Source organism: Roseateles sp. P5_E1, assembly GCF_054049335.1.
The window spans coordinates 53,051-269,907 of the sequence record NZ_JBFUMN010000001.1 but is presented as its reverse complement, the minus strand read 5'-3'; the positions used below and the strand labels follow the sequence as shown (position 1 = coordinate 269,907).

General features: G+C 69.0%; 214 protein-coding genes (2 of these 214 running past the window's edge). 99 read left to right on the top strand and 115 right to left on the bottom strand.

The features are described 5' to 3' along the window. Positions 1-913: the 5' portion of an SPFH domain-containing protein gene (locus tag ACXJKJ_RS01360; protein ID WP_457388704.1), read on the bottom strand. Its footprint begins 344 nt before the window's first position; 913 of the gene's 1,257 nt are visible here — the first part of the coding sequence; it begins with the start codon at positions 911-913; its stop codon lies off the left edge, out of view. 254 nt (positions 914-1,167) lie between these two features. Here ACXJKJ_RS01360 and sodC point away from each other — a divergent pair, with 254 nt between their 5' ends. Then, positions 1,168-1,689: a superoxide dismutase [Cu-Zn] SodC gene (sodC, locus tag ACXJKJ_RS01355; protein WP_457388702.1), complete on the top strand. Its 522-nt coding sequence runs from the start codon at positions 1,168-1,170 to the stop codon at positions 1,687-1,689. Here the strand turns inward: sodC and ACXJKJ_RS01350 are convergent. Beyond that, positions 1,686-2,066, bottom strand: a complete 381-nt coding sequence (locus tag ACXJKJ_RS01350; protein ID WP_457388701.1) for a VOC family protein — start codon at positions 2,064-2,066, stop codon at positions 1,686-1,688. The two genes, sodC and ACXJKJ_RS01350, sit on opposite strands and share 4 nt — an antisense overlap. A gap of 105 nt (positions 2,067-2,171) precedes the next feature. Continuing rightward, positions 2,172-2,486, bottom strand: a complete 315-nt coding sequence (locus ACXJKJ_RS01345) for an NIPSNAP family protein (RefSeq protein WP_457388699.1) — start codon at positions 2,484-2,486, stop codon at positions 2,172-2,174. Positions 2,487-2,546: 60 nt separating this feature from the next. Here ACXJKJ_RS01345 and ACXJKJ_RS01340 point away from each other — a divergent pair, with 60 nt between their 5' ends. The 5 genes from ACXJKJ_RS01340 to ACXJKJ_RS01320 all read left to right on the top strand — a co-directional run bounded on the left by ACXJKJ_RS01340 (position 2,547) and on the right by ACXJKJ_RS01320 (position 8,311). After that, a complete protein-coding gene (locus ACXJKJ_RS01340) occupies positions 2,547-3,083 on the top strand; it encodes a hypothetical protein (RefSeq protein ID WP_457388697.1) in 537 nt (178 codons plus the stop codon). 41 nt (positions 3,084-3,124) lie between these two features. After that, positions 3,125-3,526, top strand: coding sequence for a DUF1801 domain-containing protein (locus ACXJKJ_RS01335; protein ID WP_457388695.1), 402 nt, complete (start codon positions 3,125-3,127; stop codon positions 3,524-3,526). Between the two features lie 65 nt (positions 3,527-3,591). Further along, positions 3,592-4,293 carry a response regulator transcription factor gene (locus tag ACXJKJ_RS01330; RefSeq protein ID WP_457388693.1) on the top strand — a complete coding sequence of 234 codons (702 nt, stop codon included), beginning with the start codon at positions 3,592-3,594 and terminating at the stop codon, positions 4,291-4,293. Next, a complete protein-coding gene (locus ACXJKJ_RS01325; protein ID WP_457388692.1) occupies positions 4,290-6,359 on the top strand; it encodes a sensor histidine kinase in 2,070 nt (689 codons plus the stop codon). The genes ACXJKJ_RS01330 and ACXJKJ_RS01325 overlap by 4 nt, the downstream gene beginning before the upstream one ends. An 89-nt stretch (positions 6,360-6,448) precedes the next feature. After that, on the top strand, positions 6,449-8,311 hold the full coding sequence (locus ACXJKJ_RS01320) for an AMP-binding protein (RefSeq protein ID WP_457388690.1): 1,863 nt from the start codon (positions 6,449-6,451) through the stop codon (positions 8,309-8,311). A gap of 13 nt (positions 8,312-8,324) precedes the next feature. Here the strand turns inward: ACXJKJ_RS01320 and ACXJKJ_RS01315 are convergent, their stop codons facing one another. Further along, positions 8,325-8,648, bottom strand: a complete 324-nt coding sequence (locus ACXJKJ_RS01315; RefSeq protein WP_457388688.1) for a hypothetical protein — start codon at positions 8,646-8,648, stop codon at positions 8,325-8,327. Between the two features lie 96 nt (positions 8,649-8,744). Here ACXJKJ_RS01315 and ACXJKJ_RS01310 point away from each other — a divergent pair, with 96 nt between their 5' ends. Genes ACXJKJ_RS01310 through ACXJKJ_RS01295 form a run of 4 tightly spaced genes read left to right on the top strand, consistent with a single transcriptional unit; the run spans position 8,745 to position 11,028 of the window. Next, positions 8,745-9,128, top strand: coding sequence for a cupin domain-containing protein (locus ACXJKJ_RS01310; protein WP_457388686.1), 384 nt, complete (start codon positions 8,745-8,747; stop codon positions 9,126-9,128). Between the two features lie 14 nt (positions 9,129-9,142). Continuing rightward, a complete protein-coding gene (locus ACXJKJ_RS01305) occupies positions 9,143-9,523 on the top strand; it encodes a RidA family protein (protein ID WP_457388684.1) in 381 nt (126 codons plus the stop codon). 9 nt (positions 9,524-9,532) lie between these two features. Continuing rightward, on the top strand, positions 9,533-9,892 hold the full coding sequence (locus ACXJKJ_RS01300) for a YkgJ family cysteine cluster protein (protein ID WP_457388682.1): 360 nt from the start codon (positions 9,533-9,535) through the stop codon (positions 9,890-9,892). Next, positions 9,889-11,028: an MBL fold metallo-hydrolase gene (locus ACXJKJ_RS01295; protein WP_457388680.1), complete on the top strand. Its 1,140-nt coding sequence runs from the start codon at positions 9,889-9,891 to the stop codon at positions 11,026-11,028. The genes ACXJKJ_RS01300 and ACXJKJ_RS01295 overlap by 4 nt, the downstream gene beginning before the upstream one ends. Here the strand turns inward: ACXJKJ_RS01295 and ACXJKJ_RS01290 are convergent. From ACXJKJ_RS01290 to ACXJKJ_RS01275, 4 genes are read right to left on the bottom strand one after another with little or no spacing between them, the layout of a single operon-like run. Further along, the gene (locus ACXJKJ_RS01290) at positions 11,025-11,393 is read right to left on the bottom strand and encodes a hypothetical protein (protein WP_457388679.1); all 369 of its coding nucleotides are present in this window, start codon (positions 11,391-11,393) and stop codon (positions 11,025-11,027) included. The genes ACXJKJ_RS01295 and ACXJKJ_RS01290 overlap by 4 nt on opposite strands. Continuing rightward, on the bottom strand, positions 11,390-11,839 hold the full coding sequence (locus ACXJKJ_RS01285) for a VOC family protein (RefSeq protein ID WP_457388677.1): 450 nt from the start codon (positions 11,837-11,839) through the stop codon (positions 11,390-11,392). Before ACXJKJ_RS01285 ends, ACXJKJ_RS01290 begins: the two co-directional genes overlap by 4 nt. A 32-nt stretch (positions 11,840-11,871) precedes the next feature. Beyond that, on the bottom strand, positions 11,872-13,821 hold the full coding sequence (locus ACXJKJ_RS01280) for an alkyl/aryl-sulfatase (protein WP_457388675.1): 1,950 nt from the start codon (positions 13,819-13,821) through the stop codon (positions 11,872-11,874). A 17-nt stretch (positions 13,822-13,838) separates the two neighbouring features. After that, a complete protein-coding gene (locus ACXJKJ_RS01275; RefSeq protein WP_457388673.1) occupies positions 13,839-15,446 on the bottom strand; it encodes a GMC family oxidoreductase in 1,608 nt (535 codons plus the stop codon). A 344-nt stretch (positions 15,447-15,790) separates the two neighbouring features. Here ACXJKJ_RS01275 and ACXJKJ_RS01270 point away from each other — a divergent pair, with 344 nt between their 5' ends. Then, positions 15,791-16,693: a LysR family transcriptional regulator gene (locus ACXJKJ_RS01270; RefSeq protein ID WP_457388671.1), complete on the top strand. Its 903-nt coding sequence runs from the start codon at positions 15,791-15,793 to the stop codon at positions 16,691-16,693. A gap of 84 nt (positions 16,694-16,777) precedes the next feature. Here the strand turns inward: ACXJKJ_RS01270 and ACXJKJ_RS01265 are convergent, their stop codons facing one another. Continuing rightward, a complete protein-coding gene (locus ACXJKJ_RS01265) occupies positions 16,778-17,182 on the bottom strand; it encodes a hypothetical protein (protein ID WP_457388669.1) in 405 nt (134 codons plus the stop codon). 45 nt (positions 17,183-17,227) lie between these two features. After that, entirely contained in the window at positions 17,228-18,121 is an 894-nt protein-coding gene (locus tag ACXJKJ_RS01260) for a LysR substrate-binding domain-containing protein (protein WP_457388667.1), read from the bottom strand. Positions 18,122-18,263: 142 nt separating this feature from the next. Here ACXJKJ_RS01260 and ACXJKJ_RS01255 point away from each other — a divergent pair, with 142 nt between their 5' ends. Together ACXJKJ_RS01255 and ACXJKJ_RS01250 are read left to right on the top strand one after the other, a co-directional pair. Beyond that, entirely contained in the window at positions 18,264-19,022 is a 759-nt protein-coding gene (locus ACXJKJ_RS01255) for an SDR family oxidoreductase (protein ID WP_457388665.1), read from the top strand. A 14-nt stretch (positions 19,023-19,036) separates the two neighbouring features. Next, positions 19,037-19,936: an SDR family NAD(P)-dependent oxidoreductase gene (locus tag ACXJKJ_RS01250; RefSeq protein ID WP_457388663.1), complete on the top strand. Its 900-nt coding sequence runs from the start codon at positions 19,037-19,039 to the stop codon at positions 19,934-19,936. Here the strand turns inward: ACXJKJ_RS01250 and ACXJKJ_RS01245 are convergent. Further along, on the bottom strand, positions 19,933-21,120 hold the full coding sequence (locus tag ACXJKJ_RS01245; RefSeq protein ID WP_457388661.1) for a DUF4382 domain-containing protein: 1,188 nt from the start codon (positions 21,118-21,120) through the stop codon (positions 19,933-19,935). The genes ACXJKJ_RS01250 and ACXJKJ_RS01245 overlap by 4 nt on opposite strands. 91 nt (positions 21,121-21,211) lie before the next feature. Then, a complete protein-coding gene (locus ACXJKJ_RS01240; protein ID WP_457388659.1) occupies positions 21,212-22,165 on the bottom strand; it encodes a LysR family transcriptional regulator in 954 nt (317 codons plus the stop codon). 115 nt (positions 22,166-22,280) lie between these two features. On the opposite strand from ACXJKJ_RS01240, the gene ACXJKJ_RS01235 reads away from it, so the two are divergent. After that, the gene (locus tag ACXJKJ_RS01235; protein ID WP_457353401.1) at positions 22,281-23,132 is read left to right on the top strand and encodes an oxidoreductase; all 852 of its coding nucleotides are present in this window, start codon (positions 22,281-22,283) and stop codon (positions 23,130-23,132) included. A 3-nt stretch (positions 23,133-23,135) separates the two neighbouring features. Here ACXJKJ_RS01235 and arsC read toward each other — a convergent pair whose 3' ends face one another. Both arsC and ACXJKJ_RS01225 read right to left on the bottom strand, forming a co-directional pair. Next, the gene (arsC, locus tag ACXJKJ_RS01230; protein ID WP_457319820.1) at positions 23,136-23,558 is read right to left on the bottom strand and encodes an arsenate reductase (glutaredoxin); all 423 of its coding nucleotides are present in this window, start codon (positions 23,556-23,558) and stop codon (positions 23,136-23,138) included. Next, positions 23,555-25,339 (bottom strand): DUF885 domain-containing protein, encoded by a 1,785-nt coding sequence (locus tag ACXJKJ_RS01225; RefSeq protein ID WP_457388657.1) that lies wholly within the window; start codon positions 25,337-25,339, stop codon positions 23,555-23,557. The genes arsC and ACXJKJ_RS01225 overlap by 4 nt, the downstream gene beginning before the upstream one ends. Before the next feature lie 107 nt (positions 25,340-25,446). Between ACXJKJ_RS01225 and ACXJKJ_RS01220 the strand changes: the two genes are divergently transcribed. Continuing rightward, the gene (locus tag ACXJKJ_RS01220; RefSeq protein ID WP_457388656.1) at positions 25,447-28,185 is read left to right on the top strand and encodes a polysaccharide deacetylase family protein; all 2,739 of its coding nucleotides are present in this window, start codon (positions 25,447-25,449) and stop codon (positions 28,183-28,185) included. A gap of 25 nt (positions 28,186-28,210) precedes the next feature. Next, the gene (locus ACXJKJ_RS01215; RefSeq protein ID WP_457319814.1) at positions 28,211-28,492 is read left to right on the top strand and encodes a hypothetical protein; all 282 of its coding nucleotides are present in this window, start codon (positions 28,211-28,213) and stop codon (positions 28,490-28,492) included. Between the two features lie 81 nt (positions 28,493-28,573). Here the strand turns inward: ACXJKJ_RS01215 and ACXJKJ_RS01210 are convergent, their stop codons facing one another. Continuing rightward, positions 28,574-28,978, bottom strand: coding sequence for an SRPBCC family protein (locus ACXJKJ_RS01210; RefSeq protein WP_457388654.1), 405 nt, complete (start codon positions 28,976-28,978; stop codon positions 28,574-28,576). Between the two features lie 116 nt (positions 28,979-29,094). Between ACXJKJ_RS01210 and ACXJKJ_RS01205 the strand changes: the two genes are divergently transcribed. Both ACXJKJ_RS01205 and ACXJKJ_RS01200 read left to right on the top strand, forming a co-directional pair. Next, the gene (locus tag ACXJKJ_RS01205; RefSeq protein ID WP_457388652.1) at positions 29,095-31,326 is read left to right on the top strand and encodes a helicase-related protein; all 2,232 of its coding nucleotides are present in this window, start codon (positions 29,095-29,097) and stop codon (positions 31,324-31,326) included. A 16-nt stretch (positions 31,327-31,342) separates the two neighbouring features. Then, on the top strand, positions 31,343-31,780 hold the full coding sequence (locus tag ACXJKJ_RS01200; RefSeq protein WP_457388651.1) for a hypothetical protein: 438 nt from the start codon (positions 31,343-31,345) through the stop codon (positions 31,778-31,780). Positions 31,781-31,818: 38 nt separating this feature from the next. On the opposite strand, the gene ACXJKJ_RS01195 is transcribed toward ACXJKJ_RS01200, so the two are convergent. Together ACXJKJ_RS01195 and ACXJKJ_RS01190 are read right to left on the bottom strand one after the other, a co-directional pair. Then, entirely contained in the window at positions 31,819-32,853 is a 1,035-nt protein-coding gene (locus tag ACXJKJ_RS01195) for an NAD-dependent epimerase/dehydratase family protein (protein WP_457388650.1), read from the bottom strand. Positions 32,854-32,858: 5 nt separating this feature from the next. Then, entirely contained in the window at positions 32,859-34,241 is a 1,383-nt protein-coding gene (locus ACXJKJ_RS01190) for a hypothetical protein (RefSeq protein WP_457388648.1), read from the bottom strand. 154 nt (positions 34,242-34,395) lie between these two features. Between ACXJKJ_RS01190 and ACXJKJ_RS01185 the strand changes: the two genes are divergently transcribed. Beyond that, complete coding sequence (locus ACXJKJ_RS01185; protein ID WP_457388646.1) at positions 34,396-35,811, top strand: peptide MFS transporter; 1,416 nt, start codon at positions 34,396-34,398, stop codon at positions 35,809-35,811. 6 nt (positions 35,812-35,817) lie between these two features. Here ACXJKJ_RS01185 and ACXJKJ_RS01180 read toward each other — a convergent pair whose 3' ends face one another. Further along, positions 35,818-36,396 carry a hypothetical protein gene (locus tag ACXJKJ_RS01180; protein WP_457388644.1) on the bottom strand — a complete coding sequence of 193 codons (579 nt, stop codon included), beginning with the start codon at positions 36,394-36,396 and terminating at the stop codon, positions 35,818-35,820. Between the two features lie 88 nt (positions 36,397-36,484). Here ACXJKJ_RS01180 and ACXJKJ_RS01175 point away from each other — a divergent pair, with 88 nt between their 5' ends. The 4 genes from ACXJKJ_RS01175 (at position 36,485) to ACXJKJ_RS01160 (ending at position 38,949) form a co-directional block, all read left to right on the top strand. Then, positions 36,485-36,943 (top strand): hypothetical protein, encoded by a 459-nt coding sequence (locus ACXJKJ_RS01175; protein WP_457388643.1) that lies wholly within the window; start codon positions 36,485-36,487, stop codon positions 36,941-36,943. 32 nt (positions 36,944-36,975) lie between these two features. Then, positions 36,976-37,641, top strand: coding sequence for a glutathione S-transferase family protein (locus ACXJKJ_RS01170; protein WP_457388641.1), 666 nt, complete (start codon positions 36,976-36,978; stop codon positions 37,639-37,641). A gap of 9 nt (positions 37,642-37,650) precedes the next feature. Beyond that, on the top strand, positions 37,651-38,103 hold the full coding sequence (locus tag ACXJKJ_RS01165) for a hypothetical protein (protein WP_457388640.1): 453 nt from the start codon (positions 37,651-37,653) through the stop codon (positions 38,101-38,103). Positions 38,104-38,268: 165 nt separating this feature from the next. Next, positions 38,269-38,949 carry a class I SAM-dependent methyltransferase gene (locus tag ACXJKJ_RS01160; protein ID WP_457388638.1) on the top strand — a complete coding sequence of 227 codons (681 nt, stop codon included), beginning with the start codon at positions 38,269-38,271 and terminating at the stop codon, positions 38,947-38,949. A 10-nt stretch (positions 38,950-38,959) separates the two neighbouring features. Here ACXJKJ_RS01160 and ACXJKJ_RS01155 read toward each other — a convergent pair whose 3' ends face one another. The 4 genes from ACXJKJ_RS01155 to ACXJKJ_RS01140 all read right to left on the bottom strand — a co-directional run bounded on the left by ACXJKJ_RS01155 (position 38,960) and on the right by ACXJKJ_RS01140 (position 45,260). After that, the gene (locus ACXJKJ_RS01155) at positions 38,960-39,937 is read right to left on the bottom strand and encodes a hypothetical protein (RefSeq protein ID WP_457388636.1); all 978 of its coding nucleotides are present in this window, start codon (positions 39,935-39,937) and stop codon (positions 38,960-38,962) included. Beyond that, positions 39,934-40,458: a (2Fe-2S)-binding protein gene (locus ACXJKJ_RS01150; RefSeq protein WP_056191077.1), complete on the bottom strand. Its 525-nt coding sequence runs from the start codon at positions 40,456-40,458 to the stop codon at positions 39,934-39,936. The genes ACXJKJ_RS01155 and ACXJKJ_RS01150 overlap by 4 nt, the downstream gene beginning before the upstream one ends. Before the next feature lie 595 nt (positions 40,459-41,053). Beyond that, positions 41,054-43,876 carry a xanthine dehydrogenase family protein molybdopterin-binding subunit gene (locus tag ACXJKJ_RS01145; protein ID WP_457388634.1) on the bottom strand — a complete coding sequence of 941 codons (2,823 nt, stop codon included), beginning with the start codon at positions 43,874-43,876 and terminating at the stop codon, positions 41,054-41,056. 82 nt (positions 43,877-43,958) lie between these two features. Then, positions 43,959-45,260 carry a M20/M25/M40 family metallo-hydrolase gene (locus ACXJKJ_RS01140; protein ID WP_457388632.1) on the bottom strand — a complete coding sequence of 434 codons (1,302 nt, stop codon included), beginning with the start codon at positions 45,258-45,260 and terminating at the stop codon, positions 43,959-43,961. 23 nt (positions 45,261-45,283) lie between these two features. On the opposite strand from ACXJKJ_RS01140, the gene ACXJKJ_RS01135 reads away from it, so the two are divergent. Continuing rightward, positions 45,284-46,108, top strand: a complete 825-nt coding sequence (locus ACXJKJ_RS01135) for an alpha/beta hydrolase (protein WP_457388630.1) — start codon at positions 45,284-45,286, stop codon at positions 46,106-46,108. On the opposite strand, the gene ACXJKJ_RS01130 is transcribed toward ACXJKJ_RS01135, so the two are convergent. The 7 genes from ACXJKJ_RS01130 to ACXJKJ_RS01100 form a co-directional block, all read right to left on the bottom strand. Further along, the gene (locus ACXJKJ_RS01130) at positions 46,095-49,187 is read right to left on the bottom strand and encodes a ligand-binding sensor domain-containing diguanylate cyclase (RefSeq protein ID WP_457388628.1); all 3,093 of its coding nucleotides are present in this window, start codon (positions 49,185-49,187) and stop codon (positions 46,095-46,097) included. The genes ACXJKJ_RS01135 and ACXJKJ_RS01130 overlap by 14 nt on opposite strands. A gap of 125 nt (positions 49,188-49,312) precedes the next feature. Further along, positions 49,313-50,146, bottom strand: a complete 834-nt coding sequence (locus ACXJKJ_RS01125) for a CPBP family intramembrane glutamic endopeptidase (protein ID WP_457319781.1) — start codon at positions 50,144-50,146, stop codon at positions 49,313-49,315. 128 nt (positions 50,147-50,274) lie between these two features. Further along, positions 50,275-51,021: an AAA family ATPase gene (locus tag ACXJKJ_RS01120; protein ID WP_457388626.1), complete on the bottom strand. Its 747-nt coding sequence runs from the start codon at positions 51,019-51,021 to the stop codon at positions 50,275-50,277. Positions 51,022-51,027: 6 nt separating this feature from the next. Further along, a complete protein-coding gene (locus tag ACXJKJ_RS01115; protein WP_457388624.1) occupies positions 51,028-51,324 on the bottom strand; it encodes a hypothetical protein in 297 nt (98 codons plus the stop codon). 34 nt (positions 51,325-51,358) lie between these two features. Further along, entirely contained in the window at positions 51,359-52,042 is a 684-nt protein-coding gene (locus ACXJKJ_RS01110) for an ABC transporter ATP-binding protein (RefSeq protein WP_457388622.1), read from the bottom strand. A gap of 3 nt (positions 52,043-52,045) precedes the next feature. Further along, positions 52,046-53,305, bottom strand: a complete 1,260-nt coding sequence (locus ACXJKJ_RS01105) for an efflux RND transporter periplasmic adaptor subunit (protein ID WP_457388621.1) — start codon at positions 53,303-53,305, stop codon at positions 52,046-52,048. A 7-nt stretch (positions 53,306-53,312) separates the two neighbouring features. Beyond that, positions 53,313-55,790: an FtsX-like permease family protein gene (locus ACXJKJ_RS01100; protein WP_457388619.1), complete on the bottom strand. Its 2,478-nt coding sequence runs from the start codon at positions 55,788-55,790 to the stop codon at positions 53,313-53,315. Positions 55,791-55,942: 152 nt separating this feature from the next. On the opposite strand from ACXJKJ_RS01100, the gene ACXJKJ_RS01095 reads away from it, so the two are divergent. The 4 genes from ACXJKJ_RS01095 (at position 55,943) to ACXJKJ_RS01080 (ending at position 60,662) form a co-directional block, all read left to right on the top strand. Then, positions 55,943-57,235: a sigma-54-dependent transcriptional regulator gene (locus tag ACXJKJ_RS01095; RefSeq protein ID WP_457388617.1), complete on the top strand. Its 1,293-nt coding sequence runs from the start codon at positions 55,943-55,945 to the stop codon at positions 57,233-57,235. After that, positions 57,225-58,385, top strand: coding sequence for a sensor histidine kinase (locus ACXJKJ_RS01090; RefSeq protein WP_457388615.1), 1,161 nt, complete (start codon positions 57,225-57,227; stop codon positions 58,383-58,385). Before ACXJKJ_RS01095 ends, ACXJKJ_RS01090 begins: the two co-directional genes overlap by 11 nt. A gap of 92 nt (positions 58,386-58,477) precedes the next feature. Further along, positions 58,478-59,716, top strand: a complete 1,239-nt coding sequence (locus tag ACXJKJ_RS01085; RefSeq protein WP_457388613.1) for a glycerophosphodiester phosphodiesterase — start codon at positions 58,478-58,480, stop codon at positions 59,714-59,716. 226 nt (positions 59,717-59,942) lie between these two features. Continuing rightward, positions 59,943-60,662 (top strand): response regulator, encoded by a 720-nt coding sequence (locus ACXJKJ_RS01080; protein WP_457388611.1) that lies wholly within the window; start codon positions 59,943-59,945, stop codon positions 60,660-60,662. Between the two features lie 162 nt (positions 60,663-60,824). Here ACXJKJ_RS01080 and ACXJKJ_RS01075 read toward each other — a convergent pair whose 3' ends face one another. Next, positions 60,825-61,838 (bottom strand): hypothetical protein, encoded by a 1,014-nt coding sequence (locus ACXJKJ_RS01075; protein ID WP_457388609.1) that lies wholly within the window; start codon positions 61,836-61,838, stop codon positions 60,825-60,827. Between the two features lie 185 nt (positions 61,839-62,023). Here ACXJKJ_RS01075 and ACXJKJ_RS01070 point away from each other — a divergent pair, with 185 nt between their 5' ends. Further along, the gene (locus ACXJKJ_RS01070) at positions 62,024-62,797 is read left to right on the top strand and encodes a PEP-CTERM sorting domain-containing protein (RefSeq protein WP_457388607.1); all 774 of its coding nucleotides are present in this window, start codon (positions 62,024-62,026) and stop codon (positions 62,795-62,797) included. A gap of 13 nt (positions 62,798-62,810) precedes the next feature. Here ACXJKJ_RS01070 and ACXJKJ_RS01065 read toward each other — a convergent pair whose 3' ends face one another. From ACXJKJ_RS01065 to ACXJKJ_RS01050, 4 genes are all read right to left on the bottom strand, one after another. Continuing rightward, positions 62,811-63,470, bottom strand: coding sequence for a 3-keto-disaccharide hydrolase (locus ACXJKJ_RS01065; protein ID WP_457319758.1), 660 nt, complete (start codon positions 63,468-63,470; stop codon positions 62,811-62,813). Between the two features lie 244 nt (positions 63,471-63,714). Further along, the gene (locus ACXJKJ_RS01060; RefSeq protein ID WP_457388605.1) at positions 63,715-64,329 is read right to left on the bottom strand and encodes a gluconate 2-dehydrogenase subunit 3 family protein; all 615 of its coding nucleotides are present in this window, start codon (positions 64,327-64,329) and stop codon (positions 63,715-63,717) included. Between the two features lie 2 nt (positions 64,330-64,331). Further along, a complete protein-coding gene (locus tag ACXJKJ_RS01055; protein ID WP_457388603.1) occupies positions 64,332-66,131 on the bottom strand; it encodes a GMC family oxidoreductase in 1,800 nt (599 codons plus the stop codon). 50 nt (positions 66,132-66,181) lie between these two features. Next, on the bottom strand, positions 66,182-67,540 hold the full coding sequence (locus tag ACXJKJ_RS01050) for an MFS transporter (protein WP_457388601.1): 1,359 nt from the start codon (positions 67,538-67,540) through the stop codon (positions 66,182-66,184). A gap of 73 nt (positions 67,541-67,613) precedes the next feature. On the opposite strand from ACXJKJ_RS01050, the gene ACXJKJ_RS01045 reads away from it, so the two are divergent. Together ACXJKJ_RS01045 and queE are read left to right on the top strand one after the other, a co-directional pair. Then, positions 67,614-68,711 carry a 6-carboxytetrahydropterin synthase gene (locus ACXJKJ_RS01045; protein WP_457388599.1) on the top strand — a complete coding sequence of 366 codons (1,098 nt, stop codon included), beginning with the start codon at positions 67,614-67,616 and terminating at the stop codon, positions 68,709-68,711. Then, a complete protein-coding gene (gene queE, locus ACXJKJ_RS01040; protein WP_457324095.1) occupies positions 68,708-69,337 on the top strand; it encodes a 7-carboxy-7-deazaguanine synthase in 630 nt (209 codons plus the stop codon). Before ACXJKJ_RS01045 ends, queE begins: the two co-directional genes overlap by 4 nt. Here the strand turns inward: queE and ACXJKJ_RS01035 are convergent, their stop codons facing one another. The 4 genes from ACXJKJ_RS01035 to ACXJKJ_RS01020 form a co-directional block, all read right to left on the bottom strand. Beyond that, positions 69,338-69,730, bottom strand: a complete 393-nt coding sequence (locus ACXJKJ_RS01035) for a hypothetical protein (protein ID WP_457388597.1) — start codon at positions 69,728-69,730, stop codon at positions 69,338-69,340. It abuts the gene before it with no gap. 76 nt (positions 69,731-69,806) lie between these two features. After that, a complete protein-coding gene (locus tag ACXJKJ_RS01030; RefSeq protein ID WP_457388595.1) occupies positions 69,807-70,523 on the bottom strand; it encodes a DUF1223 domain-containing protein in 717 nt (238 codons plus the stop codon). Positions 70,524-70,616: 93 nt separating this feature from the next. Next, positions 70,617-71,282: an OmpW/AlkL family protein gene (locus tag ACXJKJ_RS01025; protein WP_457388593.1), complete on the bottom strand. Its 666-nt coding sequence runs from the start codon at positions 71,280-71,282 to the stop codon at positions 70,617-70,619. Between the two features lie 27 nt (positions 71,283-71,309). After that, the gene (locus tag ACXJKJ_RS01020) at positions 71,310-72,401 is read right to left on the bottom strand and encodes an SGNH/GDSL hydrolase family protein (protein WP_457388592.1); all 1,092 of its coding nucleotides are present in this window, start codon (positions 72,399-72,401) and stop codon (positions 71,310-71,312) included. A 448-nt stretch (positions 72,402-72,849) separates the two neighbouring features. Here ACXJKJ_RS01020 and ACXJKJ_RS01015 point away from each other — a divergent pair, with 448 nt between their 5' ends. From ACXJKJ_RS01015 to ACXJKJ_RS01005, 3 genes are all read left to right on the top strand, one after another. After that, a complete protein-coding gene (locus tag ACXJKJ_RS01015) occupies positions 72,850-73,176 on the top strand; it encodes a nucleotide pyrophosphohydrolase (RefSeq protein WP_457388590.1) in 327 nt (108 codons plus the stop codon). Between the two features lie 5 nt (positions 73,177-73,181). Further along, on the top strand, positions 73,182-73,838 hold the full coding sequence (locus tag ACXJKJ_RS01010; RefSeq protein WP_457388588.1) for a 3'-5' exonuclease: 657 nt from the start codon (positions 73,182-73,184) through the stop codon (positions 73,836-73,838). Positions 73,839-73,927: 89 nt separating this feature from the next. Further along, positions 73,928-74,446, top strand: a complete 519-nt coding sequence (locus ACXJKJ_RS01005; RefSeq protein WP_056191021.1) for a GNAT family N-acetyltransferase — start codon at positions 73,928-73,930, stop codon at positions 74,444-74,446. Between the two features lie 223 nt (positions 74,447-74,669). Here ACXJKJ_RS01005 and ACXJKJ_RS01000 read toward each other — a convergent pair whose 3' ends face one another. After that, positions 74,670-75,722 (bottom strand): hypothetical protein, encoded by a 1,053-nt coding sequence (locus tag ACXJKJ_RS01000; RefSeq protein ID WP_457388586.1) that lies wholly within the window; start codon positions 75,720-75,722, stop codon positions 74,670-74,672. Positions 75,723-75,876: 154 nt separating this feature from the next. Then, positions 75,877-76,923 carry a PEP-CTERM sorting domain-containing protein gene (locus ACXJKJ_RS00995; protein ID WP_457353330.1) on the bottom strand — a complete coding sequence of 349 codons (1,047 nt, stop codon included), beginning with the start codon at positions 76,921-76,923 and terminating at the stop codon, positions 75,877-75,879. A gap of 194 nt (positions 76,924-77,117) precedes the next feature. Here ACXJKJ_RS00995 and ACXJKJ_RS00990 point away from each other — a divergent pair, with 194 nt between their 5' ends. The 4 genes from ACXJKJ_RS00990 (at position 77,118) to ACXJKJ_RS00975 (ending at position 79,182) form a co-directional block, all read left to right on the top strand. After that, positions 77,118-78,086, top strand: a complete 969-nt coding sequence (locus ACXJKJ_RS00990) for a helix-turn-helix transcriptional regulator (protein WP_457388584.1) — start codon at positions 77,118-77,120, stop codon at positions 78,084-78,086. Between the two features lie 94 nt (positions 78,087-78,180). Continuing rightward, complete coding sequence (locus ACXJKJ_RS00985; RefSeq protein ID WP_056191014.1) at positions 78,181-78,489, top strand: DUF883 family protein; 309 nt, start codon at positions 78,181-78,183, stop codon at positions 78,487-78,489. Positions 78,490-78,496: 7 nt separating this feature from the next. After that, positions 78,497-78,880: a phage holin family protein gene (locus ACXJKJ_RS00980; protein WP_457323798.1), complete on the top strand. Its 384-nt coding sequence runs from the start codon at positions 78,497-78,499 to the stop codon at positions 78,878-78,880. Beyond that, positions 78,877-79,182 carry a hypothetical protein gene (locus tag ACXJKJ_RS00975; RefSeq protein WP_056191011.1) on the top strand — a complete coding sequence of 102 codons (306 nt, stop codon included), beginning with the start codon at positions 78,877-78,879 and terminating at the stop codon, positions 79,180-79,182. The genes ACXJKJ_RS00980 and ACXJKJ_RS00975 overlap by 4 nt, the downstream gene beginning before the upstream one ends. On the opposite strand, the gene ACXJKJ_RS00970 is transcribed toward ACXJKJ_RS00975, so the two are convergent. The 4 genes from ACXJKJ_RS00970 to ACXJKJ_RS00955 all read right to left on the bottom strand — a co-directional run bounded on the left by ACXJKJ_RS00970 (position 79,179) and on the right by ACXJKJ_RS00955 (position 82,629). After that, a complete protein-coding gene (locus tag ACXJKJ_RS00970) occupies positions 79,179-79,595 on the bottom strand; it encodes a GFA family protein (protein ID WP_457388583.1) in 417 nt (138 codons plus the stop codon). The genes ACXJKJ_RS00975 and ACXJKJ_RS00970 overlap by 4 nt on opposite strands. Positions 79,596-79,609: 14 nt before the next feature. Further along, on the bottom strand, positions 79,610-80,194 hold the full coding sequence (locus ACXJKJ_RS00965; RefSeq protein WP_457388581.1) for a cob(I)yrinic acid a,c-diamide adenosyltransferase: 585 nt from the start codon (positions 80,192-80,194) through the stop codon (positions 79,610-79,612). Positions 80,195-80,240: 46 nt separating this feature from the next. After that, positions 80,241-81,302, bottom strand: coding sequence for a fatty acid desaturase family protein (locus tag ACXJKJ_RS00960; RefSeq protein WP_457388579.1), 1,062 nt, complete (start codon positions 81,300-81,302; stop codon positions 80,241-80,243). A gap of 241 nt (positions 81,303-81,543) precedes the next feature. Further along, positions 81,544-82,629: a ferredoxin reductase gene (locus ACXJKJ_RS00955; RefSeq protein ID WP_457388578.1), complete on the bottom strand. Its 1,086-nt coding sequence runs from the start codon at positions 82,627-82,629 to the stop codon at positions 81,544-81,546. Positions 82,630-82,755: 126 nt separating this feature from the next. Between ACXJKJ_RS00955 and ACXJKJ_RS00950 the strand changes: the two genes are divergently transcribed. Next, positions 82,756-83,403: a TetR family transcriptional regulator gene (locus tag ACXJKJ_RS00950; RefSeq protein WP_457388576.1), complete on the top strand. Its 648-nt coding sequence runs from the start codon at positions 82,756-82,758 to the stop codon at positions 83,401-83,403. A gap of 9 nt (positions 83,404-83,412) precedes the next feature. Here the strand turns inward: ACXJKJ_RS00950 and ACXJKJ_RS00945 are convergent, their stop codons facing one another. Together ACXJKJ_RS00945 and ACXJKJ_RS00940 are read right to left on the bottom strand one after the other, a co-directional pair. After that, entirely contained in the window at positions 83,413-85,350 is a 1,938-nt protein-coding gene (locus ACXJKJ_RS00945) for a methyl-accepting chemotaxis protein (RefSeq protein WP_457388574.1), read from the bottom strand. Between the two features lie 40 nt (positions 85,351-85,390). Further along, a complete protein-coding gene (locus ACXJKJ_RS00940) occupies positions 85,391-85,618 on the bottom strand; it encodes a hypothetical protein (protein WP_457323790.1) in 228 nt (75 codons plus the stop codon). A gap of 92 nt (positions 85,619-85,710) precedes the next feature. Here ACXJKJ_RS00940 and ACXJKJ_RS00935 point away from each other — a divergent pair, with 92 nt between their 5' ends. The 7 genes from ACXJKJ_RS00935 to ACXJKJ_RS00905 all read left to right on the top strand — a co-directional run bounded on the left by ACXJKJ_RS00935 (position 85,711) and on the right by ACXJKJ_RS00905 (position 93,749). Continuing rightward, complete coding sequence (locus ACXJKJ_RS00935; protein ID WP_457388572.1) at positions 85,711-87,114, top strand: FAD-binding oxidoreductase; 1,404 nt, start codon at positions 85,711-85,713, stop codon at positions 87,112-87,114. 77 nt (positions 87,115-87,191) lie between these two features. After that, positions 87,192-87,566 (top strand): hypothetical protein, encoded by a 375-nt coding sequence (locus ACXJKJ_RS00930; RefSeq protein WP_457325851.1) that lies wholly within the window; start codon positions 87,192-87,194, stop codon positions 87,564-87,566. 3 nt (positions 87,567-87,569) lie between these two features. After that, positions 87,570-89,012, top strand: a complete 1,443-nt coding sequence (locus tag ACXJKJ_RS00925) for a cytochrome P450 (RefSeq protein ID WP_457388570.1) — start codon at positions 87,570-87,572, stop codon at positions 89,010-89,012. A gap of 193 nt (positions 89,013-89,205) precedes the next feature. Then, positions 89,206-91,827: a glycoside hydrolase family 3 C-terminal domain-containing protein gene (locus tag ACXJKJ_RS00920; RefSeq protein WP_457388568.1), complete on the top strand. Its 2,622-nt coding sequence runs from the start codon at positions 89,206-89,208 to the stop codon at positions 91,825-91,827. A gap of 26 nt (positions 91,828-91,853) precedes the next feature. Continuing rightward, a complete protein-coding gene (locus ACXJKJ_RS00915; protein WP_457388566.1) occupies positions 91,854-92,774 on the top strand; it encodes an alpha/beta hydrolase in 921 nt (306 codons plus the stop codon). A 26-nt stretch (positions 92,775-92,800) separates the two neighbouring features. Further along, positions 92,801-93,247 (top strand): nuclear transport factor 2 family protein, encoded by a 447-nt coding sequence (locus ACXJKJ_RS00910; protein WP_457388564.1) that lies wholly within the window; start codon positions 92,801-92,803, stop codon positions 93,245-93,247. A 103-nt stretch (positions 93,248-93,350) separates the two neighbouring features. Next, positions 93,351-93,749, top strand: a complete 399-nt coding sequence (locus ACXJKJ_RS00905) for a VOC family protein (protein ID WP_457388562.1) — start codon at positions 93,351-93,353, stop codon at positions 93,747-93,749. A gap of 66 nt (positions 93,750-93,815) precedes the next feature. Here ACXJKJ_RS00905 and ACXJKJ_RS00900 read toward each other — a convergent pair whose 3' ends face one another. Beyond that, a complete protein-coding gene (locus ACXJKJ_RS00900) occupies positions 93,816-96,005 on the bottom strand; it encodes a TonB-dependent receptor (RefSeq protein ID WP_457388560.1) in 2,190 nt (729 codons plus the stop codon). 204 nt (positions 96,006-96,209) lie between these two features. Between ACXJKJ_RS00900 and bla the strand changes: the two genes are divergently transcribed. Both bla and ACXJKJ_RS00890 read left to right on the top strand, forming a co-directional pair. Next, positions 96,210-97,070, top strand: coding sequence for a class A beta-lactamase (bla, locus tag ACXJKJ_RS00895; RefSeq protein ID WP_457388558.1), 861 nt, complete (start codon positions 96,210-96,212; stop codon positions 97,068-97,070). Positions 97,071-97,072: 2 nt separating this feature from the next. Beyond that, positions 97,073-97,969, top strand: coding sequence for an AraC family transcriptional regulator (locus tag ACXJKJ_RS00890; protein WP_457388556.1), 897 nt, complete (start codon positions 97,073-97,075; stop codon positions 97,967-97,969). Positions 97,970-97,976: 7 nt separating this feature from the next. Here ACXJKJ_RS00890 and ACXJKJ_RS00885 read toward each other — a convergent pair whose 3' ends face one another. Then, positions 97,977-99,122 (bottom strand): GGDEF domain-containing protein, encoded by a 1,146-nt coding sequence (locus tag ACXJKJ_RS00885; RefSeq protein ID WP_457321563.1) that lies wholly within the window; start codon positions 99,120-99,122, stop codon positions 97,977-97,979. A 145-nt stretch (positions 99,123-99,267) separates the two neighbouring features. On the opposite strand from ACXJKJ_RS00885, the gene ACXJKJ_RS00880 reads away from it, so the two are divergent. The 8 genes from ACXJKJ_RS00880 to ACXJKJ_RS00845 all read left to right on the top strand — a co-directional run bounded on the left by ACXJKJ_RS00880 (position 99,268) and on the right by ACXJKJ_RS00845 (position 103,756). Then, complete coding sequence (locus ACXJKJ_RS00880) at positions 99,268-99,576, top strand: NIPSNAP family protein (protein ID WP_457321561.1); 309 nt, start codon at positions 99,268-99,270, stop codon at positions 99,574-99,576. Then, positions 99,573-99,896 (top strand): antibiotic biosynthesis monooxygenase family protein, encoded by a 324-nt coding sequence (locus tag ACXJKJ_RS00875; protein ID WP_056190972.1) that lies wholly within the window; start codon positions 99,573-99,575, stop codon positions 99,894-99,896. The genes ACXJKJ_RS00880 and ACXJKJ_RS00875 overlap by 4 nt, the downstream gene beginning before the upstream one ends. Then, on the top strand, positions 99,893-100,585 hold the full coding sequence (locus ACXJKJ_RS00870; protein WP_056190970.1) for an ArsR/SmtB family transcription factor: 693 nt from the start codon (positions 99,893-99,895) through the stop codon (positions 100,583-100,585). Before ACXJKJ_RS00875 ends, ACXJKJ_RS00870 begins: the two co-directional genes overlap by 4 nt. Before the next feature lie 156 nt (positions 100,586-100,741). Then, on the top strand, positions 100,742-102,004 hold the full coding sequence (locus tag ACXJKJ_RS00865; RefSeq protein ID WP_457388554.1) for an ammonium transporter: 1,263 nt from the start codon (positions 100,742-100,744) through the stop codon (positions 102,002-102,004). After that, entirely contained in the window at positions 102,004-102,282 is a 279-nt protein-coding gene (locus ACXJKJ_RS00860) for a hypothetical protein (protein ID WP_056190967.1), read from the top strand. The genes ACXJKJ_RS00865 and ACXJKJ_RS00860 overlap by 1 nt, the downstream gene beginning before the upstream one ends. Positions 102,283-102,328: 46 nt before the next feature. Beyond that, positions 102,329-102,736 carry a hypothetical protein gene (locus ACXJKJ_RS00855; RefSeq protein WP_457353292.1) on the top strand — a complete coding sequence of 136 codons (408 nt, stop codon included), beginning with the start codon at positions 102,329-102,331 and terminating at the stop codon, positions 102,734-102,736. 1 nt (position 102,737) lies between these two features. Next, entirely contained in the window at positions 102,738-103,361 is a 624-nt protein-coding gene (locus tag ACXJKJ_RS00850; protein WP_457353290.1) for a LysE family translocator, read from the top strand. Positions 103,362-103,375: 14 nt separating this feature from the next. Then, positions 103,376-103,756, top strand: a complete 381-nt coding sequence (locus tag ACXJKJ_RS00845) for a VOC family protein (RefSeq protein ID WP_056190962.1) — start codon at positions 103,376-103,378, stop codon at positions 103,754-103,756. Here ACXJKJ_RS00845 and ACXJKJ_RS00840 read toward each other — a convergent pair. From ACXJKJ_RS00840 to ACXJKJ_RS00815, 6 genes are all read right to left on the bottom strand, one after another. Next, positions 103,753-104,094, bottom strand: a complete 342-nt coding sequence (locus ACXJKJ_RS00840) for a hypothetical protein (protein WP_457353287.1) — start codon at positions 104,092-104,094, stop codon at positions 103,753-103,755. The two genes, ACXJKJ_RS00845 and ACXJKJ_RS00840, sit on opposite strands and share 4 nt — an antisense overlap. 25 nt (positions 104,095-104,119) lie before the next feature. After that, positions 104,120-105,664 (bottom strand): SpoVR family protein, encoded by a 1,545-nt coding sequence (locus ACXJKJ_RS00835; RefSeq protein ID WP_457389013.1) that lies wholly within the window; start codon positions 105,662-105,664, stop codon positions 104,120-104,122. Positions 105,665-105,803: 139 nt separating this feature from the next. Next, positions 105,804-107,084, bottom strand: a complete 1,281-nt coding sequence (locus ACXJKJ_RS00830) for a YeaH/YhbH family protein (protein WP_056190957.1) — start codon at positions 107,082-107,084, stop codon at positions 105,804-105,806. Between the two features lie 19 nt (positions 107,085-107,103). Next, on the bottom strand, positions 107,104-109,026 hold the full coding sequence (locus tag ACXJKJ_RS00825) for a PrkA family serine protein kinase (RefSeq protein WP_056192487.1): 1,923 nt from the start codon (positions 109,024-109,026) through the stop codon (positions 107,104-107,106). Between the two features lie 473 nt (positions 109,027-109,499). After that, complete coding sequence (locus tag ACXJKJ_RS00820; protein WP_457321550.1) at positions 109,500-110,393, bottom strand: ParB/RepB/Spo0J family partition protein; 894 nt, start codon at positions 110,391-110,393, stop codon at positions 109,500-109,502. A gap of 48 nt (positions 110,394-110,441) precedes the next feature. Then, positions 110,442-111,032, bottom strand: a complete 591-nt coding sequence (locus ACXJKJ_RS00815; RefSeq protein WP_457321548.1) for an RBBP9/YdeN family alpha/beta hydrolase — start codon at positions 111,030-111,032, stop codon at positions 110,442-110,444. Positions 111,033-111,083: 51 nt separating this feature from the next. Here ACXJKJ_RS00815 and argC point away from each other — a divergent pair, with 51 nt between their 5' ends. The 4 genes from argC to ACXJKJ_RS00795 all read left to right on the top strand — a co-directional run bounded on the left by argC (position 111,084) and on the right by ACXJKJ_RS00795 (position 115,966). Beyond that, positions 111,084-112,031, top strand: a complete 948-nt coding sequence (gene argC / locus ACXJKJ_RS00810) for an N-acetyl-gamma-glutamyl-phosphate reductase (RefSeq protein ID WP_457388552.1) — start codon at positions 111,084-111,086, stop codon at positions 112,029-112,031. A 148-nt stretch (positions 112,032-112,179) separates the two neighbouring features. Beyond that, complete coding sequence (locus ACXJKJ_RS00805) at positions 112,180-114,474, top strand: hypothetical protein (RefSeq protein ID WP_457388550.1); 2,295 nt, start codon at positions 112,180-112,182, stop codon at positions 114,472-114,474. Continuing rightward, entirely contained in the window at positions 114,471-115,763 is a 1,293-nt protein-coding gene (locus tag ACXJKJ_RS00800) for an esterase/lipase family protein (protein WP_457388548.1), read from the top strand. Before ACXJKJ_RS00805 ends, ACXJKJ_RS00800 begins: the two co-directional genes overlap by 4 nt. A 71-nt stretch (positions 115,764-115,834) precedes the next feature. Continuing rightward, positions 115,835-115,966 carry a hypothetical protein gene (locus ACXJKJ_RS00795; protein WP_457388547.1) on the top strand — a complete coding sequence of 44 codons (132 nt, stop codon included), beginning with the start codon at positions 115,835-115,837 and terminating at the stop codon, positions 115,964-115,966. A 21-nt stretch (positions 115,967-115,987) separates the two neighbouring features. Here ACXJKJ_RS00795 and ACXJKJ_RS00790 read toward each other — a convergent pair whose 3' ends face one another. The 3 genes from ACXJKJ_RS00790 to ACXJKJ_RS00780 all read right to left on the bottom strand — a co-directional run bounded on the left by ACXJKJ_RS00790 (position 115,988) and on the right by ACXJKJ_RS00780 (position 119,445). After that, a complete protein-coding gene (locus ACXJKJ_RS00790; protein ID WP_457388545.1) occupies positions 115,988-116,596 on the bottom strand; it encodes a PAS domain-containing protein in 609 nt (202 codons plus the stop codon). Between the two features lie 110 nt (positions 116,597-116,706). Continuing rightward, a complete protein-coding gene (locus ACXJKJ_RS00785) occupies positions 116,707-117,192 on the bottom strand; it encodes a heme-binding protein (protein ID WP_457388543.1) in 486 nt (161 codons plus the stop codon). 3 nt (positions 117,193-117,195) lie between these two features. After that, on the bottom strand, positions 117,196-119,445 hold the full coding sequence (locus ACXJKJ_RS00780; protein WP_457388542.1) for a beta-glucosidase: 2,250 nt from the start codon (positions 119,443-119,445) through the stop codon (positions 117,196-117,198). Positions 119,446-119,636: 191 nt separating this feature from the next. Between ACXJKJ_RS00780 and ACXJKJ_RS00775 the strand changes: the two genes are divergently transcribed. Beyond that, positions 119,637-125,330, top strand: a complete 5,694-nt coding sequence (locus ACXJKJ_RS00775) for an alpha-2-macroglobulin family protein (RefSeq protein WP_457388541.1) — start codon at positions 119,637-119,639, stop codon at positions 125,328-125,330. A gap of 22 nt (positions 125,331-125,352) precedes the next feature. Here ACXJKJ_RS00775 and ACXJKJ_RS00770 read toward each other — a convergent pair whose 3' ends face one another. The 8 genes from ACXJKJ_RS00770 to mnmG form a co-directional block, all read right to left on the bottom strand. After that, entirely contained in the window at positions 125,353-126,381 is a 1,029-nt protein-coding gene (locus ACXJKJ_RS00770; RefSeq protein ID WP_457388539.1) for an OmpA family protein, read from the bottom strand. A 19-nt stretch (positions 126,382-126,400) separates the two neighbouring features. Then, positions 126,401-127,432, bottom strand: a complete 1,032-nt coding sequence (locus tag ACXJKJ_RS00765) for a DUF4892 domain-containing protein (RefSeq protein ID WP_457388537.1) — start codon at positions 127,430-127,432, stop codon at positions 126,401-126,403. A gap of 100 nt (positions 127,433-127,532) precedes the next feature. Beyond that, positions 127,533-128,279 (bottom strand): GNAT family N-acetyltransferase, encoded by a 747-nt coding sequence (locus tag ACXJKJ_RS00760; protein WP_457388535.1) that lies wholly within the window; start codon positions 128,277-128,279, stop codon positions 127,533-127,535. Further along, positions 128,276-128,809, bottom strand: coding sequence for an N-acetyltransferase family protein (locus tag ACXJKJ_RS00755; protein ID WP_457388533.1), 534 nt, complete (start codon positions 128,807-128,809; stop codon positions 128,276-128,278). Before ACXJKJ_RS00755 ends, ACXJKJ_RS00760 begins: the two co-directional genes overlap by 4 nt. Then, positions 128,806-129,267 (bottom strand): hypothetical protein, encoded by a 462-nt coding sequence (locus tag ACXJKJ_RS00750; protein WP_457388531.1) that lies wholly within the window; start codon positions 129,265-129,267, stop codon positions 128,806-128,808. The genes ACXJKJ_RS00755 and ACXJKJ_RS00750 overlap by 4 nt, the downstream gene beginning before the upstream one ends. A gap of 10 nt (positions 129,268-129,277) precedes the next feature. Next, positions 129,278-130,051, bottom strand: a complete 774-nt coding sequence (locus ACXJKJ_RS00745; RefSeq protein ID WP_457388530.1) for a ParA family protein — start codon at positions 130,049-130,051, stop codon at positions 129,278-129,280. A gap of 123 nt (positions 130,052-130,174) precedes the next feature. Then, a complete protein-coding gene (gene rsmG, locus ACXJKJ_RS00740; protein ID WP_056190927.1) occupies positions 130,175-130,801 on the bottom strand; it encodes a 16S rRNA (guanine(527)-N(7))-methyltransferase RsmG in 627 nt (208 codons plus the stop codon). Next, positions 130,798-132,759 (bottom strand): tRNA uridine-5-carboxymethylaminomethyl(34) synthesis enzyme MnmG, encoded by a 1,962-nt coding sequence (gene mnmG / locus ACXJKJ_RS00735; protein ID WP_457388528.1) that lies wholly within the window; start codon positions 132,757-132,759, stop codon positions 130,798-130,800. The genes rsmG and mnmG overlap by 4 nt, the downstream gene beginning before the upstream one ends. A gap of 118 nt (positions 132,760-132,877) precedes the next feature. On the opposite strand from mnmG, the gene ACXJKJ_RS00730 reads away from it, so the two are divergent. The 4 genes from ACXJKJ_RS00730 to ACXJKJ_RS00715 all read left to right on the top strand — a co-directional run bounded on the left by ACXJKJ_RS00730 (position 132,878) and on the right by ACXJKJ_RS00715 (position 135,863). Further along, on the top strand, positions 132,878-133,135 hold the full coding sequence (locus ACXJKJ_RS00730; protein WP_457324040.1) for a YkgJ family cysteine cluster protein: 258 nt from the start codon (positions 132,878-132,880) through the stop codon (positions 133,133-133,135). A gap of 33 nt (positions 133,136-133,168) precedes the next feature. After that, complete coding sequence (locus ACXJKJ_RS00725; RefSeq protein WP_457388526.1) at positions 133,169-134,137, top strand: Bug family tripartite tricarboxylate transporter substrate binding protein; 969 nt, start codon at positions 133,169-133,171, stop codon at positions 134,135-134,137. 160 nt (positions 134,138-134,297) lie between these two features. Beyond that, complete coding sequence (locus tag ACXJKJ_RS00720; protein ID WP_457388525.1) at positions 134,298-135,347, top strand: TlpA family protein disulfide reductase; 1,050 nt, start codon at positions 134,298-134,300, stop codon at positions 135,345-135,347. Positions 135,348-135,368: 21 nt separating this feature from the next. Continuing rightward, positions 135,369-135,863, top strand: a complete 495-nt coding sequence (locus tag ACXJKJ_RS00715) for a hypothetical protein (RefSeq protein WP_457388523.1) — start codon at positions 135,369-135,371, stop codon at positions 135,861-135,863. Here the strand turns inward: ACXJKJ_RS00715 and ACXJKJ_RS00710 are convergent. From ACXJKJ_RS00710 to ACXJKJ_RS00685, 6 genes are all read right to left on the bottom strand, one after another. Then, positions 135,860-136,375: a hypothetical protein gene (locus tag ACXJKJ_RS00710; RefSeq protein WP_457388521.1), complete on the bottom strand. Its 516-nt coding sequence runs from the start codon at positions 136,373-136,375 to the stop codon at positions 135,860-135,862. The two genes, ACXJKJ_RS00715 and ACXJKJ_RS00710, sit on opposite strands and share 4 nt — an antisense overlap. Before the next feature lie 12 nt (positions 136,376-136,387). Next, a complete protein-coding gene (locus ACXJKJ_RS00705; protein ID WP_457388519.1) occupies positions 136,388-137,551 on the bottom strand; it encodes an ABC transporter permease in 1,164 nt (387 codons plus the stop codon). Next, on the bottom strand, positions 137,548-138,342 hold the full coding sequence (locus ACXJKJ_RS00700; protein ID WP_457388517.1) for an ABC transporter ATP-binding protein: 795 nt from the start codon (positions 138,340-138,342) through the stop codon (positions 137,548-137,550). The genes ACXJKJ_RS00705 and ACXJKJ_RS00700 overlap by 4 nt, the downstream gene beginning before the upstream one ends. Next, positions 138,339-139,817, bottom strand: coding sequence for an alpha/beta fold hydrolase (locus ACXJKJ_RS00695; protein ID WP_457388515.1), 1,479 nt, complete (start codon positions 139,815-139,817; stop codon positions 138,339-138,341). The genes ACXJKJ_RS00700 and ACXJKJ_RS00695 overlap by 4 nt, the downstream gene beginning before the upstream one ends. Positions 139,818-139,941: 124 nt before the next feature. After that, on the bottom strand, positions 139,942-140,640 hold the full coding sequence (gene cuyB, locus ACXJKJ_RS00690; protein WP_457321022.1) for a cysteate racemase: 699 nt from the start codon (positions 140,638-140,640) through the stop codon (positions 139,942-139,944). A gap of 197 nt (positions 140,641-140,837) precedes the next feature. Further along, positions 140,838-141,731, bottom strand: coding sequence for an amino acid ABC transporter substrate-binding protein (locus tag ACXJKJ_RS00685; RefSeq protein ID WP_457388513.1), 894 nt, complete (start codon positions 141,729-141,731; stop codon positions 140,838-140,840). Positions 141,732-141,842: 111 nt separating this feature from the next. Between ACXJKJ_RS00685 and ACXJKJ_RS00680 the strand changes: the two genes are divergently transcribed. The 3 genes from ACXJKJ_RS00680 (at position 141,843) to ACXJKJ_RS00670 (ending at position 143,188) form a co-directional block, all read left to right on the top strand. Beyond that, positions 141,843-142,724 carry a LysR family transcriptional regulator gene (locus ACXJKJ_RS00680; protein WP_457388511.1) on the top strand — a complete coding sequence of 294 codons (882 nt, stop codon included), beginning with the start codon at positions 141,843-141,845 and terminating at the stop codon, positions 142,722-142,724. 57 nt (positions 142,725-142,781) lie between these two features. Then, on the top strand, positions 142,782-142,913 hold the full coding sequence (locus tag ACXJKJ_RS00675; RefSeq protein WP_268795217.1) for a hypothetical protein: 132 nt from the start codon (positions 142,782-142,784) through the stop codon (positions 142,911-142,913). Between the two features lie 71 nt (positions 142,914-142,984). Continuing rightward, positions 142,985-143,188, top strand: coding sequence for a hypothetical protein (locus tag ACXJKJ_RS00670; protein WP_056190902.1), 204 nt, complete (start codon positions 142,985-142,987; stop codon positions 143,186-143,188). A gap of 3 nt (positions 143,189-143,191) precedes the next feature. On the opposite strand, the gene ACXJKJ_RS00665 is transcribed toward ACXJKJ_RS00670, so the two are convergent. From ACXJKJ_RS00665 to ACXJKJ_RS00655, 3 genes are all read right to left on the bottom strand, one after another. Further along, positions 143,192-144,757: a thioredoxin family protein gene (locus tag ACXJKJ_RS00665; RefSeq protein WP_457388509.1), complete on the bottom strand. Its 1,566-nt coding sequence runs from the start codon at positions 144,755-144,757 to the stop codon at positions 143,192-143,194. 108 nt (positions 144,758-144,865) lie between these two features. Then, positions 144,866-145,279, bottom strand: a complete 414-nt coding sequence (locus ACXJKJ_RS00660) for a nuclear transport factor 2 family protein (RefSeq protein WP_457351916.1) — start codon at positions 145,277-145,279, stop codon at positions 144,866-144,868. Beyond that, positions 145,276-145,713 (bottom strand): MerR family transcriptional regulator, encoded by a 438-nt coding sequence (locus ACXJKJ_RS00655; protein ID WP_457388507.1) that lies wholly within the window; start codon positions 145,711-145,713, stop codon positions 145,276-145,278. Before ACXJKJ_RS00655 ends, ACXJKJ_RS00660 begins: the two co-directional genes overlap by 4 nt. A gap of 316 nt (positions 145,714-146,029) precedes the next feature. On the opposite strand from ACXJKJ_RS00655, the gene ACXJKJ_RS00650 reads away from it, so the two are divergent. Continuing rightward, a complete protein-coding gene (locus ACXJKJ_RS00650; RefSeq protein ID WP_056192475.1) occupies positions 146,030-146,698 on the top strand; it encodes a DNA alkylation repair protein in 669 nt (222 codons plus the stop codon). Here ACXJKJ_RS00650 and ACXJKJ_RS00645 read toward each other — a convergent pair. Beyond that, the gene (locus ACXJKJ_RS00645) at positions 146,695-147,087 is read right to left on the bottom strand and encodes a cupin domain-containing protein (RefSeq protein WP_056190897.1); all 393 of its coding nucleotides are present in this window, start codon (positions 147,085-147,087) and stop codon (positions 146,695-146,697) included. The genes ACXJKJ_RS00650 and ACXJKJ_RS00645 overlap by 4 nt on opposite strands. Before the next feature lie 260 nt (positions 147,088-147,347). Here ACXJKJ_RS00645 and ACXJKJ_RS00640 point away from each other — a divergent pair, with 260 nt between their 5' ends. Next, positions 147,348-147,554 (top strand): hypothetical protein, encoded by a 207-nt coding sequence (locus tag ACXJKJ_RS00640; protein WP_056190895.1) that lies wholly within the window; start codon positions 147,348-147,350, stop codon positions 147,552-147,554. On the opposite strand, the gene ACXJKJ_RS00635 is transcribed toward ACXJKJ_RS00640, so the two are convergent. After that, positions 147,551-149,602, bottom strand: coding sequence for an oxidoreductase (locus ACXJKJ_RS00635; protein WP_457388505.1), 2,052 nt, complete (start codon positions 149,600-149,602; stop codon positions 147,551-147,553). The genes ACXJKJ_RS00640 and ACXJKJ_RS00635 overlap by 4 nt on opposite strands. Before the next feature lie 215 nt (positions 149,603-149,817). Here ACXJKJ_RS00635 and ACXJKJ_RS00630 point away from each other — a divergent pair, with 215 nt between their 5' ends. From ACXJKJ_RS00630 to ACXJKJ_RS00615, 4 genes are all read left to right on the top strand, one after another. Then, on the top strand, positions 149,818-151,143 hold the full coding sequence (locus ACXJKJ_RS00630) for a DUF4397 domain-containing protein (protein WP_056190891.1): 1,326 nt from the start codon (positions 149,818-149,820) through the stop codon (positions 151,141-151,143). Between the two features lie 88 nt (positions 151,144-151,231). After that, on the top strand, positions 151,232-151,921 hold the full coding sequence (locus ACXJKJ_RS00625; protein WP_056190889.1) for a hypothetical protein: 690 nt from the start codon (positions 151,232-151,234) through the stop codon (positions 151,919-151,921). Between the two features lie 167 nt (positions 151,922-152,088). After that, a complete protein-coding gene (locus ACXJKJ_RS00620) occupies positions 152,089-152,220 on the top strand; it encodes a hypothetical protein (protein WP_457351929.1) in 132 nt (43 codons plus the stop codon). Continuing rightward, the gene (locus ACXJKJ_RS00615; protein ID WP_457321048.1) at positions 152,217-152,453 is read left to right on the top strand and encodes a cysteine-rich CWC family protein; all 237 of its coding nucleotides are present in this window, start codon (positions 152,217-152,219) and stop codon (positions 152,451-152,453) included. Before ACXJKJ_RS00620 ends, ACXJKJ_RS00615 begins: the two co-directional genes overlap by 4 nt. Here the strand turns inward: ACXJKJ_RS00615 and ACXJKJ_RS00610 are convergent. After that, a complete protein-coding gene (locus ACXJKJ_RS00610) occupies positions 152,417-152,869 on the bottom strand; it encodes a nuclear transport factor 2 family protein (protein WP_457388503.1) in 453 nt (150 codons plus the stop codon). The genes ACXJKJ_RS00615 and ACXJKJ_RS00610 overlap by 37 nt on opposite strands. Before the next feature lie 99 nt (positions 152,870-152,968). Here ACXJKJ_RS00610 and ACXJKJ_RS00605 point away from each other — a divergent pair, with 99 nt between their 5' ends. The 6 genes from ACXJKJ_RS00605 to ACXJKJ_RS00580 all read left to right on the top strand — a co-directional run bounded on the left by ACXJKJ_RS00605 (position 152,969) and on the right by ACXJKJ_RS00580 (position 158,620). Beyond that, entirely contained in the window at positions 152,969-153,697 is a 729-nt protein-coding gene (locus ACXJKJ_RS00605; protein ID WP_457388501.1) for a TetR/AcrR family transcriptional regulator, read from the top strand. Positions 153,698-153,846: 149 nt separating this feature from the next. After that, the gene (locus ACXJKJ_RS00600) at positions 153,847-154,722 is read left to right on the top strand and encodes a DMT family transporter (protein ID WP_457388499.1); all 876 of its coding nucleotides are present in this window, start codon (positions 153,847-153,849) and stop codon (positions 154,720-154,722) included. After that, on the top strand, positions 154,719-156,389 hold the full coding sequence (locus ACXJKJ_RS00595) for a long-chain-fatty-acid--CoA ligase (protein ID WP_457388497.1): 1,671 nt from the start codon (positions 154,719-154,721) through the stop codon (positions 156,387-156,389). Before ACXJKJ_RS00600 ends, ACXJKJ_RS00595 begins: the two co-directional genes overlap by 4 nt. 133 nt (positions 156,390-156,522) lie before the next feature. After that, positions 156,523-157,134: a class I SAM-dependent DNA methyltransferase gene (locus ACXJKJ_RS00590; protein ID WP_457388495.1), complete on the top strand. Its 612-nt coding sequence runs from the start codon at positions 156,523-156,525 to the stop codon at positions 157,132-157,134. Then, positions 157,131-158,015, top strand: a complete 885-nt coding sequence (locus ACXJKJ_RS00585; RefSeq protein ID WP_457388493.1) for a DMT family transporter — start codon at positions 157,131-157,133, stop codon at positions 158,013-158,015. The genes ACXJKJ_RS00590 and ACXJKJ_RS00585 overlap by 4 nt, the downstream gene beginning before the upstream one ends. Positions 158,016-158,065: 50 nt before the next feature. After that, positions 158,066-158,620, top strand: coding sequence for an alpha/beta hydrolase (locus ACXJKJ_RS00580; RefSeq protein ID WP_457388491.1), 555 nt, complete (start codon positions 158,066-158,068; stop codon positions 158,618-158,620). 9 nt (positions 158,621-158,629) lie between these two features. Here ACXJKJ_RS00580 and ACXJKJ_RS00575 read toward each other — a convergent pair whose 3' ends face one another. Both ACXJKJ_RS00575 and ACXJKJ_RS00570 read right to left on the bottom strand, forming a co-directional pair. After that, positions 158,630-161,569, bottom strand: coding sequence for a helix-turn-helix transcriptional regulator (locus ACXJKJ_RS00575; RefSeq protein ID WP_457388489.1), 2,940 nt, complete (start codon positions 161,567-161,569; stop codon positions 158,630-158,632). A 48-nt stretch (positions 161,570-161,617) separates the two neighbouring features. Next, a complete protein-coding gene (locus tag ACXJKJ_RS00570; RefSeq protein WP_457388488.1) occupies positions 161,618-162,388 on the bottom strand; it encodes an SDR family NAD(P)-dependent oxidoreductase in 771 nt (256 codons plus the stop codon). A 235-nt stretch (positions 162,389-162,623) separates the two neighbouring features. Between ACXJKJ_RS00570 and ACXJKJ_RS00565 the strand changes: the two genes are divergently transcribed. Together ACXJKJ_RS00565 and ACXJKJ_RS00560 are read left to right on the top strand one after the other, a co-directional pair. After that, positions 162,624-163,529, top strand: a complete 906-nt coding sequence (locus ACXJKJ_RS00565; RefSeq protein WP_457388486.1) for an AraC family transcriptional regulator — start codon at positions 162,624-162,626, stop codon at positions 163,527-163,529. Between the two features lie 104 nt (positions 163,530-163,633). After that, on the top strand, positions 163,634-165,352 hold the full coding sequence (locus tag ACXJKJ_RS00560; RefSeq protein WP_457388484.1) for an ATP-binding protein: 1,719 nt from the start codon (positions 163,634-163,636) through the stop codon (positions 165,350-165,352). Here the strand turns inward: ACXJKJ_RS00560 and ACXJKJ_RS00555 are convergent. From ACXJKJ_RS00555 to ACXJKJ_RS00545, 3 genes are read right to left on the bottom strand one after another with little or no spacing between them, the layout of a single operon-like run. Then, positions 165,338-165,964, bottom strand: a complete 627-nt coding sequence (locus ACXJKJ_RS00555; RefSeq protein ID WP_457388482.1) for a response regulator — start codon at positions 165,962-165,964, stop codon at positions 165,338-165,340. The genes ACXJKJ_RS00560 and ACXJKJ_RS00555 overlap by 15 nt on opposite strands. 35 nt (positions 165,965-165,999) lie before the next feature. After that, positions 166,000-166,587: a cohesin domain-containing protein gene (locus tag ACXJKJ_RS00550; RefSeq protein ID WP_457388480.1), complete on the bottom strand. Its 588-nt coding sequence runs from the start codon at positions 166,585-166,587 to the stop codon at positions 166,000-166,002. Positions 166,588-166,627: 40 nt separating this feature from the next. Next, positions 166,628-168,733 carry a dockerin type I domain-containing protein gene (locus tag ACXJKJ_RS00545; RefSeq protein ID WP_056190862.1) on the bottom strand — a complete coding sequence of 702 codons (2,106 nt, stop codon included), beginning with the start codon at positions 168,731-168,733 and terminating at the stop codon, positions 166,628-166,630. 178 nt (positions 168,734-168,911) lie between these two features. Here ACXJKJ_RS00545 and ACXJKJ_RS00540 point away from each other — a divergent pair, with 178 nt between their 5' ends. Further along, positions 168,912-169,667, top strand: coding sequence for a tRNA-uridine aminocarboxypropyltransferase (locus ACXJKJ_RS00540; protein ID WP_457323842.1), 756 nt, complete (start codon positions 168,912-168,914; stop codon positions 169,665-169,667). Positions 169,668-169,733: 66 nt separating this feature from the next. On the opposite strand, the gene ACXJKJ_RS00535 is transcribed toward ACXJKJ_RS00540, so the two are convergent. The 3 genes from ACXJKJ_RS00535 to ACXJKJ_RS00525 are packed head-to-tail and all read right to left on the bottom strand — an operon-like array spanning position 169,734 to position 175,428. Beyond that, entirely contained in the window at positions 169,734-172,829 is a 3,096-nt protein-coding gene (locus ACXJKJ_RS00535) for an efflux RND transporter permease subunit (protein ID WP_457388477.1), read from the bottom strand. After that, on the bottom strand, positions 172,826-173,938 hold the full coding sequence (locus ACXJKJ_RS00530; protein ID WP_457388475.1) for an efflux RND transporter periplasmic adaptor subunit: 1,113 nt from the start codon (positions 173,936-173,938) through the stop codon (positions 172,826-172,828). Before ACXJKJ_RS00530 ends, ACXJKJ_RS00535 begins: the two co-directional genes overlap by 4 nt. After that, the gene (locus tag ACXJKJ_RS00525; RefSeq protein WP_457388473.1) at positions 173,935-175,428 is read right to left on the bottom strand and encodes an efflux transporter outer membrane subunit; all 1,494 of its coding nucleotides are present in this window, start codon (positions 175,426-175,428) and stop codon (positions 173,935-173,937) included. Before ACXJKJ_RS00525 ends, ACXJKJ_RS00530 begins: the two co-directional genes overlap by 4 nt. A 67-nt stretch (positions 175,429-175,495) precedes the next feature. Between ACXJKJ_RS00525 and ACXJKJ_RS00520 the strand changes: the two genes are divergently transcribed. After that, positions 175,496-176,146 carry a TetR/AcrR family transcriptional regulator gene (locus ACXJKJ_RS00520; protein WP_457388471.1) on the top strand — a complete coding sequence of 217 codons (651 nt, stop codon included), beginning with the start codon at positions 175,496-175,498 and terminating at the stop codon, positions 176,144-176,146. Between the two features lie 1,315 nt (positions 176,147-177,461). Then, a complete protein-coding gene (locus ACXJKJ_RS00515) occupies positions 177,462-178,073 on the top strand; it encodes an HD domain-containing protein (RefSeq protein WP_457388470.1) in 612 nt (203 codons plus the stop codon). Here the strand turns inward: ACXJKJ_RS00515 and ACXJKJ_RS00510 are convergent. Further along, complete coding sequence (locus ACXJKJ_RS00510; protein ID WP_457388469.1) at positions 178,042-178,359, bottom strand: DUF2834 domain-containing protein; 318 nt, start codon at positions 178,357-178,359, stop codon at positions 178,042-178,044. The genes ACXJKJ_RS00515 and ACXJKJ_RS00510 overlap by 32 nt on opposite strands. Positions 178,360-178,392: 33 nt before the next feature. Here ACXJKJ_RS00510 and ACXJKJ_RS00505 point away from each other — a divergent pair, with 33 nt between their 5' ends. The 3 genes from ACXJKJ_RS00505 (at position 178,393) to ACXJKJ_RS00495 (ending at position 180,591) form a co-directional block, all read left to right on the top strand. Continuing rightward, positions 178,393-178,854: a phosphopantetheine adenylyltransferase gene (locus ACXJKJ_RS00505; RefSeq protein ID WP_457388467.1), complete on the top strand. Its 462-nt coding sequence runs from the start codon at positions 178,393-178,395 to the stop codon at positions 178,852-178,854. Continuing rightward, the gene (locus ACXJKJ_RS00500) at positions 178,851-179,609 is read left to right on the top strand and encodes a helix-turn-helix domain-containing protein (RefSeq protein ID WP_457388466.1); all 759 of its coding nucleotides are present in this window, start codon (positions 178,851-178,853) and stop codon (positions 179,607-179,609) included. Before ACXJKJ_RS00505 ends, ACXJKJ_RS00500 begins: the two co-directional genes overlap by 4 nt. A gap of 304 nt (positions 179,610-179,913) precedes the next feature. After that, positions 179,914-180,591 carry a DUF3108 domain-containing protein gene (locus ACXJKJ_RS00495; RefSeq protein ID WP_457351977.1) on the top strand — a complete coding sequence of 226 codons (678 nt, stop codon included), beginning with the start codon at positions 179,914-179,916 and terminating at the stop codon, positions 180,589-180,591. A 1,100-nt stretch (positions 180,592-181,691) separates the two neighbouring features. Here the strand turns inward: ACXJKJ_RS00495 and lepB are convergent. Next, complete coding sequence (gene lepB / locus ACXJKJ_RS00490; RefSeq protein ID WP_457388464.1) at positions 181,692-182,603, bottom strand: signal peptidase I; 912 nt, start codon at positions 182,601-182,603, stop codon at positions 181,692-181,694. A gap of 272 nt (positions 182,604-182,875) precedes the next feature. On the opposite strand from lepB, the gene ACXJKJ_RS00485 reads away from it, so the two are divergent. Beyond that, a complete protein-coding gene (locus ACXJKJ_RS00485; RefSeq protein ID WP_056201214.1) occupies positions 182,876-183,094 on the top strand; it encodes a hypothetical protein in 219 nt (72 codons plus the stop codon). Here the strand turns inward: ACXJKJ_RS00485 and ACXJKJ_RS00480 are convergent. From ACXJKJ_RS00480 to ACXJKJ_RS00370, 23 genes are all read right to left on the bottom strand, one after another. Further along, positions 183,091-183,705, bottom strand: a complete 615-nt coding sequence (locus ACXJKJ_RS00480) for a hypothetical protein (RefSeq protein ID WP_457388462.1) — start codon at positions 183,703-183,705, stop codon at positions 183,091-183,093. The two genes, ACXJKJ_RS00485 and ACXJKJ_RS00480, sit on opposite strands and share 4 nt — an antisense overlap. Next, entirely contained in the window at positions 183,698-183,919 is a 222-nt protein-coding gene (locus ACXJKJ_RS00475; RefSeq protein ID WP_056201207.1) for a hypothetical protein, read from the bottom strand. Before ACXJKJ_RS00475 ends, ACXJKJ_RS00480 begins: the two co-directional genes overlap by 8 nt. A gap of 110 nt (positions 183,920-184,029) precedes the next feature. Further along, complete coding sequence (locus ACXJKJ_RS00470) at positions 184,030-184,821, bottom strand: hypothetical protein (RefSeq protein WP_457388460.1); 792 nt, start codon at positions 184,819-184,821, stop codon at positions 184,030-184,032. An 85-nt stretch (positions 184,822-184,906) separates the two neighbouring features. Beyond that, complete coding sequence (locus tag ACXJKJ_RS00465) at positions 184,907-186,646, bottom strand: TIGR02594 family protein (RefSeq protein WP_457388458.1); 1,740 nt, start codon at positions 186,644-186,646, stop codon at positions 184,907-184,909. 152 nt (positions 186,647-186,798) lie between these two features. Further along, positions 186,799-187,584, bottom strand: coding sequence for a type III secretion system export apparatus subunit SctT (sctT, locus tag ACXJKJ_RS00460; protein WP_457388456.1), 786 nt, complete (start codon positions 187,582-187,584; stop codon positions 186,799-186,801). Further along, positions 187,584-187,859, bottom strand: a complete 276-nt coding sequence (gene sctS, locus ACXJKJ_RS00455; protein ID WP_056201193.1) for a type III secretion system export apparatus subunit SctS — start codon at positions 187,857-187,859, stop codon at positions 187,584-187,586. The genes sctT and sctS overlap by 1 nt, the downstream gene beginning before the upstream one ends. Beyond that, positions 187,856-188,521 (bottom strand): type III secretion system export apparatus subunit SctR, encoded by a 666-nt coding sequence (gene sctR, locus ACXJKJ_RS00450; protein WP_457320418.1) that lies wholly within the window; start codon positions 188,519-188,521, stop codon positions 187,856-187,858. The genes sctS and sctR overlap by 4 nt, the downstream gene beginning before the upstream one ends. Before the next feature lie 3 nt (positions 188,522-188,524). Continuing rightward, positions 188,525-189,202 carry a hypothetical protein gene (locus ACXJKJ_RS00445; RefSeq protein ID WP_457388454.1) on the bottom strand — a complete coding sequence of 226 codons (678 nt, stop codon included), beginning with the start codon at positions 189,200-189,202 and terminating at the stop codon, positions 188,525-188,527. After that, complete coding sequence (locus tag ACXJKJ_RS00440; RefSeq protein WP_457388452.1) at positions 189,199-189,840, bottom strand: response regulator transcription factor; 642 nt, start codon at positions 189,838-189,840, stop codon at positions 189,199-189,201. The genes ACXJKJ_RS00445 and ACXJKJ_RS00440 overlap by 4 nt, the downstream gene beginning before the upstream one ends. Continuing rightward, on the bottom strand, positions 189,837-190,898 hold the full coding sequence (locus ACXJKJ_RS00435) for a sensor histidine kinase (RefSeq protein WP_457351995.1): 1,062 nt from the start codon (positions 190,896-190,898) through the stop codon (positions 189,837-189,839). Before ACXJKJ_RS00435 ends, ACXJKJ_RS00440 begins: the two co-directional genes overlap by 4 nt. 71 nt (positions 190,899-190,969) lie before the next feature. Further along, the gene (locus tag ACXJKJ_RS00430) at positions 190,970-192,076 is read right to left on the bottom strand and encodes a hypothetical protein (protein WP_457388451.1); all 1,107 of its coding nucleotides are present in this window, start codon (positions 192,074-192,076) and stop codon (positions 190,970-190,972) included. Positions 192,077-192,149: 73 nt separating this feature from the next. Beyond that, positions 192,150-192,731 (bottom strand): hypothetical protein, encoded by a 582-nt coding sequence (locus ACXJKJ_RS00425; protein ID WP_457388449.1) that lies wholly within the window; start codon positions 192,729-192,731, stop codon positions 192,150-192,152. Position 192,732: 1 nt separating this feature from the next. Further along, positions 192,733-193,206 (bottom strand): hypothetical protein, encoded by a 474-nt coding sequence (locus tag ACXJKJ_RS00420; protein ID WP_056201170.1) that lies wholly within the window; start codon positions 193,204-193,206, stop codon positions 192,733-192,735. Then, complete coding sequence (locus tag ACXJKJ_RS00415) at positions 193,203-194,537, bottom strand: FliI/YscN family ATPase (protein ID WP_457320406.1); 1,335 nt, start codon at positions 194,535-194,537, stop codon at positions 193,203-193,205. Before ACXJKJ_RS00415 ends, ACXJKJ_RS00420 begins: the two co-directional genes overlap by 4 nt. Next, positions 194,534-195,169 carry a FliH/SctL family protein gene (locus ACXJKJ_RS00410; protein WP_457352003.1) on the bottom strand — a complete coding sequence of 212 codons (636 nt, stop codon included), beginning with the start codon at positions 195,167-195,169 and terminating at the stop codon, positions 194,534-194,536. Before ACXJKJ_RS00410 ends, ACXJKJ_RS00415 begins: the two co-directional genes overlap by 4 nt. After that, positions 195,166-195,681, bottom strand: a complete 516-nt coding sequence (locus ACXJKJ_RS00405) for a hypothetical protein (protein ID WP_056201161.1) — start codon at positions 195,679-195,681, stop codon at positions 195,166-195,168. The genes ACXJKJ_RS00410 and ACXJKJ_RS00405 overlap by 4 nt, the downstream gene beginning before the upstream one ends. Beyond that, a complete protein-coding gene (gene sctJ / locus ACXJKJ_RS00400; protein WP_457388447.1) occupies positions 195,674-196,405 on the bottom strand; it encodes a type III secretion system inner membrane ring lipoprotein SctJ in 732 nt (243 codons plus the stop codon). The genes ACXJKJ_RS00405 and sctJ overlap by 8 nt, the downstream gene beginning before the upstream one ends. Further along, positions 196,405-196,797 (bottom strand): hypothetical protein, encoded by a 393-nt coding sequence (locus ACXJKJ_RS00395; protein WP_056201151.1) that lies wholly within the window; start codon positions 196,795-196,797, stop codon positions 196,405-196,407. Before ACXJKJ_RS00395 ends, sctJ begins: the two co-directional genes overlap by 1 nt. Next, a complete protein-coding gene (locus tag ACXJKJ_RS00390) occupies positions 196,794-197,093 on the bottom strand; it encodes a hypothetical protein (protein WP_056201148.1) in 300 nt (99 codons plus the stop codon). Before ACXJKJ_RS00390 ends, ACXJKJ_RS00395 begins: the two co-directional genes overlap by 4 nt. Before the next feature lie 46 nt (positions 197,094-197,139). Further along, entirely contained in the window at positions 197,140-198,141 is a 1,002-nt protein-coding gene (locus ACXJKJ_RS00385; RefSeq protein ID WP_457388445.1) for a SctD/MshK family protein, read from the bottom strand. 4 nt (positions 198,142-198,145) lie between these two features. Next, complete coding sequence (sctC, locus tag ACXJKJ_RS00380) at positions 198,146-199,975, bottom strand: type III secretion system outer membrane ring subunit SctC (RefSeq protein WP_457388443.1); 1,830 nt, start codon at positions 199,973-199,975, stop codon at positions 198,146-198,148. Beyond that, positions 199,972-201,975 carry an FHIPEP family type III secretion protein gene (locus ACXJKJ_RS00375; RefSeq protein WP_082532860.1) on the bottom strand — a complete coding sequence of 668 codons (2,004 nt, stop codon included), beginning with the start codon at positions 201,973-201,975 and terminating at the stop codon, positions 199,972-199,974. Before ACXJKJ_RS00375 ends, sctC begins: the two co-directional genes overlap by 4 nt. Beyond that, positions 201,972-202,736, bottom strand: coding sequence for a lytic transglycosylase domain-containing protein (locus ACXJKJ_RS00370; protein WP_457388441.1), 765 nt, complete (start codon positions 202,734-202,736; stop codon positions 201,972-201,974). Before ACXJKJ_RS00370 ends, ACXJKJ_RS00375 begins: the two co-directional genes overlap by 4 nt. A 315-nt stretch (positions 202,737-203,051) precedes the next feature. Here ACXJKJ_RS00370 and ACXJKJ_RS00365 point away from each other — a divergent pair, with 315 nt between their 5' ends. From ACXJKJ_RS00365 to ACXJKJ_RS00325, 9 genes are all read left to right on the top strand, one after another. Further along, positions 203,052-204,269, top strand: a complete 1,218-nt coding sequence (locus ACXJKJ_RS00365) for an EscU/YscU/HrcU family type III secretion system export apparatus switch protein (RefSeq protein ID WP_457388439.1) — start codon at positions 203,052-203,054, stop codon at positions 204,267-204,269. Positions 204,270-204,273: 4 nt separating this feature from the next. Then, positions 204,274-204,567, top strand: coding sequence for a flagellar biosynthetic protein FliO (locus ACXJKJ_RS00360; RefSeq protein ID WP_056201134.1), 294 nt, complete (start codon positions 204,274-204,276; stop codon positions 204,565-204,567). Next, a complete protein-coding gene (locus ACXJKJ_RS00355; protein WP_457352013.1) occupies positions 204,564-205,217 on the top strand; it encodes a GNAT family N-acetyltransferase in 654 nt (217 codons plus the stop codon). Before ACXJKJ_RS00360 ends, ACXJKJ_RS00355 begins: the two co-directional genes overlap by 4 nt. Beyond that, a complete protein-coding gene (locus tag ACXJKJ_RS00350) occupies positions 205,214-205,891 on the top strand; it encodes a DUF6683 family protein (RefSeq protein ID WP_457352015.1) in 678 nt (225 codons plus the stop codon). The genes ACXJKJ_RS00355 and ACXJKJ_RS00350 overlap by 4 nt, the downstream gene beginning before the upstream one ends. Before the next feature lie 224 nt (positions 205,892-206,115). Further along, positions 206,116-206,823 carry a hypothetical protein gene (locus ACXJKJ_RS00345; RefSeq protein WP_157281888.1) on the top strand — a complete coding sequence of 236 codons (708 nt, stop codon included), beginning with the start codon at positions 206,116-206,118 and terminating at the stop codon, positions 206,821-206,823. A 74-nt stretch (positions 206,824-206,897) separates the two neighbouring features. Continuing rightward, positions 206,898-207,932, top strand: coding sequence for a TolB family protein (locus ACXJKJ_RS00340; RefSeq protein WP_457388437.1), 1,035 nt, complete (start codon positions 206,898-206,900; stop codon positions 207,930-207,932). Positions 207,933-208,030: 98 nt separating this feature from the next. After that, on the top strand, positions 208,031-209,008 hold the full coding sequence (locus tag ACXJKJ_RS00335) for a TolB family protein (protein ID WP_457388436.1): 978 nt from the start codon (positions 208,031-208,033) through the stop codon (positions 209,006-209,008). Positions 209,009-209,012: 4 nt separating this feature from the next. Continuing rightward, positions 209,013-210,701, top strand: a complete 1,689-nt coding sequence (locus tag ACXJKJ_RS00330; protein WP_457388434.1) for a hypothetical protein — start codon at positions 209,013-209,015, stop codon at positions 210,699-210,701. A gap of 26 nt (positions 210,702-210,727) precedes the next feature. Continuing rightward, positions 210,728-211,450 (top strand): DUF6683 family protein, encoded by a 723-nt coding sequence (locus ACXJKJ_RS00325; protein WP_457388432.1) that lies wholly within the window; start codon positions 210,728-210,730, stop codon positions 211,448-211,450. A gap of 41 nt (positions 211,451-211,491) precedes the next feature. Here ACXJKJ_RS00325 and ACXJKJ_RS00320 read toward each other — a convergent pair whose 3' ends face one another. The 3 genes from ACXJKJ_RS00320 to ACXJKJ_RS00310 all read right to left on the bottom strand — a co-directional run bounded on the left by ACXJKJ_RS00320 (position 211,492) and on the right by ACXJKJ_RS00310 (position 214,090). Then, a complete protein-coding gene (locus tag ACXJKJ_RS00320; protein WP_457388430.1) occupies positions 211,492-212,145 on the bottom strand; it encodes a hypothetical protein in 654 nt (217 codons plus the stop codon). Between the two features lie 64 nt (positions 212,146-212,209). After that, on the bottom strand, positions 212,210-213,307 hold the full coding sequence (locus tag ACXJKJ_RS00315) for a hypothetical protein (RefSeq protein WP_056201100.1): 1,098 nt from the start codon (positions 213,305-213,307) through the stop codon (positions 212,210-212,212). A 12-nt stretch (positions 213,308-213,319) separates the two neighbouring features. Continuing rightward, the gene (locus ACXJKJ_RS00310) at positions 213,320-214,090 is read right to left on the bottom strand and encodes a DUF1521 domain-containing protein (protein ID WP_082532857.1); all 771 of its coding nucleotides are present in this window, start codon (positions 214,088-214,090) and stop codon (positions 213,320-213,322) included. A 140-nt stretch (positions 214,091-214,230) separates the two neighbouring features. Here ACXJKJ_RS00310 and ACXJKJ_RS00305 point away from each other — a divergent pair, with 140 nt between their 5' ends. Then, a complete protein-coding gene (locus ACXJKJ_RS00305; RefSeq protein ID WP_056201097.1) occupies positions 214,231-214,752 on the top strand; it encodes a DUF1697 domain-containing protein in 522 nt (173 codons plus the stop codon). Between the two features lies 1 nt (position 214,753). Here ACXJKJ_RS00305 and ACXJKJ_RS00300 read toward each other — a convergent pair whose 3' ends face one another. Both ACXJKJ_RS00300 and ACXJKJ_RS00295 read right to left on the bottom strand, forming a co-directional pair. Then, positions 214,754-216,052, bottom strand: a complete 1,299-nt coding sequence (locus ACXJKJ_RS00300; RefSeq protein ID WP_056201365.1) for an ABC transporter ATP-binding protein — start codon at positions 216,050-216,052, stop codon at positions 214,754-214,756. Next, positions 216,049-216,857: the 3' portion of an ABC transporter permease gene (locus ACXJKJ_RS00295; protein ID WP_457388428.1), read on the bottom strand. 919 nt of this gene lie beyond the right edge of the window; the window shows 809 of its 1,728 coding nt (coding positions 920-1,728); its start codon lies beyond the right edge, outside the window; the stop codon is at positions 216,049-216,051. The genes ACXJKJ_RS00300 and ACXJKJ_RS00295 overlap by 4 nt, the downstream gene beginning before the upstream one ends.

Here is a 216,857-nt window from a genome sequence, read left to right as displayed (position 1 = left end):
CGAGGGCGCGCTGCTCGATCTGCTTTTGCTTGAAGGGCAGCACGTGCTTCATGGCCTCTTCCTGGGCCTTGGCAGCAATGATCTGCTCGCGCCCAGCGGCCTCGGCGGCGGTCTCGCGGCGCACCTTGTCGGCGGCCGCGGTCAGCTCGGTCTCCTTGACCTTCTTGTCGGCGATCTCCAGCGTGTAGCGCATGCGTTCACTGGCCAAGCTGTCGGCCAGCAGGCTGTCCATGCCGCGGCGGTAGTCGGGCGGCAGGTCCACGGAGCCGATCTGCACGCCCTTGAGCACGATGCCGTCGCTCGCCAGCCTGGCGCGCAGTTCGGCTTCCAGCGCCGCGGCGATCTCGGCGCGCTGGCTGGAGAAGATCTCGCGCACGGTCCGCTTGGCGATCTGCTTGTAGACGACGGCCTGCACGGCCGGCGCGATGACGTCGGCTTCGATGTCGTCGGGCAGCTTGCGCGACAGCTCGGCCAGGCGGGTCGTGTCGACCGCCCAGCGCACATTCATGTCCAGGCCCAAGGACAGGCCTTCCACCGCCTGCAGCGGCGCCGGGCCGCCGGCCCGGGCGATGGCGGCGGGGTGGTAGCTCTGGTCGCGCAGCGGGAACAGACGCACCTCGTGCAGACCGGGGATGCGCACGTAGCTGCCGTCGCGGAACTCGCTGGTGCCGCCGCTGAACTGGTTGGTGCGCAGCGCCGCCTGGCCATGGGGCACGGCCTGCAAGGGCGGGTGGGTGATGACCGCATAGCCAACACCGGTCACGGCCGTCAGGATGAGCAGCGGCGGCAGGGCGCGGCGCAGTGAGCGCGCGACGGTGGGCGCGGCAGCGGATGTCGCCTCCAAGCCACGGCCGGCTCCGCGGCTGAAGGCATGGCGCAGGGAAGCAGTGAGGGTCTTGAGGCGTTGCAGCATGGTGAGGGTTCCTTGGGCGATGTGCATCGGTGTTCGATGCATGGCGGCCATGGTTCCCGGTCATGCGGGAAGGGACGAGAGCGTCGCGCGGTGGGTGTCTTCCGACGTCATGGAAGGAATCTTCCGGACATGTCAGCATCCACATTTGTGGGTCATCCCCTCAATGCAGACGACGTGTACCGCCAAGCGGGTACATGTCATATTCAAACGCCGTGAGCCAGTGCCTACGCTTGGCAACCTACCAAGGAGATCTCATGAGAAGCCTGTTCATCGCCGGTGCCTGCCTGCTTGCCAGCTCGCTGGCCGTGGCCGCCGAAACCACCGTGTCCCTCAGCCTGGCCGAAAAGCAGGGCGACGGCGCCGCCCTGGGCACCGTGCGTATTGTGGAGACGCCCTATGGCCTGGCCTTTTACCCGCAGCTGAAGGGCCTGCCGCCCGGCCTGCATGGCTTTCACGTCCATGAAAAGCCCTCGTGCGCGCCCGCCGAGAGCAATGGCGCCACGGTGCCGGCCGGCGCTGCCGGCGGCCACCTCGACCCGCAGGGCACGAAGAAGCATGGCGAGCCCTGGGGCGACGGCCACCTGGGCGACCTGCCGCCGCTGTATGTGGGCGCCGACGGCACCGCCGTCTCCCCGGTGCTCGGGCCGCGACTCAAGTTGGCCGACGTCAGGAACCACGCGCTGATGGTGCATGCCGGTGGTGACAACCATTCGGACCACCCCATGCCGCTGGGCGGCGGCGGTGCACGCATGGGCTGTGGCGTGATTGGCGGCTAAGCCAGATCCTCGTGGATGCAGAGGTAATTGCCCTCCGTGTCCTTGAACCACGCCGCCTTCTCGGAGCCGAGAACGCAGACGTGGTCGACGGTCTTGAAGTCCGGGTAGTCGTAGTCCTCGAACACGACACCGGCGCGCTGGAGCTCGGCGATGCTGGTGGCGATGTCGTCCACCTTGAAGCTGATGGCCGTGTGGTCGGCCTTGGTGCCGCCTGGCTTGGGGAAGAGCGCCAGCGTGCTGCCTGCCACGTTGTAGACGAATTTGCCGTCCGGCTTCAGGCCACCGGGCACCAGGCCCAGGCGACCCTCGTAGAAGGCCCGGGCCCGGGCCATGTCGGCCACAGGCAGCATGGTCGTGACGGGAGCGCTGTTCAGCATATGCAGTCCTTTCGCTCGTGCCGGTCACGCGGGAGGCTGGCCGGGCGTCGAGCATAGGACGGACGCCAGGCTAGCGCCACCTCCGGTCAGCCAATTCAGGGACGGTCAGGCATTGCCCGCAAAGACTGGCCTGAAGAAACTGCGCTCATAGCTCAGGAAGCACTGCGTCTCCTTCGCATACGCGAAAGCGGCCTGGCATTCCGGGTCTTGAAGCGAGCGGTTGCGGTAGTCCTCATAGGCCGCCAGAGACGGAAAAGAGAACAGAGCCAAGGCAATGTTGTTGGCCCCTTCGGACGGCAGGAAGTAGCCATGGTGCGTGCCGCCGAACTTCGCAACCAGGGGCAGCCAGAGCTTGCCGTAGTGCTCGAACTCTTGCAGCTTGTTGGGGTCGATGACGTAGCGCAGGTAGCAGGTGATCATGGGGCTGGATGGTGGTTCGATGAACCGCCGATTCTGCGGTGCGCTCAAAAGGGTCGACAAATGCTTCGCCAGTCCGAAACTTCTCTTTCCGCCGAGCAAGAGTCCCACCTGCGCCTGTATCGAAGGTTGTGGCTCACTCGAATCGATCTAGAGGAAACGCGGGAAACCGTCGACGAATTGATTCGCCAAAAAATCCCTTTGCCGCGCAGCAAGAAGCCGAGCCCGCTGCTGCAAGCACTGACAACTGCTCTCGTTGTCACCTATGCACGGCCCTTCATAACTTCACGAGGTCAATCAGTCGCTGAGAAGGCCGTCCCCGGATCCTGTCTTCGGGTTCTAACCGCGGTTGAAAGAAGGTCTCACGACGCACTCCTCAACATTCGCAACCATGAGGTTGCGCATTCAGATGCGGACGTCCTAGATATGTCGATCGAGGTTTTTCCCGACGGCGACGGAGGCATATGCCGCGCCACGCGAACCCCTTTTAGACAAGCTGAACTGCGTCACATGAGACGCATCGTCGAAAAGCTTGAAGCCGAAGTTGAAAAGCGTTGCGAAGAGCTGCGGCATTACCTTCCCCACAACGTCTGGATGTAATGCGATCCGGCAGCGGGGCTCGCTTTGCCGAGAATCCCGCCATGCCCAAGCTGACCGCCACCGACACCACCGCCGCCGTGGACCAGTTCATGGCGACCCTCGATCACCCCTTCAAGCCAGAGATCGAGGCACTGCGCCGGGCCATCCTCGCCGTGGACCCGTCCATCACCGAAGGCATCAAATGGAATGCGCCGAGTTGGCGCACGAGCGACTACTTCGCCACCACCCATTTGCGCAGCAAGACCGGCCTGGGCCTGATCCTGCACCTGGGCGCCAAGGCTCGCGAGTTGCCCGAAGGTGGCCTGCAGATCGCAGACCCCACCGGCCTGCTGAAATGGCTGGGCAAGGACCGCGCGCAGGTCGAGTTCGCGTCTGCCGCAGATTTCGCCGCCAGGCTGCCTGCGCTGCAGGCAGTGCTGAAGGCCTGGATCCGCCACGTCTAAGCCATGGCGGCCAAGCGGAAGAATCCTTCCGCGACCGGCTGTGCAGGCCTCCACATAATCACCGCATGCCCCGCATCGCCGTCATCGAAGACGATCCCACCACCAGCGAGCAGCTGGCCGGCTGGATTCGCGCCGCCCGCCCCGAGCTGACCGTCGACCAATGGTTGGACCGCGACTCGGCGGAAGCGGCCCTGCTGCGCGAGCGCTACGACCTCGTCGTGCTGGACATCGAACTGGGCCGCGAGCGCAACGCCGGCGTGGCGCTGATCAACGAGATCAACAAGCAGGGCCTGGGCACGCCGGTGCTGGTCGTGTCTGCCATGCCGGCGGCCATCTACCGCAGCATCATGAAGGCGCTGGACGCCTGGGACTACCTGCAGAAGACGACCTTCGACGAGGCCGAGTTCATCGAAACCTTCCTCGACATCCTGCGCACCGCGCGGCCGAAGGAACCCGCCAAGGCCGCTGCCAAGCCCGAGGACAGTAGCCTGCAGCTCGACCCACTCAAACAGCGCACGCCGATCTGGCGCGGCCAGCGCATCAACCTGCCGCTGACGGCCCAACGCATCCTCGCGACCCTGCACGCTCGCGCCGGCGAGGTGGTCAGCTACGAGGAGCTGTTCGACGTCGTCAAGAGCGGCCGCAATCGCGACAACGTGAGGAAGCACGTGGCGACCATTCGCGATGCGTTCAGGGACGTGGACCCGACGTTTGACGGCATCGAGAACATCCCCATGCGCGGCTTTCGCTGGACGCCCGGCGGATGAAACTCGGTCGGGTGGAGCTGCCCGACATGCCGCGCCTGGGCGTCGCGGCCTTTCGCAACCGCATCGTCTTTCACCTTGTTTTCATCGCGCTCGCCCTGGCCACGCTGGCGCTGGCGCTGGCCTTGCTCAACGAAGAGCGTCAGCGCAACGCCCAGCGCTATGAGCAGACCTTCGCCAAGTCGCTGGCCGAAATCGTCGCCCAGTTGCGCCACCCCTCCGGCCAGCTGGCGCTGATGAACCCCGAGCCGGCCCAGGTCGAGGCCGGCTGGGTCGCGCCGCTGCTGCTGCCTTTTGCGGCCATCGACTTTGACGACGCCACCAAGGCGCAGCGAGCCGTCGAGATGGCGGGCTGCGCGCTGCAATACCCGGGCGGCGCCAGCCTGTGCACGGCGGTGGGCAGCAATGCCTATGCGGGCGGCTTCGTCTACCTCGTGGCCGGGCTGGACGCACCGCCGCTGGTGTCGCGCGAGCGCGGCACGCTGGACCTGGTCGACGTGCACCGCGTGCGCATCAGCCTGAAGCGCGATGGCGCCGAGCAGCACTGGCTGGCTCCCGTCGAGATGCTGGACGCGCAGCGCGGCCAGCTGCCCGGCTTCACGGTCAACGAGGCCGGCAACACCGCGACGCTGCCGCACAAGGCCCGGCCGCAACGCGACTTCCGTGGCTGGGTCTGGCGCGAGGGTCCCTGCCTGAGCACGGCCGAGCCCTGCCCGCGCCGCACGACGGTCTCCATCCGCCTGCCGGTCGAGGCCTTTCGCGAGGCGCTGTTCCGCCCCGGCGGCCCGCAATGGCCGCCGGCGGACCTGTCCCGCACCGGCCTGCGCCTGGCCCTGCTCGGCCCCGGTGGCACCGTGCTGTTCGACAGCAGCAGTGCCGCAGCTCAAGCGCCGCTGTCGCTGGCGCGGCTGTCCGGCACGCTGGCGCCCGGCGAGACCCTGAAGATAACCCGCGGCAGCAACGTCATCGCCCTGCTGCAGGGCGCCGACGAGACCGGTACGCCGCCCTCGCCCTGGCTGACGACCCTGATCCAGCACCTGCCCGCGCCGGCCACGCCGCGAACGCTGCAGGCCCGGGACAGCGTGACGACACCGGCAGGCCGCTTCGACATCACGCTGAGCGGTGACCTGCAAGGATTGGACCGGTCTTTGAGCGCCAGCGCAGCCCGCCTGGCCTGGCCCGTCGGCGCGATGCTGGCGGCGATTGCGCTGGCCTGGCTCATCATCGAGATGGGCCTGATCCGCCGCGTCGCGATGCTGACGAAGCGCGCCGCGGCGCTGTCGCACCAGCTGCAGTCGCCCGAGCGCTTCGAGCTCGGCACGCTGGACGTGGCCGACCTGCGCGGGCGCGACGAGCTGGGCATCCTGGCCGGCAGCCTGTCAGACCTGCTGCAGCACGCCCGCGACAGCCTGCGCCGCGAGCAGCTGCGCGCCGAGCGCGAGCACGACCAGTGGCATGCGGTGGGCCACGAGATCATGTCGCCGCTGCAGTCGCTGATGCTGCTGCATGCGGGCGAGGCCGACCCGAGCCGGCGCTATGTGCAGCGCATGCAGCAGGCCGTCAAGGTGCTTTACGGCCAGGCCTCACCGAGCGAAGCCCTGGCCGCCGCGACACTGGCCGTGGGGCGCCTGGACCTGGACGCCTTCCTGCGCCAGGTGGCCGAGAACGCGGCCTACGCCGGCATTGCCGACGTGGCCTACGCGCCGGGCGAGCCGGCCTGGGTGCAGGCCTGGGTGCAGGCCGACGAATATCCGCTCGAAGACGCCATCACTCACGTGCTGACAAATGCCGACCGCTACCGCGTCGCCGGCACGCCCATCACGCTGACGCTGCGCACCGAAGGCGAGCTGGCGCTCGTGGACGTCCACAACCGGGGCGCGCAGATTGCGGCGGACCTGCTCGCGCGCATCTTCGACTACGGCGTCAGCGACGCGGAACCGGAAGACGGCGTCAGGCGCGGCCAGGGGCTGTTCGTCGCCAAGACCTATCTGGCCAAGATGGGCGGCAGCATCGCGGCGCGCAATGTGGGCGACGGCGTCGTGTTCGAGATCGGGTTGAGGCGCGGCTAGGGTTGATCAGGTCGCCGCGGGTGTTTGCCGTTCCCCGCCGCAGGCCGATCCGGTAGCGTCGGCCGGTCTCATTGCCTGGAGCAACGCGCATGGCCCAACTGCCGGTGACCCCGATCCGCACCCTCGACGACCTGCGCCGTTTCGAGGGCGAGATGCCGCTGGACGCGCGCCTGCCCGAGCGCAGCGTGCTGGACGTGCTCGCCAACGCCGCCGAATGCTGGCCCGAGCGCGCGGCGCTGACGCAGCTGATGACCGGCGCGCCCGACGAGACGCCGCGGCGCGTCAATTACCGCGAGCTGCTGGGACTGGTGCGGCGCGCCGCCAACCTCTTCCACACGCTGGCCGGCCCGCGCCCCGGCGTGGCCTACATGCTGCCCAGCCTGATCGAGACCCACGCCACGCTGTGGGGTGCCGAGACGGCCGGCTACGCGGTACCGATCAACTTCCTGTTGCAGCCCGAGCACATCGCCGCACTGCTCAAGGCCTCAGGCGCGCGGGTGCTCGTGGCGCTGGGGCCGCACCCGGTGCTGGACATCTGGCAGAAGGCGCTGGCCCTGCGCGAGCAGCTGCCCGGGCTGATCCTGGTGCGCGTCGCCCCGCCCGGTACGCCGGCCGAGGACGGCGTGATCGACCTGCCCGCGGCGCTGGCGGCGCAGCCGGCCGACCGCCTCGTCTTCGACAACCCGGGCCGCGACGCCGACGTGGCGGCCTACTTCCACACCGGCGGTACCACCGGCACGCCGCGCCTCGTGGCCCACACCCACCGCAGCCAGCTGGTGGCGGCGCTGGGCGGTGCGGTGCTGGCCGACCTGCGGCCCACCGACATCCTCACGGCGACGCTGCCGCTCTTTCACGTCGGCGGCACCATCTTCTGCGCGCTCAGCGCCTTCATGGCGGGCGTGAGCCTGATCATCATGTCGCCCTCGGGCCTGCGCAACCCGGCCATGGTGCAGGGCTTCTGGCGGCTGGTGGCACAGCACGGCGTGACGCTGGCGGGCGCGGTGCCAACCTCGGTGGGCGCCGTGCTCGAGTCGCCGCTGGACGGGGCCGACATCAGCGCCGTACGCGCGGGCTTCTGCGGCGCGGCCTCGCTGCCACTGGCGGTGGGCGAGCGCTTCCGCCAGGTCACCGGCCGCGGCCTGTACGAGGTCTACGGCATGACCGAGGCCTCGGGCCTGATCGCCATCGACGCGGTGGGCGGCCCGGGCGGCGTCGGCTCGGTGGGCTGGGCGCTGCCCTACACGCGCGTAGTGGTACGCCGGCTGCAGGCCGACGGCCGGCTCGGCGAGGCCTGCGATGACGGCGAGATCGGCGTCATCACCGTAGAAGGCCCGCACGTCTCGCCGGGCTACCGCAACCCCGAGCACAACGCCGGCATCTTCGAGGACGGGCTCCTCAACAGCGGCGACCTTGGCTACGTGGACGGCACCGGCCGCCTGCACATTGCCGGCCGCGCCAAGGACCTCATCATCCGCAGCGGCCACAACATCGACCCCTTGATGATTGAGAACGCGCTGGCCGAGCATCCCGCCGTCGCGCTGGCCGCAGCCGTCGGCATGCCCGACGGCTATGCCGGCGAGCTGCCGGTCTGCTATGTGGCGCTGCGCCCCGGTGCCCAGGTGAGCGAGGACGAACTTCACGCCCATGCCCAGGCGCTGATCGGCGAGCGGCCGGCCTGGCCCAAGCGCATCCACGTCATCGACGCCATCCCGCTGACCTCGGTGGGCAAGATTTACAAGCCGCAGCTGCGCTGCGACGCCGCGTCCCGGCTGGTGACGCAACTCGTGCGCGAACAGCTCGGCCATGCCGACGCGCAGGTGCAGGTGCGTGAGGGCGGGCGGCGCGGCATGCGAGTCGCGGTGACGCTGCCAGCCGCGAGCACGGACGCCGTCGCGGCCGTAGAGCGCGCGCTGGCCGGCTATCTGTTCGAGGCCGAGGTCAGCAGCAGCTGAAACAGCGCTGGCGTCAGCCGCCGCGGATGCGGTCCAGCAGGCTGCGCGTCGCCAGCTCCGAGCTGAGCGACATCTCCAGAGGCGCACGCACCAGGCCGGCGTGGCCGTATTGCAGGTTCTCGTAGACCTCGGCCGCCGCGGGGAAGTGGTCGAGCAGGCTAGCGAGCACCGGGTGGCCCTGGTGCTCGCGCAACTCGACGCCTAGCTTCTGCACGAGGAGCTGGTATTGGTGGGGGTCCGCCGCATGGCCCTGGCCTTCAAGCGCCTGCAGCAACTGGGCCAGGCGCACGAGGGACAGCAGTTCGGCGGGGACAGCGAGCTTGATGACGGAAGGCATGCGTCCCACATGCCGCCACCCCCACACTTTTCAAGCCACCCGGTTGCGGCATGTTGCACAGACGACCCGCACAATCAGCGCCAGGAGGTCGCCTTGATGAAGTTCTTGCCCGACGAAACCTATGCCCTGCTCGACGCTGCCGGCGGCATCCGCCAGGAAACCGGCGGCCGCGCGTTCTGGGCCCAGCCGCAGGAAGCCCTGGACGCGCTGGGTAAGGACTGGCTGGTGTCCGAATTCCTCTGCGACGCCGACTGGGGCAGCTGGGAGATGCACCCCCACGGCGAGGAATTCGTCTATCTGCTGGACGGCGACATCGAATTCCACATGGAGACGGCCGAGGGCGAGCTGACGTCGCAGCGCATCACCGACCGCGGCGCCGTCGTCGTGCCGCGCGGCGTGTGGCACACCGCCAAGGTGTTCCGGCCCAGCCGCATGTTTTTTATCACGATGGGTGCCGGCACCAAGCATCAGCCGGTCTGACACAAGGAGACTCCGTGCCTCGCAACATCGTCTACACGCCCAAGGCGGCCAAGCCGCCGCCGGTCTACAGCCAGGCCGTCAAGGCGGCAGGGCTGGTCTTTGTGTCCGGCACGGCCCCGACCGACCCCGAGACCGGCCAGTTCGTCGGCACCACGGTGCAGGAACAGACCCGCCAGTGCCTGACCAACATCGCCGCCATCCTCGACGCCGCGGGCAGCTCGATGGACAGGATCGTCAGCGTCACCATCGTGTTGGCCGACGAGGACGACTTCGCGGGCATGAACGAGGAATACCTGCGCTGGTTCCCGGTCGACCCGCCGGCCCGCCAGGGCGCCAAGCTGCCGGCTCGCGTGCCGGGACTGAAGGTGTCCATCGCTGCCATCGCCGAGACCTGACCCCAAGCGATGGACGAGGACTTCGACTGCCAGCGCTGCGGCGCCTGCTGCGCCGTTTTCCGCGTGTCCTTCTACTGGGCCGAGGCCGACGACGCGCCGGGCGGCACGGTGCCGGTGGCGCTGACGCGACCGGTCGGTTCGCTGCACCGCTGCATGGCCGGCACCGAGGCGCGGCCGGTGCGCTGCGTCGCGCTGCGCGGTGCGGTGGGCGGCGACGTGGCCTGCGCCATCTATGCCCAGCGCTCCAGCACCTGCCGCAGTGTGCAGCCCGGCGACAGCCAATGCCTTAAGGCCCGCGCCGCCCACGGCCTTGAAAGCCGGCGATGCGGCGCCACCTCGGCAGGTCTGCTCCAACACCCGCCGCTATGAAATCCCTCGGCAAACGCGCCACCGGCCCCCGTCTCGAACGAATGCGGGCCTCGCCGCGCTACCTGGCCACGGAGGCGGGCGAGGGCTTTCGCAACGTCCACCCCATCCAGCCGGGTTTGCGTGACCGGACCGAGCGGCCATCGCTGGGTGACTTCATCTGCGCCGACGGCCGCCGCACACCCGCCGGCACCCTGCCCTCGGTCAACCCGCTGGACGCCTGGCTCAAGCCCACCGACACCGGCCTGCGCGCCACCTGGCTGGGCCACTCGACGGTGATGATCGAGATCGACGGGCTGCGCGTGCTGACCGACCCCGTCTGGGGCAAGCGCGCCTCGCCTACGCAGCTGGCGGGACCAAAGCGTTTCCAGCCCGTGCCGCTGGCGTTGAAGGCGCTGCCCAAGCTCGACGCCGTCGTCATTTCCCATGACCACTACGACCACCTGGACATGGGCACCGTCAAAGAGCTGGTGAAGCTGCAGGAGGTGCCCTTCATCACCTCACTGGGTGTTGGCGCCCACCTGGAGGCCTGGGGCGTGCCGCCCGAGCGCATCGTCGAGCTGGACTGGTGGGAGCACTGGCAGGCGCCGGGCGCCGAGTTGCGCATCCACGCGGCGCCGTCGCAGCACTTCTCGGGCCGGTCGCTGACCGACCGGAATGCGACGCTGTGGTCGTCCATCGTCATCGAGACGCCGAAGCATCGCGTGTTCTTCAGCGGCGACACGGGGCTGACGACCGAGTACGCGGCCATCCGCGAGCGCTTCGGGCCGTTTGATCTGGTCATGCTGGAAGTCGGTGCCTTCCACCCGTCCTGGGGCGACATCCACCTGGGGCCGGAGAACGCGTTGAAGGCCTATCAGCTGCTCGGCGGCGGCGCCTTCCTGCCGGTGCACTGGGGCACCTTCTCGCTGGCCCTGCATGACTGGGACCAGCCGGCCGAGACGCTGCTGGAGCTGGGCCCCAAGCAGGACGCCCAGCTGCTGATGCCCCGTCTGGGTGAAGCCGTGGAGCCCGCGAAGGGCGAGCCAGTGACGCCGTGGTGGCGCGAAGCGGACGCGCCGGCGCGCAAGAACGCCAAGCCGGTGGCGCCCGAAGACCCCGCCAAGATGCCCAAGGCGATGCCCTGGCCGCAGGATTAGTTTGACGCGCTGGAGGCCGGCGCGGCGTCGCTGCCTTCGACCTTGTTCGCGGTCTTGCGCACGGCATTGCTGGTTGCGTCGGCACCGCGCTTGACACCACCGGCCGCGGCGTCCACGCCGCGCGAGACTCCACGGGCGGCCGCACTGGCACCCTTTTCCACGCCACGCACCGTCGCCTTGGCGCCGCGCTCAATGCCGCTGGCCGCCGCGTGCACGCCACGCGCAACCCCGCTGGCCGCAGCCTGGGCGCCACGCGCCACGGCGCCTTCGATCTTGTCGAGCGTGGAAGGGGCCTCATCGGCCGCCATCGCGGAGGTGACGCTCAACAGACCGGCAAGGATCAGGGCAGGGAAGGTGCGTTTCACGAGTCTTCCAATCCGTGGGGAGGAGTGGCCGATTCTGCATGCAGCCGGCCACCCCAGCTCGCCGGGTCGACATCGGCCACGCTCTGCGTGAACACCCAGTGGTGGCCGGCGAAGTCCCGCACGCCGTACTGGCGTTCGCCAAAAGGATAGGTCGTCGGCGTGCCCCCCGCATCGGCGCCGGCCGCCACCGCCCGGGCATGATGGGCGTCTACATCCTCCACACGCACCATGACCGAGTGCGAGGCACAGCCCGCTGCCGACACCTCGCCCTGAATGACGATGAGGGCGCCACCGCCCGGCACGCTCATCTGCACGCGGTGGTCGGCGATGCGCAGCCTCTCCGAAAACCCGAAGGCGCGGGCCAGCCAGTCGGCCGCGGCACTGACGTCGGGATAGGCCAGCTCGGGCAGGACGACGGCGGCTGGGATGGAGCGATTGGCTTGCATGTCCGGCGAGTCTGCCGCCGGCTCGCGAGATGTCAACGGCTGACGATGGGGAAGGTGCCCGTCGCCTTGTCCATCAAGCTCAGGAAGCGCCCGAGGTCGATCTTGCTGCCGGTCACCTTGACGTCGTCCGACATCAGCAGGTCCTTGGCGCCGGCCGTGCCGGCCATCATCCGAACGAAGAAGCCCTGGGTCAGCGCCAGCGTCGCGTTGGCATCCGCCGCCGGTTCGGCGCGGCGGTGGTGCAGCACGGCGTTCTCGATCCACAGCACGTAGCTCTCCTTGGTGTCGGTCAGCACGAGGTTGATCTTGAAGTCCTTGCCCTCGGCGGCCGGGCCGTTGAGGCCGGCGGCCATCGCTTCGAGGAAGCGCTCGATGGGCGTCTGGGCCAGCATGTCGACAAACGCCGCGCGGTTGACACCCTGCTTGGGCGCGCCACCGCGCAGCTCAGCGGCCGCGGTCAGGTAGCTGTTGCGCCAGGTGGAAGCCTCGGCCACGTAGCCGAGCTGGTCGTAGGCGCGCGCCAGCAGCTCGCGCGCCGCCTTGTTGCCGGCATCGGCAAACACGACATGGTTCAGCAGCTCGGCCGTCCAGCGGTAGTCGCCCTGGTCGAACGCCGTCTGCGCGGCGGCCACGGCCTTGTCGGCGCCGCCGGCCAGGGCCACATAGCGCCTGGCCACGTCCACCGGTGGCAGCGGGTCGAGGTGGGCCGGGTTGCCGTCGTAGGCGCCGAGGTAGAACTGGTAGACGGCCTTGACGTTGTGGCGCAGGTCGCCGTAGTAGCCGCGGGCGCCGAAGTGGCTCTGCAGGGACTTGGGCAGGCGGATCTGGTCGGCGATCTCGGCGGGCGTCAGGCCGGCGTTGATGAGTCGCACGGTCTGGTCGTGGGTGTATTTGTAGACATCGCGGTGCTTGGTGATGAAGTCGGCGATGCGCTCATGCCCCCAGATCGGCCAGTTGTGCTGGCCGACATAGACCTCGGCGTCGCCGAGCTGGTCCAGCGCACCCTGCATGTAGCCAGCCCAGCGCAGCGCGTCGCGCACCTTGGCGCCGCGCACCGGTAGCAGGTTGTGCATGGTCTGCGCCAGGTTCTCGGCGCCGCCGTAAAGCTTGAGCGACGGCACCGAGAAGGTCATCTCCGCCGGGGCTTCGGCGCCCGGCACGTTGTGGAAGACGATGCGCACGCCGTCCAGCACGCGCTCCTCGGTGGGCTGGGTGATGAGGTCGGTGGGCACCAGCACGCCGAAGGTGCCGTAGCCCACGGCCTTGCCCAGGCCGGTGTCGACCAGGCCCCTGGCCGAGCGCTCCAGGTTCTTGCCGAACTGGAAGGCCGAGCGGCGGCCCATCGCGGCGCCGACGAGGACGTTCTCGCTGGTCGCTTCTTCCATGAAGCCGGCGGAAGCGATGACGGGCACGCCGGCCTTCACCTGCTCGGGCGTCAGCACGCCCAGGGCGCCGCCGAAATGGTCGATGTGGCTGTGCGAGAACAGCAGCGCCGTGACGGGTTTGTTGCCGAGATGCTGGCGCGCGAAAGCCAGCGCCGCTGTGGCGGTCTCGCGGCAGGTCAGCGCGTCGATGACGATCCAGCCGGTCTTGCCCTCGATCAGCGTCATGTTGCCGATGTCGAAGCCGCGCAGCTGGTAGACGCCGTCAACCACCTTGAAGAGGCCCGCCTGCGCATTGAGCTTGGCGTGGCGCCACAGGCTGGGGTTGACGGTCGGGGGTGCTGCACCGTCGACGAACTTGAAGGCGTCGAAGTCGATCAGCACGCTGCCGTCGGCCGCGAGGATCTTGCCCTCGGGGCGGGCGATGAGGCCGCGCTTGGCGTCCTCGAAACCTTGGGGTTCGTCCAGCGGCAGAGTCTGTGCGAACTGCGCGTTCGCCTGCACCGTCGTCGCACTGGCATCGCCGGAGGGCGCTGCGGTCTCACGGCTGCAACCAGCCAGCATGAGAGCCGCCATCAGGACGGTCGTCGTTGTCTTCATTGTTTGTCTCCTCCGGTTCATTGCCGTGCGTCGTTGCGGATCATGTCGGCGGCCTTCTCGCCGATCATGATGGTGGGGGCGTTGGTGTTGCCGCCGACGATGGTGGGCATCACCGAGGCGTCGACGACGCGCAGGCCACCAATGCCGTGTACGCGCAGCCTGTCGTCCACAACGGCCATCGGGTCGCGGCCCACGGGACCCATCCGGCAGGTGCCCACCGGGTGGTATTGCGTGTCGGCACGGGCGCGGATGTCGGCGGCCAGCGCCTCGGTGTCGTCGGCGCGCACCGGGTAGAGCATGTCGCCGCGCAGGCCGTCGAAAGGCTTGGACTCGATGAGGCGCTGCTGCAACCGGGCGCCCCTCAGCAGCAGCCGCATGTCGCGCTCGTCGCTGAGGAAGCGTGGGTCGATGCGCGGTGCCAGCTGCGGGTCGGGCCCGGCCAGCTCCACCGTGCCGCGGCTGTGCGGCCGCAGCACGTCGACATGGCAGGAGATGCCATGGCCCCAGTGCAGCTTGCGGGCGTGGTCGTCGACGATGCCAAGCACGAAGACGAGTTGCAGGTCGGGCACGGTCACATCCGCCGAGGAGCGCAGGAAGGCGCCGGACTCGGCGATGCTGCTCGTCAGCAGGCCGGTGCGATGGCGCCGCCATTCGCCCACTGCCCGCGCCAGCCGCGCGCCGCCGCGCAGCGAGACGCCGAAGGTGGGCGTGTCCGAGCTGCAGCGCCAGGTCTGCACATAGTCGATGTGGTCCTGCAGGTTCTGGCCGACGCCGGGCAGGTCATGCAGCACCTCGACACCCGTCTGCCGCAGGTGTGCGCCAGGCCCGATGCCCGAGAGCATCAGCAGCTGCGGCGAACCGAAGGCGCCGGCGCTGAGCAGGACTTCGCGGCGCGCACGCACGAAGCGGGATTGGCCGTGGACGCGGTAGTCCACGCCCACCGCGCGGCCATTGGCCAGGCGCAGCTTCGTCGCCTGCGCGTGGGTGATGACCTTGAGGTTCGGGCGGCCCAAATTGGGCGTCAGATAGGCCTTGGCGGCGCTGCAGCGCTCGCCATTGACTTGCGTGACCTGGTAGACGAAAGAGCCGAACTGCTCGGCGCCGTTGTAGTCGCCGATATGGGGCACGCCTTGCAAGGCCGCAGCGGCCAGGAAGGTCTGGTTGATGGGGCTCGCGCTGCGCGGCAGCGTCACGTTCAACGGCCCGCCACGGCCGTGCAGCGGGCAGTCGCCGAACTGCTCGTTGTGCTCGGCGCGGCGGAAATAGGGAAGCACCTCGTCATACGACCAGCCGGCGTTGCCGAAGCTCGCCCATTGGTCGTAGTCGTGGCGGTGGCCGCGCACATAGAGCATGGCGTTGATGGAGCTGCTGCCGCCCAGGGTCTTGCCGCGCGGCTGGTAGCCGCGGCGGCCCATCAGGCCGGGCTGGGGCACGGTCTGGTAGGCGTAGTTGTTGATGCGCGTGGGCACCATGGCGACGACGCCGGCCGGCGCGTGGATGAGCACACTGCTGTCCGGCCCGCCGGTCTCCAGCAGGGCCACCGTCACGCCGGGGTCTTCGCTCAGGCGCGCGGCCAGCACGCAGCCCGCCGAACCGGCACCCACGATCACGTAATCGAACTCCACGGCGCTTGTCTCCTCCAACCTCTGAGCGGGCCGGGGAGCGAAGGATGAAAGCCGGCAGCCATTACGTCCAACGCATAATTAGTCGGCATTCATTGCGTTCACTGCATAGCAACCCAGATCCGGCAGTCGGCCGCTCCCCATGGCGCCATGCCTTCAACCTCGGCACGCTGGCCGATTTGCCACCCTCGCCGCTTCGATGAACAACGCTGCACGCCCGCTGGTCGGCCGCTGCAAACCGCAGGCGGCGTTGCTTCTCCTCGTGGGCATCAGCCCACTTCGTCGGCGCGCCTTGCCGGCGGCTCGCCTCGTCCGCCCCTCGGACGTGCCCAACTGCCGGATCTAGGTTGAACCTCCGCCAGCTCTCCCATCTGATCGCGCTGGCCGACGAGGGCCGCTTCGTCGCCGCGGCGGAGCGCGTGCACCTGAGCCAGGCCGCCTTCAGCCGCAGCATCCAGGCCCTCGAAGCCCATTGGGGGCTGCGCCTGTTCGAGCGCGGGCCGCTCGGCGCGGTGCTGACGCCGGCCGGCCGCACGCTGGTGGAGCGCGCCCGCCGCCTGGTCTTCGACGCCGACTGCCTGGAGCGCGACGCCGACCTGCTGCGCGGTGGCCTGCTGGGCGAACTGGCCTTTGGCGCGGGGCCCGTGCCGGCCGCCGTACTGGTGCCGCCGCTGCTGGCCGAACTGCGCCGCCAGGCGCCGGGCGTCGTCGCCCGCGTGCGCTACGGCAATGTCGACAGCCTGCTGACCTTGCTCACCGACGAGGCCATCGAGTTCTTCGTCGCCGACCGGCGCATGCTGGCCGACCCGAGCCGCTTGGACATGGCGCCCGTGGCCCAGATCCACGGCGGCGTGTACGTTCGGGAGGACCACCCGCTGCTGGGCGCAAAGGACGTGACGACGGCGGATTTGGTGCGCTTCGGGCTCGGTGTCGTGTCCACGTCGCCGCAGCTCTTCGTCTATATCGCGCAGGGGCTGGGCTTCGCCAGCCCGAGCGAGCTGCCGGTCGTCGTCGAATGCGATGACGTCACCACGCTGGCGCGGCTGGCGGCCGACGGCGACATGCTGGCGCTGCTGCCACGCGCCCTGCCCACGGCCATCGAACTGGGCCTGCAGCCCCTGCGCGGCGTGAAGACCTTCGGCGATCTCTACGTGGACGCCCACGCCGTCTGGCTGCGCGGCCGCACGCTGGCGCCGGCGGCGGAGATGGCGATCCGGCTGTTCAGGTCGGTGGCGGGTTCGGGTAGCTGACGATGAGCGCCAGCGGCGCTTCTCCTAGCTGGCGGATGCCGACGACAGCGACGTTATAGAGGTAGGCCGCGATGCTGGGCGCTTTCATGCCATGCCGGCAGCTCGCGCTCGCTTGAGCTTTGCAATGCCAAGCTCGCGTATCAGCTCGGTCAATCGGTCTGACTTCCGGGTGCAGTCAGCCTGAATCGCCACGTGACGTGCGAGGAGCGAGCGATGGGTCTCGCTCCCGTCACCTCCCCGTTGGACGATGGCGTCGTAAAGCGACACAGCCTCGTCTTGATCGCGAGCGACGTCGATCCTGCAGCGCGAAACCTGCCCCTCCGCGACTTGCAACTCGGATTCGAGCCGGTTGACTTCAGCGGAGTGATCTCCCGTCGCTAGTTCGACTTGTTTTCCAAAGAAAAACAAACCCAGGCTCACCGCAATGAGGAGGATCAACGCGCCGCCAATCCCAAAGATCCAACGCAATACCCGCATGCCCGTCATCATTTCAGAGTTGGCTGCATGACGGCAAGTTTGAGCGCACCCAACCCATCAGCTCGCCCCCGCCATCCTCTCCGCCAGCCAATCCACAAACACCCTCACCCGCGACGACAGCTGGCGGGCATGGGGATACAGCACATAGACCGGCATCGGCGCCGGCCGCCAGTCGGCAAACACCTCGACCAGTTCGCCGCTCGCCAGTTCTTTCTCAAAGTTGTAGCGCGGCGCCTGGATGAAGCCCAGGCCGGCCAGGCAGCAGGCGCCATAGGCCGTCGCGCTGCTGACGGTGACGGGGCCGGGCAGGGTCAGGCTGTGCGCTTCGCCATCGACGATGAAGTCGAAGGGCAGCACGCGGCCGCTGCTGCCGATGTAGTTGACGGCCTGGTGGGTGGCGAACTCCTCCAGCGTGCGCGGCAGGCCGCGGCGGGCGATGTAGTCGCGGCTGGCGCAGGTGACCTGGCGCAGCTGGGCCACGCGCCGGCCCACCATGGACGAGTCCCTGGGTTCGCCCGAGCGCAGCACGCAGTCCACGCCCTCGCGCACGAGGTCGACAAAGCGGTCGCCCAGGCCGATCTCCAGCTCGACGTCGGGGTAGCGGGCATGGAAGTCGCCGAGGTAGGGCAGCACGAAGCGCTGGGCCTGGTTGCCCTGCATGTCCACGCGCAGCTTGCCGCGCGGCTTGAGCTGGGCGGTGCGGAACAGGTCCTCGGCCTCGCCGACGTCCTGCAGGATCTGCTGGCAGCGCAAGTAGTAGGCCTGACCGTCCAGCGTCGGGCTCACATGCCGCGTCGTGCGGTTGAGCAGGCGCACACCCAGGCGCGCCTCCAGCTGCTGCAGCGCCAGGCTGACCGAGGCGCGCGGCAGCTGCAGCTCGTCGGCGGCCTTGCTGAAGCTGGCCAGGTCGACGATGCGCACGAAGAGGCGCATCGCATCGAGTCGGTCCATGGCCGTTTGGCTCCGATTGTTTAGTTGGGCTGGATTGTGATGTCTTGTTCGTCTTATTTATCCGAAAGCGATCGAACAATACATTGAACTCACAGGGCCGCTCCTCGGTCCTGCCTTCCAACCCAACGATCTGGAGCACCCCGTGAGCAACACCACTTCTTCTTCCTCTTCCCCCGTCGCCATCGTCACCGGCGCCTCGCGCGGCATCGGCGCGGCCATTGCGCAGCGACTGGCGGCCGATGGCCATGCCGTGGTCGTCAACTACGCCGGCAATGCCGTCGAAGCGCAAAAGGTTGTCGATGCGATCGTGGACCGTGGCGGCCGTGCCATCGCCGTGCAGGCCGACGTGGCCGACGCGGGCGCCGCCAGGCTGCTGTTCGACGCTGCCACCGAAGCCTTCGGCGGCGTGGACGTGCTCGTCAACAACGCCGGCGCCATGGCCAACGAGCTGCCCCACCTGGCCGACACCGACGACGAGACCTTCGACCGCCTCTTCGACATCAATGTGAAGGGCAGCTTCCTGGCCATGCGCGAGGCGGCCAAGCGCCTGCGCCAGGGCGGGCGCATCATCAATTTCTCGACCAGCGTCATCGGCCTGGGCCTGCCAGGCTATGCCGTCTACGCGGCCACCAAGAGCGCCATCGAGACCATGACCAACATCCTCGCCAAGGAGCTGCGCGGCAAGAACATCACCGTCAACGCCGTAGCACCCGGCCCGACGGCAACGAACTTGTTCCTGAACGGCAAGACGCCCGAGCAGGTCGAGCGTCTGGCCAAGATGGCGCCGCTGGAGCGCCTGGGCCAACCCGAGGACATCGCGGCGATGGTCGGCGTGCTGGCCGGGCCGCAGGGCGCTTGGGTCAATGGGCAGACCGTGCGTGTCAATGGCGGCATCGTCTGAAGGAGGACAGCTTCATGAACAACCAACAACAAGTCATCCTCGTCACCGGTGCCTCCAGCGGCATCGGCAAGCTGAGCGCTCTGGCCCTGGCCGCCGCCGGCCACACCGTCTACGCCAGCATGCGCGGCGTGACCGCCAAGAACGCGGCCAAGGCCCGCGAGCTGCGCGACTGGAGCTTTGCCCGCGGGCTGGACCTGCGCGTCGTCGAGCTGGACGTGCTGTCGCAGCGCAGTGCCGACGCGGCCGTCGCCACCATCGTGGCCGAGCAGGGCCGCCTGGACGTCGTCATGCACAACGCCGGCCATCTCGTCGTCGGGCCTACCGAGGCCTACACGCCGGAAGAGATCACCGCCGTCTTCAACACCAATGTGCTGGGCGCCCAGCGCGTCAACCGCGCGGCCCTGCCGGTGCTGCGGGAGCAGCAGCGCGGCCTGCTGCTGTGGATTGGCAGCACGACGACACGCGGCGGCTTCCCTCCCTTCCTGGGCCCCTATGCGGCGGCCAAGGCGGCCATGGACTCGCTGGCCGTGACCATGAGCTTCGAGCTGGCCCGCTTCGGCATCGAGACCAGCATCGTCGTGCCCGGCGCCTTCACCAGCGGCACCGACCATTTCGCCAACGCCGGCAAGCCGGCCGACGAGGCCAAGGCCGCGGCCTACGCCCGCTATGCCGGCCTGATGGACCAGATCGGCGCGCGTCTGACCGCGCTCATGCCGCCCGAAGCCGACCCGCAGGCCGTCGCCGACGAGGTCGTGCGCGTCGTGGGCCTGGCGCATGGCGAGCGGCCCTTCCGCTCGGTCGTCGACTTCATGGACGACGGCGCGGCAGCGGTGACCGAGGTGGCCGAGCGGGTGCGCGATGACTTTGCCGCGCGCATCGGCATCGCGGACCTGCTCAAGCCCGCCTTAGCCTAGAACCCGAAGTTGACCGTCAGCGTGCCACCGGCGGTGACGGCCAAGGGGCCGACGACCTTGACCGTGCCGTTGAGGCTGGCGTTGAAGGAGTAGGACAGGCCGGCCGTCACGTCCGCCGCAAAGACCAGGCTGGCCGGCGGCGCGGCATAGGGCGCCACCCAGGGCGGCGCGGCGGGCAGGGTCAGCTTGAAGGCGCCGGTCGTCGAGTCCGACATGGTCTCGGCGATGGTGATGATGCCGCCGCTGGCCAGCTTCTGCGTCGCCGCGACGGCCGCCGTGTTGACCACCCCATCCACCATCACCGTGCCCATGGCCTGGCCATCGATGGCCGGGGCGGGAGACAGCGGCGCGACGCTGGTGCTGACAGCCGTCACGGTATTCGCCGTCACCGGCACGCCGGTCACGACCATGGTGGCTCGGGCCGCGGACTTGATGACGAGGTCGTAGCTGCCCGGTGCCACCGGCGTGAGCACGAACTTGCCGCTGCTGTCCGGCGCGGTGGCCTTGAGCACGACGCCGCCCTGTTGCAGGCTGACCTGGGTGCCGCCATAGGCGACGCTCGCGTCCACATAGCCGCTGACGCCGGAGGTCAGGTTTGGCACGACGGCGACGACGGGCTTGAGCAGGTATTGGCCCGAGTTGCCAGCCGTGACGACGGACTTGCAGGCGTCGAAGTCGAGCACGAAGTCGGCCATCTGGTTGGCTGCGATGTCGATGCTGGCATTGAGCTTGAGGCCGCTCTGCTGGCCGCTGGGCGTCTTCAGCGCGACCTCGCTGCCGCCCGTGGGAACGACCGAGTTGGCCAGCGGTGTGGCGCCGCCGTTCTCGGCCAGCACCAGGCGCAGCTGCGCGTAATGGCCCACGGCGAGCGGCACCTGGCCCAGGCTGGCGAGCACGCCGTTTTGCAGCGCCAGCAGGTCAAAGCGCTGTGTCGGGCCCACCACCAGGTCCGTCCAGCCGGCGCCATCTTCGGCGGCGTCGGCGCTGGCGTTGACGCGGACCTTCTGCACCGTCACATAGACATGGTCGAAGCCGCAGGCCGGCGCATCGGTCAGGCTCAGAGCCAGCGTGCCCGAGGTGCTGTTCGAGGGCGTCGTGACAGGAGTGCCGGCATCGCCGCCACCACCGCCGCAAGCCGCCAGGGCGACGGCCGCCGCACATACGCCCAGAGTTCTGTAGCTCATGAGAGCCTCCAATTCAGATGCCCTCCCCGTCTGCAGTGTTGGCTTTCGCGATGTGCCCAGGCTTTACGAATCGCGTCGGGTTGTTACCCGCTCAGCGGCGCTTGCGGGCGGCCGCAGCCAGCTCCTGAGCGCTGACCACCCAGGCCGGGTTGCCCACCACGCGCTCAACGACGAGGTCGATGAAGGCCCGCACCCGCGCCGGCTGGGCCACGCGGCTGCCGTAGTACAGGTACAGGCCAAGGTGGGCGCAGACATGCTCGGTCAGCAGCGGCACGAGCTGGCCGCTGCGGATCAGCGGGGCGGCAGTGGCGCCGACGAGCTGGCCGATGCACTGGCCGGCCACGACGGCATTGKCCTCCAGCTCGACGTCGTTGGTCATGAAGACCGAGGCGACGTCGCGCCCGACGATCTCGTCGCCCACCAGGAACTCCCAGGGCATGGGCTTGCCCGTGCTCGGGTGGCGAAAGCCGCTGCAGCGGTGCCGGGCCAGCTCGTCGATGCTTTGCGGTGCGCCATGGCGGGCGATGTAGGCGGGCGCGGCGCAGACGATCAGCTGCAGTGGCAGCAGGTGGCGGGCAATCAGGCCTTCGCCCGGCGGCGTGCCGGCGCGAAAGCCCACGTCGACGCGGTCCGCCACCCAGTCGCCGATGCGGTCGTCCAACTGCACATCGGGCTCGACGTCGGGGTGGCGGGCGCAGAACTCCTCCAGCACCGGCCACAGCACCGGCAGCATCAGCGAGCGCGAGGCCGTGATGCGCAGCGGCCCGGCAATGACGTCACGACCCAGGCGCGCGCCATGCAATGCGCGCTGCAGTGCTTGCAGCCCGGGCGCTGCGGCGCCGAGGAAGCGCTCGCCCTCCTCGGTCAGGCTGAGTCGACGCGTCGTGCGGTGGAAGAGGCGCACGCCAAGGTGGGCCTCCAGCTGCGTCAGCGCCTGGCTCGCCGCCTGCGGCGTGATGCCCTGGGCCACGGCGGCCTGGCGCAGGCTGCCCAGTTCGGCGGCCTTGGTGAAAGTCGTGATGGCGCGCAGTTCGTTGAATGCCATTGTCAGGATTTACTTGCTAATCAATGAAGAGATTCTGGGCTAGTTGAAGATCAATCCCGATCCTAAATTTCGCTCCATCGGCCGATCCACCCTTCACCCCACACCGGAGCCCAACATGACCACCACCCCCACCTTCAAGCGCGTCTGGATGATCACCGGCGCCTCGCGCGGCATCGGCGCACGCATCACCGAAGCCGCCCTGGCCCATGGCGACGCCGTCGTCGCTACGGCCCGTGACGCCGCGAGCATCAAGAAGCGCTTGGGCACCCAGCCCGGCCTGTTGGCCGTGGCCCTGGACGTCACCGACGAAGCCCAGGCCGCCCAGGCCACGGCCGCCGCGCTGAGCCGCTTCGGCCGCATCGACATCCTCGTCAACAACGCTGGCTATGGCCTGCTCGGTGCCGTCGAGGAAGCCAGTGCCGATGAAGTGCGCCGGCTGTACGAGACCAATGTCTTCGGCCTGCTGAACGTGACCCGCGCCGTGCTGCCGCAGATGCGCGAGCGCCGCAGCGGCCATGTCATCAACATCTCGTCGCTCGGCGGCGTCCGTTCGGCCGCGGGCTTCGGCGTCTACTGCTCGACCAAGTTCGCCGTCGAGGGCATCACCGAGGCCCTGCATGCCGAGCTCGCGCCGCTGGGCATCCACGCCACCGTCGTCGAGCCCGGCTATTTCCGCACCGAGTTCCTGGAAGGCCAGTCCCTGGTCACCTCGCCGCGCGAGTTGGCCGACTACGCCGCCAGCGCCGGCCAGGTGCGCGAGGCCGCCAAGCGCATCAGCCTCAACCAGCCCGGTGACCCCGAGCGCCTGGCGCAAGCCATGCTGACGCTGGTCGATGCCAAGACCCCGCCACTGCGCCTGCCGCTGGGCACGGACACGCTGCAGGCCATTGCCGACAAGCACGCCTTTGTCGAGCGCGAGACGGCCGAATGGCGCGGTCTCGCGGCATCGACGGACTTTCCGGCCTGAACCTCAGCCGCGCCGACGGCCGTGGTCGTGCACGACTTCGCCGTCAGACTTGGTGAAGGGCGGCAACGGCCCGACGGGCAGCAGCTCCAGCACCGCCTCCGACGGACGGCACAGCGCCGTGCCCAGGGACGTCACGACGATGGGGCGGTTCAGCAGCACCGGATGCTGCTGAACCGCGTCCAGCAGGGCGTCATCGCTCAGAGCCGGATCGGCGAGGCCCAGCTCGGTGAAGACGGCCTCCTTCTCGCGCAGCAACGCGCGCAAGGGCTGGTCGGCGGCCGCCGCCAGCGCGCGGATTTCGTCGCGGCTCGGCGGCGTCTGCATGTACTCGACGACGCGCGGCTCCAGGCCGGCATGGCGGATCAGCGCAAGCACATTGCGCGAGGTGCCGCACTTCGCGTTGTGGAAGATCGTGATGTCGCTCATCGCGCCACCTTAGCCTGTGTGGCGATCCACGCATCGATGCGCTTCTCCAGCACCGACAGCGGCAGCGAGCCCTCGCCCAGCACCTGGTCGTGGAAGGCGGCGAGGCTGAACTTCGCGCCCAGTTTCTGCTCGGCGCGACGGCGCAGTTCCTGGATCTTCAGCGCGCCGATCTTGTAGCCCAGGGCCTGGCCCGGCCAGGCGAGGTAGCGGTCGATCTGGGCCACGGCCTGCTGTTCGCCAGCACCGGTCGTGTCCATCCAATACTTCAGCGCCTGCTCGCGGCTCCAGCCCTTGGCGTGCATGCCGGTGTCCACGACAAGGCGCGCCGCGCGGCTGATCTCCATGCGCAGCATGCCGGCGTAGGCCACGGGGTCGTTGGCATACAGGCCCAGTTCATGGCCCAGGGTCTCGGCATACAGCGCCCAGCCCTCGCCATAGGCATTGATCCACATGCGGCGGCGGAACTCGGGCATGGGCATCACCACCTGCTGGCCAAAGTGGAAATGGTGCCCGGGCTGGCCCTCATGCAGGAAGAGGGCGGTCATCGTCGCCACGGCGTAGTCCTTGGGGTCGTTGATGACGGCCCAGAACACGCCGGGCGCGCTGCCGTCGGCCTGGCCGGCGGTGTAGTGATCGGAAGCCGTCTCGCGCGTCAGCTCGGGCTCGGCGCGGATCTCCAGCGCCATGCGCGGTAGCTGGCCGAAGAGCCTGGGCAGCTGCGGCGCGACACGGGCGTTGATGGCGCGATAGGCATCCAGGATCTCGGCCTCGGTCTTGAAGGGCCGGAAGCGCTCATCGCTGCGCGCCCAGGCCAGCAGGCCGCCGTTCTTCAGCGGGTCGCCCGTGAAGCCGAGCTGCGGCGCGATGCGCGTGATCTCGCCCTGGATCCGCGCCACCTCCTTGAGCCCCAGCTCGTGGATCTGCTCGGGCGTCATGTCAGTCGTCGTCTGCTCGCGCACCCATTGGCGGTACCAGGCCTGGCCGTTGGGCAGGGACGTCCAACCAATGCTGCCGCGGCGCTTCGCGGCGGGCAGGTAGTCGGTCTCGACGAAGGCGAGCAGGCGGCGCAGCGCGGGCTGAGCGCGCTCGGTCAGCTCGCGGCGGTAGGCCTCGGTCAGGCGCGTGCGGTCCTCGGCGGTGAGGTCGGCGGGCAGGGCGCGCACCGGCGCCGTGTAGGGGCTGTGCTCGGCGTCGACCTCGGCCAGGTTCCGCAGCTGCGGCAGTGCCGCCTCGACGACGGGCCGTGACTGCACGACGTCGCGCTTGATGCCTTCGCGCATATTGGCGATGGCCTGGTCGCACCAGGCCGGCAGGCCGGCGACACGCTTCAGGTAGGCGTCGAGTTGAGCGGCCGTCTTCAGCGGTTGGCCGGCCTGGCCGCTGGAGAAGAAGGCCAGCTGGAAGGGCGTGGCGCCCATCTGGTGCAAGGGCAGCAGATGGTCGGGGTAGCGCTCGAAGGCCAGCTGGGCGCGCAGCTGCTGCTCCAGCAGCTCGCGGTTCAGGCGTTCGGCCTGCGGCAGGCTAGCGGCGGGCAGGGCGGCCAGCTCCTTCAGGAAGCCACGCCAGGCGGCGAACCGCTTGGCCCGCTCGGCCGGGGCGATGTCCAGGCCCAGCTGGTCGTCAAAGCGGTTGTCGCCGGCCTGGGTGGCGTTGAGCGGGTCGAAGCGGGCGCGGGTGTCGTAGTAGCGCGTCGCCACATCGGCCAGGCGCTCGGCGGGGGTGGCGGCCTGGCTGGGGGCGATGAAGCAGGCAAGAGCCAGGGTCAGGGCGAGCAGTCTCATCGTTATCGTCCTTGTTGGGAGGACGGCATTCTGTCGGCGTCCGCAGTCTCGCGCTGTCAGCAGCGCCAGCAGCCCCACAATCTCGCGGCTGACTTTTTCACCCCGCAATGCGCCTCATCTCACTCGCCCTGCTGCTGACCATCGCCTTCGCCCTGACCGGCTGCAACAAACGCCTCAGTGAAGTGCCCGCCGCGCTGCCAGCCGCCTCGGCCGCGCAGGACAGCAGTGCGACGGCCAAGCTGCGTGAGGAAGGCGACGGCCTGCTGGCCCTGCACCGCCAGATCGTCGTGCTGATGGACGGCGAGGCCACCCTGCCGGCCGCCCAGCGCCGCGAGGTCCAGGCCCTGGGCCAGCAGCTCTTCCACGAGCTGCTGCAGCGCCAGCAGCGCCTGGCCGATCTGGCGCTCAAGCCCGAATCGCTGGACGCCACCGCCGCGCTGCTGACGCGCATCGAGAGCGAGCCGAGCTGGTTCGACGCCGACCGCCTCGCCTTCAAGGAAGTGCTGAGCCAGCTCGCCACCGGACTGAAGAGCGCGCAGACGCTGGACGGCATCAAGCTTGCGCGCCGCGCCCAGGAGGACCTGGACACGCTGGCCGAAGTCGAGAAGGCTTATGAGCAGGAGCTGAAGGAAGTCTTCGGCGGCTTTGCCAAGCGCGGCATCGAGCTCAAGCGCGAGCGCTGGAGCGACTACGTCGCCAAGCTGAAGGCCCTGCACACGCGCGATGCCGTCATGAAGCAGCATGGCGCCCAGCTGCCGGCCGCAGCCGATCTTGCACCCGACCCCCCTGCGTCAGGTGCGATGCGCGGCGTCGCGACCAAGGACCGCGAGGTCTTTGGCGACAAGCTGCCGCCCAAGACCGTGCTGCTGACCTTCGACGACGGCCCGCATGCGCGGTACACGGACGAGATCCTGGAGATCCTGAAGCGCTACAACGCCCCGGCCGTGTTCTTCCAGCTCGGCCAGAACCTCGGCAAGGTGGGCGCCGACGGCAAGATCCAGCCGGGCAATGGCAGCGCCGTGGCCAAGCGGGTTCTCGCCGCTGGCCACCAGCTGGCCAACCACAGCTTCACGCATGGGCTGATGTCCAAGTTCGAGCTGGTCAAGGTCAAGGAAGAGGCTGCCAACACGGAGGCGCTGCTGGACGCGGCGGGTCGCAATGGCGACGCGTTGTTTCGATTCCCTTATGGCGCGCGCAACGACGGCGCGCTGACGACGATCGAGGCGCTGAAGCTGCGCTCGATGATGTGGAACGTCGACTCCCTGGACTGGAGCGACCCCATCCCCAAGAGCATCGCCGCGCGGGTGATGGCCGAGCTGGACAAGCAGCAGCGCGGCATCGTGCTCTTCCACGACATCCACGCCCGCACCGTGCAGGCCCTGCCCCTGGTGCTGGACCAGCTCGCCGCCGAAGGCTGGCGCTTTGCGAGCTGGAAGGATGGGCAGTTCGTCGTGTCCACCGACAAAACCGCCGCCGCACCGCCACCCGCCCCCGGCGAGCTGTATCGCGACAGCCATGCCTTGGTCATCGGCATCAACCAATACACGGCCTGGCCCAAGCTCTCGCACGCGGTGCGCGACGCGCAGGCCGTGCGCGAATCGCTGGTCACGCGCTTCGGCTTTCGAGCCGACAACGTGACGCTGCTGACCGATGGCGACGCCACGCGGGCCAACATCCTGAAGGCGCTCAACGAGCGCTTCGGCGACGCCAAGCGCGTGAAGCGCGACGACCGCGTCTTCGTCTTCTTCGCTGGCCACGGCAGCACGCGCAAATTGCCGAGCGGCCGCGAGGTCGGCTATATCGTGCCGGTGGACGCCGGCCTGAATGACCTGCAAGCCGACGCCATCGCTATGCCGCAGCTGCAGGAAGTGGCCGAGGCCATCACGGCCAAGCACGCGCTGTTCGTCATCGACGCCTGCTACTCCGGGCTGGGCCTGACACGTGGCGGCAGCGCCGCGGCCGACAGCAACTTTGCCCGCACCAACGCCCGTCGCTTCGGCCGCCAGATGATGACCGCCGGCGGCGCCGACCAGCAGGTGGCCGACGACGGCCCCGGCGGCCATTCGGTCTTCACGTGGACCTTGTTGCAGGCCCTCAACGGCAAGGCCGACCTGAACGGCGACGGCCTCATCACCGCCACCGAGCTGGCCGCCTACGTGGCGCCCGCCGTGTCGGCCATCGCCCATCAGACGCCGGCCTTCGGCAGCCTGCCGGGCAGCGAGGGCGGTGAGTTCATCTTCGAGCTGCCGACGGCGCAGGAGCCCGCGCTGAGTGGCGCCGTGGCCCAGCTCGATGACAAGGCCAGCCAGTTCGCCGCCAAGCTCGACGAGGCCAGCAGCGCCGGCCGCCAGGTCGCCACCGCCGCGAGTGGCGCGGCCAGTGGTGTTCAAGTGACCATCAAGGGCCTGGACGGCAAGGACCAGGCCCTGGCCGCCACGACCGCCCGCGTCGACCCCGGCGCCCGCGTCGCCGCCCAACGCGCCAACGACCGCGGCCTGCAGCTCTACCGCGAGCGCCGCTACGACGAGGCCGAGGCCGCCTTCAAGGAGGCCTTGCAGCTGCAGCCGAAGTTCGCGCTGGCGGCCAACAACCTGGGCTTCGTGTTGTACCGGCGCGGCAAGCCTGCCGATGCTGCAGTGTGGTTCGAGAAGGCCGTCGAGATGGACGCCAGCCGGGCGCTGGCCTGGCTCAACCTCGGCGATGCACGGCTGCAAGCCGGCGACGAGGGCAAGGCGATGGCGGCCTACAAGACTTTCCTGGAGCTGGCGCCCAAACATGCAAGGGCGGCGGAGCTGCAGGGGTGGATTGCGAATCCGTCTGAGGGGACGCGGCCGAAGCCGTTGTGATGCAAGTGGAACGACTCTGACCGTCATGGGTACTGAATATCGACTGACGTTCTCGCACCTCGACAAGGCGCGGATCGAGCACGCCCTATCCGAAGTGGCCACCGTGAAAATCGGCAGCGTGCCAACCCCCAGCTACGAATTCCGAGCCGACTCGACGAAGCCTGGAATGCCGGATGCGACGGCGATGATTGAACAGTACGGGCTGTACTTCTGTGACCACGGTGGATCGGGTCGAGACTATTTAGGACGACTCGTTGCTGTGCTGGTTGGCGAGTTCGGCAGCGTGCGCGTCGAAGCTCTCGAGTAGCTGGCGCTGAACGTCGCCCAAACCGCGTCGCTGGCAGCTTGGTGGGGTGCGAGCAGCCAACGCTGCCTTGCGGGAAGCAAGTCAGCCGTTCTCCATCAACGCCTTCAACGCCCTCAAATCCTTGAGCACATGCGCCGCATCCCGCTCAAAGTCCTCGTCGCTCGCCCCCGCCATCCTCAGCACCACGAACGTCAGCGCGCAGCCCTCATCCACCGGTGTGACCCGAAACGCGCTGTGCGTGGTCACACCATCGGGCGTCGTCACATCATGGTCCAGCACGCCGAAGTCATTGCGCGGCGCCATCTTGATCTGGATGCGGCCCATGGGTGAGTCGGTGACCACCCAGTGGTCGCCTTCCTGCTCGATGTCGGCCGACGCCAGGCCCGAAGCCCAGCGATGCAGGTTCTCGCGCCGGCTGGCGAACTCGTAGACCTGGTGCGCCGGCGCGGCGACGGTTTCGCTGACGACCTTGATTTCGCGTGGCATGCGGGCCTCCAAAGCAGTTGCAGAGCTTGTCACGAAGGAATGGGCACCGGCAAACCGCGCGCCCGTCGGCCCTCGTGGCGAGGACGCAGTCAGCTCGGCTGTGTTCCACTTCCGCCGTGAATTCCGAAGTCTCCTCGCCCAAGCCGGCCAAGCCGCCCGCACCCGCCTTTCCCCTCCCGCAACCCAGCCACGCCGCCCGCTTTCCCGCGGGCCTCGCGCCTGAAGACTGGGCCCGCATCCGCCAGGCGGCGCATGCGCTGCCTCAGGTGCTCGTGCCTGCCGATTTCGACAACGGCAGCGACGAGTCGCTGGATCGCCTGGGTTGCATCCAGATCTCCCGGGCCGCTGGCGGCGGCCGGCCGAGCCGCTGGATCCTGCCCGCGCACATTCCCGTCGCGCTGGCCCAGCTCGAGGCCACGCCGCAGACCAACGCGCTGCGCCCACAGCTGCAGCAGCGCCTGCACCAGCTCGAAAGCCTGGGGCTGCGCCGCGAAGGCCTGGTGTTCACGCGGCTGTGCGTGCACCCGATCACGCTCGCCCACGAGGGCTGGCGCATCGACCTGTCGCACCGCGTGCCGGTGCCCGAGGAGCCCGTCTGGGCCTTTTTCCGTGATGGCGACACGGCCGCGCTGCGCCACAACCTGGGCCAGGCGCCCGAGTACTCCTACACGGCCGAGCTGATCCTGCACCTGAACCACCTCATCGCCCGCAGCGAGGCCATGGGCCATGCCAGCCAGCTCGCGTCGCTGCTGCCGCGGCTGCAGGCCGAGTGCGGCGTGCCCATGCCCTACGAGGACCTGAAGGCGGCGCTGAACCGCGCCCAGGACCGCTGGGAGCAGACGGTCGAGGAGCAGGACACGCTGGCCAGCCTCGGCCGCGAACTGGCCTTCCAGGGCTACCCGGACAGCTTCGACGCGGCGCGCAAGCTGGGCCGCAAGGTCACGCTCTACCTGGGCCCGCCGAACAGCGGCAAGACCTATGCCGCCTTCGAGCGGCTGGCGCAGGCGCTGGACGGCGCCTACCTGGCACCGCTGCGCCTGCTGGCGCTGGAGGGCCGCGACCGCCTGGTGGGCCGCGGCGTGCCCTGCTCGCTGCTGACCGGCGAAGAGAACGTGCCGGCCAACGACGCGCGCGTGGTGAGCAGCACTATCGAGATGGTCAACACGCGCGACACCATCGACGTGGCCGTCATCGACGAAGCGCAGATGATCTTCGACGACTCGCGCGGCTGGGCCTGGACGCAGGCCATCGTCGGCGTGCCGGCGCGCGAGCTCATCATCATCGCGTCGGCCTATGCCGCGCCGGCCATCGAGCGGCTGCTGCAGCTGTGCGGCGAGAAGCCCGAGCGCCGCGTCTTCGAGCGCAAGCAGCATGTGCAGCTGATGCCCGCGCCCGTGCCGATGACGCATCTGCATGCGGGCGACGCGGTGGTGGCCTTCAGCCGCCGCGACGTGCTGATGCTGCGCGACCAGATCGCGCAGAACGGCCACGTTGTCAGCGTCATCTACGGTGCGCTGCCACCCGAGGTGCGCCGCCGCGAGGCCGAGCGCTTTGCCGTCGGCGCCAGTCAGGTGCTGGTCGCGACGGATGCCATCGGCATGGGCTTGAACCTGCCCATCCGCCGCGTGCTGTTCTCGACGCTGGAGAAGTACGACGGCGTCGGCGACCGCGCGCTGACCGTCGGCGAGGTGCACCAGATCGCCGGCCGCGCCGGCCGCTACGGCATGCACGACGAGGGCTTCGTCAGCGTGCTGAAGGAGGCCGAGGCCGACGCGATGAAGACGCTGCGCGAGCTGCTGCCCAAGGAGCCCCGCGCGCCGCGCGACTTCAAGTGCCCGGTGGCGCCCAACTGGCGCCATGTGCAGACGATCTCGGCGCGCCTGGGCGTGAACAGCCTGCACCAGGTGCTGACCGTCTTCATGCAGCAGCTGCGCCTGGACGACGCCCACTTCGAAGTGGCCGAGCTGGAGCAGATGCTGGGCCTGGCCGAGATGCTGGACCGCAACGCGGGCGCGTTGTCGCTGCAGGAGCGCTTCCGCTACGCGCAGGCACCGGTGGACGACCGCCTGCCCCAGGTCGTCGAGCAGTTCCAGGCCTGGGCCGCCAGCCACGCGCGCACCGGCAAGGCCGGCACGCCCTGGTTCCTGGACGACGTCGACGAGCACAGCCGCCTGGACCGCATGGAGCAGGCGCTGCGCCAGTGCACGCTGTGGCTGTGGCTGGACCTGCGCTTCCCCGAGGTGTTCGGGCATGTGGAGGCGGTCATCGACCTGCGTGGTCGGCTCAATGACGGCATCGAGCGGCACCTGAAGGGCAAGAAGCCGTTGTGGCAGCGAAGGGGGCGATAGCTCCGGCGAGGTTGAAATGATCGTGAAGTCGCTTCATCCAAAGCAGATGGACTTTCTGCCGGTACTTGCGGAAGTGATTCCCGAGTCGTTGGCGGCATTTTTGTTTGGCCTTGGCGCCGCGTCCTCATCCATTTGGGATCAAGGCGGTCTCATGGTCGAAGAAGCCGGGCCAGCAGAGGCGACAACCTGGCGCCCGACCAACGCATCAGCTCGAACCGAATTGCTTGAGTTTTTCGCTTGTGTGTGCGGCAACAGGAGCCTGGAGCGGTCCCATGAAGCTGAGCCCGCTTTGGCCGCTTTCGAACAGACAGTTCGGTATGCGTTTCCTAACGCCAGCGCCCACCTCGAGGTTGAGTGTTACGAACCGTCGTGGTGCTATCGGCTGCATGTGTGGGTAAGTCAAGAAGCCGGCCCAGCCCTTACCTACATATCGCTCTTCTGGAGCGTTGACTGATCTACCTGCCACGAGACCGCTTGGTCTGGAAGATGCCGCTACCGCTGCAAGATTCCGAGCGAAATTAGGTCCCTCGCAGTCGCCACGATTGCCTCCCGCGGCGCCCGCGGCACCCAGCCCAGCTTCTCACGCGCGTGGCTGGCATCCTGATGCCGCGCCGTACCCAGCTCGCTGGCCGCCGCCCGCACCGCCGGGCTGACCTTGGCCAGCAGGCGCACCGCCCAGTCCGGCATCTGCAGTGTCGGCACGCGCTGGGCCTGCTCGCCAAGCTCGGCCCTCAGGATGGCCGCGATCTCGCGCAGCCAGAGAAAACCGCCGCAGGCGATGAAGCGTTCATCCGCCATGCCCGGCGCGGTCAGCGCGCGCCAGTGCAACTCGGCCACATCACGCACGTCGACGATGCCGAAGCCGATGTTGGGCAGGGCCGGCACCTTGCCCTGCAGCAGGCTCTTGACGATGACGACGCTGGCCGAGTAGTCGGCACTCGCCACCGGGCCGAGCACGACTGACGGATTGACCGTGCAGAACTCGAGCCCGCCGCCCTCGCGCGCCACCCAGTCGCGCGCGGCGCGCTCGGCGATGGTCTTGGACTGGATGTAGGGCGGGATGCCGGGCGTCTCCAGCCGCGTCCAGTCGTCCTCGGTGAAATGGTGCTCGCCCGGGCCATGCCCATAGGAGATGGCCGCGACGGATGAGGTCATGACGACGCGCTGCACGCCGGCATCGCGCGCGGCCTTCAGCGCACGCAGGGCGCCGTCGCGGGCGGGCACGATCAGCTCGTTGGCGTCGCGCGGCACGCCCACCGGCAGCGGCGACGCGAGGTGGGCCATGTGGCTGCAACCAGCGGCCGCCTCGGCCCAACCGGCGTCGGCCATCAGGTCGGCGGCAAAGCAGCGCAGCTGTTCGCTCGCGTCTCCGTCATCTGCGCCCAGCAACTGGCGCAGCGCCGGCTCGCGCCTGAGGTCGCGCACGGTGGTGTGCACCTGCCAACCGTTGGCCAGCAGCTGGCGGATCAGCACGCCGGCGATGTAGCCGCTGCCGCCGGTGACGAGGACGCGAGGAGGGGTGCTCATACGCTTCACTCCACGAACACGCGCGCGTGCCCCTCGTGCGCCGCGGGCGAGCGCCAGTAGGGCGATTCAAAGGTGACGTGGATGGATGGGCACTCGTCCTTCGGCCGCAGGAACACGCTGCGAACCTGCCTGCCCTGGGCCTGCAGTGCGCGGCGCAGCTCATCCTCGCTGGGCAGCTGGAATCCTGGCTGGGTGTACAGCAGCAGCTCCGCTGCCGAAGGATGCCGGGCGAGCGATGCGAAGTCGACCTGGCCCATGTGCAGCAACACGCCGGCGTTCTGCAGCTCCGGCCAGTGACTCAAGGTCTCGTAGCTGGCCAGGGTCCCGCCGCGGCTGCAGACGAAGACCCAGCGCAGCCGGTTCACCCCCGCGATGGGCTCGAAGCTCTGCACCTTGGGGGTCTTGTAGATCTCCAGCATTTCGATGCCCGGGGTCTGAGCCAGCTCGCTGATGTCCGTGAGGCTCAGGCAATGCGCCAGGCGCAGTTCACGCAGCGCCGAGAACCGCGCCAGGCCTTCCAGCGAGGTCAGCGGCGCGCCGGCAAGGATGAGCGATTCCAGGCCGCTCCAGCCGTCGAGTGCATTCAAGGACTTGAGCTTGCGGGGCCGCCTCAGCTCCACGCGGCGCAGGCTGGGGTTGTTCAGCCATTGGGGGTTGAGCTTCTCGGCGTCCAGGCAGCGAAAGGCGCGCAACCGAGGGAGCTTGCGGTAGTCGCCATGGGCCTGCGGCGCCTTGTGCAGGTAGATCTGCTCCAGTGCCGGCAGCAGATCGATGTCCTCCAGGCTCAGCTCTTCAGACGGGCTCCTGAGGCCGCGGATCTTGTGGGCGTAGGGTTGCAGCGCCCCCAGCGAACCCACGCCGGCACCAGGGCTGACCCAGTAGACGTCGTTCTCCGCCAGTGCGGCCTCCGAGGCGGCGCTCCAGCGGTAGATGTCCAGATCCAGCGTGCCATCAGGGCGCCCTTGCAGCCAGTGGTCATCGCTCTTTTCGAGAAAGTCCGGCGTCTCGCCGAACCATCCCTCGAACTCGCAGTCATGCTGTGGGCCGAGCTGGCACATGTCCTTCGTCCATGCGAGCAGGGCGTCTTCCGTCATCAGCAGCGGCGGGGTGTGGCCGGTGACCACCCACGACGCCACCTCCAGCGAAGCGGCGGTCCAGTCCACGAAAGCGCCCGTCTTGCGCGCCTGCGGCTCATAGCCGCGCGCCTTCAGCACCGCCGCCAGCGAGTCGGCCTTGGTCTGCGTGTTGGTGTGGAAGAAGAACTTCAGCGGCTTCGCATCGGTCGGCCGGACCCGCCAGGCCCGCAGCGATGCCAGTTGCTGGGGCGTCTTCCAAGCCGCCCGAGCCACGCTGCGCTCGAAGCGCTCCTCGGTGACAAAGCTTTCCATGCCGACGCCTCTCCCTGGATGAATGCGCCCCATCGTAAGCAACGAAAACGACGGGCCGCCCCCATGACGCCCGTCATGCCCGGGCCATTCCCATTGCCAGACGGTCACCCGGCATGGACAGTCACGGCTTTCCGCAAGTTTCCGGGACACCCCCTTGACCTCCGCCACCCTGACCGCGGCCGCCGACGCCACAAGCGACGCACGCGCCCGCCATGACCGATCCTTCCTGGGACACCCTGCCGGCCTGGGCTGGCTGTCCTTCTGCGAGCTGTGGGAGCGTTTCAGCTACTACGGCATGCAGGCGCTGCTGGTGCTCTATCTGAGCAACTACCTCTTCCTGCCGGCCCAGATCGGCCATGTGGCCGGCATGGATGCGCTGCGCTCGGCAATAGAGAACGTCACCGGTCCGCGCTCGCCGCAGCAGCTGGCGTCTGCCGTGTTCGGCCTCTACGTGGGCCTGGTCTACCTGCTGCCCATCTTCGGCGGGCTGATCGCCGACCGGCTGCTGGGCCGCACCAAGACCGTCGTCATCGGCGCGCTGCTGATGGCCACCGGCCACTTCCTGATGGCCATCGAGGCCGCGCTGCTGCCGGCCCTGGGCTGCCTGCTGCTGGGCGTGGGCTGCTTCAAGGGCAATATCGCGGCCCAGGTGGGCGACCTCTATGCGCCGGGCGACAAGCGCCGCGCCAGCGCCTTCCAGATCTTCATGCTGGCGATTCAGATCGCCGTCATCGCCGCCCCCATCGTCTGTGGCACCCTCGGCGAGAAGGTGGGCTGGCACTGGGGGTTCGGCTCGGCCGGCGTGGGCATGTTGATCGGTCTGTTCGTCTATCTGGCGGGCCGCCGCTGGCTGCCGCCCGAACCGCAGCGCAGCGCAGCCAAGGCCGAGGTGCGTCCGCCGTTGGGCCGCCGTGGCGTCATGCAGGTCGCCCTGCTCGTCGGCATCCTGCCGCTGCTGATGCTGTCCATCGTCGGCAACCAGCAGTTCAACAACGCCTACCCGCTGTGGTCGCAGCAGCACATGGACATGATGGTCGGCAGTTTCCAGGTGCCGGTGACCTGGCTGCAGGCCGTGGACGCCACGGTGAGCTTCATCACGATGCTGGGTTCGATCGCCTTCTGGCGCTGGTGGGCCACGCGGCGACGCGAACCCGACGAGGTCACCAAGATGGCGCTGGGCTCCTTCGTCGCGGCTGGCGCGCCGCTGCTGCTGCTGATCCCGGCTTTCGCCATCGAAGCCGGCGGCGGCAAGATCAGCATCCTGTGGACCTTCGCCTACACCCTGGTCAACGACATCGGCTTCGCCAACATCATGCCAGTGGGCCTGGCCTTGTATTCACGCGCCGCGCCGCGCGGCCTGCAGGGGGTCATGATCGGCATCTACTACCTGCACCTGTTCTTCGGCAACACCTTCGTCGGCTGGCTGGCCGGGCTGCTTGAGACCATGCCGGGCTCACAGTTCTGGGGCCTGCATGCGGTACTGGTGGCCGCGGCCGGCGTGGGGCTGCTCATCGTCAAGCTGGTGTTTGGCCGCCTGCTGGCGCCGGACGAGGCGCCGGCCCAGGCCTGACCGGGCTCATGCCCGCGCGTGCTGGGCCGTGCCAACGCCCAGCGAGCGTGTCAGGGCCGCCATCAACGCCTTGTACTTGTCGCGCACCTCACGCTTGTCCACGGCGTTCTCGGGCTCCGAGAAGCAGGCATTCCAGGCCTCGCTCCAGGCATAGCCGCTGTCGGTGCGGCGGTCGCCATCGGGACTGCGCACCAGCGCGCGCAGCTTGGCATCGTGGCCCGCGCTCGTGTAGGTCTCGAACAGGACGTGGATGTAGTCCTGGTAGGCCTCGTAGACCTCGGCTTCGAACACATGGCGGTAGATGTTGAGCGTCCTGTCCAAGTCGCGCTTGGCATGGATGGCATCAGCCGGCGAGATGATCTTCCAGTAGCCCACCCAGGTGAAGAAGCACAGCAGCTGGTTCAGCTTGGGCGCGATGTCGTCGTAGATGGCCAGCCGCTTCTCGATGAGCTTCTGGTTGGTCCAGTTGCTGAGGTCCAGGCGCTTGAGCTGGCGGCTGAACAGCCAGCCCAGCAGGGCCACCGACAGCGGCGTCAACACGCCGACGATGAGCTTGGCGATCTCCAATGTCGGCCATTGAGCCATGCGACCCTCCTTCGGCACGGCGTGCCGCGCCGCAGAGTAGCCGGCCGCGGCCTTGCGGTGCAATCCCGTCTGCCTAAACTGGGTGGCCATGAACGACGCCCTTGACCGCCTGGCCCGCGAACTCGCCTTGGACGCCCCGGCGCAGGAGGGGCTGCGGCTTCGCTTCGGCCTCGCGTGCGTGCAGCGGGTGCGGCATCTGCTGGAAGACGCCGCCGTCGTCGACTGCCTCGACGTGCTGGCCCGCTTTGCGAGCAGGGGGGCTACACGGGCAGAGGTGGATGCGGCGGCTGCCGAAGCGGCGCGGCTGGCCAACCACCACCCGGGCTCGCGCTCGCTCGACGGCGTGGGCCATGCGGCCGTGTCGGCCTCCTATGCGGTCGCCAATGCCCTCGCGGGGCGGGCGCTGCGCGCAGCCGAATACGCGGCCTATGCCACGGTCTATGGCGAGGGCGGCTATGGCGCCGTGCAGCAGCGCGAGTCCTTCCAGCCCGAGTTCGACTGGCAGCTGGAGGAGCTGCGCCGCCTTGCCGCTGAAGTGCCGGTGTAGCGTCGGTTGGGTGCCTGCCTACACTGCGGCACATGATCACCGTCCACCACCTCAACAACTCCCGTTCGCAGCGCGTGCTGTGGCTGCTCGAAGAACTGGGCCTGCCCTACGAGATCAAGCACTACCAGCGCGATGCCAAGACCGGCCTGGCGCCGCCCGAGCTGCGCCAGGTGCACCCGCTGGGCAAGAGCCCCGTCATCACCGACGGCGGCCTGACGGTGGCGGAGAGCGGTGCCATCCTGGAGTACCTGGTGGACCGCTACGGCCAGGGCCGGCTCAAGCCCACCGGCGAGCAGGACCTGTTGCACTACCGCTACTTCATGCATTTCGCCGAGGGCTCGGCGATGCCGCCGCTGGTCATGAAGCTGGTCTTCAACAAGGTCAAGCGCGCGCCCATGCCCTTCTTCGTCAAGCCCATCGCCAAGGGCATTGCCGACAAGGTGCTGAACAGCTTTGTGCAGCCCAATATCGACGCGCAGCTGAAGTTCCTGGAGGGCGAGCTGAGCGCACGGCCTTGGTTTGCCGGCGCAGAGTTCAGCGCGGCCGACGTGCAGATGAGCTTCCCCGTCGAAGCCGCGGCAGCACGGGGCGCGATGGACAGCTATCCCAAGCTGAAGGACTTCCTGGCCCGCATCCACGCGCGGCCGGCCTACAAGAAGGCCCTGGAACGCGGCGGGCCTTACAGCCTGATGAGCTGAGCGGCCTCGGTGGACCGCTTCGTCTTCAAGTCTGCCTCCAAGGTCTTCGCGTTTCTGTCGCCACTGATCGTGCTGGCCGTCGCGCTGACGGTGCTTGTCAGCCAGAGCGCGGACTTCTTGCTCTTCGCGGTTTCGGTGGACGCATTGGCCCTGGCGGCCCTAGCGCGGCAGTTTCCGCTGAACAAGCCCATCCTTGAATTGACGACGACGGAGATCCGATACGGCCAAGGTTTGCGCGACGCAATCCTGCTTCGGGATGTCAAGTACGCATCCGCCCCTGGCGCCAGTTCTCATGACTGGCCAGGCGTCGTGAACATCAACCTGAACATGGAGGCCCGCAAGGCTGGCGGGCAGTTGCACTACGACATGAAGGTTATCAAGCTCTTCTGCCCCGACGTCGCGCCGAAAGAGCTTGAAGCGCGAATCAATCAACTTGTCGAAGCGGCCAAACGCAACCTCTGATCGGGCCCGCGACGCGCGCAGACCTACACTGCCGCAGGGCCGCGCCGACGTGCGGTCCATCCGTCTTGCCCCGCCGGCCTGTCGCCCGGCCGCTGTGAACGAACAGCGGCGCTGACCTCCCCGTGTCGCATTGCGCTCTGACACGCAGGTCACCTGGGGGCTCTCATGCCCGGCTATGAAATCAAAGTCCAGGCGCTCGCCATCGATGGCGCGGCGGATCTGCAGATCCGCTCGCTGCTGGACAACGACCAGTTCGCCGACCCGGCGGGTGCGGCCGAGGCCCTGGGCATCTCGCCCGCGCAATGGCCGTTGTTCGGCCAGGTCTGGCCCTCCGGGCTGCATCTGGCCGCCGCGATGGCGATCCGGCCCCTGACCGACGGCGAACGCATCCTGGAGATCGGCTGCGGTCTGGCCCTGGCCAGCCTGGTGTGCCACCGCCGCGGCGCCGAGGTCACGGCCAGCGACATCCACCCGCTGGCCGGCGCCTTCCTGCTCGAGAACCTGCRCCTGAACGAGCTCACGCCCATGCGCTACTGCCATGGCGACTGGAGCGAGGACGCGGTCGCCGCCGAGGGAGGCGCACCGCGTGTGCAAGGACGCTTCGATCTCATCATCGGCAGCGACGTGCTCTACGAACGCGACGACGGCGGCGCGCTGGCGGCCTTCATCGAGAAGCACGCGCTGCCGCAGTGCGAGCTGTTGATCGTGGACCCCAACCGCGGCAACCGCGCGGCGTTTGGTAAGCGGATGGCGGGCTTGGGGTTTGAGTTCAGTGAGGTGCTGTTAGGGGCGGAAGCGGGGAGGCCGGACTACCGCGGGCGGTTGATGCGGTTTGTGCGCGGCTGACGCGGCTGCCTCAACGCTTGGGCAGCGCTCCCTTCGGCCCGTACTCCACCACCCTACAGCCCGCCCCCTGCGGGTTGTCGCAGCAGGCCGCCAGCTTCTTCAGGCTCTCGCTGAACTGCTCGTTCCACTGCGCCTGGCTGTGCAGGTTGCCCGGGCTCATCCAGTGTGATTGCGGGAACTTCTTGGACCACTCGTCGCCACCCTCCTGAGGCGCATTGCCGGTGGACTGCTTCATCGCCACCTGGCAGGAGTTCATGTTGCCCATGCGGTGGCAGGCCGTGCAGGTGTTGCCGCGCGTGGTGATGCCGAAGGCGTTCAACTTCGCCCAGGCCCGCTTGAAGTCCTCGCCGATGGCCTTGGGCTGGTAATAGCCAAAGGGGTCGCCGGGGAGCATGGTCGTCTGAGCGATGTAGGGCGAATACATGAAGGGGCCGCTGTCGTGGCAGCCGATGCAGGCGGGCTGCTTGAAGGCCACCTCGTAGGGTGACAGCCAGACCTTGTCGGCCGGCACCGCAGGCCGCTTCAGGGTGCTGGGCGACGGCACGGCGCGGCCATCAATGCCCGCGCCCTCAGTCAGTGGCGCCTTGGCCTTGGCGGTGAACCAGCAGGTCTTGCCGTCCTTGAGGCTGTGCGAGATGACGTTGATCTCGTCGAACAGCGGGCTGCCGGCGGGCCGCGCGACTTGCTTGCGGCAGACGGCACTGATCTGCGCGGTCTTGTCGTCGCGCAGCACCAGGGCTCGGCTGCCGGGCACGCATTGGCCCTGGCTGCCGGCATCGTGCTGGGGCAGCAGCGAGGGCCGGTCGCAGCGCGGTGGCGCGGGTTGCGATGGCACGGGCTTGCCGTCGACGGTGATCGGGATCTCTTCGCCCGCCATGCAGTTGAAAGCAGGGATCTCGCTGATCTGTTCGGCGCACTGGCGGCCGTATTCGTACAAGGTCTCGGCCTGGGCGGCACCGGCCAGCAGCAGTAGCAACAGGGCTCTCATGCGACCACCAGCCCTTTCTCCGCCATCACGACGGTGCGTATGGCCTGGTGGTAGCGGGCGTAGCCGGTGCAGCGGCAAATGTGCTGGCCGACGGCGTCTTCAATCGCCGCGTCCAGTTGCTCGCGGCGGATGGGCTGCGCGCGCAGCCGCCCGAGCAGCATCTCGGTCGCCATGACAAAGCCCGGCGTGCAGTAGCCGCACTGGAAGGCGAAGTGGTCGAGGAAGGCTTGCTGCACAGCGCTGGGTTTTTCCATGCTGCCGGTGCCCTCCACCGTCGTGATGCTCTGGCCTTGCAGCAGGGCCACCGGCGTCGAGCAGGCCAGCATGGGCTGGGCCTGGCTCGATGGCGCACGCCGCGCGGCTACGGTGCAGGCCTTGCAGACGCCGATGCCACAGCACAGGCGCGTGCCGGACAAGCCGAGCTCTTCGCGCAGGAAGTCGACAAGGGGCAGGTCGGTGGGCACCTCGGTCTTGATGGGGCGGCCGTTGACGTGGAATTGGACGGGGACGAGGTCGGTCATTGGGAGGCCTCTCGTTGGTGTTGGTTGATGGCGAGGCCCAGCCGGGAGTTCGCCCCGGCGGGCGACCTACTTTCTTGTGTCGACAAGAAAGTAGGCAAAGAAACGACCCCCGATCCGCCCGCCCTTCGCTGCGCTTCGGGTCCCCTGCGGTACTCAGGCCTTGAGGCCCCGCGCAAAACTCCCTTCGCTACGCTGCGGTCAAACAGTTGCGCGGAGTCAGTTCTTGAAGCGTGCTGCGCACGCGGCCTCAAGGCCCTCCGTTCCTCGGCAGGCTCAGAGGGGGCAATAGAAATGCCTCGTTGCGAACGGCCTCCGGGTTTGGCTGTTGGCTGTTCAGGAGCCTCCCCTTCTAAACCGCCGAGAAGCACAGGAGCCCGGGGCGCGAGCGCAGCTCGCATCAACTTCTGACTTCGCGCCCCTTTGTTTGAACGGAGCGTAGCGAAGTGAGTTGGGCGCGGCCCCGGGCTTCGAGCATCGCAGGGGACCCCGACAGGGGCGGTTTCGCAGGGGAGAGCTTTTTGCCTACTTTTTGGCGGCGCAAAAAGTAGGTCGCCCGCGGGGGCGAAATCCCCGCTGGGCCTTGCCACAAAGCCGCTCATGACAAAGCCCTCTCAATGTCAGCGCCAGTAATCGGCAACGACCGAAACCGCTTCCCTGTCGCATGGGCGATCGCATTCCCGATCGCCGGCGCAATCGGACACAGCACCGCCTCCGCAATGCCCTTGGCCGTCGTCTCGGTGGTCGGCAGCGGCGTGATGCTCATGCGCGCCAAAGGCACGTCGGCGCTCAGGGCCACCTGATAACGGTCCAGGTTCCAGCGCCCGTCGCCCGCGCCGCCCGCCTCCAGCGGCAGGTCTTCCAGCAACGCATAGCCAATGCCCATCGCGATGCCGCCCTGGGCCTGGCCCAAGAGCAGGTCGGGTTGCAGCACCTTGCCGGCATCCACCAGCAACTGCACGTCGACGACACGCGGCGCAAAACTCTTGGGCCCGATCTCGACGGCGACCAGCACGCCCGACGGCGCATACAGGCTGCGACCGTAAAGCGCGGCCTCGGGCATGGGCGGGATGACGTTCTGGCGCAGCACCGGCGTCCAGCTCGCCTGGCCCGCGGCGCGCAGCGACAAGCCGTCGATGGGCAGCTGCAGCGGCGGCCCGGCCGGCACGGCGTAGGTGCCGACCACCCAGGACCCTTCGTAGAGCCCATGCACCATGGCAGCCGAGGTCAGGCCCATTTGGTGGACTTTGGTGGCCAGCGCACGCAGTGCCAAGGGCGCCAGGCCCGGCGCGGTGAGATGACTCTTCTCCCACTTCGTCTTGCCCTGGACCTGCACTAGCGGCACGCCCCAGAGCGCTGCCGCCGCCGGCAGCAGACCGGCCTGGAAGAGCACCTGGCTGGCCTGCTCCGTCACATGCACCTGGTGGAAGGCCGTCAGGCAGGCGCTGCTGGACATGGCAAAGCCGGCTGTCCAGTTCGGCTTGCTCCAGTCACCGCCGGCATAGGTGCTGACGTCCAGCGCATTGAAGCTGCCGACGTCGCCCATGACGATGTCATGCGCGTTGTGGCCCAGCCAGGCGGCCGTGCTGATCGCCAGCGTCGTCGCCGAGCCATTGCCCATGTCGACGCAGTTGGTGCGCACGGTCAGGCGCCCGATGCCGTCCATGGCCACCTCGGCCATGACGCCATCCTTGCCCGTGCCATAGGCCTGGTTGGCCAGCGCAAAGCCGACGCCGTAGCGGATGCCCTCGCGCGCCTTGCGGGCCTTCACCGCTTCGCGGTCGTGCCACAGCGCGTGCTCGCGCGAGCGGCGGCAGATCTCGCGCAGCGTCGTCGCCTGGGTCAACGGCGCGCCGGTGATGGTGCGGTCGCCTTCACGCAGCGCGTTGAGCTCGCGCAGCGCGATCGGGTCGCGCTTGAGCGCCACGGCCACCTCGTCCACCAGCGTCTCCACCGCGAAGCTGGCCTGCGGCCCGCCGAAGCCGCGCATGGAGCCGGCGACGACGCCCGTGCTGGGCTGGGCGATGGCATCGACATAGGCTTGGCGGATGTCGTAGCCGCTGAGGCCGCAATAAGCCGCCAGCATGGCGACGAACTGGCTGTAGTTGTTTTGCCCGCCCGACGGCAGCACCTGCTGGCTGCCGAAGGCGAGGAACTTGCCGGTCTTCGCGTCCACCGCGATGCGCTGGGTGATGTGGCTGGCCAGCTGCTTGAGGCCGCCCTGGAACTGCTCGTAGCGGTCCTGGGCGATGCGCACCGGCCCGTCGGCCAGGGCCGCGGTGACGGCCAGCAGCGGCGGGAAGGTGGACACGTCGCGACCACCAAAGCCGCCGCCGGGATAGCAGGAGTTCAGCACCACGGTCGCGACCTTGACGGGGCAGTCCTTGCTGAACAGCGCCAGGCTGTCGCCCGAGTCGCCGTTGGTGGCCTGGGTGCCGAGCACGAGGTTGAGCGTGCCGGTGCCGGAGCGGTCCAGCCAGGCCAGGCCCGCCTCGGGCTCCATGAACATCGGGTCCAGCACCTGGGTGCTGTAGCTGCCGCCGAGCTGCAGCACGGCGGAGCTGGGCGACTGCAGCGCGGCGTTGATGCGGCCGCGCAGCCGGCGGGCGGTGCTGTTGTAGGGCTGGGTCTTGGAGTCGGGCTGGTAGGGGTCGGACGCACAGCCCACCTGCACCTGCGAGAACGGCTCGATGCCCGCCGCCTCATAACGCGTCAGGTAGTTGACCGGGCTGTAGGCCATGACCCAGGGCTGGGCGGGAGGCGCGGCCAAGCCGCCGGTCTGCACGACGCCGGGCTGGAACTGCAATGCACGTTTGGCGCGGCGGTAGGTGTTGCCGTCGGCAAAGATCAGGATGGCCACGGGTTGGCCGTAGAACTGCGGCGCCGTACCCACCGGCACCAGCAGCTGGTAGACGCCATCGGCACCCGCGCTGGAGAAGGGCAGTTGAAGGTTCAGGGAGGCCAGGTCGCGCTGCGGCCCGGTGTAGCCGGGAAGAGGCGTCTGCGTGATGGTCAGGAGCGGCCGCGCATCGGCGGCGTCGAGGCGGGACAGGTCCAGGCCCGCGAAGGCGAGGCCGGGATCGGTCGCGCGCAGGATCATCGCCATGCGCTCGGTCTGCGGCCAGCCAGGCATGTCGACGGCGCGGAAGTCGCGGGCGTAGATCTTCTGACCCGTCACCTTGGCCAGGCCGTCGATGCGAAAACGCGCCTTGCCGGGGCCGCCGGACCAGTCGGGTGCGCCAGGCGGCGCGTGCGGTTGCACGGGTGTGCCTTCCGGCTGCGGCAGGGCGCCGGGGTTCTTCAGGGCTGGTGGCTTGAAGGCCAGGGCCAGCTCATGCACCAGCAGCGTCACTGCGGCTGCGCCGCTGCCAATGACGCGGCGCCGCGTCAGTTGGAATGGCCCGTTTGTGTTCTGCGACACGCTTGTCTCCCTTCCATGCGATGGGGGGAGTTTGGCGCCGCCAGCCGCCCTGTCTGGCGGGGGTTTTGCCTGAGTCGATGCCCTATCGAGTCAGTCGATAGATCAGCAAGGCCGCACGGATGGCACCACGCTCGATGGACGCGATCTCCAGCCACTCGTCCGGCGTGTGAGCGCCGCCACCCGCCGCACCGAGGCCGTCCAGGCTGTCGATCAGTGGCGCGACGAACTGCACATCGCCCGCGCCGCGCAGGCCGGGCGGGAAGGGCACGATGGCATTCAGGCCGGCGTCAGCGCTGGCTTGGGAATAGGCCTCCAGCACCTTCAGATTGCCCGGCGTGGGCGCCATCGGCGGGTAGCTCTCGTGGAAGCTGATCTTCGAGCGCGTGCCGGGCAGGGCCTGGTCGACGATGGCCTGCATGCGCTCGCGCGCCTTCGCACCCTGCTCGGCGGTCAGGTAGCGCAGGTCGCCGCGCACCTGGGCGTCGCGCGGGATGACATTGGTCTTGCCGAAGGCCTGGCCCTGGCTCTCGCCGTCATCCCATTTGGCGCTGGTGCCGGCCACGATCGTCGCGGCATTGAAGGTCAGGTCGGGCTCGATGAGCTGCTCGCGGAAGGCGTTCAGCACACGCGCCGCCTCGTAGACGGCGCCGTAGCCATCCTTGCCGAACACGCCTGCCGAATGGCCGGTGCGTGCCGTGACGTTGAGATGCCAGCCGCCCGAGGCACGCCGGCCGATGGTGGCGGCGTCGCGGCCCTGCTCGTCCTTGGTGGCGCCCTCGAAGGCCAGCGCAACGTCGCTCTGTTTGGCCGCATCGATCAAGGCGGCCCGCGCCACCTCGGCGGGGCTGCCGACGCGCTCCTCGTCGCCGGTGAAGACGGCCCGCACGGTGCGGCCATCCAGCGCGCCGGCGTCGTTCAGCGCCCGCAGCGCGAGCAGGATGATGACGTCGCCGCCCTTCATGTCGGACACGCCCTGGCCGCGCACCTTGCTGCCGTCGCTCTGCCAGGGCGGCACCGGGCTGTCCTTCTCGAAGACGGTGTCCAGGTGGCCGATCAGCAGCACGCGCTTGCCCTTGCCGCCACTGCGCTCGGCCACCAGATGGCCGGCGCGCTTCATCTCGGCTGGCATGTCGACCCAGTGCGCCTTGAAGCCGATGGCCTCGAAGGCCTTGGCGTAGACGGCGCCCACTTCGCGCACGCCGGTCGGGTTCAGCGTGCCGCTGTTGATGAGGCCGCTGCGCTCCAGCAGCTTCAGCGCGTCGGGTGTGTGGCGCTTCACGTTGGCGACGATCTGCTGCTCCTGGGCGTCGAGCCCGGCGGCCATCGCCGAGGACGTGACGAGCAGCAGGGCGAGGGCGGTTCGGATAGCGTGCGGGGTCTTCATGCCTTGAGTGTCCAACACCCACCATGCAACGCCGCCTGCTGCTGACCCTGCCCCTAATGAGCTGTCTGCCGGCATGGGCCGCCCCTTCGACGGCCTTGCCCAGCGTGCGGGTCCTGCCCGAGCCGCTGGCCATGCCGGGCCTCGCCCGCAGCCGCACCCTGCGGCTGTGCCTGCCGACCAGCTACGACAGCGAGCCCGAGCGTCGCTACCCGGTCATCTACATGCACGACGGCCAGAACCTGTTCGATGCGGCCACCGGCTTTGCCGGCGAATGGGGCGTGGACGAAACGATGGAGATCCTCGCCAAGGAGACCGGCTTCGAGGCCCTCGTCGTCGGTATCGACAACGGCGCCGAAAAGCGCAACAGCGAGATGGCGCCCTACGACCACAAGGAACTCGGCAAGGCCGAGGGCCCGGCCTATCTCGACTTCATCGTCAACACGGTCAAGCCCTTCATCGACAACGGCTGGCGCACGCTTCCCCGAAGCGAGCACACGGCGCTGATCGGCAGCTCGCTCGGCGGCCTCATCAGCCATGCGGCCCTGCTGAGCCATGGCGAGGTGTTCGGCCGCTATGGCCTGTTCAGCCCGTCCTACTGGGCGGCGCCCCAGCTCTTCGAAGCGACCGCTGCGGCCCGGCTGCCGGCCGACACGCGCATCCACCTCTACTGCGGCGGCCGGGAAGGCGGCAGCATGGCGGGGCAGACGCGCCAGATGCACAAGCGGCTGGCACGCCAGATGCCGTCCGAGCAGCTGAGCCTGCACATCGCCGCCGAGGCGGGCCACAACGAGGCGGCCTGGCGCGCCGAGCTGCCGGCGGCGCTGAAAACCCTGTTCAGGCTGGGCTGACGGCGTCGTCGACCGCGGCGCTGCGTGCGACCTGCAGCCGCTTCTCACCGCGCCAGGCGGCCAGGCCGTCGGGCGCCTCGCGCGGCGACAGGCCATTGGCGCGGATGGCGCCCATATAGCCGTCGCGACCCTGGGCCTTGGTGGCGTACAGCGCCGAATCGGCCAGGGCCAGGCAGGCGCGCCAGTCCCACAGCCGCGGGTGGCGCGGGTCGAGCGGGAAGGCGCAAAAGCCGACGGACACCGTCACGTGCACGGTCTCGCCGGGGCCGATCTCGAAGGGCTGGTCGCGCACCGCGGCGCAGACGCGCGCGGCCAGCTCGGCGGCATCGCGCCGCTCGGTCTCGCGGGCCAGCACCAGGATTTCCTCGCCGCCCCAGCGCACCAGGGAGTCGGTCTCGCGAAAAACCTGGCGCAGCCGCTCGGCCACCTGCACCAGCACCGCGTCGCCGGCCGCGTGGCCATGCACGTCGTTGACGCGCTTGAAATGATCCAGGTCCAGCAGCATCAGCAGCAGGTCGGCATCCGGGCCGGGACCTTCGCCCGCTCCTTCAATTCCGGGGGTCTCGAAGCGGCGCAGGCACAGGCGCAGGTCGTCGTCCAGGCGCAGCTCGAGGTAGCGGCGGTTGCGCAGGCCCGTCAGTGCATCGGTCAGGCTCAGCTCGCGCAGCTCGGCGGTGCGCTCGTCCACCAGGGCCTTGAGTTCGACCTCACGGCGGCGCAGCAGCCGCGTGCGCCAGCGCATCCAGGCCCAGATGGCGAGCAGGGCCAGCAGCCCGCCGCCGATGCGGGCCGACGTGGTCTCCCACCAGGCCGGCTCCAGCGTGATGGGCAGCTGCAGCTGCTCGGTGCCCCACAGGCTGTGGTGGGCCGTGGCACGCACCTGCAGCGTGTAGTGGCCTGGCCGCAGCGGCCCGAAGCTGGGGTTGCGGCCGCTGGCGTCGACCCGGGTCCAGTCGCTGTCCAGGCCCTCCAGGCGGTATTCGTAGCTCAGCCGTGACGGGTCGGCATAGTCCAGCGCCGCGAACTCGATGGACAGGCTGCGCTTGCCGGGCGGCAGTTTCAGCCCGTCCAGAGGATTGCGCGGCTGCTCCCAGGGCTGGCCGTTGACACGCAGGCCGCTGACCACCAGCGGCGGGCTGGTGCGCTGCGCCCGGTAGGCGTCAGGCAGCACGCGCAGCAGGCCTCGACTGCCGCCGAACAGCAGGCCGCCGCCGGGCAGCTCGGTGCTGGCAAAGAACCAGAAGCTGCCAAAGTTGGCGCCCTCGGCGCTGCCGAAGCTGTCCAGGCGGTCGGCCGCCGGGTCGTAGACATAGAGCTGGCTCCAGATACGGCCCTGCGCGTCCTCGTGCAGATTGCCGCCGAACACACCCTCCACGCCATGGCGCTCGCTGATGCGCTCGAAGCGCGCGCGGCCCTCGCCGTCCCAGCCCTTGAGGCGATGCAGGCCGCTGACCGGCGTGTCCACCCACAGCCGCCCGTCGCGCCCCCACAGCAGGCTCATGACGATGGGGCTGGCCRGGGACTCGGCGGGTGCCTGTGGCACCACCTCCAGGCCGCTCTGGCCAGCGGTTCTCTCGCGGAACAGGCCCTGCTGGCCGCCCACCCAGAGGCGCCCGTCCGGCGCGGCGCTCAGCACATAGACGCCACCGTGCAGCGGCCCGCTCAGCGGATGCACCCGCTCCAGCGCTGCGGCGCCATCGCCGGCGAGGCGGTACAGGCCCTCCTGCATGCCCAGCCAGATGCTGCCGTCGGCGCGCAGCAGCAGCTGTTGGGCACGGCCGCCGTCCAGCGCCCAGTCGCGCAACAGGCGGCCATCGGCGGCGCGGTGCTCCAGGCGGCCGGCCGCGGCCATCCACAGGCTGCCGTCGCCCGCCTCGGCCATGAGCTCGACGACGCTGCGCCGCTCGCGCGGCCATTCGCCCAGCGTCGCCAGGTCGCGGCCCGGGCGGCCGTCCAGGCGGGCGATGTGGCCGGTCTGCGTCGGTGCCAGCACCTCGCCGTTCTTCAGGGCCAGCACCGCGCGCACATCGGCCTCGGCCAGCGGGCTGTTCAGGTCGGCATCGGGGCCGCGCACGGCCAGGGCTGGGTGGGAGAGGTGGCGCTGCACACCCAGGCCATAGCCGCTGACCCACATCGCGCCGCTGCGGTCGCGCAGCAGGCCGCTGATGTCGTTGCCGGCCAGGCCCATCGCGCGGCGCGGGTCCTGGCGCAGCCTGGCCTCGACGGCGCCGCTGGCCGGGTTGACCCAGAACAGCCCGACCTTGCCGCCCACCCAGAGCCGCCCGTCCGGGCCTTCCGCCAGCGCATTGATGGGCATGTCCAGCGTCTGCACCCAGCGCACCTGGCCCTGCTCGACGACACCGAGGTGGCCGTCCTGCGTGCCCAGCCAGATGCGCCCGCCACGGTCCTCGGCCAGGGCCGGCACGGGCATGCCCTGTTCCAGGCCGGGCAGGGCCAGGTCCTCCCAGGCGCCGCGCGCGAAGCGGCTCAGGCCGCGCCAGTGGCCGGCCCAGACGACCCCGTCGGCGCCCACCTGCAGGGCCAGCACCCGCTTCTCGGCCTGGCCGTGCCAGTGCAGCTCGTGGGCCTCGAATCGCGTGGCCGCCGGGTCGTAACGGTACAGGCCCTGGCCCAGGGTGCCGACCCAGATGGCGCCGTCCGGCGCCGCCGCCAGCGCGCGGATGGGCGGCTGCGGGCCCGCGCCGCCCTGAGCACTGCCATGGCTTTCGACGCGGTCCTGTTCGGGGTCGTAGGCCACCAGGCCCTGGAACTCCGTGCCTATCCACATGCGCCCGTCGGCCGCTGGCGCCAGTGCCCGCACCCAGCCCAGGCTGCGCTTGGCCGTCGTGTCACCGGCCTGCTCGATGGGCCGCAGCCGGTAGCCGTCGTAGCGCGTCAGCCCCTTGCTCGTGGCGATCCACATGAACCCGGCCCGGTCCTGCGAGATCGCCGGCACCGAGTTCTGCGGCACTGTCACGCTGCGGAACTGCACCTCCAGCGGGCCCACGCCGGCGTCGGCGCGGGCCAGACCCGCCCCGAGCAGCATCAGGCCAAGCAGGCCTTGAATTAGGGGGTGCATGGGCCGGCATCCTAAAGGCGGCGATTGACGGCGCCGGCCTGCTGGGGTTACCGCGGACGGGGGAGATGTGCGGTGCTGTCGGCGATCGGCGACTTGACATGCCACAGTCGCGCGTAATGCCGCGGCTATGTCCACGCCAGCACGGCAGGCGGCCGGCGGTTCAGTGACCGCAGCAGCGCAACGCAGGCCAGCAGCGTGACGCCCACATAGACGGCCTGTGCCACCTCCCACTGGCCCAGGCTCCAGGCCTGCGGACCGCGCACGTCCAGTACTGCGGCGGCGCCGTCGGGCGACATCACCAGGTCGCGCGCCCAGTTCCAGCCTGCATGCACGCCGATGGCGGCCGGCACGCTGCGCCAGCGGATGAAGACCAGACCGAACAGCAAGGAACCGGCCGTCGTGCTGACCAGCGCAACCTGCCAGCTCCAGCCGGACAGCACATGAAAGACAGCCGCGACGAGCGCCACGATGATTTGCGCCGGCCAATGGCCGAGGCTGCGCAGCAGGCCGTCCAGGGCGTAGCCGCGCCAGGCCAGTTCCTCGCAGGCATTGGTCAGGAGGTGAAAGAGCAGGGCGCCACCGATAGAAGCCGGCAGCAGCGCCGCCTTCATCCGCCATTCAACGGGCAGCCACAGCGCCATGACAAGTGTCGCCGCGGCGAAAAGCAGCAGGCCCGCCACCAGTCCCAGGCCCAGGTGGCTGAAGGCACGGGCCGACACTGTGAGGCCAAGGTCGGCCAGCGACCGGCCCTCGCGGCGCATCAGGGCACGCGCAAGCGCGGCCAGCAACAGCGCGGTCGCCAGGCCGTACAACATCGGCCTGTGCGGACCGACCGGAAACGGCAGGCCCTGGTAGACGACGACCACGAGCGGGAAGGCGCACAGCAGAAAAGCCATGCTGCGCAGTGCCAGCCAACGGCGGGCTTGGGTTGTCAGCGCGGTGTCGGCAACGTGCGGCATCGGCCGCACTCTAATATCAACCCACCGCACTCACCGCATCCACCACCACCCTGCCATCCAGCAGCCGCAGCGTGCGCGAAGCCTGCGTTGGCGGGGCAGATGTGCAGTGCTGTCGACGATCGCCGGGCTTAACGCGCCAGCAGTTCGCCCAGCACGCGCTGCGGGTCGGCCATGAAGTCGCGCGTGACGCGGTAGTGCTCGGTGTCTTCGTAGGCCACGCGGCGCACGCCGTCCGGCGTGCACTGGTAGATCCAGGCGTCGGGATAGGCCATCAGCAGCGGCGAATGCGTGGCGATGATGAACTGGGAATTCGCCTTCACCAGTTCGTGAACGCGCGCCAGCGCGGCGAGCTGGCGTTGCGGCGACAGCGCCGCTTCGGGTTCGTCAAGCAGGTACAGGCCCCGGGCGCCAAAGCGCTCGTTGAGCAGCGCGAGAAAGGATTCGCCGTGTGACTGCTCGTGCAGCGACTTGCCGCCATAGCCGCTGATGATCGGTGAACCGCCCGGCCCCGCGTCCAGGTTCTCGATCTCGGTCGCGACGTTGAAGAAGCTCTCGGCGCGCAGGAAGAAGCCATCGCGCGGCGGCTTGTAGCCTTTGGCCACCCGCAAGTACTCATGCAGCTCGGAATGCGACACCCGCGTATCGAAGCGGAAGTTCTTGCTGCCGCCCTCGGCGTTGAAGCCCAACGATACGGCCAGCGCCTCCAGCAGCGTCGACTTGCCAGAGCCGTTCTCACCGACCAGGAAGGTGACCTTGGGATGCATCTCCAGGCGCTCCAGCGTGCGCACGGCGGGCAGGTTGAAGGGATAGCGGTCGAAGGAGTCCACCTTGTCGCGCTGCAGGGCGAGGTGGAAGACGAACTGGGTGGAGAGCATGGCCGTTCAGCCCTGGGCGCACAGCGTCTTGCGCCTGTAGGACAGGCAGCTCACTTCCGGGGCGTAGATGAGCAGCAGCAAGCCGATGGCCAGTGCCGGCAAGACAATGAAGAGCTTGGCCCAGCCGCGCAGGCGAAAGGCTTGCACGTCGCCGAGGAAGAAGGGGATCTCCTTCGCGAAGGCCAGCCACGCAGTTCCCGCCAGCCAGATGACGCTGAAAATGCGGATCTGCGCGATCGGGCCGCCGAAGATGCCGGCGGCCACCATGAGGGCAACGAGCAGGATGAGGCCAACGTACTTCATGGGGCTAGCCTAACCGCCCCGCCCAGGGGCGGGCTCAAGCCACGGCCGCTACCGCGTCCACCACCACCCGCCCATCCAGCAGCCTAAGCGTCCTCGACGCCTGCGCCGCATGCTCCAGCGAGTGGGTCACCATGACCAGCGTCGTGCCCTCGGCGTTGAGTTCGCGCAGCAGCCGCATGACCTCCGCGCCATGGGCGCTGTCGAGGTTGCCGGTGGGCTCGTCCGCCAGCAGCAACGCGGGCCTGGCGGCAATGGCACGGGCGATCGCCACACGCTGCTGCTGGCCGCCGCTCAATTGGCTGGGCCGGTGGCCGGCGCGATGGGCGATACCCAGGCGCTCCATAACCTCTGCGATGCGCTCGCGACGAGCGCGCGCGGGCAGTTCGCCGTATTCCAGCGCCAACGCGATGTTCTCGGCCACGCTCAGGTCGTCGATCAGGTTGAAGCTCTGGAACACGAAGCCGATGCGGCCGCGGCGCAGGGTGTTGAGCTGCTTCTCGCTCCAGCCTGCCACGTTGTGGCCGTCGAACCAGTACTCCCCGCCTGACGGCGCGTCGAGCAGGCCGAGGATGCCCAGCAGCGTGGACTTGCCGCAGCCCGACGGGCCGGTGATGGCGAGGTATTCACCGGCCTCGATGTCGAGATCGATGCGATCCAGCGCGGTGGTCTCGATGTCGCCGGTGTGGAAGGTCTTGGTGAGGTGGCGGAGTTTGAACATGGTTCAGTGAAGGTCCAGGGCGGAAGCACCGGTGAAGGCGCGGTAGGGGGAGACGACGACCTGCTCGCCGGGCCGCAGGCCGCCAAGCACTTCGACGACACCGTCGGCGCGCCGGCCCAGTTGCAGCGGGCGGCGCTGGGCATGACGGCCGTCCGAGTCGAGCACAAAGGCCCAGGCGCCGCCGGTGTCGGCATAGAAGCCGCCGTCGGGCAACAGCAGCGCGTCCTGCGCCTGGCCCAGCGTCAGGCGCACGTCCAGACCCTGGCCGACCTGCAGCGCGGGCGGCTCGGCGTCGAAGGCCAGCTCGACGGTGAAGCGGCCGTCCTTGACCTGCGGGTCGATGCGCGCGACGTGCAGCGCATGGCTGCGGCCTTCGTGGGCCAGCGCGCCGGCCAGGCCTTCGTGCACGCGGCCGAGGTGGAATTCGTCCAGCCGCAGGTCGAGCTTGAAGCGGCCCAGGCTGTCCAGTCGCGCGATGCGAGTGCCGGCGCGCACGCTTTCGCCCACCTGTAACGCCAGGCCCGTCACGCGGCCGGCCACCGGTGCGCGCACGGCCAGGCCCTCGCTGGCGGCGCGCATGGCGGTGAGGCGCTGGTCCAGGTCGGTGACGGCGCGCTGCATGGCCTGCACGGACTGCTCGCGGGTGCGCAGCTCCTCGCGGCCGTCGGCCTGCAGTTGCGTGAGCAGGCGCTGGGCCATGGCCAGTTTGTCGGCCGAGTCCTCGAGCGCCGACGGCGACAGGAAGCCCTGCGCGGCCAGGCCGACGTTGCGCTGGTGCAGGCGGCGCACGCGCTCCAGCTCGAACTCGCCTTGCGTCAGCTCGCGGCGCTGCGCGGCTTTCGCCTGGGCCAGCCCGGCGCGGAAGGTGGCAAGGTTGGCCAGCTGCTGCGCCGCCTCGCTGGAGCGCGCCATCAGCTCCTGGGCGCGCTGGGTGCTGCTCAGCACGACGAGCAGCTGTCCGGCCGCGACGCTGGCGCCATCCTTCACCAGCACCTGCTCGACGCGGCCATCCTCGGTGGCGTCCAGCAGCACCGACTGCAGCGGCTGCACGGCGGCGCGGCCGACGACGAGGTCGCGAAAGGGGCCGGTTTTCACGGCGGCAATTTCCACGTCGGCGCGCGCCACCGCCACACCGCGCGGCCAGTAGCGCACCAGCAGCAAGGCCGCGGCAAGCGCAGCCAGGACCGCCAGCACGATCAGGCCGTAGCGCCTGGGCACCGCGACGCGGCGGTCCATGGCGGCGCCGGAGAGCGCGGCACTCATTGGCGCGTCAGCCACGCAGCGCCTGGAGTGGCCGCAGCGCCAGCGCCGCATGCAGGTGCCGCGCCACGGCCAGCGTCGTCACCACGGTCAGCAGCGCGACGGCGGCCAGCAGCGCCCACAGCGAGAACGGTCCCACCGGCGCGCGCTCGACGAAGCCGCTCAGGTAGAGCTGCGACAGCCAGGCCGCCAGCGGCAGCGCCACGGCGCAGGCGGCGGCCAGCACGCCGACGAACTCGGCGGCCAGCAATCCCGCTACTGCACCGGGGCCGGCACCGTGCAGCTTGCGCAGCACGATCTCGCGCTCGCGGCGGCGCAGCGTGTAGGCGGCCAGGGCGTAGATGCCCACGGCGGCCAGCGCCAGGGCCAGCAAACCCGCGAAGCCGATGAGCCGGCCCAGGCGGGTGTCCTCTGCGACCTTCTGCAGCAGCATGTCGCGCATTGGCAGGGCCTCGATGAACGAGTCGGGAAAGCGTTCGTTGAGCAGTGCCGTGAGCTTGCGACGTGTGGCCTGCGGGTCACGGCTGTGCACGCCGATGGCGCCCGCGCCGCGCGTCGCTACGGCCGAGATGGCGTGCGGCTGCGGCGGGCTGCGCGGGCCTTCCAGGCGGATGTCTTCGATGACGGCGACGACGGTGGCGGGCTTGCCATCGTGGAAGTTGGGGGACACCCCCAACGTCTGTCCGATCGCCTCCTCGGGGCTGGCAAAACCGAGTGCGCGCACGGCGCTGCGGTCCAGCACGAGGCCGTTCTGCGCCACCTCCGCGACATGGTCGGCCGACAGCCGGCCGGCGATGACCCGCATGCCATAGACCTGCAGATAGCAAGGGGTGAAGCCGACGCCGGTGCGCAGGTTCATGGGCGGGGCGCCTGGGCGGTTGAACTCGGAGAACCAGCTCGAAAAATCCCGCCCCGGCACGTCGTCGGCGGCGGCCACGGTGACGACCTCGGGCCAGCGGCGGACTTCCTCGAGCACCGCCATCGTCTGCGCCGGCTGCGCTTCCCAGGGCAGGTCGACGGCGACGCGGTCCTGCAGCTCGAAACCACGCGGCATGCCGCCGGCATGCTCGGCCTGCCACAGCACGGTGAGCGCCAGCGACGCGAACAGCGCGGCGGCGCCGAACTGCAGCGCCGTCATGAGCCGGCGCAGCCAGCGGCTGGCCGCGCCCTCGCTGTGGCTGCGGCCGGCCAGCGACTCTGCCGGCCGCACACGCAGCGCGATGGCCGCCAGCGGCAGCGAGCTCAGCCCTGCAATGCCCAGGCACAGCAGGCCCGTCAACGCCGCCATGACGGGCGACAGCACCGGCGCGTCGAAGGGATGCTGCAGCAGCACCGACGCCGTGGGCGAAGCCCACCAGGCCAGCAGCACTCCGAGCGCGCCGGCCAGGCCCGCGACAACGGCCGCCTCGGCAAAGAACTGCACGGCCAGCTGGCCGGCGCCCGCGCCCAGGGACTTGCGCAGGCCGATCTCGCGCTGTCGCCTGAGCGTGCGCACGCTCCACAGGTTGACGAAGTTGATGACGGCCAGGCCCAGCACGCCGGCCGATGCAGCGGCCAGGCCGGCCAGCTGCTGGCGCCGCTGTGGGCTGCCGGCGCCGTGCAGGCCGATATCGGCCACGGGCAGGGCGCGCAGATAGGCCGGCTTGCCGCCCCCCTTGAGGAAGTCCATCGGAAAGCCCGGTGGCAGGGGTTGCCGGTCGACCAGGCGCTGCGCCAGGCCGGTGAGCTGCTCGGCCGTGGCGCCAGGTTGCAGGCGGGCGAACAGCCGGCCGGAGTTCTGGTACCAGTTGTCCGAGCGCGCCAGGTAGGCCTTGGCGGCCGGTGCCTGGAAGCCGGCGATGGCGTCGTAGATCAGCGGGCCGTTCATGTTGGGCGTGGGCAGCACCGCCTTGACGGTCAGCGCGAACTGCATGGCCGGCGTGTGCCCCTCGGGGTCGGGCGGCAAGGACAGGGTGAAGGTGCGGCCGAGGACCTGCGCGGTGCCGAAGAGCCGCTCCGCGGCGACTTCCGTCAGCGCAATGCCTTCGGGCGACGACATCGCGGCCTTCAGGTCGCCGGCGACCGGCTGCAAGCCCAGCAGCGTCTGCAGGTCGGGATCGGCCATGGCGATGACCAGCCGCACGCCACGGGGCTGGCCCTGCGCCTCGCTGGCGCGCGCGTGCAAAAAGGTGTAGAGCACGCGGCTCATCGGCCCCACCGGCGCGCCGGTGTCGCGCAAGGCGGCGTTCAGCGGCACGGCCGGCACGTCGCCGAACCAGTCGGTCGTGATGCCGCCGGGCCCGCGCACCCGCCACTCGAAGGTGATGAGCCGGTCGGGCTCGGGCATGCGGGCATCGGGCCACAGCGTGTCCTGCAGGAAGCTGGCGGTCAGCAGCGTCAGCGCCAGGCCCAGCGCGAGGCCGGCGATGACGAGGGCGGCCGGGCCGGGTTCGGCACGCAGTTGCCGCCAGGCGCCGCGCCAGGCGGTGGAGGTGGGGAGCTGGGTCATGGCCCGGTTTTGCAAGAGGCGGGCCAGGAGCGTTCTCCCAGGCCAACGTGGCCTGAAGGCATGGCGACCGTCCGCAAGCGGACACCTCGACTGTCCGCTTCCGAACACCACCTTCCCCGCAGCCCCGGCCCCGCTTAGAGTCGCGCCCTCTCATGCCCGGCATCCTCATCCTCGACGACGACCCCGACGTGGCCCTGGCCGCGCGGCTTGCGCTGCGCAGGCTGAGCGCGGTGGCCGTGCGCAACGACCCGCGCGAGCTGGCCGCCGCACTGGACGAGATGGCGCCCGACGTGCTGCTGCTGGACATGAACTTCACACCCGGCGCCAGCGATGGCGTGGCCGGCCTGGCGCTGCTGCGTGAGGTGGTGGCGCGCCGCAACGCGCCGGCGGTGGTCGTCATGACCGCCTATGCCGAGGTGGAACTGGCCGTGCAGGCGCTCAAGAGCGGCGCGGTGGACTTCATCACCAAGCCCTGGGCGAACGACAGGCTGGTGGCCTGCGTGCAGGCGGCGCTGGCCCGACGTGCTCCCGCGCCTGCCGCGGGCGAGCTGCTGGGTGAGTCGACGGCGATGCAATCCCTGCGCTCGCAGATCGCGCAAGTCGGCGCCAGCGAAGCCAGCGTGCTCATCCTGGGCGAGAACGGCGTCGGCAAGGAGCTGGTGGCGCGCGCACTGCATAGCGCCTCGCCGCGTGCGGCCGGGCCGCTACTGGCCGTGGACATGGGCTCGCTGCCCGAGGCGCTGGTGGAGAGTGAACTCTTCGGCCACCGCCGCGGCAGCTTCACGGACGCCCGCGAGTCACGGCCCGGGCGCTTCGTCGCAGCGGCCGGTGGCACGTTGTTTCTCGACGAGATCGGCAACCTGCCACTGGCCCAACAGGCCAAGCTGCTGGCCGCGCTGGAGCGCCGCGAGGTGACGCCACTGGGCAGCGACAAGCCGGTGCCGGTCGATGTGCGTGTGCTGGCCGCCACCAATGTGGCCGAGGCCGAGCTGTTCGACGCGCGGCGCTTCCGGCCCGACCTGCTGTACCGCCTCAACACCGTGGTGCTGCGCGTGCCGCCGCTGCGCGAGCGCGGTGCCGGCGACATCGCGCTGCTGCTGCGCCACTACCTCGCGCAGTTCGCCAAGGAGCGCACCGTCGAGGTGACACCGGACGCCCTGGCCAGGCTCTGTGCCTACCGCTGGCCTGGCAATGTGCGCGAGCTGCGCCAGGCCTGCGAGCGCGCGACGCTGCTGGCACGCGGGCAGGTGCTCGCGTGGGACGACTTCGGCCTCAACGCCGCGCCGCTTGCGCCTGCCGAGCAGGGGTTGGACCTGGCCCAGCGCGAGCGCGAGGCCGTGCAGGCGGCGCTGGCACAGGCCGACGGCAATATCAGCCAGGCGGCCAAGCTGTTGGGCGTCAGCCGCGCGGCCTTGTATCGACGGCTTGAGAAGCATGGGCTTTGAACGAACCCGTGTCGTGGTGGCTGCGATGGGGCTGGCAGCAAGCGCGGCGGGCGCCGCCGCTTCAATGGACGCCCCGCGCCTGCTCGTCGCCTGCGCGCTGACCGGCTGCCTCGCTGCTGCCATTGGGTGGACTGCACTGAGTCGCCTTGCCTACCGGCCGACGCCGCTCCCACCCGACCCACCGCCCGCACCGCGCCCGGACCTGGATGCCGCACTCGAACACGCCCCGCTCGCGCTGTGGCGCCTCATGGCCGGTACACCGCCTCTCGCGCTGAACGCCGCCGCGCGCCGGCTCATCGCCCCGGGCCGCGCCGCCGAACCTGCGGCGCTGCTTGCTCTGCTGGACACCGGCCCCGGCCGGCGCGTCGTCACCCTGCCCACCGAGCATGGCCAGGAGCGCGCCGTGCTGGCCGTGTCGGCGCTGACCGTGCAAGGCCAGGCCTGGCGGCTGGCGGCACTGGCACCCATCGAGTCCGAGCTGGAGACCGAGACGCTGGCCGCCTGGCGCCAGCTGGTGCAGGTGCTGACCCACGAGATCATGAATTCGCTGACGCCGATCGCGTCGCTCGCCACCAGCGCGCCGGCCCTGCTGGACGCCGGCGAGCACGACGAGCTGCAGGCGGCGCTGGCGACGCTGGCGCGGCGGGCGGCGCATCTGCAGGCCTTTGTCGAGCGCTACCGCAGCGTCAGCCAGCCGCCCGCGCCAACGCTGGCCGACACGCCGCTGCTGCCCTTGCTGCAGGCGGTGCAGCGGCTGTTGGCGCCGGCCTGGGAAGTGGCCGGCGGCGCGGTCAGGATCGTGGTCGAACCCGAAAGCCTGGCCCTGCGCACGGATGCGGCGCAGCTGGAACAGGTGCTGATCAACCTGGCGCAGAACGCGCTACAGGCGTGCGCCGGCCATTCCAAGCCGGAGCTGCTGATCGAAGCGCGCCTGAGCCGCGGCGCGCGCTTGCGCCTGACGGTGGCCGACAACGGCCCGGGTGTGGCACAGGGGCTGGAGAGCCGCATCTTCACGCCCTTCTTCACGACGCGCGAAGGCGGCAGCGGCGTGGGCCTGGCAGTCGTGCGCCAGCTGGTGCATGGCCTGGGCGGCTCGGTGCGCCACGCCAAACGGCCGGGTGGCGGCGCCTGCTTCGTCTTGACGTTTTGATGCAGTTGCAGCGGAGCTAGGGGGTTCCAGGTTCACGGCCTCGTCACCGCCGCCGCCTACCCTGCGGCGCTCGGTCACCCAGGAGCCATCCGATGTTCAAACCCCTTCGCTGGGCCGGCCTGTGCCTGCTCACCCTCGTCTCGCTGAGCTCGTCACTCAGCGCTACCGCCCATGACCGCGGCCGCGCCGAGAACGCACCCCTGGTCATCGGCCACCGCGGCGGCGCCACCGGCTATCTGCCCGACCACACGCTGGAGAACTACGCGTTGGGCATCGCCATGGGCGCCGACTATGTCGAGCCTGATCTTGTCGCGACCAAGGACGGCCATTTGATCGTCCGCCACGAGCCCAACCTGATCGCGACGACCAACGTCGCCTCGCTGCCGCAGTTCGCCTCGCGCAAGCGCACCGCCGTCATCGATGGCGCGACCGAGACGGGCTTCTTCGCCAGCGACTTCACGCTGGCCGAGATCAAGACGCTGCGCGCCATCCAGCCGCTGGCCGACCGCGACCCATCCTTCAACGGCCAGTTCGAGATCCCGACGCTGGAGGAGGTCATCGCCTTCGTGAAGCGCAAGTCGGCCGAGGAAGGGCGGCGCATCGGCATCTACCCGGAAACCAAGCACCCGACCTATCACCAGAGCCTCGGCCTGGCCCTGGAAGACCGCCTGCTGCGCGTGCTGACCAAAGCTGGCTGGAACCATCGCAGCGCGCCGGTCATCGTGCAGTCCTTCGAGACGGCCAACCTGAAATACCTGCGCAGCAAGTCCAGCCTGCGCCTGGTGCAGCTGGTGGATGCCGACGACGTCAATGCCGACGGCAGCCTGGCCTTCAACAAGCCCTATGACAAGCCTTACGACTGGGTCGTGTCCGGCCGCGCCGGCCTGTTCAAGGACCTGCTGACGCCAGCCGGCCTGGCCGAGGTGAAGACCTATGCCGATGGCATCGGCCCGTGGAAGGTCTATCTGCTGTCCAGCGCCTGCAAGACGGTGGCCGCGGGCGGTGGCTGTGCCGACAGCAACGGCGACGGCCTGGTCGACGAGCGCGACCGCAAGCTGCTGCCCGCCAGCGACATCGTCGCCAACGCGCACAAGCTCGGCCTGGTGGTGCACCCCTACACCTTCCGCAGCGAACAAAAGCGCCTGGCCAGCGACTACCAGGGCAGCCCGGTCAACGAATACCTGGCCTTCTACGAGCTGGGCGTGGACGGCGTGTTCGCCGACTTTGCCGACTCGGCCTTCGCGGCTCGGGCGATGTTCCTGCTGAAGAACGACGCCGGCTACGCCCGCTGCCTCGTGAACGGCCGGGGCTGCGTCTCCAGCCGGGATTGAGGTACGGAACGCGGACCGGCGCCGGGCCGCTCCCAAGCCGGCCCGCAGGCGATGTGCTTGCGGCTCAATGCCGCAAGCATCGCCGTCCCCTCGGGGGACCGACTGGGTTTGCCCGCGTTCAGCGCGCAAAACCGGGCGAGGGGTGCACTCTTACCGGCTTTCCTCGGTGGTGTGACCGTGTGGCGGGTGTTAGGCTGCCCGCTGTTACACCCCGGGGATGGAGTCGATGTTTCACGAGCTGCAGGAGTTGCTGGGCGCCTATCTGATGCCGGTATTGATCGCGATACCGCTGGCCATCATCGTGCTCATCGCCGCCTTCAAGCGTGACGACTACCGTCCGCCGCGCGAATACACGCCGCCGCCACGCCCGCCGCAAGGGGGCCAGCGCGCCAACGCGCCTGTGGTGTTGCCGCCGCTGCCTGGCTCAGCCACTGCTGGCCCGTCGATGGCCAGCGCCTTCGTCACGGCGCCTACGCCGATGCAGCCGCCGGCCGCCCCCGCGCCCGTGGTGCCGGAGGGGCCACCCACCGTGCTGATCGCTGATGACTCGGCCGTCGTGCGCACCAAGCTCAAGCGCCTGCTGGAAGGTGCGGGCTTCGTGGTCGTCCAGGTCAACGACGGCAACGAGGCCATGGCACAACTGGACGAGAAGCCCGAGATCGCCGTGTTGATCACCGACCTCGAGATGCCCAACAAGGACGGTTTCGAGCTGATCGCCGACGTGCATGGCAGCCTGATCACCGAAGACCTGCCCGTCATCGCCATCACCGGCCACGACGAGCTGCACGGCCGCGTCGGCCAGATCGAGGGCGTCTACGGCATCTTCAAGAAGCCCTGGAACGACCGCGAACTGCTCAAGCGCGTGGAGTCGCTGGTGCACCTGCGCAGCGCCGCCAGCAAGCGCGGCCGCCGCGTCAGCGACCTGCGCGCACCGCCGAACGCGTAAACGAAGCCCCTCGTCCAGTCGCGCCCTGCTGAACGCGGGCGCGCCTGACCGGTCCCCCGAGGGGACGGCGATGCTTGCGGCATGGAGCCGCAAGCACATCGCCATACGCGGGCCGGCTAGGGAGCGGCCCGGCGCTCGGCCCGCAAGAGAGGGGACCTCCGTTCAAGCCGGCCTGAAGCTCCACTTCATCTTGATCTCCGCCTGACCGGTGCCGGCCGGCAGGCGCGCCTGATCCTGGCCCTCTGAACTGAGCTGCACGAGACGCTGCTGCAGCCAGGGCTGGGCCTCGCGCCATTGCAGGCCGATGCGGCCCTCGTGGCGCTGCTTGCGGCGATTGGCCTCCTCGCGGGTCTGCACGCCCTGCACATCCTGCGGCACCAGGCCCAGCGCCGTCCAGACCCGGCCGTTGCGGGTGTCCAGCACGGCCTGCAGCGTCGGGCAGGGCGCATCGTCACGGCGAGTCTCGCTGCCCTGGGCCGTCTCGGTGAAGGGGACAACGCCCTGCACATCGTTGAAGCGCCCCTGCACGCGCTCGTCCAGCTTGGCGCTCAACTGCAGGTTGCAGGCCATCGGTCCGGTGAACAGCAAGTAAGGCGTGGCCGGGCCGCCGTCCTCGGGTGCATCGGCACCGCCACCGGCGGCGCGGCGTGCGTCGGCGCGGCAGGCGTCGCGGGCCTTGCCGGCGGGCTGGCGCTCGCAGGCGGCCACCGCCTGGCCATAGCCCTGCATGACGCCCTGGCTGCCGCGGTTGACGCCGGGCATCGCACCCGCGCTCAAGGCCGACGCCTCGCGCATCAGGCAGGCGCTGTCCTGCCCGCAGCGTGCCTGCAGCGCCTGCGCCTTGGCTTGCATGGCACGCCAGTCGGGCATAGGCGCGGCGGGGGCAGCCGCGGCCACGCGCTGGGCGGCCTCGGCCTGGCGGCGGTGATCTTCGGGGTCCAGCGGGTTGTAGGGGATGGGCGTGCCGTCGCTCTGCAACAGGGCGCTGAACTGCCAGCGCTGGCTCAGCGTCTGCTCGCCGCGGTCCGCGCCGGCCTGCACGGGGCCCTGGCGCAGCAGTTCGACGTCGAGCACGAGGCGGCGCTGCTGAGCGGTTTGCGCTTGCGTGGTGTCGGCCAGCAGGCTGAAGGCGGCGAGGGCGAGCAGCAGCCTCGGGGCGGTGGGATGTGAAGGCATGGGGAAGAACTCCGGCAGGGATGTGGTGGCCGGCATCGTCGGCCGCAGGCGCCAGCGGCGCATCACCCATGGGGAGCCATGGATTTATGACAGCGCCATGGCTCTCACGTGGCTCTTCGCGGGCGATGCGCCGGGAGGGCCTGAAAAACACACTTCGGGCCGTCAACAACCCTGCCATCACCGCCATGAAACTGCTCCTGACCCCCTTCTTGCTGGCTTCGGCCGTGCTGACCGCGAATGCGGCGGCCGGTCAGCCTTTCGCCACTTCCGGTGTTCACGCCAGCGCGGGCGGCCAGACCGCCGGCGGTGCCGGCCAGTCGCACGTCAGCAACAGCTTTGCCAACGTGAACGTGCAGGCTTCCGCCGAGGCGTCGCTGAACACGGGCAGCCTGCATGCCCTGGCCTGGTCCAGCAACAACCCGACGCTGCCCAAGGGCTGCCGGCCCGACATGCTGTCGTGCAACTGGGGCACCAGCGCCGACGCCTGGTTCTACGACAAGATCACGCTGCAGGCCGACGAGAGCCATGACCCGGGCGACCCGGTCAGCTGGAGCTGGTCGGTCGAGGGCGAGACCAAACGCGGCAAATGGTGGAGCGGCTCCTCGGCCACCAGTCGCTTCTATGTCGGTACCAACCCCGAGGGCTGGCGCAACGCCATCACGCTCGACGCCAAGAACAGTTCACGCGAGATCAGCAGCACCTTCCTGGTGCCGGCGCATGGCCAATCGCTGGTGGTCTACATCTATGGCTCGCTGTCCGTGTTCGCCGAAGGCGGCGCGGTGGCAGACTTCTCGCACACCGCCCGCTTCAACTGGGACCTGCCCATGGGCGTCACGGCCACGTCGGCCTCGGGCCATTTCATGACCGCGGCCGTGCCGGAGCCGTCCACCTACGGCCTGATGCTGGCCGGCCTGGCCGTGCTGCCCTGGGCCCGGCGGCGGCTGGCAAGGTGCGGCTGAAGGTCGCCGGTCTTCAGGGCAGCACCTTCACCTTGATATTTCTGAAGTGCACCGTGCTCTCGGGGTCGTGGCCCTGCAGCGCGAAGGTGCCGCTGGCGAGGTAGCGCTGCTCCAAGCCCTTCTTGCGCACGATGGGCGACTCTTCGGTGTAGTCGGCTGTCTTCTCGGCACCGACGAACGTGGTGACGTGCTTGCCCTCGACGCGGATGGTCAGCGTGAACCATTGGCCGTCGGGGGCGATGACCTTGGGGAAGTCCTGCACGCCCCACAGGCCGCCGGTTCGGCTGGGGTCGCTGTGGGAGTTGTTGACCTGCACCTCGTAGCCCAGGCTGGGCCAGCCGACGTCCTGCCACTTGGTGTGGAAATAGACGCCGGAGTTGGCCTTGGCAAAGGTCATCACGTCGGCCTTGAACTCGAAGTTCCTGAAGTCGTGCTGCTGCACGGGGCCGACGTAGAAGAGGTGGGAGCGCGGGCCCTGCACGATGAGGGCACCGTCCTTGACGCTGAAGCTCCCGGGCGCGTCGCTCGCACGCCAGTTCTCCAGCGTCTTGCCGTCGAACAGCAGCTTCCAGCCGGCGGCGGTTTCTTCGGCGCTCAGCGTGTTGATATTCATGTCGGCGGCGTGGGCAGCGGTGGCGACAGCGAGGCTGGCTGCGAGGAGGGTGGTCTTCATATCGGTGTCCTATGAATTGGTGTTCGGGCCGAGCGCTGGGCCGCTCCCGAGCCGGCCCGTTGGGCGATGTGCGGGCCGGTCGAACCGGCACGCATCGCCGTCCCCTCGGGGGCTGAGGCCGGACACATCCCGTCCAGTGGACGGAATGTGCCTGCCGAAGGGCTGCGGCACTGCCGCAGCGCGGTCTGCAAGACCGACTGGGCTTGCCGGCGTGCAGCGCGGCAAGACTGGGCGAGGGGCAGTTTCATCCCACTCCGACGATCTGAAGGACTTTGAGAGGGGGGCCGTCGAAGGTGACGGATGGGACATTGCCGACGAAGCCGAGGTCCTTCGAACCCTCGGGCGTCGTGTAGAAGCCCCCGGCCGTCAGGTCGCGGAAGCGCTTGAAGAAGCGTGCCGCGGCGGCGCGCTCGGGCTTGGCCTTCTGCACCCAGCAGATGTCGTCGGCGATCTGCGATTGCGCGGTGACATCGAGTTCGGCGAAGCGTTTGCCGAAGCGCAAGCGGCTCTCGGCGTCCAGCCAACCCAGGCCCGCGACGATGACGTCCTTGTCCTTGACCTGATCTGGGTAGGGCGCGCTGATCCACTCGTCGATGAAGAAGTGGACCTTGAGCTGCGCGGCGCTGGGTGAGTATTCGTCGGCCGGGATGATGAGGCCACACAGCGCCTGCGCGGCGCGCGCCTGATCAGCCGTGAAGGTCAGCGGCCACAGCTCGCCGCTGCGGTAGGTCCTGGTGAGCTGAGGATCCGTGCCATAGCCCCTGCCTTTGCGCGCAGCGGGCGTAGCGCCGGCCGACACCTCCACGCCCATGGCGGCGCTGGCGGCCAGCATCCATTGCAGGGTCTGTCTGCGGTCCATGCTCAGAGCTCCTTCTTGCGCATGCGTTCGACGATGTGGTCCGCCTGGCGCCAGGCCAGAGCCATGATGGTCAGCGTCGGGTTCTTGTCGGCGTTGGACGCGAAGGGCGCCCCGTCGGACAGAAAGAGGTTGGGCACGTCCCAGGTCTGACCCCAGCCATTCGTGACCGAGTTGCGCGCATCCGCGCCCATGATGGCGCCGCCGACCTCGTGGATGATGGAACCGCCCGGCGCGATGGCCTTGGCCCCGTCCAGTTCCGGCCCGCCGTCCTGCACGCGGCCGCCCATGGCGGTGATGATGTCGGCAAAGGTCTTTTGCATGTGCGCAGCCTGGCGGGTCTCGTGCTCGGCCCACTGCCAGTGAAAGCGCAGCACCGGGATGCCGAAACGGTCCTTCACCGCCGGGTCAATTTCGCACCAGGACTGCTCGTTGGGGATCATCTCGCCGCGGCCGGCGAAGTGGACGAAGGAGCCGTACAGCCGCCTCACGTCCTGCTTGAAGCGCGCGCCATAGCTGCCCTGGGTCAGCCACTCCAAGCCCGCGCCGGTGCCCGAGGTGGGCATGCGCCGGCCTGTACTGATCTCGATGTGATAGCCGCGCGGAAAGCCCAGCTTCTTGTGCCAGTCGCGGCCCTGCTGCTGGTAAAGCCACCAGGGCGAATAGGCGTGGCCGCCACCGGCGCCGTCCTCGTTGTGGGGCGGCAAGGCTTCCAGGCCCGGCACCTGGCCCGACAGGTCGCTGCCAACGGTATCCATGATGTAGCGGCCGAGCTTGCCGCTGGCGTTGGCGAGGCCCCCCGGCTTGCTGTTCAGCAGGATGCGCACCGATTCGCAGGCGCTGGCCGCCAGCACGACGGCGCGGGCCTTGGCCTTGATGTGCTTGCCGGTCTTGCGGTCGACAAAGCGCACGCCGCTGGCCTTGCCGCCGGCGGTCGTCACCTCGTAGACCATGGCGTCGCAGAGCACGTCCAGATTGCCGCTGGCCAACGCCGGCGGCAGGTGCACCGCCGGGCTCTGGTAGGTGGCGCCGATGCTGCAGCCGCGGCCGCAGGGCGTGGCCCAGAAGCAGGCGGCGCGGTCGCGCATGGCCTGGGCGACCAAACCGTGAGCGCGCGGGTTGCCGGGGTGAAGCAGGGCGGGGATGCGGGCGTCGTCGAGCTTTTTCGTCAGCACCGCGCGGTGGATGGGCACGACGGGCACGCCCAGCGTCGCCGCATGCTTCTTGATGAGGCGCTCGCCCACGCGCATCGCCGGCGCGGGCAGCAGGCAGCCCTCGGGCGAGTCGGGTGTGTTCTCCAGGCCCTCGTTGCTGCCGTAGATGCCGACCAGCATCTCGACCTTGTCGTAGTAGGGCGCCAGATCGTCGTATCCGATCGGCCAGTCAAATCCCAGGCCGTCGCGGCTGTAGGGCTTGAAGTCGTAGGGGCCGTTTCTCAGCGAGATGCGGCCCCAGTGGTTGGTGCGGCCGCCCAGCATGCGTGAGCGCCACCAGTCGAAGCGCTGCTGGGGGTCAGTGGAAGCTTGCGTGTAGGGCTCGCCGGGCACCTGCCAGCCGCCGTCCACCGTCGCGTCGTAGAAGCCGAAGGGCTTGTCCGGCGTGCCGGCACCGCGCAGCGGCGCGTCCGCGCTGGTCTGGAACATCGGCGTCTCGGTGCGGAAGTCGTAGTTGCGGCCTGCCTCCAGCATCAGCACCTTCACGCCCTCCAGCGCCAGCGTGTAGGCCGTCTGGCCACCACCGGCGCCCGAGCCGACGACGATGACGTCGTAGTCCCTGGCCAAGCTGCGCGTCGTCACGAAACCCATGCACCTCTCCCGCGGAAGACGGCGCAGTGTGCCACCAGCAGAAAGCGTTTTCAGTGGTTGTTGGGTTGGGCTCGGGGGCTGATCAAGGCAGCGACGGTGACCAGCCCCAGCGCCAGCAGCAGGACCGGCAAGACCTGGCGCGTGACGGGGTCGAACAGCAGGCCGGCCAGGGCCAGCGCGGCGCTGCTGGTCAGCGCATCACAGAGTTGCAGCGCCGAGGTATTGCTGCCCTGCTGCTCCGGCGGCGACAGCTTGAGCAGCAGCACCGACAGGATGGGGAAGGACAGGCCAATGCCCAGGCCGACCAGGGTCCAGCCCGCAAAGACCAGGGCGGAGGGCAGGGCGAACAGCAACGGCGCGATGACGAGGGTCAACGCCAGCGCCGTCAATGTGAAGCCGCCCGGCAGCAACAGCCGCCGCGATTCGGGCCGCTGCACGCGCGCCTGCAAGGCGCTGCCGATGCTCCAGGTCACGGCGCCGGCGCTCAACGCGATGCCGGCCTGGGTCAAGCTCCAGCCGAAGTGCTGGGTCAGCATCAACGGCAGGAAAGCCTCGGCGCTGGCAAAGGTCGCGGCGATGAGGCCGCGCAGCAGGATGACCGTCGGCAGGCCACGCGCCGCCCTCAGCGTGCCGGCGGGCAGCAGCAGCCGGGCGGCGATGCCGGCGGCCACCAGGCCGGCCGCGAACAGCAAGGCCGAGCTGGTGCCGCTCTGCTGGCTGGCGCTGTGCAGCGTCAGCGCGCCCGCGCTGGCCAGCAAGGCCCAGCGCATCGCACCCCAGCGCAGCTCGTCACCGGTGCCCGAGCCCACACGCTTGAGGGCCGGCAGGATCATCAACGCCGCCACGGGCACGGCCGCTGCGACGACCAGGAAGACGGAGCGCCAGCCGATGAACTGCACGAGGAAGGACGCCAGCGCCGGCCCGACCAGGCCGGGCACGACCCAGGCGCCCGCGAACATGGCGAACATCTTGGGGTGGAGTTGCTGCGGCACGACCTGGCCGACGCCGACATACAGCGTGACGCCCAGCACGCCGCTGCCCAGGCCCTGCAGCGCGCGGCCGAGCACCAGCACGGGCATGGATGGCGCAAAACCCGCCAGCAGCAGGCCGACCAGGAAGGCCGCGAGGCCTGCCAGCGCGGCGCGATAGGGGCCGCGCTTGTCGCAGAGCTGGCCGGCCGCCGTCATGCCCAGCACCGAGGTGGCCAGCGTCGCGCCGAAGGCCAGGGCGTAATAGGGCAGGCCCTGCAAGGCCTCAGCCACGGCCGGCATCGCGGTGGCGACGGCGATGGACTCGAAGGCCAGCATGGAAATCAGCGCGATGGCGCCGATGCAGGCGGCACTGCGGCCAGGGGCAAAGAGTTTTTCGGACGCGCCGGCCGGCGCGTCGATGGGGTCAGCAAGATTCATGGCGGGGAAGACTAAAAGCTCAAGCCCACTTCAAGTCAAGCAGGGTTTTGGGGGTGGGCGCGACAATCGGGGCATGTCCCTTGTCTCCGTGTTGCACTGTGCCTCGGCCGGCTTCGAGTCGGCCTGCCGCATTTCCGCCCTGCCCGCCTCGCACCGCAGCCACGGGCTGCATGGCCACAGCTATTTCGCCACCGTCCGCACGGCCCTGCCCGCCGGCTGGGCGGCTTTCCAGGGTGGCGAGGTCGAGGCGCTGCGTGCGCGCATGACTGAGACCGTGGCGCCGCTGGATCATGCCTTGCTGAACGACCACCTGGCCGAGCCGACCGACGAGAACCTGGCGCGCTGGGTACGCCAGCGGCTGGACGTGCCCGGCATCGTGCAGGTGGGCGTGCAAAGCACCCAACACAGCGGCGTGGACCTGGACGGCGCCGGCCATGCGCATGTCTGGCGGCGCTACCGCTTCCAGGCCGCTCACCAGCTGCCGAATGTACCGGCTGGCCACCAATGCGGCCGCATGCACGGCCATGGCTTCGAGGTCATCCTGCATGCGAATGCGGACCTCGGCGAGCGCGACCTGTCCATCGACTACGACCACCTCGACGAGGTCTGGGCGCCACTGCACTTCGCGCTGAACTACCGCTGCCTGAACGACATCGCGGGGCTGCAGAACCCGACCAGCGAGAACATCTCGGCCTGGCTGTGGGACAGGCTGAAGCCCGAACTGCCGGAGCTGAGCTGGGTGACTGTCTACGAGACCGGCTCCAGCGGCGCCAACTTCAATGGCAGCAGCTACCGCATCTGGAAGGAGATGACGCTGGACAGCGCCGTTCGCATGAAGCACGCGCCCGTTGGCCATCCGCTGGCCGGCATCCATGGCCACACCTTCACGCTGCGGCTGCACCTGGCTGCGCCGCTGGACCAGGTGATGGGCTGGACGGTGGACTTCGGTGACGTGAAGTCGCTGTTCAACCCCATCTTCAAACGGTTGGACCATCACCCGCTGTTTGAGATTGCCAATCTGCCCGACGGTGACGTGGCCTCGATTGCAGCCTGGGTGCTGCGCGAGGGCGGCGCGGTACTGCCGCAGATCGACCGCGTGGATCTGTACGAGACGCGCGGCTCGGGTGCCATCGTCAGCCGGGCTGACTCCGAAGAATTGATCCCCGTATGACGTATTCGGTCAAAGAGCTGTTCTTCACGCTGCAGGGCGAAGGCGCCCAGGCCGGTCGCGCGGCGGTCTTTTGCCGCTTTGCCGGCTGCAACCTCTGGACCGGCCGCGAGCAGGATCGCGCGACGGCGGTCTGCACTTTCTGCGACACCGATTTCGTGGGCACGGATGGCGAGGGCGGCGGCAAATTCGTGACTGCCGATGCGCTGGCCGATGCGATTGCCAAAGCATGGCCCGGCGGTGGTCGTCCCTACGTCGTCTGTACCGGCGGCGAGCCGCTGCTGCAGTTGGACACGCCGCTGATCGACGCCCTGCACGCCCGCGGCTTCGAGGTCGCTGTCGAGACCAATGGCACGCAACCCGCGCCGCCGGGGCTGGACTGGATCTGCGTCAGCCCCAAGGCCGATGCGCCGCTGGTGCTGACCTCGGGCCACGAGTTGAAGCTGGTCTACCCACAGCCGCTGGCGCAGCCGGAGCGGTTCGCCAACCTGGACTTCCAGAACTTCTTCCTGCAGCCGATGGACTCGGTGCTGCAGCGCGAGCACACCAAGGCGGCCGTAGCCTACTGCATGGCCCATCCGCAGTGGCGGCTGTCGGTGCAGATGCACAAGGTCGTCGGCATCGCCTGATCAGCCGCGGCAATAGCCTTCGCCGCTCTTCACGATCAGACAGTCGTGCTTGTCGGCCAGCCATTTCATGCCCGTCTCGGGGCCGCTGCCGGCGCGGATGGTTTCGAGCACGCCATCACGCGTGAATACGAGCGTGTCGGTGCCGGCCTTGGCGTCGAAGCTGCGTGGACCATCCAGGTTCTGCACCGTGACGCTGTAGGTTCCAGGCCCGCCGGTGATCTCCAGATAGGTGCCTTCGGGGCCGTGCCATCGGCCGACCCAGGGGCTGGACGCCTTGGATGCCGAAGCAGCCGATGCTGGCACCGGTGCTGCCGCGGGGCTATCGACCGACCTGCCGCAAGCGCTCAGCGCGGCAACGCCGGCAGCCAGCATGACAAGAGGGTGGATTCGCATGGCCTTGCGGGATTCAGCGGGGATGGCCAAGTCTGATCGCCTGCGGGGTTGCCCCGTGTCGGAGGACTTCCCGTTTTCAGCAACCTACCTCGACGGCCTGCAAGGTGTGGCCATCGCGCACATCCACGGCTACCGCGAGCCAGCGGCTGGCGTGGCCAGGTTCGGCGGCCTTCACCGGCACGGCCCACTGCGCCGGGCCCCGTCCCTCCCAGAGCGGCAGCTTCCCGTATTCCCGCACGACACTGTCGTGGTTGAGCGTCTCGCCACGGTTCTCGCCGGCGCGCACGCGGCTTTGGTGGCCGTCCTCGACGCGAGCCCACCAGAGCTGGACGTGCGCGGGCGCGCCAGGCAAGGCCTCCGCACTGAGCTTCAGTTCGCCGCTCGCGCTGCGGCTCCAGCCCAACCGTACACGAGCCGGCTCGGCACTCGCCGCGGGCAATGAAGCGCTGCGCCAATCCCGCCCATTGATGACGATTTGCGGTGTGTACGCATAGCGTGAGCCATTAACGCCCACGCCCTGCTTCTGCCGCTCGGTGAAGGCTGGACTGGAAAAGCGGTCCGGCCATCCGAGACCATTCCAATAGTCCACATGAAAGGCCGCCGTGATGACGCCGGGCTGGCCCTGGAGGCCGCTCAGCCAGCGGTCCGCCGGCGGGCAGGAGGAGCAGCCTTCCGACGTGTAGAGCTCGACGACGCGCGGCACCGTCGCGCCGCTTTGCACGGTTGTAGCAGGACAGCTTTGGGCGCCGGCGAGAGGCGTGGCCATGGCGAGGAGCAGGGCAGTCAGCTTCATGGGGCATGAGTCGACCATGATCGACAAACCTGACATGCCAGAACGACAAAGGGAGCCCGCAGGCTCCCTTCTGGGTGATCGACCGAAGCCGAATCAGAAGCGGTAACCGATACCGAACTTGACGGACACCGGGTCCAGCGTCGTCTCGATGGTCTGGCCAGTAGACAGGCTGCCGGTCGTCTTGATAAAGGTCTTGGTGACTGCCAGACTGGCGGACCAGTCCTTGGTGATGTTGAAGGCACCACCGAGTTCCATGGTCGTGCCGAAGCGGCTCTTCATGGACAGCGTCGTCGGGCTGGCGGGCGAGCCACCGGTGAGGCCGGACAGTGCGGCCGTGGCGCGTGGCTTGAAGAAGTAGCCATAGGTGACGCCCGCGCCGACAAAGGGACGGAAGCTGCTGTTGGCGTCGCCGAAGCGGTACTGGGCCAGCAGCGTCATCGGCAGGGACTTGACCGTGCCGAGCTTGCCCGAACCTTCGATGGCGCCAGCACCAACGACGTCGTGCTTGAACGGCAGCGCGATCGGCAGATCGATGCTGATGTTGTCGGTCMAGTAGTAAGTCACGCCGCCGACGAAGGAGCTGGCCTTCTTCACGTCGACCTTGGTGCCCGCCAGGCTGGGCGCGGTCAGATCACCGCTGTCGACATGCGGGTTGATCTGTGCGGCACCGCCATAGACGACGATGCTGCCGGCCGATTGCGCGTGAACGAGGCCGGTGGCGGAGAGCAGGGTGACTGCGAGCAGGGATTTGATGTTCATGAAGTTCTCCTGAAGGGTCACGCGGACTCAGAGCCAGCCTTTGCGAGCCAGTTCCAGGGACACCACCTGCGACAGCAATTGATTCCCGAACGGGGTGGGGTGGACGGAGTCGGCGAACAGGTAGTGACTGACATCGCCGCTGATGACGTTGTTGGCGCTGCAGACCAGCGACGAACCCAAGGGGTTCTTGGCCGCGCTCAGATCACAGGCCGGCGTGGTGACATTGCTCAGGCTGAACTTCGCAGGATCGGCAATCTGGTCACGCACCCCTTGAGCGGCATCAACCCAACCCACATCAGCGCCGGCCAGGCCGGTCTTGAGTTGGTCGTTGAAGGTATTGACCATCTGCAGGATCAGGCCCTGCGTGGCTGCGGGCAGGCTCTTGGCGAAAGGCGTCAGGCTCACGTCGGGCAGGTTGATGACCACGACGTTCTTGGCACCCTTGCCCACCACCAGGGCCTTGACGTAGCCGGCCAGTTCCGCACCGGCCTTGCCCATCTCGGCCACGCCCTTGGTGGCAGCGGCCGTCGGGTCACCGCCAGCGGCGATGGTGGCCTGCACGGTGGCCAGGTTGATGAACACGTCATTGCCACCGGCATAGACGAAGACGAGCTCGGTGCCCTTGAAGCTGCCACCGACTGCCGTCAGGTGGTTCTGCATCTGCGTGACGACGGGCACCGTGAGCTGGCCCAGCACGGCGTTGGAACCACCCAGCAGCTTGTTGCCCGGGCCGACCGGGTTGGTCACTCGCGCGCCACCCTGACCGTAGGCGAAACAACCCGCGTTGTTCTTGACGGGCACGCTGAACCCCTGGGAAGCCAGGCCGTCCAGGCCTTGCTGGGCCGGGCAGGGCTTGGGCAGGCCGTAAAGCGTGGCAATGCGTTCCACCCAATGCGGGCCAACGCCATTGACGGTGTACTGGCCACCGCCCAGGGCGGCAACCGTGCCCACCTTGTAGGTGCCCTGGTCGCTCAGGCTGTCACCGAAGGACACCACACTGGTGGGAGTGAACTTGGGCGTCGTATCCGCCGTCGCACCACCACCACCGCAGCCCGCCACCAGCAAGCTGCCCAACAGCGCCACCGATGCGGCGGCGATCCGGGTGAGGAAGGGTTTCATTGTTGTCTCCTAGGCGACACCGCAACATCGCAGTGCATTCAATTCGGGAGCGCAACTCTAGCCGCAGCTTTTTAGAACGGTCGTTCGTTTTTCCCCTCATTCCGCGTAAAGAAACAACGCCGACGGCTTGGGGAAGGCCTGCGCAAGCGCCGCGATCCACAGGGGCTGTACCGCCTTGGGCAAGTCTGTGGATGGTTCTGGCACAACTGGGCAGATATCCACAGGCCGACGACCTTTCGCGAAGTTGTTCCCAATCGAGGGTCAATCCATCAGGCTACGGCGCACAGGCTTGTGCGGCTGCCAAGCGCTTGTGCCCCAAGGACTTTTTGCCCTTGTCCACAGCGCAGGCGGTGCACTACTACGACCACTACCTTTGAAATCTTGAATACTGTTTAGGAATACACGGGACACTTTCGGCGATGCAACGACCCTCACACGCGCTCCCCTGATGGACATTCCGACCCTGCAGCAGCGTCTGCGCCAGTTCGCCAGCGACCGCGACTGGCAGCCCTACCAGACGCCAAAGAACCTCGCGATGGCCATGACGGTGGAGGCCGCCGAACTGCTGGAAATCTTCCAGTGGCTGACTCCCGAGCAATCCCAGAGCCTGAGCGACGACCAGCGCCGCCATCTCGGCGAAGAGCTGTCGGACGTGCTGCTGTACCTCGTGCAGATTGCCGACCATGGCGGCGTGGACCTGGATGCCGCCGTCGAGCGCAAGCTGGCAATGAATGCCCTGAAACACCCGCCCAGGCATCCACCGAAGAAGTCTTGACGAAGATGACGCAAACCATCGCCGTCGTCGACTTCGAAACGACCGGCCTCGGGCCCACCAGCGGCGGCCGTGCCACCGAGATTGCTGCCGTGCTCGTGCGTGGCGGCATGGTCGTCGACGCCTGGAGCAGCCTGATAAACAGCGGCGCCTGGGTGCCGCCCTTTATTCAGTCCCTGACCGGCATCAGCAACGAGATGCTGGCCAACGCACCGGACTCGGCCACGGTCATGCGCGAGCTGGCCCGTTTCACCCAGGGCTGCCCGCTCGTCGCGCATAACGCTTCTTTCGACCGTGGCTTCTGGCAGGCCGAGATGGAGCGTGCCGGTGTGGCGCGCGACCCGGCCCATGAGTTCGCCTGCACCGTGCTGTTGTCGCGCCGGCTCTGGCCCGAGGCCAAGAGCCACGGCCTGGGTGCGATCACGCAGTTCCATGACATCCGCTTCGACGGCCGTGCCCACCGGGCGATGGCCGATGCTCGCGTGACGGCGGAGTTGTTACTGAAGGTTCAGAACGAGGTCGCGCGACGCTTTGCGTTGGACCTGGGCGACGCCGCTGTGGATCACGCACTGATGCTGGAGTTGCAGCGCACGCCGTTGCGCTGGCTCAGGCGCGGCCTGGTCGACCATGTGAAGGCCTGTCGCGCCAATTCCTTGGCTGCTTGAGCGGATAAAAAATTCTGTCAAGACCCTGCAGCTCATCATCGGGCTAGGACAATCGCGCCCTTTCGTCCCGTGCTATTGCCAAGAGTTCCATGTCCGTGATCCAGGTTCGCCCCGCCACCCTGCGCGATGCCAAGGCCATCGCCGAGATCCATGTCGCTGCCAGCCAGGACGCCTACAAGGCCCTCCTGCCCGCCGCCGCGCTGGATGCGATGTCGGTGCAAAAGCGCCAAGCCTTCTGGCGTGAGGCCATCGACCTCTGCGAGCCGCAGGTCATCGTTGCCCATCTGGACAACAAGATCATGGGTTTCGCCGGCTTCGATCGCTCCCGCGACAAGGGCACGCCCGCCACGACCGGCGAGGTCTGGGCCATGTTTGCCGACCCGGTGCACTGGGACAAGGGCGTCGGCCTGGCGCTGTGGGATGCCACGCGCGACGGCCTGCAGGAAGAAGGCTGCACCAAGGCCACGCTGTGGTGCTATCTGCGCAACGAGCGCGCCCTGCGCTTCTTTGAGCTGGCCGGTTTCAAGCGTGAACTCGGCAGCGCCCGCACCTCCGAAGTCGGCGGTGCGCGTGTCGAAGAGATCCGACTGCATCGCTCCCTCGTCTGAGGCCATCGCACCGTGAGCAAAGCGCCCTGCGGGGCGCTTTGTCTTTTCCTTGGTGCTGTCGTCAAGGTATCTGGGTGTTCCGGGCCGAGCGCCGGGCCGCTCCCTAGCCGGCCCGCGCTGGCGAAGTGCTTGCGGCTCAACGCCGCAAGCGTCGCCGTCCCCTCGGGGGACCGGTCAGGCGCGCCCGCGTTCAGCAGGGCGAGACTGGACGAGGGGTCCTATTTCAAGCCGCGTAACCGCCAGTGGCCAGGGCCCAGCCGTCAGTGGCGTCGTCGTGGCGCTGGATGTGCACGGGGCTGAGCTTCTTGGCGGCCGCACGTTCGACGAGGTTTTCTGCCTGTTCGGCGGTCAGCTGCAGGGCGAAACGAGCCCAGCGCTTTTGCACCAGGGGCAGAGTCCAGGCATCTTCAAGTGCCCAGCGGATCTGGTGCGGTTCCTGCAGCTCGGCGGCGGCCAGCACGCGAGGGGCCAGGGCGAGCAGGAAGCGGTTGAAGTCGGTGCGCAGCGTGTCGGTCGGCAGCAGGGCCTCGAGGCGGCTCAGGCGGGCGCTCCAGCCGGGCGTGGCGAGCTGGCGCGTGACCAGGGCCTGCAGGGCCTGGATGGGGTTGAACAGCCGCAGCCGGTTGGGCGGCAGCACGTGCAGCGGGATCAGCGCCGCTTGCTCGTGGCTCAGCGGTGTGACAAAGCTGGCCAGCACGGCCAGGCGCTGCCACTCGGCCTCGGCCAGGCCGCCAATGCGCGTGATGGGCCCGGCGGCGCAGCTGGCGGCCATGTCGGCCAGCGCAGCGTAGCCACGGTGGCCCTTGGCCCGGTTGGCGCGGCGGCTCATGACGGTCAGGTTGCCGGCCGCGTAACCGGCATCGTCGCGGACGCGGTCGATGCTGGTGCTCTCGCCGTCCAGCAACTCCCGGCTGATGGGGCAGTGCTGGGTTTCCAGCTGGGCGAGATGGTGCGGCGTGAGCTGGATGTCCTCGAAGCTGCGGCCGCGTGCCCACGCGTGGGTGCGCAGGGCCAGCCAGCGCTCGACCTGCGGGCTGGCCGGCGTGCGCACCGGGCGGCCACGTGAGGCCAGCCAGCCGCGCTGCAGTGGCGACTGCGGGTAGAGATGGGCGATGGGCGGCGTGATGCCATGCAGGGCGTAGTCGCGGCCCAGGRCCAGGCCGGTGCGCTCGTGGGCGCTGACCAGAGCAGAGGTGTCGTCCATGTCCAGGTCGAACTGGACCAGCGGGCTGCTCTGGAGGCGGGGGGTGATCTGGGCGTTGATGACGGCTTGCATGACTGACTCCTGATTGAGAGGCACGCCTGAGAGTCGCGGGCCTTGGATATCAGTTTGTGAGCCAGGTAGCTCAATAGGTGATCTACCCTGTGAAAAAAATCAGATGCGCATAAAAAAGGCACCGTAAGGTGCCCTTCGGAAGGCCGACGGAAACTCAGCCGCGGCGCCGGCGCAGCCTGGCGCCCACCACGGCGACCCCCGCAAGGGTCAGGGCCATTGAGCCCGGTTCGGGCACGCTGGTCACGCTGAGGAGCACGGACATGCAGCCCTGCTGCTGATGGCAGCCGGACGCAAGAATGGTTCCGTTGTCGTTGATCCGCTGGGCCTCGCCGATCAGCCAGTCGGACGAGCCGACCAGGTTGTTCAGGTCGTACATGGTGCCGCCCGTGTAGAGGAAGCCATGACCGAAGCCGTCGATGCCGTTGTTGGAAATGCCAACGACGTCGCCCGCGGCGTTGATGTCTTTGCCCTGGCTGTAGGAGCCGCCCAGGGTGCCCAGATCGATCATCTGCCCGCCGCTGTACCGGAAGGCGCGAGTGAAGCTGTCCGCGGTGTAGGAATATCCGGTGGCCTGACCCCCATCGTTGATGGCCGCCGGAATACTGAGGGCCGACCCCAAGGTGCCGAGGTCCGTCATTGCGCCCTGGCTGAAGATGGCCGCATGGCCGCCGGCAGTGCCGAGGATCTGGCTGTGGTTGTTGATGGCCGTGACGTCGGTGAAGCTGGCGCCCAGGGTGGCCAGATTGATCATCTGCCCGCCGCTGTAGAGGAAGGTCGCGGAGTTCTTGTTGCCGGCGGTGACCGACATTCCTACGACCTCACCCGCGTTGTTGACGCCGTAGGCTTGGCTGAAGCTTCCGCCCAGCGTGCCCAGGTCGGTCATCTGCCCGTTGCTGTAGAGGAAGGCACGGATGTCGGGATAGCTGCTGGAATAGGACCCGCCCACCACCTGGCCGACGTCGTTGATGGCTTGGGCGTCGGTGGGGCTGTACCCGTTGCCCAGCGGATTGGTCCCGCCCAGGCCGCCGATGTTTACCGTGTTGCCGCTGCCGTACAGGAAGCTATACGTCGCGCCATTGGCATTGGGCAGATAGGCCAGCCCAGTCACCTGGCCGGCGTTGTTGAGGTCCTTGGCATAGCTGGTGGGATATAGCGATTGCACGGCCAGCGGTGTGACCGAATAGGTCGGCGCTGCAGCCATGCACTCGGCGCCAAGGGCTGCCCAGAAAAGTCCCGCGCAGATTTGACGCAAGAATGATGTCGACGGATTCATGTCACTCTCCCTGCCTGCTCCCGGATGTTTGGCATCCGTGAAGCAGGCTATTGATTTGTTGGCCGATTCAAGCCCGCCGAGTGTGCAGAGATGCCAGCGGTCGGGGCACTGAGAAAACCCGAATGGACCGCACCGAACGCTTTTACAAGATCGAGCAGCTGATCCGCTCCCGCGGCTGCGTGTCCTTTGCCGAGTTGATAGCGGCGCTGGAGGTGTCGCCAGCCACGCTCAAGCGCGACCTGGCCTACCTGCGGGAGCGGCTGGACGCGCCCATCGAGTACGACGCTGCCGAGAACGGCTACCGTTTCGGCCAGCAGTGGCGTGGCGGCAAGCATGAGCTGCCGGGGGTCTGGTTCAACGAGGCCGAACTGCACGCCCTCCTGACCATGCAGCAGATGCTGGCCGGCCTGGATGAGCAGGGTGTCGTGGGCCGCCACCTGCAGCCCATGTTCGACAAGATCACCGGCATGCTGGGCGTGGATGCGGCCGAGGCCGATGAGCTGCGGCGGCGCGTCAGGCTGATTGGCACGGCACGCCGGCGCATGGCCAGCGACAGCTTCGAGACCGTGGGCAGCGCCGTCGTCAAGCGCAAGCGCCTGGCCATCCGCTACCGCAAGAAACGCGATGGGGCGGGCAGCGAACGCGAGGTCTCGCCGCAGCGCCTCGTGCATCATCGCCACGCCTGGTATCTGGATGCCTGGTGCCATGCCAGCGACGCCTATCGCCGCTTTGCCCTGGACGGCATCGAGGCGGCGACGCTGCTGGACGCCGACGCCCGGCCTGTGCCACTGGCGGAACTGGAAGCGGAACTCGACCAGGGCTATGGCATCTTCGCCGGTGGCACGCCGCGCGAGGCCGAGCTGGTCTTCAGCGCCGGCACGGCGGCCTGGGTGTCGCGCGAGGAATGGCACCCGGCCCAGCAGAGCGAATTCCTGCCCGACGGCCGCTGGCGGCTGCGCCTGCCCTATGTCGATGACACCGAGTTGCTGATGGACCTGCTGCGCCATGCCGGCCAGGTGGAGGTGCTGGCGCCGGCCGCCTTGCGCGAGGCCTATGCGCAGCGCTTGCGGCAAGCGGCCGCGGCCTTGTAGGACAAGCCCGCTTCAATCGTGGTGGGGCATGTCAGGCCATGTCCAATCGCGTTAGGCTGCAAGCGTGTTTGATCCCCCGATCAAGGAGCCAGCGATGAGTGATACCAGCCAGGCGAAGGAAAAATTGGCCTCGGACTTCCGCGCGGTGATGGAAGACATCGACGCGCTGATGACGGCCACGACCAACAAGGCGGACGGCGAGGTGAAGGCCTTGCGCGCCCGCATCCAGGACCGGCTGTCCGGTGCCAAGGACAAGCTGCTGGACGCCCAGCACGAAGCCCTCCAGCGCGCCAAGGATGCCGCCGTCGCCACCGACGACTATGTGCATGCCAACCCCTGGCAGGCCATCGGTGCCGCGGCAGCCGTGGGCCTTGCGATTGGCGTGTTGATCGGCCGCCGCTGAGCCCCGCTTGAGCGACGCCAAGGAACCCGTCTCCGCGCCGCTGCGGCGGCTCGGGGTGTCGTTGCTGACGCTCAGCCGCATTCGGCTTGAGCTGTTTGCTATCGAGGCCCAGGAGGAGAAGGAGCGTATCGCCAGCCTGCTGCTTTGGGCGGTGCTGGCCGCGCTGCTGGCGGGCTTTGGCCTGCTGATGGGGCTGGTGCTGATCACGGTCGCCTTCTGGGACGATCACCGGCTGCTGGCTCTGGGCGGCGGCACGGTCGTTCTGATCGCTGCGGCCGTCGTCGCCGTGCTCAAGGTAAAGAAGCTGATCGATCAGCCGGCTAGCCTGTTCCAGTCCAGCATCGGTGAGTTGCGCGCTGACGCCGAAGCGCTGCGCCGGCCAGGGCCATGATCCCCAGGATCCCGGCCGACCCGGCTCTGCGCAGCGAGCGCAAGGCCAATCTGCTGCTGGCCTCCGAGTTGATGCGCGGCCAGGCTGCACTGTCGGTGGACGATATCGGCCAGCGCGCTGACGGCTGGGTGCTGCGCATCCTGGCCTGGCGCGATCTGCTGTCCAACCCCATCGTGCTCGCCGCGGCCGGCGGCGGAGCGGCCTTGTTTGCCGGCGCGGGGGCAGACCGACGCGGCAAGCTCTGGCGCGGGCTGCGCTGGGCCTGGCTGGCCTACAAGGTCTGGGGCCGGCGCAAGCGCTAGGCTAGCGGGCTGTCGCGGCCGCGCATGTGAGCCGGGGTGCTGTCCAGCTCAGGCAGCCAGGGCATGGCCGAGTCTTTCCAGACCTGCACCACGGGCTTGAGCTGGGCGCGCTCGTTCACGCAGCCCAGGCGGATGTTCAGCGTCTTGGGTACGTCGGCTTCCGTGGCGAAGAGCTGGGTGCCGCAATCCCCGCAGAAGGCCTGTGCACGGCGGTTGCCGCTGGCTGCGACCTTCACATACTGCTTGGGCGTGCCCTGCAGCTCGACCTGCTCGACCGGTATGGACACCACCGCCCGGAAGGGGCCGCCCGAGATGATCTGACAGTCGGCACAGTGACAGGCAAAGACCTTGGCAGGGTCTGCCGTTGCCGTGAAACGGATGCTGCCGCAATGGCATTGGCCGGTGATCTTCATGGAGCCTCCTCGGTTCAATTCTCGGCAGCATCGAGACGTTTCATGCGCTCGCTCTGCCAGTAGACGTCGTCGCCCCCCAGGCCGTCGAGGTTGGCGCGGTTGAGCACGCGGGACAGCACGAAGAGCAGGTCGGACAGGCGGTTCAGGTATTGCCTCGGTGCGGCGCGCACGGCCTCTGTGGCGGCCACCTGGATGACGGCGCGCTCGGAGCGGCGGGCAATCGTGCGGCAGACATGGGCAATCGCGGCGCTGCGCGTGCCGGCCGGCAGGATGAATTCCTTGAGCCGTGGCAGATGCTCGTTGTAGTGCTCCAGCGCCTCGTCCAGGCGCAGCACGGCGGCGTCCTTCAACAGCTCACCGCCCGGCCAGGACAGCTCGCCGCCGAGATTGAAAAGCTCGTGCTGGATGGTGACGATGAGGTCGCGGATGTCGTCGGGCAGGGGCTCGGCCAGCAGCAGGCCGAGGTTGGAGTTCAGCTCGTCGACGTCGCCCATGGCCTCGACGCGCAAATGGGTCTTGGGCACGCGGCTGCCGTCGGACAGGCCGGTGGTGCCGTCGTCGCCGGTGCGCGTGGCGATCTGTGAAAGTCGGTTGCCCATGATGGCGGTGCAGGTCGGTGATCGGACCTGCATCCTGCCTGAATCTTCAGGCCACGGCCGCTTTGGGTGGCAAGGTGTTGACCAGGATGCGCTTCATCACGGTGAGGTACTGCTTGAACAGGCTGCCGGTGTTGTAGCGCAGGCCGTAGCGGCGGCACAGCGCCTGCACCTGGGGCGCGATCTCGACGTAGCGGTGGGCGGGCATGTCGGGGAAGAGGTGGTGCTCGATCTGGTGGCTCAGGTGGCCGGTGAGGATGTGAAAAGCACGCCCGCCGGTCAGGTTGCTGGAGCCGGCCAGCTGGCGCAGATACCAGTCACCCCGGGTCTCGTTCAGGCAGTCCTCCTGCCGGTAGATGGCCACATGCTCGGTGAAGTGGCCGCAGAAGATCACCACATAGGTCCACAGGTTGCGGATCAGGTTGGCCGCGAAGTTGCCGGCCAGCACGCGCGGCGCGCTCCACAGGGCCAGCGCCGGGAACAGCAGATAGTCCTTGAACCACTGCTTGCCCACCTTGCCGAGGAAGCGGTTCAGGCGCTCCTTGAACACGGGCTTGGGGATGGCGCCGTGCTTGTAGCGGCCCAGCTCCAGGTCATGCGAGCCGACGCCGTACTGGAAGCCCAGGGCCAGCATCAGGTTGGCCAGCGGCTGCAGCCAGTGGCGCGGCTTCCACTTTTGCTCGGGCGTCATGCGCAGCAGCGAGTAGCCCAGGTCGCGGTCCTTGCCGAGGATGTTGGTGTAGGTGTGGTGGGTGACGTTGTGGGAGTGACGCCAGGCCTCGCCGTCACAGGCGATGTCCCACTCGAAGGTCTGGGAGTTCAGCGCCGGGTCGCCCGTCCAGTCGTACTGGCCGTGCATGACGTTGTGGCCGATCTCCATGTTGTCCAGGATCTTGGCGTGGGCCAGGGCCAGCACACCGGCGACCCAACTCAGCGGGCCGACGCCGAAGTGCAGCAGCGCGCGGCCGCCCACCTCGCTGACGCGGCAGAGGGCGATCATCTTGCGGATGTGGTCGACGTCGGCCTGGCCGAGCGAGTTCATGACGCCGGCGCGGATGGCGTCGAGCTCGGCCTGGAACTCATCGACTTGGGGGCGGGTCAGGGTGTGCATGGCGAGCCTAGAAACGGCAGTTGGACGCGCCCGAAGGAGACGCGGTGGGGTGCGCTGACAAGGCGCGACGATGAAGTGGGCTCATGCCCACGAAGAGGAGCAACGCCGGCAGCGTGCACCACCGCGTCTCAGGCGGGTGCGTAGCGTTCTTGCCTGTTGGATGAGCGCCGTCGTGGGTGCATACCGTTGATGAGGCGAGGACTGGCATGCGGTGGAAAGCGGTCAACTGCCGTTTCTAGGCTCATAGATCCAGTTCGAGGTCGGAGCGGGCGGCGCTGACGCACAGCCGAATGAGTTCGTTGGGCGCGCTGGACAGCTCGCCCGTGTGCAGGTGCTGCACCGTGCCGCTGCGCTTGACGCATTGGCAGGAGCGGCAGATGCCGATGCGGCAGCCATGCTTGGGCGCGAAGCCGGCGGCCTCGGCCTGGTTCAGCAGCGGCGCGGCGCCCAGCGACGCGAAGCCGGTGGCGCTGCGCAGCAGCTGCACGCGCACCGGGGCGCTGAGGGCCTCGGCCGCCAGCGGCGCGGCGGCAAAGCGTTCGCTGTGCAGCGGCGCGGTGGTGCCGTGCGCCTGCCAGTGCGCGTGTATCGCATCCATCAGCCCGGCGGGGCCGCACACCCAGGTGGCGCGCTCGGCCAGGTCGGGCACCTGCGCCTGCAAATCGGCTGGCGTGAGATGGCCGACGCTGGTGGTGAAGTGTTGAATCAGGCGCAGCCCCGGCATGGCTGCCAGCTCGGCGGCAAAGATCTGTTCGACCGGGCTGCGGCAGCTGTGCACAAAGACCACACGGTCGGCCGCGCCGCGCGCCTGCAGCTCGCGCAGCAGGGCCATCACCGGCGTGATGCCGCTGCCCGCGCTGAGCAGCAGGATCTTGTCCGGCAGCACGGCCGGCAGCACGAAATCGCCCATCGCGGGGCCGAGCGTGAGCACATCACCCACGCGCACCTGCTCATGCAGATGCGTGGACACGAGGCCCTGGCGCTTGACCGTGATCGCCAGCAGGCGTGAGCCGGGGCGTGAGGTCAGCGAGTACATGCGCTCGTGGCGGCGGCCGTTGATCTCCACGGTCAGCGACACGAACTGCCCGGCGCGGGCACCACGCCACATCGCGTTGGGGCGCAGCACCAGCGTGCGGGTGTCGGCCGTCTCGGCGATGCACTTCACCACCCGGGCCTTCACCTGATGCAGCGACAGCAGCGGGTGCAGGGCCTGCAGGCTGTCCTCGACCGCGCTCTCGCGCACGATGGCCGCCACCCAGGGGTGTTGCAGCGCGGCGCGCAGCGGGCGAGTCAGGGCTTCTAGGCGGGTGGGGAGGTGCGTTTGCATGGTTGCATTGTGTACGTTTGTACACAAACATACAAGCCACTCAACCAGGGCGGTGCGCCATGCTGTGTACAAATAGGCAGTCAAGCGGGTGAAGCTACGATACGAGTGTTCACAAAACGACCCGCCATGTCCGACACCGCCGCCGACAAACTCTCTCGCGCCGAGCGCAAGGACCTCACCCGTGCCAGCCTCACCCAGGCCGCGCTGGCGCTGATGGGCGAGGGGCGCAGCTTCACCAGCCTTGGCATCCGCGAGATCGCCCGCGAGGCGGGCATGGTGCCCAACGGCTTCTACCGGCACTTTCGCAATACCGACGAGCTGGGCCTGGCGTTGGTGGAGGAGGTGGGCATCAGCCTGCGCCGGCTGCTGCGCGAGGCGCGCCAGGGCGGCGCGGCACCGGCCGACCGCGTGCGGGTGTCGGTCGAGGTCTATTGCAGCTATGTGCAGCAGCACCGGCTGCTGTTCCTGTTCATCAGCAGCGAGCGCGGTGGCGGCAGCCGCATCCTGCGCCTGGCCATCCGCAACGAGGTGCGCCACTTCACCAACGAGATGGCCCAGGATTTCCGCGCCATCGGCGCGTATCCCGACATGCCCACGGCCGCGCTGCAGATGGTGTGCGGGCTGATCGTCAACACCATGCTGGCGGCCGCGCCCGAGATGCTCGACCTGCCGCCCCAGCAGCCGCTGCTGGAGGCCGAAATGATGGACAACTTCGTGCAGCAGCTGCAGGTGGTGCTGCTGGGCGCGGCGGCCTGGCGGGTCAACCCAGACTGAGCCCGCCCCTCAGCGCTGGGCGACCGGCATGCGGAAGGTGTTGACCAGGCCCGACAACTTCTCGGCCTGCTGCTGCAGGCTCATGCCGGCCGCGGCGGTTTCCTCCACGAGGGCGGCGTTCTGCTGCGTCAGCTGGTCCATGTGCGAGACGGCCTCGCTGATCTGGCCGATGCCGGTGCTCTGCTCGCTGGACGCGCGGCTGATGCTGGTGACGAGCTCGGCCAGAGAGCGGATGGCGTCGACGGTTTCGCGCATCGTTGCGCCGGCGCCCTTCACGAGGCGGGCGCCGTCCTCGACCTGGCCGACGCTGGTGGAGATGAGGACCTTGATCTGCTTGGCAGCCTCGGCCGAGCGGCCAGCCAGCGCGCGCACTTCCGACGCGACGACGGCAAAGCCGCGGCCCTGCTCGCCGGCCCGCGCGGCCTCCACGGCGGCGTTTAACGCGAGGATGTTGGTCTGGAAGGCRATGCCGTCGATGACGGCGATGATTTCCTCGATGCGCCGGCTGCTGGCCTCGATGGCGCCCATGGTGCTGACGACCTGGTCGACGGCCGCGCCACCCGAGATGGCGACCGTGCAGGCGCGCTGGGCCAGGCTGCTGGCGTCGCCGGCCTGATCGGCATTGCTGCGCACGGTGGCGGTCAGCTGCTCCATGGAGCTGGCGGTTTCCTCGAGCGCCGAAGCCTGCTGCTCGGTGCGCTGCGACAGGTCGCGGTTGCCCGAGGCCAGCTCCTGCGAGGCTTGCGCCACCTCGCCGGCATTGCTGCGCACCTCACCGATGACGCCACACAGGCTGTCGCGCATGGCCAGCAGCGCCATCGTCAGCTGGCCGATCTCGTCGCGCGCGCTGATGACGACGTCGCCGCTGAGGTCGCGTTCGGCGATCTGCTGGGCCAGGCCGGCGGCATGCTGCAGCGGCACGGTGATGCTGCGCGAGATGCCGCGCGCGAGCAGGAAGACGGCGCCCAGCATGAAGGCCAGCAGGCCGAAGACGACCCAACTGCTGGTGCGCAGGCTGGACACGCGCGCGCCAAGCATGCCGTCCAGCGCATCCATCGCCTCCTCGGCGACGACATACATCGCGTCGATGGTGCGGGTGTAGCTGGCGATGTAGTCAGGCGCCGCGTAGGCCAGCTCCTCCTTGGCGATCAGCTCGTCGCGGGTCAGCTTCAGCGAGCCGCGCACCTGTTCGTCCAGTGCGGCGATCTTGCTGCCCAGCCGGCTCTTGAGGTCGGCATTGACGGCGAAACTCTTGTCGAAGGCCGTGCCCATGCCGGCATGCTGGTCGGCGGCCTGCTGCACGAGGCCGGCCAGCAGGGTGCGGCCTTCCGGGCCGATCTTGCCTTCAGCCAGAAAGCCGGCGCCACGCGCTCGCGCCTGGCCCAGGGCCTCGGTGGCGATGGGCAGCCGCGTCAGCGTCGCGCTGATCAGGAAATAGGTGTCGGCCTCGGGGTCGAGGATGAGGCCGGACTGGTCGACGAGCTGGTCCAGCAGTTTGAAATAGACGGCGATGAGCTGGGCGTGCAGGGTGCTGCTCTCGGCCGCCTTCAGTCCCTTGGCGCCCACCTGGCTGGAGAGGCTGTCCCAGCGCGTGCGCGCGTCCTGCCAGGTCTGGCGCATTGCGTCGTTCGCGCCATCGCCCTTGAGCATGGTGTCGACGGCGGCGACCTGCTTGACCACCTCGGCGTTCTTGGCCGAACGTGCCGTTTGCACCGAGTCGTTGCCGCCCAGCAGGGCCGCGGACAGACCGCGGTGCTGCTGGGTCAGCTGGGCCAGCCGCACGAGCAGCCGGGCGGGCGCCAGGCCTTCGAGCTCGCCCTGCGCCGCCTGAGCCAATTGACGCGCCTGGCGCACCTGGAAGGCCGAAGGGATGCTGATGGCCACCAGCACCAGCAGGGTCAGCAGCATCAGCTTGCGGCTGATCGTCAGAGTGGTCGTCGGGCTCATGGCGTTCTCCTCGTTGGCAAGGCCCTGCTGCGGCGCCGATTCAGTGTCGGCGGCCGCTGCGGTGGAAGGCCGGTTTGTGCACCGGCGCGTCATGCGGCTTGAATCCCTGGGCCGACGTCCAGCGCGGCGCGGGCGGGGCGTCGTGGGGCGGTGGCGGGTGACCGAAGACCTCGCGCCAGCGCGCGGCCAGCAGATCGAAGCGCACCGCGCCGAAAGCGATGAGGGCAACGGCCGCGACGAGCAGCAGCCAGGTCAGGGTCGGGTCCATGCAGGTCTCCCGGGGGTTCGCTGTGTGCCCCATGCTGTCACCATGCGAGGGGCACTGCAACACAATCCTTGTCTGACCCCCTGGAGTTGGCCATGAACGCGCCCGAATCCTTCTCGCCCGCCCCACTCCCGGCCGCGCTGCTGGACAGCCTGCGTGCCGACTTCGCCGAGCGCTGCTCGATCGCCCTGGCCGTGCGTGAGCAGCATGGCCGCGACGAGTCGGTCTTCGACGTACCGCCGCCCCAGGCCGTCGTCTTTGCGGAAAGCGAAGTCGAAGTCGCGCGCGTGGTGGCGCTGTGTGCCGAGCATCGTGTGCCCGTCATCCCCTACGGTGCGGGCTCGTCGCTCGAAGGCCATCTGCTGGCCGTGCACGGCGGCATCAGCCTGGACGTGTCGCGCATGAACAAGATTCTGCGCGTGGATGCCGAGGACCTGACGGTCACCGTGCAGCCCGGCGTCACGCGCAAGGCACTCAACGAGGCGCTCAAGCATGAGGGCCTGTTCTTCCCCATTGACCCCGGCGCGGACGCCAGCCTGGGCGGCATGGCCGCGACGCGCGCCAGCGGCACGAACGCGGTGCGCTACGGCACGATGCGTGAGAACGTGCTGGCGCTGCGCTTCGTGTCGGCCAGTGGCGAGGTGGTGCGCAGCGGCTCGCGCGCCAGGAAGAGCAGCGCTGGCTATGACCTGACGCGGCTGGTCATCGGCAGCGAAGGGACGCTCGGCGTCATCACCGAGCTGACCGTCAAGGTCCACCCGCTGCCCGAGGCCGTGTCGGCGGCGGTCTGCTTCTTCCCCAGCATCGACGCGGCCGTGCGCACGGCCATGCAGATCATCCAGATCGGCGTGCCCATCGCCCGCTGCGAGCTGCTGGACGCCAACGCCATCAAGGCCGTCAACGCGCACGACAAGCTGGGGTTGAAGGAAGCGCCCATGTTGCTGATGGAATTCCATGGCAGCGAGGCCGGCGTGGCGGAGCAGGCGGCCGTGGTGCAGGACGTGGCGGCCGACCATGGCGGCGAAGCCTTCGAATGGGCCACGACGCCCGAGGCGCGCACCCGGCTGTGGACCGCTCGCCACCACGCCTATCTGTCAGGCCTGCAGATGCGCCCCGGCTGCCGCGCGGTGACGACCGACACCTGCGTGCCCATCTCGCGCCTGGCCGAGAACATCAACGCGAGCATTGCCGAGGTCGAGGCCGCCGGCCTGCCCTACTTCATCGTCGGCCATGTGGGCGATGGCAACTTCCACATGGCCTATCTGCTGGACCCGGTTGATCCCGAGGAGCTGGCAACGGCCGAGCGCCTGAGCGCGCAGATGGTGGCGCGGGCGATTGCGCTGGAAGGGACGTGCACGGGCGAGCATGGGATCGGGTTGCACAAGCAGGGGTTTTTGCTCGACGAGACCGGGGAGGAGGCGGTGGCGATGATGAGGGCGGTGAAGCAGGCGTTGGACCCGCTGGGTATCCTCAATCCGGGGAAGATCTTTGTGGGTTGAGCCGTTTCCTGTGTGTCGTGCCTTGAGCAAATCGGGCCACACTAGGTAGTCATTCGAACCCATGCTGAGGCCAGCAAATGACACCAACTGAGCTTCGCCAGTTGCTCCTCTATGGAGAGTCGACGGACGAGAATTTCAAGAGGTTGCCGCCTGAAGCCGGCGGCATCTGGTGCAGTCGCCCCACGCGAGAGCAGGTCGAGCGTGGCCGCTATTTCATGTATCTACGGGTGGCTCTCCTTGCCGCCGCAACGATCTACCTTTTTTACTTCCATAGAGGCATAGGTGAAGCGAGAGTGCTTCCATGGATCATTGCTTGCTACGAGTTCGCGTACTACACCCTACGAAAAGAGAAGGACGAACAGGATCACTTACTCGCACGAGAGCGTTATACGAGCCGTGTAGATGAGCTTATCCATGCCTTGCATCCACGCTGGAAGCCGGAGAAGGTTTAGCCGATGGACACCACCGCCGCCCCACCCGCCGGCGCGCTGCGCCAGTTCGACGACCTGCCCGGCCCGCGTGGCGTGCCGGTGTTTGGCAACCTGCTGCAGATCGACTCGACGCGGGTGCATCAGCAGGTGGAGGCCTGGTGCGAGGAGTTCGGGCCGATCTTCAAGCTCAAGCTGGGCAAGCGCCGCCTCGTCATCGTCGGCGACCACGAGCTGATCAGCACGGCGCTGCGTGACCGGCCGGACGGCTTCAGGCGCACGCAGCGGCTGGAGGACGTGGGCCGGGAGATGGGGCTGAACGCCGGGTTGTTCGGCTCCAACGGCGAGGCCTGGAAGCGCCAGCGGCGCATGGTCATGGCTGGGCTGGACCCGGTGCATGTGAAGCGCTACTACCCCTTCCTGTTGCGTGTGGCCGAGCGCCTCGTCGACCGCTGGCAGGTCGCCGCGCGCGAGGACAGGCGCATCGAGTTGCAGGCCGACCTGATGCGCTTCACGGTGGATGCGGTGGCAGGCCTGGCCTTTGGCGAGGACGTCAACACGCTGCAGTCCGACGAGGACGTCATCCAGCAGCACCTGAACCGCATCTTTCCGATGCTGTTCAAGCGCATCTTTGCGCCGCTGCCCCTGTGGCGCTGGTGGCCATCGGCCAAGGACCGCGCACTCACGCACAGCGTGGCTGAGGTGAACGTGGCGGTGCAGGGCTTCGTCGCCAAGGCGCGGGCACGGATGGCCGCCAATCCGGGGCTGCGCGAGGAGCCCGGCAACTTGCTCGAAGGCATGCTGGTGGCGGCCGACGAACCCGGCAGCGGCATCGACGACGAGCAGGTGGCTGGCAATGTGCTGACCATGCTGCTGGCCGGCGAGGACACGACGGCCAACACGCTGGCCTGGATGATCTGGCTGCTGTGGCAGCATCCCGACGCGCTGGCCCAGGCGCGGGCCGAGGTGGACCGCGTTTGTGGTGAGGCCGCGCTGCCGACCCTGGAGCAACTCGGCGCGCTGGACTTCGTCGAGGCCTGCGCGCACGAGACGATGCGGCTGCGGCCGGTGGCGCCCATCAACGTCATGCAGGCCATGCGCGACGCGCGTGTGGGCGATGTGCAGGTGCAGGCCGGCATGATCGTCATGGCCGTCATGCGGCGCGATGCCACGAGCGAGCGCCACCTGACCAACGCGGCCGCCTTCGACCCCGCGCGCTGGCTGGTGGATGCCAAGCAGGCCGGCGCAGCCAAGCGCCTGAGCATGCCCTTCGGCGCCGGGCCGCGCATCTGCCCGGGGCGCTACCTGGCGCTGATGGAGATCAAACTGGCTTGTGTCCTGCTGCTGCGGCACTTCAACATCACGGCGGTGGATACGCCCGACGGCCAGGCGCCGCGTGAGCTGCTGCAGCTGGCGATGGGCCCCGTGGGCTTGTCGATGCGGCTGGCTCGGCGCTTGGCCGCTGCCTGACGGCTGAGGCCTTCAGATATCGATTCTGGTATCGATCACACCGTCGAATTCATCGCTCCCGACTTGAGCGCGTTCTCATAGAGGACGCGAGTGGATTGCGCAGGGGTCGCCATGGCGTCAATCAGGGAAAAGCAGGTGTCCAAATGATTGCGCTACCACACAATCCAGCGCAACGACAAAAACGGAGACGCCGTTGAAGACCCTTTCCATCGCCTGCCTCGCCGGGGGCCTGGCCCTCAGCGGCCTGGGCGTCGCCAGCCCGCGGACGGACGCCGACGCCCAGGCCCGCCAGATCGTGGCCCAGCTGACGCTCGACGAGAAGACGGAGCAGCTGCTCAACGGCGCGCCGGCCATCCCGCGCTTGAACATCCCGGCCTACAACTGGTGGACGGAGTCGCTGCACGGCGCTTTTGGCCCCGGGGCGACGACAAACTTCCCGCAGCCCATCGGCCTGGCCGCCAGCTTCAACGACCGGCTGATGCAGGACGTGGCGGCCAGCATCAGCACCGAAGTGCGGGCCGTCTACGCGCTGGGGCGCGGCAAGCCCAACCCGCACAGGATCGGCGGCGCGCTGGACACCTGGTCGCCCAACATCAACATCTTTCGCGATCCGCGCTGGGGGCGGGGCCAGGAAACCTATGGCGAGGACCCCTTCCTCACCGCCACGCTCGGCAAGGCCTTCGTGCATGGCATGCAGGGGCCTGACCCGGCGCTGCCGCACGTCATTGCCAGCCCCAAGCATTTCGCCGTGCACAGCGGCCCCGAATCCACGCGGCATTCGGTGGACGTGTGGGTCTCGGCGCAGGACCTGGAGGACACCTACCTGCCCGCCTTCCGCGCGGCAATAGTCGACGCGCAGGCCGGCTCCATCATGTGCGCCTACAACCGCGTCAACGGTGAGCCGGCCTGCGCCAGCCACAGCCTGCTGGTGAAGACGCTGCGCCAGGACTGGAAGTTCAACGGCTACGTGGTGTCGGACTGCGATGCCGTCGTCGACATCCATGCCCACCACAAGTACGCGCCCGACGCCCCGGCCGGAGTCGCCGCTGCCCTCAAGGCTGGCGTGGACAACGAGTGCAATGGCGCCACGCTGTCGCACACGCCGGGCCTGGGCGAGCGCTACAAGCAGGCGCTGGCGCGCGGCTACATCCGCGCGGCCGACATCGACAACGCGCTGGTGCGCCTGTTTGCCGCGCGGCTGCGCAATGGCGATCTGCCGGGGCTGGGCGAGCGCAGCTTCCCGAAGGCCGAGGCGATCAACTCGCCCGATCAGCGCGCGCTGGCGCTGCGCGCCGCGCTAGAGAGCCTGGTGCTGCTGAAGAACGACGGCGTGCTGCCGCTGAAGGCGTCGGCGCGCATCGCCGTCGTCGGCCCGCTGGCAGATGCGCGGCGCGTGATGCGCGGCAACTATTCGTCAGGCCAGACTGGGCCGACGCAGACGGTCTTCGAAGGGCTGAGCCAGCAGTTCCCGGCGGCGCAGGTCAGCCTCGTGCCCTTCGGCCCCTCGATCACCGACGGCGACCCGGTGCCCGCCAGCGCCTTCGTCGCGCCCGACGGCAGCCCGGGCCTGCGTGCCAGCTATTTCAAGCTCCAGCCCGGCTCCCCAGTGGCGCCGGGCAAGCGCCGTTTTCAGGAGAAGGCCTTCGCCAGCCACGGCGTGGCGCAGCTCGACTCAAGGGTGCGCGACTTTCCCGAGTCCGGCGAAGTGACGCGGGTGGTCTTGACGGGGTTCTTCGTCGCCCCCGAGACGGGCAGCTACCGGCTCGGCGTTGCGGGTGTCAAAGGCCAGGTGCGTGTTGCTGGTCGTGACCTGACGCTGGCCAGGCGCCCGACGCAATGGGCCGAGCCGGTCGCCTTGACGCAGGTGGACCTCAAGCAGGGCGAGCGCTATGCGCTGCAGTTCGAGGCCGAGTCCGGCACCGGGGCGCCGCCCGGCATGGTCTGGAAGCGCGTGTCCCGCCAGCCGCTGGCCGACCTGCGCGCCGCCGTGCAGGGCGCTGACGTGGTGGTGGCCGTCGTCGGCCTGACGTCGGACCTGGAAGGCGAGGAGATGCCCGTCAAGATCGAAGGCTTCCAGGGCGGCGACCGCACGACACTGGACCTGCCGGCCGACCAGCGCGCCTATCTCCAGGCCGCGGCGCAGGGAGGCAAGCCGCTGGTGGTGCTGAACCTGAGCGGCAGCGCCATCGACCTGTCCTGGGCGCAGGCCAACGCGGCGGCGGTGCTGCAGGCCTGGTACCCGGGCGAGGGCGGCGGCCAGGCCATTGCGCAGGTGCTCAGCGGTGTGGCCAACCCGGCCGGGCGGCTGCCGGTGACCTTCTACCGCAGCGCGAGCGACCTCCCGCCGTTTGACGACTACCGCATGGCCGGGCGCACCTACCGCTTCTTTGACAAGCCGGTGGTCTACCCGTTCGGCCATGGCCTGAGCTATTCCAGCTTCCGCTACGAGGCGCCCAAGGTCGAGGTGCAGGACGACGGCAAGGACGTGGGCCTGGTGGTGCGCACGGCCGTCACCAACACCAGCACGCGCGATGGCGACGAGGTGGCCCAGCTCTACCTGGCGCCGCCGCGCTTCGAGGGCGGGCCGCGCCTGGCGCTGCGGGGCTTTCAGCGCCTGCATCTGAAGGCGGGCGAACGGCGCGAGCTGAGCTACCGGCTCGATGCCCGCGACCTGAGCTTCGTGGACCACGACGGCGTGCGCCAGGTCATGCCCGGCGCCTATCGGCTCAGCGTCGGCGGCGGCCAGCCCGACACCGGTGTGCCCGTGGAGAGCGCCAACTTCTCGCTGACGCGGCCGGTGCTGCTGCCGCGCTGACCCCATCAACTTGCTGGACGACGACCATGCCCTCACTTTTCTCCACCCTGCTGGCCCTGCTGCTGGCCTCCGCTGCCACTTGCGCCCTCGCGCAGGACGGCACCATCCACCCGCTGCAGGCGCCCGCCGAGCCACGCGCCATCCCGCTCGGCACCGGCGGCGTCGACAAGCAGCCGGCCGCCGAGAGCTGGTTCCGCCAGTGGGGCGAGCCGATGGTGCGCAACGTCACCACCGCCACGCTGACGCCCTTCCTGCCCGCGCCGGGCAAGGGCAATGGCGCGGCAGTGCTGGTGGCGCCGGGCGGGGGATTCCGCTGGCTGTCGATCAACAACGAGGGCTGGAAGGTGGCCCAGGCGCTGGCCGACCAGGGCATTGCGGCCTTCGTCCTCAAGTACCGCCTGCAGCCGACGCCGGACTCGCTCGACGGCTTCAAGGACTCGATGAACCGCATGTTCACCGCGGCCGGATCGAGCGACGGCAATCCGCGTTCGCTGGTGCCTGACCTCGCCAACCAGCTTGCCGACGCCGAAGCGGCGCATGCCCTCATCCTCTCGCGCGCCAAGGAATGGGGCGTCGACACCAGGCGGCTGGGCATGGTGGGCTTCTCGGCCGGCGCGGGCCTGACGATGCACAGCACGCTCAACTCCAAGACCATGAAGCTCGCCTTCATCGCGCCGATCTACGGCGGCATGGGGCCGGTCGACGTGCCCAAGGACGCGCCGCCGATGTTCAACGTCATCGCCAGCGACGACTTCCTGTTCCGCGGCCAGATGGGCGTCGTCAAGTCCTGGTTCGATGCCGGCCGGCCGGTCGAATTCCATCTCTACCAGAACGGCGGCCATGGTTTCGGGCTCGGCTACCCGGGCAAGACCGCCGAGGGCTGGTTCCCGGTCTTCGTCCGCTGGCTCGACGTCAATGGCTTTTTGAAAGCCGGCACGGCAAAGTAGAGGGCCGCCGCCGCCAGACCTTCGCCATGATCACCTTCCGCATCCCGTGCCTCGCCGCCGTGGCATTTGCCGCGCTGCTCATCAACCCCGCAGCAGGCGCCTCGGTCGCGGAGAAGGAAGCCATGGCAGTGACCCAGGCTGCGTGCGACGCCTTCCGCCTGCGCGATCTGGCGGCGCTTGAACGCCTGCTCGCACCTGAGTTCAACCTCGTCAGCACCAACGCCGAGGTTCAGAGCCGGGCGCAGGCGCTCCAGGAAGTGCGCGATGGCGACCCGCAATATGAGCGCTTCGAGAACCACAGCATGACGGCGCGCATGTATGGCGACGCGGCGGTGGTGCAGGGCATCACCTCACTGAAGGGCCGGTCCGGCGGCAAGCCCTTCGCGGTCGATGTGCGCTTCACCGACACGCTGATCCGGGTCAATGGCCGCTGGTCGATCGTGGTCAGCCATGTCACGCGCATGCCGTCCTAGCCCCGAGTGACGCCTCGCATCGGGCCTCAACAAGCATCCTCGGCGCGGCCAGGCGGGATTCACCACAATCCTGCGCTTTCGTCGTTTTCTTGAGGAGATACCCATGTTCAGCCACGTGATGGTCGGTACCAACGACATCGAGCGCAGCAAGCGCTTTTATGACGCGGTGCTCGGCACGCTCGGCGTGCCCGAGGGCTTTCGCAACCAGGGGCCCTCGGGCCACCAGCGGGTGTTCTACCGCCATGGGGGCGGCACGTTCTGCATGAGCCAGCCGATCAACGGTGAGCCGGCCTCGCATGCCAATGGCGGCACCATCGGCTTCGGGTGCGCGTCGCCCGAGCAGGTGCAGGCTTTCCACGACGTGGCGGTGGCCCACGGCGGAGAGTCCATCGAGCAGCCGCCGGGCCTGCGCGAGGGGGCGCTCGGCGCGATGCACCTGGCCTATGTGCGCGACCCGGACGGCAACAAGCTCTGCGCGCTCCACCGCATCAAGACGGCTTGAACTGACGACGGAGGCCCATGAAAAACGCCGCCCGAGGGCGGCGTTCCTGTCTTCGGCGAGCGCTCTTTAGAACATCGCCTTGAACTGCACGCCATACGTGCGCGGCTCGTTGATGAAGCCGGTCAGGTTGTTGAAGTCGATGGCACCCGTCACGCGGATCTGGTTGGTCACGTTGCGCACGAAGCCGGCGGCTTCGTACTTTCCGTTGCCCCACAGATAGCCCACGCGCACGCCGCCTTCGGTCAGGCTCTTGCCCGTGAACTCGGTGGCCTCGTACAGGAAGAAGTTGACCTYGSWGCGGTAGGCCCAGTCGGTGTAGACATAGACCTCGTCGCCGCTGGCCAGCGGGATGCTCCAGCGGGCGGTGAGGTTGTAGGTCCACTTGGGCGCGTTGGGCAGGGCGTTGCCGTCGACCATCGCGTTGTTACCGACGATGGGGTCCTGCACCGTCGGGAAGGCGCCATTGACCTTCAGCGAGCCGCCCGGAGGCACGCCCAGGCCGGCGTCCTTGAGCTTGGTGTTGTTCAGCGAGCCGCCGAAGGTGACCATCAGGTCGGGCGTGATCAKCGCTTCGAGGTTGATCTCGGCGCCGGTGCCGGTGGCCTTCTTGGCATTGAGCAGGCGGGTGGCGTTGACGCTGCCGCCCACGGCCGTCAGCTGCAGGTCCTTGACGGTGTAGCTGAACAGCGAGCCCGACAGGCGCAGCGTGCGCTTGAGCAGTTCGCTCTTGAAGCCGACTTCATAGGAGTTGACGGTTTCCGGGCTGGCCTGCGATTGGCCGGCGAAGGCCGATGCGTTCTGCATGGACGACGCGCGGAAGCCATTGGCGTAGCGGGCGTAGAGGTTGGTGTCGGCGTCGAGCTTGTAGGTGGCCGACAGGTCGCCGCTCCACTTGCCGTCGTCGGTGCTGGCGCTGGTGCCGGTGGAGGTGTTGAACAGGCCCGTGCCGGCGTGGGTGGTGGACAGGTCCTTCTTGTCCTTGGTGTAGCGCAGGCCGGCGCGCAGCTTGAGCTCATCGCTGACGGCGTAGTTGAGCGAGCCGAACACCGCGCCGGCCTTGTTGGTCTGGGCGCTGTAGATGTGGTCGACGTCGGCGTGGGTCGTCGTGTTGTAGGTGATGTTGTCGATCGTGTACTTCTCGTCGAAGAGATACACGCCCGCCTGCCAGCTCAAGGGACCGGCGGTGTTGGACTCGAGGCGCACTTCCTGCGTCAGCTGGCGGTGGCCGTTCATGCCGCTGCCGGTTTCGGACTGGAAGGGGATGCCGGGTGCGCCGGGCACGCCGCCGTCGATGTCGCCGCGGGACAGCGGCTTCACATGCTCATAGCCGCTGATGGCGTAGATGTTCAGCCCGGGCACGGACCACTTCAGGCGCAGGCTGCCACCGGTCTGCTTCAAGGTCTGGTCGTTGACGCCATTGAAGGCGGCCTTCTCGGCGTCGAAGCCGTCGGCCAGGTCGTTGGTGCCGCGCTTGATGGCGTTGGCACGGAACAGGCGCGGGCTGCCGTTGAGGTCTCGCACGTGCAGGTTGGCCAGGGCGCTGAACTGCTTGTGCGGCTCGTACAGCACCTGGGCGCGCACGGCGCTGTCGCGGTAGCCCTCGGTCTTGGGCGTGGCGGCGCCGGGGGCGGTGTTCTCGGCCCAGTCGCCGCGACGCTGGCTTTGTGCCGAGATGCGGGCAGCCCAGTCGCCGCTCAGGGGCAGGTTGGCCGCGCCTTCGAGGTTCAGCGTGCCGTAGTTGCCCACGGTGACGCTGGCGTAGCCGTCCTGCTTGTGGCTGGGCTTGACGGAGTCGAACTTGACGACGCCGGCCGGCGTGTTGCGGCCGAACAGCGTGCCCTGCGGGCCGGCGACGACTTCCACCGCGGCGGTGTCGAAGATGGGGAAGCCCTTCAGGATGGGGTTCTCCTGGATCACGTCGTCGACGATGACGCTGACGGGCTGCGAGGCGTTCAGGCGGAAGTCGGTGTTGCCGTAGCCGCGCAGGTAAAAGCGCGGGAAGGCGCGGCCGAAGCTGGACTCGATGTTCAGGCTGGGCACGCGGCCCGACAGGAAGCGCAGGTCCTGGCCGCCGGAGGCCAGCACGTCGAGCTTGTCGCCGCTGATCTTGGAGACGGCGTTGGGCACGTCCTTGATGTTTTCGGCACGCCGCTCGGCCGTGATGACGACGGTTTCGAGCTGGCTGCGGTCTTTGGCCGGGGCTTCTTGAGCCAGGGCGGGAATGGCGGTGCTCAAGGCGAGGGCCAGGAGGCTCATGCGCGGTGCGTTCATCAAACAACGACTCCAAAAAAGGAAGCGGCCCCAACTGCAGGGCCGGCGGCGATTGTGCGGACCGCCGCAGGGGCTGGCGGCCGTCATGACGGCGTTGTTGCGCAAGTCTGACGGAGTAGTCAGTTTTCGGACGGGCCGTGCTGGTGCCCCCGCACCGGGGCCGTGCGGGGGCGCACGAGAATGCGGCGCATGAAACGTCGTCCCCTCCTTGCTGGCCTGGCTCTGGCGCCTGTAGCCACCCGCAGCCTTGCCACCAATGCCGCTGACTTCGCCGCGCTGGAACGCCGCGTGCAGGGCCGAATCGGCTTCTTCGCCATCGACACCGGCAGCGGCCGCGTGATGGCCCACCGCGCTGACGAGCGATTCGCTACGGCGTCGACCTTCAAGATCCTGCTCGCCGCGCGCGTGGCCCAGGGCGTGGAGGCTGGACGCTGGGGCTGGAACGACGCCGTGCCGCTGCGTGAGAGCGAGCGGGTGCCGCATTCGCCGGCCTTCGACCGGCTGCTGCCGCGTGGCCAAGCGACGCTGGCCGAGCTGGTGCAGGGCATCGTCGTCGAGAGCGACAACCCCTGCGCCAATGTGCTGCTGCGCCATTGCTGTGATTCGCCAGCCGGCCTGACGGCCTGGCTGCGCCAGCAGGGCGACGCGGTCACGCGCCTGGACCGTTTCGAGACCGAACTCAACGAGAACGCGCCGGGCGATCCGCGCGACACCAGCACGCCGCGCGCCTTCGCGAAGACGCTGCAGCATCTGCTGCTCGGCCCGGGCCTGAAGCGGGCCAACCAGGCGCGCTTGTGGACCGACCTGCAAGCCTCGCGCACCGGCCTGAAGCGGTTGCGGGCCGGCGTGCCGGATGCGAGCTGGCGCGTCATCGACAAGACCGGCAGCGGCGGCCGTGGCGCGGTCAACGACGTGGCCCTGGTGTTTCCGCCGGGCAGCCGTTCGCCCTGGGTCATCGCCGCCTTCCAGTCCGACTCCAAGGCCGCGGCCGACGAACTCTCCACCGTGCATGCGGACGCGATGCGCGGGCTGGTGCGAGCCTGGGGCTGAGCTTGAGCAACGCCAGCCGCCGCCAGTACGAGGCCCGCATGCACCGCGTGCAGGCCCACATCGACCGACATCTGGACGCGCCGCTGGACCTGGAGGCGCTGGCCGCCGTCGCCCACTTCTCGCCCTACCACTTCCACCGCCTCTTCCTGGCCTGGACGGGCCAGACCCTGGGCGACTACCTGGCGCGCCGTCGCCTGGAGAAGGCCGCTCAGCGGCTGCGCGGCCAGCCGGATTCGACCGTGCTGAGCATCGCGCTCAGCGTGGGCTATGGCTCGGCCGAGGCCTTCTCGCGGGCCTTCAAGCAGCGCTTCGGCCTGCCACCGGCGCAATGGCGCAATCTCGATCAGGCCGATAGCAATCTGGATCAAGCCGGCGCCGGGCCGTACGACGAGCATGGCTTCTCCCGCAACCGCGACGAAGGAGATCCCGTGAACGTCCGCCTCATCGACCGCCCGCCTGTGCGCATGGGCTATCTGCGCTACCAGGGCGCCTATGGCCCTGCGCTTGGCCGCTTCTGGGCCGAGACCTTCAACCCGTGGCTGGCCACGCAGAACCTCGGCCCCGTGTCGCGCTTCGGCATCAGCCACGACGACCCCAGCCTCGTGCCGCCCGAGCAATGCCGCTACGACGCCGGCGTGGCCGTGCCGGATGACTGGGTACCCAACGGCGGCGCCCTCGTCACCGAACTGCCGGGCGGGCGCTATGCGGCGCTGGACTTCGAAGGCACGGCCGCCGAGATCGGCGCCGCCTGGGCGGCCATGATGGGCCGGTGGCTGCCGAGCAGCGGCCTGCAGCTGGATGCGCGGCCCTGCTTCGAGCACTACGGCCCGCAGTCGAAATTCGACTTCAAGACCGGTGTGTTCGACTGCGAGCTGTGCATCCCTGTCGCGCCGCTGTAGCCGGCGCTCACACCAGCGGTGCGAACTCGCTGACCGTGCGGGCGCGCCCGGTCTGCTTGGCCTGGTAGAGGGCGCGGTCGGCGCGGTCGATGGCCAGGTGCAGGTCCTCGCCGGGCGCGCATTCCGCCACGCCGGCGGAGAAGGTGACGTGCAGGCCCGGCACGATGCTGTCAAAGGAGGCCGCCTCCAGCGCGTCGCGCAGGCGCTCGACCAGGGCTGCGGCCGTGTCGGCGCTGGCCTGCGGCGTGACGACGAGGAACTCCTCGCCACCCCAGCGCCCGGCGAAATCGCTGGTGCGCAGCGTGGCGTGCAGGGTGGCCGCGAAGTGACGCAGCACCGCATCGCCCACGCCATGGCCGTGGCGGTCGTTGACGGCCTTGAAGTGGTCGATGTCGATCAGCACCAGGCTCATCACATGGCCATGCTGGCGCTGGTTCAGCTGCTCGGCGGCGAGGCGCTCGCTCAAATGGCGGCGGTTGCTGATCTGGGTCAGCTCGTCGTGGTGGGCCAGGTACTGGATGCGCCCCAGCGCAGCGCGCAGTTCGGCGGTGCGCGCGCTGAGCTTGGCGCGCAGCCGCGCCATGTTGACCGACAGCACCGACACCGCCGTCATCAGGATGGCCGCGAAGCTGAAGTGCAGGGACTCGACCGCCGCGGGAAAGTTGGCCGGGTCCGTCGTGGCGCCATAGCCCATCGCGACGGCCAGCGACGCCAGCCCGAACAGATAGAGCCCGAAGGCCTGGCGCTGCGACAGCACGAACATGCCCCAAACGAGGTTGAGCAGCATGATGGCGATGATGGCGCCGCGCAGCGGCGGGTCGATGGCATAGCCCCAGGCTGTGATCAGCGCGCCGAAGACCGATTGCGGCAGCGTCAGCGACCGGTCGCGTGCCAGATGACGGCTCAGGCCCGTGCGAACCAGCACGTAAAAGCCCGCGATGCCGGCGAGGCCGACGCCGCTGATCCAGGCTCCGGGGCCGGCCTCCATCAGACCGAGGTTGACCTGCACGGCCACGTTCAGCGCGAACAGGCCGTAGACCGTCAGCGCCAGCAGTGTCAGCTTCACCGCGCCGCGGCCCTGGCCTTTCGGGCCCAGCAGCCAATCCGCCCAGCTCGCGGGAGCAGGTGCAGGGCGGGGCGAGAGTTTGGGCACGGTGGATGGGGCTGGGATGCCGGGCGAGGATAGCGGCCGCCGCGCTGGCGCGGCGGCGGGACACAGTTCGTTGCACGGCGAAGCGTCGCGGGGGTGAAGCCGCCCACACTGCCTTCATCCCTTCAACTTTGTGTGAGCACACTCCATGCCCATCACCTGCTTCATCCGCTACGAGCTCGACCCCTTCCAGCGCGAGGCCTTCCGCGAGTACGCGCAGGCCTGGGGCCGCATCATTCCGCGCCTGGGCGGCCGGCTGCTGGGCTACTGGCTGCCGCACGAGGGCACGAACTACGAGGCCTGGGGCCTGGTCGGTTTCGACTCGCTGGCCGACTACGAGGCCTACCGCGTCCGCCTCAAGGCCGACCCCGAGGCGCGGGCCAATTTCGAGTTCGCGCAGAAGCAGCGCTTCATCCTGCGCGAGGAGCGCACTTTCTGTGAGGATGTGCAGCCATGATCGCCGTCATCTTTGAAGTCCAGCCCACCGACGAGGGCCGCCAAGCCTACCTCGACCATGCCGCCGCGCTGAAGCCACTGCTGGAGCGCATGGACGGCTTCATCTCGGTGGAGCGCTTCCAGAGCCTGACGCAACCGGACAAGCTCTTGTCTCTGTCCTTCTGGCGCGACGAGGAGGCGGTGCGCGGCTGGCGTGAGGTGGAGCGGCATCGCGAGGCCCAGGCGGCCGGGCGCGGCGGGCTGTTCAAGGACTACCGGCTGCGGGTGGCGCATGTGGTGCGCGATTACGGCCTGAACGAGCGCGAACAGGTCCCTCGATGAACGCCGAACCCCGCCTTGCGCGCATTGCCGCGGCCATCGCCGACCCGACGCGAGCACGGACGTTGGCCCGCCTGCTCGATGGCCGCCTGCACACGGCCGGCGAGCTGGCCACGCATGCCGGCGTGGGCGCGGCGACGATGTCGGCCCACCTGAAGCTGCTCGTCGACGAGGGCCTGGCCCGCGTGCGGCCGCAAGGGCGGCACCGCTATTTCGGCCTGGCTGACGGCGACGTGGCGCATGCACTGGAGGCGCTGCTGCGCGTGGCGGATGGGCGCGATGCTGAGCCTGCGGCCGACATACGGCGCTGGCAGCGGCCCGAGATGCGCGGCCTGCGGCACGCCCGCAGCTGCTACGGCCACCTGGCCGGCGAGCTGGGCGTGCGGCTGCATGACGTCCTTTGCTCGCGCGGCTGGGTGGAGCGGGCGGGCAGTGCAGAACGGTTGACGGACACGGCGCGCGCGGCGCTGCAGGCGCAAGGACTGGAATTGGCGACCGTGGCTGCGGGCCGGGCGCTCTATCCGTGCGTGGACTGGTCCGAGCGACGCGAGCATTTCGCGGGCGCCGAGGCCGTGGCTTTGCTGGAGGCGTTGCTGGCGCGCGGCTGGCTGCGCCGCCGCGACACGTCGCGCGAACTGGTCTTGACGCCCACCGGCCAACGCGAATTCGTCGACGGGCTGTTGGCCGGTTGAGCCACGTGGCCGGCGCCGCGGGCGCGTTGGCGTAGAGCTTGCTATTCATGCGGCGCTACCACCCGCCGCATCCCTATGCCCATTCATCCTTGCTTTCCCGCCGCGCGGTTCACCCCCTGGGGCCGATCGGCCGCGTCACTGACGGGCTTGCTTGCGATGCCCGCACTGGCCGCCGAGCAGGTGCCGGCCGCCCAGATCAACGCCGGCGACACCGCCTGGCTGCTCAGCGCCACCGCATTGGTCCTGCTGATGACGCTGCCCGGCCTGGCGCTGTTCTATGCCGGCATGGTGCGCAAGAAGAACATCCTGGCCGTCATGGCCCAGACGCTGGCCTGCGCCGCGCTGGTGACGCTGCTGTGGTTCGTCTGTGGCTACAGCCTGGCGTTCGAGCCGGGGCCGGCCGGGCTGGAGCGCTGGATCGGCGGCCTGGGTGGCGCCGGGCTGGGCAATGTGCTGCATGACAAGGCGACCGGCCTGGTCAGCGTGCATCCGCTGATGCCCAGCGTGCCGGCGGCGGTGTTCGCGCTGTTCCAGCTCAGCTTCGCCGTCATCACGCCCTGCCTGGTCATCGGCGCGGTAGCCGAGCGCATGCGCTTCGCCAGCCTGCTGGCCTTTCTCGGGTTGTGGTCGCTGTTCGTCTACGTGCCGGTGGCGCACTGGGTTTGGGCGCCGCAGGGTTGGCTGGCCCAGTTGGGTGCGCTGGACTTTGCCGGCGGCACGGTGGTGCACATCAACGCCGGGGTCGCGGGTCTGGTGGCCGCGTGGATGCTCGGCCCGCGCGTGGGCTTCGGCCGTGCTGCACTCACGCCGGCCAACCTGGCCTACACGATGACCGGCGCCGGCCTGCTGTGGGTGGGCTGGATGGGCTTCAACGGCGGCTCGGCCGGCGCGGCGGATGGACGGGCCGGCATCGCAATGCTCAACACGCAGCTCGGTGCCGCGGCGGCTGCGCTGTCGTGGATGGCGGCTGAATGGGTGACGCGGCGCACGCCGACGCTGCTGGGCCTGTGTAGCGGCGCCGTGGCGGGGCTGGTGGCCATCACGCCGGCCTGCGGCTTCGTGACGCCGGCTTCGGCCGTGCTCATCGGCCTGACGGCCGGCGCGGCCTGCTACTGGGGTGCCACCGGGCTCAAGCGCTGGCTGCGCGCCGACGACTCGCTGGACGTGTTCGGCGTGCACGGCGTGGGCGGCATCGTCGGCGCGCTGCTGACCGGTCTGTTGGCCGATCCGCGGGTGGGTGGCGTGACCGGGTCGCTGGGCACGCAGGCCGTGGCGGTCCTGGCCACGGTGGCTTTCAGCGCGGTCATGACGGCGGGCATCCTGCTGCTGGTCTATCTGCTGCTGGGCGGGCTGCGCGTGGATGCGGCGCGCGAGCAGCAGGGGCTGGATCTCAGCCAGCACGGCGAGCAGGTGGCGTGATGGCCAGCGACAGCGAGAAGCTGGCCGTGGCCGCCCACCTGCATGTGCTGATGCGCCGCAAGATGGGTCGCGTGACGGACGTCGAATGGCTGGTGCGCAACGCCGACTACGCGCGGGAGATCATCCGCCTGGCCTGCCAGCAGGCCGAGCATCCGGAGGTGGCGGATTGGGGCGCGCGGCTGCAAGCCATGCTCTTCCCGAAACCGCCGCCGGCGGCACCAACGCCCGTAAGTGCGCGTGCAGTGGCGGCGGCCCGCTACATCGGTGGCCTGCGCTGACGCGTCTTCTCCGCGTGGCCCGGCATGGCGTTGTACAACGCATGCCATGCACATCACTCGCATCGCGCCGCTCGTCGCGGCCTACTTCGCAGCCAGCCTCGCCCACTTCAGTCACAACGCTCAGTACATCGCCTTCTATCCTGGCATGCCGGCATGGCTGACCCCGGGGACGGTCTGGTTGTGCTGGTTTGCGGTTTGCGCCGTTGGCCTGTTGGCATGGGTGCTGACGCGCCTGGGTCTGCCCACGCTTGGCCTGCTGGCCCTTGGCGTTTATGGCGCCCTGGGCCTGGATGGCCTGCTGCACTATCGTCTGGGGCTGTGCTCGCAGCACACGCTGATGGCCAATCTGACGATCTGGGCCGAGGCGACGACGGGGCTGATGCTGTTGCTGGTGTCGGCCGTGCTGTTCGCGAGACGGCTGTCGTTGGTGAACATTCAAACACGTCAGGGCTGAAATGATCGAACTCCCTACCCTGCTGGCCTTCACGCTGCTCAACATGAGCTTTGCCCTCATTCCGGGGCCGGATGTCATCTGCATCCTCTCCAACTCGGTCTCGCGCGGCACGGCCGCAGGAGCCAAGGTGTGCCTGGGCATTGCCTGCGCTGCGCTGGTTCACGTCGCGGCCGCCACCCTGGGACTCACCGCCTTCCTGGCCGCCGTTCCCACGGCATTTCTGGTGGTCAAGGCGGTCGGTGCGGCCTACCTGGTGTGGCTGGGCTGGCAGATGCTGCGCCACCCCACCGAGGTGGCTGCCGGCCCCGTGAACAGCCGTTGGTCTTCGCCGTTTGCCCAGGGCGCTTTATCCAACCTGTTCAATCCCAAAGTTGCCATCTTCTTCCTGGCCATCCTGCCGCAGTTCATCGACCCCGCCCTGGGCCATCCCGGCTGGCAGGCGGCCCTGCTGGGCATGGTGTCCATCGTCTCGGGCACGGCAGTCAACTTGTGTACCGCTGCGCTGGGCGGCAGGGCCAGGCATTGGCTGCTGGCCAAGCCGCGCATCTTCCAGCGCTTCCAGCAGCTCGCGGGCGCTGCGCTGGTGGGGCTGGGCATCAAGGTCGCCCTGGAGCGCGCTCGCTGATACGGGGAGACCGCATGCCCACACTCGACCACCTGATCCTCAAAGTCAACGACCTGGACGCCAGCGTGCGCTTCTACGTCGACGTGATGGGCTTCACCGATGCCGGCCGCGACGGTCCCTTCACTGTCATCAAGGCTGGGCCGGACTGCCAGCTGCAGCTCGCCCCCTGGGGCACGCCGGGCTTCGAGCATTACGCCTTTGCAGTGACCCGCGCCGAGTTCGAGACCATCTTCGAGCGCATCAAGGCGGCGGGCCTGGGCTATGGGCCGACCTTTGATTCCGTGGGTACGAACACGGGGCCGGGCAGCGAGGTGGGTGCGCGTGGGCCGGGGCCGACGCTCTATTTCAACGACCCCAACAAGCACCTGATCGAGATCAGGACCTACGAAGGTTAGCGCTTGCTTTTCGGCGGCACGAGGGGCGCGCCGCGCTGGCCGGTGGTGAGATCCCACTGGTAGACCTCGCGCGTCGCCCTGTCGACGGCGTAATGGCCCAGCAGATGGCTGGCGTCCTTGGGCTCCTTGGGGCCGTCGAAGCGCAGCGTGAAGACGAAGTCGGCGTCGGTGGGGTGGCGCTTGCAGCGGTAGTCGCCGCGCTTGTTAGGGCCGGCCAGATGCAGGGCGCGGGCGGTGCCGATCAGCTTGAGGCAGGCCTGGCGCTCGCTCAGTCCAGCGGCATGGGCGGGCCAGGCCGCGGTGGCGACAAGGGCAGCAGACAGGAGCAGCCGGAACATGCCGGCGAGTATCAGCCCTCAGCCCTCAGCCCACCTGAGCCGGCACGCTCCAGCGCTTGGTCACGTCGCCGCGCGTGTTGACGCTTTCCAGCTGCACGCCAAAGCCCCAGAGGCGGCCGACATGCTTGAGCACCTCCTGGGCGCTGTCGTGCAGCGGGCGGTTCAGGTGCTGCACGTGGCGCAGAGTCAGTGAGCGGTCGCCGCGCAGGTTGACGTTCCAGACCTGGATGTTGGGCTCGCGGGTGGACAGGTCGTACTGGCGCGCCAGCGCCTGGCGCACATGGCGGTAGCCGCCTTCGTCGTGGATGGCGGAGATCTCGTACTCGCTCTTGGCCTCGTCGTCGATGATGGAGAAGAGGCGGAAGTCGCGCATGATCTTCGGGCTCAGGTACTGGCCGATGAAGCTCTCGTCCTTGAAGTTGCGCATCGCGTGGTCGAGCGTGGGCAGCCAGTCACTGCCGGCGATGTCGGGGAACCAGTCGCGGTCTTCATCCGTCGGGTTCTCGCAGATGCGCTTGATGTCGGTGTACATCGCGAAGCCCAACGCATACGGGTTGAGGTTGGCGTTGGGATGCTGGTAGACGACGTTGGTGTGGGACTTGAGCCACTCGATCATCATGCCGTCGCTCAAGTAGCCGTCGTCGTACATCTGGTTGAGCAGGCGGTGGTGCCAGAAGGTGGCCCAGCCTTCGTTCATCACTTGCGTCTGGCGCTGCGGGTAGAAGTACTGCGCGATCTTGCGCACGATGCGCACGACCTCGCGCTGCCAGGGGTCCAGCAGCGGCGCGTTCTTCTCGATGAAGTACAGCAGGTTCTCCTGCGGCTCGTCGGGGAAGCGGCGGCTCTCGGCGGCTTCGTCGGGGCGGTCGGCCTTCTTGGGCAGGGTGCGCCACAGGTCGTTGATCTGCGACTGCGCGTGCTGCTCGCGGTCCTTCAGCCGCGCGCGCTCTTCGGCGAGCGACAGCTTGGCCGGGCGGCGGTAGCGGTCCACGCCGTGGTTCATCAGCGCGTGGCAGGAGTCGAGCAGGGTCTCGACGGCATCGACGCCGTAGCGCTCCTCGCAGTCGGCGACGTAGTTCTTGGCGTAGACGAGGTAGTCGATGATGGACGAGGCGTCCGTCCACATGCGGAACAGGTAGTTCCCTTTGAAGAAGCTGTTGTGGCCGTAGCAGGCGTGGGCGATGACCAGGGCCTGCATGGCCAGCGTGTTCTCCTCCATCAGGTAGGCGATGCAGGGGTCGGAGTTGATGACGATCTCGTAGGCCAGGCCCATCTGGCCGCGCTTGTAGTTGCGCTCGGTGCTGATGAACTCCTTGCCGTAGCTCCAGTGCCGGTAGTTGACCGGCATGCCGACGGAGGCATAGGCGTCCATCATCTGCTCGGCGGTGATGACCTCGAGCTGGTTGGCATAGGTGTCCAGGCCGAAGCGCTCGGCGGTGTTCTTGATGACGGTGTGGTACTCGTCGATGAGATCGAAGCTCCAGTCATTGGGCGAGGGCAGGGGCTGGCTGGGGCGCTGGGCGACCGGCTTCATGCGCCGCAGCGGCAGGTGCTGGCGGCGGTCGGGCATGCCGGCCGGCGGGTTGGCCGGGCGCTCGTGGTGACGGCGGTCCTCTTTACTGCTCATGTCAGCCCCTCGTCCAACGAGTACGTCGGCCGATCCCCCGAGGGGATGTGGCCCGGCTTGGGAGCGGCCCGGCGCTCGGTCCTCATGTGGAGGCCCCTTCCTTCTTGAACAGCTCACGGAAGACGGGGTAGATCTGCGAGGCCTCGACGGCCTTGCGCATGGCGAAGTGGCGGGCGTCCTCGCTGAGCTTCTGGTATTCCTCCCAGAGGTTCTGTTCGGGTTCGGCCACCTGCACATAGGCGAAGTAGCGGCACAGCGGCAGGATCTTGTCGGCCAGCAGCTCGCGGCAGCGGCCGCTGTCGTGGTGCCAGTTGTCGCCGTCGCTGGCCTGGGCGCCGTAGATATTCCACTCGGTCGGCGAGTAGCGCTCCTTGATGATCTGCTCCATCAGCACCAGGGCGCTGGAGACCACGGTGCCGCCGGTCTCTGTCGCATGAAAGAAGTTCTGCTCGTCGACCTCCTGCGCCTGCGTGTGGTGGCGGATGAAGACGACGTCGATCTTCTCGTAGTGCCGCGTCAGAAAGAGATAGAGCAGGATGAAGAAGCGCTTGGCCAGGTCCTTGCGGCCTTCGTCCATGGAGCCGGACACGTCCATCAGGCAGAACATGACGGCGCGCGTCGTCGGCACCGGGATGCGCACGCGGGCACGGAAGCGCAGGTCGATGGGGTCGAGGAAGGGGATGGCCTTGAGGCGCTCGCGCAGATGCTGGATGCGCTCACGGGTTTCGAGCAGCAGTCGCGGCGTTTCGGGGCGGTCTTCCTTCAGCAGCTCCTGCTCGCGGGCCTCGAGTTCGTGCAGCTCGCGGCGCTTGTCCATGCCCAGCGCGATGCGCCGGCCCAGGGCGCCGCGCATCGAGCGTACGACGTGCAGATTGGTGGGCGTGCCGTCGGAGACGAAGCCGGCGCGCTGGCTGCGCCACTCGGGCGTGTCGGCCAGCGTCGTGCGGGCAAGATTGGGCAGGGCCAGGTCCTCGAAGAAGACCTGCATGAACTCTTCCTTGCTGAGGTGGAAGACGAAGTCGTCCTCACCCTCGCCAGTGTCGCTGGCCTCGCCGCCTCCGCCGCCACCGCCCTGCCCACCCTTGGGCTTGGCAATGCGGTCGCCCTTCACATACTCCTGGTTGCCTGGCCGCACAACCTCGCGCACGCCGCCGTCGCCATGGCCGAAGACGGGCTCGCTCAGGTCCTTCTTGGGGATGTGCACATCCTCGCCGCGCTCCATGTCGCGGATGCCACGGCCATCGACCGCGCGTTTCACCGCCTCGCGGATCTGCTCCTTATGGCGACGCAAGAAGCGCTCGCGGTTGCCGATCGACTTGTTCTTGCCGGAGAGGCGCCGGTCGATGATCTGTTGAAGCGACATCAGCAGTGGCCGGTTGCGTTCAGGAACTCTTGCGCACCCTCAAGTACCACTCGCACAACAGCCGCACCTGCTTGGCCGTGTAGCCCTTGTCCACCATGCGCTGCACGAAGTTCTCGTGCTTCTTGGCGTCCTCGGCGCTGGCCTTGGCGTTGAAGCTGATGACAGGCAGCAACTCCTCGGTGTTGGAGAACATCTTCTTCTCGATGACGGTGCGCAGCTTCTCGTAGCTCGTCCACAGCGGGTTCTTGCCCGCGTTGTTGGCGCGCGCACGCAGCACGAAGTTGACGATCTCGTTGCGGAAGTCCTTGGGGTTGGAGATGCCGGCCGGCTTCTCGATCTTCTCGAGCTCGGCGTTCAGCGACGCGCGGTCGAAGACCTCGCCGGTGTCGGTGTCGCGGTACTCCTGGTCCTGGATCCAGTAGTCGGCATAGGTCACGTAGCGGTCGAAGATGTTCTGGCCGTACTCGCTGTAGCTCTCCAGATAGGCGGTCTGGATTTCCTTGCCGATGAACTCGGCATAGCGCGGCGACAGCTGTTCCTTGATGTAGCTGACGTATTTCTCTTCCAGCTCCTTGGGGAACTGCTCGCGCTCGATCTGCTGCTCCAGCACATACATCAGGTGCACCGGGTTGGCCGCCACCTCGGCCGAGTCGAAGTTGAAGACCTTGGACAGGATCTTGTAGGCGAAGCGCGTGCTGATGCCGCTCATGCCTTCGTCAACGCCGGCGTAATCGCGGTACTCCTGGTAGCTCTTGGCGCGCGGGTCGGTGTCCTTGAGGTTCTCGCCGTCGTAGATCTGCATCTTGGAATACAGCGACGAGTTCTCCGGCTCCTTCAGGCGCGTGAGCACGGCGAACTGGCTCATCATCTTCAGCGTGCCCGGTGCGCACTTGGCCTCGGACAGCGACGAGCCGCGGATCAGCTTCTCGTAGATCTTGACCTCCTCGCTGACGCGCAGGCAGTAGGGCACCTTGACGATGTAGACGCGGTCGAGGAAGGCCTCGTTGTTCTTGTTGTTGCGGAAGGTCTTCCACTCGCTCTCGTTGCTGTGCGCCAGCACGATGCCGTCGAAGGGGATGGCGCCGAAGCCCTCGGTGCCCTTGTAGTTGCTTTCCTGCGTGGCGGTCAGCAGCGGGTGCAGCACCTTGATGGGCGCCTTGAACATTTCGACGAACTCCAGCAGGCCCTGGTTGGCCAGGCACAGGCCGCCGCTGTAGCTGTAGGCGTCGGGGTCATCCTGGGCATAGGTTTCGAGCTTGCGGATGTCGACCTTGCCGACCAGCGAGCTGATGTCCTGGTTGTTCTCGTCGCCCGGCTCTGTCTTGGCCACGCCGAGCTGCTTGAGCACGCTGGGGAAGCGCTTGACGACCTTGAACTTGCGGATGTCGCCGCCGAACTCGTCCAGGCGCTTGACGGCCCAGGGGCTGAGGACACGGTTCAGGTAGCGGCGCGGGATGCCGTAGTCGCGCTCCAGCAGCGGGCCGTCCTCGATGAGGTCGAAGAGGCCGAGGGGCGACTCATTCACCGGCGAGCCGGCCAGCGCGTAGAAGGGCACATGCTCCATCAACTGCTTGAGCCGCTCGGCGATGGAACTCTTGCCGCCGCCGACGGGCCCGAGCAGGTAGAGGATCTGCTTCTTCTCTTCCAGCCCTTGCGCGGCATGGCGGAAATAGGAGACGACCTGCTCGATGGCCTCTTCCAGGCCATAGAACTCGGCGAAGGCCGGGTAGATCTTGATGGTCTTGTTGGCGAACAGGCGCGACAGCCGCTGGTCGTTGCGCGTGTCGAGCATCTGCGGCTCGCCGATGGCCTGCAGCATGCGCTCGGCAGCCGTGGCGTAGGCCAGTGGGTTTTTCTTGCACTCTGCGAGGTAGTCCTCCAGCGAGAGCTCCTCGACCTTGCTGCGCTCGAAGCGCGCTGCGAAATGGCTGATGACGTCCATGCCGACCTCCTGCGGTTTGAACTCCACAGGGCCGCAGGCACGATCCGTGCCCGAGGGACTGGGGGGTTCTGATCGCGCCTCAACTGCAAGGCGTCATCAGAACTCTCCACTCGCTTGATCAGCAGCTTGGCGCCGCCGACCGCTCGTCAATCTCAAGAATAAGCCGCTATCTGCCCATCAACACGACCACCAACAAACCAACGCAGTTTTCCGTTGACAGGGTGCCGGGCCAGCATACGCCCGCAGTTTGGGCAAGACCTGGCACTTTTCGGGCAAACCACACGAACCCGGGGGGCTTGTGGCGGGCCGCAGACAAAGCTGTCGGTGAAGAACTGTAGCGAGAGTGGCGCGCGTCACGGATGCATCACCATCCTTGTTGGACCACGCGGGCATCGTTACTGCGCACCTAGTGTTGAGCGCCTGCCGGCAGCGTCTTGTCAGACGCCGCCGCATTGCATCGCAGCCTGCGTTGCTCAGGCGCCGCGCAGCTTGTCGAGGATGCCGGACAGGGCGTCGAGCGAGTCGAAATGGATGGCCAGTTCGCCGCTCTGAGCACCACGCTTCGTTGCCTTCTTCACGCGCACCTCGACGGTCGCGCCCAAAGCGTCGGCCAGCTCTTCTTCCAGCCGCAGCACGTCGCGGCTCTTGTCGCTCTTCACGCGCAGCAGCGGCGCCTGGCGGCCGGCGCCCTGGTGCCTGGCGACCAGCTTTTCGGCCTCACGCACACTGAGCTTCTTGGCCGCGATCTCGCTGGCCGTGGTGATCTGCGTGGCGCCATCCAGCGGCAGCAGCGCGCGGGCGTGGCCCATGTCGAGGTCGCCCGCCATCAGCATGTTCTGCACCGGCGCGCTAAGGTTCAACAGCCGCAGCAGATTGCTGGCCGCGCTCCGCGAACGACCGACCGCCTGGGCCGCCTGCTCATGTGTCAGGCCGAACTCGTCGGTGAGTCGTTTCAGGCCCTGCGCTTCCTCGAGCGGGTTGAGGTCTTCGCGCTGGATGTTCTCGATCAGCGCCATCGCGGCGGCCGATTCGTCGGGCACCGCCTTGACGAGCACCGGCACCTCGCGCAGGCCGGCAAGTTTTGCCGCACGGAAGCGCCGCTCGCCGGCAATGATCTCGTAGGTCGCGCTCCCGTTCGGTGAGATCGGGCGCACGAGGATCGGTTGCATGATCCCTTGCGCCTTGATCGATTCGGCCAGCTCGTACAGCGAGCCCTCGTCCATGCGCGTGCGCGGCTGGTATTTGCCGGCCTGCAGCTGTTCGAGCTTCAGCGTGGAGGGCAAGTCGGTGGCGGGCGCTTCGCTGACCTTGGGGCCGAGCAGGGCCTCCAGGCCGAGGCCGAGGCCTTTGGGTTTCTTCGTGACCATGGGGGCGGATTGTCGATGAATGGGCGCCCCCAAACCTGCCGCTTTGCGTCAGGCCCCCCGAGGGGGTGCGGAGCGGCTCGGGAGCGGCCCGTCGCCGCTCCAGCGCTTGCCGAGGCTTTCCAGCAGTTCCCGTCCCTCGGGCCAGTCGCCCAGGCCCGATTCGGCGTTCAGATGACCCCGCGGCCCGGCGATGACGACACTGCTGCCCCAGTCGGCCGCCATCTGCGTGCTGCGCTCGGCGGCGCCAAAGGGGTCGTCGCTGCTGATGACGGTGATGCTGGGGAAGGGCAGGCGCGGGCGGCGGATGGGTCGCCAGTTGTGCAGCTGGGGCGGCATGTCCGCGCGCTCGGTGTCCGGCGGGGCGACGAGCAGGGCGCCTTTCACGCGGCCGACGTGCTGGGAATGCTCGGCCCAGGCGGTGACGAGCTGGCAGCCCAGGGAATGGGCGACCAGCAGGGCCGGCGCGTCGTCCTGCAGCAGCACCTCGTCCAGCCGCGCCATCCAGTCGCCGCGGCGGGGCCAGTCCCAGTCGTGCTGCTCGACGCGCTCGTCGCCATGCAGCCGCTCCCAGCGGCTTTGCCAGTGGTCCGGGCCCGAGTTTTGCCAGCCCGGGAGAAGCAGTACACGCTCAGATTTCATGGTTTGCCCTTATCCTGCACAGTTCGATTTTCAGCGGTTGGAGCAGCGGCGATGACGTTCAAGGTGTTTGTGGATGGCCAGGAAGGCACCACGGGTTTGCGGATTCACGAGTACCTCGCGGCCCGCAGCGACATCGAGGTGCTGAAGATAGCCGCCGACAAGCGCAAGGACCCGGCCGAGCGTTCGCGTTTGCTGAACGCCGCCGATGTGGCCTTCCTGTGCCTGCCCGACGCAGCCTCGCGCGAGGCCGCCTTCATGGTCAACAACGACCGTACCTGCCTCATCGACGCCAGCACGGCCCACCGCACGGCGCCCGGCTGGGCCTTCGGCCTGCCGGAGCTGGCCAGGGGCCAGCGTGGCGCCATCCAGGCCAGCAAGCGCATCTCCAACCCGGGCTGCCATTCCAGCGCCTTCATCCTGTTGGTGCGCCCGCTGGTGGATGCCGGCCTGTTGTCCAAGGACGCCGCCATCAGCGCCACGTCCATCACCGGCTACTCGGGCGGCGGCAAGAGCATGATTGCCGAGTACGAGCAGCAGCCCTTGCCGGCCCACCTGCAGGCGCCGCGGCCCTATGGCCTGGGTCTCAAGCACAAGCATCTGCCGGAGATGGCTGCCCACACGGGGCTGGCGACGCCGCCGGTCTTCCAGCCCATCGTCAGCAGCTTCTACAAGGGCCTGGCCGTCAGTGTGCCGCTGCACCTGAGCCAGCTCAAGGCCGGCACGACGCCTGAGCAGGTCCATGCCGCGCTGGCCGCCCACTTCCAGGGCGAGCGTTTCATCAACGTGAAGCCGCTGCGCGACGCGGCCGCGCTGGATGCCGGCTTCTTCGACGTGCAGGCCTGCAACGACACCAATCGCGTCGACCTCTTCGTATTCGCCTCCGACACCCAGGTGCTGCTGATGAGCCGCCTGGACAACCTCGGCAAGGGCGCCAGCGGCGCGGCCGTGCAGAGCATGAACGTCCACCTGGGTCTGGAAGAGAGCCTCGGGCTGGTCTGAACCAGAAATCAGGGCGCTGAGGCGCAGCCCGGCGACATAGGATGACGCCTCTCTCAAGCAAACGACGGGCCGCTCCCGAGTTTGCTTGACCCCCTTGGGGGGCCTGTCGCGTAGTGACAGGTCTGGGGGCTCTATGTTGGGAGGCGTGATGTCGAAGACTGCAGGCACTGATCCTGTTCTGGCCCGGATCTCTTTGGTCATTCCGGGCCGCACGATCGCCTTGGGCGGCCAGCCCGAGGAGGGCGTGCCCGTGTGCCGGCTCGACACCGAAGCCATGCGCTGGACCTATGTGCTGCGGGCACGCGAACGCTGGCTCAGTTCGAGTGACGCCAGCAACAGCCGTGAGGAGCAGGCCAACCGCACGCTGAAGGGCTTTGGCCTGAAGGACGCCGACCTGGAGGCGCTTGCCCGCGCGCCGCGCGTCGTCGTGCGCATGCCTTACGCGTCGGAACGCGAGGGCTGGCAGGGCCGCATCTTTCCCTGGGAATATCTGCTGGCCAAGGCCACGCGGCGTTATCGCAATGTGGACAACCACCGCGTCACCGTGATGCGTGAAGTGGTGCCCAAGGCCCCGGCCCGGTGGAAAAAGCCCGGGCAGCGCAGCCTGCTCTATGTGCAGAGCGCACCTGGCGGCTTGCGGCAGACCTGGGATTTCAGCGCGGAAACCAAGCGGCTCAAACGCGCGCTGGGCGACATCCAGCTGATGGAGTTGAAAGACCCGAGCTGGCAACAACTGCACGACGTCGTGAAGGCGCACCAGCCCGACCTCATCCATCTGAGTGGCTTTGACAATCTGGCCGGCCTGAAGGCCTTGCGCGACCTGGTGCCGAACGGCGAAGTTGTGGAGGCCGAATTCGGCCCGATGCAGCTGGACGACGTGCTGGCCAAGGAGGCCAGCGTGCCCGACGGCATGCTGCTGGCCGGCGAGAGCGGCGGCGCGGCCGTCGTCGGTGCGCAGCGGCTGGCCGAGGCGCTGGGGGCGGGGGGCGAGCACTGCGCCTATTTCGTCTCCCTCAGCCTCGAAAACTCGGCCGCGCGCACGGCGGCCCTCATCGTGGCCGAGCGCGCGGCCCTGTCGGCCGTGGGCTTCCAGGACGCGGTCGAGGACCAGCTGGCGGACTTCTTCTTCGAGCTGGTCTACGGCCAGCTCGACCAGGCCGTGTGGAACCTGCCGCTGGCCTTCGAGAGCGCCTGGTTGCGCGCGCGCAAGGAGCCCAGAGCCACGCGCGCCACCGGCGTCACGCTGTGGATGGGCGCGCCGCTGAACGAGGCTGCATTCACGCTGGGCGAACCCGCCGCGGCTGAACTGCGCGATGCCGACACGCCGCCGCGCCTGCTGGCCAAGCCCGAGAAGGAGCTCAACTACGCGGTACTGCACAACAACGGGCGCCTGTTCAGCGAGATCGTCGTGGAGCGCGGCAACGCCAGTCCCGAGGATGGCTTGAGCGTCGACGTGGAGCTGCAGCTCGGGCCCGAACAGGCGCGCTGGCGCAAGCGCTTCGTGGCCGGCGAGACGCGCTTCGACCTGAGCAACGAGGTGCACGTGCCGCTGACGGCTGCGCTGATGCGTTCGCTGCAGGAAGCGGTCAACAGCACCTTGATGGTCCAGCTCAGCCACAACGACAAGGTGCTGACGCGCGACAGCCATCGCCTGCGCCTGCTGCCGGTGGACCAGTGGCGCGACAACGACAAGGACGGCCAGTGGCTGCCCTCCTTCGTGCTGCCGCGCGATCCGGCCGTCGTCAGCGCGGTGGAACTGGCACAGCGCTATGTGCGCATCCTGCGCGACAACCCCAGCGCCGGTTTCGAGGGCTATCAGGCCGCGCCGAGCACCGACGAAGAGCAGCTGCGCGAGGTCGATCTGCAGGTGCAGGCGATCTGGGCCGCCCTGCTGCATGAGTGGCGGCTCGGCTATATCAACCCGCCGCCGTCGTACAGCAGCAAACTCGATTCGCAGCGCCTGCGCACGCCCAGCACCATCCTCGGTGCGCGGGCCGGCACCTGCATCGACCTGGCCCTGCTGTTTGCCGCCTGCCTGGAGCTGATCGACGTCTACCCGGTCATCTTCCTGCTCAACGGCCATGCGCTGCCGGGCTATTGGCGGCACAACAGCTTCCAGGCCGACTATCTGGCGGTCAGCGGCGATGGCGCGCATGGCGCCATGGCCGGCGCCGCGGATCGCAACTCCTCCGCCAGCCTGCAGCGCTATGCCTGGCAGGCGATCGGCAATGCCCCCTACCGCGAGGTCAGGCAGCTGATCCGCGCGCGGCGCCTGGTGCCCATCGAGACGGTGCGGCTGACCGAGCACTGCGGTTTCGTGGAGGCGGTGGAGGCGGGCATCGATGCGCTGTCCGAAGCGGAGGACTTCCATTCGGTGCTGGACGTCGTGACGGCGCGCATGAGCGGCATCACGCCCCTGCCCATCGTGGAGGAGAGGCCATGAGCGGTAACCAACTTTGGGCCGACGTGAGCGCCCGTCTGGTGCTCGAAGAGGAGCCGACCGAGGTCAGCACCCTGCCCATCGGCCAGCGCCGCCGGCGCGCCGCGGCGCGCGACGCCGATGGCCGCGCCAAGGTCGAGCTGGTGCGCGACGAGGACGGCCTGCTGCGCTGGGTCTATTCGCCGCCGACCACGCCCGGCGGCACGGGGCGGCGCTCCTACCGGTCGATTCGCGTGGCGCCGGACGACGTCGTGCAAAGCTTTCGCTTCAACGACTTCGGTGCCAATGCGGTCACCGACAAGCTGATCGCGGCCGATGACTGGTTGACGCCCGACAAGGGCATGCAGCGCTGGCAGGACGGCCGCCTGGTGAACGACGCCCAGCCCAGGATAGACAAGGGCCGCGTGCTGCTGCTGGTGCATGGCACCTTCAGCAAGTCGCAGATGTGGTTCGACGAGCTGCAGGCCACCGACGCCGGCAAGAAGCTGCTCGCCGGCTGGCAGCAGAAGTACAGCGCCATCCTGGCGTTTGGCCACGCCACCCTGTCCGTGGCGGCCTGGTCCAACGCCCTCGATCTGCACAGCGCCCTGCAGGACGTCAGCGCGCCCATCGACGTGGTCTGCCACAGCCGGGGCGGCCTGGTCGTGGGCTGGCTGATGCGGCTGCGCGCCGTGCCGGTGGAGCGGGTGATCTTCGTGGCGTCGCCGCTGGTGGGCACCAGCCTGGCCGCGCCGGACAAGCTTCGTGCAGCCCTCGACATGATCGCCAGCTACGCCGATGCCGTGTCGACGCTCAGCAAGCATGCGACGGGCATCGTGCCCTTTGCCGAGGGCGTTTCGCTGCTGGCCAAGATCTTCGGCAAGGTGCTGCACCTGGGCAGCACCACGCCCATCGTCGACGCGGCGGTGGGCTTGGTGCCGGGCCTCGCGACGCAGCAGCTGGTCAAGAACAACAACGATGTGCGGCAATTGTTTGCCGCGCCTTGGCTCAGCAGCCCCCAGATGTCCGGCATCGGCGCGTCTTTCCAGCCCGACGAGAGCGCTCAGCCGATCTGGAAGTTCTGGCGGCGCTTCAGCCACATCGGCGACCAGGTCAAGTACGGTGCGGCCGACATGGTGTTCCCCGGCCCCAACGACCTGGTGGTGGACGTGGACTCGATGTTTCGCCTGGGCGAGGGCGGCAACATCACTTTCGAAGCCCTCGGCGTGGGCCCGACCACACATCACACCAACTACTTCCGCGATGAGCGAGTGATCGGTTATCTGGGCGATCAGTTGTCGATTCAGAACTGAGGGGTTTCGCGGTCCGCCTTCCAACGCGAGAGTGCGTTCGTCGTCGCGATGAGGGTGACCCACGGCGATGGGTGCCTGATTGCGGCGCCGAACTGATCTTCGACCAGCCCAACGATCTCGTCGTCGACAGCGCGACGACGCATCACTGCAGCTACTTCCAGGACTTGCGCGTGCTCAGCTGGCTGGATGCTCGCTTGCGCTGAGCGGCCTTGCCAGGCGCGTCTCTACACAGTGCGCAGGCTCTCAAGTTGCGCCATGGAGGCCTGCAGCAGGTCTTCAACCATGCCGAGCACCCGATCCCGCTCAAGCGCGAGCGCAGCGCGCTCTGCATCGGCGCTGTCGATACCTGACCGGTCGACGCTCAGCAGCAGGTGAAACGGCAGCACCAGCGGCAAACCCTCCATCAAGCCGCGGTGGCCGTCTGCCAACCCGCCCTGGGGCGTGAATGGGCGTTCGGTCAGGTCAATCATGGTCCCGACCATGCGCACCGCCCGGCCCTCGGCGTTGCGCTCGATGACCCGGCCGCGCGAATGGACGACGCGATACCCCGAGCCATTGCTGCGCAGGCGGAATCTGGCCTCGTAGCTGGGCTGGCTGCCCCGGGCGTGCGCGCTCATGGCTGCAAGCATGCCTTCAAGGTCGGCAGGATGGACCCTGCAGCGCCAGAAGTGGGTGCTGTCGGCGCTGTACGGTTCGGGATAACCGAGCTGCTGTTTCCACTGGGGTGAATGGTGAACGGTCTCAAGCTCAAGGCGGAGGTCCCACACGCCAAGCTCACCCGCCTCAATGGCCTGTCGCCACTGAATTTCAGCCGGTGGTCGCTGCATGTCCATGGACGGGGATTGTCATGTCCCGATTCGGCGCTATTCGGCTTTGAGCCCGTCGGAAAGGGCGAATGCAGTGAATCCCAACGCATACCCGCAACTTGCGAGGTCGTTACTACCTACTGGCTGCTCCAAAGCGCCAGTCCACCTGCCGCAAGCGCATGGTCTTCCCACCCGTCGAGGCCCGAAACGATCAAGGTCCCCACTCGGCCCTTGCCGTGCACCGCCAGGGGCAAGGCGCCGCCTTCGGCCTGGAAGAGGGTGGGGTCGAGGCCGGATTCCGCATGGAAATTGGCCTGGCGTTCGAGGAACTCCAGCCGAACCCGCCATGAACTGTGGCCGAACCGGCGAACGACGTTCTTCTTCTTGGTGATCCAGTCCGCGTTGCCTGCGCCCGTGCCATCCATGAAATAGACGAACAGAGGATGCTCGTCGGTCTCCAGGTGAATGGCCACGGGCCGGGCCGCAAACCACTGCTGCGCCAGCGCGAGGATGGATTGCCCGATTCCCATGGCGTCAGCCGCGGTCAGGCGCTCGAGCACGAGTGCTGCTTCCTGGGCCGCACACTGGGCAGCGGTCTCCGGAGCTTTCAAGCGGGAGTCCATGCGCTATCGCGCCTTGTGACGAAGCTGCGCCGACGTGAACCTGCGGCCCGCCAGCACCAGCTGGGCGGTGGCACGGATGTCGTCCGAGCCCGCGCCGAGCTGCACTTCGTAGGTTCCAGGCGCGATCACCCAGTTGCCGGTCGACTCGTCGAAGGTGGCCAGCAGCCGCGGGTCGACCGTGACCGCACCCGTGCCGGTCTGACCCGGCTTCAGCGCCAGCTTGTCGAAGCCGACGAGGCGGCGGGGCGCTTCCCATTGAGCGCTCTGCGGCGCACGGACGTAGACCTGGCCGACCGAGGCACCGTCGCGCTTGCCGGCGTTCTTGACGGTGAACTTGACGGTCACCTGCCCGCCGGCCTTCTGGGCTTGTTCTGCCTTGAGGCCGCCCAGCTCGAAGCTCGTGTAAGACAGGCCATGGCCGAAGGCGTACAGCGGCTTGTGGCCGTGCAGGTCAAACCACTTGTAGCCCACCGCGGCGCCCTCGGTGTAGCGGACCGTGAACAGCGGGCCGTCCGACTTGCCGCCGATCTGCCGGCGCACCAGCTGATCCGTGCTCGCAGGGAAGGTGATGGGCAGGTGGCCGGAGGGGTTCACCTCGCCGGTGAGGATGCGGGCGATGGCCTCGCCGCCGGCCGCGCCCGGGTAGAAGGCCGCGAGGATGCCCTTCACGTCCTTCTCCCAGGGCATCAGGATGGCGCCGCCGCTCTCGACGACGACTACGGTGTTCGGGTTCGCCTTGGCGACCGCGCTGACGATGGCGTCCTGGTTGCCTTCCAGCGTCAGCGACGCGTCCAGCGACTCGGCGGTCCATTGGTGGACGAAGACGATGGCCATGTCCGCCGCGGCTGCGGCCTTGCCGGCGGACTCGACGTTGGTGCCCGCGTCGAAGGTGAATGCCGTCTGCGGCCGCAGACGCTGCAGCGCCTTCATCGGCGATGAGGGCTGCCACACCTGGGTCAGCCAGCCGCCCGGGCCGAGGCCGGTGACGGCGGTGCCGCCGATGGGCGTGACGGACGCCGAGCCACCACCGGCGAGCACGGCCTTGTCGGCATATGACCCGATGAGGGCCACGCGCTTCGGCGCCCCCAGCGGCAGCAGGCCGGCCTCGTTCTTCAGCAGCACCAGCGACTGCTCCGCGGCGGCCTGCGAGACCTGCGCGTGGGCGGCAAAGTCGATGGGGCCTGGCTTGAGCGGGTGGTCCATCACGCCCTTGTCGAACATCGCCCAGAGGATGCGCCGGGCCATGTCGTCGATGCGCGACCGCGGCACCGAGCCGTCCTCGACCGCCTCCTTCAGCGGCTTGGCAAAGTAGGGCGCCTTGTCGAAGGGGAAGCCGGACTGCTGGTCAAGCCCGGCGGTCGCAGCGAGCACGGTCGAATGCACGGCACCCCAGTCGGACATCACGTAGCCCGGGTAGCCCCAGTCGCCCTTGAGCACCTTGTTCTGCCAGAAGGCGTTCTGGCAGGCGTAGACATCGTTGATGCGGTTGTAGGAGCACATCACGGAGCCGGGGCTGGACTTCTCGATGGCGAGCTCGAAGGCCAGCGCGTCGCTCATGCGCAGCGCGGACTCGCCAATCTGCGCGCTGACGATGTTGCGGCCGGTCTCCTGCGCGTTGATCAGGTAATGCTTGATCGTCGAAATAATGTGGTTGGCCTGCACGCCGCGGATCAGCCCGGCGGCCATGTCGGCGGCGAGCAGCGGGTCCTCGCCGGTGTATTCGAAGTTGCGGCCGTTCTGCGGTTCGCGCGCGAGGTTGACGCCGCCCGCCAGCATGACGTTGAAGCCCGACAGCCGGGCCTCCAGCCCGATCATCTTGCCGCCGGCCTCGGCCACACGCGGGTCCCAACTGGCAGCCGTGGCCAGCGACGAGGGCAGTGAGGTGCGCTCCAGGTTGGGGTTGCGCACGCCGATGGACGCGTCGGCCTGGTGCTGGGCCGGTAGCCCCAAGTGCTCGATGCCGGGGATGTAGCCGGCCGAACCCGGAATCACCGTGGCGATGACCTCCTTGGTGTTGACGCCGGGGATCACGGCGCTGTCCACCTGCGCCAGCTGGTCGCCCGAGGCGTAGCCGAACACCAGCAGCAGCTTCTCATCCAGCGTCATCGCCTTCAGCAGCAACTCGGTGCGCTGCGCGGCGCTCTTGGCCTTGTCCGTCCAGGGCTGGGCATCGGCGGCGAGCAGGGGCTGCGCGGCGGCGCAGAGGGCCAGCGCTACGGCCGTGGCCACCAGGGAGGCATGCATTGATTTCATGGCGAAAGGCGCATTGCGGCCGGGGTGGAATCGGTTCCAGCATCGCAGCGGTGGGGCGGACTCTACCTGGATAGCCCGGTAGGTTAATGGGGTGAACGCAGTGAACCCCCAACGCATGGCGGCAGCACGCCGTGGCGCATCGGTTCGGCCCCCACAATTGCCGCCAATAACTAACTAAAGGGAGACACGGCATGCCTCACGCCCCGGCAGCACTGGCTTTTTCCGCGCGGATGCTCGCGGCCTGCGCGCTGGCCATGGCCCCGCTGCTCGCCAGCGCGGCGGAGCCCGCCGCGCGGGTGCTCACCTTCAGCCCGCAGGGGCAGGTACCGGGTGCGGAGCAGGTCAGGGCCACCTTCAGCGAGCCCATGGTGCCTATGGGCAAGGTGGCCGCGCCGGGGCCGTTCGAGGTGGCCTGCGGGCTGGCCGGCGAGGCGCACTGGGTGGATGACCGCACCTGGGTAATGGATTTGAAAGACCAGGCGCGCGATGGCCGGGCCTGCGAGTTCCGCGTCAAGCCCGCGCTGAAGTCCCTGGCCGGGCATGCCGTGGTCGAGCCGCTGGCGTTTCACTTCCAGCTGCCGGCGTTGACCGATGAGATGAAGCGCTACGTCGCGAACGTTGTTCCCCACCACGGCGCGGCCTGGGTCGCGGAGGACCAGGTCTTTCTGCTGCGCTACACCCATCCCCTGGGCGGCACCCCGACCGACGTTCGCTGCGAGGCCCCCGGCCAGCCCGAGGCGCCGGCCATCCACCTGCCGACCGAGGTTCGCGACGGGCTGAAGAAGCAGGCTAGCTGGATGTGGGAGGCGCCCGACCGCCTGGAGGCGGTGCGCTGCCCCTTTGCGCTGGCGCCCGGGAGGCCCGTCACGCTGCGACTGGTGCGCCCGACCTTGAAGCCCCATGAGCTGACATTCACAGCTCGCGCGCTGCCGGCCGTGACCGTGGCGTGCAGCCGCCTGCAGCCCGACGGCGACTGTGCCGCCAACTTCCCCATCGCCCTGGAGTTCAACGCGGCGATGCCTGAAGCCCTGCTTCGCGAGATCAAGCTGGACGTGGGGCAGGGCTTGCGCCCCGGCACGGTGACCGTCCAGCCAGCCACGCTGACTTCCGGCGCCAGCAGCACGGTCACTTTCGAAGGCGGTTTCCAGCCCCGGGCCGAGTACCGGATCCGCTGGCCGGCGCAGGACTTCGTGGACGACGCGGGCCGCAAGCTGGCGCGTGACCGCCGGCCCGCCAGCATCAAGACGCTGCCCGCGCTGGGGCTGGCGTACCTTCCGGTGCCGACGGTGTCGATCCGGCCGCTTCAGGCCGACAACATGGTGCCGGTCTTCCTCCAGGGGGCGGCCACGCAGTCGGTCATCCGCGAAAAACTCATCGGGGCCGGCGACGGCGGCGAGGCGGCAGACCAGCTCATCCTGCGGTGGATGGGGCTGCTCGGCGCCGGTGAGAGCCCGCACCACTACTTCTCGATGCCCGACGCCTGGCGCCCGCGCGGGCAGGTCGCTCCGCCCCTGCTGGGCGACGCCGCCGCCATCCCGCTGCAGGGTGTTGAGGCTGCTGCCTCTCCCGAGGCCCGCCGTGGGCGGGTGGCGCTCAAGGGCGCGGGCCTGCATCTGCTTGAACTGCAGGCGTTCGCCGTCCAGGGCGATGCCGTCCCCGCGTACGACAGCGTGGCCGTGTTGCTGACGCGGTTGGCCGTGCACTTGAAGGTTGCCGAGACCAACAGCGCCGTGTGGGTGACGCAGCTGGACGGTGGCGCCCCGATCGCTGCGGTGGACCTCCGGGCCTATGACTGCCGCGGCACCCTCGTCTGGCAGGGCCGCAGCGATGCGGACGGCTTGGCGTCCATCGACCGCAGCGCGCTCGCCCGTTGCAACGACCTCCTCGGTGCCGGCGTGACGGTCATCGCCCGGCACACCTGGCCCGACGGCGAGCGGGATGTCTCGGTCGCCAGCAGCCGCTGGACGAGCCTGCTCGACGCCGCCAGCTACGGCGTCCACCGAACCTGGGACAGCTCGTTCATCCGGGCGCATACCGTGCTGGACCGCAGCCTGTTCTCGCCGGGCGAGACGGTGTCGATGCGGCATGTGGTCCGGCGGGAGAACACCGCCGGGCTGGCCGCAGGCGAGCTTCCCCGCAGCGCGACGATTGTTCATCACGGTTCGCGCAAGACATGGACCGTCCCGCTGCAGGAGAGCGCGCGCGGCGAAGGCCTCTCCCGCTTTGAGCTGCCCGGTGATGCGCCCTTGGGCAGCTACGAGGTGGTTCTGAAGCTCGGCGAGGGTTCGTCGTTGCACGTTACCGACCACGACACGGCCCAATTCGCCGTCGAAGCCTTTCGCCTGCCCGGTATGCTGGGCGCGATCCAAGCGCCACGGCTGACCTTCGGCGCGGCACCGACGCTGCAGCTAGACCTTCATCACGCCGATGGCGGCGCGGCGCAGCACTGGCCCGTCACGCTGAGGGTCTATGCCCAGGCGCAGGGATACCGCAGGCCCGATCTGCTCGATGGCTACACGGACATGCCGGCCTTCCTCGACGAACCGGCCGCAGCGGAGCCTGAGCCGGCTCAGCTGCTGCTGGACACGCAAGCGCTGCAGCTCGATGCCCAGGGCCATGCGCAGGCCACGCTGCCCGCGCTGCCCCGGCGCGCACGGCCCTATGTGCTGCGTGCCGAACTGAGCTACCAGGACCCCAACGGCGAGGCCCAGACCGTGTCGCAGGGCTTTGACGTGCTGCCCAGCCTGCTGACGGTCGGCGTCCGCACGAGAGGCTCGGTCGCGATCCTGCGGCCGCTGGAAGTGCAAAGCCTGGTGCTCGACGACAGCGGAGCGCGGCGCAGCCGGCAGCACGTCAGCGTGAGCGCCAAGCGCAAGGACGGCTACGGCTCCGGCCCCGTCGAGGAGCTGGGCGAGGTCTGCCAGGGCCTGACCGATGACAAGGGCGAGCTGGTGTGCGGCTTCGTGCCCCGCAAGGCCGGGCGGTACCAGTTCGAGGCGACCTCAGCAGACGTGGACGGCAAGGTGGCCGCCGCCCGTGGCGAGCCCGCCTTTGTGCAGCAGCAGCACCTGCTGGCTGGCCCGCTGTTCGTGGACACCGACAAGGCGCTGTATCGCGAGGGTGAGATGGCCAGCATCGCGGTCTCCAGCCCCTTCAAGCGGTCGCGCGTGTGGCTGACGATGGAGCGCCGGGGCGTCCTGGAGTCCCGCGTGCTCACGCTGGACGCGGCGCAGGCCCGCATCCCGCTGCGCATTCGCCGCGAGTGGGCGGGCAATGTGTCGGTCTCGCTGCTGGCGTTGGATGCCGAGGCGGGGGCGCTGCCGGCGGCCGTGGCCACGGGCATCGCCGAACTGATGGTGTCCACCGAGGCCCATGCGCTGCGGGTCAGCCTCATGCCCGACCGCGCGCGCTACCAGCCCGGCGATGCCGCCCGGGTCCGCATCCACGTTGCGACGGCAGACGGCAAGCGGCTGCCCGCAGCGCGCAAGCTCAGCTTCGTGGCGGTGGACGAGGCGCTGCTGAGCCTGAAGGACAACCCGAGCTGGCAACTACTGGCCCGGATGCAGGCCCCCCGCCTGCACAACGTCTATACGACCAGTGGCTTGGTCATGAACCCCGCGGTGGACGAGCGGGCCATGCTGCGCTCGGCGGAGGGCGTGCTCATGGACATCCTCAGGATCTCGGCTGACAAGGCCGCCGGGATTGTGACTGTCATTGGGGAGCGGAGTGCGTTGCAGAGTGCCCAGAAGATCAAGCAGAACGACGGCGTGTATCCCGAGGTATTGCAGCGTGTGGTCGGGGCAGCGGGGGGCACCGTCTCGCGCCGCGCCGGCAGTGACGCGGCGGCGCCGCCGGCCCGCACCCTGCTCGATTCCCTGCTGTACTGGCAGGCCGACGTGCCCGTCGACGACAACGGCGACGCCGTCGTGAGCTTTCCCATCAAGGACGGACTGAGTCGTTTCCGGCTGGTGGCAGTGGCCAGCGCCGGCAGCGACGACTTCGGCACCGGCGCGGCCCACCTGGACGTGATGAAGGACCTGCAGCTGACCGCCGGCCTGCCGCCGCGCGTCCGCGATGGCGACCGGTTTGCGGCGCTGGTGACCGTGCGCAACACGTCTGCCGGCCCCATCACGCTGGATGCCAGCGCCGGCCTCACCGGCCAGGCCGCGCTGCCGGCCCAGGCCCTTCGCCTGGCCGCGGGCGAGACGCGCCAGATCAGCTGGCAGGTACATGTCCCGCAGGGTGCGCAGGCCTTGAACTGGCGCTTCGCCGCGAAGGAACGCGGCCGTGCCGGCCGGCAGGACGTGCTGGAGACCACGCAGCAGGTCGAACCCGCCGTGCCCGTGACCGTGCAGGCGGCCACGCTAGCCCAGGTCAACGGCAGCTTTGACGTGCCGGCGTTCGGCTTCGACGGCGCCGGGGCCGTAGCCGGTACCGCCCGCGTGGCCGTGCAGTTGCTGCCCTCGCTGGCCGGCCAACTGGGCGGCGTGCAGGCTTGGCTCGCCAGCTACCCCTACCGCTGCCTGGAGCAGAGGGTGTCGCGCGCCGTCGGCATGCACGACCGCAAGGCCTGGGATGCGGCCATGGCGGAGCTGCCGCGCTACCTGGACGAAGACGGCCTGGCCAACTACTTCCCGCCCGGGTCCACCGCCGCGCGGCTGGGCAGCGACACGCTAACCAGCCATCTGCTGGACCTGGCCGACGCGTCGGGCTGGCCCATTCCCGAGGCCGAGCGCAAGCACATGCTGGCCGGGCTGGAAGGCTTCGCGGCGGGCCGCATCAAGCGCGCGTTCTGGGCGCCCGGCGAGGACGGCCTGGCGCGCAGGATCGGCGTGCTGGCGACGCTCGCCCGCCACCAACGGCTCGCGCCCGGGCAGCTCGACGCCATCCGCGTCGACCCCGACGAGTGGACCACCCGCATGCTGATCGACTGGCTGACGGTGCTGAGGAAAACCGATGCCCAGCCCGCCCTGCAGGCAGCGGCCGCGAACGCACTGCGCGCTCGGTTGACCTACCAGGGGCGCCGCATGGTCTTTTCCACCGAGGCCCGCGACTACTGGTGGTGGCTGATGAGCCACGGCGACGTGGACGCCGCGCGCCTGCTGCTTGCCGTGGCCGACCTGCCCGATTGGAAAGCCGACCTGCCACGCCTGCTGACGGGGCTGCTGAGCCGCCAGCAAACGAACGGCGCCTGGGCCACCACCAACGCCAACGCCTGGGGCACGCTGGCCGTCGATGCCTTCGCGCGCCTGCTGGAGCCGGTGCCCGTGGCCGGCGAAACCCGCGTCACGCTCGGCCAGCAACGCAAGACGCTGACCTGGAAAGAGCCGGGCAGCAAGTCCTTCGACGCTCCCCTGGGCAAGGCCACCGACGCGCTGCACATCCGGCACGACGGCGCCGGCGCGCCGTGGGCCTCGGTGGAGGTGCGCGCCGCCGTGCCGCTGACGGCGCCGCGCTCAGCCGGCTACGGCGTGAGCCGCAGCATCACCGCCGTGCAGCAGAAGGTGCCGGGGCAATGGCATGTGGGCGACATCGCGCGCGTGCGCCTGAGCATCCGTGCCCAGGCCGACATGAGCTGGGTCGTGGTGGATGACCCGGTGCCGGCCGGCGCCAGCATCCTGGGCAACGGCCTGGGCCGTGATTCCGCCGCCGCCCAGGCCGGCGAGCAACGCACGGGCAACGCCTGGCCGCTGTACCAGGCCCGCGACTTCACGTCGTTCAAGTCCTTCTATCGCCACGTGCCGCGCGGCGACTTCAGCCTCGAATACACGATCCGCCTCAACAACCCCGGCCAGTTCACTTTGTCTCCCACACGCGTGGAGGCGATGTACGCGCCGGAGGTGTTTGGCGAGGCGCCGAACGCGGTGTTCGGCATCGAGCCGTGAGGCAGGTCCTGGCGCCGCCGGGCTATTGCGCCACCAGCTCCACGCGCCGGTTGCGCGCCCGCCCTGCGTCGTCGCCATTGCCCGCCACCGGTGCCAGGCTGGCCAGGCCCTTGGCGCTGAGGCGCTTGGTGTCGACCTTGTAGGGCGCCGCGGTCAGGGCCAGTACGACGGCGCGGGCGCGCTCCATGCTCAGCGCCTGGTTGGCCTCGAAGGTGCCGACGTTGTCGGTGTGGCCGACGATGTACGCCTTCAGCGTGGGCTGGTTCTTCAGCAGCTCGGCCATCGCGTCGAGCTGGGCCTTGGACTCGGGCTTGAGCTCGGTCTTGCCGGTGTCGAAGAACAGGCCGGTCAGCGTCACGCGACCCTCGGCGGCGAGGCCGGCCTGCAGCGCGGCGGGGTCCACCGTGACCTGGCCCGTCTCCATGGCCTTGGGCTCGACGATCTGCAGATAGGTGGCCACCATGCCGGTGGTGGCGTTCGCGGCCAGCGAGTTGTAGAGCAGCACGGTGGCTTCCTGGCCGGGCTTGCCCAGGGTGCCGACGAGCATGCGGCCCTCGTCGCCGGACAGGGCCGAGGTCAGGCTGTAGCGGCCGCTGCTGGGGGTGTCGACCGTGCCCTTGGCCCAGTTGAAGCCCTTGGTCGGATCGCTCTGCTTGAGCCAGGCGAAGTAGAGGTCGAAGCAGTCGCGCTCGCACGAGAAGCGCTTCTTGAAGCCGGCGGCATTCAACGCCTGCTCGTAGTTGCGCCACACCTCCAGCGCCGACTTGCCGCGCGGCGCGATGTAGACCGTCTGCGTGACCTTGCCCTCGAGGTTGAGCATCGGGTCCTTGAACTGCCGCTTGTCGGCCTTGGACAGCTCGACGCTGGCGGGCAGCACGGCGGCGTCCCAGTTGGAGACATGCTGGCCGGCCAGCCATGAGCCGGCGAAGCGCCTGACGAGGGGGTGGTCGGCGGCGCCGGGCACGTCGGCGTAGGGTGCGTCGGCGGCTGGCGCGCTGAGATGGACGGCAGCGGCCAGCAGGGCGGCGGAGAAGCGGAGGGTGATGTTCATGGCGTCGTCTTTGCGGGCGTTATTGCAGGACCATCTCGACGCGGCGGTTCTTCGCGCGGCCGTCGTCGCTGGTGTTGGGCGCCACGGGCGCGAAATTGGCGATGCCGCGTGCCTGCAGCCGGTTGGCCGCAATGCCGCGCTGGGTCAGCGCAGCCACCACCGCCTTGGCCCGACCGTCGCTGAGCGCGAGATTGGCGTCGATGGCGCCGACGTTGTCGGTATGGCCGACGATGAGCACCTTCAGCGCCGGCTGGGCCTTGAGCACGGCGGCCATCTGGTCGAGCTGCGCGTTGCTCTCGGGCTTGATGTCGGTCTTGCCGGTGTCGAATACCAGGCCGTACAGCGCGATGCGCCCTTCAGCCTGCAGGCCCTGGCCGATGGCCTTGGCGTCGACCGTGACCTGGCCGGTGGGCATGGCCTTGGGCTCGACGATCTCGATGTAGGTGGCGGCGCGGTGGGTGTACTCGTTTTCGGCCATGGACGTGAACAGCAGCAGGTTCAGCGAGCGGCCGCCGCTGGCCAGCGTGCCCACCAGCATGCGGCCTTGGTCATGGGTGATGGCCGCGGCCAGGGGCCAGGCGGCGCCCCGGTGGTCGCCGTCCATGGCGGGCAGGTCGCCCTCAGCCCAGTGCATGCCCTTCATGCGCTCGTACTTGTCCAGTGCGAAGTGGGCCTTGGTGCAGCCCTGCGCCTCGCTCTCGCATTGCCAGGTGGTCTTGAAGCCTGCAGCGATCAGCGCCTGCTGGTAGTTGCGGTAGACCTCCAGCGGGCTCTTGCCCAGCGGAGCCAGGTAGAAGAGGCGGGTGACCTTGCCTTCGAGGCTGACCGGGTGATTGAACTTGTCGTTCTCGGTCTTGGACACGCCGCTGGCGTCGGGAAAGCTGCGCTGCTCCCAGTCCTGCTGGGCGTAGCCGACGAGCACGCTGCCGGCAAAGCGCTTGAGGACGGGGTGGTCGGCGCTCTTGGCGACGTCGGCCTTGGGGGCGTCGGCCTGCGCAGTGGCGAGGGTCAGGGCGGCAAGAAGGGCGAGGGCAGCGCGGAGGGGCGTCATGAGTGGCGGCGGGTTGGAGGCGCGATGTTGACGCAGCCAACGCGCGAGACCCTCGCCACAGCGACCTGCAAACGTGGGAGCCGAAAGAAGTGACTCGCCGTCAGACGAGTTGCTTCTCCGGGCTGCGGTAGTGATACCGGTAGGCGAACACGAAGCCCATGCGCGCATACAGGCGTTGGGCGGCGGCGTTGTCGCTGCCTACCTGCAGATAGGCCTGGCGAGCGCCCTGCGCGTGGGCGAGGGCCAGCAAGGCCTGGCACAGGCGCTCGCCATGACCCTGGCGCGGCACGGCGGAGAAGATGTCGTAGAGGCCGACGATGTCGCCATCGACGACCATTTGCCCGCAGGCCAGCAGCGCGCCGCCGGCGTCGTTCAGTGCGAAGCCCTGGTAGGTGACCGTTGCGTTAGCAATGCGCTCGGCGTGGGCGGCGATGGCCGTCACGGAAGAGCCGCGCAGCGTGCCGACGGCGGCGGCATAGGTGTTGGCATCGAGGGCCTGGAGGGCGGGTGGAGTCGGCTCGGGAGCGAGGTCGCCCAGCACCATCACGTCGGCCGCATCGAACACCCCCCAGCCCTTGGCAGCGAGCAAGGCATCGAGGTCCGCCGGCTGGCTCCAGGGCGTCACGCGCACCGCCAGCGGCAGGCCGGCGGCGTCATAGGCGCGTTGGCAACGGGCCAGCAGCTCATCCAGCGGCAGGGTGCCCTGGCGCAGCGCATTGATGCAGCGCGAGCGCTTGGCTTTGCCGGGCGACAGGCGGATCAGCCAGCCATCGATGTCGGCTTGCTGGGGCGGGGCGCTGGCATCGAGGCCAGCGTGTTCGGCGCGCAGGGCGAGGGCGTCAATCATGGAAGCAGCACGGCAGGGTCGCGCCAGATGCAGCGCCATTCGGGCAGGCAGGCGCCACCAAAGGGCGGCGTCATGCCGGGGTCGATGAACTCGGCGCCCATGCGGGCGTAGAAGCGCTTGGCGGGTTCGTTCTGGTCCAGCACCCACAGGTGCAGAGGCTGGTTGTGCGCCGGCCCCAGCTCGCGGACGATGGCTTGCAGCAGCAGGCGGCCGATGCCGCCGCCCTTCAGCTCGGGGTGGACATGCAGGTTGTCGACCAGCGTGCCGCAGACCGGGTCGTGGCCCGGCAGCACATAGGCAAAGCCGATCATCTGGCCGGCGGCGTCTTCCGCGACGATGCCGAAGGCGGACGCAGCCGGCGACGTCTGCAGGCGCTCACGCCAGACGGCCTGGCGCTCGGCGAACACGTCGTGGTCGAGAAAGCTGTCGGGCACGATGCCGCGGTAGGCGCTGCGCCAGCTGGTGGCGTGCAGGGCGGCGACGGCGTCCGCGTCGGCCGGCGTCATGGGGCGCAGGACAGCCAAGCTCATGGCTTTGCGCCATCGGGGGCGTTGAGATAGGTCCGGTAGGTCATGTCGACACCGTCGCTGCGGGCCGCGGATCGGATCGGGCGTGAGCCGGCAGGGTAAGCGATGTCCAGATGATCATCGGCCAACCAATGGAGATCGACGAGGCCGTCTCGCATGGCCAGATGGTCGTCGACGGCCGAGCCCAGCGAGATGGCAAAGAAGCCGCGAGGTAGGGCTTGGGGATCAATGCGCCGCTCCGTTGTGGGGACGATGACCACCTGGCGCGAGAAACCGGTGGTCGCGCCGCAGTCGATTTCATAGACGATGGCCGTGAGTTTGCCGCTGGGCGATCGCACCTTGGTGAAGACCTCGGTTGCGCACAGATCGGCGGGGAACAGCTGATTCAGCAGCACCGAGCAGCCGCCGATCAGTGCGGCGATGGCCAGCGCCACCCAGGACAGTGCGCGCCTCCAGCGCATCAGCGGGTTCTCACCGCATCGTTTCGATCCGCCTCACCATCTCCTTGGCGAACTCGACAAAGGCCTGGGCCCCCTTGGAGCTGGGGTCGAACACCACGCCCGGCAGGCCGTAGCTTGGCGCCTCGGCCAGCCGCACATTGCGCGGGATGACGGTGTCGAAGACCTTGTTGCCGAAGTGAGCCTTGAGCTGGTCGCTGACCTGCTGCTGCAGCGTGATGCGCGGGTCGAACATGACGCGCAGCAGGCCGATGATCTGCAGGTCGGGGTTCAGGTTGGCGTGGATCTGCTTGATGGTGTTGACCAGGTCGGTCAGGCCTTCGAGCGCAAAGTACTCGCACTGCATGGGCACGATGACGCCGTGGGCGCTGCACAGGCCGTTCAGCGTCAGCATGGACAGCGACGGCGGGCAGTCGATGAGGATGAAGTCGTAGTCCTTGCCGGCCTCGGCCAGCGCGGCCTTCATGCGGGCCTCACGGCGTTCCAGCGCCACCAGATCCACCTCGGCGCCGGCCAGTTCGCGATTGGCGCCGAGAACGTCGTAGCCGGCCTTCTCGGCACGAGTCTTGGCCTCGGCCAGGGAGGCGGACTCCAGCAGCACGTCATAGACCGTCAGCTCCAGCTTGCGCTTGTCGATGCCGGAACCCATGGTGGCGTTGCCCTGTGGGTCCAGGTCGACGACCAGCACACGCTGGCCGATCTGGGCCAGGCCGGCGGCGAGGTTGACGGTGGTGGTGGTCTTGCCGACGCCGCCCTTCTGGTTGGCGATGCAGAAAATCTTGGCCATTTTGAGTTGTGGTGGGCGGGCGGTTCGCGGGGCAGGATAAAGGAACACAGCCACAGAGACACAGAGACACAGAGGCAAGTCAGCTGAATTTCTCTGTGCCTCTGTGTCTCTGTGGCTTTGTTTCTACTTCGGCCGCATCCAGATGATGCAGCGCTGGGCGTCCAGGCCCGGAACGACCAGTTGTTCCACGTGAAACACATCCACGTCGGCGGGCAAGGCAGCGATCTCGTCGGCCGGGTGCTGGCCCTTCATGGCCATCCAGACCGCACCTTCGGCCAAGTGTTGGCGGGTCAAGCTGGTGAAATCGACCAGCGAGGCGAAGGCGCGGGACGTGATGACGCCGAAGGGTTCGGTGCTCAGCGCCTCGACGCGGCTGTGCACACCGCGCAGGTTGGGCAGCTTCAACTCGGCTGCGACCTGCTGGATGAAGGTGGTTTTCTTGGCGACGGCATCGACGCAGCTCACATCGGTGCCGGGGCAGCAGATCGCGATGACGACACCGGGCAGGCCGCCCCCGGCGCCCACATCCATCAGCCGGGCCGGCACGCCGTGGCGTTTCAGCGGCGCGATGACGGACAGGCTGTCCACCAGGTGGTGACTCAGCATCTGCGCCGGGTCACGCACCGCGGTCAGGTTGTAGACCTTGTTCCACTTCTGCAGCAGGGCCAGGTAGGCCAGCAACTGGTCGAGTTGGGTGTCGCTGAGTTCGAGGCCGAGTTCGCGTGCCGCCGCTTGGAGCGTGTCCCTCATGCAGTCACCGCAACATCGGCAGCTTCCGTGAAGCCCTTGAACTTGCCCTTCTTCAGGTGCACCAGCAGCAGCGAGATGGCGGCCGGGGTGATGCCGGAGATGCGCGAGGCCTGGCCCAGCGTCTCGGGCTTGTGCTTGTTGAGCTTCTGGCGCGCCTCGAAAGAGAGGGCGTGGACGAGGCCGTAGTCCAGCTCGTCGGGCAGCTTCAGATGCTCGAAATGGGCGGCGCGGGCGACGTCGTCGACCTGCTTGTTGATATAGCCGGCGTACTTGGTGCTGATCTCGATCTGTTCGGTGACGAGGTCGGCAAGCTCCTGGCCCAGCTCAGCGGTCAGTGTTTCACGTGAAACACCGGCTTCGGGCCGCGCAATGGCGGCCACCTCGGCGACTGTGTCAAAGCCGACGCCGGGCCGCCGCAGCAGTTCGACCAGTGTGTATTCACGCTCCAGTGCCTTGCCGACCAGGCGTTCCGCATCCGCCACCGGCAGGATGCCGGGATGCACCCAGGTGCTCTTCAGCTTCTCTGTTTCACGTGAAACAGCGTCTCGCTTGCGGTTGAAGGCGGCCCAGCGCTCGTCGTCCACGAGGCCGAGCTGGCGGCCGGTCTCGGTCAGGCGGGCATCGGCGTTGTCCTCGCGCAGTTGCAGCCGGAACTCGGCGCGGCTGGTGAACATGCGGTAGGGCTCGGTCACGCCCTTGGTGATGAGGTCGTCCACCAGCACGCCCAGGTAGGCCTGGTCGCGCGCGGGAGTCCATGCGGCGTCACCCCGAACCTGCAGTGCGGCGTTCAGGCCGGCGAACAAGCCTTGGGCCGCGGCCTCCTCGTAGCCGGTCGTGCCGTTGATCTGGCCGGCAAAGAACAGACCCTGGATGACTTTGGTCTCGAACGAGGCCTTCAGGCCGCGCGGGTCGAAGTAGTCGTACTCGATGGCGTAGCCGGGGCGCAGGATGTCGGCGTTCTCCAGGCCCGGGATGCTTCGCACGGCGGCGAGCTGGATGTCGAAGGGCAGGGAGGTGGAGATGCCGTTCGGGTAGAACTCATGCGTCGTCAGGCCCTCGGGCTCCAGGAAGATCTGGTGCGAGTCCTTGTCGGCGAAGCGATTCACCTTGTCYTCGATGCTCGGGCAGTAGCGCGGGCCCACSCCYTCGATGACGCCGGTGAACATGGGGCTGCGGTCGAAGCCGCTGCGGATGATCTCGTGCGTGCGCAGGTTGGTGTGGGTGATCCAGCAGGGCACCTGCTGCGGGTGCATGGCGGCCTTGCCCATGAAGCTGAACACCGGCACGGGATCGAGGTCACCCGGCTGTGCCTCGCACTTGCTGAAGTCGATGGTGCGGCCGTCGATGCGCGGCGGCGTGCCGGTCTTGAGCCGACCCTGCGGCAGCTTCAGCTCCTTCAGGCGCGCGGACAGCGACACGGCCGGCGGGTCGCCTGCGCGGCCGGCGGCGTAGTTCTCCAGGCCGACGTGGATGCGGCCGTCCAGGAAGGTGCCGGCCGTCAGCACGACGGCGCGGGCGCGAAAACGAATGCCGGCTTGGGTGACGGCGCCGACGACGCGGTCGCCTTCCACCATCAGGTCGTCCACCGCCTGCTGGAACAGCTGCAGATTGGGCTGGTTCTCCAGCATGCGGCGGATGGCGGCCTTGTAGAGGATGCGGTCCGCCTGGGCGCGGGTGGCGCGCACGGCCGGGCCCTTGGAGCCATTGAGGATGCGGAACTGGATGCCGCCTTCGTCGGTGGCCAGCGCCATCGCGCCGCCCAGCGCGTCGACCTCTTTCACCAGATGGCCCTTGCCGATGCCACCGATGCTGGGGTTGCAGCTCATCTGGCCCAGGGTCTCGATGTTGTGGGTCAGCAGCAGCGTCTGCGCGCCCATGCGGGCGGCGGCGAGCGCGGCCTCGGTGCCGGCATGGCCGCCGCCGACGACGATGACATCGAATTCCTTGGGGTAAAGCATCTGGATCCTGGAAAGAGCAATCGCCGGGCAAGGCGCCTAGGCGAACCGCGAATTTTACGAAGCGGCTGTGGATAAGTCACCCCGTTCAGGCTCATGCGGCAGGGACAATTCCGCCGTTATGGAATGCCGCCCGCATTGCGCCGCCTGCTGCATCGCCCCGTCGATCAGCTCGCCCATCCCCGGCCACCCGAATGGCAAGCCGGCGGGTGTGCGCTGCCTGCAGCTGGACGACGAACTCCGCTGCCGCATTTTTGGGCAGCCTGAGCGCCCCGCCGTCTGCGGCTCGCTGCCGCCGCATGAGGAGATGTGTGGCGAGAACCGCGAGCAGGCCATGCGCTGGCTGGGGTGGATGGAGAAGGAAACGGCGCCCGGCTAGAGTCGGGCCACGCCCGCTCTTTGTCACGCCGCCATGACCGATCTGCAACGCCGCCTGCTACTGTTGTCCTCCGCCGGTCTGGCCCTGCCGAGTTGGGCCGAGACCCCCTGGCCCAGCCGCACCATTCGCCTCGTCGTGCCCTTTGCGCCGGGCGGCAGCAGCGAGATCGTCGCGCGCACTGTCGCCGCCGAGCTGACCAAGTCGCTGGGCCAGACCATGTATGTCGAGAACAAGCCGGGCGGCGCCGGCAATGTCGCCATGGCCGAGGTCGCCCGCGCGGACGACCAGCACACKCTGRTSCTCGGCCACATCGGCACGCTGGCCGTGAACCCSTTCATKTWCGACAAGCTGCCCTAYGACCCGRTCAAGGACTTCCGSCCSRTCACSCTGCTGGCCAAGGTGCCCAGTCTCTACGTCGTCCATCCCGACGTGCCCGCCAAGACGCTGCAGGAGTTCGTCGCCTACGCGCGCAAGCGCCCGGGCCAGCTGAACTACGGCTCGGCGGGCAATGGCAGCGCCGGTCACCTGGCGATGGAATACCTGAAGATGGCCGCCAACCTCTTCATGCTGCACGTGCCCTACCGCGGCACCGGCCCGCAGTTGACCGATCTGCTGGGCGCGCGCCTGGAGGCCGCAGCCGTCGGCGCGCCGGCCGTGCTGCAGTTCATCAAGGCTGGCAAGCTGCGCTGCCTGGCCACCGGCTCGCGCGAGCGCCTGCCCCAGCTGCCCGACGTACCGACCGTGGCCGAGCAGGGCTTCCCCGGCTTCGAGATGACGCAGTGGTACGGGCTGCTGGCACCGTCCAGCATGGCGCCGGCCTCGGTCGACAAGCTGGCTGTCGAGGCGGCCAAGGCCATCCGCTCGGTGGGCTCCAAGGAGCGCCTGGGTGCCGACTCTGCTGAGGCTGTCGGCAACACGCCGGCCCAGTTCGCCGCCTTCATCGCCCAGGAGCAGCAGCGCTGGAAGCCCGTCATCCTGCGGGCCAAGGTCAGGCCGGATTGAATCCCGAATGACGACCGTCTCCGACACTCCCATGGAGCGGGAGATGGCACCGACAGCCCCCTAGCAAACAGGTCGTAACCAGTTCATCGGGCTGACCGTTCTCCGTCCCTCCTAGACTGCCGCCGCCGCGCCCGGCGTGGTTGGAAGTTCAGGGAGAAACATGAGATTCGAACGACATCACCGCGGCGCGGTGAAGGCTTGGCATCGTCAACTGCTGGGTGCCGCGGCCCTGCTGGCGTGCATCGCCAGTGCGCAGGCCGCCGTGGCCGAGCTACGGCCCTATCCGCGGGCCCAGCAGACGGGCCGCTACGACAACCCGCTGGAGGCCGGCGCGCTGCCGATCAGCCCGCCCGAGCGTGCCCAGGGCGGCAACCGCACGAGCCGCTGGCGCCTGCCTTACGAGGGCAGCGTGGCCATGACGCAGTACAAGCATGAGGCCGACGACAGCCCCCTGCTCGTGGCCCGCCACTACGCCGGCCAGCTGCGCGAGCAGGGTTTCGAGCTGATCACCGTCTGCGACTTCCCGTGCAAGGCGGCCGACGGTGCCGAGGATGCCGCGGTCTACTGGTTCCATGAACTCGACTTGGCCAAGAAGCTGACCTGGCAGGCCTTTGGCGACCGCGGCATGTACCTCATCGCCCATCGCGCCGACGCCGTCGTGGCCATTCGGGTGGGCACGGTGTACGGGGGCTATGCGTCCACCGTCAAGGCGATCAGCGCGCCCAATCTGGATCGCGGGCCGCTGCTCGCTTATGTCGAACGTCAGCGTGCCCCCGTGGCTGATGCACCGCTGCCGTCACCGCCGGGCCGCACGGCAACCAACCCGCCGGCGCCGGCATCAGCGGCCGCAGCCGCGACCAGCCCCTTCGTCAAGGAGGTCGCGCCCGCCGAGCTGAGCGCCTGGCTGCGCAAGACCAAGGGCTGGGTGGTGCTGCAGCTGAGCTCCTACGACCCTGGCTGCATCTACTGCATCCGCGCGAACCCCTCGTTCGATGCGCTGGCCCAGAACCAGCAGGCCAAGGGCATCAGCTTCGTGCGGGTGGCCTTCCAGCCCTGGACATCGGTGAGCCGCAATGACTTCGTCGCCCAGTACGCCGTGCCCGGTCTGCCGATCTACTTCACCTTCCAGGACGGGCAGCTCATGCGTCGCCATCAAGGCAATGCCGACGAGGCGACACTGCGCCAGGCCCTGTTGGACGGTTTGCATTGATCGGCGGTTAGGCTTGGCGGCATGACGCCCACAGAAACCGCGCTGCCACCCGCCAGCCTGCTCGCCCGCCTGGCCAAGGAGCACGGTGCCTTTGCCGATGCCTACACGCTGAAGGTCCCGCGCGCGGTGACTCTCGCCGAGTTTGTCGAGGCCTTCTACACGACGCGTCTCTTCAAGGTCGAGCGAGCGCTGATTGCGCTGTTCGGCCGCCCGTCCAGTGACGCGATGGCGCGCGCCGTCGCCCGCGGTGAGGGCGCGCGCCTGGCCGTCTGGACGGTCGAGGCCCGCGAGCGCGACGAGCTGCTGATGCACGAGGACAGCGGCGCCACGCGCTCCTGGTTCAAGGCCGAGGCGGGTGCGACGGGTACCACGCTGTGGTTCGGTTCGGCCGTCGTGCCGCGCCGCCGCGAGGCTGGCGGCGAGCCGCGCTTCGGCCGGGTCTTCCACGCGCTGCTGGGCTTTCACCGCTGGTATTCGCGGGCCCTGCTCAAGGCGGCCGCTCGACGGCTTGGTTAGCGTTCGGTGCCCGGGCCGGTGAGCTTCTCGGTGACGACCTGCCCGGTCGCCATCTCCTCGATCCAGACTTCGCAGCGGTCGGTGGCAATGCGGCCGGCAACGGTGTAGCGCTTGCCGTCCTGCGGCGTGAAGTTCACGTCACCCACGGTGCGGCAGCTCGGGTTCGACATCGCGACCAGCGGTGAGGCGTACTGGGTCGCAGCCTGCAGCCGCACGCGGGACGCTTGCAACGGCAACTCGTTGGTGAGTGACACGGGCGTGACGGTCATGCCGCTGCCCTGACCCGCTCGCGTGCTGGCCATGCTGCTGCTGGACAGACGCCGGTCGTCGACCTGCGTCATCTCGAAGACGTGCAACTGCTGGGGGCTGATGGCCACGACCTTGTCGGCGACATTGGCCGTGGCGCCGCTGTAGTCCGGCGGCGTGGCGGCTTCGAAGGCAGTGAAGCTCTTGAAGCTGGTGCAGCCGGACAGCAACAGCGCCGTGGCCGCCATGGAGACGATGCTTTTCATGCGGTGGGCAGCTTACCGTGCCACCGCCGCCCGCATCGAGCGGGCCACGTAAAGCAGGGCCGCCACCGTCAGCACGATGCCGACGAGCACGCCCGGCATCACCTGGCCCCAGCGCAGCGCCTCGCCCTTGAGCACGGCCATCATCAGCGTGTTCTGCGCAAGACCTGGCACCCAGTAGTACCAGGCCGCCTCGCCGCCCGGGTTGAGCAGGCTGACCATGGGCATCAGGGTGACGGCGGTGATGACCAGCGTGCTGCCCGCCTGGGCCTCCTTGAAGGTCTTGGAGCGGATGGCCAGCGCCATCAGCAGGGCGGACAGGCCCGCCGCAAGCGGGATCTGGATCAGCCAGAAGGCCAGCACCTCGGGCCCGCCAAAGCTGAACTGGGCCTGCAGCACGTCGCTCTTGAGCAGCCACTGCGCCGGCACGAAGCTCAAGGAGGACAGCAGCGCGACGGCCATGCCCAGCAGCGCGACGGCGCCCCACTTGCCGGCCACGATGGCGCCGTGCGGAGCCGGGTTCATCAGCAGCGGTTCCAGCGAGCCGCGCTCGCGCTCACCTGCCGTGCTGTCCAGTGCTGCGGTCAACGCGCCGTAGAGCACGGCCATCAGGATGAACATCGGGATGATGCCGGTCAGCCGCGCCGCGCGGGCCTGGGCGCTGGCGAGGTCACGCTCCTGCACGTCCGTGGCTTCGAGCAGTTCGGTGGACACGCCGCGCATCGCCAGGTTGAGCATGGCACGCTCGCGGTTGAAGCCCCAGAGCAGGCTTTTGATGGCGCCTACGCCCGCCTCGGCCCGCTGGTTGGCGCTGTCGCTGACGACCTCCACCGTCGGCGCCTCGCCGGCCAGCAGCTTGGCCTCGAAGTCCTTGGGCACGACGAGCACCGGCTCCAGCAGCGTCGTGGCGCGCAGCCGCGCCTCGTAGTCCTCGGGCGCGGCCTTGAGCGTGTAGGTCTGGCGCTCGATGAAGTTCTTCAGCGTCGGCGCGGTGTCGATGCCGACGGCCAGCACCTCGCGCTTCTCGGCACGCTCCTCCAGCGAGGCGATCAGGCCCGACAGCGCCATCAGCAGCAGCGGCCCCATCAGCACCGCGGGGACAGCCAGGCGCAGCAGCGTGCGTCGGTCGCGCAGCGCGTCGCTGAGCTCCTTGATGAAAACGATCAGGGCTTGTTTCACGCGGCCACCTCTTCAGGAAATGCGAGCTTGACGAAGGCGTCTTCGAAACGCGATTCGCCGGCCAGTTCCAGCAGCTCCGGCACGCTGCCACGGGCGACGCTGCGGCCCTTGGACACGACGACGACCTCGTCGCAGAGGTGTTCCACCTCCTGCATGATGTGGGTCGAGAAGACGATGCACTTGGCGCCGCCTTCGGGGCTGCGCAGCCAGCGCAGGGCCTCGCGCAGGGCACGCGTAGCCAGCACATCCAGGCCGTTGGTGGGCTCGTCGAGCACGATGTTGGCGGGGTCGTGCACCAGCGCGCGGGCCAGCGCTGTCTTCATGCGCTCGCCCTGGCTAAAAGCCTCGGCGCGGCGGTCCAGGATGTCGCCCATGTCGAGCAGCTTGGCGAGGTCCTCGGCACGCGCGTTCGCGGCATCGGGGCTCATGCCCTGCAGCCGGCCGAAATAGACGATGTTCTCGCGCGCCGACAGGCGGGGGTAGAGGCCGTGCGCATCGCCGAGGATGCCCATGCGCGACAACGCCTTCAGCGGCGCGTCCTTCACGGCGATGCCGTCGACGCTGATGGCGCCCGCATCTGGCGGGAACAAGCCGGCCAGCATGCGCAGCGTCGTTGTCTTGCCCGCGCCATTGGCGCCCAGCAGGCCGGTGATGCGGCCGTTGGCGGCCTTGACGCTGACGCCCTGCACCGCATGCACGACGCGTTTGCCGTCCTTGGAGTTTCGGCGCTTGAAGAGCCTGCCACCGCTCTGGGCGATGAACTGCTTGTGAACGTCCTGGATGTCGATCATTGGGCCGCCCCTCCGTGGACGGGCGGAGCGGGCTGAACGGGCTGGAAGGCGACAGGGCGTGGGATGCGGGTGGCGCAGGCGGCGTCCTGGGGCAGGGCGGCCGCGTCCTGCTTGGCGTCGATGAAGCGGAACATCAGGTCACGCATGCAGCCCACGGCCATGACGCCGTGGCCCGCCTCGGCGACCACAACGTGCTGCACGCGCTCCGGATGGCCAGCTCCCAGGGCCTTGGCGACATGCTCGCCGTGGCGTGGCGGCGTGGCCGGGTCGGCGCCGCCGCTCAGCACGAGGACCGGGCTCGGCGCCGGCGGCACCTTGTAGAAATCCGCCGCCACGTCGCCGCGCGGCCAGGTCCTGCAGATGCGGGCATACATCTCGGCGTCGACGGTGCGGAAGTCGGCGCCCGGCGCGTCCTTGGCCTCGGCGATGCGGGGCGCGTCCTCCGCACACATGACCGAGAAGTGCATGCCCATGGCCAGGCGCATCGAGGGGCTGGAGCCGAAGGCCGTCGTCAGGCCGAAGAGGGAGGCGAAGTTGCCGTCGCTGGCCGCTGTGTGGATGGCGGCGGGCAAGGCGGCCGCCAGGGCGGGCTGGTAGAGCGGCCCGCGCACGGAACGCATCACCAGGTCGCGGTCCACGGTGAAGCGCTCGGGCACGCCGGTCAGCGGTTGCTGCACATTGACCTGGCGCGGCAGCGAGGCCAGCAGCTTCTGCCAGTCGGCGCGCAGCTCGGGGTGGGTCTTGGCGTGGGCCTCGAAGAGCTTGTCCAGCGCCGCCTGGCCATCGGTCGAGAAACTGGCCGGCAGGATCATGTCCGGCGGCGCGACGCCGTCGATGACGGTGCGGCGGACCTTGGCGGGGAACAGGCGCAGGTACTCCACCGCGGCGCGCGTGCCGTAGCTGGCGCCGACGAGGTTCCACTGCGGCACCCCCAGCTGCTCGCGCACGGCGTCCATGTCCTGCATGGCGATGGTCGTCGTGAAGAAGCGCAGGCCGCCGTTTTGGCCATAGGGCAGCTTCTCCAGCCCGGCGCGGCATTCGTCGATGCGGCGCATCTGGGCGCTGGGCTCGAGCTGCTCGGCGACGGAGAGCTTGCTGTCGTCGGGGCAGTCCAGCGGCGCCGATTGGCCGGTGCCGCGCTGGTCGATGAAGACCAGGTCGCGGCGGTTGTTCAGCCTGGACAGGCGCGGCAGCACGCGCGCGGCCACCTTGATCGCGCTCTGGCCAGGCCCGCCGGCCAGCAGCAACACCGCGTCGGGCTGCTTGTTGCGCGCCAGCGCTGGAACCACGAGGTAGTGGATGTCCACCTTCACGCCGTCCGGCCGGGCTGGGTCCAGCGGGCGCTGCAGGCTGCCGCATTGGAGCTCGTTGGGGATGCCGTCGATGCGGCAGGGCTTGAGCGGCCCTGCGGCCGCCACCGTGCACAGGCCGGCCATCGTCAGCAGGGCCAGCAGGCGTCCTCGCCAATCACGCATGCCAATCTCTTCTTGTCGTTGCAGTGGCGAGCAGTATCCGGCCCGGGCGGCGGCGTGGGGCAATGGGCCGGGATGAGTGGCGGTAGCAGCCGCGCGAGCGGCGGGAAAGCGCGCGTGGGTGGCTTCAGCCCCGGCCCACGCTGGCGACAACAAGGCGCGCCAGGGCCGCCGTCGCATCGACGACCGGCAGGCCGCAGGCTGCGGCGCCCAGCACGATGGGGATCTCCGTGCAGGCCAGCACGAGGACGGCCGCGCCGCGCTGGCGCAATGCGCGAGCCGCGTCGGCCAGCAGGGCCTGGCCGTCCTGCAGCCGGCCGGCCTTGACGGCCTCGATGCCGGGCATGACGCGCTCCAGCATTTCGGCGGCGGTCGGCAGCAGCCACTGCACCGGTGGCGCGTCGGCCAGGCGGCGGTTGATATACAGGCCCGAGGCGGTGGTCGCGTCGGTGGCCAGCAGGCCGATGCGGGCCTCGGGTCCGGCCAGGTCCAGCGCCTCGCGCAGCGCCGCGTCGACGAGGTGGAGCATGGGCCGCTGCAGCTGGGCCTGGACCTCGTCGAACCACAGATGGGCGGTGTTGCAGGGCATGACGATGAGGTCGGCGCCGGCCGACGTCAGCCGCCGGCCGCTGGCGACGATGGCCTCCAGCGGCGAGTCGCCCGCGCCCCGGAAGGCGGCGGTGCGGTCCGGAATCTGCGGCAGGCAGCTGACGATCATCGGCACGTGGTCCTGATCGCGCGCGGCCGATGTGGCGTCAAGCACCTTGCGCATGAAGTCGACCGTGGCCAGCGGGCCCATGCCGCCCAGCACGCCGATGACGTTCATGTCAGTTGTCCATTCCGCGGTCGTGGCACCCGCGACGCATGAAGGATTCTTCGGGCCGAGCGCCGGGCCGCCCCAAGCCGGCCCGGTGGGCGATGTGCTTGCGGCTCGACGCCGCAAGCATCGCCGTCCCCCTGGGGGACCGACTGGGCTTGCCCGCGTTCAGCGCGGCAAGACTGGGCGAGGGGCGTACTTTCACTTCAGACGGCCGGCTTGTCGGACAGCTGCTTGAGGTTGTCGCGCAGCTCCGGGCTCATCGGCGCGTTCAGGTTGATGCCGCGCGGCGCGATGGGCGACTGGAACCACTTCTTGTACAGCGCCTCGAACTCGCCGCTCTTCATCAGCCCGGCCACGGTGTCGTCGACGAGCTTCTTGAAGGCCGGGTCGTCCTTGCGCAGCATGATGGCGTAGGGCTCGACCTGCAGCGCCTCGCCGACGATGGCCAGCGAGGCCGGGTCCTGGGCGCTGGCGCGCAGGCCGAACAGCAGGATGTCGTCCATGCCGAAGGCGTCCGCGCGGCCTTGCTGCACGAGCAGGGCCGATTCGGCATGGTCCTTGGCTCCCAGCAGCTCGAAGCCCAGGTCGCGCTCGACGTTGAACCTGCGCAGCACCTGGACGTTGGTGGTGCCCGAGGTCGAGACGACCTTGCGTCCCTTCAGGTCGGCGAACCCCTGCACCGGTGAGCCAGCCTTCACGAGCAGCCGCGTGCCGGTGTAGAAGTAGTTGATCGAGAACGCGACCTGCTTGTTGCGCGCGCTGTTGTTGGTCGTCGAGCCACACTCGATGTCGATGGTGCCGTTGGTCAGCAGCGGGATGCGGTTCTGCGAGGTCACGGCCTGCGCGGCCACCTTCAGGTCGGCGCGGCCGGTGGCTTTCTTCACCTGCTCGACGACCTTGGCGCAGATCTCCCAGCCAAAGCCCGTGGGCCTGGCGTCTTCGCCGAGGTAGGAGAAGGGAATGGACGACTCGCGGTAGGCGAGCGTGATCGTGCCCGAGGCCTTCACCTTGTCGAGTGTGCCGGGTTCGGCGTGGGCGCACAGGCCTGTCAGGCACGTCAGGCCGGCGAGGGTGGCGGCAGCGGCGGAATGCTTCATGAAGTCCTCCATGGCGGGGTGTTGATCGATGGGCTGGATGCTAGGAAAACCGGCCCCGGCCGTGCATCGCGTTTGACCGCCATCTCATCAGCTGACCTAATGAAGCCCGCCATGAGGATCAAGCACGTCGAAGTTTTCCACGCCGTCATGCTGACCGGCAGCGTCGGCGCCGCCGCCAAGCTGCTGCACGTGACCCAGCCCGCCGTCACGCAGACGCTGCAGCACGCAGAGCTGCAGCTTGGCTACGCGCTGTTCACGCGCCAGAAGCGCCGCCTGGTGCCCACGCGTGAAGCCCAGGCCCTCTACCCCGAGGTGCAGGCGCTGATGCTGCAGCTGGAGTCGCTGCGCCGCATGGCCTCGGCGCTGCGGCAGGGCCAGGACCACCCTTTGCGCATCCTCATCGTGCCGTCGCTCGCGGTGCGTGCGCTGCCGGACGCACTGCGCATCTTCCGCAAGGCGCATGCGGGCATGCCGGTGTCGGTGCGCACGCTGCACTCCAACGACATCGCCCGCGCGATGGCGCTGCAGGATGGCGATGTCGGCATCGTCTACGGCAAGCTGCCGCATCCGGCGTTGCAGGACGAATTCGTCGCGGCGGGGCGGTTGGTCTGCGTGTCCGCGCGCAAGACGCCGGCCGACAAGCGCACGACGGTGACGATGCAGGAGGTGCTGCGCGAGCCCTTCATCCGCATCGACGAGCGCGACCCGCTGGGCGCCGTGCTGGCCGATCACTGGTCACGCCTGGGCCTGGTCGCCAAGGCCGGCATGACGGTGCAGACGCACCATATCGCCATGGTCATGGCCGAGCAGGGCTTCGGCCCCGCCATCATCGACTCCTTCACTGCCCAGGCCGCCACGGGCGAGGGCCTGCACGTGCGCACCCTGCTGCCCGAAGTGCCGGTGGAGGTGCACGCCGTGCAGCCACAGGGCGTGCGCTCGCCGCGCGCCGTGGCGGACTTCATCGCCGCCTTTCGCACGGTCATCACGGCCTGACGCGGCCGTGGCGGCGTATGCTGGGCCGCAATCCCTCAGCCCACCGGAACGCCAGCCATGACCCTCTGCCCGATCGCTGCCGTAGTCGGCTGCGCCAAGTGCCCGGCCTTCCGGGTCTGCCCACTCAAGACGGTCATCGGCGATGTGGCCAAGACGCCGCCCCCGCCGGCCAAGGCGCGCAAAAAATGATGCCTGAAGTCGCGGGCATGGCTTAGATTCCCATCCCACGACGGCGACCGTGCCGCAACGAAAGGCTGAGCGTGCAGACACTCGACGAGATGCGTGACCGTTGCCTGCTGACTGCCGAGCAGCATGCGGAGATCGGTGCCTGGGTCAGCCAGGCGCGCACCCCCGAGGCCATCCTGGCCATGCCCGAAGGGCTGTGGCGCACGCTGGAACTGGCAAGCGTGCTGATGGACGTGGACGCCGACCTGCGGCGCGACCCGCTGCTGTCCGATTCCTAGCGGTCAGGCCTTGCTGGTTGGCTTCATCAGCCCCTGGCAGGCCGACCTGGCCTTGGCATCGGCGGCATCCAGCTTGCCGCAGACGCCGTCGAGCTGGGCCTTGAGCCGGCCCACGGCGGCGGCTTGCACCGGGCTCTGGTTCCACGCGCCCAGCAGGGTCGCCACCTTTTTCAATGAACGCTCGCTGCGTTCGTAGAAGGCGCCGGGGTCCTTGTCTGCCTCGGTAAAGAGCTGGGCCGCCGCCTTCTCGATGCGCGGCGTGTCCTCGGGCGACAGCTCGACCAGCGCGCCGAGGTAGGTCGTGCCCCATTGCAGGCGCGTGGCAGGCCCCTCGCTCTTGTTGAAGGCTTCCTCGTACCAGCGCAGCGCGTCGGCCTTGCGGCCCTGTTTCTTCGCGTTGCCGCCGAGCTGGCTCATCAGGTAGTAGGGCGAGTGGCTGCGCGCCAGGGCTGACTTCAGCAGCTCGTCACTCTCCTTCCACAGGCCGGCGCGGCCGAGCAGGTGGGCGGCCTCGGTGACGACGGCCTGGCGCTCGTAGCCGTCGGTGATCTCGCGATTGGCTCGGCTGGCCTGTTCGCGCGCCTCGGCCAGCAGCGCGGCGGGGATGTTCTTCGGGTTCGGGTCGTCCTTGGGCGAGTCCAGCCGAGCCAGATCGATGCGGCCCTGCAGCGCGTTCAGGCGGTCGGCGCGGGACAGCGTGGCGTCTTCGTTGAGGCGTTTCAACGCCGCATCGAACTCGGCGACCAGCGCATTGCGCGCCTCGCCCGGTTGCGGGGCGAGCGCCTTGACCAGGTCGGGCGCCTCGTTGGTCAGCACGTCCATGTGGGCACGGGATTGGGCTGCGTCCGCCAGCACGGCGCGCAGACGTGGCAGCTGTGTGGGATCGGCCGGCTTGCCCTCGGCCATCGCGCCGATGGACTTCAGCCACAGCCGCGTCGTCGTCTCGGCATCGGCGCCTTCGCTGGCCTTGGCCAATTGGGACAGCGTCGCCGGGCGCTGCGCCACCGGCAGCAGTTGTTGCTCGTCGGTCTCCCAGCCATAGAAGCCCAGCAGCCGCCATTCATTGGCCGACAGCTTCCTGCCCGTGGATTTTGAATTGAGGGCATCGGCCAGCACCGCCTTGACCGGGCGGCCGCTGGACAGGCCGAGCTGCAGCACCTTCATGACCTGGGCCGCGTCGGCCTCGCCCGGCAGGCGGGTGATCTCGCTGCCGGCCGGGTTGAACAGGATCAGCGTCGGGTAGCCGCGCACCTTGAAGCGCGTGCCGAGCTTTTGCGCACCGGGCGCATCGCCGTCGATGCCCACGGCCACGAAGGCCTTGCTCTGCTCGATGAAGTCGGCGCGGTTGAACAGCGTCGCCTTGAGCTGGTTGCACGGCGGGCACCACTTGGCGCCCCAGTACAGCAGCACCGGCTTCTTCTCGGCCTTGGCCTGGACGAAGTAGCGGTCGATGTCTGCATCGGCCGCGGCGGCCTGCCAGGAGACGCCGGGTGCGGTGGCGGCGTGGGCGGGAGCGCAGCTCAGGGTCAGGGCCAGCGCAAGCGTCGAGAAGAGGGGTAGCAGCTTCATGGCAGGCGACGAGAAGGGGTGGCGCAATTGTCCTAGGCTTTGCGACAGGCCATGCGCGTTCGCCGAATGAGCTTATGAGCTGGCCGCATCAGTCATGGCCAGCGCCGCTCAGGGCGACCCGAGCACGCGGCAGGCGAGGTCGGTGTCCATGTACTCGGTCACCTCCTTGAGCCGGCCGGCCTGCAGGCGGAACACCATGCAATAGTGGTTGTTGTAGGCCTCGCCCGCGTGGGTCTGCACCTCGCCCTGGCATTGCACGACGACATGGTCGCCCTCCGCGATGAAGCGCTGGGCGCGGCTGCGGTAGCGCGTCGCAAAGCGCTGGAACAGCGGCTGCAGCAACTGCCCGCGCACCACGTCGCGGCCGGCCCAGCGGCGCGACCAGGGAGAGACGCCGGCGATGGTCCAGCTGAAGTCCTCGTCCATGGCGGCAACGAAGGGGGCGCCGTCGCCATCGGCCAGGGCGGCGTAGATGGATTGCAGCAGGGCCTTGTTGGCGGTGGGCGTGTCGATATCGGTCATGGCTTGATTCCGGGGTTGAGGGGCTTGAGCGGATCACGCGCCGGGCGTTGGCCGGTGGCGATCCAGTCGTCGTAGAAATCCAGCTTCTGGTCCAGCGCGGTCAGGGCTTCCTGCCAGCGCGAGATCGTCGCCAGCACGTCGGCGCGGTGGGCGGCGAGCATGTCGCGGCGCGCCGCCAGGCTCTTGCGGCCCTGGGTGACCAACTCGGTGTAGCGGCGCATCTCGGCGATGGACATGCCGGTGGTGCGCAGCCTCTCCATCAATTCGAGCCAGGCGACGTGCTGCTCGCGGTAGCGCCGCCGGCCGCCGGCGTCTCGCGCCACGCCGGGCACCAGGCCCTGGGCCTCGTACCAGCGGATCGCGTGGACGGACTTGCCGCAGCGTGCGGCCAGGGCGCCAATCAGCAGCAGGGGCGGGTCGTCTCGGGCTGGCATTAGGGCCTGTTCACACTACGGCAATGGGTCGCGAAGGCCCGCCGCCAGGGGCCAATCAAGGCGCAGCGCGCCGCCCGCACTCGCGTGCGGGCCAGCGACGCAACGCCGAGTGGCCCCTGGCGACGGGCCTTCCCGAAGGGTTGTGACCAGAAAGCCCGCATGCTGTGTTGCAGATCCTCGCTGGGTATGAACCCAGCTTGCGGTCTGCTGTCGTGCCTGCGACCTTTCTGGTCACAACGCGGCCCGTTGCCGAAGTGTGAACAGGCCCAGTGCCATTGGACGACCTAGAGTGCACTCGAAGTCAAGGACTCGTTTGATGAGCAGCAGCGACCGATTTGATCTCGCCCTCCAACGTTTGCGCGCGGCGGCCCGGCCCGAAGCGCTCGAAGCCATGGCCGGCTTTGGCCTGACCGGCGAGGGCCGCCTGGGCCTGGCCGTGCCGACGCTGCGCGCGCTGGCCCGCGAGTTCAAGCGCGACCACGGGCTGGCCCTGGCGTTGTGGGACACCGGCATCCCCGATGCCCAGATCCTGGCCGGCATGGTGGCCGAGCCAGCGAAGTTCACTCTGAAGCAGATGGACCATTGGGTCGCCGACATGCGCGCCTGGGATGTCTGCGACCAAGCCTGCACCAATGCCTTCGTCAAGAGTCCGCTGGCCTGGGATGCGATCCCGCGCTGGGCGGCGCGCGAGCCCGAGTTCGAGAAACGCGCCGGCTTCACGCTGCTGGCGGTGGCCGCGGTGCATCAGAAGCAGCGGCCGGATGCCGACTTCATCGCCCGCCTGCCGCTCATCGAAGCCGCGGCTGATGACGAACGCAACTTCGTCAAGAAGGCCGTCAACTGGGCGCTGCGGCAGATCGGAAAACGCAGCAAGGCGCTACGTGAGCCTGCGCTCACTGTGGCGGAACGGCTGTGCCAGCGTGATGAGAAATCGGCGCGCTGGATCGGCACCGACGCGTGCCGCGAGTTGAGCCGCTCGGCCTAAGCCCGGCCCAGCTGCTCCTCGATGGAGCGCGTCTTCTCGTTTGGCGAGTCGCCGCTGTGCAGCGTCGTCTTGCGCTCCACCAGCATCAGCAAACACTCCTCCTCGGCGACCGGGCAGTGCTCCACGCCGCGCGGCACGACGAACATCTGCCCGGCTTCCAGCGTCACGGGGCCGTTGCGCAACTCGATCCGCAGCCGGCCGCGCAGGATGTGGAAGAGCTCGTCCTCGTCGGGGTGGCGGTGCCAGCCGAAAGTCCCCTGCACCTTGGCGACCTTGACGTAGTTGTCATCGAAGGCGCCGATGACGCGCGGCGACCAGAGTTCGGTCAGACCGGCGGCGACGTCGACCGGGCTGACGGCGACGTGAGCGGAGGCGGGGGCGTTGGACATGGCGCGGGCGTCGGCGAAGAGAAGGGGCGCCAGCGTAGCCCGACGGCGCTGGCCGTGACCGCGAGGGGACAAAGACTGGGTCATAAATCGACTCTGACCCCAGTTTTGCTCCCTCTTTGGTGGGAGAGCCGGGGGATGTGCCGGGGTGGTCTCCCCCCTCGCTCCACCCTCCGGGTGATGTCCCCAAAAGGGCTGGGCGCCGATGCTGACGGCATGGCGTTGAACACCACGCCGAGCCTTCAGATCACGGAGCCCTCACCATGCAATTCTTCAGCTCGTCGCAGTCGCCCTGGTCCAACTCCAAGCTGCCCCTGGCCATGCCCGCTCGGTCGCGCACCGGGGTGGCAGGCGGCAAGCCGGAAATCTGCGGCTGGTATGACTCCAGCTTCGACCTGGCCACCGGCCTGGAAGTCTGCGAGCAGGACAACGACACGCTGTACCAGCTCTGGCAACTCTCCCAGAACTAAAGCGTGCAGGCCAGCTTGGTGCCCTGCAGGATGGCCCGTTTGGCGTCCAGTTCGCCGGCCTCCAGCGCGCCGCCGATCAGGTGGACGTTGACGCCAGCGGCCTTCAAGGGCGCCTCGAGTTCGCGCAGCGGCTCCTGGCCGGCGCACAGCACGATGGTGTCGGCCTCGATCAATTGGTTGTCGGCCCGCTTCTCGCCATAGCTGACCCATAGGCCCTCGGGCGTGATCTGCTCGTAGTTGACGCTGGCCAGCATGTCGACGTTCTTCATCTTCAGCGCCGCGCGGTGGATCCAGCCGGTCGTCTTGCCCAGGCCCGCGCCGGGCTTGCCGGCCTTGCGCTGCAGCAGCGTGATCTGGCGGGTGGGCGCCTCGGGAGCCGGCCGCAGCAGACCGGCACGCACCTGTTCCGGGTCGCCCACGCCCCAGTGGCGGCGCCAGGCCGCCGGGTCCAGCGTCAGCGAATGGCCGGCTTCCAGCAGGTATTCGGCCACGTCGAAGCCGATGCCGCCCGCGCCGACGATGGCGACGCGCCCGCCCACCGGCTTGCCGTGCCTCAGCACATCGATATAGCTCAGCACCTGGCCGCGCGCCTGGCCTTCGTCCTGGCCCTTGATGCGCGGGTTGCGCGCGCTCACGCCGGTGGCCAGCAGCACCTCTTCAAAGCCCTTCAGGTCTTCGGCCGAGGCCCGACAGTTCAGCTTCAGTTCGACGCCGGTGACCTCGATGCGGCGGCGGAAATAGCGCAGCGTCTCGCTGAACTCCTCCTTGCCCGGAATGCGCTTGGCCATGTTGAACTGGCCACCGATCTCTGCCGCCGCGTCGAACAGCGTCACCGCATGGCCGCGCTCGGCCAACGTCGTCGCCGCGGCCAGGCCTGCGGGGCCGGCGCCGACGACAGCAATGCGCTTCTTCGTGCCCTGCACTGGCCGCAGAACGATCTCCTGCTCATAGGCTGCACGCGGGTTGACGAGGCAGGTCGAGATCTTCTGCGCGAAGGTGTGGTCCAGGCAGGCCTGGTTGCAGGCAATGCAGGTGTTGATCTCGTCCGCCCTGCCCTGGCGCGCCTTCTTGACGAACTCGGCATCGGCCAGGAAGGGCCGGGCCATCGACACCATGTCGGCGCTGCCGTCGGCCAGCACGCCTTCGGCCACCTCGGGCGTGTTGATGCGGTTGCTGGTGATCAGCGGCGTCGCGATGCCTTCCTCGCGCAGCTTGGCGCGAAGCTTTGCCGTCACCCACGCAAAGCCCGCGCGCGGCACGCTGGTGGCGATGGTCGGGATGCGCGCCTCGTGCCAGCCGATGCCGGTGTTGATGAGAGTGGCGCCGCCCTTGGCGACGCGCCGACCCAACTCCACCACCTCCTCCCAGCTGCTGCCGCCCGGCACCAGGTCCAGCATGGACAGGCGGTAGATGATGATGAAGTCCGGCCCGACGGCCTCGCGCATGCGCGCCAGGATCTCCAGCGGCAGGCGCATGCGGTTCTCGTAGCTGCCGCCCCAGTCGTCGGTGCGCTGGTTGGTGTGTTCCACCAGAAACTGGTTGATGAAGTAACCCTCTGAGCCCATCACCTCCACGCCGTCGTAGCCGGCCTCGCGGGCCAGCTTCGCGCAGCGGATGAAGGCGCGGATCTGGCGCTCGATGCCGCGCGCACTCAGCTCGCGGGGCGTGAACGGGCTGATCGGGCTCTGGATGCGCGACGGCGCCACGCACAGTGGCGAATAGCCATAGCGGCCGGTGTGCAGGATCTGCAGCGCGATCTTGCCGCCCTCGGCATGCACAGCGTCCGTGATGATCTTGTGGCGCCGCGCCGCGCCCGACGTGGCCAGCGTGCCTGCGAAAGGCTTGGCCCAGCCTTCGATATTGGGCGCGAAGCCGCCGGTGACGATCAGGCCCACCTCGCCACGGGCCCGTTCGGCGAAGAACACCGCCATGCGCTCGAAATGCTTGCGCCCATCCTCCAGCCCGGTGTGCATGCTGCCCATCAGCACGCGGTTCTTCAGCGTCGTGAAGCCGAGGTCCAGGGGCGCGAGGAGATGGGGATAGTTCATGGCGGCGGATGCTAACCAGCGACACCCCCCAAGAATTGGAGTGCTCTCCTCACCTCAGCACTGGGGCAGACCCTCCCCTCAGCAACAGTTCTTCACCCACCGCTAGATGGTGGAAATCGTGACATCCTCGGCTTGAGTTCTAATCGCGATCCGCGTTCTTGGCCGCACTCTTGTCGATGAGTGCCCGGCGGTTTGGTTTTTTCGGAGAGTTCTCGATGCGATTCACCCCCTGGGCCACCCGGCTGGTCCTGACGCTGAGCCTGTCGGCCACTGCTTTCCTGACCGCCTGCGGCGGCGGTGGCGGCGGCAGCAGCGATACGCAGGTCCGCCTGCTCAACGCCACGCGTTCCTACAGCGCACTGTCGTTGTCGGTCAACGATGTCAAGATCAATACCGGTGTGGCTTATGCGAGCGTGGGCGAGTACGCCAAGGTCGACACCGCCAACACCGCGACCAAGGTGCTGGCCGACCCCGTGGGTACCAGTGTGTCGGCCCTGACGCCCACGCTGACTTCGGGCACCAACTACACCTTCATCACCTACGGCTTCGCCGGCGCCATCCGCACGACGCTGCTGCAAGAGGCTGAGACGGCGCCCGCCGCCAGCAGCGCCAAGCTGCTGGTGCTGAACCTGGCCCCCGATGCCGGCGCGATGGACGTCTACGTGACGACTGCCACCGACGACATCAACTCCGCCACCGCGCTGACGACCAACCTGCAGGGCGGCGCCGGCAGCGGTTACATCACGCTCAACTCGGGCACCTTCCGCGTGCGCGTGACCGGCTACAACAAGCGCACCGACCTGCGCCTGGACATCCCGGCCGTCACGCTCGACTCGGCCAGCGTCAACACGCTGATCCTGACGGCCTCCGATGGCGGCGTGCTCGTCAATGGCATCACGGTGGTCCAGAAGGGCGCCGTCAAGAACTTCGCCAACACCCAGAGCCGCGTGCGCACTGTCGCCGCCCTCACCGCGGGCGGCACGGTGGGCTCGTCCCTCAACGGCCAGCAGATGTTCAGCAGCGCCATCAGCCCGCTGATCAGCGACTACGTGACGACCGCCTCGGGCGCCAGCACGCTGTCCACCCAGGTCAACGGCGCCCCGGTCAGCTTCACCGCCCCGACCCTGGCCGCCGGCAAGGACTACACCTTGCTGGTCTGGGGTGACGCCGCCGCGCCCAAGATGTCGGTGCTGGACGACGACAACCGCCTGCCCACCGTCAACGGCAACGTGAAGATCCGCCTGGTCAACGCCCTCGCCGCCCAGACCTCGGGCGTGTCTGTGAACGTCGACTTCAGCGCGATCGCGTCCAACGTGCTGCCCGGCACGGCCTCGGTGCCCAACAGCATCTCGTCGACGACGGCTTCGCAGGTGGATGTGACGGTGCCGACGACGTCCTCGTCGATCTACACCAACGCTGCGCTGGCCTTCCCCGCCAACAGCGTGTGGACCTTCTTCGCGGTGCCCACCACGACGACGCCCGGCACGGCGACCTCGCCGGTGCCCTTCATGAGCGCCCTGCCCAAGCGCGAGCGCCCGTAAGCTCTCCCCGTGCAGAAAGCCCCCGCGGCCACCGGCCCCGGGGGCTTTTTACTTTTCGGCGCTTTCCGGCCCGCGCGAAGATGGCGCCATGTCCGCGCCGACCCGCCTTCACCTGCAGCGCCTGCGCCTGCTCTGGCGCAGTGCCGGCTGGCCCAGCCAGGACCTCGTCGAAGTCGAGCTGCTGGCCGCGGGCTGGGTCGAGCGCCTGCAGGAGCCGGGCGGCCGCGAGCGCCTGCGTGTGACCGACGCAGGCGTCGCGCTGATCGCCGATTCACTGACCCGAAACCGCACCGCCCGCGACGCCCACGAGACCCTGGTCGAGCGCGTTGCCCTCGAGATGCAGCGTGCCGGCCGCATCGCTTGGCGCGGCCTCACGCTGCGCGCCGGGCTGCCCGGCGAAGAGGGCAAGACGCTCTGGGTCAACGCCATGCCCGACGTCTATTCCATCCGCCACAGTACGGTGGAGGACTACCTCGAACCCGCCATCCACGAGATCAAGGTCAGCCGCGCCGACCTGCTCGGCGAGCTGCGCCGCCCGGCCAAGTCCGCGGCCTACCAGGCCCTGTGCGGCCAGTGCTGGTTCGTCATCAAGGCGGGCATCGCGGTGCCCGAGGAGATCCCGCCCGACTACGGCGTGCTGATCGGCCATGGCAGCCACCTCGAGCTCGCGCGGCCGGCGCCCAAGCGCGCTTGCAAGCCCGACTTCGCGACCTGGATGGCGCTGGCGCGCGCGACGCCGCTGGCGCCACCGGAAGACCCCCAGTCCCACCTGGCTTGAGGCCTGCCCATCATCCCGCCAAGGGAGGGAGACGCCCATGATGCGCGGATTGACGGAGGGGCTGGCCGTCCTGCGGGATAGCCGGTTGGGCGCTCGCCAGGAAAGCCCGCCCGGCGCGGCCCTCTACGGCCCACAATCCGCTTCATCCCCAACGGCCAGATGACCCGATGGCGACTGCCAAGAACACCGTCCCGACCGACGACAGCAGCGAGGCCCGAGGTGCAGCGCGGCCCGAGGTGCACATGGCCGATTGCTGGGCGCTCGCCGCGCGGATAGCGCTCAAGGAATGGTGTTCATGAGCGGCACCCTGCTCGACACGAACTGCCCGCGCTGCGGCGGTGGCTTCGAGTGCGGCGCGGCATCGGGCCCAGCCGGACACTGCGCCTGCTTCGGCATCCGGCTGACCGAGAGATTGCGCACCCAGCTCATTGAGCAATACAGCGGCTGCCTGTGCCTGACCTGCCTGCGCGAGCTGATCGAGGCCGACGGGCGCCGTCACCCCGTGATCGGTTCGGCCAAGGCCTCGGGCTGACCGGCAGCGGCCACCTCGGCCAGATAGCCCGCCAGCCGGGCCGTGTCGCAATGCACCGTCAACGCGCTGACGCGCCCCCAGCGCAGCTCGAACTCATGCATGCCGCGGTTGCTGCCCTCGCGGCCGCCGGGCAGCTGGAAACGGTCGCGCCAGGCCACGACGGCCCGCGTGCGCCAGGGCCAGCCGCTGACCCAGACGCCGTCCACCTCGAAGCGCAGACCCGGTAGCAGGCGCTGCAGGCGTGAATACCAGCGCGTCGTCGCGGCCAGGTCACGGCGCTCGCCACCCAGCGCGTGGTTGCCGGCCATGCTGTGGCAATGCTGCGCCGCGAACTGGCCCGGAATGCCCTCATAGCGCCCCGCGTTCAGCGCCGCAAAGGCCGCCAGCAGCTTGCGTTTGACGATGGCGTGGTACATGGCCGCTCTCCTTGTCAATCTGTCAGACCTGCATGATCTTGACGATGTAAAGATGATGGCAGTATCCCCCTTGATCTTGCTGGTGGCAAGATGCGGTGCATGACCAAGGCTGCGCCGACCCGACCGCCCTCCGGCAAAGACGAAACCAAGCCAGTGCGTGCGCCGCGGGCCGGGAAGGTCGCGGGCCAGCTCGCCGCCGACCGCCCGCCGCGCCCGCGTGCGAAAGCGGCTGGTGCCTATCACCACGGTGAGCTGCGCGAGGCGCTGCTGGACGCGGCCGAGGCCCTGCTGGCCCAGCGCGGCGCAGCGGCGCTGAGCCTGCGCGACGTCGCCCGCAGCGCCGGCGTCTCGCATGCGGCGCCCTATCACCACTTCGCCGGCCTGCCGGAGCTGCTGGCCATGCTGGCGGCGCGCAGCTTCGAGCAGCTGGGTGCGGCCATGCAGGCGGGCGTCAACGCCCACCCGGCCGATGCGCGCGAGCAGCTTTTGGCCATCGCCACCGCCTATGTCGACTTCGCCCGGCGCCGGCCGGCGCGCTTTCGCCTCATGTTCGGCCCCGTGCTCGCGTCGCGCCAGCAGCACCCGGGTCTGGATCGCGCGGCGGAGGCGTCGTTCCGCGTGCTGCTGGACGCAGCCACCCGCTTCGACGCGTCGGCTGGCCCGCTGATCGCGCTGACGGGATGGAGCCTGGCCCATGGCCTGTCACATCTGAGCCTGGACGGGGCCTTCGCCGGCTTGCCTTTGCCCGGCCCGCTCCCGGAGCCGGTGGAACTGGTGAGACTGATGTGTGCAATGGTGTTAGCCCCTCGACCAGCCTCGCTGCGCTGAACGCGCGCGACCTGGTCGGTCCCCCGCGGGGACGGTGATGCTCGCGGCATTGAGCCGCGAGCACATCACCAAGCGGGCCGGCTCGGGAGCGGCCCAGCGCTCGGCCCGAACACGCCGTCGTTCGATGGGCGAGGCATGATCGGTCTCCCATGACCGCCCTCGACCGCCTCGCCCCACCCCTCTTCATCTTCATCTGGGCCACCGGCTACATCGTTGCCAAGCTGGCCGCGCCTTATGCCGACCCGCTGACCTTCCTGAGCTGGCGCTATGCCGGCGTGGTCGCGCTGATGCTGGGCCTGGCTTTTGCCGCGCGGGCGCCGTGGCCGTCGCGCCGCGACATGGCCCATCTGGCCATCGCCGGCCTGGGCATCCAGGCGCTTTACCTCGGCGGCGTCTGGGTCTCCATCCGCCAGGGCCTGCCGGCTGGCACGGCGGCGCTGATCGTCAACCTGCAGCCGGTGCTGGTGGCGGCGGCAGCGCCGCTGATCGGCGAGCGTGTGGCACCGCGGCAATGGGCGGGCGTGGCCCTGGGGCTGGCCGGCGTCGTCCTCGTCATCTGGCACAAGCTCAACCTGGGCACGAGCTACGGCCCGCCGCTGCTGCTGTGCCTGATGGCCCTGCTCGCCATCACAGGCGGCACGCTGTACCAGAAGCGCTTCGTGCCGCAGTTCGACCTGCGCACCGGCCAGGTCGTGCAGTTCGTGGCGGCCTTGGCCGTCACCTGGCCCCTGGCCTGGTGGCTGGAGCCGATGCGCATTGAATGGAACGCCCAGGTACTGGTCGCCATGGCCTGGAGCATCCTGGTGCTGACGGCCGGCGGCATCAGCCTGATGTTCTACATGCTGCGCCATGGCCGCGTGACGGCGGTGTCAAGCACCATGTATCTGGTGCCCTCTGTCACCTCGGTGATGGCGTGGTTGCTGTTCGGCGAGACACTCGGCGCACAAGCCATCGCCGGCATGGGTGTGACGCTGCTCGGCGTCTACCTCGTCGTCGCGCAGAGGAAAACGGAGACGCCCGCATGACCCCCCGAGCACATCACAAGTTCTGGCCCGTCCGCGTGGCGCATGCCATCGAGCCGCCGGCCACGGCCCTGCCCGACAACCTGGCGGTCAGTGCGCGCCGCTTCCCGCATCGGCCGGCGCTGGTCTTCCTGGGCCAGACGACCACCTACGCCGAACTGGCTGCCCAGGTGGCACACCTGGCGGCGTGGCTGGCCGAGCGGGGCATCAAGCGGGGTGACCGTGTGTTGGTGGGCCTGCAGAACTGCCCGCAGCTCGTCATCGCGCACTACGCCGTGCTGAGCGCAAACGCCGTCGTCGTGCCCGTCAACCCGATGAACAAGGCGGCGGAGATCAAGCATCTGATCGAGGACAGCGGCGCCGTGCTCGCCATCACCAGCGCCGACCTGAGCGCCGAGTGGCTGTCGGCCGGCATGCCGGCCCAGGATCTGCTCGTCACCCGACTGGCGGAGGTGCTGCCCGGCGGGCATTCCGATGGCGCTGGCCTGCCCACGGGTTGGGCCGACTGGCTCAACACCGACATCGCCCTGCCCGCCGGCACCACCGCTTGGGCCGACGCGCTCGCCTGCACGGCCGCGCCGCCGGCGCTGGAGGTGGGCGCCGACGACCTCGCGCTGCTGCCCTACACCAGTGGCACGACGGGCCATCCCAAGGGCTGCATGCACAAGCACCGCAGCCTGCAGCACAACATCTTTGCCGGCGGCCTGTGGGCCAATGTCAGCCACGAGGACGTGGTGCTCGGCGTCGTGCCGATGTTCCACATCACCGGCATGGTCGTCATCATGCACGGCACGCTGGCGGCCGGCGCCCGTCTGGTGCTGATGCCGCGCTGGCAGCGCGAGTACGCCGCCCGCCTCATCAAGGAGCACCACGTCACGCGCTGGACCAACATCCCCACCATGGTCATCGACCTGCTGGCCAGCCCGCAGGTGGACAGCTTCGACCTGAGCAGCATGGTCACCATCGGCGGCGGCGGCGCTTCCATGCCGCAGGCCATTGCCGAGCGGCTGTGGCAGCGCTGGGGCCTGCGCTACATGGAAGGCTATGGCCTGACCGAGACGGCCGCGCCCAGCCACACCAACCCCTACGACTCACCCAAGCAGCAATGCCTGGGCGTGCCCTACATCAGCTGCGACGCGCGCGTCGTCGACCCCGACACGCTCAAGGAGCTGCCGCCCGGTGAGGCCGGCGAAATCATCGTCCACGGCCCCATGGTCTTCGACGGCTACTGGCGCCGCCCCGACGCGACCGCGGCAGCGTTCATCGAGTTCGAGGGCAAGCGCTTCTTTCGCACCGGCGACATCGGCTATGCCGACGCCGATGGCTACTTCTTCATGACCGACCGGCTCAAGCGCATGATCAACGCGAGCGGCTTCAAGGTCTGGCCGAGCGAGGTCGAGAACCTGATGCATGCCCACCCCGACATCGCCGAGGCCTGCATCATCTCGGCGCCCGACGCCTACCGCGGCGAGACCGTCAAGGCGGTGGTCGTCAAGCGCGCCGGCCATGAGTCACTGACAGCCGACGAGTTGCGCGACTGGTGCCGCGCCAACATGGCCGCCTACAAGGTGCCGGCCCTGATCGAGTTCATGGACAGCCTGCCCAAGAGCGGCGCCGGCAAGGTCATGTGGCGGGCGTTGCAGGAGCGCGAGAAGACGCGTGGGGGCTGATCGGCTTGCGCGTCAGCCCTGTGCCGGGCTTTTACCTAGCCTGCGCGGCAGCGGCGCCTAGGCATTTCGCCCCATGAGCGTTGGCATGCCTTAGACCCAGACTGGAGGGCATCGATCACCGCAAGAGGAAGCGATGCCCAAGCCCACCGCCAACGCCCTGGCAAACACGCGGCGTACCGTGCAGTCCTACGAGGCGTATGCGCGCCAGTACGACACGCTCGTCGACGCCGAGCGCCCGCCGCACATCCAGGAGGCGCTGCAGCGCCTGGTGCACTGCCTGCCGCCCGGCGGGTCGGTGCTGGAGATCGGTTCCGGCCCGGGGCGCGACGCGGACTTCGTCGAGGCGCTCGGCGCAGTCGTCCGGCGCAGCGACGCTGCGCAAGCCTTCCTGGACTTGATGGCGGAGCGCGGCAAGGCGGCCGACCTGTTGAATGTCATCACCGACGAGCTCGGCGGGCCCTATGACGGCGTGCTCGCCATGGGGGTGCTGATCTACGTCGACCGCGAGCAGATCGATGCCGTGCTGCGCAAGATCCACGCGGCCCTGAAGCCCGGCGGGGCTTTCCTGGTCGCGATGCGCGAGGGCGAAGGCGAGACGGACGGCGATTGGCACACCGTGTGCTGGACCGGCGAGCGCTTCGCCGCGCGGCTCGCCGCGGCCGGTCTGTCGGTCGCGTGGCGGGTCCGGAGCGTCGGCGGCGACGGCAACGACTGGGTCACTTTCCTGGCCAGGAGGGCGCCATGAGCCGGCGCGGCCTCGCCCTGTTCATCATGCTCAGCGTGCTCTGGGGCATGCCCTATCTGCTGATCAAGGTGGCCGTCGCGGAGGTGCCGGTGCCCTTCATCGTCTTTGCCCGCACGGCGCTGGGAGCCGCGGTGCTGCTGCCGTTCGCGCTGCGTGGTGCCGGCTTCGCGGCGTTGCGAGCGCACTGGCGCCCCATCCTTGCCTTCGCGGTCGTCGAGATGATCGTTCCCCAGGGCTTGATCGTGCATGGCGAGCTGCACATCAGCAGTTCGATGGCCGGCTTGCTGGTGGCGGCCACGCCCATCATCACGGTGGCGCTGAATCGAATGCGCCGCGATCACGACCGCCTCGGTGCAGGCCGCCTCGCCGGCCTGCTGTGCGGGCTTGCGGGCGTTGCGGTGTTGGCGCTGCCGGCACTCGGCGGCGATCAGTTGTCCGTGCTCGAGGTGCTGCTCGCCGCCGCCTGCTATGCGGGCGGTTCGATGATCGCGGCGCGCTGGCTCGGCGAAGCGCCCGCGATCCCGATGACGACGGCATGCCTTGCCATCACGGCGCTGGCCTATCTGGCCCCGGCCCTGGGCAGCTGGCCCGCCGCCTGGCCCAGCACCCAGGCCACCATCGCGATCGTCGCGCTGGGCATCGCCTGCACGGCGGTCGCATTCGCGGCCTTCTTCCTGCTGATACGCGAGGTCGGCTCGGAGCGGGCTGTCGTGATCACCTACGCGTCGCCAGCCGTGGCTGTCGCCGCGGGCGTGGCACTGCTCGGCGAGCCGCTCGAGGGCCGCATCCTCATCGCCTTCGCCCTCATCCTCTGCGGCTCCTGGCTGGCCACCTCGCGCGGGCCGCGCAGCATGGCGACCGCGTCGCCTGCCAAGGGTTAGGCCGCCATGCCCAACCATCAATCAAGTCCACTCAACCCGGAGACAAGTGAATGCAGAACCACGACATCTTGTTTGTGCAAGGCGCGGGCGAAGGCGCGCACGCCGAAGACCAGGCCTTGGCGACTTATCTGAAGAACGCCATCGCGCCCGATCATGCAGTCCGCTATCCCAAGTTCTCCGGGCTGGAGAACGTGGTCTACAAGACATGGAAGGACGAGATGGCGGCCGAGCTGAAAAACTCCGGCGACCCGAGCATCGTGGTGGCGCATTCCCTGGGCGGTGCCGCGGTGCTGAAGTACCTGACGCAGGAGCGCCGGGACCTGTCGCTGGCCGGGCTGTTCCTCATCGCCACGCCCTACAAATGCGCCGATGGCGAATGGGGTGGCGACGACTTCGCGCTGCCCGTCGATTTCGCCGCGGCCCTGCCCAGCATGGGCGCGATCGTGCTGTATCACAGCGCGGACGACGAATGGGTTCCCTTCTCGCACCTGGCCCGGTGGGCCGAAAAACTCCCGGGCGCGACCTCACGGGCCTTCACCGATCGCGGCCATTCCTTCTCTGCGAAGGCATTCCCCGAACTGATCGCCGACATCAGGTCGCTGTAGCCGGCGGCCTCACACGGCGCTGACCAGGCCGAGCCGGTGCGCGGCCGCCGCAGCGGCGCCTCGCGACGGCACCTCGAGCTTGGCCAGGATGTTCGACACATGCACGCTCGCCGTCTTCACGCTGATGAACAGCGCCGCGGCGATCTCCCTGTTCGAGCGGCCCTCGACCAGCAGCGCCAACACCTCGACCTCGCGCGCCGTCAGGCCCTGGGGCGAGGCTGGGGGCGCACCGCCCTCGTCCGGCCAGAGCTCGACCCTGCCTCGGCCGGCCACGGTGGCGAGTTGCGCGCTCAAGGGCTCGGCGCCCAACTGCCGCGCGAACAGCGCCGCGCGCCGCAGCGCCGCTATGGCCGCGCCACGTTGGCCGGCGGCAAGCCACGCGGAACCCTGGCGCATCAGCGCATAGGCCAGCCATGGAAGGTTGCCGATCTCCTGCCAGGCCGCGACCGCGGCGCCCCAGGCGACGGCATCCGAACCGCCGTCGAGGCGGCCACGCTCGGCCAGCGATGTCAGGGCGCAGGCCCGCTCCACCGGGCCGGGCTGGGCCAGATGCTCGGACGAATCCACGAGCAGATCGCGCAGCGCGTCGGCCCGACCCGACCCGATGCAGGCGCGCCAGGCATGGGCGATCAACGGCCAGAGCAGCCGTGGCGGCAGCCAGCCCCTGAGCGCCCCGATGCCATGGCCGGCCTCGACGGCTGCGGCCGGGCCGCCTTGAAGCAGGGCGATCGCCATCGACAATTGGACTTGTGCGGCGGCGCGGCGGGGCGCGTCCTGCGGACTCTCTTCGGCGGCGGCCAGGGCTTTCAAGGCGCGCTCTGCCGCGGCCAGATTGCCTCTGCCGGCCGCAATCAGGCCACCCACCTGCGACAACTGCAGGCTGCCGAGAGGCGAGGGATCGAGTTCGCGAGCCTCGCCGATCAGGTCGAGCGCGTCGTCCCAGCGCCCGACGGCCATCAGCGCGCGCGCAAGAAGCTGGGCGACGGACGCGCCCATATAGCGGGCCTGGCCGAGCTGGCGTGCCCGCTGCCAGGCCATGCCTGCCGCGTCGACCGCCGCCGCGTGCTCGCCGCGCGCATCGAGCAGGTCGACCATCGCGACGCGGGCGATCATCTCCACACGCCCTGAAGCGCCGGCCTGCGCTTCGCTCAAGGCGCGTTCCAGCCGCTCCATCGCGGCCACGTCGCCGACAGGCCGGGCGAGGGCGCCGGACACCAGGGCCTCGACCGTCCACTCGGCCTCGCCGAGGCGCATCGCCAACGCGTCCAATTCGTCTGCCAGCGCCCGCATCTCATCGGCGCGACCGTGCAGGGCCAGCGCGCGGCAGATCTGGCCGAGCGCCGCCGCCCGTGTGCGTGTCGGCCCTGGGGCAAGACGCAGCGCCTCGCGAAGGTCGGCCAGCTCGCCCGCATGCAGGCTCTGCTGGCGCATCATGGCGCGCTCGAGCAGCAGCGCGGCGATGCGCTCACCATCGGTCGCCGGATCGAGTTCTGCGAGGCCCGCTTCGACGATGCGTTGCCCACGTTCGGTCTCGACGGCCCAGCAGGCGGCATCGGCTGCGGCCTCCAGCAGCTGCGCCCGATCGATGCCTTGCGGCCGCTGCGCCGGCTCGACGCGGGGCCACAGTTCGAGCGCATGTTCGAGCATCGTCAACTGCTCGGCATAGGCCAGGCGGGCGGTGGCTTCCCGCGCGGCCTGCCAGGCCGCGTTGAGGGCCCGGGCCGGGTCGTCCGCCGCGCGCCAATGCAGGGCGATGCTGGCCGCCACCCAGGCGTCTGCGCCCAGCGACGGGTCGGCCTCGAGGGCCTCGGCGTAGGCGCGATGCAGGCGCTGCCGTTCGCCGGGCAGCAGGTCGTCGCGGATCGCCTCCTGGATCAAGGCATGGCGGAAGGCGTAGCCCTCCGCGTCGGCTGCGATGACGACATGCGATGTGACTGCGGCGCGGAGCGCTGCATCCAGGCCATCGGCGCCGACGACGGCGGCCAGCAGCCGATGCCCGACGCGAAGGCCACCCACCGCCATCGCGTGCAGGACTTCGCGTGCCCGTTCCGGCAACTCGTTCACCGCGCCAAGCAGCAGATCGCGCAGCGAACCCTGCAGCTGGGTTCGCACGGCACCCTCCGGCGTGACCAGGGCTTCGGTGAACAGCGGCACGCCACCGCCGCGGGTGTGGACGGCGTTCACGACATCGGGTGCCGGCTCATGGCCCAGCATGGCGCTCAGGTGCAGCGCCACGTCGGTGCGCGACAGGCGTGGCAGGGCGAGCGGGGTCACCCCTTCAATCCGGGCCAGCTCCGCCAATCCGCCACGCAGCGGATGCGCTCCTGCCAGCGCCTCGGTCCGGTACGACGCGACCAGCAGCAGGCGGGTGCCCTGCAGGTTGCGAGCCAGATAGGCGAGGAGGTCGCGCGTCGCGCGATCGGCCCAATGCAGGTCTTCCAGCACCAGCACCACCGGGGCCTGGGCGGCCAGACTCTGGAGCAGCAGGCGCAATGACTCGAACAGCCGCGAGCGCGCCATGCCGGGGTCGCCTTCCGATGGTGCTGGCCCCAGCTCGGGCAGCAGCCGTGCCAGTTCGCGCGCGCCGGAATGCCCCACGAGAGTGACGATCTCGGCAACGCCGCGCAGCTGCACCAGGCGCCGCACGGCCGAGACGAAGGGCGCGAACGGCAGCCCCGGCTCGCTTTGCTCGACACACCAGCCGCTCAGGACCAGGGACTGGCGGCCGAGGCGCTCGGTTGCTTCCCGGATCAGCCGGCTCTTGCCGCCACCACCCTCTGCGCTGATCACGACGGTGCGCACCGTTCCCGCGCAGGCGTCGGCGAACGCGTCCGCGAGCACATCCAGCTCGCTGTCGCGACCGACCATCAGGGGACTCAAGAGACGCTTCACGCTTTGGGAGGGACGGCCTGCCCAGGTCTCGGTTGTCGCGGGCGGCGCCGCGGCCATTATCCCGATGGTGTGTCCGAATACGGCGTCGAATGGTGCCGTGCTGATTCAGTGGTATGCCGAGACCAGATCGTCGTCCCGGGACTTTTGCGTCGCAGGCTGGGCCGCCGGCCAGAGGGCTCGCAACCGTGACAGGGCAGCCGCTTCGTGCAGGCCTTCGGCGAGCAGGTGAGCCACGCTGGAGATGAACTCGGCCCGGGGCACGCCGTGGGGCCGGGAGGCATGCGCCGGGCTCATGCGCTCCGCGCGTGACGGAACGGCGACGTCGGTCACGTCGATGCAGGCGCTGGCCCAGCGCTTTCTGACCGACATGGCGCAGGCTGGCAGGCCGGTCTCGACGACCAGGCCGTCCACGCGCCTTCCTCGCCGTGCATTCGGCAGCGCCAGCATCGGTCCTGCGGCGACGTTCAAGACCGAGCTGCGCGCTCGCTTGCGAAAGTGAGGCAACAGCGCGCCGGTCAGCTGCTGGACGCCCAGCTGATGGGCTTCCAGCTTCTCGTCGCTGTCGTCAGCGTCGAGCAGCGCATGCAAGCCCGGCAGATCCCTCACCGGGAAGGCGATCGAGATGTTGACGAGCATGTTCAGGTGGGCCCAAGTCGCGGCGATCTGCTCGCAGAAGCCAGCGACGCTCCAGGGGTTGGTCAGATCCAGGTCGATGGCCCGCATGCGGGGGTTGGCGCGCGCGACGGCCTGGGCGGCGCCAGGCTCGCCGCCGAAGATGATGACCTCGTTGCCCAGCCGGCACAGCAGTTCGGCCAGGCCGCGGCCGATGCCGCGGGTGCCGCCGGCGACGAGAATGGTGTTGCCTTGCATCGTCATGTGGACCTCCTTGCGCGAAGGCCCGCATTGAATCGGCCGGCGCCCATTTCGAGCAGTCGATTCCGGTCATGTGATTGCACGATTCGCCCATCGTGCGGCCCGCTCGAACCGAGCCGGGCGGCCGCCCCAGGATCGATAGCCCAAAACCGCCAAGCTCTTGCACGATCCAGTCATTCCTGAGCGGTTCGTTCGCGCGCCTCTTGAGCCGCACGGGCGCAGCGGGTACGGTTGCGCCATGGGTTCACTCGAAGAATTGCAAAGGCTGATCAAGCGCCACGCCACCTCAAAGGGTGATCGCAATGCAGGCGACGTGTTCGCGGTGGCGGCCGAGGCGCCGACCGAGCTCCAGCACGTGGTGCTGGAGCCGACCTTCGTGGTCGTGGCGCAGGGCGCCAAGCGCGCCATGCTGGGCGACGAGATGTTCGAGTACCGCGAGGGCCAGTTCCTCGTGGTGAGCGTGGACCTGCCCATCGCCGGCTGCGTGATCCAAGCCAGCCCCGAACTTCCCTACCTGGCCGCGGGCTTGACGCTGCAGCTGGCAACCATCTCCTCCCTGCTGCTGGAGATGGACCCCGCGGAAGTGGCCGCGAGCGAACCCGCCGGCTTTGCGGTCAGCAACGCGCCCGAGGACCTGCTGGACACCGTGGTGCGCCTGCTGCGGCTGAAGGACTCGCCGCGCGACGCCGCCGTGCTGGGCCCGCTGGTGGAGCGCGAGCTGGTGTGGCGGCTGCTGCACGGCGCGCAGGGTGCCATGGTGCGGCAGATCGGCCTGGCCGACAGCCGGCTGTCGCAGATCGGGCGGGCCATCCGCTTCATTCGCAGCCATCACGCCGAAGCCATTTCCATCCCGATGCTGGCCGACATGGTGGCCATGAGCGAGTCGTCCTTTCACCGCCACTTCCGCGGCGCGACGACCATGAGCCCGTTGCAGTACCAGAAGCTGATCCGGCTGCAAGAGGCGCGGGCACGCATCCTGGCGGACGCCGGCGACGTCGCGGCCATCGGCTACAGCGTCGGCTACGACAGCCCCTCGCAGTTCAGCCGCGAGTACAGCCGCTTGTTCGGCGCGCCGCCCGGGCGGGACAAGCTGCGGCTGGGGCTGCGGGCGATGGGCGCGGGTGCGGGATCGTTGCCCGCCTGAAGCGGCCATCTTTCTCAACACACCCCCGGGGATTGCAGTCGTCACCCGGGGCCTATCCGTTCGGAGGGCTGGCAACGCGCGCGCCGCTGGGCATGATGCGGGGCATGCTGCCCCATCCCCTGGACGAACGTACGCGCCGCGCGATGCTGCTGTTGTTCTACGCCCAGAGCGGCGTGAGCCTGGTGGCGGCGGCGCTGCTGGTGCTGTTGCATGTGGGCACGCAGATCGACCGGGTGGCGCTGCTGGTGCTGCTGGCCTGGGGCGCGGCATTTGCAGCGCTGATCGTGTTGCGCGTGCTGTGGAAGCGCCAGGTGGCGCAGCTGCCGCAAGCCGCTGACCCCGCACCGTGGGAGCGCCGCGCCGAGCTGGGTGCGCTGCTCACCGGTGCACTCTGGGCGCTGGCGCTGGTGATGGCTTTCGACGGGCGGCAGCCTGCCACCCAGATGTACGCCGCCATGCTGGCCTGCATCACCTGCGTGGCCAGCATCAACGTGATGGCGCCGCAGCCGCGCGCCTTCGTGCTGCTGATCGCTCCCGTCGCCGTGGCACTGATTGCGCTCTTCCTGTCACTTGGCAGTTGGAGCGGCGCCTACAACGCCTTGCTGGTGCTGTCGGCCGTGGCCCTGGCGATGGCGCTGACTTTGCGCCACACCCGACTGCTGCGCGAGAGCCACGCGCTGCGCTTCGAGCGCGAGGCCTTGCTGGCCCAGGCCCAGGCTGCGCGCGAAGCGCAGACGCGCTTCCTGGCCGCCGCCAGCCATGACCTGCGTCAGCCCGTGCATGCGCTGGGCTTGCTGGCCGCGCAGGCCGCGCACGAGCTGCAGGGCCGGCGTGCGGCGCAGACGGCGGAGCAGTTGCAGGCCATGGCGCAGGCGCTGGRCGGGCTGGTGGACAACCTGCTCGACGTGTCGCGCCTGGACAGCGGCGCCTTGCAGCCGCAGTGCCGTTCGCTGCCGCTGCAGCCCTTGTTCGAGCGCCTCTCCACCGAATACGCGGTGCTGGCCGAAGCCAAGGGCTTGCAGTGGCGGCTGCGCCCGACGGCGCTGTGGGTGCGCAGCGACGCGCAGCAGCTCGAACGCCTGTTGCGCAACCTGCTGTCCAACGCGCTCACGCACACCGTGCACGGCGGCGTGCTGCTGGCGGCGCGGCAGCGTGCGGGCCGTGTGCAGGTCGCCGTCTGGGACACCGGCCCGGGCATCGCGCCCGAGCACCACGAGCGCATCTTCCAGGAGTTCGTGCAGCTCGCCAACCCGGGGCGCGACCGGCGCCGCGGCCACGGCCTGGGCCTGGCCATCGTCGCGCGGCTGGCCAGGCTGCTGGACCACCCGGTGGACCTGCGCAGCCGCCTGGGTCACGGCAGCTGCTTCGCCGTGAGCCTGCCCGAGGACGAGCCCCGCCTGCTGACCGAGCCTCGCACCGTGCCGCAGGGGCAGCCGCTGCAGGGCCGCTGTGTGGCGCTGGTGGAGGACGACGAAGCGGTGCGCGAAGCCACCGTGACCCTGCTGCGCACCTGGGGCTGCGAGGTCTGGGCCGAAGCCGCGGTGGCGCCGCTGCTGGCGCGCCTGCGCGCGGCCGGTGCGCGGCCGCAACGCCTCATCAGCGACTGGCGGCTGGCCGAAGGCGACGGGCTGAGCGCCATCGAGGCCTTGCGCGAGGCCTTCGGCGACAGGCTGCCGGCCCTGCTCATCAGCGGCGAGACCTTGCCGATGAGCGCCAAAGCCTTGCGGGCGCTGCGCGTGCAGCCGGCGCGCAAGCCGCTGCCGGCGGCGGCGCTGCGCGCCTGGTTGAGCGCGCCGTCAGAACCGCATTCAGAACCGCATTGAGGCCAGCCGCGCCTGGCCGGCCATCGCTGCCTCGGCGCGGTTGCGCACGCGCAGGATGCGAAAGATCGTCACCAGATGACCCTTGACCGTCGGCTCGCCCATGCCCAGCTCGCGCGCGATCTCCTTGTTGCTGCGGCCCTTCACCAACTCGGCCAGCACCTCGGCCTGGCGCTGCGTGAGCGCCTCGTCCGGCAGGTCGGTGCCGCGTTGCAGCAGGAAGGGTGGCAGGTAACAGCCGCCGGCCAGCACCAGCTCCAGTGCGCCGAAAAGCACACCCACGTCGGCGCTCTTGGGTAGCCAGCCGGCGGCGCCACCGTCGAGGGCGCGCATGGCCAGCAGCGGGTCGCTGTCGGCCGACATCAGCAGCACCGGCAGCAGCGGCCACTCGGCGCGCAGCTGCTGGAGGGCCTGCAACGGCGCGAGTCCAGGCAGGTGCACGTCGAGCACGACGAGGGCCACGTCGGGCCGGCGTGCCAGCAGTGCCTGCGCGGCGGGCAGGCTGTCGGCTTCGCTCACTTCGCAGCCCTCGCGCTGCGTGCGCAGCAGCTGCGCCATGCCGACTCGAACGACAGGGTGGTCGTCGACGATAAGGAGGTGCAATGGCGCGGTCATGCCGCGCCATCATGCCGTCAAACGTGGGGTCCGGGTCAGGTTCGGTCTGGATTCGGCAACGTGTGCCGCCCCCGCCGCCGAGCGCCCGCCGTGAGGGCGGCCAGCCCGATGCCGAACAGGGCGACGGACGCCGGCTCCGGCACGCTGGCAACGCTGATGGCGCCACCCATGTGCGTCGAGGCGAGCTCCATCAGCGCCGAATCGAGCAGCACGACGTTTCCGAACGACAAACTGCTTTGTCCCACGGCTAGCGCGTGGAACGACAGGTGCACGACGAGGCCGTCGCCACTGACGCCCGGCCCGGGCCCGGCCAGGGTGTTGGCCGTGAATGACACCGTGCCGGCGCTGTTGTCGATGGTGCCGGGCAGGAAGAACGTCGCCCGGCCGCCGGCGGACAGGAAGTCGCCTTCCAGCACCGTGGTGGCCTGCACGATCGCCGGGTCGAAGGCGATGTCGAACTGGAAGGCGTACAGGTCCGGTGCGTCCGCAACGAGCACGTCCAGCGTGAAGGTGTCGCCCACCTGCACGGCAGGCGCGGAGGCAGCGAAGGACAGGGTCGTCGCCGACGCGGGCGCAGCCAGCAGCGCCAGCACCATCCCCCACAGGCAAGTCAGTTTCGTCATCTCTCTCTCCTTGGATCGAATGCAGTTCGTTGACGGCCGCTCAGGGGCAGGTCGTGCCCGCGGCAAGCTTTTGCGCGATGAACGCCAGGTCCCGGATGTCGACCACGCCGTCGCCGTTCACGTCCGCTCTCGCGTCGAATCCGGGCATGCCGGCGCGCTTGCCGAACGCGGTCTTCACCACAGCCTGGTCGCGGCAGTCGATGGCGCCGTCGAAGTTCACATCGCCCGGCAACGCCACGACGGTGAAGGTGGCCGCACCCATGCCCGTGTTGCCGGCGACGTCGGCGGCGATGGCGCTGTAGCGGTGGCTGCCCGGGCCGAAAGAAGACGCCAGGCCGCGAATATCGGCACAGTTGGTCGACGCCACACCGGACTCCTTGTCCATGGCCTCGCACGTGATATCGACGCTCTGCCCCGGCGCGTACGAGCCCAGGTTGCCGCGGTAGACGACGGCGGGGGGTGTCTTGTCGATCTTGACCGTGACGATGTTGCTGCTGTCGCTCTTGTTGCCCGCGACATCGACGGCGTACTTCGAGCCGGAGGACACGGTGCCCTGCTTGCTCAGGACCAGGTCGTCGGGGCAGACCGCGACGCCCGAGCCGCCCGTGTCGGCGCAAGTGAAGCGCACGACCACGTCGCCGGTGTACCAGCCCGCTGCGCCGGGTTGCGTCGTCGCGGCTGCCTTGATGGTCGGCGGCTTCAGGTCGACCCTGACGGGGCTGGTCGTGAAGCTGACGCTGTAGCCACCGCCCGTCAGGGTGTAGCTGAAGCCGTTGGGCGTGTCCTCCGACACGACCGCTCGATTGCCGATGCAGACGACGTCGCACTGGGGCGTGATGACGACCTGCCGGTTGGTCCAGGTACCGGGGGTGTAGGGCCGGCTGTCCGAGGTCACCAGGGTGTAGCCGAAGGTCGGGCGGTTGAAGGTGACGCCTGCGTTCACGCTGGCTACCGCCGTGATGAAGCGCGACCCTGGGAAGTCCGCGCGGATGATGCCGATGCGGCTGCCGGGGAGGTGGAACTGCGGACGCATCACATAGTCCGCGATCAGCGTGTTCATGCCCTCGTAGGAGATGGTGCACAGGCCGAGGGCGCAGGCGGTGCGCGGGAAGTCGGGAAAGGTGAATGCGTCGGCGGTGGCGCCGTCCACCAGCCCGGTCGACAGGCGCGGGGCACCCGTCTCGGCGCTGGAATGGCCGCTGGCGAAGAAATAGGGAAACCCGCCGTCAGAGCCACCACTGCCAACGTAGTAGAGCTGGCTGGTGCCGGTGATATTGGCTGCGTCTGCAAGATGGCTTTTGACGGGCAGCCAGAGCCGGTGATAGAGGTCCAGATTGCTGCGGAGTTTGTCGAACAGCACGGCCGTGTATCCCATCGAAATGATGGGCCGGTAGTAGTGGCGGGTGGACAGCGGACCCATGTATTGGTGGGTCAGCAGGACCTTGCCGCGTGCGTCACACGAGTTCGGATCGGGTTTCGAATTGAGCGGGGGCACCGGGCCCAAGGTCAATGTGGCCGGACCCGGGCAAGTGGCGGGCAGCAGATAGTCCGCATACTTTTGACCTGTGGCCACGCCATCGATGACGGCGGGTTGGTCCAGCAATGCGTCGAGCGCAGGCGCTGGGTCGCATTTGCAGTCGGCCGTCTCCATGACGACGCTCATGATGACCAGTTCCGACGGGTTGCTTTTCAGGAAGGCGACGGTCGGCTGCAGTACGCCGCTCTCGAAAGGCAGGAACATGTCGACACCGCCGTGAAACACCAGCAGCGCGCAGTTCGACGATTGGTAGTACTGGTTGCAGTCTTGAAGCGCAAGGAGGTCGTAGTACTTGAGCCGGATGTCCAGATAACGGATGCCCGAATCCAGCTGCTCCCGGATGGTCATGGTCTGCGTCTGCGCGATGGGGCCGCCTACACCGTGGAAGGTTCCGCTGTCATGCGTACCCGGCAGGGACAGCTCGGTGAGCTTCTTCGTGGCGCCGAGGGTCAGCATCCACTGGGGGTTGTGCGCCGCGGGCCCGGAGTCGTGCCAGTAGGCGCCGTCGTTGTGGGCCAGCGCGGGGGCGGGGCAGCACAGTGCGGCCCCGGCCAGCGCCAGCAGCGCGGCAAGGCGTCGACCGCTACGCGCAATCGAGGAAGTCAGCATGGAAATCTCCCTGTCAACTGGATCGGGCTGGCCGCCCATCCGCCGCGTCACCGGCTTTGGCCCGCTCGCAATCCACTCGTTGCAGGGCAGTCTAGGAAGCGCCACCCGGGTTGCACAGCCGACAGACGGATGGGATGGGGGCATCCGTTTGGATGAGCAGTGCTCCGACAATCCGCGCATGTCTCATGCCGTATCCCTTCTGCGCGCCGCGCGCCTGGCGAGTGCCACCAAGCCGTTCTCGGCTCGCGGCGGCTTCAAGCGCGAGCGCTGCGAAGGCTGCCGGCTGGTCTCCACGCACTGCATGTGCGCCTTGCGCCCGTCGGTGAACACGCGCGCCGCGGTGTGCCTGCTGATGGCCGACATCGAGCCGCTGAAGCCCACCAACACCGGTTGGCTGATCGCGGATACCGTCGCAGACACCTTCGCCTTCGGCTGGTCGCGAACCGAGCCCGACCCCGCGCTCCTGGCCCTGTTGAGCGAGCCGGCCTGGGATCCCTACGTCGTCTTCCCGGGCCAGTACGCCGCGCCGGAGCGTGTGGTGCATACCGTTCGGCCGCACGTCGCGGGCCAGGACGGAGCAGCCAAGCGCCCGCTGTTCATCCTGCTGGACGGCACCTGGTCCGAGGCGCGCAAGATGTTCAGCCGAAGCCCCTACCTGAACTCCATGCCGGTGCTCAGCCTGACGCCCGCCGAGGCCTCGCAATACAGGCTGCGTCGGTCACGTTGCGGCGACCATTTCTGCACCAGCGAGGTGGCCGCGCAGTGCCTGAACCTGGCGGGTGACGAGGCCGCCGGCAAGACGCTTGACGCATACCTGGGCGTCTTCACGCATCACTACCTCCAGGCCAAGAACCAGCTGCCCGTCGTCTGGGAAGGCGCGGCGCATCAGCGTTTGGAAGAGGTGAGGGCTCAGCAGCCAGTGCGCGCCGCCTGACAGCATGTGCGCCATGGCGAAGTGGCGCTGGTGCCGCCATGGGTCCAGCGCCTGCGAGCAGCCCCGTCACGCGCTGGCCGCCATGGGTGCCGCGTCGGGCGCCTGCGCGGGGCTGTCGCGCCGGACGCGGAACCAGGCGGCGTACAGCGCCGGCACGAAGACGAGGGTCAGCGCCGTGGCCACGACAAGGCCGCCCATGATCGAGATGGCCATCGGCCCCCAGAACACGCTGTGGGTCAGCGGGATCATGGCCAGCACCGCGGCGGCGGCCGTCAGCACGACCGGGCGCGAGCGCCGCACCGTGGCGTCGACGATCGCGGCCCACGGCGCAACGCCGCGCGCGATGTCCTGGTCGATCTGGTCGACGAGGATGATGGAGTTGCGCATGATCATCCCGCCCAGCGCAATCACGCCCAGCAGCGCGACGAAGCCGAACGGCGCATTGAAGAGCAGCAGTGCCGGCACCACGCCGATCAGCGCCAGCGGTGCCGTCATGAACACCATGAACAGCCGCGAGAAGCTTTGCAGCTGGATCATCAGCAGCGTCAGCATCACCGCGAACATCGCCGGGAACACCGCGAACAGCGCCTTGTTGGCCTTGTCGCTCTCCTCGATGGCGCCGCCTTCCTCGATGCGGTAACCCGCGGGCAGGCTGTCGATGATGGGCTGCAGCGATGGCCGGATCTGCGCCGTGGCGTAGGGGCCCTGCACGCCGTCGACGACGTCGCTGCGCACGGTCAGCGCCATGTCGCGGTTGCGCCGCCACAGCACCGGCTCCTCGAAACCCGGCTCGACCCGCGCCACCTGGGACAGCGGCACGTTGACGCCGCTGCGCGTGAACAGTTGCAGGTCGCCGAGTTGGCCAATGTTCTTGCGCTCGTCGGGCGTCGCCCGCACGACCACGTCGACGAGTTCCTCGCCGCGGCGGATCTGCGTCACCGGCGCGCCGTCCAGCGTGGTCTGCACCAGGCCCTGGACGTCCGCGCTGGACAGGCCCAGCAGCCGCGCCTTGTCCTGATCGACGTGGACCTGCACCGAGCGGACCTGCTCGTTCCAGTCCAGTTGCGTGTCGCGCACCAGCGGGTTCTGGCGCACCGCGTCGCGCACCCGGTAGGCGATCTCGCGCACCTGCGCCTTGTCCGGGCCGATCACGCGGAACTGCACCGGAAAGCCCACCGGCGGTCCGAACTCCAGACGCGTCACGCGGGCGTTGACGTCGGGCAGGGCTTCATCCTTGGCGAACAGGTCCAGGAGACGGGCGCGCACCCGTTCGCGCTGTTCGGTACCCGCCGTCTTGACGACGATCTGCGCGAACCCCGGGTTCGGCAGCTCCGGCTGAATGGACAGATAGAAGCGCGGCGTGCCGGCGCCGGTGTAGGCGGTGAAGAACTCGATGTCCGGGTCCTTCGCCAGGCGCGCCTCAAGCAGCTTCACTTGGGCGGAGGTGGCGGTGAACGACGCGCCTTCGCGCAGCCGCAGTTCCACCAGCAGCTCGGGCCGCGACGCGGTCGGGAAGAACTGTTGCTGCACCATCAGCATGCCGGCGCCGGCGAGCGCAAAAACCAGCACCGTGATGCCCAGCACCCAGGCCCGGCGCCGCACGGCCCAATCGACGATGCCGCGCAGCCAGCGGTAGACGGGCCGGTCGTAGGGGTCGTGGTGTGTACCGGTCGCAAGGTTCTTCGGCAGCAGCAGCACGCCAAGGTAGGGCGTGAACACCACGGCGACCACCCACGACAGGATCAGCGCCGCCCCGACGACCCAGAAGATGCCGCCCGCATACTGGCCGGCGATCGACTTCGCGAAGCCCACGGGCATGAAGCCGGCGGCCGTGACCAGCGTGCCGGTCAGCATCGGAAACGCGGTGGACGTGTAGGCGTAGGTGGCAGCGCGCATGCGGTCCCAGCCTTCTTCCAGCTTCACCACCATCATTTCCACCGCGATGATGGCGTCGTCGACCAGCAGGCCCAGCGCGATGATCAGCGCGCCCAGCGAGATGCGGTCCAGCGCCCAGCCGGCGGCGTACATGACGGCCGCCACCAGCCCAAGCACCAGCGGCACCGACGCGGCCACCACGATGCCGGTGCGCCAGCCCAGGAACAGGAAGGACACGGCCAGCACGATGGCCAGCGCCTCCAGGAACGAGCGCTCGAACTCCCAGACGGACTCCGCCACCACCCGCGGCTGATCCGCGTACTGCTGGATCTGCACGCCCGCCGGCAGTTCCTGCCGCACCTGCGCCAGCCGCTCGTCGAGCGCGCGCCCGAAGTCCAGCACGTTGCCGTTGGCCTGCATGGTCACGCCGATGGCCAGCACCGGCACGCCGTTGTGGCGGATGGCCATGCTCGGCGGATCCTCAAAGCCGGTGCGCACGGTCGCGATGTCGGCCAGCCGCAGCAGTTGGCCGCCCACCTCCAGCGTCACGTTGGCCACGTCCGCCGCGCTGCGCAGGCCGCCGTCCACCCGCACCTGCACACGGTCGTGGGTGGTGTCGGCCGAGCCGGCCGGGGCCACCAGGTTCTGCCGCGCCAGCGCGTCGAACACGGCGGTCGGGGCGATGCCCATCGCCGCCAGCCGCCGCGTTGAGACTTCAACGAACACGCGCTCGGCCTGCTTGCCCAGCACGTCGATCTTGCCGGCGCCGGCCACACTCTGGATGCGCCGCTTCACGTCTTCGGTGACCGTCAGCAGCTCGGCCATCGACAGCTCGGGCGCACTCACCGCGTAGAGCACGCTGTAGCGGTCGTTGTACTCGTCGTTGAAGAACGGCCCGCGCACGCCTTCGGGGAACTCCTGGCGCACGTCGCCGATCTTCTTGCGCACCTGGTACCAGGCGTTCTCCAGCTCCGCCTTGCTGCTGCCGCCCTTCATCCACAGCGTGATGCCGCCATAGCCCTGGCGCGCGAAGCTGCGCACGTAGTCGAAATGGTCCAGCTCCTGCAGCCGACGCTCGATGCGGTTGAGCACCTCGTCCTGCACCTCCTGCGCGGTGGCGCCGGGCCATACGACGATGGCCGTCATCGTCGGCACGTCGAAGCTGGGGTCCTCCAGGCGGCCCAGGCGGCTGAAGGAGAAGCCGCCGATGATGAGCGTCGCGATGATCAGGAACAGCACCATCGCCCGGTGCGTGACGGCCCATTCGGACGGGTTGAAGCGCTTCACGAGCCGCTCCTGGCGACCGCAGCCGTGCCGGCTTCGGCTGTGCGCTCGACGGCGCGCACGGTGATGCCGGCATCGAGCTTCTGCGCGCCGACGCTGACCACCCGGTTGCCGGCGGCCAGGCCGGTGACGTGCACTCGGGCGTCGTCCATGGCCACCACCTGCACGGGTGTGAACACCAGGCCGGAGCCCTTGGCGTTGAGCACCCAGACCCCAGCGGACGCGCTGGCCTTCACCAGCGCGGTGACCGGCACGGCGGTGGTCGCCGGCCCGGTCGCTTGCCCGGACAGGTTCAGCTGCATGGTGCTGCCCAGTGGCAGCGCGCCGACCTGCGCGCGCGATTCCTGGGCGGCTGCGTAGCGCACGCGGAAGGTCCGGCCCTGCGCACTGGCCAGCGGCGAGAGCTCGCGCAGCACCAGCCTCAGGGGTGACTTGGCGTCCTGCCAGGGCGTGGCCGTGGCGGCGAGCGTGCGCACCCGGCCGACCCACTCCTCGGGCAATTCGGCAACGATCTCGCGTTCGCCTTCGCGGGCCAGCGACAGCACCGGCTGGCCCTCGGCCACCACCTGGCCGCGCTCGAAGCGCAGCGCGGTGACCACGCCGGCATAGGGCGCCACCAGCGTCGCGTAGCCCTCGCGATTGCGTGCCAGGTCGAGCTGGCGGCGCGCCTGCTCAAGCCGGGCGTCGGCTGCGTCGGCACGCGCCTTCTGGCGCTCGTGATCGGCAGCGCCCACCGAGCCGTCGGCCAGCAGGCGGCGCAGGCGCGCTTCGTCGGAGGCGGCCTGCTGCGCATCCACCGACGCGGCCTGGACCTGGTTGGCGGCGGCACTCACCGCCAGTTGGTAGTCGGCCGGGTCCAGCCGCGCCAGCGCCTGGCCGGCCTTCACGGTGTYGCCCACCTCGACGAGCCTGTCCACCACCTTGCCGCCGGTGCGAAAACCCAGCTCCGTCTCGACACGGGCGCGGACCACGGCGGTGAAGCTGCGCGTTTGCGCCGACGCGGCGGGGCTGACGGGGGTCACGAAGACCGGCTTGACGGCGGCGACCGGCGCGGGCGGGCCGCTGCAGGCGGCCAGGGCCAGGAGGGAGATGGCAAAGAAAATTCTGTTCACTGGAATGCCCTCTCGGCAAAGGAAGTCATGGCACTGCCGGCACGGGTCGGCTCGAGACCGCCACCCAGGGCCTTGTAGAGCTGCACGTCGGCCAGCACCTGCTGCAGGCGGCTGTCCGCCAGGGTGAGCTCGCTGGACAACACCGAGCGCTGCACGTCGAGCAGCACCAGCAGGTCGATCTGCCCTTCGCGCTGCAGCGATTGCGCGCGCTGCAGCGAGCGGCGGCGATGTTCGACCGTGCTGGCCAGCGCTGCGGCGCGCTCGGCCTCCTGGGTGCGCACGAGCAGGCTGTCCTCGACCTCCTGCACGGCGACCAGCACCGCCTTCTGCCACACCAGCAGCGCCTCGTCGGCCCGCGCCGACTGCGCGCGGATGCCCGCGTCGATGCGGCCGGCGTTGAAGACCGGCATGGCAAAGGCCAGCGCCACGTTCGAGAAATGCACCGGCGCGAGATCGAGTGCATTCAGCCGCAGGTCCTCGCGACCGAACAAGGCACTCAGAAAGAGCTTGGGCCAGTACTGGGCTCGCGCCTCGGCGCCGCGCAGCGTCTCGGCCGCGACGCGCGACTCGGCAGCGATCAGGTCGGGCCGGCGCCGCAGCAATTCGCTGGGCTGGCCGGTGCCGATCTCGCGCGCAGCAGGCCAGGCAAAGCCTGCGTTCTCGTCAACAACGCGTGCCGACGGGTTGCGACCCAGCAGCACGGCCAGCCGCGTCTGCGAGGTGCCCGCCAGCGTTCGCAACGGCGGCACTTGCGCGTCGAGCGCCCCGGCTTCGGCGCGCGCGCGATCCAGGTCGAAAGCACTGGCCTCGCCTTCGCGCAGGCGGCTGGCGACGCGGGTCGCCGTTTCGCGCTGGGCCGCCGCGAGAGCCTGCACGATGCGCAGACGCTCCTCGGCGCTGCGCAGCACGAAGTACTGCCGCGCCACTTCGCTGGCCACCAGCAGCCGTGCGCCTTGTACACCGGCCGCTGCTGCGGCTGCATCAGCCTGCGCAGCGTCGCGTGCCGCACGCACGCCGCCGGCGAGATCGATCTCCCAGGCCACGTCGACACCGGCGCGCAACGCACGCGTGTCGGGCATGCCTTGCTTGACGGGGTCGGGCAGCCCGCTGTCGCTGCGCGAGGCCGAGGCCTGTACGCCCACCGTGGGCCACAGGCGAGAGGCCGCGGCATCGCGGCCGGCGCGAGCCTGGCCAACGCGTTGCAGCGCGACCGCCACGTCCTGGTTGGCAGACAAGGACGCTTCGATCAGCGCCGTCAGCACCGGATCGCCGTAGCCGGCCCACCAGGCGCCATCGGAGACCTGGCCGGCCACAGCCGACCCGACCTGCGCGAATGCCGCGGACAGCGGCACTGAGGGCGCCGGCGGCTGCCTGGGCGGTGCCGAGCAGGCCGACAGGATCGTCAGCGCCGCGGCGGCCGAGATGAGGCGGGTCGGTCGGGCGCCGGGGTGGCGATTGCGATTCGGGGCGGGCTGTGTGAAAGGCTTCATATACTGGACTCTCTAGTCCAGTAAGTTTAATGGCATATATTGGACTGTCAAGTACAGAAAGCCGCGAATGCCCGAAAACGAGAAGCCAGTCGAGTCCCCACCGCGTCGCGGCCGGCCGCGCGACCCCGAGCGCTTGCGGCGCATCGTGGAAGCGGCGCACAGCCACTTCAATGCGCACGGTCTGGAGCGGGCCAGCGTCGATGCCATCGCCGCCGAAGCCGGCGTCTCGAAGATGACCATCTACAGCCACTTCGTTTCGAAGGAAGGCCTGTTCGAGGCAGTGATTCGCGATCGCACCGACCGCGTGATGGGGGGGGTCGCTGGCGTCGAAGCGCTGGACCCGACGCAGCCGCAGAAGGCGCTGCTGGCCGTCGGAGAGCAGTTCCTGGCGCTGGCGCGCGAGGAGGACGTGCTGGGCAAGTTCCGCTCGATCTATGGCGCCGCCGCGGTGCAGCGCGAGGCCTGCCTGGCCTTTTACAGGCAGGGGGCCGACCGGCTGATCGGCGACCTGGCGGCCTATCTGCGCCGCGCCGATGCGCAGGGCGCGCTGAACATCCGGCACCCGCGCCAGGCGGCGGACCTGTTCCTGTCCATGTTCCTTGGCGACGGCCACATCCGCGGSYTGYTGATGCTCGACATGCCCGACGCGCGCGAAGACAGGGCACTGCTGCGCGAGGCGGTGCGGGTGTTCATGGCGGCCTACGCGAAAGCGCCTTGACGCCACGGCCCGACCGCGGACTTCGCGACTGGTAGAGCCGGTTCACGGCACCCCCTCAAACCCGGGCGCGCTGCATCGCGAGAACCTGCCCAGCGGCTCTCTGGCGCTTTTCAAGGTGAGGCGGAGAGCGGCGTGGCAACGCCGCGTCCTCGCTACGGATAGATGATGTGAATCTGAGCCAGGGCCCTGTCAACACCTTCGCGCCTGACCTTGACGTTGTACTCGTACTTCTTCTTCGTCGTTCCACCCGCGCCGAGGTTAAGTAGCACCTGACCCCAGGTTCCCGGTGCCGGCGCATCAAAGAAGGGATGGTGCGATCGTCCATTTCCATGGCGGCCGGCGGGTGAAGTTCAACGGGCAAGCCAGATCGTCAGCTCGATGGAGTTCTGACGCGAAGGGCCCGCTTCCGGCGGGAGAAGCCGACCAACGAGGTCAGCTCACGGCCATCTGCTGACTTTCGCTGCCTTCGCGCGAGCACCCGCTTGAGGCTGGAAGCGGTCTTCCATCAAAGAAAACAGGAGCGATTGCCCAAATCGACGCCGTTATCTACGGTGAGGTGGATCTTTCGCTGGCGCGTGCGACTTGGCCTTTGCTTCAAGCATCCCCTTTTCGTTGGCTCTCGCCATAGCGCTGAACCCGAAAACCACTAGGCACAACAGCCCACAGATCGGCAAGGAAGCGACCACGAACCAAGGCGCAACGTTCCAGTAGTCTCTAGAGCCGTCCGAGTTCAAGACTACATAGCCCCAGGCCACGGCCTCTGGGGATAGCGCGAACAACGTCTTAACGGTCAGACTATCGTGCTGCCCTTCCGGCCGGGTGGGCTGCGATGCCAGGGCGAGCGCTATGACGGGAACTAACATTCCAATGCAGAACCACGCCAGCGGAGACCGCTGGCGGCGGAACGCAACAAGCCCTGTAACAAGCGCGAGGACTGTCCAAACTGACAGAAAGACGATGTCTGATAAGGCGGGGTTCATCTTTTCGAAGGCTCAAGCCTTTGGTAAGGCGTGATCGCCTGTTCAGGTTTAGCTGGTGCTCTTCCCGCCGAACATCGTAAGACCCATGTCCGCTCCCGCTGCACCACCGACCCTCCGATTGGCGCGGCGAAGGTCTGCAATGGGTCGAAAGCCGCTATTCAGCAGGCCTCGACGCGACGAGCCGCAATCAGCTCGAAACCGACAGTCACGCCCCTCGAGCGAGCGCCGCGTGACCGCCAACCGCATTGCCTCGCCAGGCCGACCTAACATGGCTACATGCTGACCCGACCCCGCTACGTTCTCGCCGTGCCAGATCGCGCGCGCTCGGCGGCGGTATGAAGCAGGCCTGGGCCGCGTTGGGGGCTCGCGGTGGCGAGGCTCTGCAGACCGAGCTGCTGGCCCGTTATGCGGAGCCGCATCGCGGCTATCACACGCAGCAGCATCTGGACGAGTGCCTGGCGCTGTTCGACGAGTTTGCGCATCTCGCCGAGCGGCCCGCCGAAATCGAGATCGCGCTGTGGTTCCACGACGCGATCTACGACGTGCATCGCCATGACAACGAGGCTCAGAGCGCCGACTGGGCACGGGCCGCGCTGCTTGACGCGGGCGCGGCGGCCGACGTGGCCGACAGCGTCGCGGCCCTGGTGCTGGCCACGCGCCACAGCGCTGCGCCGCAGACACCGGACGAGCAGCTGCTCGTCGACATCGATCTCGCCATCCTGGGCGCGGCGCCAGAGCGCTTTGCCGAGTACGAGGCGCAGATCCGCCGCGAATACGCCCATGTGCCGGCGGCCGTCTTCAATGAAAAGCGCGGTGCCATCCTGGCCGGCTTTCTGGCGCGGCCCGCGCTCTACGGCACGCCGGCCCTGCGCGAGCGTTTCGAGGTGCAGGCACGTGCCAATCTGCAAACCGCGCTCAGCGGCTTGGCACAGCCGACCCCGCCTTGAACTCGCTGCGGCCCGAAGGCTTTAGCAGCAGATAGAGCAGCGGCCCGAAGGACCCGGCCGCCAGCGTGATCAGCGCGAACGGCCAGACCGTGCGGCCGGTCTGCCGCGCGTCGCGCCAGATGAAGCCCAGCGCGATCCACGACATGATCACCAGGTCCGCCAGCACCTGCCAGGCACCGAGGCTGCTCATGCCGGCCTGCCAGATGCCGAGGTAGCCGACCTGCCACATCACATAGGTCGAGAAGGCACCGAAGGCGGCGAGGGCAAGGATCAGGACGGTTCTCATGACGATCTCCTTTGGGGGGTGGTTGATGGCCTCATGCTCGCCAGTCGCGTGCATCGCCGCAATGACCTGGGAGGTCATCGCGGCAGCGCGATGCATGGCCTATGGTCCGGCCTCATGAAGCTGTTCGTGCCCCTCGCGCTGGCCCTCGTCGCCCTGCTGCATGCGCTGCCGCTGGCCGGCGTGCTCGGCGCCACCAAGCTGTCAGCGCTCTACGGCGTCGATGCCCGCGACCCCGCGCTGGAGCTGCTGCTGCGCCACCGCGCCGTGCTCTTTGGCCTGCTCGCGGCCCTTCTCGCCTGGGCCGCCTGGCAGCCGGCGCTGCGCGGCCTCGGGCTCGTCGCGGGCCTCGTCAGCGTCGCGTCCTTCCTGCTGCTGGCCTTGCAGGCCGGTCCGCTATCGTCGGCCCTGGCCACCGTCTTCAAGCTGGACGTGCTTGCCTTGATCCTGCTGCTCGCCGCCGGCATCGTCCATTTGCTACCCACGCCATCGCCATGACCGCCACCCTCGCCACCCTGCGCAAGTCGCGCCGCGTCAGCCAGCTGGAGCTCTCGCTGCGCGCCGGCGTCTCGCAACGCCATCTCAGCTGCATCGAGACGGGCCGTGCGCGCGCCGGCCGCGAGACGCTGATCGCGCTGCTCGATTCCCTCGGCGCGACGCTTCAGGAGCGCAACCAGGCCCTGCTGGCCGCCGGCTACGCGCCCGCACACACGGAGCGCGCGCTGGACGCACCCGAGATGGCGCCGGTGCGCGCCGCGCTGGAGCAGCTGATCCACGCCAACGGCGCGGCGCCGGCCCTGGTGCTGGACGGCGAATACAACGTCGTCATGGCCAACGAGGGCCTGGCGCGGTTGATGACACTGCTGGGCTTGCCGGGCCAGGCGATGCTCGGCCAGCCGCTGAATCTGCTGCGCGCCGTCTTTGCGCCCGGCGGGCTGCGCTCGCTGTGTGTTGACGAGGCCTGGCTGTGCGGCGAGATGTGGGCCCGCGCCTGCCGCGAGGCCGAGCACCTGCCGCGGCTGCGCGCGCTGCTGGACGAGCTGCGCCCGACGCTGCAGCCCTGGGCCGCCGTCGAGACCGGCAACCTGCCGGTATTGGCCTTTCGCTTGCGTGCGGCGGACGGCCAGGTGCTGAGCTTCTTCTCCACCATCACCAGCTTCGGCACGCCGCTGGACATCACGCTGGCGTCGCTGAAGGTGGAGCACCTCTTTCCCAGCGATGAGGCGACGCGTTTGGCCCTGGCGGAGGGCTAGGCCGGCCGATCTTGGGTCTTGGGAACTCTGACCCGAACAGCGCAACGCTCTGACAAAGAGCGCCGAGCAAGTCTGGCGCCGCAGAGCGGCCAGCGCCGCGCCCGTCACCAGTTGTGAGGATGCGGCTGCGATGCGGCCGCTGCATCCTTTCGGCCTGAGAAATCCCACCCACCGACACTGCATGCGCCGTACCCGAAGCTCGCGCCCATTCCGAGCCTGGCGCACCACGGCCACCGCGTTGCTTGCGATGACGCTCGCGGGGGTACTGGCGCCTGAGTGCGCCAGCGCTCAGCCCGCCAGCGCCGTGCAACCCTTCAGCGGGCGCTACGAAGGGCGGCAGAAGGTGGCCTTCCTGACGGCCACCGCTCTGGCCAGCATCGAGTTGCGGCGTTCGTCGCGCTTCATCGTCTACACGATGCGCACCACGGTGAGCGTCGCTTTCGTCGAACGCCGCTTCCAGGAATGCAGCGTGATTCGCATCGAGGGTGAACGGCTGCTGCCGATGGAATACGTGCACCGCGATGAGTCCAGCCCGGAGCACAACGTCCACACGCGTTTCGACTGGGTGGCCGGCTTGGCGAAGACGACGCTGGGCGGCAAGCCGAGCCCCCAGGCTGTGTCGCTGGATGGGCCGACCTGGGATCCGATGTCCTACCAGGTGGCGCTGATTGCGCTGGCTTCCAGGCATCAGCCGGGCGACCATGACCGTTTCCGGGTGATTGAGCGAGGGGTATTGAAGGAGCACGAGGCCACGTTCGAAGGGCCGGTGGCCGCGACGGACGCCGGCCCGCTGCAGTACGGCATTGCAAGCCGAAAGAGCAAGGGCCTGATCGCGCTGCGGCTGCTGCCGAGTGAATCTTGGCGGCCGGCGCGCGTGACGTTGGACGAAGTGACGATAACGCTCATGCCAACGCCGGTGCCTGCGCCGACGGTCCTGCCCGAGGAGGGCGTACCGTCGTGCGAGAACGGGCGCGCATCGTGAGCGGAGCCGCCAAGCCTGCGCAGGCTGCGGCGGGCACCTGGCGGAGCTTCGTTGGTTATCTTGCCTGCTGCAACGGTGCCGTGATGCCGCTGCTGGCCGTGCTCGCCATCGTCGCGCTGCTGGGCGCCATGGACGCGCTGGTCGAGCTGAATCGCGTCGCGGTGCCCAAGCCTGATTTCAAGGCCCTGCTGCTGCCGGGCTACCCCGCCAAGACGCCGCTGGCCGAAGCGGCGCTGGTGGTCAACGCGGCATTGTGGTGGCTGTGCCTGAGCTTCCTGCAATGGCTGGCCGCGTTGGTGGTGATCGGCGTGTGCGGCCTGGAACTGGACCGCGCGGTGCGCCACAGGCGGCGGCTTGGGCACGCGGCCTGGGTGGTGTTCCTCGGCGTATTGACGCTGATAGGCAGCGCGCTCTACCACTACACGGTCGATCTCGGTGTTTCGCTGCTGGCCTTCGGTCCCATGGTGGACAACCTCGCGGCGATCTCGCCCCGCTTCCGGTTCCTGGGCAGTTGCAACGCCGCGATGGCCTTCGTCGCCAGTTCGGCCTTGCTGTGTGCGTTCTCGCTGCTGCTGATCCCCGGCGCGCATGGCAATCACCGGATGCTGCAGATGCGCGCGATCACCCGGCTGCTGTATTGCGGTGCGGCGCTCATGCTGATCTGGATCTCCTGCCTCACGGCCATGTACCGGCTGTGCGCGGCGCTGATGATCAAGGAAGCGCGCGAGCCCGCACTGGCGCTGGCGCCCACGGTCAGCCTGATGGGTGGGCTGATGCTCAGCCTGGTACTGGCAGCGGCCTTCCTGTCCGCCGCCGCGTGGCTGCAGCGATGCCATGAGCGTGAGCCCCGGGGCAACACGCCGGAGGGCCCAGCCGGCGAGGATGCCAGCCCCCAGGGGCTCCTGCTGGCGCATTGGCCCAAGGCGATCGCGCTGTTGATGCCGCTGCTGCCGGGTGCGGCGGATTCCGTATTGCAGGCCTTGGTGAAGGCGCCATGAGGCCCGAAGGCCTTGAGCCATGGCCGCTCCCGCGGCAGGAAGCTTGCAAAACCCAGGGCGCGCATTTCAATCCGCCTTGAGGCGGCCAACCGTGCCCCGTGGCTACGACCCCACGAACACGACCTTGCCGACGATGTGATCGGCCGGCAGGAAGCCCCACATCCGGCTGTCACGGCTGTTGTCGCGGTGGTCGCCGAGGGTGAAGAAGTGACCGGGCGGCACTTCGCAGGCCATCTCGTCAACGGTGTAGCTGCATTTCTCGGAGAAGGCGAACTTCGAGTCGGGCCGCAGGAAGAAGGGCTGCTCGCCGATCAGCACGGCGTGCTCGCTGCCGGGCAGGGTCTCGACAAATTGGGGGATGGTTCGCCTGGATTCGGCGTCGAAGTAGGTCCCAGCGGGCCGCAGCGGCACGGCCGCGTCGTTGATGAACAACTGCTTGCCGCGGTAGGCGATCCTGTCACCGGGCAAGCCAACGAGGCGCTTGACGAAGACGACGGATCGGTCCTCGGGGAACTCGAAGACGATCAAGTCACCTCGGGCCAGCGGCGAAGAGAGGGTCGTGCGAAGGAAGGTCTTGCCGAAGGTCCCGTAGTTGCCATAACCCCATCTCTTGACGATGAGGTTGGCGCCGGCCGGGATGGTCGGCAGCATGGACGACGAAGGGGCGCGAAAGGGCTCGAAGAAGAAGGCCCTGAAGACCAGCACCGCCGTGATGACGCAAGCGACGACGCCCAGGATGCCGTACCAGCGGCTGTAGCCGGGGCGTGGCTTCGCGTCGGGGTAGTGCTTGGCGCGCCGGTACGCATGCGACGCACCCGCGATCATGAGCACCAGTGCCGCGGCATTGACTGGCAGCTTCCATGCCTGCGACAGGAAGCCGAGAACTCCCACCACGATGCTGAGAGCGAAATAGGCCAGGGCCGCCCTGGCGTGTGCGGCATAGAGCAGGCCGACCGGCGGCGACAGGAGACCGAGAACCGCTGCAATCCACTTCTTGGGTTTGTTGTTGGGCATGGGCGTCGAGATGGGTGGCGATAGGGCCTGCATGTGCGTGGCGGCGCATGATGCCAGCGTGCTTGAGCCGGCTGGGCGCGGCACCGTCCCCGGGGGACTTTGGGTTGCGAGTTGCCCGCCAGGCGGCAATCTGCCACACGCCGTGCAACGGCGCGCCCGGCGCGGACCGGTCCGTTGCCTAGGATGCACGGTTGGGTCGTTCGGGCTGCTGCCACGCAAGCCTCGCTGACCCTGCCGCGGCACGGTGCCGCGCGATGCAGACGCTTTCTTTGATGAAACTTCCCACCGTCGTGGCGACGGACGCTGTCGTCCGGTCCATTGAACTGGCCCAGGTCCAGGCCTCCCGCAGGGTCGCCCTGGGCTCGCAGCCCCTGATCAGCCAGATGCCCTTGCAACAGGCGATCACCGTGACCAGCCTCGGGGGACAGTCCACGCGCGCCGTCTTTGGCGTCGTGGGCGTGGCCCGCTACGAGGCGGTCGGCAAGCTTTAGCGCCCGGCCCGCCCCAGGCTGTCGACAAAGGCCGCGCAGGCCCGGCTCGCATCGGGATGGCTGCGCCAGCTTTGCGCGAAAGCGCGCAGGGCCGCGCGCACCTCGCGCGGCATGGTGCCGTCCAGCGGGTCGTCGGCGACGGCGCACAGGTGGCCGGCGTAGAGCGTGCGCGCCTCGGCGTCGCAGTCGAGCAATTCCATCACCGCGCTGGCCAGGGTCTGGAACTGCTCGGGCGACAACTCGGAAGTCCCTCTCGACTCGCCTGCGCGGGGCCAGGCGGCCAGGCACAGGTATTCGATGGGGCCCAGACTGCGCCGCTGCACGCCCGCCTGATGCGCACCCCAGGCCGCGCGCGAACCGCTGGGCAGGCGGCCCTGGCAGAGGGACTGGGCCAGGGTCTGGGCCACGGCGGCACGGGCGGCATATTCGCCGCGCAGATTGACTTCGGCCAGCACGCGCAAAAAGGCCGGATAGAGCTGGTCGCCCAGGCCGGTGCAGACGGTCTCCATCAGCGCGATGGCCCCTTCCTGGCGGGGGCCGAGGTCGAGGCAGCCACCAATGAGCGCCTGGGCGGCCTCGGCCCAGCGCGGCTGGGCCAGCAGTTCAGGCAACGAGGGCGGCGAGCACGCGCTCCGCGTGCTGCTGGACTGAAAGCCCGCGCTGGTCGACGGCCACGTCGGCACGCAGCGTGGCGGCGCCGCCGGCGCCCAGCCCGTCCAGCCAAGCCGGTTCACCGGCACGCGGCGCCGCCGCAGGGGCATTCAGCGGGCGGAGGGACGCGGTGGAAAACAGCGAGGCGGAGGAGGAAAGCGGGGCGCCGATCATGGCTGTGGCGGAGGTGGGTGGCAGTTGAGGGTCAGCTTAGCGAAGCTCATCCGCCAAGGCGACTGCGGCTGCCCCTAATTCGTGGGTCTGGGCATTTTGACGACGAGCGCTCAGCCCGGCTTGCAGGTTGAAAACACCGCCGGCGAGGTGTTGAACCACGACAGGCGCCACCCCTGGGCAGTCCAGCGCGCCTCGAAGGCGCCGGTGCTCACGCGGTTGTCGGCCACCCTGGACAGCGGTGGCTTGTCCAGTTGCGGCGTGTCGATGGCTTTCAGCATCTTGCCGATGTCGGTGCCGGACTCCGTCGTGACGATGCCGGGGATGCAGGTCGCGGCATTGCGGATGACGGACGCGGGTGCCTTGACGGTGCCGGAGTCCGGGGAGAACTCCAGCTGGGGCAACGACAGGCGTTGCAGCAGCTCGCCGTCACGCCTGGCAATGGCCTCGCGCAGCTGGCGCCAGAACAGCACGAAGGCCGCGTCACGGTCCACGCCGGCCTTGCAGGCCTTGCCTTGGGTGGACAGCGCGATGGCCGCCGGCAGCGCGATCGTGCCGCAGCCGGCGGGCTGCAGGGCCAGCGTGTAGCCCTCGTTGCCCACGCGCTTCACGATCGCCTGGTAGCGCTTGTTGCCTTCGACCTCGTCGGTCCAGGCAAATCGCACCGATCCGTCGGGCTGCGCGACGCCGGCGCCCTGCGACTGCACGCTGCATTCATGCGTGCCGGAGGTGGCATACACGCCCGCCCCCAGCAACGCGCCGCTGGCTTCGTAGCTGATGTTGGCGGTGAGGTTGTCGCTGGGGTGGCACACCAACTGCGTGGGCAGCGGGTCTTTGGTGACCTGGGCCTGCGCGTGGAACACGGCAAGCAGCGAGGCGATCAAGGGCAGCAGGGAGCGGGCCATCGGTCCAATGCAAAAGGGATGGCGGGCCAGTATCCCGGCCCGCACCGCCGTGCGTGCAACCCAACCGTGGGATGGACGGCCGCGCTCAAGGCGCCCTGCGCACGCCAATGGCTTCGGACAGCGAGCGTACCTTCTCGTTGACGCCGTCGGGGTTGCCGGGCCCGTTGCCCTGGTTGCCGCCGACCACCTTCACGCGGCCGTCGGCCAGCACGGCCTCGACGATGGCGACGTGGCCCTGCGCCGGGTTGTTGCCGCGCGGGAAGACGATGACGTCGCCAGGCTTCACATGCGCCGCGTCCTTGGGCACGGACGTGCCCCAGTTCAGCCAGCTGCGCGCGGCGGCGCTGTTGGTGCCTGGCACGCCGGCCTGCTTCATCGTCCAGTTGACGAAGGAAGAGCACCACGAGGTCTCGTCGTTCCTGGCCTTCAAGGACGTGGCCTGGTGGTACTCCAGCACGCGCGGGTTGTCGCGCCCGCCGCTGATCTCCTTGGTGCCGATCTCGCTGCGCGCAACATCCAGGATGCGCGCGGCCTTGCCGGTCCCCGAAGCTGAAGCCGGCACCGCGGCGGCCGGGGTCGGCGCGGTGGCGGTGCCGTTGAGCAAGCCCTGACGGTTCAGCGCGCTGTCGACCGCGTCGGTGCGGCGCTTCTGGTCGGCGCGGATGACGGCCTGCACCTGGGCTTCGGTCGCCGTGCCGTGCACCTGCCGGTTGGCGATGTTGACGAAGCCGCTGCCTGCCTGGCCCCCGCCGCTGAGCCGGAAGCGCTGTCCGGTGGAGGCGTCGACATAGCTGTTGACGCGCAGGTTGGTGATGTGCGCCGCGTCGATGGGCTGGCCGCGCAGCGTGCCGAGCTGGTTCAGGAAGCGGCCGGCGGCGCTGGGCGACTGGTTGTACAGGTCCAGGTAGGCCGAGGTCAGGCGCGCGTTGTTCGGGTCCAGCCCGGCGCGGCGCGCGGCCGCCTCGTAGGCCGGCAGCTGGCCCTGCAGCGTCGTCAGCTGGCGGCGGTCGGCATCGGCGGGGCTGGAGGCCGTATGCTGGTAGGAGAAAGAGCCGCGGTTGTGCACCGCGTTGCCCGGGTCGGTGTGGCCGCCATAGGCCGCGGTGAAGCCGCCGTCGGGGCGGCGCGTGCCTTCGGCATTGCCGATGACGATGGCGGCCAGCGCGTTCGAGCCCAGCGACGGGTCGGTGAAGCGCTGCAGGTTCAGCGTCGGCTCGTTGCGCGTGCCGTCGGTGCGCGCCAGCGCGGGCTCGGCGATCTGGCGCTGCGTCACATCGCGCTTCCCGGTGGGGTCGGCGTTGAGCGCCCGGGTCATGCCCAGTTCCACGGTGGACTGTGCCGAGCCGCTGGCGATGGCGGCCTTGCCGATGTCGCTGCGGTAGCGAGGGTCCGTCATGTAGACCGGCAGCAGCGTGTCGTGCACCAGGCCGACGGAGCCGACGACAGGCAGGCCGTCCACCAGATGGCCCACCGACGGCAGGTTCAGCGTGTCGCCGACGTGGATCAGGTCGGCGTTGCGCACCTGCGGGTTCGCGCCCACCAGCGCCTGCAGCGTCAGGCCGTGGTCGGCCGCGATGTGCTGCATCGTGTCACCGCGCTGGACGGTGTAGTGCGTCGCCGGGATCGTCAGGTGGCTGCCCGGGTAGATGACGTCCGGGTTGCGCACCTGCGGGTTGGCGTCCAGCAGCGCCTGCACCGACACGCCGTTGGATTTGGCGATGCGGCTCAGGCTGTCACCGTGCTGCACCTCGTAGCTGCGGCCGGCGGGCGGCGGCGTGTCGTTCACGGCCGGGGAGGCCGACGTGGTTCGGGTAACGATGCTCATGGGGTGCCCTTGGCGTTGTCCTGATGGGGCGATGAGCGCATCGCGCATCGCGTCGGTCAGCCCATTTCAGACCAGCGCCGCGGACCGGGCAATTGCGGGCGCTGCTGTTTCAGAACGTACGGCCGGGCGCGCTCTAGGGTTGGCCGCAATCCTCAGGCGAACAGGCGCTTCAGCAGGTCCGTCACCACGCTGGGCCGGGCCAGCAGCTCGTCGTTCATCAGCGCCACCAGGCTGCCCAGCTGCAGCAGCAGCACCAGGTGGCCCACCACGGCCTTGATGGACATGGACAGGCTGAACACATTGAGCTGCTGGGCATAGCGGTTGATCAGGCCCAGCACGCCGTCCACCAGGTAGAGCAGCACGAGCGACGGTGCAGCGACCATCAGGGCCAGGCGCAGCATGCGGCCGAACTCCGCCTCGAAGGCCAGCATGCCCGCTGGCAGCAGCTGCCAGGCGCCATGGACGGGCCACAGCGCGAAGCTGTCCAGCAGCAGCGCGGCGAACAGCATGAAGCCACCCGAGGCCATGAAGACCCAGCTTGCCAGGCGCGCCAGGAAGGCACCGGTCAGCGAGGTCTGATGGCCGGACAACGGGTCCAGCACCTGGGCCTGGGACGAACCCACCTTGGTGTCGATGAGCTGGCCGGCCATCTCGAAGGACCACATCAACCCGGCGAACAAAAAGCCCATCGCCGCCCCCAGCATGGCCTCGCGGCCGTAGAGCATCGCCCACTGCCAGCCGCTCAGCTGCAGCGGCTTGATCTCCTGCACCAGCAGGCCCAGCAGGCCCAGGGCGACGAAGAGCGAGTTGCGGATCAGCGCCGGGATCAGGTCCTGGGTGAACAGCGGCACCAGCAGGAAGGCCACCGCCACGCGCATGGTGGACAGGCCCAGTAGCAGGACGGCATCGGTGGGATGCCCGATCCAGAACTCCAGCATCAGCGGTTGATCTTGACCAGGCCAGGGAACTCGCTGAACACCTTGTCGCCGAGCCGGTAGAGGCTGCCGCCCAGCAGCGAGGCGGTGATGAAGATGGTGACGACGATGGCGAAGAACTTGGCGACGTACTGCACCGTCTGCTCCTGCAGCTGCGTGGCCGCCTGGATGAAGGCGATCAGCAGCCCGACGATGGCGGCCACGAGGATAGGCGGCGCCGACAACAGCAGCACCAGCCACAGCGCCTGCTGGGTGAGTTGGATGACTTCGCTGTTCATGTTTGATAAGTGAGAACCAAGCCATGGGTCAGCTTGACCCAGCCATCGATCAGCACAAAGAGCAGCAGCTTGAAGGGCAGCGACACCGTCGTGGGCGACAGCATCTGCATGCCCATGGCCATCAGGATGTTGGAGATGACGAGGTCGATGACGAGGAAGGGCAGGAAGATCAGGAAGCCGATCTCGAAGGCCACCGTCAGCTCGCTGACCGTGAAGGCCGGCACGATGACGAGGAAGTCGCGCTCGCTCAAGGCCTGAGCCTGCTCAGGCTTGAGGCTGCGCTGCGCGGTCTTCAGGAAGAAGGCACGCTCCAGCGGCCGGCTGTGCTTGATCAGGAACTCGCGCAGCGGCTCCTTGGCGACGTCGGCCGCGGCCACCATCTGGCTGGTCGACGCCGAGCCGGCCTTGGTGGCCGGCATGGCGCTCAGGCTTTCCTGCATCTCCACGCCCACCGGGTACATGACGTAGATGCTCAGCACCAGGGCCAGGCCGTTCATGACGACGTTGGGCGGCACTTGCTGCAGGCCCATGGCATTGCGCAGCAGGCTCAGCACGACGACGAGCTTGGTGAAGGACGTGATCATCACCGCCACGAAGGGCGCCAGCGCCAGCAGGATGACGGTGATGAGGGCCGAGGCCGGCGTGAAAGTGCTGAGGTCCATCGGCTAGACCGCCTCGATGCGCAAGGCCTGGCCCGTGCCCCACGGCACGAGGCGTCCGCGGGCACGCGGCACGTCTGGGCGGGTGGCATCGATGAGCTGGCATTGAATCGGCGCCGCAGGCGGCGGCCCGTTCCAGCCCATCACGACCTCCAGCGGCAGTGGCTGTTCCCAGCGCGCCACCAGCTGCCACGGCGCTTCACCCGTGGGCTCAGCCCGTGCGCGCAGCTGGCGAGAGGCCGGCGCTTCCAGCAACAGCAGTCCGCCCGGCTCCAGCGCGGCCAGTTCCTCGTCGCCCAGCCGCCACTGCGCCAGCACGCATTCGGCCGCGGTTGCGTGCCATTGCAGGCCGGGCACTTCGGGTGCTTCGCCCAGCGCGCGCAACGCCGTCCAGGGCAGCGACAGCTGCGCCTGCACCTCGGCGCCCCGCCAGCTGGCCTGGGCACCGCTCACGCTGATGGCGCCCGACTGCGCCACCCATTGCCAATCCGCGGCAGACACGAGGCCCGCGGCCGCCAGGGCGTCCAGCAGTTCGCCCGCCAGATCCAGCACGACGGCGGCCTCTGCGGCGCAGGACACCAGATCGCCCGTCTCGAAATCATCGGCGCTGATGCACAGCCGCGCCTGGCCGCACAGGTAGTGCCAGCTCGACGCCTGCGTCAGTGCTTGGGGAATGAAGCTCATGCTCGGCGACTCACCATGATGCGGGTCAGCTCGGTGACCGACTTCGCCTTCATCTTGCGCATGCCGCGCGAGCGGTACAGCTCCACGCTCTTCAGCGACAGCTTGATCTCGTCGGCGATGTTCTTGTTCATCAGGCCCTTGACGACGAGGGACAGCACCTGGCGCTCGCGCGGCGACAGCGTCTGAGAGCGGCGCTCGAACTCCTCGCGCGAGCCTTCCACTTCGGTGTCGATGCCGCTGTCCACATCGGTCGGCGCAAAGGCACGGTCCAGGGCCGCGCTGAGGGCGACGTCGTCCAGCGGCTTTTCCAGCAGCGAGACGGCACCGCGCTTTTGCATCGCGGCCACGGCCAGCGGCACGTCGGCATGGCCGCTCATGTAGATGACGGGCAGGTGGATGCCGCGCTCGCGCAATGCGTCGTGCAGGTCCAGCCCCGACAGCTCGGGCATGCGCACGTCCAGCATCAGGCAGGTGGACTCGGGCCAGGTCGTGCCCACGGCCACGCGGGCCAGGGACTGCAGCGCATCGCGCGGGTCGCCCCAGTCGCGCACCTGGCAGCCGAAGCCTTCGAGCCAGAAACGCAGCGAGTCGCGGAACTCGTGGTTGTCATCCACCACGTAGATTTGCCGAGGGGTCATGTCGTCCTCTCCAGAGTGGGTGGGGTCGCCGCCGCCGTCACCGGCAGAGCGAAGTGAAAGCAGCAGCCGCCGGCGTCGCGGCGCGTGAACCAGAGCCGGCCCTGGTGCATCTCGATCAGCGAGCGGCAGATGGACAGCCCCAGGCCCATGCCGTTGGGCTTGGTGGAGCTGAAGGGCACGAACAGCCGGGCTTCAGTCTGCGGCGTGATGCCGGGGCCGTTGTCGGCCACGCGCAGCTCGGCGCGGGCACCGTCGACGACCAGCTCGATGTCGATCAGCGGCTCGGCTGGCCGGTCCAGGCGCAGTGCGTCCAGCGCATTGCGCAGCAGGTTGATCAGCACCTGCTGCAACATGACGGCGTCGCCTTGCACCGGCACGGGCTGCATCGGCAGGCGCAGCACCAGGCGCACGGCCTCGCGCTGCAGGTCCCAGTCGAGCAGGCCCAGGCTTTGGTGCACGAGCTCGACGAGGTCCAGCCTCTCGGTCTTGGGTTGGCGTGACTGCGTGTACTCGCGCACCCGGCCGATGATCTGGCTGGCATACGTGACCTGCTGCACGGCCTTGTCCAGCGCGGCCAGCTCGTCGGTGTCATCCGGATGGCGGCGGGCCAGGCGCAGCTTCAGGCCGCGCAACAGGTTGGCGGTGGCGCCGATGGGCTGGTTCAGCTCATGCGCCAGCACGCTGCCCATCTCGCTGACCGTCAGCGAGCGCGATGTGAACAGCAGGCCCTCGCGGTCGTCGAGCTGGCGCTGCAGGTGATGCAGGCGTTCGCGCTCGTCGTCCAGGCGCAGCAGCACATGGCGGGCATCCAGGGCCACGCGCTGGGCCACGTATTCGCCGCTGACGCCGCAGCGTGTGCGCGCGCCCAGCGGCGCCATGAGTGCGCTGGCCAGGCCATGCAGCGGCTGGGCCCAGTCCTCGGCCAGGCCGCCGATCTCGCCCGGCAGCAGAGCCTGCATGGGCGCGTTGAGCGCGACGAGGAAGTCGCCATCGAGGATGGCCAGGGCCTCGCCCAGTTCGCCCAGGGCGTGCAGCAGATCGGCGTCGACGCGGCGCACTGAGGCACCCTTCGCGCTGCGCGCGGTCCCGCCAAGCGGGAGCTGCGCGCCTTCGGACGGCCGGGCGGCGCTCATGGCGTTTCCCGAGGCCACAGGGCCTGGTTGCACAACAGCCAGGGGATCGAAGGCCGCGCGGCAAGCAGCGCTCGCAGGCTGGCGCTGGCGGGGGCCTGCACCAGCACCTCGGTCCATTGGGCGATGCCGGGCGCGACGTCGTCCAGGCGCAGCTCGCAGCTGACCTGGCCCGGCGCGGGCACCGCACCTCCGGCCAGGTCGCGCAGCGTGCGCGGGCGGCCCTGGGGGCCCAGCGCCAGGCGCACCGTCCACCAGCGCTCGATCGTGGCCGGACGGGCCGTGCGCCAACGCGCCGGCCAGCGTCGCCATTGCCAGGTGGTGGCATCGCGGCTGGCTTGCAGGCTGGCCAGGCCGGCTGGGCTGGCCAGCAGCACCGGCAGGCCCAGACGCCAGGCCTGCAGGGCCGGGCGCAAAGCCGCCGCGGCGGCGGGCGCGAGCGTCGCCTCGCGCAGCCGGGCCAACAGCAGCAGCGCCCACGGCGGCATGGCCTCGAGCTCGATGGCTTCAGGCGTCGGCAGCACCGGCGGCTCCTGTTCGTCCGGCGCATCGCGACCTGCGTCCTCGAACAGCTGCCGCCAGCTGGCGGCATCCTGCGCGCGCCAGCGCAGCTCGGGGCCGTTCTGCAGTGTCAGCGGCGCCATCAGCACCGGCGCCATCGGCAGCACGGTCGCACCCGCATCGGCAAGCCGCGTGGCGGCCATCGGTGTATCGCCGAGCAACCCGGCCGATGGTGAATGCACCGGTGATGGTGTGGCCGGCTTGTCCTGCGATGCCTGCGTTGCGGGCATCGCAGCCACCGTCGGTACGTCGGGAGCGGCCAGCGGCTGCGGCACCGCGGCCGTTGCGGGTTGGGGTTCATGGGCGTGCTGGACCTGATGCGCGTGATGCGCATGAGGGGTCTGTAGCAACGGGCTGGCCTCGCTCGACAGGTTCAGCGCGCTCAGCGGCTGGGCCGCCTCCGTCGGCTGCGGCTGCAGATGGGGCTGGCCGGCTTCCACGCTGCCCGCGCCTTCGGCCTCACCCAGGGAGGCCTGCATCAAGGCCTGCCACGCCTCCCAGGTCTCGGCCGGCGACAGGGCCTGGATGGCGGTGATGCTGGTCATTGGTGCACCCTTCGGCCTTCGGCCTGTCCCGCCAAGCGGGAGCGAGCTTGCTTGGGGCGGCCCGGCACTGCGCTCATGATTCCACCTCGTCGGCAGGCCGGCGCCGCTTGTCCGTTCGTGCGCCGTCGCGCAGGCGCGACCTCAGCACATCATGCCCGGCATCGCGCAGTCGCTTGTCCAGGTCGCTCAATTGCTGCCGGGCCTGGGCCTGGGCGACTTGCGGCACGCGCAGCTCCAGGTTCAATGGCGCCAGCGGCTGGGCTTGCTCGACGCGCAGCTGCCAGGCCGGGCCGGCCACCGCGGGCAACTCGACTTGCCAGGCACGCGCCTGCGGATTTGCCGACGGGGCAGCTTCGCCGAGTTGCCGCATCGCTTCGAGACGTTCCGTGGTGGGCGTGGCCGACACGCTGCGGACCTCCGTCATCTCGGGTGCCTGATCGCGTGGGGTTCGCGCCATCGCCGGCGCGATGGGCAGCACGGGCTCGGGCTCGGACGGGTCCTGCTCACGCAGGCGCAGGTAGGCGTTGCGCCAGTCGGGCTCATCGCCGGCGTCGCGGTGGGAGTCCTGAGGTGGCAGGGCCTCCGGCATCGCCATGGCGGATCGCGCGCGCAGCGGCATCGCGACCAGGGGCAGCAGGATTGGCAGCAGCTTCATGTCAATGCAGCGTCCGGCAGGCGTCTTCGGTTTCCAGCTCGGCCTGCTGCTCGCGGGCTTGGCTGGCCTGGCGGCGCTGGTCCTTCAGCGTCGCGTCTACGGCGTCCTCGCGGGCCTGGGCACGGGCGAGCTCGGCACGGCGTCGTTGCACTTCCGCCTGGGCTTGTCCCAGCGTCTCGCGCTCGTCGAGCAAGGCGTATTCATCGCGCTCCAGCCGCTCGGCCAACGCCTCGCCGTGGGCCTGCACCTGGTGCACCCAGCGCGGCATGTCGGCACTGCCGGCGCCGCCCCAGTGAAACGCCAGCTCGACGATCAGCCTGCGGCCCTGCTCGATGCGGGCCTCGCGGTCCTCGACCGCGGCGACGGCCTGGCGCTCTTCGGCCTGTGCCTGCGCCAGCGCCAGGCGTGCCCGCTGCACGCGCAGCTGGCGCAGGCGCAGCCATTGGCGTGCCTCGATGTCGGAAAGCTGGTTCACGACACGATCTCCCGCAGATGCTGCAGGCAGCCGTCCCAGTCGCTGGGTTCGTGCGTGGCCTGCTGCAGCAGGGCCTTGATCTGCGGCATGCGCTCGATGGCTTGGTCGGCCAGCGGGTCGCTGCCGGCCTGGTATTCGCCCACCCGCAGCAGGAACTCGACCTCCTTGTGCCGCGCCATCAGCGCACGCAGATGGGCGGCGTCGCGCTGCTGCTCGGGCTGGGTCACGCGGGTGAAGACGCGGCTGGCGCTGGCCAGCACGTCGATGGCCGGGTAATGCTGAGCCTGGGCCAGCGCACGCGACAGCACCAGATGGCCGTCGAGGATGGAGCGCACTTCTTCAGCGACCGGGTCGTTGCCGTCCTCGTCTTCGGCCAGCACCGTGTAGAACGCGGTGATGGTGCCGTGGGCGTCGTTGCCGGCGCGCTCGAACAGCCGCGGCAGCTCGGCAAACACCGAGGGCGGATAGCCGCGCCGCACGGCCGGCTCGTTGGCAGCCAGCCCGATCTCGCGCAGGCCGCGCGCGAAGCGGGTCACCGAGTCCATCATCAGCACGACGCGTGAGCCCTGGGCGCGAAAGCCTTCGGCAATCGCCGTGGCCGCGTAGGCGGCGCGCACCCGCTCCAGTGCCGGCCGGTCCGATGTGGAGACGACGACGACCGAGCGGGCCAGGCCTTCGGGGCCGAGGCTGTCCTCCAGGAACTCGCGCACCTCGCGGCCGCGTTCGCCGATCATGCCGATGACGTTGACCTCGGCCCGTGTGCTGCGCGCCAGCATGCCCAGCAGCGTAGATTTGCCGCCGCCGGCCATCGCGAAGATGCCCACGCGCTGGCCTTCGCCAACCGTCAGCAGCGCGTCGATGGCGCGCACGCCGCACACCAGCGGCTCATGCACCGGGCGGCGCTGCAGCGGCGAGGGCGCGTCGCGATACAGCGGCACGCGTGGCAGCAGGTCGAGCGGGGGCCCGCCGTCCAGCGGCTGGCCAAAGGCGTCGATGACGCGACCCAGCAACCCCGGGCCGCTGGGCAGCTGCGCGGCTTCGTGCAGCACCTCCACGGCGGCGCCGACCGGCAGGCCCTGCAACGAGCCCAGTGGCGCGAGCATGGCCTCGTGGCCCTGGAAGCCGATGACCTCGGCCAGCAGGCCCTCGTCCTGCGGGCGCGAGGGATCGAAGACGCGGCAGCTCTGGCCGACGCGCGCCTGCACGCCGGTGGCGCGCATCAGCGTGCCGCCCGCCTGCACGACACGGCCCAGCGTGGCGACGGTGCGGGTGCGCTGCAGGCTGCGGCGCAGCGTGTCGGTGCCGACCTCGACGTCCAGGCTCAGCGTCATGGCTTGAGCCCCCAGGCGCGGGCCAGGCGCTCGACCTGCGTGGCGAGGCCGGCGTCGGCCGTGCCGAACTCCGTGATCAGGCGGCAGTCGGCTTCGGCCAGGTCTGCATCGGCCACGATCTCGGCCTGTGCCAGGCCGGCCTTGTTCTCAGGGTCGGCAGCCTGCAGCGCGTCGTGCAAGTTGGGCAGCTGGCTGGGGTGCACCTGCAGCCGCCAGGTGCGCGCCGGCAGCAGCTCGCGCGCGGCCTGCGCGGCCAGGCGGGCGAGGCGCTCTTCGGCGGGCACCTGGCCGAGCAGCTTCTGGAAGATGTCCAGCGCCAGGCCGGCCACTTCGCGCTGCAGTCGCAGGCGTTCGTCCTCGTGAGCGCAGGTGAGTCGAGCCAGCGTGTCGGCTCGGTGCGCGCGCGACTCGGCCTCGGCCTGGGCCAGGCCTTGCTTCAATCCCTCGGCGTGCGCGCACTCGCGGGCGGCGTCGATGCGCGACTGCTCCTGCTCCAGCAGCTCGCGCAAGGCATCGAGCAGCTGCTGCGCATCCTGCAAGGCCGGCACCTCGGCGGCACGCAGCACGCGCCGGTCCGAGGCGATGCCCAACCTGGCCTGGGGGTCGCGATGCCAGAGCATGAAGTTGTTCATTGAATGACCCTTGCCTGCAAGGCCAGCGTTTCACGCAACACCGCCAGGGCCGTGGCCTGCGGCATCACCCAGGCTGCGACCGGCCCGAGCCGGCGGCTGGCCGCATGGCGCAGCGAGCCATGCGGCAGGCCGGCCAGCAGCACCGCGGCGCCGGCCTCGGTGAAGCGCTGGCTCAAGGCCTCCGGCGTCGTGACGTCTGGCCAGTCGCTGAGGCTGGCCGGCAGGCCCGCGGGCAGGGCCGGCCAGTCCTGCGCACTGCGCAGGGCTCGCCACCAAGGCGCGCCCAGGGCGGTGCGCGCCAGCTCCCGCAGCGGCCCGGCGATCCACAGCCGCAGCGCGGGCGCGGCGAGCACGGAGCCGCAGCGCCGCGCCAGCGCCAGCAGTTCATCGCGCTCCAGCGCCAGCCAGGCTGGGGCTGCGTCGAGCTGGGCCCAGCTCAGCGTGCGGGCCTCCACCGGCGCGTCTTCGAGCAGGCGGCGTGCGACGTGCGCGCGCAGCTGGCGTTCAGTCATGGCCGCCTCCTTCCAGCGCGAGCTGGTTCTGAGCCCGACGGCGGCGCCAACCCAGCCAGCCCGCAGCACCCAGGCTGGCCGAGCCCAGCGTGACGGCCAGCACCAAGGGCACCGTCGCCTGGGTCTCGGGTACCGGCGGGGCGACGGGCGTGGGCTCGGCCGCGAAGGCGACGACCGAGACGCTTTCATACGGCAGGCCCTCGACGCTGTTGACGACCAGGGCGCGCACCTTGGGCAACAAAGTCTCAATGTTCAGGCCGGGGCGGTGCTTGATCATCACGGAGGCCGACGAGGGCTGGACCTTGTCGGACAGCGGGTGGCGCTCCGGCACCACCAGCGTCACGCGGGCCTGCAGCACGCCGTCGATGCTGGTCAGCGTGTGCGACAACTCCTGCGACAGCGCATGCATAAGGCGCGCGCGCTCCTCGACCGGCGTCGACACAAAGCCCTCGCGCTTGAAGACCTTGCCCAGGCTGTCGTAGTCCTCGCGAGGCAGGCCTTGCGCCTTGAGGATCTGCACGGCGCGGGCGAAGTCGGCCTCGCCGGTGAGCACCTCGAAGCCGTCCTCGCGTGCGTTCTTCTGCGCCGGCACGCCGGCCAGTCGCAGCGCCGAGACCATGTCATTGGCCTGGCGCTCGTCGAGCTTCGCGTAGAGGGCCTGCTCGCCGCAAGCGGCGAGCAGGGCAGTCAGCGCAAGTGCGCAAAGGCTTCGAAGTGGTTTCATCACGACTGTTGCCTAAAGAGCTGTTGCAAGCCTTCGGACGTGCGATTGGCAATGTTCGAGGTCAGCTGGCAATGGAACATGAACTCCTGGCAGCGCACCGTCAGGTTGACGAGTTCGCCCGGCGTCAGTTCCTGGCCCGAAGCCGCCGCCAGGCGGGCGTCGCGCCCCAGCGACGACGCTTCGGCGTTGATGTGGTCCAGCGGCTGGACGAGACGCTGCATGGCCTGGGCGGGCGACTCGGCCGGGCCCAGGCGCTGCACCGCGCTCGCCATGGCGCGCTCGAAGCCCGCCACGTCGGCCGTCGGCGCGACCTGGCCAAGGCTGGACAGCGAAGCCCCTGCGCCGAGCTGGACGTCGGCCACCGGGGGGGCGATGGCGAGGCCGGGTGTCACTGCTTGCGCGCCATCGTTTCGAGGGCGGAACCGACCGTCGAGACGGCGGTGTGCGAGCTGCTGGCCAGGAAGCTCATCTTCAGCGACATGGCGGTCAACTCGGTCACGGCGGAGGGCGTGTCGCCACCGTTGTTCATCGCGTTGGAGGCCGTCTCGATGTCGCCGGCCTGCTTGTCCAGGGCTTTGCCCCAGGCATCGGCCATGGCTTCGAACCAGGAGCCGCCGCCGTTGGTCTTGCCACCCGTGGAACCGTTTACGGGTGCGGCGGCGAGGGTGTTGAGAAGTGCGTTGGACATGGGAGTCTCCTTGTGGGAGGGTTGGGGAAAGTGGGCGAAACAGGGGTCAGAGGGTCAGCCGCGTTTGCTGGCCATCGCGCTCGACGATGACGGCGCGCTCGGCGATCTGCACGACGCGGTGCCCGCTGGGCAGCAGGGCGCCGCTGAAGTAGCGGCTGCCGTCGGCGGTGATGAAGTAGGGGCTGTCGGCGTTGTCAACGACGGCCACCAGGCGCTTGGCCGGATCGTCGGGCGCCGGAGCGGGCGCGGCGGCCGTGGCCACGGGAGGCCGGTTGTCGATGCGCAGCGCCGGCAGGTGGGCGATGTCGCGCTTGGCCGCGGCGGCGGCGGCCTGCACCCGGGTGGCGTCGCGCTCCTGCGTGCGCAGCACCAGCTCGCCTTCGGGCGACCAGGCCGCCTGCGCGGCGATGCCGTACAGGCGGAAGACCTCGACCGCACTGGCCAGCAGGTCGGGCGCAGTTGCAGCGGTGGCCGCCTGGGCAGGCGGTACGACCTTGGCCACGACCTGGCCGGCTTCGCGCAGCGTGCCGCCACGCCAGGCCAACGACGCGCCACCGATGACCATGACCAGGCCCAGCGCCGTCAGCACACCTTCGAGCACGGGGCGGGCGCGCGGCGCGGCAGTGGGTGCGCGCATGCCTTGAGCGCGCTCGCTGGCGGGCAGCTCGGGGCCGTCATGCAGCACCGGCTCGGGCCAGTAGTCCTGGTCGGCCGGGCCATAAGCCACCAGCGCATCACCCAGCTGCAGCGGCTGGCCCGGCGCCCAGGCGTGGATGGCGGTGCCGGGCATCAGGGCCCGCTCGGCCAGCACGGCATGCCCGGAGACGAGCTGCAGGCTGACGCGGCCGGCACCGGACGGGATCACGCGCAGCTGGAAGTCGATCTCGCTGGCGAGCAGGATGTCGGCGAACTGGGTGTCGGCCTGGTTGGCCGAGTTCAGGCCGCAGACGAGCAGGTCGTGCTGCGCGTCCAGCCGGGCACGCGCGCCGAGCTGGCGGCCGGCCAGCACGCGCAGTTCGAGCATCGAGGCGGGGAGATGGGACTTCATGGCATCACTCCTGCTGCGCAGCACCTTCGCTGCCGGTCGGCCCGGTGGGCGCGGCCGGACTGGCCGGGCTGGCCGGATTGGCGAGCGGTTGGCGGGCTCTTTCCATCACGTCGGCCGCGGCCTTGCTGCTGGCCAGGCGTGGCGTGATGAGGAACATGCGCTCGATGCGTTGGCCGCCCTTGCGCTGGGTCTTGAAGAGGTTGCCCAGCAGCGGGATCTCGCCCAACACCGGCACCTTGTCGACGCCGGCCGTCGAGCTGTCGCGCACCATGCCGCCGATCAGCAGGCTTTCGCCCTCGGAGATCAGGGCCTGGGTGTTGATGCCCGAGCGCTCGACGATGGGCAGGTTGTCCACGCTCTGGCCGGTCAGGCCGCCGTCCTCGATCTGCACCAGCAGCTTGATGCGGGCCGGCTCGTCACCTTCCTTGAACACATGGGGCGTGACGCGCAGCCGCGTGCCGGCGGTGACGTTGAAGAGGTCGACGTCCTCGCGGCCGGCGACGCGCACGTAATAGGTCGAGCTGTTGTCGAACACCGCCTCGACGTTGGACAGCGTGACGACCTGCGGGCTGCTGACGACCTTGGCCGCACCGTCGCTCTGCAGGGCCGTGATGCGGGCGACGAAGGGAAAGCGGTCGCCGATGACGGCGGAGATGACGCCGCCCTTGGCGCTGGGGGTCGGGTCCACCTGGCCGTTGAGGCGGTTGTCGCTGGCCGTGCCGTTGCCGAACATCAGGCTGGACAGGCCGTGGTTGTAGCGCCAGTTGATGCCGAGCTCGCGCATGCGGTCGGTGTTGATGTCGATGATGGTGGCCTCGATCTCCAGCGACTGGGGCTCGACGTCCAGCGACTTGATGAGGGCGGCATAACGCTCCAGCCGCTCGGGCAGGTCACGAACGATGACGGCGTTCAGGCGTGGGTCGGCCTCGATGCGCGGCGCGAAGTCGGGCGGCGCCGCCGGCTCGGCGGTGTCCTGACCGGGCTGGCCGTAGCCGACCTGGGTGAGGGCCGCGACGAGGGTGTCGGTGCCGCGCATGCCGGGCGCGGCGTCGTCGACGAGGCCGAGCGTCGTGGTGTTGCCCGCACCGCGCATCGCGCCGCCTCGCGCGCGCTGGCTGCCCTGGGCGCGGGTGGGGTCGGCGGCCGGGATGACGCGGGCCTTGCTGGGCTGGCCGACCAGCGAGCGCAGGATGCTGGCCACGCCGGGCAAGGTGGTCTGCTGGCCGCCGAAGCTCATCGGCACGTCCTGGGCCCAGGCATAGCGCAGGTAGAAGATGCGGTAGTCGGGCAGCGGTTGCTGTTGCTGCGGCGCCCAGGACTTCATGGCCACCGCCGTCGTGCCGGGGCGCACCTGGCGCACCAGCTCGTCGACCTGCTGCACGAAGCGCTTGGCGCCCACGGCGAGCAGGGCGCCGTCGTCGCTGAACTTCAGCGTGTTGCGCGTATCGGGCAGCTGCAGGGCCTGTGCGGCGCGCTGCACCTGCGAGGCGGCAGCGGGCGTGAGCAGGTAGCTGCGCGTCTGGGTGTCGCTGGCCGGTGCGATGTAGAGCACGCCGCCGTCGTAATAGCTCAGCAGGTTGTAGGCGCGGCTCAGGTCGCGCAGCAGCTTGGCCGGCGTGCCCTCGAAGCGGCCATTGACCTGGCCCTGCACGCCGCTGGCGACGACGGGGATGTCGCTGCCCGAGAACAGGCCCTGCAGGAACTGCTCGATGGGTTGGTCGCGCGCCTCGAGCTTGACGGCGCGCAGCCCTTCGGGCAGCGGCGCCGCTGATAGCGGCAGGGCTTGGGCCAGCAGCAGCGTGGTGGCTGCGGCGATCTTGAGGTTTGAGGTCATGCGGCGAGCAGTGCTGCCTGTGGGGAAGGCGCCTGAATTGAAGCGTTGGGACTGGACCCCGGCGGGGGCAGGTGGTGCAGCGGCGTGAGCCGCAGCGTCGGCAGCAGTTCGTGGAAGGACAGCACGGGGGTGTCGAAGCACTCGGTCTCGATGAGCTTGCGCAGGTGCCAGCGCAGGTCGACGGCGCAGACCAGGGCCTGCGGTCGCAGCGCCTCGACCTGGGCCTGCACATCGGCGGCGAGCTGGCGCGCCACGTCGGGTGAGATGGCGAGCTGGGTAGCGCCGCCGCTGACATGCAGGTTCTGGCGCAGCAGCGCCTCCAGCTCGGGCGACAGCATCAGCGCCTGCAGCTCGCCGCTGGGGCAGATGCGGTGGTGGGTCTGGCGACGCAGCGCGATGCGCGTCATCTCCGTCAGGGCCTGCACGTCCTTCTCGCGCTGGCTGGCATCGGCCAGCGCTTCCAGGATGTCGCGCAGGTTGCGGATCGAGACTTCCTCTGACACGAGGCGGCGCAGCACCTCGGTGACCTTCTGAACCGGCAGCGCGCGCAGCACTTCCTTGACCACATCGGCGAGTTCGGCCTGGGCGCGGGTCAGCAGCTCGCTGGTTTCCTGGATGCCGATGAACAGCGAGGCGTTGCGGCGCAGAGCCTGGCGCACCAGCTCGGCCAGGGCCGCGGCGTCACCGGCCTGGCCGCCTTCAGACAGTGGCACCTCATGCGCGAGCAGGCGCCAGCCCTCGCGGCCGAGGCGGCCGTGCAGGGCCACGCGCGGCAGCGGCAGGCCCTGGTCGAGCTGCAGCTCGTCCAGCATCGCCTCGATGGCCCGCGTCACCGCCAGGCCACCGTCACCGAGCATGGATTGCGGCAGTTCCAGCAGCAGCGGCACGGAGGGTCGCACGCGAAGCTGCGCCGTCTTGAAAGCGCCGGCCTCGGGTTTGCCGCGCCGCGGGCTGAGCTGGGGCATGCGCCGGGTCAGCCAGTCGCGGCCCTTGGGCATCAGCAGCATGCCAGCCGCGCCGAACACGACGGCCAGCAGGCCGAACACCAGCGGCGGGAATCCCGGCACGGTGGCCAGCAGCAGGCAGATGCCGGCGGCCATCAGGTGCACACGTGGCTTGGCACCGAGCTGCTTGCGGATGGCGTCGCCGAGGTGGCGGTCGTTCTCGTCGTCGTTGGTGCGCGTCACCAGGAGGCCCGCGGCCATCGCACCGAGCAGGGCCGGGATCTGCGCCACCATGCCCTCGCCGATGGACAGGATGGAGTAGCGGTGCACCGCGTCCCCCATGCTGAGGTCCTGCTGCAGCACGCCGATGGCCAGGCCGCCGAGCAGGTTGATGAGGATGATGATGATGCCGGCGATGGCATCGCCCTTGACGAACTTCATCGCGCCGTCGAGGCTGCCATGCAGCTTGCTCTCCAGCTCCAGCGTGCGGCGGCGGCGCTTGGCTTCGTCCTTGTCGATGAGGCCGGAGCGCAGGTCGGAATCGATGGACAGCTGCTTGCCCGGCATGGCGTCCAGCGAGAAGCGCGCCGCCACCTCGGCCACGCGCTCAGCGCCCTTGGCGATGACGATGAACTGCACCACCGTGATGATGAGGAAGACCACCAGGCCCACCACCAGGTTGCCGCCCGCCACCAGCTTGCCGAAGGTGGCGATGATGTGGCCGCCGTCGGCATGCAGCAGGATCAGCCGCGTGGTGGCGATGGACAGGGCCAGCCGGAACAGCGTCGTCATCAACAGCACGCTGGGGAAGACCGAGAACTCCAGTGGACCGGCCACGTAGACGGCGATCAGGATCAGCACCAGCCCCGAGGCTATGTTGACGGCCACCAGCAGGTCGATCAGCCACAGTGGCAGTGGCAGCACCATCAGGGCGACGATGGCGACGATGCCGGCAACCAGGAAGAGGTCGCTGAAGCGGGCGATCAGCCCTTCGCGCGGCTGGTCGGCCGCGGCGAAGTAGCCGGACAGGCCGTCGGGCCGCTTCACGGCACTCATGCCTGAACTCCGAAGCGACGGCGCAACTCGGTGTAGACGGCCATCACATTGCGCACATAGGCCTGGGTCTCGGCAAAGGGCGGCACGCGCCGGCCGTGGCGCTCGACGGCACCCTCGCCGGCGTTGTAGGCGGCCAGCACCAGGCGCAGGTCGTTGCCGAAGCGGGCCTGCAGCTGCTTCAGGTACCTGGCCGAGGCTTCGAGGTTGGTCTCGGGACTCAGCAGCGCGCGCTCCGCCTCGGCCACACCCAGGCCACGGCCGGTGGCGGGCATGACCTGCATCAACCCACGCGCACCGGCCGCCGAGATGGCCTGGCTCTGGTGGCGCGACTCGATGTGGGCCAGGGCGTGCAGCAGCAGGGGGTCGATGTCATGGCGCTGGGCCACTTCGGCCATCAGCGGCGCCAGGGCGCGGATGCGGGCCTGCGCGGCGGCGTCACGGACCGGTGCGGGGCGGATCACGGCCGGGGCCGGCGGCAGCGCCACGGGAGCAAGGAGCGGCACCTCGGCAGCCGGCACCTCGGCAGCCGGCACCTCGGGCTCGGGCACTTCGACCGGCGCCGAGCGGCTCCTGACGAGGGTGGCCAGGCACAGCTTTTCGGTCAGCGCGAAGCCGCTGGCGCCTGCGGCCGGTGCGGCATCCAGCAATGCCTCGGCGGAAGGGGAGGGGCAGTTCGGCGCGGCGGCGAATGCCCCCATCAGCGGGGCCGCACCTAACGCACCGGTCGCCATGACCTGGCAGATCCGTTGGAGTCCGAACACTTGTCTTCCCTGCTTTTTGGACCGGGCGGACTATGGGGGCAAGCCTTGCCGGCTTGTTGACCATTGCAAGCAGAAGTAACTGACTGACCCGTAGACATTGCTCCTTTGTATGCAAGAGGCTGCCCCCCACGTTTACGCGTGGAAACAACTGCTGCACCGTCGCAATCTGAGACCGGGCATCGTTCGGTCGCGCCGTGCCAACCACCCTGTGTCCAGCGAGGTGAAAGGCCCCCTAGAAGTAGGTCTGGTCACGGTGCTGAAAACAAGTTTTCACAAACCCCGTTTGCACCCCCTAGAAATAGGTGTTAGGGACCCATGGCCGACGACAGCGGCGACAAGACCGAACAACCCACCGCCAAGCGCCTGCTGGATGCCCGCAAGAAGGGCGATATCGCCAAGGGCAAGGAGCTGACGAGCACGGCGACGCTGCTCGTCTGGCTGGTGATGGGCGCGTTATGCATGCGCATGGCCTGCGAGCGGATAGCAGCCCTGTGCGAGGCCTTGTTCGCGCGCGTGTCGACCGGCTGGCGCGAGGAAGGCTTCGGCCATGTCGCCGCCCTGCTGGGCTGGCAGAGCGTCGAACTGTCGCTGTTGCTGGTGGCCCTGCTCGTCATCCCCGTGGCGGTCCTGGGCACGCTGATCGAGTTCCTGCAGGCCGGGCCGGTGCTGGCCTTCGAGAAGGTGGCGCCCAAGCTCGAACACCTGAACCCGGCCGAAGGGTTGAAGCGCATGTTCTCCATGGACAACCTGGTCGAGCTGATCAAGGGCATCCTGAAGACGGCGCTGCTGCTGGGTATCGGCTGGGCGGTGGCGCGGCTGCTGCTGCCCGACGCGATGCGGCTGGCCTCGGGCACCGACAGGCCACCCCAGCATCTCGGCGGCCTGGTCTGGGAGGGCACGGTCAAGACCCTGGCCTGGACGGTGGGCGTGTTTGCCGGCGTGGCCTTCCTCGACACGATGTGGACCCGGCATCGCTTCACCAAGAAGCTGCGCATGAGCATGCGCGACATCAAGCAGGAGATGAAGGAGAGCGAAGGCGACCCGCATCTCAAGCAGCAGCGCAAGCAGGCCCATGCCGAGTGGAGCCAGCGCAACCAGCAGGCGGCGGCGCGCGGCGCCAACGCGCTGGTCGTCAACCCGACGCATGTGGCCATCGCCATCGACTTCGAGCCCGGCCGCTGCCCCGTGCCCACCGTCAGCGCCAAGGGCGAGGACCACGTCGCCCGCGCCATGCGCGAGGCTGCCGAGGACGCCGGCGTGCCCATCGTGCGCAACGTGCCGCTGGCGCGCGAGCTGCTGGCGCGTTGCGAGGAGGGCGAAGTCATCCCGCCCGACCTGTTCGACGTGCTGGCCGAGGTCATCGTCTGGGCCGAGGGCGTGCGCGAGCAGCTCAAGTGGGAGGCTGCCCGCGCCGACCCACATCGGCGCGACGAGGTGCCTGCCGAGCCGCCGCGCGCGCGACCCGCGCCCGGCGAAGACCTGACGCGCCACCCCGACGTGGACCCGCGCGTCGTTTCCGCCCAAGACGACTGATGCCATGCAGAACCTGATGCTCAACCTCGCCAGCACCGTGGCCGCCCTGGCCTTCGTGCTGCTGCTGGCCTGGTTGCTGATCCGCGGCTGGCGGCGCCTGCAGGGCCTGGGTGGGCGCAACCCGGCGGAGGACGGCGAGGCGCTGCGCTTCGTGCGCGCCCTGCCCGTTGGTGCGCGTGAGCGTGTGGTGCTGCTCGACCATGCCGGCGAGCGCTGGATGCTGGGCGTCACGGCGGGCGGCATCAATCTGCTGGCGCGCTGGCCGCAAGCCGACGCCAAGCTGGATCGCGAAGCATGACGGCCTTCTCCCATCGCTGCGACAAGCTGCTGCTGCGCGAATTCGTCGCGAGCGATGCGGCCGACATCCAGGGCCTGCATGCCGACCCGCGGGTGCGCGAGCTGCTGCCCGATGAACAGCCCCTGCACGAGGCACGTTGGGCCGCGGATTTCGCGGCCTGCCTGGCAGGCTTCTATCGCCGCCATCCTGGCCTGGGCATCTGGCGTTGCGCCGTGCCGCTGAGCGCTGCCGAGGAACAGTTCGCCGGCTGGTTCAGCCTCATGCCCCTGCAGGCAAGCCCTGACACCGTGCAGCTGGGTATCCGGCCTGGCGACGCTGAACTCGGCAGCCGCCTCAGGCCCGAACACTGGGGCAGCGGCCTGAGCCTCAGCGGCGGCGAAGTGCTGCTGCGCCATGCCTTCGAGACGCTGGCACTGCACACGGTCTGGGGCATCTGCCACCCTGAAAACCGCGGTGCCCGCGTCTGCCTGGAGGCATTGGGCTTCACGCCTCGCAGCCGCGCGCTCTACGAAGGCCAGCCTTCCGATTACCACGCCCTGGACGCAACGACCTGGTCGGCCGTCCAGACCCTCAGCCGCCGCGAACGCCTGCGTCAGACCCGGCGCGCCCTTGCGCGTTCCCACCGGCCTACTGCCCTCGCACTGCCATGACCACTTCCGCTTCACCCAACCCCTGGCAATCCGCCCTCGGCCATCGTCTGGCCCAGGCCCTGGAGCAGTCCCGGTTTGCGCACGCGCCGCAGGCCGATGCGGCCTCCGAGCTCGGCGCCACGCGCTGGCGCCTGCCCTCCCGCGTCGCCGAGCCCACGGGCGCAGCTGCGGCGCTCAGCGAAATGCTCGGCACCGGTGCCCAGGCCGGCCTGGTGACGCACTGCCTGCAGCACTACCGCAACCAGCTCGCACCGGGCCGCGCCGAGGACGACCTGGGCGTGGCCCTGGCCGCCTATCTGGGCGCATGCCGACAGGCCTTCGATCACGAGGCACTGAGCCCGCAGCGCTGGCAAGCCATCACCCAATGGGTCAAGGCCTGGGTCATCGATGAATTGCCGTGGGACGACGCACCGCTGCTGCAGCGGCAGGACGCCTTCGAGCGTCTGGCCGTGCTGACCGTGGCGTTAGGCGAATGGACGGTACAGGCCAGCCGCCAGGGCAGCGCTCATCAGGCGTCGGCCACCTGGATGGCCCGCAACAGCTTGGCGCGACAGCTCGGCCTGGATCTGCCCGCGCTGTGCGCCGTGCTGCGCAACCTGGACGGTGGGCCTGCCAACACGGCGGCGCGACCCGCTGCCGCCGTGTTGGCAGGCCCGGACTGCGGCCAACCCTAGCGCGGTTGGCGCAGAAATAGGAGCAGCCGCATATAGGCAGCAGGGGCCCGACCCCGTTTAATGAAACCCGTCAACGCCGCAGAGTTTGATCTGAAAACCTTGCCGACAAGACACGCAGCGAGTCCGGTGTTTTCTCAGTCGCCACCGAATTCAGATGCCTCGAATGTCAATCAATCACTGCGGCAGCTTCTGCCGCGAAACCTAAATCTTTTTTGGAGATCAACATGGGATCAGCAGTTAGCAGCATCTTCGGCGGCGGTGGCTCGGGTGGCATCCTGGGCGCCGTGGGCGGCATCGTCGGCGGCATCTTCGGCGGCCCCATCGGCGCCATGATCGGCCAGGCCATCGGCGGCATGCTGCAGCAAGCCATCGGCAGCGGCGCCAACAGTGCCGTCGACACCCTGGTCAAGGAACACGGCATGCCCAAGTTCCTGGGCGAAGAAGTCAAGTCGACCATCGGCCAGGTCATCAACCAACTGACCTCGCAAAGCCAGCAAGGCGTTTCGCACGAAGCGCAAGGTGCGGCCCAGCAAAACTTCGGCGGCGCCGTCAAGCAGTGGGAGTCCGACTTCTCCAACCAGATCGTGCAAGGCGTGCTCGACCAGCTGCGCTCGCAAGGCACCGGCAGCTCCAAGGGCAGCAAGCCCAGCGGTGGCGGCTGGCTGCAGGCCATCGCCTCCGTCATGGGCTCGGCCCTGGGCGCCAAGGCCAAGGAGATGGTCAATCTGTCGCAACAGATCAACGACGCCTCTGCCGCCAAGTCCGCCGCCAAGTCCGGCTCCGAAGAGCAGAGCAAGCAGGCCGACGAGTTCAACAAGCTGATGACCCAGTTCCAGGCCACCAGCCAGGAATACAACTACCTGAACAGCGTCTTCACGACGGCGCTGAAGGGTCTGGGCGAAGCGCTGGGCACGATGGCTCGCAAGCAATAAGCCGCAACCTGAGAAAACAAGAGGAGGGGCATCGCCCCTCCCTTTTGCATTTCAACTTTCAGTTCCTGCCCAAGATGAAAAACTTCAGTCGCCTTGCTTTGACGGTTCTGGCGTGCCTCGGTGCGGTCAGTGGATGTGGCGGCGGCGGCGGTGGCGGGGACGAAGCCACGCCGACGACCCCGCCCGTCGTTCCCACGCCCGATCCGCCGACCACGCTGACGGGCAATATCTGGCATTCCTTCAGCGACCTCGGCAATCCGGCGGGAACTTTCGTCATGAATCCCAACACCGGGGTCTCGACAGCCGTCCAATCCGAGAAGTGGGGCGTGCCTTCGCCCGATGGCAGTCGCTTCATCAGCAACGACTACACCTCACAGGGCTCCAGCGGCGAGACCCGCCTCACGGTGCGCAAGACCGACGACAAGAGCCTGGTCGTGGACCAGGTCGTTGACGGCTACATCGCCCGCCTTGCGCCGTCGCCGCTGGCCACCAACCAGGTCCTGGCCTACTGGGGCGAGACAACCGCCGCGCCCAGGGCCGCCGTGGTCTGGGACTTCAGCGCGCAGAAGGTGCTTTTCGCCACGCCGCTGAGCAAGACGCCGGACGCCGTCGCCTGGATGCCTGACGGCACCCTGCTGCGCGTGCAGCCCTCGGGCGGCGTCAGCAAGGTCACGCCGGGTGGCAGCGAGCAGCAGGTCGCCACCGTCAGCTGGCCAGAATCGCGGCTGCCGCAGGCGGTCTATGTCAGCCCCGACGGCAGCAAGGCCCTGGTGCAGCTCGCGGCGCTGCGCAGCACCGGCACGGTCAGCGGCGTGGACCTGTGGATGATGGATGCCAACGGCGCCAACCTGAAGCGCTTCACGAACAACGGCTTGATCGCCGAGGCCTACTGGTCGCCCGACAGCAAGTTCGTGGCCTTCACCAAGGACACCGGCGTGACCTGCACCGACGCCACCTGCCAGGGCAGCTGCACGGTCTGGTATGCCCCCGCCTCGGCGACGGACGTGGTGGCCGTGGATGCATCCGGCGATGCCAAGAAATTCCCGGCGAAGCGGCCCGACGGGTCGATGACCGATCTGCGCTGCCCGGTCATGGCCTGGACGCGTTAGGGATTTGTGGCTGGTGCGCGGCGAGCTCCAATGCCATTGCACCCGTAACGACAGGCGATTCTTGGAGTCGCCTGTTCCATTTGGAGCCCTCGCCCCCGATGCCTGAGAACCGTCGTCGTTTCGCCGCCGCGCTGGCCTGCCTGGGCGCCGTCATGGCCGCGCAGGCTGCCGCTGCACTGCCAGGCACGGTCTGGCATTCATTCAGCGACCTCAGCAACCCGCAGGGCACGTTCGCGCTGAATCCCAACTCCGGCGCTGCCACCATGGTGGACAACGCGAAGTGGCGCTCGCCCTGGCCTGACGGCAGCCGCTTCATCCAGCGGGACCACAGCTCGCAGGGCGCCGGCGGCGACGAAACCCACCTGACGGTGCGCAGGACCAGCGACCGCAGTGTGCTGATGGACCAGGTCGTCGACGGCTATGTAGCGGACGGCGTTCGCCCCTCGCCGCTGGGCAGCAACCAGATCCTGGCGTCGTGGGGCAAGACGGTCTTTGCACCGCGTGCTGCCATCGTCTACGACCTCGACTCGCGCCGGCTGCTGTACGCCACGCAACCGAGCAAGACACCCGACGCGCTGTCGTGGATGCCCGATGGCTCGCTGCTGCGCGTGCAGCCCTCGGGCGACATCAGCCGGGTCTTGCCGGGCCGCGGCGAGCAACGTGTCGCCACCGTGCGCTGGCCCGAGGCGCGCGTGCCCGAGGCGGTGTATGTCAGCCCCGATGGCAGCAAGGCTCTCGTGCAGCTGGCGGCGATGCGCGACACGGGTTCGATCGCCGGCGTCGATCTGTGGATGATGAACGTCGACGGCTCCAACCTGCGCCGATTCACCAGGAACGACCTGATCGCCGGCGCGGTCTGGTCGCCGGACAGCCGCTATGTGGCGTTTGCCAAGGACACCGGCGTGTCCTGCACCGCCGCCACCTGCCGCGGCAGCTGCACGGTCTGGTACGCCGAGGCTACTGCGTCCAACGTGGTGGCCGTGCCGCCCTCGGGCGACGCCCGGCAGTTCCCGTTGAAACGGCCCGATGGCTCGACAACGACCGTCGGCTGCCCGCTCGCGGCCTGGACGCGCTGAAGGCATGCCCTTGATCGCTGCTCGGCCGGCGCTGGCCGCCGCCGCCGTGTTGCTGATGGCCGGCACCGCGCAGTCGGCGCCCGACGAACGCTCGCTGGCCAGCGATCCCGCGGCGGTGCAGCAACTCGTCGAAGCCGTCAGCCTGGACGTGATGTCCGAAGCCACGCTGGGCGCCTGCGAGGACATGGGCGTGGCGTCGGCTGCGCCGATGCGCGACGCCTGGGTGGCCTGGCGCGAGCGGCACCAGCTGGCCCCGCTGCGCATGGTCGTGGCCCGCATGCAGCAGCGCAGCAGCAGCATCCCGTCGTTCACGCGCCTGACCGAGCCCATGCGCGAGCGGGTGCTGAACGACCCCTCTCCCGAGCAGGCCTGCGCGGCGTTGGCGCGCGACTGGCAATCGCCGGCCATGGATGTGGGCACGCTGTATCCGCAGGCCCGTGCCGTGGCACTGGCGCTGGTGAAAGCCAACCTGGTGGCTCCCCCCGGCCCGCTGGCGATCGCGCCCGAGGCGGCCCGGGGCCAGTTCCTGCTGCCCAGCCAGATCCCCGCGCTCACGGTGCAGCGAGGCCACTGGCTGGTGATCTCCGAGGAGGAGGCGCAACGCAAGCTCGGCGTTGTCTATGTCAAGGGCCGCGTGGCGCGCGAGATCGACCGCCCGACGCATTTCTTCCTGGTGCAGCAGCAGGGCGACCGGCATGTGGAGCAGCGCATCCACCTGAAGTTCGACGCCGAGCCCTGGGTGGGCCGCGAGGTGGTGCTGCGCGGTGTCGTCACGTCGCTGAACGACAACTCCCTGGACCTGGCCGACGCGGCCCTGGTCGCCAACCCGGCGGGGCTGACGCCGTCGCCGCTGCCGCAGGCGCCGATGCTGCGCAGACGGGCGGTGCTGCAGCGCGTGACGACGCTGCCGGGCCGCGGCCTGGCGGAGAAGGACCTGGCGGCCGTGGTCATCCACGGCGAGAGCAACTTCAATGGCGGCACGCGCTGGGAAGAGGATGTGCGCTTCCTGCTGCGTGACGGCACGGTCTACCACCGCACCGAGATGCCGCCCGACCAGCTCAACGTTGTCGCGTCGCGCCAGCTGGAGCCGCAGCGCTGGGGCCGCTGGCGCGCCAGCGGCAAGGTTGATGTCAGCCCCCAGGGCCGAGCCGTGCCCGGCCCTACGTGCCCTTGCGAAATGCAGCCGCAGGACGATGACGGCCGCCCCGCGGGCGCCTGGCAGGCCGAGAAGCATCACGCCGTGCGGCCCTGGCCCAAGGACACGCGGCTGGAGGGATCCTTCACCCGCGGCACGTTCACCGGCAGCCTGGTCCTTGGCGGCAGGTCGTCCAGCACCACGTTGCGCTTCATGCGCGACGGCCGCTTCGAGCGCAGCTACAGCGCGCTGTCCAGCACCGGCACGCTGGCCGCGACGCTCAACAACACGGTCATTGCCGGCTCGGCCCATGGCGATGGCAAGGGCAGCAGCAGCACCGGCGGCGGCACGGTGGGCACGCCCTTTGGCACGGCGGGCGCGGTGAGCTCGCGCAAGCAGGACGACGGCGCCGGCCGCCGCGGCCGCTACCAGCTCAGCGGCTTCGTCCTCACCCTCGACTACGACGACGGCCACCAGCAGCGCCTGCTCAGCTTTCCCGTGCACGACGACAACAAGACCGTCTACGTGGGCAGCGGCAGCCTCGTCCTCGACAAATGACCCCGACCTTTCCACTGGAGTTTCAAATGCCCCGACTGCGATCCCTTGTTCTTCGTCTGGCCTTGGCGGCCCTGGTCGGCGCTGCCGGCGCGGCCACCGCTCAGGTCGCCCCCTCGATCAGCCTGGCTGAGCAGATGCGCACCATGCTCGCCAAGCCCGGTGCGGGTGGCGGCGCGGCACCCGCCGCTCCGGTGTTCAGCGCGGCGCCCGCAGTCACCTCGGCCAGTGCGCTGGCCGCCCTCAACGCGCCCCTCGTCACCAACGGGCCGGCGCAGGTGCGCCAGTCGGCCACCGAGCTGGCGCAGCGCTTCCCCGCGGCGCATCGCGGCGCCATGACCAAGGCGTATGAGGAGTCCTTCGTCTTCTGGCAGAAGCTCGAGACCCAGCTCGGCCTGACGCCCAATGACGCCGCGGCCGGCGTGGCGGCCTTCATCGCCGGCAACTACACCGCCTTCATGCAGCAGCCCGTGCCCGACGAGCACTTCAAGTCCCTGGTGCTGCAGATGCAACGCATGCTGGGCCAGAACGCCGCCTTCACCCAGAGCAGCCCGGCCGCCAAGCGCGCGATGTTCGAGCAGCTGGCCATGGTGGGCACCTTCATGGTGGTCTACCGCGAGCACCTCAACAGCAAGCCCAACCCCAACGAGGAGGTCAATTTCCGCAATGCGGCCAAGGCCAACCTCGAGGCGGCGTTGGGGCTCGGGGTGGAGCGCATCCAGATCGGGCCGCAAGGGCTGGTGGCGCGCTGAGGAAGGGCGGCTCAGCAGGCATGCCGCCACGGCGGCCGGCCTCAGGTGTCGTGATAGCCGCCGGCGATCGCGTCGGCCACGGTCCGGGTCCAGGAGTCCAGGTAGACGAAATCCGGCGAGTCGGGGAAACGGTGGGCCGCGAAGAGCAGGGCCTCCAGGTCCAGCACGGCCTCACGGGCCTGCGGCGTCGGGTGCTTCAGATCGGCCAGCAGCACGATGCGGCGCGCCGTGGCCATGTTGTCGGCCAGGTCGATGGCGTCCATGTTCAGGCCCCAGTGCCAGTCGCCATTGGCGTGGCGGATCGCCTCGCCCAGGCTCACGCCCAGGTCGCCCAGCAGGCTGTTGACGATGAAGGGGCCGCTGCGCTGGCAGTCCGGCCAGGGCTTGTGCTGAGGCAGGCTGGCGAAGGCGGGCAGCTGCGGCCAATGCGCCTTGGCCCAGGCGTTCAAGGCCTTGGCATAGACCACGCCTTGCAGTGCCTGCGGATCGGGCCCTTCATGCGCCAGCAGCCAGTCGCGCAGCAGGCGTTGGCGCTCGTTCAGCGTGGCCTGGAAGTAGGCCCAGTTGGCCTGGGCCTGGCTCTCGTTCAGCGCACGGCCGGAGCCGGGGTGAGGCAGCTCATAGGCGGGGTAGTCGCTCAGGTCCCAGGTGGACGCTTTAGTGCCGGCAAGCCAGCGCTGGATCAGATTCGGCATGGTCAGCAAGCGCGAAATAAAAATGGACGGCCTCGAGAGGCCGTCCATTCGGAACAAGCCCGGTTCAGAACCAGCCTTTTACCGTATCGAAGATGCCACGGCCGCCAGCATCGCCAGCGATGGCGCCGCCAATGCCGCCGATGATGCCGCCAACCACCGTGCCCACGCCGGGGAAGATGGCCGTGCCGATGGTCGCGCCCAGGGCCGCACCACCCCAGCCACCCAGGGCGCCGCCGGCCACGCCTGAGGCGGTGCGCCCGGTGTTCTCGCCGATGCGGTTGCCGTCGGCCTGGTAGGCCTGGCCGAGCGAAATGGCATCCAGCACGACGCCGACGGGCCGGGCGACCTTGCCCACGCCTTCCAGCAGCTGGCCGGCGCCGCGCAGGCCACGGTTGACCTTCAGGGCCTCGACATCGCGCGCCACCTGGCCACGGATGTCGCTGTCCAGCGCCGTGCGGCCCACCTTGGACTCGACGTCGATGCGCTGGCGCATGCGCGGGTCCGTCGCCGGGGGCTCGGCCACCACGTCCACCACGCGCGCGCCGTTCTGCACCGGCACCTCGGTGCGCACCTGGGCGCCCGCGGCGCGCCAGCGGTCGGCAATCGCGTCGCGAGCCAGCGCGCCGTTGGTGTTGTTGGCCACCGGCGAAGCGATGCCCGAGGTGCGGCCCAGCGAACCGGGCGGCGGTGCATGCACGGTCTGGCCGACCTGGATGCCGTTGCTGGTCAGCAGCTCGGTCAGGCCGCGCGTGAAACCGCCCTTGCCCGTCCAGGCGCTGGTCGTCGCTTCCCATCGCTTGATCAGGATGGGGTTGTCGATCAGCAGCTTGCTGCCTTGCTGCAGCATGCCCTGGCCGGCCGCCCAGAGGCCGCCGGGTGCATGGTCGGGCAGCAGGCTCTGGCGCGCGGCCTGCAACACATCCTGGTTGTAGTGAGCCACGTCACCGGGGTGCCCCGAGGCCAGCAGGTGCTGCTCGATGGCGGCATGCGCCGACTCGGCGGCCTGCGGGTCGCTCTTGCGCGCGTCGACCACCCAGGTCGCCAGGCGCTGGGTGTCGACGACGCCGGTACGTGGGTCGGTCGCCCGGCTGACGACCTCCGCTGCGGGATCGCGGGCGACCGGCGTCTGCCGGCCGCTCGAAACTGCATCAACTGCAAGCATGGCGGCCTCCGCTCAGAAGTCCAGGCGCATCACGGTCAGCGAGAACCGGTGGGCGTCGCGCGTCGAGTGCGAACGGCTTTCGCCGGCATCCGACAGCGAGCCCAGGAAGGCGCCACTCAGCGACGCCGACAGCAGGCCACTGAACAGGCTGAGGGCGTTGCGCAGGAAATCGCTGCCGCGCTGTTGCGTGGCTGGGTCCAGGCCCGGGTTCAGCTGCAGGTCGGTCTTGTTCATGTAGGCCTGGTCGACCTTGTGGATGTCACCGTTGGCGTCCACGCCCAGGAAGCCGGCGCCGGCCGGGTTTTCCTGAAGCACATTGCCGTCCTTGTGGGTCCAGTCAAGCACGGCGCCCCAGCCGGCGGCCTCGTCGATCTTGAGATCGCCGACCTTGTTGGTGTCCACGCCGCTGATCTCGACGCCGTAGTCGCCGTTCGTGATGGCGACCTTGCTCGCGAGGGTCATGCCGTTGCCGGCATTCCAGGGCGTGGTCTCGATGGTGACCTTGGTGCCGTCCTCGAGCTTGAAGGTCGTGGTGCCGTAGAAGTCGAAGGCATGCTTGCCGTCGATGTTGACGTGCGGGTCGCCCCAGATGTTGTAGGTCTCGCCGGTCTTCTTGTTGAAGATGTTGACGGTGTTGTTGTCACCGGCGGTGATGCGGTAGTTGTCGTTCTCGAACACGGCCTGGCCACCCTTCATCTGGGTGCTGGCGTGGGTCGGGTTGGTGTTCGGGACGGAGGATGTGGCGGTCAGCGAGGTGCTGCTGGCCGTCTGGATGGTGGTCATGGCGCGTTCTCCTCAGGGGTGTGTCTCAGTCGCGTTGCCATTGCATTCGGACTCGGCCAGGCCCGCTAGCTGCGGCCGCCCGCAATTCGGGGCAGCCGCAGCTAGGGTTGGCCGCAAGCGCGGGGTCATACTTCGCACCCATGCCTCGTTATGTCGCCCTGCTTCGCGGCGTCAGCCCGATGAACGCCAAGATGCCCGACCTCAAGCGCTGCTTCGAGGAGGCGGGTTTCACCGACGTGAAGACGCTGCTGAGCAGCGGCAACGTCGTGTTCTCAACGCCCCGCTCCGCCGCCATCGCGACGCTGCAGAAACGCGCCGAGAAGGCCATGCTGGACGGCCAGGGCTACAGCTTCGCCACCACCGTGCGGTCGACGGCCCATCTGCAGCAGCTGATCAAGGCCGATCCCTTCGCCGCCTTCAAGCTCAAGCCCGGGTCCAAGCGCGTCGTCACCTTCCTGCGCGAGCCGCTTGCCGAGAGCCCCGTCGAGCTGCCGGTGACGCACGGCGAAGCCTGCATCCTGGGCCTGGACGGCGGCGAGGTGTTCTGCAGCTATGTGCCCGAGGCCAAGGGGCCGGTCTTCATGCACCTGCTGGAGAAGACCTTCGGCAAGACCATCACGACACGCACCTGGGACACCGTGGCCAAGTGCGCCGCGGCCTGAGTCAGTCCTCGCCCGACTCGGGCAGGTGAATCAGGCCGGTGTGGAAGTCGTACTCGAAGACCTCGCCATAGCGCGCCCACTCGATGGCCACGCGCAGCACGCGCTCGGCCTCGGCGGCGTCCATGCTGTCCATCAGCAGCTTCAGGAAGGGCTCCTCCTTCAGCTCGCCGTGGGCTTCCTGCTCCAGGCTGGCGCGGATGAAGGTGGCCAGCGGTACATGCGCGAGCAGCTGCTGGCCGAAGATCTCGCGGCGGAACTCGTGGCCGCCTTCGACATAGCGCTGGCCCAGCGGCGTGACGATGAGGTCGCCGCCACTGAGCTGGGCCAGGCCCAGGCGGTGCAGCGCGTCGGCCAGCGGCAGCATGGCCTCGTCGGTGAGTTCGCTCTCCTCGGCCAGCTGGGGCAGGTCGGCGCGGCCATTGAAGCGTTCGTCGGCCAGCAGCTCCAGCAGGCTCTCCATGCGGCCGACGTCGGCTTCGGGCAGGCGGTCGCTGAGATGCGGCTTGGGCGCCTCCTCGACGGTGCCGGCCACGTGAGTGGCGCTCGTCATCAGCCGGTAGACCTCGTCGATGAGCAGGCGCACTTCGGGGCTGTCGGCGCGGCGCGGGCGCGGCAGCGTGATAGGCAGCTCGGCGCGCACGCGGCCCGGGTTGCTGGCGAAGATCAGCACGCGGTCGGCCATCATGACGGCCTCCTCGATGTTGTGCGACACGACGAGCATGGCCTGCGTGGGCATCTGGCCGCCGTCCCAGAGGTCGAGGATCTCGTTGCGCAGGCGCTCGCCGGTCAGCACGTCCAGGGCCGAGAAGGCCTCGTCCATCAGCAGCACGGCCGGCTGCATGACCAGGGCCCGCGCCATGCCCACGCGCTGGCGCATGCCGCCTGACAGCTCGCGCGGCAGGGCGCCCTCGAAGCCGGCCAGGCCGATCAGCTCGATGGCTTCGTTCGCGCGGCGCTCACGTTCCGCCGCCGGCACGCCGGCCGCCTCCAGCCCGAGCTCGACGTTCTGCCGAACGGTGAGCCAAGGGAACAGCGCAAAGCTCTGGAACACCATCGCGATGCCGGCCGCCGGCCCGAACAGTGGCTGGCCGCCGTAGCGCACGTCGCCAGCGTCCGCGGGGATCAGCCCGGCCATGATGCGCAGCAGCGTGCTCTTGCCCGAGCCGCTCTGGCCCAGTAGCGCGACGATCTCGCCCTTGTCGAGGCGAAAGTCCACGCCCTCCAGCACCGAGCGCAGGCTGCCGTCGTTGGACTTGAAGCCCTTGGCGACGCCCTTCAGTTCGATCAACGTCGTCATCAGAAATGCATCCTTTCCTCGGCGATACGGTAGAGACGCCGCCAGACCCAGTGGTTCATCGCCATGACGAAGACGCACATGACGCCGATGCCTAAAGCGATGCGCGGGAAGTCGCCCGCCGTCGTCATCTGCTGGATGTAGCTGCCCAGGCCTTGGGCCTGCAGGTGGGTGTCGCCCCAGCTCACGTACTCGGCCACGATGCTGGCGTTCCAGGAGCCGCCGCTGGCCGTGATGGCGCCGGTGACGAAGCTCGGGAAGATGGCCGGCAGCAGATAGCGCCGCCAGGCCAGCCAGCCCTTGAGCCCCAGGTTCTTGGCGGCCAGGCGCAACTCGGTCGGGATGGTCGACGCGCCGGCCACGACGTTGAAAAGCAGATACCACTGCGTGCCCAGGATGATGAGGGGCGACAACCAGAGGTCGGGGTCGAGCCTGTACTTGACGATGACGAGGACGGCGACCGGGAAGACCAGATTGGACGGGAAGGCCGCGAGGAACTGCGCCACCGCCTGCACGCGGCCGGCGATGCGCGGGTTCAGGCCTATCCACACGCCGATGGGCACCCAGATCAGCGACGCCACGGCGATCAGCGCGAGCACGCGCGCCAGCGTGTACAGGCCCAGCTTGAACACATGCGCCGCCTCGCCCCAGCCCACCTCGGTGTGGATGAAGCTGACCAGACGCCAGACGGCGAACAGCACCAGGGCGGCCAGCAGCGCGTCCCAGGCGCGGGCCCACAGCGGGTTCGGATCTTCAGGCCGCGCGCGGATGGAGCGGCCGTCGTAGCTCTTCTTCAGCGGCGCGAAACTGG

What these genes read in the sequence shown, in the direction of transcription:
- ACXJKJ_RS00625 (WP_056190889.1), top strand. Translation starts at nt 151,232, where the DNA reads ATGTCCGCGCCGACCCGCCTTCACCTGCAGCGCCTGCGCCTGCTCTGG.
- ACXJKJ_RS00635 (WP_457388505.1), bottom strand. Translation starts at nt 149,602, where the DNA reads ATGAACTATCCCCATCTCCTCGCGCCCCTGGACCTCGGCTTCACGACG.
- ACXJKJ_RS01180 (WP_457388644.1), bottom strand. Translation starts at nt 36,396, where the DNA reads ATGGCTCAATGGCCGACATTGGAGATCGCCAAGCTCATCGTCGGCGTG.
- ACXJKJ_RS00445 (WP_457388454.1), bottom strand. Translation starts at nt 189,202, where the DNA reads ATGAGCTTCATTCCCCAAGCACTGACGCAGGCGTCGAGCTGGCACTAC.
- sctR (WP_457320418.1), bottom strand. Translation starts at nt 188,521, where the DNA reads ATGGACCTCAGCACTTTCACGCCGGCCTCGGCCCTCATCACCGTCATC.
- ACXJKJ_RS01055 (WP_457388603.1), bottom strand. Translation starts at nt 66,131, where the DNA reads ATGGGTTTCGTGACGACGCGCAGCTTGGCCAGGGACTACGACGTCATC.
- ACXJKJ_RS00340 (WP_457388437.1), top strand. Translation starts at nt 206,898, where the DNA reads ATGAAAAACTTCAGTCGCCTTGCTTTGACGGTTCTGGCGTGCCTCGGT.
- ACXJKJ_RS00950 (WP_457388576.1), top strand. Translation starts at nt 82,756, where the DNA reads ATGTCCGACACCGCCGCCGACAAACTCTCTCGCGCCGAGCGCAAGGAC.
- ACXJKJ_RS00855 (WP_457353292.1), top strand. Translation starts at nt 102,329, where the DNA reads ATGCACATCACTCGCATCGCGCCGCTCGTCGCGGCCTACTTCGCAGCC.
- ACXJKJ_RS00785 (WP_457388543.1), bottom strand. Translation starts at nt 117,192, where the DNA reads ATGGACTCCCGCTTGAAAGCTCCGGAGACCGCTGCCCAGTGTGCGGCC.
- sctT (WP_457388456.1), bottom strand. Translation starts at nt 187,584, where the DNA reads ATGCTGGAGTTCTGGATCGGGCATCCCACCGATGCCGTCCTGCTACTG.
- ACXJKJ_RS00970 (WP_457388583.1), bottom strand. Translation starts at nt 79,595, where the DNA reads ATGAAGATCACCGGCCAATGCCATTGCGGCAGCATCCGTTTCACGGCA.
- ACXJKJ_RS01170 (WP_457388641.1), top strand. Translation starts at nt 36,976, where the DNA reads ATGATCACCGTCCACCACCTCAACAACTCCCGTTCGCAGCGCGTGCTG.
- ACXJKJ_RS00695 (WP_457388515.1), bottom strand. Translation starts at nt 139,817, where the DNA reads ATGCGTGATTGGCGAGGACGCCTGCTGGCCCTGCTGACGATGGCCGGC.
- ACXJKJ_RS00675 (WP_268795217.1), top strand. Translation starts at nt 142,782, where the DNA reads ATGACCCTCTGCCCGATCGCTGCCGTAGTCGGCTGCGCCAAGTGCCCG.
- ACXJKJ_RS00325 (WP_457388432.1), top strand. Translation starts at nt 210,728, where the DNA reads ATGCCCCGACTGCGATCCCTTGTTCTTCGTCTGGCCTTGGCGGCCCTG.
- sctC (WP_457388443.1), bottom strand. Translation starts at nt 199,975, where the DNA reads ATGACCTCAAACCTCAAGATCGCCGCAGCCACCACGCTGCTGCTGGCC.
- ACXJKJ_RS01035 (WP_457388597.1), bottom strand. Translation starts at nt 69,730, where the DNA reads ATGCGAATCCACCCTCTTGTCATGCTGGCTGCCGGCGTTGCCGCGCTG.
- ACXJKJ_RS00645 (WP_056190897.1), bottom strand. Translation starts at nt 147,087, where the DNA reads ATGTCCAACGCCCCCGCCTCCGCTCACGTCGCCGTCAGCCCGGTCGAC.
- ACXJKJ_RS01195 (WP_457388650.1), bottom strand. Translation starts at nt 32,853, where the DNA reads ATGAGCACCCCTCCTCGCGTCCTCGTCACCGGCGGCAGCGGCTACATC.
- ACXJKJ_RS01075 (WP_457388609.1), bottom strand. Translation starts at nt 61,838, where the DNA reads ATGCCTTCACATCCCACCGCCCCGAGGCTGCTGCTCGCCCTCGCCGCC.
- ACXJKJ_RS00600 (WP_457388499.1), top strand. Translation starts at nt 153,847, where the DNA reads ATGACCGCCCTCGACCGCCTCGCCCCACCCCTCTTCATCTTCATCTGG.
- ACXJKJ_RS00390 (WP_056201148.1), bottom strand. Translation starts at nt 197,093, where the DNA reads ATGTCCAACGCACTTCTCAACACCCTCGCCGCCGCACCCGTAAACGGT.
- sodC (WP_457388702.1), top strand. Translation starts at nt 1,168, where the DNA reads ATGAGAAGCCTGTTCATCGCCGGTGCCTGCCTGCTTGCCAGCTCGCTG.
- ACXJKJ_RS01295 (WP_457388680.1), top strand. Translation starts at nt 9,889, where the DNA reads ATGAAATCCCTCGGCAAACGCGCCACCGGCCCCCGTCTCGAACGAATG.
- ACXJKJ_RS01060 (WP_457388605.1), bottom strand. Translation starts at nt 64,329, where the DNA reads ATGGACCGCAGACAGACCCTGCAATGGATGCTGGCCGCCAGCGCCGCC.
- ACXJKJ_RS01115 (WP_457388624.1), bottom strand. Translation starts at nt 51,324, where the DNA reads ATGAAGTACGTTGGCCTCATCCTGCTCGTTGCCCTCATGGTGGCCGCC.
- ACXJKJ_RS00310 (WP_082532857.1), bottom strand. Translation starts at nt 214,090, where the DNA reads ATGACCACCATCCAGACGGCCAGCAGCACCTCGCTGACCGCCACATCC.
- ACXJKJ_RS01070 (WP_457388607.1), top strand. Translation starts at nt 62,024, where the DNA reads ATGAAACTGCTCCTGACCCCCTTCTTGCTGGCTTCGGCCGTGCTGACC.
- ACXJKJ_RS01340 (WP_457388697.1), top strand. Translation starts at nt 2,547, where the DNA reads ATGCTTCGCCAGTCCGAAACTTCTCTTTCCGCCGAGCAAGAGTCCCAC.
- ACXJKJ_RS00775 (WP_457388541.1), top strand. Translation starts at nt 119,637, where the DNA reads ATGCCTCACGCCCCGGCAGCACTGGCTTTTTCCGCGCGGATGCTCGCG.
- ACXJKJ_RS01110 (WP_457388622.1), bottom strand. Translation starts at nt 52,042, where the DNA reads ATGTTCAAACTCCGCCACCTCACCAAGACCTTCCACACCGGCGACATC.
- ACXJKJ_RS01315 (WP_457388688.1), bottom strand. Translation starts at nt 8,648, where the DNA reads ATGCCTTCCGTCATCAAGCTCGCTGTCCCCGCCGAACTGCTGTCCCTC.
- ACXJKJ_RS01050 (WP_457388601.1), bottom strand. Translation starts at nt 67,540, where the DNA reads ATGAATCTTGCTGACCCCATCGACGCGCCGGCCGGCGCGTCCGAAAAA.
- ACXJKJ_RS00430 (WP_457388451.1), bottom strand. Translation starts at nt 192,076, where the DNA reads ATGACCAGCATCACCGCCATCCAGGCCCTGTCGCCGGCCGAGACCTGG.
- ACXJKJ_RS01300 (WP_457388682.1), top strand. Translation starts at nt 9,533, where the DNA reads ATGGACGAGGACTTCGACTGCCAGCGCTGCGGCGCCTGCTGCGCCGTT.
- ACXJKJ_RS00715 (WP_457388523.1), top strand. Translation starts at nt 135,369, where the DNA reads ATGACGCCCACAGAAACCGCGCTGCCACCCGCCAGCCTGCTCGCCCGC.
- ACXJKJ_RS00985 (WP_056191014.1), top strand. Translation starts at nt 78,181, where the DNA reads ATGAGTGATACCAGCCAGGCGAAGGAAAAATTGGCCTCGGACTTCCGC.
- ACXJKJ_RS00315 (WP_056201100.1), bottom strand. Translation starts at nt 213,307, where the DNA reads ATGCTTGCAGTTGATGCAGTTTCGAGCGGCCGGCAGACGCCGGTCGCC.
- ACXJKJ_RS00570 (WP_457388488.1), bottom strand. Translation starts at nt 162,388, where the DNA reads ATGACGATGCAAGGCAACACCATTCTCGTCGCCGGCGGCACCCGCGGC.
- arsC (WP_457319820.1), bottom strand. Translation starts at nt 23,558, where the DNA reads ATGAGCGACATCACGATCTTCCACAACGCGAAGTGCGGCACCTCGCGC.
- ACXJKJ_RS00575 (WP_457388489.1), bottom strand. Translation starts at nt 161,569, where the DNA reads ATGGCCGCGGCGCCGCCCGCGACAACCGAGACCTGGGCAGGCCGTCCC.
- ACXJKJ_RS01100 (WP_457388619.1), bottom strand. Translation starts at nt 55,790, where the DNA reads ATGACCCAGCTCCCCACCTCCACCGCCTGGCGCGGCGCCTGGCGGCAA.
- ACXJKJ_RS00500 (WP_457388466.1), top strand. Translation starts at nt 178,851, where the DNA reads ATGACCGCCACCCTCGCCACCCTGCGCAAGTCGCGCCGCGTCAGCCAG.
- ACXJKJ_RS01140 (WP_457388632.1), bottom strand. Translation starts at nt 45,260, where the DNA reads ATGAAGACCCCGCACGCTATCCGAACCGCCCTCGCCCTGCTGCTCGTC.
- ACXJKJ_RS00515 (WP_457388470.1), top strand. Translation starts at nt 177,462, where the DNA reads ATGAAGCAGGCCTGGGCCGCGTTGGGGGCTCGCGGTGGCGAGGCTCTG.
- ACXJKJ_RS01235 (WP_457353401.1), top strand. Translation starts at nt 22,281, where the DNA reads ATGACCACCACCCCCACCTTCAAGCGCGTCTGGATGATCACCGGCGCC.
- ACXJKJ_RS00940 (WP_457323790.1), bottom strand. Translation starts at nt 85,618, where the DNA reads ATGGACCCGACCCTGACCTGGCTGCTGCTCGTCGCGGCCGTTGCCCTC.
- ACXJKJ_RS01345 (WP_457388699.1), bottom strand. Translation starts at nt 2,486, where the DNA reads ATGATCACCTGCTACCTGCGCTACGTCATCGACCCCAACAAGCTGCAA.
- ACXJKJ_RS00665 (WP_457388509.1), bottom strand. Translation starts at nt 144,757, where the DNA reads ATGAAGCTGCTACCCCTCTTCTCGACGCTTGCGCTGGCCCTGACCCTG.
- ACXJKJ_RS00640 (WP_056190895.1), top strand. Translation starts at nt 147,348, where the DNA reads ATGCAATTCTTCAGCTCGTCGCAGTCGCCCTGGTCCAACTCCAAGCTG.
- ACXJKJ_RS00745 (WP_457388530.1), bottom strand. Translation starts at nt 130,051, where the DNA reads ATGGCCAAGATTTTCTGCATCGCCAACCAGAAGGGCGGCGTCGGCAAG.
- ACXJKJ_RS01105 (WP_457388621.1), bottom strand. Translation starts at nt 53,305, where the DNA reads ATGAGTGCCGCGCTCTCCGGCGCCGCCATGGACCGCCGCGTCGCGGTG.
- ACXJKJ_RS00405 (WP_056201161.1), bottom strand. Translation starts at nt 195,681, where the DNA reads ATGACTGAACGCCAGCTGCGCGCGCACGTCGCACGCCGCCTGCTCGAA.
- ACXJKJ_RS00960 (WP_457388579.1), bottom strand. Translation starts at nt 81,302, where the DNA reads ATGCACACCCTGACCCGCCCCCAAGTCGATGAGTTCCAGGCCGAGCTC.
- ACXJKJ_RS01175 (WP_457388643.1), top strand. Translation starts at nt 36,485, where the DNA reads ATGAACGACGCCCTTGACCGCCTGGCCCGCGAACTCGCCTTGGACGCC.
- ACXJKJ_RS01225 (WP_457388657.1), bottom strand. Translation starts at nt 25,339, where the DNA reads ATGAGACTGCTCGCCCTGACCCTGGCTCTTGCCTGCTTCATCGCCCCC.
- ACXJKJ_RS00475 (WP_056201207.1), bottom strand. Translation starts at nt 183,919, where the DNA reads ATGATCGGCGCCCCGCTTTCCTCCTCCGCCTCGCTGTTTTCCACCGCG.
- ACXJKJ_RS00590 (WP_457388495.1), top strand. Translation starts at nt 156,523, where the DNA reads ATGCCCAAGCCCACCGCCAACGCCCTGGCAAACACGCGGCGTACCGTG.
- ACXJKJ_RS01155 (WP_457388636.1), bottom strand. Translation starts at nt 39,937, where the DNA reads ATGAGAGCCCTGTTGCTACTGCTGCTGGCCGGTGCCGCCCAGGCCGAG.
- ACXJKJ_RS00815 (WP_457321548.1), bottom strand. Translation starts at nt 111,032, where the DNA reads ATGAAATCTGAGCGTGTACTGCTTCTCCCGGGCTGGCAAAACTCGGGC.
- ACXJKJ_RS00650 (WP_056192475.1), top strand. Translation starts at nt 146,030, where the DNA reads ATGAGCAGCAGCGACCGATTTGATCTCGCCCTCCAACGTTTGCGCGCG.
- ACXJKJ_RS01200 (WP_457388651.1), top strand. Translation starts at nt 31,343, where the DNA reads ATGATCGTGAAGTCGCTTCATCCAAAGCAGATGGACTTTCTGCCGGTA.
- ACXJKJ_RS01325 (WP_457388692.1), top strand. Translation starts at nt 4,290, where the DNA reads ATGAAACTCGGTCGGGTGGAGCTGCCCGACATGCCGCGCCTGGGCGTC.
- cuyB (WP_457321022.1), bottom strand. Translation starts at nt 140,640, where the DNA reads ATGAACGTCATCGGCGTGCTGGGCGGCATGGGCCCGCTGGCCACGGTC.
- ACXJKJ_RS00975 (WP_056191011.1), top strand. Translation starts at nt 78,877, where the DNA reads ATGATCCCCAGGATCCCGGCCGACCCGGCTCTGCGCAGCGAGCGCAAG.
- ACXJKJ_RS01020 (WP_457388592.1), bottom strand. Translation starts at nt 72,401, where the DNA reads ATGAAACCCTTCCTCACCCGGATCGCCGCCGCATCGGTGGCGCTGTTG.
- ACXJKJ_RS00995 (WP_457353330.1), bottom strand. Translation starts at nt 76,923, where the DNA reads ATGGCTGCAGCGCCGACCTATTCGGTCACACCGCTGGCCGTGCAATCG.
- ACXJKJ_RS00540 (WP_457323842.1), top strand. Translation starts at nt 168,912, where the DNA reads ATGTCTCATGCCGTATCCCTTCTGCGCGCCGCGCGCCTGGCGAGTGCC.
- ACXJKJ_RS01125 (WP_457319781.1), bottom strand. Translation starts at nt 50,146, where the DNA reads ATGCCGCACGTTGCCGACACCGCGCTGACAACCCAAGCCCGCCGTTGG.
- ACXJKJ_RS01280 (WP_457388675.1), bottom strand. Translation starts at nt 13,821, where the DNA reads ATGAAGACAACGACGACCGTCCTGATGGCGGCTCTCATGCTGGCTGGT.
- ACXJKJ_RS01095 (WP_457388617.1), top strand. Translation starts at nt 55,943, where the DNA reads ATGCCCGGCATCCTCATCCTCGACGACGACCCCGACGTGGCCCTGGCC.
- bla (WP_457388558.1), top strand. Translation starts at nt 96,210, where the DNA reads ATGAAACGTCGTCCCCTCCTTGCTGGCCTGGCTCTGGCGCCTGTAGCC.
- ACXJKJ_RS00955 (WP_457388578.1), bottom strand. Translation starts at nt 82,629, where the DNA reads ATGCAAACGCACCTCCCCACCCGCCTAGAAGCCCTGACTCGCCCGCTG.
- ACXJKJ_RS00720 (WP_457388525.1), top strand. Translation starts at nt 134,298, where the DNA reads ATGAGATTCGAACGACATCACCGCGGCGCGGTGAAGGCTTGGCATCGT.
- ACXJKJ_RS00330 (WP_457388434.1), top strand. Translation starts at nt 209,013, where the DNA reads ATGCCCTTGATCGCTGCTCGGCCGGCGCTGGCCGCCGCCGCCGTGTTG.
- ACXJKJ_RS00880 (WP_457321561.1), top strand. Translation starts at nt 99,268, where the DNA reads ATGCCCATCACCTGCTTCATCCGCTACGAGCTCGACCCCTTCCAGCGC.
- ACXJKJ_RS00930 (WP_457325851.1), top strand. Translation starts at nt 87,192, where the DNA reads ATGACACCAACTGAGCTTCGCCAGTTGCTCCTCTATGGAGAGTCGACG.
- ACXJKJ_RS00710 (WP_457388521.1), bottom strand. Translation starts at nt 136,375, where the DNA reads ATGAAAAGCATCGTCTCCATGGCGGCCACGGCGCTGTTGCTGTCCGGC.
- ACXJKJ_RS00865 (WP_457388554.1), top strand. Translation starts at nt 100,742, where the DNA reads ATGCCCGCACTGGCCGCCGAGCAGGTGCCGGCCGCCCAGATCAACGCC.
- ACXJKJ_RS00510 (WP_457388469.1), bottom strand. Translation starts at nt 178,359, where the DNA reads ATGAGAACCGTCCTGATCCTTGCCCTCGCCGCCTTCGGTGCCTTCTCG.
- ACXJKJ_RS00605 (WP_457388501.1), top strand. Translation starts at nt 152,969, where the DNA reads ATGACCAAGGCTGCGCCGACCCGACCGCCCTCCGGCAAAGACGAAACC.
- ACXJKJ_RS00615 (WP_457321048.1), top strand. Translation starts at nt 152,217, where the DNA reads ATGAGCGGCACCCTGCTCGACACGAACTGCCCGCGCTGCGGCGGTGGC.
- sctJ (WP_457388447.1), bottom strand. Translation starts at nt 196,405, where the DNA reads ATGAAACCACTTCGAAGCCTTTGCGCACTTGCGCTGACTGCCCTGCTC.
- ACXJKJ_RS00990 (WP_457388584.1), top strand. Translation starts at nt 77,118, where the DNA reads ATGGACCGCACCGAACGCTTTTACAAGATCGAGCAGCTGATCCGCTCC.
- ACXJKJ_RS01330 (WP_457388693.1), top strand. Translation starts at nt 3,592, where the DNA reads ATGCCCCGCATCGCCGTCATCGAAGACGATCCCACCACCAGCGAGCAG.
- ACXJKJ_RS00305 (WP_056201097.1), top strand. Translation starts at nt 214,231, where the DNA reads ATGCCTCGTTATGTCGCCCTGCTTCGCGGCGTCAGCCCGATGAACGCC.
- ACXJKJ_RS00805 (WP_457388550.1), top strand. Translation starts at nt 112,180, where the DNA reads ATGTCGAAGACTGCAGGCACTGATCCTGTTCTGGCCCGGATCTCTTTG.
- ACXJKJ_RS00830 (WP_056190957.1), bottom strand. Translation starts at nt 107,084, where the DNA reads ATGTCGCTTCAACAGATCATCGACCGGCGCCTCTCCGGCAAGAACAAG.
- ACXJKJ_RS00910 (WP_457388564.1), top strand. Translation starts at nt 92,801, where the DNA reads ATGATCACCTTCCGCATCCCGTGCCTCGCCGCCGTGGCATTTGCCGCG.
- ACXJKJ_RS00425 (WP_457388449.1), bottom strand. Translation starts at nt 192,731, where the DNA reads ATGAAGCTGCTGCCAATCCTGCTGCCCCTGGTCGCGATGCCGCTGCGC.
- ACXJKJ_RS01350 (WP_457388701.1), bottom strand. Translation starts at nt 2,066, where the DNA reads ATGCTGAACAGCGCTCCCGTCACGACCATGCTGCCTGTGGCCGACATG.
- argC (WP_457388552.1), top strand. Translation starts at nt 111,084, where the DNA reads ATGACGTTCAAGGTGTTTGTGGATGGCCAGGAAGGCACCACGGGTTTG.
- ACXJKJ_RS00655 (WP_457388507.1), bottom strand. Translation starts at nt 145,713, where the DNA reads ATGCCAGCCCGAGACGACCCGCCCCTGCTGCTGATTGGCGCCCTGGCC.
- ACXJKJ_RS00800 (WP_457388548.1), top strand. Translation starts at nt 114,471, where the DNA reads ATGAGCGGTAACCAACTTTGGGCCGACGTGAGCGCCCGTCTGGTGCTC.
- ACXJKJ_RS01150 (WP_056191077.1), bottom strand. Translation starts at nt 40,458, where the DNA reads ATGACCGACCTCGTCCCCGTCCAATTCCACGTCAACGGCCGCCCCATC.
- ACXJKJ_RS00760 (WP_457388535.1), bottom strand. Translation starts at nt 128,279, where the DNA reads ATGATTGACGCCCTCGCCCTGCGCGCCGAACACGCTGGCCTCGATGCC.
- lepB (WP_457388464.1), bottom strand. Translation starts at nt 182,603, where the DNA reads ATGCCCAACAACAAACCCAAGAAGTGGATTGCAGCGGTTCTCGGTCTC.
- ACXJKJ_RS00845 (WP_056190962.1), top strand. Translation starts at nt 103,376, where the DNA reads ATGCCCACACTCGACCACCTGATCCTCAAAGTCAACGACCTGGACGCC.
- ACXJKJ_RS01010 (WP_457388588.1), top strand. Translation starts at nt 73,182, where the DNA reads ATGACGCAAACCATCGCCGTCGTCGACTTCGAAACGACCGGCCTCGGG.
- ACXJKJ_RS01285 (WP_457388677.1), bottom strand. Translation starts at nt 11,839, where the DNA reads ATGCAAGCCAATCGCTCCATCCCAGCCGCCGTCGTCCTGCCCGAGCTG.
- ACXJKJ_RS00935 (WP_457388572.1), top strand. Translation starts at nt 85,711, where the DNA reads ATGAACGCGCCCGAATCCTTCTCGCCCGCCCCACTCCCGGCCGCGCTG.
- rsmG (WP_056190927.1), bottom strand. Translation starts at nt 130,801, where the DNA reads ATGAGGGACACGCTCCAAGCGGCGGCACGCGAACTCGGCCTCGAACTC.
- ACXJKJ_RS00770 (WP_457388539.1), bottom strand. Translation starts at nt 126,381, where the DNA reads ATGAACATCACCCTCCGCTTCTCCGCCGCCCTGCTGGCCGCTGCCGTC.
- ACXJKJ_RS00685 (WP_457388513.1), bottom strand. Translation starts at nt 141,731, where the DNA reads ATGAAGCATTCCGCCGCTGCCGCCACCCTCGCCGGCCTGACGTGCCTG.
- ACXJKJ_RS00790 (WP_457388545.1), bottom strand. Translation starts at nt 116,596, where the DNA reads ATGGACATGCAGCGACCACCGGCTGAAATTCAGTGGCGACAGGCCATT.
- ACXJKJ_RS00875 (WP_056190972.1), top strand. Translation starts at nt 99,573, where the DNA reads ATGATCGCCGTCATCTTTGAAGTCCAGCCCACCGACGAGGGCCGCCAA.
- ACXJKJ_RS01005 (WP_056191021.1), top strand. Translation starts at nt 73,928, where the DNA reads ATGTCCGTGATCCAGGTTCGCCCCGCCACCCTGCGCGATGCCAAGGCC.
- ACXJKJ_RS01045 (WP_457388599.1), top strand. Translation starts at nt 67,614, where the DNA reads ATGTCCCTTGTCTCCGTGTTGCACTGTGCCTCGGCCGGCTTCGAGTCG.
- ACXJKJ_RS00580 (WP_457388491.1), top strand. Translation starts at nt 158,066, where the DNA reads ATGCAGAACCACGACATCTTGTTTGTGCAAGGCGCGGGCGAAGGCGCG.
- ACXJKJ_RS00905 (WP_457388562.1), top strand. Translation starts at nt 93,351, where the DNA reads ATGTTCAGCCACGTGATGGTCGGTACCAACGACATCGAGCGCAGCAAG.
- ACXJKJ_RS00365 (WP_457388439.1), top strand. Translation starts at nt 203,052, where the DNA reads ATGGCCGACGACAGCGGCGACAAGACCGAACAACCCACCGCCAAGCGC.
- ACXJKJ_RS00730 (WP_457324040.1), top strand. Translation starts at nt 132,878, where the DNA reads ATGGAATGCCGCCCGCATTGCGCCGCCTGCTGCATCGCCCCGTCGATC.
- ACXJKJ_RS00820 (WP_457321550.1), bottom strand. Translation starts at nt 110,393, where the DNA reads ATGGTCACGAAGAAACCCAAAGGCCTCGGCCTCGGCCTGGAGGCCCTG.
- ACXJKJ_RS00485 (WP_056201214.1), top strand. Translation starts at nt 182,876, where the DNA reads ATGAAACTTCCCACCGTCGTGGCGACGGACGCTGTCGTCCGGTCCATT.
- ACXJKJ_RS00585 (WP_457388493.1), top strand. Translation starts at nt 157,131, where the DNA reads ATGAGCCGGCGCGGCCTCGCCCTGTTCATCATGCTCAGCGTGCTCTGG.
- ACXJKJ_RS00925 (WP_457388570.1), top strand. Translation starts at nt 87,570, where the DNA reads ATGGACACCACCGCCGCCCCACCCGCCGGCGCGCTGCGCCAGTTCGAC.
- ACXJKJ_RS00440 (WP_457388452.1), bottom strand. Translation starts at nt 189,840, where the DNA reads ATGACCCCTCGGCAAATCTACGTGGTGGATGACAACCACGAGTTCCGC.
- ACXJKJ_RS00335 (WP_457388436.1), top strand. Translation starts at nt 208,031, where the DNA reads ATGCCTGAGAACCGTCGTCGTTTCGCCGCCGCGCTGGCCTGCCTGGGC.
- ACXJKJ_RS01090 (WP_457388615.1), top strand. Translation starts at nt 57,225, where the DNA reads ATGGGCTTTGAACGAACCCGTGTCGTGGTGGCTGCGATGGGGCTGGCA.
- ACXJKJ_RS00870 (WP_056190970.1), top strand. Translation starts at nt 99,893, where the DNA reads ATGAACGCCGAACCCCGCCTTGCGCGCATTGCCGCGGCCATCGCCGAC.
- ACXJKJ_RS01210 (WP_457388654.1), bottom strand. Translation starts at nt 28,978, where the DNA reads ATGCCACGCGAAATCAAGGTCGTCAGCGAAACCGTCGCCGCGCCGGCG.
- ACXJKJ_RS01015 (WP_457388590.1), top strand. Translation starts at nt 72,850, where the DNA reads ATGGACATTCCGACCCTGCAGCAGCGTCTGCGCCAGTTCGCCAGCGAC.
- ACXJKJ_RS00320 (WP_457388430.1), bottom strand. Translation starts at nt 212,145, where the DNA reads ATGCCGAATCTGATCCAGCGCTGGCTTGCCGGCACTAAAGCGTCCACC.
- ACXJKJ_RS01245 (WP_457388661.1), bottom strand. Translation starts at nt 21,120, where the DNA reads ATGAGCTACAGAACTCTGGGCGTATGTGCGGCGGCCGTCGCCCTGGCG.
- ACXJKJ_RS00415 (WP_457320406.1), bottom strand. Translation starts at nt 194,537, where the DNA reads ATGACGCTGAGCCTGGACGTCGAGGTCGGCACCGACACGCTGCGCCGC.
- ACXJKJ_RS00825 (WP_056192487.1), bottom strand. Translation starts at nt 109,026, where the DNA reads ATGGACGTCATCAGCCATTTCGCAGCGCGCTTCGAGCGCAGCAAGGTC.
- ACXJKJ_RS00700 (WP_457388517.1), bottom strand. Translation starts at nt 138,342, where the DNA reads ATGATCGACATCCAGGACGTTCACAAGCAGTTCATCGCCCAGAGCGGT.
- ACXJKJ_RS00860 (WP_056190967.1), top strand. Translation starts at nt 102,004, where the DNA reads ATGGCCAGCGACAGCGAGAAGCTGGCCGTGGCCGCCCACCTGCATGTG.
- ACXJKJ_RS00545 (WP_056190862.1), bottom strand. Translation starts at nt 168,733, where the DNA reads ATGCTGACTTCCTCGATTGCGCGTAGCGGTCGACGCCTTGCCGCGCTG.
- ACXJKJ_RS00780 (WP_457388542.1), bottom strand. Translation starts at nt 119,445, where the DNA reads ATGAAATCAATGCATGCCTCCCTGGTGGCCACGGCCGTAGCGCTGGCC.
- ACXJKJ_RS00410 (WP_457352003.1), bottom strand. Translation starts at nt 195,169, where the DNA reads ATGAACAACTTCATGCTCTGGCATCGCGACCCCCAGGCCAGGTTGGGC.
- ACXJKJ_RS00505 (WP_457388467.1), top strand. Translation starts at nt 178,393, where the DNA reads ATGCTCGCCAGTCGCGTGCATCGCCGCAATGACCTGGGAGGTCATCGC.
- ACXJKJ_RS00915 (WP_457388566.1), top strand. Translation starts at nt 91,854, where the DNA reads ATGCCCTCACTTTTCTCCACCCTGCTGGCCCTGCTGCTGGCCTCCGCT.
- ACXJKJ_RS00965 (WP_457388581.1), bottom strand. Translation starts at nt 80,194, where the DNA reads ATGGGCAACCGACTTTCACAGATCGCCACGCGCACCGGCGACGACGGC.
- ACXJKJ_RS01250 (WP_457388663.1), top strand. Translation starts at nt 19,037, where the DNA reads ATGAACAACCAACAACAAGTCATCCTCGTCACCGGTGCCTCCAGCGGC.
- queE (WP_457324095.1), top strand. Translation starts at nt 68,708, where the DNA reads ATGACGTATTCGGTCAAAGAGCTGTTCTTCACGCTGCAGGGCGAAGGC.
- ACXJKJ_RS00660 (WP_457351916.1), bottom strand. Translation starts at nt 145,279, where the DNA reads ATGACCGATATCGACACGCCCACCGCCAACAAGGCCCTGCTGCAATCC.
- ACXJKJ_RS00550 (WP_457388480.1), bottom strand. Translation starts at nt 166,587, where the DNA reads ATGACGAAACTGACTTGCCTGTGGGGGATGGTGCTGGCGCTGCTGGCT.
- ACXJKJ_RS00470 (WP_457388460.1), bottom strand. Translation starts at nt 184,821, where the DNA reads ATGGCCCGCTCCCTGCTGCCCTTGATCGCCTCGCTGCTTGCCGTGTTC.
- ACXJKJ_RS00755 (WP_457388533.1), bottom strand. Translation starts at nt 128,809, where the DNA reads ATGAGCTTGGCTGTCCTGCGCCCCATGACGCCGGCCGACGCGGACGCC.
- ACXJKJ_RS00465 (WP_457388458.1), bottom strand. Translation starts at nt 186,646, where the DNA reads ATGAGCATCGTTACCCGAACCACGTCGGCCTCCCCGGCCGTGAACGAC.
- ACXJKJ_RS00525 (WP_457388473.1), bottom strand. Translation starts at nt 175,428, where the DNA reads ATGAAGCCTTTCACACAGCCCGCCCCGAATCGCAATCGCCACCCCGGC.
- ACXJKJ_RS00385 (WP_457388445.1), bottom strand. Translation starts at nt 198,141, where the DNA reads ATGAAGTCCCATCTCCCCGCCTCGATGCTCGAACTGCGCGTGCTGGCC.
- ACXJKJ_RS00620 (WP_457351929.1), top strand. Translation starts at nt 152,089, where the DNA reads ATGGCGACTGCCAAGAACACCGTCCCGACCGACGACAGCAGCGAGGCC.
- ACXJKJ_RS00850 (WP_457353290.1), top strand. Translation starts at nt 102,738, where the DNA reads ATGATCGAACTCCCTACCCTGCTGGCCTTCACGCTGCTCAACATGAGC.
- ACXJKJ_RS01135 (WP_457388630.1), top strand. Translation starts at nt 45,284, where the DNA reads ATGCAACGCCGCCTGCTGCTGACCCTGCCCCTAATGAGCTGTCTGCCG.
- ACXJKJ_RS00555 (WP_457388482.1), bottom strand. Translation starts at nt 165,964, where the DNA reads ATGACCGCGCCATTGCACCTCCTTATCGTCGACGACCACCCTGTCGTT.
- ACXJKJ_RS01065 (WP_457319758.1), bottom strand. Translation starts at nt 63,470, where the DNA reads ATGAAGACCACCCTCCTCGCAGCCAGCCTCGCTGTCGCCACCGCTGCC.
- ACXJKJ_RS01260 (WP_457388667.1), bottom strand. Translation starts at nt 18,121, where the DNA reads ATGGACCGACTCGATGCGATGCGCCTCTTCGTGCGCATCGTCGACCTG.
- ACXJKJ_RS00630 (WP_056190891.1), top strand. Translation starts at nt 149,818, where the DNA reads ATGCGATTCACCCCCTGGGCCACCCGGCTGGTCCTGACGCTGAGCCTG.
- sctS (WP_056201193.1), bottom strand. Translation starts at nt 187,859, where the DNA reads ATGAACAGCGAAGTCATCCAACTCACCCAGCAGGCGCTGTGGCTGGTG.
- ACXJKJ_RS00765 (WP_457388537.1), bottom strand. Translation starts at nt 127,432, where the DNA reads ATGACGCCCCTCCGCGCTGCCCTCGCCCTTCTTGCCGCCCTGACCCTC.
- ACXJKJ_RS00595 (WP_457388497.1), top strand. Translation starts at nt 154,719, where the DNA reads ATGACCCCCCGAGCACATCACAAGTTCTGGCCCGTCCGCGTGGCGCAT.
- ACXJKJ_RS01085 (WP_457388613.1), top strand. Translation starts at nt 58,478, where the DNA reads ATGTTCAAACCCCTTCGCTGGGCCGGCCTGTGCCTGCTCACCCTCGTC.
- ACXJKJ_RS01030 (WP_457388595.1), bottom strand. Translation starts at nt 70,523, where the DNA reads ATGAAGCTGACTGCCCTGCTCCTCGCCATGGCCACGCCTCTCGCCGGC.
- ACXJKJ_RS00350 (WP_457352015.1), top strand. Translation starts at nt 205,214, where the DNA reads ATGACCACTTCCGCTTCACCCAACCCCTGGCAATCCGCCCTCGGCCAT.
- ACXJKJ_RS00355 (WP_457352013.1), top strand. Translation starts at nt 204,564, where the DNA reads ATGACGGCCTTCTCCCATCGCTGCGACAAGCTGCTGCTGCGCGAATTC.
- ACXJKJ_RS01220 (WP_457388656.1), top strand. Translation starts at nt 25,447, where the DNA reads ATGCGCCTCATCTCACTCGCCCTGCTGCTGACCATCGCCTTCGCCCTG.
- ACXJKJ_RS00835 (WP_457389013.1), bottom strand. Translation starts at nt 105,664, where the DNA reads ATGCCCGACCGCCGCCAGCACCTGCCGCTGCGGCGCATGAAGCCGGTC.
- ACXJKJ_RS00565 (WP_457388486.1), top strand. Translation starts at nt 162,624, where the DNA reads ATGGGTTCACTCGAAGAATTGCAAAGGCTGATCAAGCGCCACGCCACC.
- ACXJKJ_RS01215 (WP_457319814.1), top strand. Translation starts at nt 28,211, where the DNA reads ATGGGTACTGAATATCGACTGACGTTCTCGCACCTCGACAAGGCGCGG.
- ACXJKJ_RS00750 (WP_457388531.1), bottom strand. Translation starts at nt 129,267, where the DNA reads ATGCGCTGGAGGCGCGCACTGTCCTGGGTGGCGCTGGCCATCGCCGCA.
- ACXJKJ_RS00375 (WP_082532860.1), bottom strand. Translation starts at nt 201,975, where the DNA reads ATGAGTGCCGTGAAGCGGCCCGACGGCCTGTCCGGCTACTTCGCCGCG.
- ACXJKJ_RS00610 (WP_457388503.1), bottom strand. Translation starts at nt 152,869, where the DNA reads ATGTACCACGCCATCGTCAAACGCAAGCTGCTGGCGGCCTTTGCGGCG.
- ACXJKJ_RS01335 (WP_457388695.1), top strand. Translation starts at nt 3,125, where the DNA reads ATGCCCAAGCTGACCGCCACCGACACCACCGCCGCCGTGGACCAGTTC.
- ACXJKJ_RS00360 (WP_056201134.1), top strand. Translation starts at nt 204,274, where the DNA reads ATGCAGAACCTGATGCTCAACCTCGCCAGCACCGTGGCCGCCCTGGCC.
- ACXJKJ_RS01320 (WP_457388690.1), top strand. Translation starts at nt 6,449, where the DNA reads ATGGCCCAACTGCCGGTGACCCCGATCCGCACCCTCGACGACCTGCGC.
- ACXJKJ_RS00345 (WP_157281888.1), top strand. Translation starts at nt 206,116, where the DNA reads ATGGGATCAGCAGTTAGCAGCATCTTCGGCGGCGGTGGCTCGGGTGGC.
- ACXJKJ_RS01080 (WP_457388611.1), top strand. Translation starts at nt 59,943, where the DNA reads ATGTTTCACGAGCTGCAGGAGTTGCTGGGCGCCTATCTGATGCCGGTA.
- ACXJKJ_RS01310 (WP_457388686.1), top strand. Translation starts at nt 8,745, where the DNA reads ATGAAGTTCTTGCCCGACGAAACCTATGCCCTGCTCGACGCTGCCGGC.
- ACXJKJ_RS01120 (WP_457388626.1), bottom strand. Translation starts at nt 51,021, where the DNA reads ATGCTCTCCACCCAGTTCGTCTTCCACCTCGCCCTGCAGCGCGACAAG.
- ACXJKJ_RS01265 (WP_457388669.1), bottom strand. Translation starts at nt 17,182, where the DNA reads ATGATGACGGGCATGCGGGTATTGCGTTGGATCTTTGGGATTGGCGGC.
- ACXJKJ_RS01190 (WP_457388648.1), bottom strand. Translation starts at nt 34,241, where the DNA reads ATGGAAAGCTTTGTCACCGAGGAGCGCTTCGAGCGCAGCGTGGCTCGG.
- ACXJKJ_RS00680 (WP_457388511.1), top strand. Translation starts at nt 141,843, where the DNA reads ATGAGGATCAAGCACGTCGAAGTTTTCCACGCCGTCATGCTGACCGGC.
- ACXJKJ_RS00840 (WP_457353287.1), bottom strand. Translation starts at nt 104,094, where the DNA reads ATGTTCCGGCTGCTCCTGTCTGCTGCCCTTGTCGCCACCGCGGCCTGG.